We start from the raw sequence: 230,686 nt of genomic DNA, 5'->3' as shown, positions 1-230,686 counted from the left end.
AATCGAAGTGCTCGGTTGGTGACAGCCCGGCCGTTGCGGGGACCGCGAGCGCCTTGTCCAGTTCGACACTGGGCTGCCTCCTGGTCCGTAGATGGTCAATCGCGGTGTGACGGACGATTGCAGCCATCCAGGTCATGGCCGACGCCCGACCGGGATCGAACCGAGCCGCATTGCGCCAGATCTTCAGGAAACTTTCCTGCAGGATGTCGTCCGCATCGTGCGGCGCCGTCCCGACGGCCAGCGCAATCCTGCGCAGCCTGCCGCGGGTCATCGTATGAAGCTCTGCGAAGGCGCGTGTCTCGCCTGCTGAGACGCGTACCAGCAGTCCGGGCAACATCTCGCTTTGCGCCCGATTGGCCAGGCTCGAACAGGTCATGTCCTGTCTCTCCCTTGCGTTTCCTTACGAAACGCTCCGTGCGCGGGCCCGGATCACCTGACGGGAAAGGGAGCAGCAGTTCAGAGCCGCACGAAGGGCCCGATCAACCGGCCGAGGAAACCGTTCATGCGCAAGTCGCCGGTCATCGCAACCAGGCAGAGGCAAGGACCTTCGTCACCGACGATGGGACGGTGATCGACCTCGTCGTCGCCATAGTCGAAATCACCAGGACCGAAGCGTCCGCCCTCATGGCTGAAGCTGCCCTCGAGCACGAGCGTCAGCTCGGTGCCGGTGTGGGTATGCTCGAGCATCCGCGAGCCCGGCGCTGACCGAAGCAGGAAGGCGCGCGCCGTGCCCGAACCGGAGAGCTCGATTGGCCGCAGGCTGAGACCGGGCGCGACCCGCCGGCGCTTGCCGATGCGATATTTGCGCAAGGCCGGTGGAACATCGTCATCGGTGGCCGACGCCGGCGGAGGCGCGGCTATCTCCTTCGGAGCCTCGTGAATTCGTGACATCACGCGATCGAACGCATCCGGTGCGATCGGTGCTGGCTCGACCTCCTCGAGCGCCGCCCCCGCGAGCTGCTCGATGGCCTGCACGAACCGGGCGCACCGCGCGCAGCCGGCCACATGCACACCGACGACCAACTGATGGGCTTCTTCGAGCTTGCCGGCCGCGAAATCGGCCAGAAGATCTTCCGGCGGATGATGGCTGATCGTCATGCTTCTTCGTCCAAAATGTCTCGCAACCGGTTCATCGCCAGCCTGATCCGGGATTTGACCGTCCCAAGCGGAATCCCGAGCGCGCTCGCGATTTCGGGATGCGGCCTCTCCTCGATGAAGGACAGCCTCACCACCATGGATTGCTCCGCCGAGAGCTGCCGGATGGCCGACGCGATCCGCGCCGCATCCTGCCCGCGCGAAATCAGGATATCGGCCGGCTCGGCTTGATCCGGCTCGTCCGGCAGCTCGGAACCGGCTTGCAAACGGTCTATCCGCGCCCTGCGGCGGAACAAATCGATCCGTAGATTGCGCGCGATCGTGAAGATCCAGGCCGGCGCTCCCGCGGTCGCAGGATCGAACTGGTGCGCCTTCCGCCACACGGCGATCAGGGTGCTTTGAGCGATCTCTTCTGCCTCGTCGGAGCTGCAACCGGCTTTCAGCATCAGCCCCTTGATGCGGGGCGCGAAATGCTCGAACAGCCGCTTGAAAGCCTCCCGGTCGCCATCAGCGGCGACCCGTCCGATCAAATCAGCCCAATCCACCTTTGCCTTTGGCCCTTTGCTCGCACCAATCGACAGCCGCGCCGGCACCCTCCGGGGTAAACCGGCTTCAGCCCGGATCGGCACCTTCAAAGCCGGGATAGCAGCGATCATAACACCTCGACAAGCGACCTCTCGGACAAACAACGACCGCCGCCAGCCGCTGGATCACCCCGGGAGGCGCATTGTTGCGAGTTCCCCACGCCTGCCGGGCGTGGCGATCCGGCCTTGGCACCCCGCTTGCTCAGTCATGACCAAAGTCAGGCCTCGGCGGCGAGGCCCGTTTCAGGTTGAGGCAAGCGATGCAAGACATGTCCCGTTCTGGTACTGCCGGCGAGCTCCGGCTCGATGCGTTGATCGCCGATCTGTGGTGGCGCGTTCGGCTGTTGAACACCGACATTCTCGAGGAAGAAGCCAGAGCCGGGGTGTTCGACGTGCAGCAGCCGACCTATCCGCTGCTGGCCGCCAACCTCCGCGCGCGGCGCGACAATCTCGTCTCCACGATCGGTGTGCTCGAGCAGCGCGCGAAGTCGGTGTCCGAGGCGGCTTGACTGCTCGTCGCTGACGCGGCAGGTCGGTGATTCAAGGGGCTGCGCTCATCCGATCGGATGACGCCGCCGCCAGTGCATCGATCGTCCGCGCGTGAGGCGTGACACATAACTTCCTCGCGGGTCGATCTAGCTTTGCGTCAGGTGGTTCGCAGTGATCCACCAGGCAAAGGAAAAGACTCATGCGCAATTTCATCCTCGTGGCTTTCGCAGCGATCACCCTGGCGGGCGCGGTGACCCCCGCCAGCGCGCTCACCATCGTGCGCGATCATCGCGATCCGCCCGTCGTGCGCGACCATCGCAATCAGACCATCGTCCGCGATCACCGCAATTAGCCCGAGGTGCGCGACCATCGCCACTAAGCGTTCTGGCGGCGGAGTCGAATCGAACAGGTTCGACTCCGCGTCGGCCGGCGTGGCCGACACGCCTCTTCCCCGAAGACGTTACCGCGACCAGCAATGCACGATCTTTCCAGAAAGCCCGACAATCGCTCCGCGCGCAACGCCGGTGTCCATTCGCGATTGTGAGGCCTGAGCACGCGCCAGGTTCGCGCCGCCGTGCTATGGCTGCCTCTGCAATTTCCCGCGAGGCCGCCATGCTCCCCGTTCCCGCCGACATCTTCACCGAGCCCGAGGACGTCTCGCCCGACGGCCTTGCCAATCTCGGCCCGCTGCGCCGCCTCGCTGGCCGTTGGCAGGCGGACAAGGGCATCGACGTCAATCCGAAGGCGGAGGGACCCGAGCGGCGGACCTTCATCGAGCGCATTCGCATGGATCCGATCGATCCGCAGGCCAACGGCCCGCAGCTTCTCTACGGGCTGCGCTACCACATCCACATCAACACGCCCGAGGAAGACATCACCTTCCACGATCAGGTCGGCTACTGGCTCTGGGAGCCCGCGACCGGGCTCATCATGCAGACGCTGGCGATTCCGCGCGGGCAGGTGCTGCTGGCCTCAGGCAAGGCCGGCCCCGGCGACAAGACGATCTCGGTCACTGCCAAGCGCGGCGACACCGCCTACGGGATCTGCTCGACCGATTTCGTGGAGCAGGCATTTCGCACCGATTCCTACCGCTGCGACATCACTTTCAACGACGACGGCAGTTGGACCTATCTGATCCAGACCGAGTTGTTCGTGCGCGGCGCGCCGTTCAATCATCACGACACCAACACGCTGCAGCTGGTCGCGCCGCCAAAGCTCAATCCGCTCGCGGCGATTGCCAGGGATCGCGCGAGAGGCGATGAGAAGAGCGATGCGGCGGTGTGAAGCGCATTTCCGGAGAATTGCATGAAGCCCTACGTCATCTGCCTGATGCATTCCAGCCTCGACGGCCGCACGCATCCCAGCCGCTGGCGTCCGAAAGGGGCGGGCACCGACTGGTTCGAGAAGATCCATGAGGAGCTCGGCGGCGATGCCTGGGTGATCGGCCGCGTCACCGGATCGGAGTTCGCCAAGGGCCAGCCCTATCCCGCGACGAAGGAGAAGCTGCCGCGCGAAAACTGGCTCGCGCGGCGCGACTCGAAAACCTATGGAATCGTGCTCGATGCGCAGGGCAAGATCGGCTGGGGCCGCTCGGACATCGGCGGCGACCCCATCGTCGTGGTGCTGACCGAGAGCGTTCCGGATTCGCATCTCGCAGGGCTCCGCGGCGAGGGCGTCTCCTATGTCTTTGCCGGCAAGTCCGAGATCGACCTGGCGCTGGCGCTGGACATTCTCCACCGCGAGCTCGGCGTGAAGCGCCTCTTGGTGGAGGGCGGCGGCGTCGCCAATGGCGCATTCCTGCGGGCCGGCCTGATCGACGAGTTCAACCTGATCCTCAGTCCCGCGATCGATGGCGCCACGGGTGCGCCCTTCGTGTTCTCCTCGACGGAGGCGGACAGCGACAAGCGCGCGCCGATTGCGGCGATGACGCTGGAGAGCACGCGGGAGCTCGGCGGCGGTGTGCTGCTGCTGCGCTATCTGATCAAGAACGACCCGACAGCCGCGAGCCGGTAAAGCCGGTCATGTCCGAGACCTCACAGCATATCGTCATCGTCGGCGCCGGCGCGGCAGGACTGATGGCGGCGCGCGAGCTGGCGCGTGCCGGTCGGAAGGTGACGGTGCTGGAGGCGCGCGGGCGCTGCGGCGGCCGCATCCATCCGCTGCCGGCTGAGGAGTTCGGCTATCCCGCCGCGGGCGGCGCCGAATTCGTCCATGGCGAGGCGCCGGTCACGCGCGGATTGCTGCGCGAGGCCGGGCTGTCGCTTCAGGAGATCGAAGGCGAGCAGTGGAGCTTTGACGGAACGAGGCTCTCGCGCGAGGCGCGTGACGATCCGCACGAGGCGGAGCTTCAGGCCGCGCTGAGGGATTTGCAGGACGATCTCTCCGTCGCCGATTTCCTGCGCCGGCATTTTTCCGGGGATGAGTATGCGCCGATGCGCCATTCGATCGAGCGGATGGTCGAGGGCTATGACGCGGCCGACCCCGAGCGCGCCTCGACGCTGGCGCTGCGCGAGGAATGGATGGATGGCGGGCACGCGCCGCAGGCGCGCATCGATCGCGGCTATGGCACGCTGATCGACTTTCTCGCGGCGGACTGCCGCAGGCTTGGCGTCACAATCAATCTCGGCTGCGTGGTGACGGCGATCGAGGAGGAGCGCGGCGAAGTTACCGTTCGCTGCGCCGGCGGCGACCGACATGGCTGCGACAGCGTGATCCTCACCGTGCCGCTGCCTTTGCTGCGCGAGATGACGCTGCCGGCGAGCGCGCGTGCGAGGCTTGCCGCCATTGATGACATCGGCTTCGGCAACGTCATCAAGATCCTGCTGCGCTTCGCGCGGCCATGGTGGCGCGAGCGGCACCATGAGCTCGCAGGCATGACCTTCCTGCTGTCCGAACAGAAGATCCCGGTGTGGTGGACGCAATATCCGAGCCAGCAGGCCGTGCTCACCGGTTGGTTCGGCGGCCCGCGCACAAGGGAGCTGGACAGGCTCGATGCGCAGGAATTGATCGAAGCCGGGCTCGATTCACTCGCCGGCATCTTCAAGCTGCCGCGCGAGGATGTCGCAAGCGAGTTGGTGACCGCGGCGGCGACCAACTGGGCGCACGACCCCTTCGCCCGCGGCGCCTATTCCTGGGCGACACCGCGGACGCGCGAGGCGCAGGCGATTCTGGCGCGCGCCGATGGCCTGGTGTTGTTCTCCGGTGAAGCGCTCTATCGCGGCCGCGACATGGGCACGGTGGAAGCGGCGCTGGCGAGCGGGGCGGAGACGGCGGGGATGATCCTGCGGAAATGAAAAGAGGCCCGCACACTTGCGGGCCTCATGTCTCACCAGCGTCCGCCGCCGAAGCTGAACGTCACGCCCGGGCCGCCGCCACCGTAATATCCATACGGCCCGCCGCCGTAATAGCCGTGATGCCGCGGGTAGTAGCCGTAGCTGCGGTAGTGCGGACGGTAGTAGCCGTGATGGTGGTGATGACGGCGCCAATGATGGTGATGGCCGTGGTGCCGGTGCTGCGCGCTGATGTCGGTCGATTGGCCGCCCTGCGCGCTCTGCTTAGCGCTCGAACTGCCGGCCGCGTTCGCCGTCGATCCGCCGGCAAGCGCCGCAGCTCCGACCGCCATCGCGACGATGAGATATTTCATGTCATCACTCCAGTTGAATGTCGTGAGACAACAGATGGGCGTCGGCTGCGTTCCAGGACAGTGCGGGCGTCGAAACGACGCAGTGCGCGGTGCATGATTCGCGCTCTTGAACGCGCGTCGTAAGATTTATTGTCGCATTATCGCGTCGATCACATTGCTGCCATCACTTGGCCGCGAATGACCCGATCACGTCACGCGTTGTCACGATGCGGGCGAACTCGCCGTTGAGGTTCGACAGCGTCATCGCATGGATCTCCTCGGCTGCGTGCACGTCGCCGTCGGGCCCGATGCGGTCGAACGTCCATGTCGCATCGCGCACGAGGCGCGCGTCGAAGCCGAGATTGCCGGCCATCCGCGTCGTCGTCTCGACGCAATGATTGGTGGTCGCGCCGCAGATCACGAGCGTGCCGATGCCGGCCGCGCGCAGGCGCGTCTCCAGATCCGTGCCGATGAAGGCGCTGTTGACGCGCTTAACGATGACGGTCTCGCCGGGCTGCTCGCGCGCCTCGTCCTTGCCGGCATAGCCGGAGCTTTGAGGCAGGAACGACGAGTTCGGCTTGGTGCCTTCATGGCGGATATGAAAGATCGGCGCGCCGCGGGTTCTGAACGCCCGCAGCAGATCGGCGATCCGCGCCACCGCATCCGGATTGTTGCGCCGTTTCCCCGCGGCCTCCCATTCGTCGAACGCGCGCTGGACGTCGATGACGATGAGAGCGGGGAGGGCGTGGGGCATGATCGGATCTTTCGCGCGGGTCGTGGAAGCGAATATGCGAGGATGGGGACGGCGCGCAATGCCGATCTTCCCTCGTTTTGCGACGGGACACGAGAGCGGTCATGCCGGCTGGCGGATGCGCCTCACGGATGCGGATCAGGAAAGCCGTGGCGTTCGGAAAGTGCGGCGAGGATCGCATCCTTGTCGGCGATGAAGGCGCGGCCCTGATGGCTGCCGGTCTGGTGCGGCGATGTCGCGCCGTCGGCCAATACCAGCAGCGGCAGCGACTGGTTCTCCTCGCCAAGAAGCGCGATCACCGGCTGCCGCGGGCGCGGCCACGCGATGCGCTCGACCTCGAGCTCTGCGGCAAGCTGCGGAAACGAGGCCAGCACGCCCTCGATCAGCGCGCAATGCCAGCAGTAGAACAGTCGCCCCGGAAAGGCCGGATCCTCGAAACCGGGCCGCAGCAGAAACAGGCGGTCGCGCGTCATGGGTCGCTCCAAAGCATGGCCGCCTTGCTGAGGATCAAAGCGGCAAGGACTGGCCGGCCTAGGGTCGAGGCACCAAATGGTTGGGAATCGACGAGATGCGAGAGAACGCCATGCCGGGACAGGCGAGTCAACCAGACGGTCTTGCCGACATCAAGACGCTGCCGGAGCTCCTGCGCTGGCGAATCAAGGCGACGCCGGCGGCGGAGGCCTATCGCCATTTCGACGCCGGTGCCAAGCGCTGGGTCAGCCAGTCCTGGCGGGAGATCGATGCCGAATTCGAGCTGTGGCGGCGGGCGCTGGCCGCGGAGAATTTCGCGCCCGGCGAGCGCGTCGCGATCCTGATGCCGAACGGCATCGCGCATATCGCGATGGACCAGGCGGCGCTTTCGCGCGGCCTCGTCCCGGTGCCGATGCACGCCGTCGACAACCCCGACAGCGTCGCCTACGTCCTCGTCGATTCCGGTGCACTGCTCTTGTTCGTCGATACCCTGGAGCGCTGGCAGGCGATCGTGGCGACCGGCCAGCCGCTCGACCATCTCAAGCGCGTCGTCTGCGCGGATGCAAGCGGGCTCATCACGCCGAACGCGCGGATCATCGGGCTCGACCATTGGCTCGCGCAAGCCCCTGGGGCGAGCGCGCCGCTGCCCGATGTCGCGATCGAACCGCACGATCTCGCCGCCATCGTCTACACCTCGGGTACCACGGGGCGGCCCAAGGGCGTGATGCTGTCGCAAGGCAACGTCGTCGCCAATGTGAAGGCGATCGCGCGCCGCATCGAAGCCGAGCCGCACGACGTCTTCCTGTCCTTTCTGCCGCTCTCGCACACCTTCGAGCGCACCGGCGGCTATTACTACCCGATCGCGGCCGGCGCCTGCGTCGCCTATGCCCGCTCGGTGCCGCAACTGGCGGAGGATCTGAAGCATGTACGGCCGACGGTGCTGGTCTCGGTGCCCCGGATCTACGAGCGCATCTACGCGCAGATCATGCAGCATCGGGCATCCGCGGGCTGGATCGAGCGCGCGCTGCTCGATCTCACCGTCGCCGTCGGCGGGCGGCGCTTCGACGCGCGGCAGCAGCACGCCATGCCGTCGCTGCTGGACCGGCTGGCCTGGCCGCTGCTGAAGCGGCTCGTCGCCGACAAGGTGCTGGCGCAACTCGGCGGTCGCCTGCGCGTCGCGGTGTCCGGTGGCGCGCCGATCGCGGCGCCCGTCATTCGCCTGTTTCTCGCGCTCGGGCTCGACGTCCTCCAGGGCTACGGCATGACGGAGACCTCGCCGGTGGTCTCCGTGAATACCGTCGAGGATAACGATCCGCATTCGGTCGGCCATGTCCTCGACGGCGTCGAGGTCAGGCTCGGCGAGAACGACGAATTGCTGGTGCGCGGTCCGAGCGTCATGCTCGGCTACTGGCACAAGGACGAGGAGACGCGCCGCGTCAAGGACGCCGATGGCTGGCTGCATACCGGCGACCAGGCCCGCATCGAGAACGGGCGCATCACCATCACCGGTCGCATCAAGGACATCCTGGTCACCTCCACCGGCGAGAAGATCGCGCCGGTGGATCTGGAGACCGCGATCCTCGCCGATCCCTTGTTCGAGCAGGCGCTGGTGGTTGGCGAGCAGCGGCCGTTCCTCGCCGCGCTCGTGGTGCTGAATGCCAAGGCCTGGGTAGAGGAGAAGGAAAGGCTGGCGGCGCGCGGCCAGCAAGGCGGGGCGGCGGAACGGGCGGCGCTGCTGGCGCGGATCGCCGCGGCCGTGAAGGCCTATCCGTCCTACGCCACACCGCGCGCGGTGTGGTGGACGCTCGATCCGTGGACCATTGCGGCGGGCCTGCTGACGCCGACGCTGAAGAACAAGCGGCCCGCGCTCGAGCGCCGCTTCGCGGACGAGATCGAGCACATCTATGCGAAGAAGGCGAATGTTTCGGCTCTCCCCGCGAGCGCGCTCACGTCCTCTTGAACGTTGCTTCCGCCGCGCTTGATCCAGCGCAACTTCGGCCGCTGCCTCCGCATGCAATGTCGCCCACGACAAATTCGTATGGCAATCGAGGCAAGTCATGAAGGCGTATTTCATCGGCGGTGGCATTGGATCGCTCGCGGGCGCGGCGTTCCTGATCCGCGACGCGCAACAGGCGGGGCGAGACATCGTGATCTACGAGGCGCAGCCTCTGGTCGGCGGCAGTCTCGACGGCGCGCTGCTCGCGAACGGCGCCTATTCGCTGCGCGGCGGCCGCATGCTGACTACCGACCACTACGAATGCACCTGGGATCTGCTCTCCAGCATTCCCTCGCTCGAGCATCCCGGCCTCAGCGTGCGCGACGAGACCATCGCGTTCAACCTGGACAACCCCGCGCATTCGCAGGCGCGGCTGGTCGACCGCAACCGCTTCAAGGTCGATGTCTCGCATATGGGCTTCTCCGCGCGCGACAGGCTGGAGCTGCTGAGGCTGACTGAGGCCTCGGAGGAGACGCTCGGCGACAGCCGCATCACCGACTGGCTCTCGCCGAAGTTCTTCGAGTCCAATTTCTGGTACATGTGGCAGACCACCTTTGCCTTCCAGCCCTGGCACAGTGCGGTCGAGCTGAAGCGATACCTGCATCGCTTCATGAACGAGTTTCCGCGCATCGAGACGCTCGCCGGCGTCAAGCGCACCGTCTACAATCAGTATGATGCGATCGTGCGGCCGCTCGCCGACTGGCTGAAGCGCCAGGGCGTGCAATTCGTGCGCGGCACGCGCGTCACCGACATGGCGATCGAGAGCGAAGGCGGACGCTTGCGGGTGCGCCAGCTCGTGCTCGACCGCGACGGCCGCATCGCCAATGTCCGGCTCGAGGACGACGATCTCGTGTTCTTCCAGAACGGCTCGATGACGGACGCCTCGAGCCTGGGCTCGATGACCGAGCCGCCGTCGCGCCTGACCAAGAAGGAGAGCCAGGGCTGGGCGCTGTGGGAGACGATCGCGCAAGGCCGTCCCGAGTTCGGCAATCCCGCCGCCTTCAACTCGTCGATCCCCGAATCCTATTGGCTGTCCTTCACCGTCACCTGCCGCGATCCGCAGTTCTTCGACCGGATGGAGGCGTTCTCCGGCAACAGGGCCGGCACCGGCGGCCTCGTGACGTTCAAGGATTCCAACTGGCTGATGTCGGTCGTGCTGTATCACCAGCCGCATTTCGCAGGACAGCCGAAGAATGTGCAGGTGTTCTGGGGCTATGCGCTGCATCCCGACCGCGTCGGCAATTTCGTCGGCAAGCCGATGTCCGATTGCGGGGGCGCGGATATTTTGAAGGAGCTGTGCGGCCACTTGAACTTCGATGCGAGCGTGCTCGACGACGCGATCTGCGTTCCCTGCCGCATGCCCTATATCACCAGCATGTTCATGCCGCGTAACCTGACCGATCGGCCGCTGCCGGTGCCGAAGAATTCGGTCAACCTCGCTTTCGTCAGCCAGTTCGTCGAAATCCCCGACGACGTCGTGTTCACCGTCGAATATTCGGTGCGGGCAGCACAGATGGCGGTCTATCAGCTCATGAAGATCGACCGCCCGGTGCCGCCGGTGACGCGGCACGACAAGTCGCTCGCGGTGATCTTCGCGACGCTGGAAAAGGCGTTCGCGTGATGCCGGTTCGGCGGTGCTGGTGCCTGCGATCGCGGCTATGGCACCGCCAGCGGCAGGGCGACGTGAAAGACGGCGCCGCCTGAGGGCGCGTTCTCGGCCCAGATCCGCCCGCCATGCGCTTCGACGATGGTATGGGCGATCGACAGGCCGATGCCCATGCCTTGCGCCTTGGTCGTGAAGAACGGCTTGAATATCTCCGTCACCTTCTCTGCGAGGATTCCGTCACCGGCATCGGCGACGGAGACGAGGGCCAGATTGCCCTCGGCGAGACCGGTTCGGCCGACCACGCGGCGCCGCTTGTTCGGTAGATGGGCCACCGCATCGATGCCGTTCATGGCCAGATTCAGAATGGCCTGCTGGAGCTGAACCTTGTCGCCCTTGACGCGGATATCCGCGGGCGAGGGCTCCGTCACGAGCTCGACATCGTGCGTCAAGGCCTGCACGGAGAGGAAGCGAAACACCTCGCCGACCATCGCATTGAGGTCGAGCTCGTGCCGTACCGTCGGGTCTCGTTTCAGAAACGCACGCAGCCGGCTGATGATTTCGGCGGCCCGCTGATCGTCTCGGCGAATGTGGGCCAATATGTCCTCGATCTCGCCGAGGTCGGGAGCCGGATTCCGCAATATCTGCTGGGCCGACTCGGCATTGATCATGATGGCGGCGAGCGGCTGGTTCAGCTCGTGGGCGAGCGAGGCAGACATCTCGCCGACGGTGGCGCGGCGATTCAAGTGAGCGAGCTCCGACATGCGCTGCCGCGCTTCGACCTCGGCCACGAAGCGCAGGTGGCGCTCGCGCAGCAGAATCGCGATCATCATCGCCTGCAGCAGAACGATGCTCGCAACGATGGTGACGTGCCAGTGATACTGCCCCCAGAAGGTCGGTTCACGGAAACGTACCTCGCTGCCGGGGGGCAGATTGGCCTCGTTCACGTTCCAGCGCTTCAGCTGGCGCCAGTCGAAGATCGGTTTCACGTTGTCCCCGCCGAAGGGGACGATGTTCGACGGCGCTTCGCCGTCGAGTATCCGCATGGCGACTTCGCCGGCTTCCCGTCCGATGATCTCCGGCATCAGCAGGAAGCCGCCGACGCCCGATCGCCCGAGGAATGTGTCGGACGTGATGACGATCGGACGGTTCGCAGTCTCGGCGACAAGCGCGAGCGCCGACGCCGGGGAATAATAGGTGCCTTCGCCGTCGGAATACATCGCGGAGGTCAGGATCGCGGAACGGTCCGGCAGCGAAGCGACTTGCTTGCGGACGTCGCGCAGCACGGCATCGGAGAGATCCATGACTTCGAGGCCCGGCATCATGGCCGCGAAGTCCTGCTTCCAATGTCCATACACCAGCGGATTCTTCCAGGCATCGCCCACGAGGACGACACGGGTCAGGTCTGGGACGATGGCGCGCGCAGCATTCAGCAAATGTGCTGGCGTCACGCGGGCGAAGACGGCGGTGGTATCGGGCAGAAACAGCGCGCGCGTTTCGGGCAGATCAGGCACGAAGCCGTAGACGACTGGCGCGGCCGGCCAAATCTCTTGCTTGCGCTTTTGAAGGAATTTCGCCGATGTGACGCCAATGGAAACGATGACGTCGATCGGCCGCTGTGCATATTTGGTCCTGAGGTGGCCGACCACGCTCTCTTCATAGCCGGGTCCCGGGAAGCGGCTGAGATCGAGGCTCTCGCCGTAGATCACCGTGTCAGCCGTGCCGCTCTGCTTCGCGGCGGCGCGGATGCCGGCAAAGATCTCGGAATAAAACGGCGAGCGAAAATCGGCTTCTTCAAGAACCAGGATCGAACGCTGCCGCTTGCCCTCGGCCGCGATGCAGTCGCGCGACAGGCTTGCAAGCAGGCAGACGATCAGGATGCGCACCAGCCCGGTGATCATACGCGCGTTGCTGGACCGTCGGCCCGCCCCCACTGCGATCGCGTCTCCGCGATGAGAACGCTGGCGTGAGCATAACCGCCTCGCCTGGAGTTTCAACGGAGCGATGCGTGACGGTTGCGCTACCACGCAAGCCCAGACGAAGTGCCTCTACTTGAACGGATCTTGGATCGACGGCGAGGACTGCCGGATGCGGCGAACGCTCACCGGCGTACCGTCGGAGACGAACAGCAGTTCATATCGACGGCCTTCGTTGTCGGTCGCCGAGCAGGTGACATCGGTCACCTTCCTGGCGGCGAAATTGCCGGTCTGGCGGCAGAGGCCGGTGGAGGTCTGCTCGGCCGGCACCGGCAGGCCATCGACCTTGGGGCGGTCTTTGGAGTTCAGCAGCATGCGGTCGATCGGCAGCTCGTAGGAATTGTCGTCGGCGCGCTTGCCGTTCTCGCCGGAGAACGACACCACGTGGCTGTCGTCGGAGGGATCGTCGACTGCGACCGCGAAATTGACCCGGCCTTTGTCGCCATGGGCGTAGGCCACCGTCTTGCAGGCAAAGGCGCGGCCGGCGACCTTGAGCGTCTTGCAATGGCCCGTCATCAGCGCCAGGAGGTCGATGAGGGCATTCTGCTGCGCCGGCGGATTGTTGACTGGGATCGGTTCGGAAGTCTCGGCAAAACAAGGACTTGCCAAGGGCATGGTCAAGACCATGGCGATGGCGAAGAGGACCGGTCGGCGAAGGCGCATCGTCGGGCTCGTGTGCCGGAGGGCCGTGGCGGCGGAAAAGGTCCGCACCATAACGATCGAACCGCAAATTGGTTGCGATCCCGTTTGTTCTGCAAGACCGTTCTGGAATACCACCGCGCCACCCCGACGGCGATTCGCCGCAATCGCCCAACCGTCCCGGCCGGCACTTGCCGTCAGGCCGGTGTTTTTTTCGTGGCAGAGCTAGCCCATCGCCGCCTGCCAGCGTGCATCGCGAAGCGAGGGGCGGCGGTGCAGGCGGGCGTCCAGCACGGCGCGGGCGCGGGGCAGCTCGCCGCTGCGCATGAGCGCGACGATGTAGGTGTCCTCGACCAGCTCGCGCTGGGCGTGGCTGCCGCCGATCCGCACGACCTCCGTGAGGACTGGCGCGAGCGTTTGCACGCATGAGGCGTAGGCCTCATCGGCAAAGGCCGCCAGCGCGCGGAAGATCGCCGGCACCACGGGGCCGGCCGGCAACCTGCCCTCGGCGAGCCGCTGCTCGATCACCGCAAGACGTGCAGCGAGCGCCTCCTGATTCTGCGTCGCCGCCGCGAACAGCGCCATGTGGACGTCAGCGAAAGGCAGGCTCGACTTCGGAAACAGTTTTTGCGCAGTGGCGTCGGCCTCAGCCCAGAGCGCCTTTGGTACGGTGTGGCCGTAGGCCGACAGGCGCCACAGCAGCGAGGCGGCATCGGTGATGACGTTGAGCGGCGGCGCTTGCGTGGCTGTGGGCTGGAGCACGTCGGCATAGATCGCGAGCGCGCGGGCCGCATCGTCCTGCTCGAGCGCGCCGAGCGCCTGGTGCCAGCGAATGTGGCCGTGCAGGATTCCGGCGCGGTCGTAAGTCGGAATCCACTCGCCGACGAGGCGGTCGGCCGCGTCGATCGAGCCGTCCTCGAACATCGCATGCAGGACCGCATGCGCGGCATGGGCGTTCGTTCGACGCAGATTGAAGCCGCGCTCGGTCACGCTGCGGCCGCGCGCAACGTCGCCGTTCTCGGTCATCGCCCAGCCGGCCATGGTGAGAAACCACCAGTCCTCGCCGTAATGCTGCTTGACGCGCTCGCACAGCTCATGCCGCGCGCGATCGTGGTCCGCCATGCCGGAGAAGGCGAACAGGCCGAAGGCGCCGAGCGGCAGCGACAGCACCAGGGCATCGCGCGGCCAGCTCTCGACATGCTTCAGCGTCGCTGCGATCGCTTCCGGCAGCCGGCCCTCGATCGCCAGCCCCAGCGTCTCGACATGCGAGCGCTCGCGCTCCGTGCCGCGCCTGGCGGCCAGCTCGCGCGCGAGCGCCGCCTTCTGACGTGCGAGATCGCCCTGCTGATAGAAGGCGTGCACGCGGGCACGGGCGATATGGGGAAGCGCAAAATCCGGGTCGGCCGCAGTGGCGCGCTCCAAGGCCTCTGCCATGCCGGTCCAGCCCGCGAGCATGAGGTCCACGCCCTCGCGATAGGCAGAGGCAGCCGCATCGGATGCGGTGGAGAGCGGCAGGCCGTAGCGGTCTTCGTGGAGCATGATCCTCTCCGAAGTTCACGCCGTCCGCGCGCGGCGGCCTTCGATCGGGTAGGCGGGGTCGTTGTAGCCCGGGGTCGACGGATGGCCGGCAACGACGAGCCGGTCGATCAATGCTTCGTCATCGGCGGTGAAGCGATAGTCGAGCGCGCTGATGTAGCCGTCCCACTGCTCCTCGGTGCGCGGCCCCGCGACGATCGAGGAGACGAAGGCGGAGTTGAGCACCCAGGCGACCGCGAACTGGCCGGCTGTGATGCCGCGCCTCTCCGCGTAAGTCTTGATCTCTTGTGCGAGCTGAAGCGATTCCGGCCGCCATTCGGTCTGCATCATGCGGGTGTCGTTGCGTCCCGCGCGCGTCTCCTTGTCGGGGGCGGCGTCCGGCTTGTACTTGCCCGTGAGCACGCCGCGCGCCAGCGGGCTGTAGGGCACGATGCCGAGGCCGTAATAGGAGCAGGCCGGAAAATGCTCGACCTCGGGCATGCGGTTCATCGCGTTGTAATAGGGCTGGCTCACCGCGGGACGGTCGATGCCGAGCCGGTCGCAGATGTTGCAGATCTCTGCGACGCGCCAGGCGCGGTAGTTGGAGATGCCGAAATAGCGCACCTTGCCGGCGCGGATCAAATCGCCCATCGCGCGCACCGTCTCCTCCAGCGGCGTCGCATGGTCTTCCTTGTGCAAATAGTAGATGTCGATGTGGTCGGTGCCGAGCCGCGTCAAGCTTTCGTCGGCGGCCTGCAGCACCCAGCGCCGCGACAGGCCGACGCGGTTGGGATCGTCCCCCGTCCCGGTGTTCATGGGGTTGGCGAGCTTGGTCGCAAGCACCCAGGCGTGGCGGTTGCCTGCGATGGCGCGGCCGACGACCTCCTCGGATGCGCCCCTCGAATAGGCGTCTGCGGTGTCGATGAAGTTGATGCCGGCATCGCGAGCTTTCGCGATGATCCGCTTCGATGTGGCTTCATCGGTGGGCCCGCCGAACATCATGGAGCCCAGACAGATCGGCGACACTTTCAGGCCGGAGCGGCCGAGCTGACGGTATTGCATGGGCGATTTCCTCGATCGTTCGATTGAGGGCAGCATAGCCAGCTACGTCGGTCATTGCGAGCGCAGCGAAGCAATCCAGAGCTGCGTCCGCGGGGAGATTTCTGGATTGCTTCGCTGCGCTCGCAATTACGCGTATGCCGGTGCCCTGCAATCGGTGTCATCGCCCGCGAAGGCGGGCGATCCAGTATTCCAGAGGCGGCAGTGATCGAGCAGAGAGGCCGCGGCGTACTGGATTCCCCGCCTTCGCGGGGAATGACAGCGGTGGGTTTGGTGGCAACGGGGGCCGCTGACGCGCGCCTACCCCGGCCCCTTCAGGATCTTGAACACGCCGTTCGCCATCACGATGCAGCGGTCGTCGACCGTCACTTCCGTGCTCATGAAGATCAGGCTGCGGGTCGAGCGCACCACGCGGGGACGGGAAATGAGGATGTCGCCGATCTGGCCGGCTTCGACGAAATGGGTGTCGAGCTGCACCGTCGCCATGAACTCCTTGCCGGAGACGTAACGGGCGGTCATGCCGCAGGTGCGGTCGGCGAAGGTCATCATGACGCCGCCCTGGACCATGCCGCGGCGGTTGTGGTGCTTGTCTTCGGTGGCGAGCGCGAACTCGTAATGGCCGTCGACCTTGCGCTCCCACAGGGGACCGACCAGGTGCATGAAGCCGGTGGTCTCGAGGATGCTCCAGCCCTCTGATTTCAGCCTCGCGGCGGCCTTGTTCGTCATCTTCAGGTTCATCCCTGCAACGCTGTCTCTGCTCGTTTCATCAGATGCGGTCCTGGTGTAGTCAAGCTTCATGAGACCTTTCGGCGATGCCACCAGACGGAATATCGAAGCGGCCTGCGCGTCCTTCGCACGGCTGCCTGACGAGGCCGAGCCGTCGGCGCTGAAGCGCGCCGCGGTGGTGCTGGCGCTGACCGAATCCAGCGACGGTGACGACACCGCCTTCCTCCTCACCAGGCGCGCGTCGAGCTTGCGCTCCCATCGCGGGCAGTGGGCGCTGCCGGGCGGACGCTGCGATGCCGGCGAGACGCCGGTCGAGGCGGCGTTGCGCGAGCTGGATGAAGAGCTCGCGCTAAAACTTTCGGCCAACGCGGTGCTCGGCCTGCTCGACGATTATCCGACCCGCTCCGGCTATCTGATCACGCCGGTCGTGGTGTGGGCGGCGGGCCGTGCCGCGATCACGCCGAACCCGGACGAGGTCGCCTCCGTCCATCGCATCGCGCTCGACACGATCGAGCGCGATGACGCGTTCGATTTCACCGCGATCCCCGAAAGCACCCGCCGCGTGATCCGCTTCCATCACCAGATGAGCCTGATCCACGCGCCGACGGCGGCGCTGATCTACCAGTTCCGCGAGGTGCTGGCGGGGCGGCACACCCGCGTCACCGACCTGGAACAGCCGGTATTCGCCTGGAAGTGATGGTAAACGGCGCGTTAACGTGACGGTTACCGGATGCCTGCTAAGAGGGCGGCATGCATCGATCGATTCGAAACACATTGGCGCTGGTTCCACTCGCGCTTGTCCTGGTCACACCCATCGCACATGGCGGCGAGGTGGACGCGCTGCCGCCCGGCATCCGCGACGCCAACGCCCAGCTGCTGTCGCAGTTTTTCGCGCAAGGTGGCGCTTCGCCCGCCGTGCTCGAATATCGCCGCAAGCTCGCGGAGTACCAGGCGGCGCGCGCGGCGTTCGACGCCGAGGCCGGCGCCTATTGGAGCCAGATCTCCGAGAAGCGGAAGGGCCGCAACGCCAAGCGGCGCAGCGGGCAGCAGGTGACGCTCGACGATTACGTGCTGGAGCATCCGCCGCTCTATAACGGGCCGAAGAAGCCGGTGAATCCGGAGCCGGAGGAAACGCCGGACCGGCCGCCTCGCAAGCCGATCCCCGTCGTCGCCGATTTCCTGCGCGCGGCGCAGGAGCTCTACCAGTTCACGCCGCAGCGACCCACAAGCGAGGTCGAGTTCAAGCGCGCCTATGCGCGCTACGCGCTCGCCTCCGGGCTGACGCGCGAGCAGGCCGTGCGCGTTTATTCGTTCGAGACCGGCGGCACCGGCACTCACGACGTGCAGGCGGGAATCGAGCATGGCGGCAAGCGAGCGATCTCGACCGCGATGGGCTACAACCAGCTCCTGACCACCAACAGCGTCGAGCTGCTGGCCGAGCAGGGCCACGAGCTCATTCGTGCGCTCTCCGACAAGGTGGCACGGACATCAGGACCGGCGCGGCAGTCGCTCGAGCACAAGTTCGTCGTGCTGAAGAAGATGGTCACGCATGCCAAGGCGGTGCCCGACACCTGGTCGGAGCACGAGAAGATCGGCAACACCGCGCAGGGCTGGGCCATGCATGCGATGGTGCTCGACATCGATGTCGGGCCGATGCTGCAGACCCACAAGCTGCTGACCTCGGTGCTGTTCGCCCGCGCCAAGGGCTACACCCGTCCGCTCACCGCCGCCGAGCTCGAGATGATGAACCTCACCGGCGACGGCACCGGGCTCGACATGGTGACGATGCCGCAGGCGATGCGCGAGCAGGTGCCGACCTCGAACTTCTTCCAGCGCGGCGGCTACGAGCGCAACCCGGTCGCGATCCGCCACAACACGGTGGCGAAGCTGCTCGCGGTGACGGACGATCGGATGGATGCGAACAGCAGCAAGCCCGGCGCGAGGGAATTGGCGGCGGCATTTTAGCAACCCGCCGCCGTAGCGACCTGCCGCAGGGTTGGGCAAAGCGAAGCGTGCCCACGCACCTTCTGCGATGGAGAGAGATGGTGGGCACGGCGCAAGGGCGCCTTTGCCCACACTACGACAGCTTCGTTTGTGGCGAGAGCCGCAGCCCTTACTGATCCGGGCCGAACTTGAACTTGCCGTCGCCTTCCAGATACGGGCCGCTGCGCATGTAGAGCTGGCCGTTGTGACCGATGAAGAACAGCGTGCCCTTCGGCACTTTCTTGGCGCCCTTCAGCAGTTCGCCGGCATTGCTGGTGCCCATCTTGTAGGAAAAGGTCTTGCCCTCCTTGTCATAGGCGTAGCCGGTGTCGGGCTTGAGCTCCCACGGCGTTGCCGGGGCTTGCGCCAATGCGGGCGCTGAAAAGGCGCCGAGTGCGACTGCGATTGCAAATGGCTTGATTGAAAATGCCGTCATTCCCATCCTCCCACGGTCGGGACATCCGGGCTTGAACAAATCACGAACGGTATGTCCGGGTCAATTTGCGAAAGCGCCGCAGCACATCACGTCTTGCCCAGCAGTTTGTGATTTTCCCTTCGTCCCCTCGCGACTATGTTCCGCTTTCCGTCTAGAACGCAACTCGACAAAATTATTGGCAGGGATGATTCGGATGCGCCATGGGATTAAACTTTGCTGGGCTGCTGCATTGTCGTTGACGGCCCTGGTGCCGGCCGCCCGGGCCGATGACTACCAGCTCAGCCACAACCAGCGCATTTCGTGCAGCCGCGGCCTTGCCCCGGGCAAGCTGAACACGGCGACCTGCAAGTCCTACACCTATCTCTTCAATTCCAAGACCTCGGAATATTTCCGCTGCCAGGTTTCGCTGGCGCTGACCCGCGACAACAAGGAAGTCATCAACGTCCAGACCGACGGCGGCTGCACCAAGAAGCCGCGCATCTTCGAGACCGACGGCAAGTATGATTTCGACGCGACCGAGACCGAACCGCCGAACACCAACTCGTTCTTCGGTCCCGGCGGCTATTCGGTGTGGGCCGCCGACGTCGGCGCGCAGAAGATCCGCGGCTGCATCACCATCTCCTCCGGCCTCGGCTCCGACATCTCCAAGTGTCTGGACATGACGTTCCAGTGAGACCGGGATCGCGCGCCCGAATCTGACGCGTTCGGGCCGCGCAGCGGCCGCTGCGCCACGTCGCCGCACCCGCCGGGTTCCCGAAAAATCGAGCCGGATCGGCCATTTACCGCAGCCCAGCTTTATCTTTTGGATGGGTTGACCCGCTCGCGTCATCCGGCCAATTTCGCGGCCGGTTTGGGGAGAACAACAACCATGAAACGGACCATTTTCGGCGCGGCCGCGGCTCTTGCTCTGGCGGCGTCGGCACCTTGCGCGCAGGCGCAATCCTTCATCAACGTGCTGACCGGCGGCACCTCCGGTGTCTATTATCCGCTTGGGGTCGCGATCGGAAAAATCTACGGCGACAAGATCCCGAACGTGAAGACGCAGGTGCAGGCCACCAAGGCGTCGGTCGAGAATCTGATCCTGCTGCAGCAGGGCCGCGGCGAGCTGGCGTTCACGCTGGGCGATTCGCTGAAGGCGGCCTGGGACGGCGAGGAGGAAGCGGGCTTCAAGACCAAGCTCGACAAGCTTCGCACCATCGGCGCGATCTACCCGAACTACATCCAGATCGTCGCGACCACCGAGTCCGGCATCAAGACTCTGGCCGACCTCAAGGGCAAGAGCCTTTCTGTCGGCGCGCCGAAGTCCGGCACCGAGCTGAATTCGCGCGCCATCCTGTCCGCGGCCGGCATGAGCTACAAGGATCTCGGCAAGGTCGAGTATCTGCCGTTCGCCGAATCCGTCGACCTCATGAAGAACCGGCAGCTCAACGCGACGCTGCAATCGGCCGGCCTTGGCGTCGCCTCGCTGAAGGACCTGTCGACCTCGAGCCCGATCACGGTGGTGTCGGTGCCGAAGGAGACGGTCGACAAGATCGGCCCGCCCTTCGTCTCCGCGATCATTCCGGCCAACACCTATGCCGGCCAGGACAAGGACGTGCCGACGGCGGCCGTGATCAACTATCTCGTCACGAGCTCAGCCGTGTCGGACGACCTCGCCTATCAGATGACCAAGCTGGTCTACGAGTCGCTGCCGGAACTCGTGAATGCGCATGCCGCCGGCAAGGAGATCAAGCTCGAGACCGCCGCCAGCGGCAGCCCGGTTCCGCTGCATCCCGGCGCGATCCGCTATTACAAGGAAAAAGGGCTGATCAAGTAATCAGCCTCATCCGCCGACGTCATGCCCGGGGCAAAAGCGCGAAGCGCGTCTTCGCGCAGATGTCCCGGGCATCCACGTTCTTAGAGGCACCGTAAGCCGTGGATGGCCGGGACAAGCCCGGCCATGACGTATGCGGCAGCAGTGCCGGTGCTATTATCGCCCTCACGGGCTAAGGACGATTTAGATGCTGGAAAAGGCAGAGGCCACCCAGGCCCCCATCAAGGTCGAGTTCGACAATTTCGAGCACGGTTTCCCCGAAGGGTTCGGCCCGGGCTGGTGGGGCGCGCTCGCTTATTGGATCGGCATCGCCTTCGCCACCTTCCAGCTCTATGTCGCCGCCTTCAACTATCTGCCGAGCCAGGTGGTACGCGGCGTCCATGTCGGCTTCCTGGTTCTCCTCACTTTCGGCCTGATCGCCAATTTCACCGCGAAGAGCAATGCCGGCCGCGCGCTCGGCTGGGTGATCGGCGGCGCGGGCTTCCTCTGCGGGCTCTACCAGTGGATTTTCTACGCCGACCTGATCGCGCGCGACGGCGATCCGACCCGGCTCGATCTCGCGGTCGGCACGGTGCTGGCGGTTTTGATCTTCGAGGGCACGCGGCGCCTGATGGGCGCGGCGCTGCCACTGATGTGCGGCGCGTGCCTCGTCTACTGGTTCTTCGGCCAATATCTGCCGTCGCCGCTCAACCATCGCGGCTACGATTTCGACCAGGTCATCACGCATCTGTCGTTCGGTACCGAAGGCTTCTACGGCGTGCCGATCTACGTCTCGGCGACCTACATCTTCCTGTTCATCCTGTTCGGCTCGTTCCTGGAGCGCGCCGGCATGATCCAGCTCTTCACCGATGTTTCGCTCGGGCTGTTTGGCAGGACCCGCGGCGGCCCCGCCAAGGTCGCGGTGTTCGCTTCGGGCATGATGGGCACGATCTCGGGCTCCGGCGTCGCCAACGTCGTCACCGTCGGCCAGTTCACGATTCCCTTGATGATCAGGTTCGGCTATCGCCGCGCCTTTGCGGCGGGCGTCGAGGCGACCGCCTCGATGGGCGGGCAGATCATGCCGCCGGTGATGGGCGCGGTCGCCTTCATCATGGCCGAAACGCTCGGCGTGCAATATTCGGAGATCGTCAAGGCGGCGGCGATCCCCGCGATCCTCTATTTCGCCTCGGCCTTCTGGATGGTGCATCTGGAGGCCGGCAAGCACGGCCTCGTCGGCATGAAGCGCTCGGAGATCCCGAGCGCGTGGAAGGCGCTGGTGACGCGCTGGTATCTCGTGCTGCCGCTCGCCGCGCTGGTCTACATGCTGTTCGAGGGCTTCACGCCGCTTTATGCCGGCAGCATGGGCCTTGCGCTCACGGTGGCGCTGATCCTCGGCACCGCCATCACGACGGGCGCCTCCTCCAATGCGATCCGCATCATCTTCTGGGTCGGCCTTGCGCTCGTCGTCGCTGCGCTGTCGCGTGACGGTCTCAAGATCGTGCCGGTCGCGGGCGTCGTCGTCGGGTTGATCCTGATCGCCGCCTTCGTACGCGGCGGGTTCAAGGCGTTGCGCGAGTGCCGCGACGCGCTCGCTGAGAGTGCGAAATCCGCCATCACCGTCGGCATGGCCTGCGCCATCGTCGGCGTCATCATCGGCATGATGTCGCAGACCGGCGTCGGCACCATCTTCGGCGGCTGGGTGATCGGGCTCGGCGAGAAGAGCCTGTTCCTGGCGCTGATCATGACCATGCTGCTGTCGATCCTGCTCGGCACCGGCATTCCGACCATCCCGACCTACATCATCACCGCCGCGCTGGCCGCGCCCGCGCTCGCCAAGCTCGGCGTGCCCCTGATCGCGAGCCACATGTTCGCGTTCTATTACGGTATCATGGCCGACCTCTCGCCGCCGGTGGCGCTGGCCGCGCTCGCGGCGGCGCCGATCGCCAAGGAGAATCCGGACAAGATCGGCTGGGAGGCGATGCGCATCGCGCTCGCCGGCTACGTCATCCCCTTCATCTTCGTCTATTCGCCCGCCTTGATGCTGCAGGCCGGCGATCCCATGGCTGCCAAGCTCGGCTTCTACGGCGCGGTCGCGCTGGCGAGCCTTAAGGCCTTGGTGGCGATCGCCCTGTTCGGCATGGTCGCGATCGGCTTCTTGTTCACGCGGTTGACGCTGATCGAGCGCCTGGTCGGGCTTGGTGCTGCGTTCTGCCTGCTCGGCGAATTTGCGTTCAGCGACACCGCCGGATTCGTGCTCGCCGCGGCTCTCGTGCTGTGGCAATGGCGGCAGCGCCCGCAGGCGCCGGTCGAGGCGGTGTGAGCCTCTGCTTCGCCACGGCATTCGGGGTGAAGGCGCTGACGCTGTCCGCCTTCACGCTGGTCTGGACGCATTCGATCGCCAAGATCGACTGGCAGGAGGATTGGCGCGTCACGCCCGCCGGTCTCGAACTGGTGCAGGCCCGCGTCAAGGGCACCGGCCCCGGCATGGAGCCGCCGCCGGAGGCACGGTTGGTCGACGGCTGGTTTCAGTGGCAGCCGAAGCGGGCACCGATGCAAGAGGTGGTGCTCGGCAATTCCGGCGCGGCGGGCGAATGGCGGTTGTGCCATGACGGACCGTGCCGGACGTTGTCGGAGATTGTCGGACATCCCATTGGTGCTAACGTGACGACGATGAAGGTGTGCGACGATCCGTAGCCCGGATTACGCCTCGCTTCATCCGGGCTACAAGAACAACAAGGAGACACAAATGGATCGGCTCAAGGGCAAGGTTGCGATGGTGGTGGGGGCCGGCTCGATCGGGCCCGGCTGGGGCAATGGCAAGGCAACCGCGGTGACCTTTGCGCGCGAGGGCGCGCAGGTGTTTTGCGTCGACCGCAACGGCGCCGCTGCTGAGGAGACGGCGAAGATCATCACCGGCGAGGGCGGCAAGGCGACGGCCTTCACGGCCGATGTGTCGCGGGCGAGCGAGATCGAGGCGATGGTGGCGGCGTGCCTGAAGGCCTATGGCCGCATCGACGTGCTCGACAACAATGTCGGCATCGCTGAGATGGGCAGCGTGGTCGAGGTGACCGAGGAGAGCTGGGACCGCGTCTTCAGCGTCAACCTCAAGAGCGCCTATTTCGCCATGAAGCACGTCATTCCCGTCATGGTGAAGCAGGGCGGCGGCTCGATCATCAACATCTCCTCGATCGCCTCGATCCGCCACATGGGCATTTCCTACGTCACTTACGGCACCTCCAAGGCGGCGATGAACCAGATGACCCGCACCACGGCGATCGAGTTCGCGCGCCATCATGTGCGCGTCAACGCGATCCTGCCCGGCCTGATGAAGACGCCGATGGTCGAGCATTCGGCAGGCCTTGCCGCCAGCTACGCCAAGGGCGATGTCGAGGCGATGTGGCGCGCCCGCGATGCGCAAGTGCCGATGGGCCACATGGGCGATGCCTTCGACGTCGCCAACGCCGCGCTGTTCCTGGCGTCTGACGAGTCGAAATATGTGACCGGGATCGAGCTCGTGGTGGACGGCGGCATCACGTGCAAGGCGGGGGCGTAGGCGCCCACACTCTGCCGTCGTCCCGGCGGCTGCGCCGGTCCGGGACGACAGCGGTGATTACTGCGCCAGCGCCAGAATGCCGCCGGCAAACGAATGCCAGGCCGCGGTCTCGCTGATCGGCCAGTTCAGCACCTTCACCGCCAGTAGCGCGAGCGTGCCGTAGATGTAGACGGGATGCACGCGGCCTTCGGTGCGCCAGTCGCGCACCATCGCGACGACGAGCAACAGCGAGGCGACGACGGCCGGCGCGATCGTCACCGGCACCGGGGGCGGGCCGGGCGGTCCCGGAGGCGCCAGGAAGGTCAGGAACCAGCGCGCGATCGCGGCGTCGAGAATCGAGACCGCGGCCAGCAGCATCAGGCGCTTGTGAACCTCGGGCTTGCGCGTGTTCATGATCGCCAGCACGAACACCACCGCGAAGAATGCGATGCCGCTCATCGGCACGATCGAGAAGCCGATGCCCGCTTCGCGCTGCCCGAGCGCGGCGGAATGCTGCATCACGTGCACGGAGGCAAGGAAGCCGAAGATGGTCATCGCAGTCGCGAGCGAGACACCGGCAATGCCGAGCGAACGGTGATTGACCACGCGGCCGGAGGCCGCGAGCCAGGTCTGCAACACGAAATAAAGCGACCAGGTGAAGAACAAGAATCCGTGAAAATGAATCACCGGGCTTGCGGAGAGCGTCCGGTGGGCGAGCGGGACCCAATAGGTCGGCGCAAAACCGAGAAAGGCGGTGGCGGCGCAGGCCAGAGCCATGTGCAGATAAAAATATCGTGCAGGCGACGCATCTCGCGCGCGTACACGACGGTCGTCGGTCAGGGTCGTCATCAGGAGTGAGTCTGGGAAGGAGTGGTTTGGTTCAATGCCGGCTGTTCCCCCTCCACTGTCGCTACCTCATCCCCCCGCGCTCAATTCTGCGCGATCGAGCTCTTCTTCGATCCGGTGGAAGGCATCGTCGCCGATCACCTCGGTAGCGCGGAGGTCGACGATCGATTTGCGAGCGGCTTCGATGGCGCGGCGGCGCAGGGGATCGGCGGGCAGTTCGCCATTGGCGATGCCGCCCTTGGGATCGCTCTCGGCCTGCATCAGGACGGCGCGATATTCGAGGCGCAGGATCTCCGCCTCCTCGGACGGATCGCTCTCGATCGCATCGAGCGCTGCGCGATAAGCGACGGCGCGTGCGTGCGCGACCTCGGTGCCGACGGGATCGTCATCCCTGAGGCCGAACGCCAGGATCAGCGGCCGCAGCGTCAGGCCTTGGATCACCAGCGATCCCAGCACCACCGCAAAGGCGATGAAGACGATGAAGTCGCGCTGGGGAAAATTCTCCGGCAGCGCGAAGGCAGTGGCGAGCGTGACGAGGCCGCGCATGCCGCACCAGGAGATGATGAGGCCGCCCTTGGGCGAAGCGACGGCCCTGGGGTCCTTCGGATGATAGATCCCCTGTGCGACCAGCACGCGCAAGGTGGTGCGGTAGAACGTCACCCAGAGCAGCCGGACCAGCACCACGGTGAGCAGGATCCAGGCCGCAGCCACGCAATATTCCCAGCGCACGTCCGCATCCAGCCGTGTCCAGATCGGCCGCATCTGCATGCCGATCAGCATGAAGGCGAGCACGTTGAGCACGAACACCATGGTCTCCCAGACGGCGTAAGACGGCACCCGCAGCCGCGCCGGCATGCGCATCCCCGCCGAGCGCGCCATCGTCATGGCATAGACCACGATGGTGAGGATGCCGGAGAGGCCGAGATGCTCGGCGGCGATCCAGACCATGAAGGTGGTGGCGAACTGCACGATGATGGCGCTCGGCGCCTCCGTCACCCGCTCCAGGAACAGCGGAATGATGCGGCCTGCGAGCAGGCCGGCGACGACGCTGCCGACCAGGGCCAGCGCCATGGTCGGTGCAACCTGGCTCCACGTCAGATGCTCGGTGGCGACCGCCCCGACCGCAATGCGATAGATCAGCAGCGCACTGGCATCGTTGAGCAGGCTTTCGCCCTCCAGCACCTTCACCATGCGGTGGGGCAGCTTGACCTGGCTCAGGATCGCGACCGCGGCAGCCGCATCGGGTGGCGCCACGATCGCGCCGAGCGCAACCGCGGCGGCCCAGGGCATCTCGGGCATCAGCCGGTGCGCCACGACGGCGACGCCGGCCGTGGTCAGGCCGACCGCCGCGACGACCAGGGTCGAGACGGGAACCCAATTGTTGCGCAGATCGCGCAGCGAGGTGTCGAACGCGGCGTCGAGCAGGACCGGTGCGACAAAAAGGGCCAATGCCAGGTCGGGCTCCAGCGTCCAGGACGGGCTGGAGGGCACGAAGGCGATCAGCGCGCCGCCGATGGCGAGAAAGGTCGGGTAGGGGACCTTGATCCGCCGCGCCAGCGCCGATAAGGCAACGGCGCCGAGCAGCAGCACGATGATCCATTCGAATGTCGACACGATGATCCTCGAACTCGATGTGAGCGGTGCCACAAGCCAGCACCAATCGGGCCGTATGATGGATAGTACAGCCCCGAGGCAAGTCTTGATGGCAAGTCCAAAAAGGCAAGCCGTAAGGCAAGACCGAAAGCAAGACTTCTGACCGCCATGAGCATGCGTTTTCGAAAACTCATCCAATCGTCAGGTGCATTGTTGCTTTGCGCGCTCCCGCTCGCCGGCGCGAAGGCTGCGACCGGCGGCGAGCCGGCTGCGGTGATCCAGGTCGATGTCGCATCGTGCCTCGCGGCGACCGCGGCCGACGACATGGACAAGGCCGCCACGGCCTGTGCCGCCGTGATCGACAATGAGAAGACCGCGAAGGGGGATCTGATCAAGGCGTTGATCGCGCGCGGGGCGCTCCATGCGCGGCACGATCAGGTCGACCGCGCCATCGCCGACGACAGCCGCGCGCTCCAGCTCGACCCCACGCTTGCCGACATCTTCAATGCGCGCGGCGAGCTCTGGCTCAGGAAGGGCGACAAGCCCAAAGCGGTGCAGGATTTCGGCGCGGCCCTGAAGATCGATCCGAACCACGAGAAGGCCAAGGCCAACCACAAGGCGATGGCGCGCGAGATCGAGCGGATCGGCGCGCAGATGGCCGTCGCCGGCAAGCCCAGCTTCAATTGCGCACGAGCGCGTCGCGCGGCGGAAAGAGCGATCTGCGGCAATCGCGAGCTCGCCGATCTCGACCGCGAGATCTACGGATCGCATGTGCGTGCGATCCGGGAGGCGCCCAATCCGGCGGCGGCGAAGAAGCTCCAGCGTGAGCAGGACGCGTTCATCGCCCGCCGCAACGCGGCGTATGGCCGGCCGGGGTACGATCTGAAGAAGGCGATGCAGGAGCGGGTGCAAGAGATCAACGGGGTGGACGGATATTGAGCGTCGTCGCCTTGTGAGAGTTCGTCATGCCCGAATTGAACCCATCCCTTTCCCGCCGCGACAATGGTGAAAACCTGACGTCACGGAGTCCTCTGTCATGTGCGGCACGCATTTTTCCGCGCAAATCTCTTCGTTTACCAAGACATCGCTGTGCATCCTTCTCGCCGGCGCGGCCATGAGCCTTGCCCTTGCAAACCCAGCCTCCGCCGGCACCGATTGTGTGATGGGCAGCAAGGCCGCCCCGGCCGAGCTGATCCCGGCCTGCGCCGTCATCATCGACCAGGCGGCCAATCCCACGTCCGACCGTGCCGCGGCTTTGCTGGTTCGTGCCGATGCCCATGCCCGGACTTCGGGCGGCCTCACCCAGGCCTTGCGGGATATCGACCGCGCCATTGCGCTCGACGGCAAGAATGCAAAGGCATGGCGCCTGCGCGGCGACTTGCTGCGCGAGGCCGGCGGCGATCTCAATCGCGCCGCGGCCGATCTCAGCAGGGCGATCGAGCTCGATCCTTCGGATGCGGAGGCTTACGGGCTGCGCGGCGTCGTCTACACCAATCAGCGCCGGCTCGACCGCGCGCTCGCCGATTACGATCAGGCGATCAAGCTGAAGCCGGATGACGCGCAGGCCTGGTCCGACCGCGGCGCGACCTATTATCTCGGCGGCGACAACGACAAGGCGATCAGGAATTTCGACGAGGCCTTGCGGCTCGATCCCAACCGGGCCCGCACCTATTCAAACCGCGGCGCGGCCTGGAAGAAGCTCGGCCAGTTCGACAAGTCGGTTGCCGACAATAGCGAGGCGATCAGGCTCGATCCGAAGCAGCCGGAATATTACGACAATCGCGGCCTCGCCTATGCCGCGATGGGCGAGTACGACAAGGCCATCGCCGATTACGACCAGGCGATCCGGCGCGAGCAGCGCGCGAACTTCCTGACCAATCGAGGCGATTCCTACCAGTTCAAGGGTGAGCTCGGCGCTGCCTTGAGCGACTATGATGCCGCGCTCAAGCTCGATCCGAACTTTGCGAAGACCTACAACAACCGCGCCGTGCTCTACAAGAAGATGGGGGAGCGCGCGAAGGCCCTGGCCGATTACGAGGCGGCCCTGCGGCTCGATCCCGCCAACGACAATGCCGCGAGCGGTCGCCGCACCATGATCGCCGAGATCGCCAAATTCGGCACCGAACCGCCGCGGGCGCTGAATGCGGCGTCCGGTAACGGTCCGTCCTTCGCATGCGCGACCGCCAGGCGCGAGGTCGAGAAGGTGATCTGCGCCGATCCCGACCTCGGCGTGCTCGACCGCCAGATCGCCGAGACCTACGCGCGCCTGCTGAAGACGGCGAGCAAGCGCTCGGCGAACGACCTGCGCAAGACCCAGCGCGATTTCCTGACGACGCGCAACACGAGCTTCGGCCGCCCGGGCTATGACCTCAAGAAGGTCATGCAGGAACGCTTGCAGAAGCTGAATGCGATCGAGAGCTGAGCGGACCGAGGTCGCGCAGCTGGCTTGGTTACCTCTCCCGCTTGCGGGGGAGGTAGACGCGCTCGAAGAGCGCGGCGGGTGGGGGCTCTCTCCCCTTGGGGATTACCTGCTAGGGCCTCAAGCAATCCCGACGCGGAAGCATCCCCACCCCGGCCCTCCCCCGCAAGCGGGAGAGGGAGCGCACCGGCCAATGCCGCGCGAACTCTACCTTCAGAAGACCCATCCTTTTCAGCTTGAACCGCGGCCCGTTCCCGGGAAAATAGCCCTCAAACAAGGCCGGCGATTGATCCTGGTCATGGCGGCACGCCCGCCCTGCCACGAGGCTCAAAGCCAGCCGAATAAAGGGAACGGGAGCGCGGGAATGAACATCCAGGGCAAGAGTCTCTATCACGAGGTCCATGCGCGCTCGCTCGCCGACCCCGAAGGCTTCTGGGCTGAGGCGGCCAAGGAGATCGACTGGATCGAGCCGCCCAAGACGATTTTCGATCCCAGCCAAGGAACCTACGGCCGCTGGTTCACCGGCGGTGTCGTCAATACCTCCTACAACGCGCTCGACCGCCATGTCGAAGGCGGCCGCGCCGGCCAGGTCGCGCTGATCCATGATTCGCCGTTGACGGGCAGCGTCACCAAACTGACCTATGCCGAACTGCTGAACGAGGTGCAGGCGCTTGCCGCCATCATGCAGGATTTCGGCGTCGCCAAGGGCGATCGCGTCATCCTCTATATGCCGATGGTGCCGGAGGCCGTGGTCGCGATGCTCGCCTGCGCGCGGATCGGGGCGGTGCACTCCGTGGTGTTCGGCGGCTTTGCCGCGAAGGAGCTCGCCACCCGCATCGACGACGCGCAGCCGAAACTCATTCTGTCCGCAAGCTGCGGCATCGAGCCCGGCCGCATCGTGCAGTACAAGCCGCTGCTCGACGAGGCGATCAAGCTTGCCGGCAGCAAGCCGAAAGCCTGCATCGTGCTGCAGCGTCCGCAGCTCACCTGCGATCTGGCGCCGGGAAGGGACTATGATTGGGCGAGCCTGCGCCGCAAGGCGCTGAACGACGGCAAGAAGGCACCTTGCGTGCCTGTGGCCGCCACCGATCCGCTCTACATCCTCTACACCTCGGGCACCACGGGCATCCCCAAGGGCGTCGTGCGCGACAATGGCGGTCATCTCGTCGCGGTGAAATGGTCGATGTTCAACCTCTATGGCGTCAAGCCAGGCGAGGTGTGGTGGTGCGGCTCAGACATCGGCTGGGTGGTCGGCCACAGCTATATCGTCTATGGCCCGCTGCTGCATGGCGCGACCACGATCATGTACGAAGGCAAGCCGGTCGGCACGCCCGATGCCGGCGCATTCTGGCGCGTGATCTCCGAGCACAAGGCGGTCGCGTTCTTCACCGCGCCGACCGCGTTCCGCGCGATCCGGAAAGAGGACCCGGAAGGAAAATTCATCCGGCAATACGACCTCTCGAAGTTCCGCACGCTCTTCTTGGCCGGCGAGCGCGCCGATCCGCCGACAGTCGAATGGGCGGAGCAGCAGCTGAAGGTGCCGGTGATCGACCATTGGTGGCAGACCGAGACCGGCTGGTGCATCGCCGGCAACCCGGTCGGGCTCGGCATGCTGCCGGTGAAGCACGGCTCGCCGACGGTGCCGATGCCGGGCTACCAGGTCGACGTGGTCGACGAGGCGGCAAAGCCAGTGGGGCCCAACACCATGGGCTCGATCGTCATCAAGCTGCCGATGCCGCCGGGCTGCCTGCCGACGCTGTGGAATCAGGATGCGCGCTTCAAGGAAGCGTATTTGAGCGAATTCCCCGGCTATTACAAAACCTCGGATGCCGGCTACAAGGACGAGGACGGCTATGTCTTCGTCATGGGCCGCACCGACGACATCATCAACGTCGCCGGCCATCGGCTCTCCACCGGCGGCATGGAGGAGATTTTGGCCTCGCATCCCGACGTCGCCGAATGCGCCGTGCTCGGCGTCAAGGACGCGATCAAGGGCGAGGTGCCCTGCGGCTTCCTGGTGCTCAAGGCCGGCGTGAAGCGTGCTCCGGCCGAGATCGAGAAGGAGATCGTCGCGCTGGTGCGCGACAAGCTCGGCCCCGTCGCCGCCTTCAAGCTCGCGATCACCGTCGGCCGCCTGCCCAAGACGCGCTCCGGCAAGATTCTGCGCGGCACCATCAAGAAGATTGCCGACGGCGAATCCTGGACCATGCCGGCAACGATCGAGGATCCCAAGACGCTCGAGGAGATCGGGGACGCTCTGAAGGGGCGGGTGTGAGGTTTGCTCTGGCGGTCATGCTCGTGAGGTGCAACTTTGCTTCACCACCTTCCGCTGTCATCACCCGCGAAAGCGGGTGATCCAGTACTCCGCGGCAGCGGTGTGACCCAACGACCGGCGCGGCGTACTGGATTCCCCGCCTTCGCGGGGAATGACAGTGGGTTGGAACGGCGTCCGGGGACTTACAATCTCCGCATTCCGCGCTAAACAGGGGCCGCCAGCAAGGGACCTCGTATGCCACTCGCCGCCACGCCGCGCCTGCTTGCAGCCGTGCTGCTCGCCATCGCCCTCTCCGCCTGCTCCGCGCGTCACCAGAATGCCGTAGCGGTGGGCGGCGACGATGACGATGCGGTCTGCCAGGGCCGCGGTTACGCGCAGGGCTCGCCGGAATACGTGGCCTGCCGCAAGGACCGTGACGTCCAGCGCAACGCCGCCACCGCGCGCGCCGACCGCCGCCAGCGCGACCTCGGCGAATACATGCTGAATCATCCCGAACGGCCCTGACATGATGTGCGGCACTATCTTGCCGCGCAATGCATCCCGCCTTCGTGGCTTTCGTGACACATCTGCAACGCCATGGCCAAATCGTGGCGACCTTGGACTGAATTGATCAAGGTCAAATCCTTCAGCGGTCCCTTTCTGCTCTGACGCTCATGTCGCGCAACGACGCGCGAGAGAAGGCTGAAGGGGATTGAAATGCAGAGAACGACAAGAAACCTGGCGCGGCTTGCGACGGTTGGCGCGATGCTCGCGGGCACGCTTGCAACGGTGCAAGCTGCCGATTTGCCGGTTTACAAGAAGGCACCGCCGCCGGTGGAAGCCTTCAATCCGTGGATGGTGCGCCTGCGCGTGCTCGGCGTGTTGCCGGATGCCGGCGGCTCGACCGTCAATGTGGCAGGCGTGCCCTCGCTGTCCTCGCCGAACTCCGGCCTGTCGATCAGCGACCAGGTCGTTCCCGAGCTCGACATCAGCTATTTCTTCACCAAGAACATCGCGGCCGAGCTGATCCTCGGCGTGACGCGGCACTCGATCACCGGCACCGGCTCGCTCGCGAGCCTGCCGATCGGCAAGACCACGCTGCTGCCGCCGACGCTGACGCTGCAATATCACTTCGATCAGTTCGGCGCGTTCAAGCCGTATATCGGCGCCGGCGTGAACTACACCGTGTTCTTCAACAATTCCGCGGCCAATGCGCCGGCCGCGATCGCCGGTCCGCCCGCGATCGTCGCCACCACCACCAACCTGCATGTCAGCAACGCCTGGGGCGGCGCCGTGCAGTTCGGCTTCGACTACATGATCGACCGGCACTGGGGCCTCAACGTCGACGTCAAGAAGCTCTGGCTGCGCCCGGATTACAGCGCGACCGTCTCGGGCCTGCCGGTCACCGGCACCGCCCATATCGATCCGTGGCTGGTCGGCGCGGGCGTGACGTATAAGTTCTGAGGGCGTTGCCGATAAAAGGTATCCAGCGGCAACAAGTTCTGCTGTCGTCTTCGCGAGCGCGGGCAAAAACAAAAACGCGGCGGGTTTTCCCGCCGCGTTTGCATTCGATAATGAGTGTAAGAGAGAGGAATTACTCCTCCTCTTCTTCCTGCTTCTTGCCACCGAGCGTCTTCAGCTTGGCGAACACGGCATCGACGTTGAGGTCGTCGCTCGATCGCTCGGCGGGCTCGAACTCGTCCTTCTTCGTGGTCTCGGAGGCCGGCAGCAGCGTGGCGCCGCCATAGGCTGCGTCGATCGGCTTTTCCTTGGCTGCGCGCGCCACCTCGAAATCGAGCTCGATCTGCGAGCAGAGGCCGAGGGTGACGGGATCGATCGGGGTGAGCTGGGACGTGTTCCAGTGAGTGCGGTCGCGCACGCTGGCGATGGTGCTCTTGGTGGTGCCGACCAGGCGCATGATCTGGGCGTCCTTGAGCTCCGGATGGCTGCGCAGCAGCCAGAGGATGGCGCTCGGACGCTCGTGGCGGCGCGACACCGGGGTGTAGCGCGGGCCCTTGCGCTTGGGCTGCGGCGGCAGCACCACCTTGCTCTCCTGAAGGCGGAGCCGGTAATCCGGGTTCCTCTCGCCCTTCTCGATCTCCTCGCGGGTGAGCTGGCCGTTGGAGAGGGGATCCATGCCCTTGATGCCCTGGGCCGCATCGCCGTCGGCGATCGCGCGCACCTCGAGGGGATGCATCTTGGTGAAATCGGCGACCTGGTCGAAGGTCAGCGCGGTGTTGTCGAGCAGCCAGACGGCGGTCGCCTTGGGCATCAGAGGTGCGTTGCTCATGGCAAATCTCCTTTGTGCTTCGCCCACCCCTCTGGAGGCGAAACCGGTGGTCATCAGCGATGACAGGGAATTCGCGCTATATAAGCCCGGAGGGGGTAGCCACGCAATGGTTCTGCTATAGATAGTGCCTTGACAGCGCCCGAAAGGGGGCCCAATTCCCTTAGAACTCGCGGTATAGTTCAAGCCGACCGTTTTAAGCCCATTCCATCCATCGACCGCCCCTGCCGGAAGGCGAAACGGGTGATTCGGTCCCGAGATCGCTCAATGTCAGCCAAACCAGACCTCAAGATCGTGCTTTGTTCTCCCCGCGGCTTCTGTGCCGGGGTGGTCCGGGCGATCGACACCGTGGAACGGGCACTCGATAAATACGGCGCCCCCGTCTATGTTCGCCACGAGATTGTACACAACAAGTACGTCGTCGACGGGTTGAAGAAGAAGGGCGCCATCTTCGTCGAGGAGCTCGCCGAGATCCCGGAAAACACCACCGCGCCGGTGGTGTTTTCGGCCCATGGCGTGCCGAAATCGGTTCCGGCCGACGCGCAGTCCCGCAATCTGTTCTCGCTGGATGCGACTTGCCCGCTGGTGACCAAGGTCCATCGTGAGGCCGCGATCCATTTCAAGCGTGGCCGCGAGATCTTCCTGATCGGCCACTCCCATCACCCCGAGGTGGTGGGCACGCTCGGCCAGCTTCCGACCGGCGCCGTGACGCTGATCGAGACCGCCGAGGACGCCAAGACCATCGCCCCGAAGGACCCCAACAACCTCGCCTTCGTGACCCAGACCACGCTGTCGATCGACGACACCGCGGAGATCGTGGCGCTCTTGAAGGAGCGCTTCCCCAACATCAACGGGCCGCACAAGGAAGACATCTGCTACGCCACCACCAACCGCCAGCTCGCGGTGAAGAAGGTGGCGCCGGTGGTGGACGCCCTGATCGTGGTCGGTGCGCCGAACTCGTCGAACTCGCAGCGCCTGCGCGAGGTCGCCGAGCGCGAGGGCTGCCGGATCGCGGTGCTGGCGCAGCGCGCGGCTGACCTCGACTGGGAGCGGTTCAGCAACATCTCGAGCCTTGGCATCACGGCGGGCGCCTCCGCGCCGGAGGTGATCGTCGAAGAGATCATGGACGCCTTCGCCGAGCGCTACACGCTGCATGTGGAGACGGTCTCGGCCGCGGAAGAGAACGAGTTCTTCCCGCTGCCGCGTCAGGTGCGTCCCGAAGCTGCCGCCGAGTAGACCTTTATGGCGGTCTACACCGACGTCGCCGCCGACGAGCTTGCGGACTTCTTGAGGCAATATGATCTCGGCGAATTGCTCTCCTACAAGGGCATCGCCGAGGGCGTCGAGAACACCAACTTCCTGCTGCATACCAGTCAGGGGTCGTTCATCCTCACGCTCTACGAGAAGCGCGTTGCGAAGAACGACCTGCCGTTCTTCCTCGCGCTGATGACGCATCTGGCCGAGCACGGCGTCAACTGCCCGCTGCCGGTGAAGGGACGCGACGGCGAGGCGCTGCGCGAGCTGTCGGGGCGGCCTGCGGCGATCATCACCTTTCTCGAAGGCATGTGGCCGCGCAAGCCGAACGTGGCGCACTGCGCCGGCGTCGGCGCGGGGCTGGCGAAGATGCATCTCGCCGGCGCGAACTTTGCGGTTCGGCGCGCCAACGCGCTGTCGGTCTCGGGCTGGCGGCCGCTGTTCGACGCGGCCTCGCACCGGGCCGACGAGGTGCAGCCGGGCTTGCGCGCGTTCCTCGCGGCCGAGCTCGACCACCTCGAGAGCGGGGTCTGGCCGCAACATTTGCCGGAAGGGGTGATCCACGCCGACCTCTTCAACGACAACGTCTTCTTCCTCGGCGATCAGCTCTCCGGGATCATCGACTTCACCTTCGCCTGCAACGACATGCTGGCCTATGACGTCGCGATCTGCCTCAACGCGTGGTGCTTCGAGCCGGATCATTCCTTCAACGTCACCAAGGCGCGTGCCTTCCTCAACGCCTATGGCCGGGTGCGAAAGCTCTCGGAGGCGGAAGAGGCCGCGCTGCCGCTGCTGGCGCGCGGCGCTGCGATCCGCTTCCTGCTGACGCGCCTGGTGGATTGGCTCAACGTGCCGCCCGGTGCGCTGGTGAAGCCGAAGGACCCTCTCGAATATGTCCGCAAGCTGCGCTTCCACCAGAGCGTCACGAGCGTGCGCGACTATGGGCTGATGCCGTCGGGGCTGGTGGCGTGAGCGAGCGTCCCAATGTCACGATCTATACCGACGGCGCCTGCTCGGGAAATCCCGGGCCGGGCGGCTGGGGCGCGATCCTGAAGTTCGGCGACAAGGAAAAAGAGCTGAACGGCGGCGAGCGTCACACCACCAACAACCAGATGGAGCTGATGGCGGCGATCTCGGCGCTCGAAGCGCTGAAGAAACCGTGCATCGTCGATCTCTACACCGACAGCCAATATGTCCGGCAGGGCATCACCGGCTGGATCCACGGCTGGAAGCGCAACGGCTGGCGCACCGCCGACAAGAAGCCGGTGAAGAATGTCGAGCTATGGCAGCGCCTCGATGCCACGCTGAAGCAGCACGAGGTGCGCTGGCACTGGGTCAAGGGCCACGCCGGCCACCCCGAGAACGAGCGCGCCGATCAGCTCGCGCGCGATGGGATCGTGAAGGCGCGGCTGCAGCAGCGGGTCGCGGAGTAGGGGTGCGCGCCTCGATCTCAATTGTCATCGCCCGCGAAGGCGGGCGATCCAGTATTCCAGAGACGGTTGTGATCGATCCGAGAATTCTCGGCGTGCTGGATGCCCCGGTCGAGCCGGGGCATGACAGTGTCATTTGTGGCTAAGAGCGGTGCCGAAAGCTCAGAGCTGCCCGAGCAGCGTATCGCCGCCGGAGACCTCGACCTTGCCGGGCATCGCCTCGAGGTTCAGCTTCTTCACCACGCCGTCCTCCACCAGCATCGAATAGCGCTTGGAGCGGATGCCGAGGCCGTTGGCGGAGGCGTCGAGCTCCATGCCGATCGCCTTGGCGAACTCGGCATTGCCGTCGGCGAGGAAGATCGCCTCGTCCCGCTGGTCGGTGTCGCGCTTCCAGGCGTTCATGACGAAGGCGTCGTTGACGGAGACGATGGCGATGGTCTCGACGCCCTTGTCCTTCATGGCATAGGCGTTGAGGAAGATGCTCGGCAGATGCATCTTGTGGCAGGTGCCGGTGTAGGCGCCGGGCACCGCGAACAGCGCCACCTTCTTGCCCTTGAAGATATCGTCGGTGGTCTTCACCTGCGGGCCTTCCGCCGTCATCACGCGGAATTTCGCCTCGGGCAGCTTGTCGCCAATCTGGATCGCCATCGTCAGTCTCCCTGAAAATCGGTCCCGCTTTTTAGACCGTGCGGCGGGCCTGCACAATATTGCCGGCGGGGAAAGCGGCCGGGGCGGGGGGCCTTCACCGCGATGTCATCAGCCGGAAAAGCCGCCATTGTCGAGAAAGGCCTGCTCCTCCTCCGTGGTGTCGCGGCCGAGGAGGCGGTTGCGGTGGGGAAACCGGCCGAACCGCTGGATGATGTCGGCGTGCACCCGGGCGTATTTCAGGTTCTCGGCATGGTCAGCGCTGCTGGCGTTGCCGGCACTTTGAAACAGCGCGACGCAATGCAGCTGGTCGGGCAGGTGCTCCGAATGCATGAAGGGCAGATAGAGGAATTCGCGCAGGACCGGGTCGACCCTGGTATCGACACCGCGGTCGATGGCGCGGCGGGCGACGTCGCGCGCCAGCGCGTCGCTGGCAAAGGCTTGCGGCGTGCCGCGAAACATGTTGCGGGGAAACTGGTCGAGCACGATGACCAGCGCGAGCGCACCGTCGTCACTGTCTTCCCATGACGCCAGTTCGCCGGCGGCCGCTTGCTGCCACAGCGCAAGAAAGCGGTGCCGGACCTCGGCGTCGAAAGCCTCGTTGCGCTCGTACCAGCGCTCGCGGCCAGCCTCGCGCCAGAAGGCGAGAATGCCCGATGGCGCGATGTCACCGACGTCCGTCATCAGCGGTGCGGCTTATGCCGCCTCGGCCTTCTTCTCGTCGCGCAGCTGCCGGCGCAGGATCTTGCCGACATTGGTCTTGGGCAGGTCGTTGCGGAACTCGATGTGCTTGGGCACCTTGTAGCCGGTGAGCTGCTCGTGACAGAATTTGATCACGGCCTCGGCGGTGAGGTTTTGATCCTTCTTCACCACGAAAGCCTTCACCGCTTCGCCCGACTTGGAATCGGGGATGCCGATCACGGCGCATTCGAGCACGCCCGGATGGCTCGCGATCACTTCCTCGATCTCGTTCGGATAGACGTTGAAGCCCGAGACCAGGATCATGTCCTTCTTGCGGTCGACGATCTTGGTGTAGCCCTTCTCGTCCATCACGCCGATGTCGCCGGTGCGGAAAAATCCGTCCGCGGTCATCACCTTGGCGGTCTCCTCCGGCCTGTTCCAGTAGCCCGACATCACTTGCGGACCCTTGGCACAGATCTCGCCGGGCTGCCCGAGCGGCACCTCGTTGCCGTCGTCGTCGCGGATCGAGATGTAGGTCGACGGCACGGGGATGCCGATCGTCCCCGTAAACTCGGTCGCGGTCGCCGGATTGCAGGTCAGCGTCGGCGAGGTCTCCGACAGGCCATAGCCTTCGGCAATGAAGCAGCCGGTGATCGCCTTCCATTGATCGGCCACGGGACGCTGCACCGCCATGCCGCCGCCGTTGGAGATCTTCAGCTTGGAGAAGTCGAGCTTCTTGAAGTCGGGATGGTGCATCAAGCCGTTGTAGAGCGTGTTGACGGCCGGGAAGCTGTTGACCTGGTATTTCGCCAGCTCCTTGACGAAGCCCGCGATGTCGCGCGGGTTGGGGATCAGGAGATTGCAGCCGCCGGCGCGCACCGCGAGCAGGTAGCAGGCCGTCAGCGCGAAGATGTGATAGAGCGGCAGCGCGCAGACGATCATGAGCTGATCGACATGCGGCGGCGCGGCCATCGCCGGCTGCAGCCAGGCGTCGTTCTGCAGGACGTTTGCGACGATGTTGCGGTGGAGCAAAGTGGCGCCCTTGGAGACGCCGGTGGTGCCGCCGGTATATTGCAGGAAGGCGACGTCGCCGGGCGAGAGCTTCGGCTTGTTGAACGTCATGCCGCGTCCCGCGGACAGCGCGTCGTTGAAGGAGACCGAGCCCGGCAGCGACCATGCCGGTACCATCTTCTTGACGCGGCGGACGACGAGATTGACGATCACGCCCTTGAAGCCGAGCAGGTCGCCCATGCTGGCGACGATGACATGCTTCACCGCGGTCTTCGCGATCACCTGCTCGACGGTGTGGGCGAAGTTCTCCAGCACGATGATGGCTTCGGCGCCGGAATCCTTGAGCTGGTGCTCGAGCTCACGTGGCGTGTAGAGCGGATTGACGTTGACCACCGCGAAGCCGGCGCGCAGCACGGCCGCGGTCGCCACCGGATATTGCAGCACGTTCGGCATCATGATGGCGACGCGGGCGCCGCGCTGCAGCCCGCGGCCCTGCAAATAGGCAGCCAGCGCGACCGACATCTGGTCGAGGTCGCGGTAGCTGACCGACTTGTCCATGCAGATGAACGCCTTGCGGTCGGCGAACTTGGTGAAGCTCTCCTCCAACAGGTCGACCAGCGATGCGTACTGGGTCGGCTCGATATCGGCAGGCACGCCGGGCGGATATTGCTTGAGCCAGATGCGCTCCATGGAAAACTCCCCTCATTGACCTGAGCCCGTTGTGTCTCGGGCTTGCCTCATTGCCGCCAGTATCGAGCCTGCCGGAACGGGTGGCAAGCGGTCGACGCTTAGGGCAAAGGTTGGGGAGTGGCTACTGGAATCCGCGCGAAGTGCTGCCGCAGGTGCGAAGCCGGGCCGGATCGGCCGGCCCGCGCGGTTAACTGTTGTTGGCGGGCTTGGTCGCGGGCTTAGTCGCGGCCTTCGGCTTGGCCGGCTTCGGATCGCCGCCCGCTGCAGGCTTCTCGGCGGGTTTTGCCGCCGCGTCATGCTTGGCGGCCGCATGCTTGGGCGGTGCCGGCTTCGCTGCAGTCTTGGAGTCGCTCTTGGAGTCGCTCTTGCCGTTGTTCTTGGCTCCGGCCGGCTTGGCATCCGGCTTTACCGCTGCCGTCCTGGTGTTCGCGTCCTTGCCGCCGTCTTTCGGCTTGTCGGCCGCATCAGGCTTCTTGGCGACGCGCGACTTCTTGCCACGCGGCTTGGACGCGGCCTGCTGATCGGCATCGGCCGCGACTGCCGCGATCAGGGCGGTGCCGGTGCGGGTCGGGCCGGTATAGACCAGCACGGGCTCGGTCGCCGCCGGCGCCGAGGCCATCAGTTCGGAGGCTTTCATCAGGGGGGGCTGGAGACCGGCGGTGAAGAAGGTCACCTGGGCTTCGCCGCCGGTGGCCGAGGCCGATCCTGACGTGCCGCCATTGGCGGCGATCAGCGTATCGTCGTCGTCGCTGGCCGGCCGCTTGCGATGGCCGCCGCACATCTCGTCGCGCAGGTTCGGCGGCGAGGCGTCGACCGGCACGAGGTTGTCGACCGTGCCGAGCGAGGGGCGCAGCCAGGTGAGATTGTCCTGAGCGAAGCCGCGTTCCAGCAGCTGCGCCGCCTTCACCGCGCGCGCGGTGCCGGAATTGGCGCCCAGCACTACCGCGATCAGCCGGCGGCCGTTGCGCGTCGCCGAGGCCACGAGATTGTAGCCGGAGGCGCAGATGAAGCCGGTCTTGAAGCCGTCGGCGCCGGGATAGCGGCCGATCAGCTTGTTGAAATTACCGGTCACGCGCTTGCCGAAGCGGATCGCCGGGATGTGCACGAAATATTCGTACTCCGGCAGGTCGCGCAGGAACGAGCGCGCGAGGATGCCGAGGTCGCGCGCCGACGTGATCTGGCCATCGGCGGGCAGGCCGTTCGGATTGACGTAGCTGGTCTGCGTCATGCCGAGCTTCTTCGCGGTGTCGTTCATCATCGCGGAGAAGCCGTCGATCGAACCGCCGACGCCTTCGGCGAGCACCACGGCCATGTCGTTCGCCGACTTGACCATCATCATCTTCAGCGCGTTGTCGACGGTGAGCTGCGTTCCCGGACGGAACCCCATCTTCGAGGGCGATTGCGAGGCCGCCGTCGGAGATACCGTGAGCAGCGTGTCGAGCGTCAGTCTGCCGTCCTTGACCGCCTTCAGCGTCACATAGGCGGTCATGATCTTGGTGACGGAGGCCGGATACCAGGGAATGGTCGCGTTATCCGCCTGCAGCACCTTGCCGCTGTCGGCCTCGATCAGCAGCAGCGCTTCGGCGCTCGCAGCGCGCGGCGCAAGCAGCGCGGCACAGGCGAGGCTCGCAGCAAACAGGTTGAACAAGGATTTGCGAAGCAGCGGGCGTAGGGCGTGCACTATCCGATTCCGGTCCTTGGAGACCCGCTGTTCCAGGCGGCTCTCGTGATCTGATTGTCGGTTCTGAAATCCAGCGCCGCCGCTTGCGGCGCCGCAAACCTATACCGGCTGATGCGTCGAGAATAGGGGGCCGGGTGCGGTATTCCGCAATGAAATAGGCCGAATTTCGACGGTGCTGTCGGGACTTGCTACGGGGATTTGGCTGCCGTCGCGGCAGCCTCAGAGGCCGTCACGCTGGCCCGTGCGGTTTCATGGACCATGAACTGGGCCCTGGCGAGCTCGGCAAAATGGCCGCCTTTGGCCACGAGTTCATCGAAAGTTCCGCTTTCGATCACGCGGCCATTCTCGAACACCAGGATCCGGGTGGCGTTGCGGATGGTGGAGAGGCGATGGGCGATCACGAAGGTGGTGCGTCCCTTCATCACTTCGTCGAGAGCGGCATTCACCTTGGCCTCGGTGACGGCGTCGAGCGCGCTTGTCGCCTCGTCCAGGATCAGGATCGGCGGATCCTTCAGCAGCGCGCGGGCGATCGACAGGCGTTGCCGCTCGCCGCCGGACAGCATGCGGCCACGCTCGCCGGCATTGGTCTCGAAACCGCCGCTGCGCTCGATGAATTCGAGCGCCTGCGCGCGCTCGGCCGCCTTGCGCATCTCGGCCTCGGTCGCATCCGGCTTGCCGACGCGCAAATTCTCCGCGATCGAGCGGTTGAACAGCAGCGCTTCCTGGAACACGACGCCGATGTTCCGCCGCAGCGAGGTCAGCGTCACGCCGCGCACGTCCATGCCGTCGATCTTGATGAAGCCGGACTGCGGATCGAAGGCGCGATGCAGCAGGGCAATCGCGGTCGATTTGCCGGCGCCGGTCGGGCCGACCAGCGCGATGGTCTGGCCGGGCAGCGCGGTGAAGGTGAGATCCTCGATCGCCGGCCGCTTGCCGTCATAGGAGAAGGTGACGTCGTTGAACTCGACGAGGCCGGACAGCCTGCCGGCATCGATCGCGTCGTGACGATCGTGCACCGCGGGCACGGCGTCGAGCACATTGAAGAACTCGCGCAGGCGCGGCGCTTCCATGAACACGTTGTTGATGAAGCTCACGACCTGCTCCAGCTTCTGGATCAGGAGCGTGGCGAAGCTCACGAACATCACGATCTCGCCGACCGAGGTGAGGCCCTGGTCGTGCAGGGCGATGCCGAGCGTGAAGATCGCCAGCACCGTGATGGTGGTGGAGGCGCGCGTGATGACGGTGACGAGCGCCCACCACGACAGCACCGGCATCTGGGCTTCGAGCAATTGGTCGGCGACGGAGCGCAGCCCCTTCACCTCGGATTCGACGCGGACGAAGCTCTGTACCAGCGCGACGTTGCCGAGCGCATCCGAGGCGCGCGCGGAGAGCTCGCTGTAATGCTCCTCGACCTCCATCTGCATGCCGAAGGTCTTGCGCACCACGAAGGTGGTCAGGGCGGTGAAGACGATGCAGAGCACGAACAGCAGGATCGCGAGCCGCCAGTTCAGGTAGAGCGACAGCGGCAGCAGCACCACGACCGAAAGGATCGCGGCAAAGTGCTCGCGGAAGAAGCCGAGCCACAGTCGCCACAGGGCGTCGGTGCCGTTGAGCATCACTTTCATCAGACGGCCCGAATGGGTGCCGGAGTGGAAGGTCAGCGGCAGTTGCAGGATGTGCTCGAAATAGTCGGTCAGCACCGCCTGGCGCTGGCGATGCGAGAGCCGGTCGGCCTGCAGAGCCACGAGCGCACTGCACAGGATGGTGAAGAGCCCGAATGCGACCCAGGCGACCAGGAACGGCCAGGCCGAGTTCGAGCCGGCCACCGTCTTGCCGGAGAGCACGTCGACGATCCGGCCGAACAGCACGGGTTCGGCGAATTGCGAACCCGCCAGCAGAAGATTGGCGACCGCGAGCAGCCAGCCCAGCCGCGCCTCCCTGCCGAGCAGCTCGAGAACGCGGGTATAGAGACGGAGGATGGACATGCGGACGACAGACTCGAGCGGATGACGGAGCCCTTATTCTAAGCAGGGATCGCGCGCGAGATATAGCGAAAGCTGGCGGCTTTGCTCAATTGATCAACCGCCCCGCGACCGGCGGCAGGAATTGGGCGTCGAAGATGTCGGCTGCAGTTGGCCGCTTGCGGAATTTGAAGTCCTGCGCGATCTGGTCGATCGAGCGCTCCAGGCGCACTGGCTCGATACCGCCGAGACCGTTGCGCTTGACTTCGTCGGTCAGGATGTTGTCGGCGAGGACGGCGCGCAGGCGCTCCAGCTCCAGGGCGCGGTCGCCGTCGTCGATGCGGCTCGCGGCCTCGTCCGCCGCACGCGCCGGCTCCTTGACGGTCGCGGCGACGCCGGCGATCAAGGCGCGAATGAAGCCCTTCACGGCATCCGGCTTTGCTGCGGCGAAGGCGGCATTGACCACCACGGCGAAGCCATAGGCCTCGCAGCCATAATCGGCATAACGCAGCACGACGAGATCGGCTCCGGGCACGCCGCGATCGCGCAGGTTCACCGCCGACAGATAGCTGAAGCCCGCGACGGCATCGACCTGTCCCGCGGACAGGATCGGCTCGCGCACCGCCGCGCTGATCTTGTGGAATTTGACGCGCGATGACTTGATGCCGTTGTGCTGCGCCAGCGCCGGCCACAGCCGCATCGACAGATCGCCGTCGGCAACGCCGACGGTCTTGCCGTCGAGATCCGGTAACACATGGATGCCCCGGCTGCTGCGCGCCACGATCGCGTAGGGCGCGCGATTGAACAGCACGAACACCGCCTTGACCGGCGCGGCGTCCTCCTTGTCGCGATACCGGATCAGCTCGTTGATGTCGACGAGCGCAAGCTCGCTCTCGCCTTTGGCGACGCGCGCGAGCGCTTCCGGCGATCCGCTCGCGCTGCCAAAGGACACGTTGAGACGCTCGGCGCCGAACCTGCCGTCCTTCGCCGCAAGGAAGAACGGCGCCATGCTCGCGTCGAACGGACGGTCGAAGGTGAAGTGAATCGCAACGGACGACGGCGCAGGCGTCTCGGCCGCGCTGACACCGCGTGTGATCAGTGTCGCAAGCGAGATCGAGAGGGCCAGCAGGCAACGAAGCGCGATCGTCCGAAATTCCGACATCAGTTGCGCCGGCCCCGCATTGTTGTGGTTTCGTGACGCTTGCAGCGCCGGCCAGCGACACCGTGCGCGCGCCAACATGAACGGAGGATGAGCGGCGGTTGCGTCACGATTACGCAACCCCGTTCAGCTTGTGTTGGGGTTGGGGAACCCAACATGGAGGTGCGTGTTTGAAAGACATGAGCCTTGTCTGCAGGCACCATTCGAGGTCCCAAGGAGGGTCCAGGACATGTTTGATCGTTTTTCGAAGTTTACCGGCCGCAAGGCCGTTCTCGCCACTGCCGCGGTGCTGGCGCTGACCGCGGTCGCCCCGACTGCCTCCTACGCCGGCGGTCGCCACTGGCATGGCGGAGGCGGCGCGGCCTTTGCCGGCGCGGCCATCGCCGGCGCCATCGGCACCGGCCTTGCGATCGCCGCCACCCGCGACGCCTATGCTTACGACGCACCGGCCTATTATGGCGGCGGTCCGGTCTACTATGACGACGGCCCGGTCTACTACGGCGGCGATTCCTATATCGGCCCGCGCCCGTTCCATCGTTGCGGCGGTCCCTACCAGTCTGCGCAAGGCGGCCAGGGCAACCTCTCAACCTGCTACTAAGCGGGTTACCGAACTTGACCCGAACAGGCCGTCGCGCTTGCCGCGCCGGCCTGTTTTCTGCTTTTATGCCCGCGCGTTAACACGCTCGCCATTTGTTTAGAGTAGTTTTGAGTACCATGAGTGATTCGCTTGAGCGGCTATATCTGGCTGTGCTCGCGGCCAGGGATCTTGATCCGGCAACATCGCGTACGGCCCGGCTGTTTCAGCGCGGGCCCTCGAAGATGGCAAAGAAGCTTGCCGAAGAGGCCATCGAGGTCGTGATCGATGCGGTCAATGGCGACACCGACGCCGTGATCCGGGAAAGCGCCGACCTCCTGTACAATCTCACCGTGCTCTGGGCCTCGGCCGGCGTGCGCCCCGAGGACGTCTGGCGCGAGATGACGCGGCGGGAAGACATGCTCGGCATCGCCGAGAAGTTGCCGAAATCGTCGATGAAGCTGCCCAAGGTCGCCTCACCGCGCGTGGCTGCCAGGCGGCCAATTGTCGCGCTCGAGGGGCGCGCCGCGCGCAAGCGCCACTAAAGCGCGACAAAATCGTCACAAAACTCGCGATGGACAAATCCGCCCCATGGTGCTTCATCGCGGCGCCATGCTGAAACGTATCTACGACTGGTGCATCGACGCCGCCCATAAGCCCTACGCGCTCTGGATCATGGGCATTGTGTCCTTCGCCGAAAGCTCCTTTTTTCCGGTCCCCCCGGATGTGATGCTGATCCCGATGTCGCTGGCGCGCCCGCAGCGCGCATGGCTCTATGCGACCGTCTGCACCGCGACCTCGGTGCTTGGCGGCATCCTCGGCTACGCCATCGGCGCGCTGCTCTACGACTCGCTGGGTCATTGGCTGATCCAGCTCTACGGGCTCGGCGATCAGGTCGACGGCTTCCGTGCCAAATATGCCGAATGGGGCGCGCTGATCATCCTGCTCAAGGGGCTGACGCCGATCCCGTACAAGCTCGTCACCATCACGTCCGGCTTTGCCGGATACAACCTGCTTCTATTCGTCCTGTTCTCCGTCATTGCACGCGGCGGACGCTTCTTCATCGTCGCGATCCTGCTCAATCGCTATGGCGACTGGATACGCGTCAAGATCGAGAAGCATCTCGGTCTCGTGGTGGCGGTCGGCGCCGCGGCGTTGGTGCTCGGCTTCGTCATCGCCATCAAGCTGATCTAACGTCTTGGCGGCTTTGCCGCCGGGCCGGCTTCGGCTACGGTTGCCGGCATGATGGTTCGATCCGGCAATCCGGCTCTGCGGCTCGGGACGCTGATGTCAGCAGCGCTGCTGCTCCTGCTCGGTGCCGGCGGGACCGGATGGCCGCAATCGCTCGGCCTCCAGCAGCAGGGAACGCAGGCCGCGCCGCCACCGTCGACGCCCGCTCCACCGGCGCCGCCGGCCCGCGAGGAAAATCCCGGATTGATCAATGAAATGGGCAAGCTGTTCGACAAGCTGCCCTCGATCCTGCCGCCGATCAAAAGCCCCGGCGAAACCATGAACGACCTGTCACGGCTCACCAAGCCCTCGACCATGGTGTCAGGGCGCGTGGCCTGTCCGGCCTCGTCGAACGGCGCGCCCGACTGCAAGCAGGCCGCCGACCAGCTCTGCCAGAGCAAGGGCTACAAGGAAGGCAAGAGCCTGAATGCCGATTCCGCCGAGAAATGCTCGGCCAAGGTCCTGATCCCGGGTAGGCAACGCAAGCCGGACGACTGCCGCACCGATACTTTCGTGACCAGCGCGCTGTGCCAGAACTGAGGTGAAGGCCTCGCGCGCATGCAACAAGGAGCGCCTATGAGCCGTACGGAGCAGGACTTCCTCGGACAGCGTGAGATCGCCGACGACATCTATTACGGCGTCCAGACCATCCGGGGTAAGGAGAACTTCCACATCACCGGCATTCCGATGAACCAGGAGCCTTACTTCGTGAAGGCGCTCGGTTACGTCAAGAAGGCCGCCGCGATGGCCAATCGCGATCTCGGCGCGATCGATGCCAGGGTCGCTGACGCCATCATCCTCGGCTGCGACCGCGTCATCGCCGGCGACATGATGGACCAGTTCGTCACCGACTTCATCCAGGGCGGCGCCGGCACCTCCACCAACATGAACGCCAACGAGGTGATCGCGAACCTCGCGCTGGAATCGCTCGGTTTCGGCAAGGGCGACTATCAGCACGTCAGTCCCAACGATCACGTCAATTACGGCCAGTCCACCAACGACACCTATCCGACGGCCTTTCGTCTCGCGTTGGTCCTGCGGCTCGAGAGCTACATGACCGCGCTGCGCCAGCTCCAGGAAGCGTTCTTCGCCAAGGGGCGCGAGTTCGACCGCGTTCTGAAGATGGGCCGCACGCATCTGCAGGATGCCGTGCCGATGTCGCTCGGCGCGGAATTCCGGGGATGGGGCACCACGATCGGCGAGGAAGTCGACCGCATCTCGGAAGCACGTGCGCTGCTGCGCGAGATCAATCTCGGCGCCACCGCGATCGGCACCTCCGTGACCGCGGCAGTCGGCTATCCCAAGCTCGCGGTCCGGCATCTGAGCGCACTCACCGGCGTCGACTTCATCCTCGCAGGCGATCTCGTCGAGGCGACCTCGGACACCGGCGCCTATGTGCAGCTCTCGGGCGTCCTCAAGCGCACGGCGAGCAAGCTGACGAAGATCTGCAACGACATCCGCCTGCTCGCCTCCGGCCCGCGCGCCGGCTTCAACGAGATCAACCTGCCGCAGCTGCAGCCGGGATCTTCGATCATGCCCGGCAAGGTCAATCCTGTCATCCCCGAGGTCGTCAACCAGACCAGCTTCCTCGTCATCGGGCTCGACACCACGGTGACGCTCGCGGCCTCGGCGGGCCAGCTCCAGCTCAACGTGATGGAGCCGGTGATCTCGTTCGCGCTGTTCTTCTCGATCCGCACCATGGAGCGCGCCGTCAACAGCCTGCGCGAGAATTGCGTCGTCGGCATCACCGCCAACGCGGAGCACACCCGCAACATGGTGCTGAATTCGCTCGGCATCGTCACTGTGCTCAAGCCGCTGCTCGGCTACAAGCAATGCGCCGAGATCGCGCGTGAAGGCTACAAGAGCGGCAAGTCGCTGCACCAGATCGTGGTGACCGAGCGCAAGCTGCTGACGCAGGAGAAGTGGGACGAGATGTTCTCGTTCGAGCGGCTGATCAATCCGGATCTGATCGGGTAGGGGGGCGCTGCCATCCCGGGTTCGACGCTGACGCGTCTCCCCGGAATGACGAGGAGAGAATTCCGCACATTGGAATAGTGGCGCTGGTGTCGCCACGGCGCCAAAACGCAATACTTGACAGTGGAAAGATTGCCTTGTTGGTATGGCGCCCAACCTGCCATCGGCCGACCAACAGAGGATCGTTTCGCAATGTCCATGCCTGCCCTGTTCAAAGGGCGCCTGTCGATCCCCGTGATCGGCTCGCCGCTCTTCATCATCTCGGTGCCCGATCTCGTGATCGCGCAGTGCAAGGCGGGTGTGGTCGGCTCTTTCCCGTCGCTGAACGCGCGGCCGCCCGAGCTGCTCGACGAATGGCTGGCGCGGATCACCGAAGAACTCGCGGCCTATGACCGCGCCCATCCGGAACGGCCGTCGGCGCCGTTTGCCGTCAACCAGATCGTGCACAAGTCGAACAACCGGCTCGACCACGACATGCAGCTCTGTGCCAAGTACAAGGTGCCGATGATCATCTCCTCGCTCGGCGCCCGCGAGGAGCTGAACCAGGCCGTGCACGGCTGGGGCGGCATCGTCTTCCACGACGTGATCAACCAGAAATTCGCGCACAAGGCGATCGAGAAGGGCGCCGACGGTCTGATCCTGGTCGCAGCGGGCGCCGGCGGCCATGCCGGCACCATCTCGCCGCTGGCCTTCGTCGCCGAGACGCGCAAATGGTTCGACGGACCGATCGCGCTGTCCGGGGCGATCGGCAACGGCAAGGCGATCCGCGCGGCGCGCATCCTGGGGGCCGACTTCGCCTATATCGGCTCGGCCTTCATCGCGACCAAGGAAGCCAACGCGGTCGAGAAGTACAAGGAGATGATCGCGGGATCGACCGCCGACGACATCGTCTATTCCAACCTCTTCACCGGCGTGCACGGCAACTATCTGAAACCCTCGATTCTCGCTGCCGGCATGGATCCCGAGAATCTGCCGACCTCCGATCCCTCCAAGATGAATTTCGGCACCGACGCCTCCGGCGAGCGCGCCAAGCCGAAGGCGTGGAAGGAGATCTGGGGCTCGGGCCAGGGCATCGGCAGCGTCGACGGCATCGTGCCCGCCGCCGAACTGATCGCCCGTTTCAAGAAGGAGTACGACGAAGCGGTCGACCCGCCGCTGTAGAACACTGTCGTCCCGCCTCTCTCCACCGTCGTCCCGGGCAAGCGTCAGCGCAGACGCGGGACTGATAGCCACCACGAGGAGTTTGGCGAACACTCGGGGTTGCCAGTCTCGCGCGACAACTTCTCCCTGGGGTTATGGGTCCCTGCGTTCGCAGGGACGATACTTTTTTGCTAAGCTCCGACATTCAAAGCCAACAGAGATTGAGTGATGTCCGCCATCTACCGCGTCGACGGCAACAGCGTCGTCACCAGCCCGGATGCCGCCGGTCCCTGGGATCGGCGCATGCAGCACGGCTCGGCGCCGGCGTCGCTGGTGACGTGGGCCGCCGAGCGCATTCCGACGCCTGTTGCAATGGACATCGCGCGGGTCACCATCGACCTGATGCGTCCGGTGCCGGTGGCGCCGCTCACGATCGAGACCGAGGTCCTGCGCGAGGGCCGCAAGATCCAGCTCTGCAATATCAAGCTGCTGGCCGATGGCGTGCAGGTCGTCGGCGCGACCGTGCTCAAGATCAGGCGCCAGGCCTTGAGCCTGCCCGATGATGTCGAGGAGCTGCCGGTCACGCTGCCGTCGCCGGAGGACTCGCTGGCCGAGGATGGTCACGCCGCTACCAGCCCGTTCGTGCGTTCGGTCTCGATGCGTGCCGCGCGCGGCCGCTTCGGTCAGGCCGGTGCCGGCGCGATCTGGTTTCGCGTCGATAATCCGCTGATCGAGGGGGAGGCGATCTCGCAGGCCATGCGCGCCGTGGTCGCCGCTGATTTCTCCAACGGCACCGCCTCGACGCTCGACTTCCGCGCCTGGACCTACATCAATGCAGACCTCACCCTGAGCTTCGCGCGTCAGCCGGTCGGTGAGTGGATCCTGCTCGACGGCGAGTCCTGGATCGGGCCCGACGGCACAGGCCTCGCAATGTCGCGCCTCGCAGATCGCCAGGGCTATTTCGGCCGCGCGGTGCAGAGTCTCGTGATCGAGAAGCGGTGAGGACACGGATCGCGCGATTGAACGGGCAGGCTTCCGCCGCCGCGGAAGGGATGCGTGGTCGTGTTCGACCCGGGCATCCTGCCAGTTCATAGTCCGTAGAAGATCTTGATCTCCCACAGCACCACGATGATAGCCGTGATCAACGTGACCGCGGCGACTGCACTTTCCAGGGAAGCGACTCTCATGTCCCACTCCGCTTCCCAGCCCCATCAGCGGTCTAGGCGATTCCCGGATTCGCCGGCAATTGTCTGGGCGCCACGCGCGCGCACTCCGTTGCGCGTTGTGCTGTCCGGGCCACAACATCCCCGTAGAATTCCGGGGTGTTTTACCCCACCATCCGATCCCGGCCGCTCCAGAAGCCCGCGCGCAGCACTTTCTTGTCGACCTTGCCGACGCCGGTCATCGGCAATTGCTTGACGAACTGGATCTGCTTGGGCGCATGCGCCGAGCCTTTGCGGGTCTTGACCAAATTGATCAGCTCGTCCGGATCCGGCCTTGCGCCCTCGCGCGGCACGACAATGGCGGTGACGGCTTCGCCCCATTTCTCGTCGGGAATGCCGACGACCGCGACCATGGCGACATCGGCATGCTGCGACAGCACGTCCTCGACCTCGCGCGGGAAGATGTTGAAGCCGCCTGATACGATCATGTCCTTCTTGCGGTCGAGGATGAACATGTAGCCGCGCTCGTCCTTCCGCGCGATGTCGCCGGTGTGAACCCAGCCGTTCTTCAGCGTCTCGGCGGTGATGTCCGGCCGCTTCCAGTATTCCGCCATGACGTGCGGGGCCCGCACGCAAATCTCGCCGGCCTCGCCCGTCTTCACCTCCTCGTCGTTGTCGTCGAGGATCCTGACCTCGCAGGCTGCGATCGGGAAGCCGCAGGACAGGAACAGCTCCGGCGTCTTGGGATCGTGATCCGCCTTGCGCAGCACCGAGACCGGATAGCATTCGGTCTGGCCGTAGAGCTGCGAGAACACAGGGCCGATCCGCTCGATGCCTTCGATCAGCCGGCTCGGCGACATCGCCGACGCCCCGTAGAGCACCAGCTCGAGCGAGGAGAGATCGGTCCTGTCAAGCGCGGAATGGTCGAGCAGCACGTAGATCATGGTCGGCACGAACAGCGTGAAATTGATGCGCTCGCGCGCGATCGTCGTCAGCACCGCCTCGGGATCAAATCCCTTGAGCATGTGTACGGTGCCGCCGCGCATCAGGGTCGGCAGCACTTTCGTGCCGGCGACGTGACTGATCGGGGCGACCGTGAGGTAGCGCGCTGCGTCGGGGATTTCGAAATCGGCGAGGATCGCGGCGGCTGCTCCTGCATTCTCGCGGTGATAGCGCAGCGCGCCCTTGGATTTGCCGGTGGTGCCGCCGGTGTAGTTGAGCGTCGAGAGATCATCGAGGCTGGCGAGGTTTTGCGCGCTCGCATGTCCCGCGCTCTCGATGGCGGCCAGCAGATCGACACCGTAGCCGGCCGGCCCCATGGTGAAGACCGCCTTCAGCCGGCCCGCTCTCGCCGCAAGCTCGCCGCCGCGATCGCGGAAGGCAGCCGCATCGACCACCAGCATCTCGGCTTCGGAATCGTCGAGCTGGAGCAGCTGGTCCTCGAGCGATCCCAGCGGATGCAGCCAGGTGATGCAGAGCCGCGACAATTGTGCGGCGACGCCGGCGCACCAGGTGTCGGCACGGTTCGCGGTGAGGAAGGCGGCGCGCGCGCCCGGCTGCAAGCCGAGCCGCGTGAATACATTCTGGACGCGTCCGATCAGGTCGATGGTGCCTTGGTAACTCAGCGATCCGCCGGGCCAGGCGAAGGCAATGCGGCCGGGATAGCGCGACAGCGCCCGTAGCGTCTGCGCACAAGTCGGGGACGATGCATGGAGCGGATCGGACATATGTTTCCTCGTTGCTTTGTCACCGGCTTCTGACGTGCCAATGTTGCCGATGACGCTAGCACAGAGACTGCGGGAGGAAACGACAAAGCCCGCGCGAGGGGAGGCATGCGTGACATCCGATCGACTGCAACGCTTTCGCGATCGTCTCGCGCTGCCTTTGATCGCGGCGCCGATGTTCCTGGTGTCGGGCGTCGAGCTCATGGCCGCGGCCTGCCAGAGCGGGGTGATCGGCAGCTTCCCGACCGTGAATTGCCGCAGTCCGGACCAGCTCGATGAATGGCTCACCACGATCGAGACGCGTCTGCGCCGGCACGAAGACCAGACCGGCCGCAAGGCCGCGCCGCTCTGCCCGAACCTGATCGTGCATCGCTCCAATGCGCGGCTGGGGCAGGATCTCGCCGTGCTACTGCGGCACAGACCCGAGATCGTCATCACGTCGGTCGGCTCGCCCGCGCCCGTGGTGAAGCCGCTGCACGATGCGGGTGCGCTGGTGCTGGCGGACGTCGCTTCCATCCGCCACGCCGAACGCGCGGCCGAAGCAGGGGCCGACGGGCTGGTGCTGCTCACCGCGGGCGCGGGCGGGCAGACCGGCTGGCTCAACCCGTTCGCCTTCGTCCGCGCGGTGCGCGCGTTCTATGACGGCATCATCGTGCTCGCCGGCGGCATCAGCGACGGCCATGCGCTGCATGCGGCCGAAGTGCTCGGCTGCGATCTCGCTTATATGGGCACCAAGTTCATCGCGACGCGCGAGAGCATGGCGGACGACCGCCACAAGCGGATGCTGGTCGACAGCAGCGCCGACGACATCCTACTCACTACCGCATTCACGGGCCTGCAGACCAGCATGCTGCGGCCGTCGATCGTGGCCGCCGGGCTTGATCCTGACGACCTGCCGGCGCGCGGCGCGATCGACATTGCTGAGGATATCGACGTCGCCAAGCGCGAGAATCGTCCGAAACGCTGGCGGGACATCTGGAGCGGGGGACATTCCACCTCGGGTGTCACCGACGTGCTCGCTGTCGAGGATCTCGTTGCGCGGACCGTGATCGAATATCGCGAGGCGAGGACGCGTCCATCCCCGTAGAATTGCGGAGGGGCAGGGCCCGCCGGTCTCGATCACAGTTAATCGAGCGCTCGCTCGAAACGCCTCACTTAACGGCAGATTAACCAACGCCCGCCAAGAATCCCCTCACGGCCGCCAATCAGGACGAGAGGGACAGGCGATGGATTTCGATTATCTCAACAGCAAGACAGCCGCGACGCTGGACGAGATTCGCGTTCGCGTCGCTCATGCCCTGGCCCGCCACCCGCTGTGCCGCAACGTCCGCTTCGACATCGTCAGCGTCCCGCGCACCCGCCGGGGCGGCAACTGGACGGTGGCGCTGCAATCGGTCGAGCCGCGCGCGGTCTGGGAGGCCTCGGAGATCGTCGCCGACATCCAGGACGCCTATGACCTGTCGGCAGCAGCCTGATTTCCTTGGCTTTTTGCGCGGGATGTCGCTGCAAGCATGCTGATTGTCGCAACGAAGGCACACTCAAGCCATAATTCGTGCCCTTTTCCCGGGCATCGTTAACAAACTCGTGAAGCGTCCGTTCCCGGAGAGACGTTTGTCCAAAGCCATCACCATCGTTGTGCTGACCTGTTTCCTCGTCCTGGGCGCCGCCACCACCGCCATCCTTGGCCGCGACAGCGTACCCAGCGTCAGCGAAGACATGATCGCCCAGACGCCTCCGCCGAAGCCGCTCGCAACCAACCGCGCCGCCAAGGCCGACCGCCTGGTCCCGACCCTCGCCCTAGCTTCGGCGGCGATCGAGCCGGTGCAGGTTCCCGCCGACAGGCTTTCCCAGGCGCCCGTGCTGACCGAGCCACTGCGCCAGGCCTTTGCCGCTGCAACGCCTACCGACTTCCCAATGCCGAAGGCCGCGCCAAGCGTGTCCGAAGCGCCCGCCGCCGCGGAGGTTCCCGCCGTCGAAGTTCCGGCCAAGCCGAAGGTGGTGGCGAAGCCGCAGCCGCAGAAACATTACACCCTGCTGTCCGACGCACAGATTGCGGGCATCAGGGACCGCCTGAAACTGTCCTCGTCGCAGGAATATTACTGGCCCTCGGTTGAGAGCGCGCTGCGCAACGTCGTCCGGAAGATTTCGGCGAACAAGCTCTCCAATCCGAACGCGCCGCCCAGCGCGCAGATCGACCCGAATTGCGATGAGGTCCAGCAGTTGAAGTCGGCGGCCATGCCACTGCTATTCCAACTGCGTGACGATCAGAAAGAGGAAGTGCGCAAGCTCGCTCGCCTCATCGGGCTCGAGAAGGTCGCGCAGCAGATCTGACGCTCAAGTTCCTTCAGGAACTGCTTTCCCACCAGGAACATCCGGCAATCAACGCGCGTTGCTCGCCCCAAAGAGGGAGTGGATCAATGCGCGCCTCGACAGCCTATTTCGTCGGTGCCGGAACCATTGTCGCAGCCATCGCCATTGGTCTGGGCGGCGGCATCGTCGCCGGCAATATCATGAATCCGGTCACGTCCAAACACGGCCCGGACACCAGCAAGATGGCGCAACGCGCCGAATCCGCTGGCGCGCCGGCGGCGACCAACGCGCCGTCGGAACGCGTGAATTATCTCACCGGCTCGCAAGCCTTTGGCGGGATGATCGCCACACCGGCGCAGGCCGAAGCCAAACCTGAAGCGGCCAAGCCCGAAGTGGCCAAGCCTGACCCGCAGCCCACTCAAGCGAATGCCGAACCGCCGGCACCGCCGCCGCCGTCACAGGCGGCCGCGGTTGAGCCACCCAAGGAACAGTTCAAGGAACAGTCCAAACCGGCCCTCGCATCGTCACCAAAGGCCGCAAAACCGGGCGAGCAGCAAGCATCGGTCGATCCCGCCACTTCGCCTGACAATGCCTATGCCAAGGCGAAAGATTCCGACATGAAGCGCGCAGCGTCAGAGCGGCGCCGAATGGAGCGCCGCGATCGTTGGGCAGAGCGCCGCCATTATTACGAGGGCCGCGAGCAGCGCGGCGTGCGCGATCGCACCGATTGGGACGACGTCGCGCGCAACGTCCGCGAGGACTCGGATTCCCGCGATTACGCCGGCCGGCCGCGCGGTGGCTTCCCGCAGATCCGGCTGTTCGGCTCCGACGACGATTAGCGTTTAGCCGCGATCGCGGCTGCCAGCAAAGAAGGTGCGCTGTCGCGCCGCCGTCACGTCATTCCGGCGCGCCGCAACCCTTCCAAATAATGCGCACGATCCTCGTCTCGCAGCATCGGCAGCTCGCGTGTGATCCAGCCGAGCGAGATACCGGGCTGAGCGCGGCGCAGACCGTCCAGGGCGGTCGCCGCGAGCGCCGGATTTCCTGACATCCCGGCGGCAGCCGTCAGCACGCGGTGCGCGCCGACGAAATCGCCGCGTTGCCGCATCGACTCCCGCGCCATCTGCACGGCTCCCTCATAGTCGCGGCCGACGAACCGGGCATAGGCCGCAACCCCGCAATAGATCGCCGCGAGCGGGTCACGCGGGCTGAGCCGCAATGCGCGGCGCGCGGCGGCGTCGCCGTCCTGCCACCGGCCGGCGTAGCACAGCGTCACGCCATGGAAGGCGTGCGCCATTGCAAAATTCGGATTGAGCTGCAGCGCCAGCTCGAACTCGGCCAGCGCGTCGTCGAAGCGGCGGCGGAACAGATAGGTGTAGGCGAGCCCGTGGTGGGCGAAGGCGTCCTCGCGATCGGCTTCCACCGCCGCGAGCGCCGCGCGCTCGGCGATCGGCACTGTCGTCGCCATGTCGGCCCAGCCCATATGCGCACCGAAGATGTGGCTGGTCGCGAGCAGGCCCAGCGCCTTGCCATAGGCAGGATCGATCGCGACAGCCTGTTCCAGCAACCCCTGCGCGGCGGCGTTGTCCTCGCGCGTGATGCGCCAATGATGCGACAGCGCGCGCATCACGAGGTCCCAGGCGTCGAGGCTCCCCGGCGGCTTCTGCTGGGCGCGAAAATTTTCCGCGGCATAGAGCTGTGGCTCGATCGCGGCGACAATCGCCTCGGTGATCTCGTCCTGCACGGCGAAGATGTCGGCGAGCTCGCGATCGTAGCGCTCGGCCCAGAGATGGCTGCCGGTCGAGACATCGTTGAGCTGGGCCGAGATGCGCACCCGCTCGCCGCTCCGCCGCACACTACCTTCGACCACGTAGCGTACCCCGAGCTCGCGCGCGACCTCACGGATGTGCACGGCGCGGCCCTTGTAGACGAAGGAGGAATTGCGCGCGACGACGAAGAACCAGCGCAGCTTCGACAGCGCGGTGATAATGTCCTCGCTGATGCCGTCGGAGAAATAATCCTGCCCGTCCTCGCCGCTCATATTGGTGAAGGGCAGCACGGCGATCGCGGGTCGCTCGGGAAGCGCCAGCGCAGCCCGCGGCATAGAGGCGGCGCGGCCGTGTTCCGGCAGGATCGCGCCACCTTTGGCCTCGACATCGCCGACGAAGCGAAAACCCTTGCGGGCGATGGTGCGGATCAGGGTCTGGCTCGCGCCGCTGTCGCCGATCGCCTTGCGCGCGGCGTTGATCCGGCTGGTCAGAGTGGATTCGGAGACGCTGCGCCCGTGCCAGATCTTGTCGATCAGCTCGTTCTTGCTGACGACGCGGTCGCGGTTCTGCATGAGGTGGACGACGAGGTCGAAGACCTGCGGCTCCACGGCAATTGGAACCTGCTCGCGGCTCAGCTCGCGCAGGTCGGTGTCGAGGAGGTGGTCCCGGAACAGAAACTGCACGTCGAAAACTCAGGCTTCACAACGACATCGGGCAAGCAAACGACAAAAAGGAAATTTGGGTCGAAAATTGTGAGTCTGCCGAGAGGGGTGCCTGGTTCACCGCCATCGTGTGATGGCAGCCATGCCGTTGTCCGAGGGAATACAACCACTGCCAGGATGTTGCGTTGAGCAAATCACCAAAAAGATCATCTTCGCATATCCAACACCGTCATCCCGAGGTGCCTGAGCGCAGCGGAGGCCTCGAAGGATGCACGGCCCGGCTGCAGCGCGGCCGCTCATCCTTCGAGGCTCCTCGTGCGCTGCTTAGCATCGCTCGCCCGCGCCTCAGGATGACGGATTAACGGGAAGTGCCGTCATGATGTCGCCGTGCGGTCGATGCGATGAGCCGTGAATGTCCTTTCCTGAACCGCGCGGCCTGCATAAGCTATCGCCCATACAAAACACCAACCACGAAGAAACGCCCATGCCCGCCTTTAGCGCTTCCACCACTGTGCTCGATTCCATGCTGTTCCGCGATGCCTTCGGCACGCCGGAGATGCGCGAGGTGTTTTCCGACGTCGCGACGGTCGCCCGCTATGCGGAGGTCGAGGTGGCGTTGGCGAGGGCGGAAGGGAGATGCGGCGTCATTCCGCGAGACGCTGCCGAGCAGATCGCGGCGCGGACTGACGTCGCCGCGCTCGATTTCGATCTGCTCAGGCAGGAAACCGACATCGTCGGCTACCCCATCCTACCTTTGGTGCATCAGCTGGCGAAGCAGTGCGGGGAGGCCGGCCGCTACGTGCATTGGGGCGCGACCACGCAGGACATCATGGACACCGCCGTGGTGCTGCAGCTCCGCGCCGCGCTGGAGATCGTCGCGCGCGACATCGACGAGCTCCGCGGCATCCTGGCGAATCTCTCGAAACGCCATCGCGACACGCCGATGGCGGGCCGCACCCATCTCCAGCAGGCGCTGCCGGTGACCTTCGGCTACAAGACCGCGATCTGGCTCGCCATGTTCGATCGCCATGCCGAGCGGCTGGCGCAGCTGAAGCCGCGCGTGCTGGTCGGCCAGTTCGCCGGCGCGGCCGGTACTCTGGCCTCGCTCGGCGACAAGGGGTTCGATGTGCAGGAGGCACTCTGCGCCGAGCTGAAGCTCGGCGTTCCCGCCTCGACCTGGCACGTTGCGCGCGACGGATTTGCGGAAGCCGTGAATTTCCTGGCGCTCGTCACCGGCTCGCTCGGCAAGATCGCGCTAGACATCATGATCATGGCTTCGACCGAGTTCGCCGAGGTCTACGAGCCTTTCGTCAAGGGGCGCGGCGCCTCCTCGACCATGCCGCAGAAGCGCAATCCGATCTCGTCGGAACTGATGCTGGCGGCCTCCAAGGCGGTGCGCCAGCATGCCGGCCTGATGCTCGACGCCATGGTTCAGGATTTCGAGCGCGCCACGGGGCCCTGGCACGCCGAATGGATGGCGATCCCCGAAAGCTTCGTGCTGACCGCCGGCGCGCTGCATCAGGCGAAGTTCGCACTCGCCGGCCTGATCGTGGACGAGGCGAAGATGAACGACAATCTCGCGGTCAGCCGCGGCCTGATCGTGGCCGAAGCGGTCATGATGGGGCTCGCGCCGCAGCTCGGCCGGCAAGAGGCCCATGACGTGGTTTACGACGCCTGCCGTCAGGCCAACGACAAGGGAATGAGCCTCGCCGATGCGCTGTCGGCGGACTCGCGGATCGCGAGCCGCATCGATCGCGCCACAATCGAGGCACTCACCTCACCGAAAAATTACCTCGGGCTCGCGCCCGACATGGTTGACCGGGTGCTGAAATCGGCAACGCGTTGAAAACCAATATGCGTGAAACTGCGTATCTTCTCGGTGTCGCAAGGTGCTCGCGCACTTGCGCCTCGCGATGCTAGACTTAGATTAAACGAGAGACTTCGGCAGAGGGCCCCGCATGACCGACCACCGCAATTCCACCGCTTCCATTGATCCCGTGAAGCTCGACCGGCTGGCCGAGGTGGCGGTGAAAGTGGGCCTGGGCTTGCGGCCGGGACAGGATCTTCTTCTCACCGCGCCTGCGATCGCGCTGCCGCTGGTGAGGCGGATCGCCGTGCATGCCTACAAGGCCGGCGCCGGTATCGTGACGCCGATCCTGTCGGACGAGGAGATGACGCTGGCGCGCTACCGCCACGGCCACGACAACAGCTTCGATCGCGCCGCCGGGTGGCTCTACGAGGGCATGGCCAAGGCATTCGCTGACAACACCGCGCGGCTCGCCATCGTCGGCGACAATCCGATGCTGCTGTCGGGCGAAGATCCTTCCAAGGTGGCACGCGCCAGCAAGGCGAACTCGATGGCCTATCAGCCCGCGCTGGAGAAGATCGTCAATTTCGACACCAACTGGAACATCATCGCCTATCCGAGCCCGTCCTGGGCCAAGCAGGTCTTCCCCGATGATCCCGAGGACGTTGCCATCGGCAAGCTCGCGGATGCGATTTTCGCAGCAAGCCGCGTCGATCGCGAGGATGCGATGGGCAATTGGGCGAGCCACAATGCGGTGCTGCGCGAGCGGACCAACTGGCTCAACGGCCAGCGCTTTCGTGCCTTGCAATATTCGGGACCGGGCACCGACCTCACCATTGGCCTTGCCGACGGCCACGAATGGGAGGGCGGGGCCTCGCTCTCCAAGAACGGCATCAGCTGCAACGCCAACATCCCGACCGAAGAGGTCTTCACCACGCCGCATTGCCGTCGCGTCTATGGCCATGTCGTGAGCTCGAAGCCGTTGTCCTACCAGGGCACGCTGATCGACAACATCGCGGTGCGCTTCGAGGACGGCAAGATCGTGGACGCAAAGGCTTCGCGAGGCGCTGAGGTGCTGAACAAGGTGCTCGACACCGACGAAGGCGCCCGCCGCCTCGGCGAGGTGGCGCTGGTGCCGCATTCCTCGCCGATCTCGCAGAGCGGGCTGTTGTTCTACAACACGCTGTTCGACGAGAACGCGGCGTCTCACATCGCGCTCGGCCAGTGCTATTCGAAGTGCTTCGTCAACGGCGCGCAGCTCACCCCGCAGCAGATCGCGGCGCAAGGCGGCAACCAGAGCCTGATCCATATCGACTGGATGATCGGCTCGGCCGAGACCGATATCGACGGCATCTTGCCCGATGGCAGCAAGGTCCCGGTGTTCCGCAAGGGCGAGTGGGCGAAGTAGTAGCCAGTTCGATCCAATAGGTGGCCCGAGGCGTGGCCCACCTCTTCCGCAGGGAGAGGTGGACGTCTTCGCGACAGTCTCGCTACCTCTCACGCTGCCGCGTTGCGCAGCATTGGATTGTTGTCGATGCTGAAACGGTTGAACAATGTCGTGAACGGGCTGCCGTCGGTGGCCCGCACGATGGCGTCGGACGCAGCGATTGCCTCGTAGAGCGCGCCGACGGGATCGTTCGCCTCGCTGAGCTCGAGGCTCTTGCGGATCTCCGCGCGGGCCACGTTGATCTCGTCCTCGTCGTCGAGCGTCGCCTCAAGTGCCTCCGCCGCGCGCCGCATCTCCTGGAGGTCACCGCCGGCGGAAAATTTGAGGATGTCGAGCCAATAGGGGCGGGCGACGACGAGCTGGACGAATGCTTCGAAAGTGTCCGCGATAATTCCCGCGCGGCCCTCCGACGACACGTAGAGCACAGTCCGCGACGGCAGAAGCACGAGCGCGCCGCCGGAGCCGTCACTGCCGATCTGCCGGGGGGTGTCGATGCCGTCGATGGTGAACCAGGGCTCCTCGTCCGGCACGAAGGAAACGTCGAGGCTGGCGAGCCGGGCGACGACCGCGCGATTGGCTGTCACAACCTCGGGCGTGAGGGGCATCGGAATGGCTCCGTCTTGGTGCTTCCGCGCACTTTGTCGCACCCCAAAAGGGACCGGTTCATGTGCGCGAATTTGCAGGGAAATCGCGGCGTTAACCGCGTTGCGGCTGCAACTTCCGGCTGATTTTCGAGGCCTGCGTAAGAAAGAATTAAAAACCGATGACTAGCGTTCCAACTTCTTTCGAAACAATCCGGGCTGAGACCCGGCCATACTTACTATATCCCCTGGGGAAGAAGATGTCGCGCTCATTGATTGAAATCGGTAGTTGCAATGTCGACCTCGAGCTGCGGCCGATCGAGCCGTCCTGGATCATCGAGGGCAACCCGGTGTCGCGCTCGCACATCCTGTCCACCAGCGCCGACGGCACCGCCTCGACCATCATCTGGCACTGCACCGAAGGGCGCTTCAACTGGTACTACGATATTGATGAGACGATCATGATCATGGAAGGATCGATCGTGCTCGAAAGCGACGGCATGCCGCCGAAGCGCTACGGCCCCGGCGATGTCATCTTCTTCCGCGACGGCGCGCATGCCAAATGGCATGTCGAAGGCTACGTCAAGAAGATCGCCTTCTGCCGCAAGACCAATCCCGTGATGATCGGCTTCCTGATCCGGGTGGTGAACAAGCTCAAGAAGATCTTCACCGCCACCGGCGAGCGCCGCCCGGCCTCGCTGATGGGCGCAGGCTAGGGCTACCAGTCAGGTTTCAAGGACGCTTCCCAGCGGCCACGACGAAGAGGGGTCGGGACTAACATCCCGGCCCCTCTTCTCGTCATGACGGCAGCTCGAGCCGGTAGACTTCGGTTGCAGTCTGCGAGAACAGGGCCGTCTTCTCGTCCTCGCTCAGCGGTGCGGCGATACGCTTGAAAGCGTTGAAGATCACCTGGTAGCTGCACTGGCCCTTGTCCGGCGGGAAATTGCTCTCGAACATCGCGCGCTTGACGCCGAACGCCTCGATGCAGGTCTCGACATAGGGCCGCCAGGCCGCGGCGAGCTCTTCGGATGCCGGGGGCCTCTCGCGCAAATGGAAGTCGTAGCCGAGCAGGCACATTGCGAGCCCGCCGAGCTTGACCACCACGTTCTCGCATTTCGCGATCTCCCGGATCGACGCACGCCATTGCGCGAACACCTCCTCGCGCCGTCCCGCGAAGCGACCTGTCCCGGCCGGGCCGCCGCAATGGTCGAGCACGATCCTGGTGTCGGGGAAGGCCCGTGCCAGCGCGGTGAGCTCACCGATCTGCGGATGGAATAGCCAGGCGTCGAAGCTGAGGTTCAACGGCGCGAGGCAGGCAAAGCCTTTGCGAAAGGCCGGGTCCTGCAACAGCCCCTTCGGCCTGTTCGCATACATGCCGGCGACAACAGGATCTTCGTCCCAGGCCGAGGAATGCCGGATGCCGCGGAAGCGGCCGTTGCCGGCCGCGATCTCGGCCTCCAGCACCGGTTTTGCGGCGTCGCCGAGCAGCAGATTGGCGTGGCTGACGATGCCGGCGCAGATCGCGGCCTTGCCGTAAGCGCCGCTCGCGCTCATCGCCGCGATCCCGTTGGCGAACTCGACCTCGCCGACGGGCCGGAATGCCTCCGATCCGTGGGCGCGATACATCGAGCGGCAATCGACATAGACGGTCGCGATGATGTTGTGGCCGGAGGCGATGTCATCAGCCATCTCCTCGATGAGATAGCGGTGCCCGCGATTCCAGAGATGGTGATGGGGATCGACGATCGGCCGCGCGGGATCGATGATCTCCTCCCGATGCAGCGCAAGCCAGTCCTCGCGCGGCTCGACGAACAACCCGCTCGTGTTGGCGGGCAACTCGCTTGCAGCCATCGGCGTTCGCTCCCTCATGTTATTGTGCCGGGAGCCTATCATCTCGTCTCGCCACGCAGCAGCGCGCGCTGCGCAACCGCACCCGTCGCCGCGGGCAATGCGGCGCTGTCGTCAGCTCTTGCGCCGCTTGGCCCTCACGTCGACGACCAGTCGCCAATCGGCTGCATCGGCCGTTTTGACCTCGCCGAGCCAATGGAAAGCGTCCTTGGTCATCTCCGTAAAGCTCCAGCGCGTCAGTTCGCCGGCTTCGGTGGTGCCTTCCTGCACGATGTCCTGCCCGCGCGAACGGCCGATCTGCTGGCGGAAGACGCTGCGGCCGGGATCGAACCAGGAAATCCGCCACGCGTCGATGGTCGGATCGTAGACACGCAGCGTCGTGCCGTACCAATTGCCGGCGATCGGAAACGCTTGAGAGCCCGCGGGGCGGGGAATGATCCAGACGTCCTGGACGGCACGGCCCTCCAGCACCCAGCCGAAATGGATCTCGCCAGGCGCGGTATGCTTCGTGCCGTCGGATCCATGGGCCGTAATCTCGGCGTCCCAGTCGCCGACAAAGCGGCCGTAAAGCTGCAGCGCCGCCGTGTGCTCGGGATTCGGTCCGTCCGCGTGCAAGAGTTTGGCAAAGTCGGTCATGTCGATCTCCTGTTGAGAGGAAATCAGCACTTTCCGCCGGCGGCCGGCTTGGAGAAAATTGCGCCTCAGACCCCGTCGAGGATGATCACCGTCGGCTTCGAGGGCAACGCATCCCGCGACATCCGGAAGGACCGCCCGGAGCGGCGGTCGATCTCGAATTGCTGGCCGATCCGGCGCATGAAGTCGTCGAGCGGGGTGGCGAAGCGGTGCATCGGCAGCACCACCGAGGCGCGCAGCCGCCTGGTGATGTCGGAGATGCCGTCCAGCGACATGGTGTAGGTGCCGTCGATCGGCACCATCACGATATCGAGCCGTCCGATCTGGGCGAAATGGCTGTCGTCGAGCTTGTGATGGAGGTGGCCGAGATGGCCGATGCAGAGGCCGGCGACCTCGAAGATGAAGATCGAATTGCCGTCGCGGATCATGTCGGTGCCGGCATCGTCGCCGAAATAGCGGCGGATGTCGGTCGTGACGTTGCGGATGAAGGTGTCGCTGATACGCTCCGACACGATCGCCGGCTTGCCGTCCTCGCCCCAGCCATGCAGCACGTGAGGAATGCGCTTGTCGGGAAACAGCGAGTAGTGCGTGCTGTGGGCCCGGTTCATGGTCACGACGTCGGGCAGCCGTCCCACCTGATAGGCGCCGCTGTAATCGGTCGCGATGCGCAAGCCCCCGGGCGAGTCGATGAAATAGGTGGAGTGGCCGGCATAGGTGATCTCGACCTCGGCGGTGCCGGCGGCCTGCCGGAGCGCGACCGGTATGGCTCTGGGCGCGGCATTGGCCATCGCCAGGCATTCGCTGCGTTGTGGCTGCTGGGCGAGGGCAGGTGAGAGAACTGCGCCGAACAGCGCCAGAGCCGCCGAAACCAGTCGCCACATGAATTCCGTCCCCGATGACGCCTCGGGGAAAGTCTAGCGTGCAATGCTGCATGTAGCCAACTGCCAGCGATCAACAGCGCGTCAGTGTCGCACCTGTCGCTCCCGCCCTCTATTCGCGTCTTGGGCTGAACTTCCAGGTGACCGCGACGAGGCCGGCGGTGATCAGGCCGCTGATCAGGCCTGCCAGAGGCAAAGCGAGCAGCAGCGCTGCACTCGCGGCCCAACCAATCGAGGAGAAGGCTTCAGCAATGGTCGCGAGCCGCGACGAGGTCTGGCGGCGGCGGAATTGGCTGCGCCGGGCCTGCACCCGGAACCAGAGCTGGATCGCGGTCGCGGAGGCCGCGCTTGTGATGACCGCGCCGGCACTGATTGCGGCCTGGTAAGGCGAGGCGAAAGCGAGTGTGGCGATCAGCGGGCAGAAGATCACGGCGATCGCGATCAGCACCACCTCGATCTTGGCGCGGATGACGTTGGAGGGCGTCAAGGGCGCCGTCGCGACGAGGTCGGGGGCGTCCTCGCCCGAGATCGTCAGCCAGGCAAGTCCCCCGGCGAGCTGCCCGGCCGCCATCACGATGACGGGCGTGATCAGCGTGAGCGCCGCGGAGCTGTCGGCAAAATTGCGCCAGAGCAGCAGCGCCGGCGGCACCAGATAGAGCAATTGCATCAGGGTCTGTGAGATCAGCCAGGGATCGCGCCAGAGCAGCGCAAATTCCTTGCGCCGCAGCGCCTGTTGCCGCGAGCCGGCGCGGAACGGCCGTTCCTTGGCGCGCCGGCCGCCCGATGTGCCGTAGGCCGCGGCATCGATCGCCGTGTCGGCAAAGCGGTGAGAGAACATCGCCATGACGCTGCCGAGCAGCACCAAAGCGAGCGCCAGGAGCAGCAGCAACGCCTCGCTGTCGCCCATCACCGCCCGCGCCGGCCACCACCAGATGCTGTCGACGTCGGGGGCGTGAGCGGCCAGGCTACCGGAGGTCAGGATGGTGAAGCGCGACAGCGTGCCGTAGGACATGATCGCGGCGACCTGGAGCGCGATCACGAAGCCGGCGCCGATGATCGCGGCGAGGATCTGGGCGATCAGGCGCGTCCGCGCCGGGCCGATCAGGCGGAACAACAGGATGGTGACGGCGATGGCGATCGCCGCGGCCGACAGGCCCATCGCGACCACGACGCCGAATGAAGCGAGCCAGCGCGGCCCGCCGCCGATCACGAGCACGTCGATGAAGGGCGTCGAAAACAGCAGCGCCATCACCGTGACGGTCAGCGCGATCGCGGCGATGCGGACCGAGAACAGATTGGCAAGCGTTGCCGGCGAGGACATGATAAGGTCGAGATCGGCGCGGGCGTAGAACACCCGCGTCACCGATTCGATCGCCTGCGACAACATCAGGGTCCAGGCGAGGAAGATCGTCGCCGAGATCACGATCAGCGAGGATTTGTCGAGCGGCAGTTGCAGATCGGCGAAGCGGCCGATCACCGCCCAGGCCGGCAGGTGCAGCAGCGCGGCGAAGCAGACGAGGCCGATGACAGCGGCGCGCGTCCGCTTGCGCCGTCCGCCGGTCATCATGGCGAACCATTCGCGCCAGGCGAGCCGTAGCTCGTGGCGGGCAAACCAGGAGAGCGCGGTCGCCGAGCTCATGCGGCTTCCGGAAGCGTCACCAGCGCGATGAAGAGATCCTCCAGGCTGGTGTCGGCATCGCCGTTCTGCTGGCGCAGCTCGCTCAGCGTGCCCTCGGCGACGAGGCGGCCCGAGGCGATCACGCCGATGCGGTCGGCCATGCGCTCGGCCACTTCGAGAATATGCGTGGTCATGATGACGGTGCAGCCGGCGCGGACACGCTCGCTGAGCAGGCCCTTCACATGGCGGGCCGAGACGGCATCGAGCCCGGTCAGCGGCTCGTCGAGGATGATGAGGCGGGGGTCGTGCACCAGCGCGCCGGCCAGCGCCACCTTCTGGCGCATGCCCTTGGAAAAGCCCTCGCAGCGCTCGTGCCGGTGCGGCGCGAGGCCGAGCGAATCCAGCAGGTCCTGCGCGATCGGCTCGGAGACCGACGGCGCGATGCCCCAGAGGCCGGCGACGAATTCGAGGTATTCGAGCGGGGTCAGCTTGTCGTAGATCATCGGTTCGTCGGAGACCCACGCCATCACCTGCTTGGCGGCGACGGGGTCTTGGAGCCCATCAATGCCGAAGATCGAGACCGCGCCGGCATCGGGGCGCAGCAGGCCCGCCACCATGCGCAAAGTCGTGGTCTTGCCGGCGCCGTTGGGGCCGACCAGCGCATAGAATTCGCCGGCGTGGATGGTGAGATCGAGGCTATCGACCGCCAGACGGTCAAAACGCTTCGTTAACCCCTTAACCTCCAGCGCCGAGCTGTCCGGCTTCATGACGGCCACACCATACGGTTTTGCATCGCTTGGACCATGACCCGAAGATGTTTCGGCGCGGTGAATCGCGCTGCAGCAAATTCCGTCATCCGGATTGGACTAAAGGCAAGTCACCGTTTGTTGACAGCGCTGAGTGGTTCAGGCTGAATTGGTTCCGGACAAATGGCGCTAACGCGGCGAAACGACTGCGTAGCGACTGGACACAAGATACGGCAAGGCGGTCGGGAAGAACCGCCGGTTGTATCGGGAGGACGTGCGTCAATGCTGGATTTCGTTCAGCAGCTGGTCAGCGGTGTTGCGCTCGGCTGCGTCTACGGCCTGATCGCGCTCGGCTTCGTGCTCGTCTACAAGGCCACCGAGGTCGTCAATTTCGCCCAGGGCGACCTGATGATGCTCGGCGGCTTCTTCGCCTTCACCTTCATCGGCATGATGGGCCTGAACTACTGGATCGGCTTTGCCGGTGCGGTGGCCGCGATGGCGCTGTTCGGCATGCTGGCGGAGCGCGTGGTGGTGCGGCCGATCCTCGGCTATCCGCAATTCTCCATCATCATGGCGACCATCGGCCTCGGCTATTTCCTGCGCTCGATCGCCGGCATGATCTGGGGCACCGACGATCTGAAGATCGAGACGCCGTTCAGCCAAGGCGTGCTGCGGATCGGCTCGCTGGTGCTCGCCTACGACAAGCTGTCGGTGATCGCGGCGACGATGATCCTGTGCACGCTGCTCTGGCTGTTCTTCAACAAGACCACGCTCGGCACCGCGATGCGTGCCAGCTCCGAGAACATGCTCGCCGCCTATTACATGGGCATTCCGGTCAAGCGCGTCGTCTCGATCGTCTGGGCGATCAGCGCGGCGGTCGCGACCTGCGCCGGCGTGTTGCTGGCGCCGATCACCTTCATCCATTCCAATGTCGGCCTCGTGCTCGGCCTGAAGGCGTTTCCGGCCGCGGTGCTCGGTGGCTTCGGTTCGATTCCGGGTGCGGTGGTCGGTGGCGTCCTGATCGGCGTGATCGAGAGCATGGCCGGCTTCTACCTGCCCGAAGGCTGGAAGGACGTCGCGCCCTATCTCGTGTTGCTCGCGGTGCTGCTCTTGAAGCCCGAAGGCCTGTTCGGCCACCACGTCCGCAAGAAGGTCTGAACGCCATGCGCTTCCTGTTCAAGACCGACTATGAGGACGACATCAAGCTGTTCCCGCATTCGGGCTACTTCGTCTCCTACGGCATCCTGCTCGCCCTGCTGCTGATCGCACCCTATGTGCTCTCCAGCTATCTGATGAGCCAGCTCGTCTTCGTCTGCATCTATGCGACCGTCGGCGTGGCGCTCTTGATCCTCACCGGCTTCACCGGCCAGGCCTCGCTCGGCCACGCCGCGTTCCTCGCCATTGGCGCCTACACCGCCGCCTATTTGCAGAAATACAACGTGCCGTTCCCGGTCTACTTCCTCGCCGCCGGCGGCCTGACCGGCATCATCGGCGCGATGGTCGGCTTTCCCGCGCTGCGCCTCACCGGCATCTACCTTGTCATCGCCACCATCTCCTTCGCCCTGATCGTCGAGGAGATCCTGGCGCGCTGGGAAAGCGTCACCAACGGCAACGAGGGCATGCGGGTCAAGACGTTGTCGCTGCTCGGCGTCACGGTGCCGCGCGACAGCCCGGCCTTCTATTTCCTCTGCCTTGCCGTGCTGGTGCTGACCATCGTCGGCACGCTCAATCTGCTGCGCTCGCCGACGGGGCGCGCCTTCGTCGCGATCCGCGACAGCGAGACGGCGGCGCGCAGCATGGGCGTCAACGTCGCGCTCTATAAGGTGAAGTCCTTTGCGATCTCTGCGGCGATCACCGGCTTTGCCGGCGTGTTGTTCGCCCACAAGCTCTCCTTCATCTCGCCGGAGATGTTCACGCTGCAGCTCTCGATCGAGTTCATCATCGTGATCCTGATCGGCGGCACCTTCAGCCTGCACGGTGCGGTGCTGGGCGCGATCTTCATCGTGATGATCGATCCCTTCCTCACCTACCTCAAGGACGACATGCCCGGCATGATCTCCGGCATCGCGGCGACGCTTGGCGCCGGCCCGGCGATCGCGGGAAATATCAAGTCGAACGTCGCGGCCTTCGCCTCGCTCAACGGCCTGAAGGGCGCGATCTACGGCATCATCATCGTGCTGTTCGTGCTGTTCGAGCCGCTCGGCCTCTACGGCCGCTGGCTGAAGATCAAGCTCTTCTTCCAGCTGTTCCCGCTCTACAAGCGCGCCACCTTCAAGCGGCAGAAGATCTATGTGAAGTCGGAGCGGAACCGATGAGCTATTTCCGCGCCGAGAACCTGTCGCTGCATTTCGGGGGCCTCAAGGCCGTCGATGCGGTGTCCTTCGCGATCGAGAAGGGCGAGATCCTCTCGATCATCGGGCCCAACGGCGCCGGCAAGAGCTCGATCTTCAATTTGATCTCGCGGATCTACCGGCCGACCTCGGGCCGTATCTTCTTCGAGAACCAGGACATCACGGAGGAGCCGCCCTACGACATCGCCAAGCTCGGCATCGCCCGCACTTTCCAGAACATCGAGCTGTTCGAGAACGCGACCGTGCTCTCCAACCTCCTGGTCGGCCGCCACCGGCACTCGAGCACGCAGCTCTGGCAGGAGCTGCTGTTCCTGCCGAGCGTGCGGGCCAACGAGAAGCTGCACCGCCGCAGGGTCGAGCAGGTCATCGAATTCCTCGATCTCGAACCCTATCGCGACAAGCTGATCTCCGGCCTGCCCTATGGTGTCCGCAAGGTGATCGAGCTGGCCCGCGCGCTGTGCTCGGAGCCCAAGCTGATCCTGCTCGACGAGCCGTCATCCGGCCTCAATGTCGAGGAGACCGACGACATGTCGTTCTGGATCCGGGACATGAAGAGCGAGCTCGGCATCACCGTGCTGATGGTCGAGCACGACATGTCGCTGGTCAATCGGGTCTCCGACCGCGTCATCGCACTGAACTACGGCCGCGTGCTGGCGATGGGCTCGCCTGCCGAGGTTCAGCAGCACCCCGACGTCGTCGCCGCGTATCTTGGAGCCTGACCCATGGATGCCGCGGTGACACCCGATATCATCCTGAAGCTCTCCAACATCGAGAGCTATTACGGACCGATCATGGCGATCCGCGGCATCTCGCTGGAAGTGCCGCGCGGCCGCATCGTCACGCTGCTGGGGGCCAATGGCGCCGGCAAGACCACGGTCCTGAAGACCATCTCCGGCATCCTCGATCCGCAGAAGGGCTCGATCGAATTCCTGGGCAAGCCGATCCAGCGCATGGAGGCCGACCGGATCGTGCGGCTCGGCCTCAGCCATGTGCCGGAGGGGCGCGAGGTGTTCCCGTTCCTGTCCGTGCGCGAGAACCTGATGATGGGGGCCTATCCGCGCAAGGACCGCGACGGCGTCGCTGACGATCTCGAGCGCGTCTACGGCTATTTCCCGCGCCTGAAGGAGCGCATCAACCAGCCGGCCGGCCAGCTCTCGGGCGGCGAGCAGCAGATGCTCGCGATCGGACGCGCGCTGATGAACCGGCCGACGCTGCTGTTGCTCGACGAGCCCTCGCTCGGCCTGTCGCCGCTGCTGGTGAAGGAGATCTTCACCATCATCCGGCGCGTCAACGAGGAGCAGGGCATGTCGATCCTGCTGGTCGAGCAAAACGCCAAGGTGGCGCTGGAGACGGCGCATTACGGCTATGTGCTGGAGATCGGCCGCATCGTGATGAACGACAGCTGCGACCGCTTGATGCATTCCCAGGACATCCAGGAGTTCTACCTTGGCGCCAAGGAAGCGGGCGCCCGCGGCGAGCGGCGCTGGAAAAAGAAGAAGACGTGGCGGTGAGGACAAGCTGGCAGTAAGATGAGCTTGCCATCCGCGACATAGACCGCCGGCAAGGCAGGCAGCGGAGGCAGGCGACAGGGAGGAGAGGCGCATGGCCCGACCGGCGGTGCTGACGGTCGCTGATACGATCGCAAAGAGCTTTCTGCGCGCTGCGGAGGCGCGCGGCGATCGGCCGGCGATCCGCGAGAAGAAATTCGGGATCTGGCAGCCGACGAGCTGGCGCGAATGGCTGGAGATCTCCAAGGAGATCGCCTACGGGCTCAATGCGATCGGCTTCCTGCCCGGCGACGTCGCCTCCATCATCGCCAACGCCGTCCCGGAATGGGTCCATGCCGACATGGGCATCCTGTGCGCCGGCGGTGTCTCCTCGGGCATCTACCCGACCGACGCGTCGTCCCAGGTCGAATATCTCGTCAACGATTCCCGAACCAGGGTGATCTTCGCCGAGGACGAGGAGCAGCTCGACAAGATCCTCGCCTGCCGCGCCCGCTGTGCAAGCCTGCAGAAGATCATCGTGTTCGACATGGAGGGGCTCAGCGGCTTCTCCGACGACATGGTGATGTCGCTCGACGAGTTTCGCGCGCTCGGCCGCAATCACATGGTCGGGCGCGAGGCGCTGTGGCAGGAGATGATAGACAGCCGCAGCGCCGGCGATCTCGCCATCCTCGTTTATACGTCCGGCACGACCGGCCCGCCCAAAGGCGCGATGCACGCCAACCGCAGCGTCACGCACCAGATGCGGCATGCCAATGACTTCATCCCGGCGCGAGAGGACGACGACCGCCTGATCTTCCTGCCGCTCTGCCACGTCGCCGAACGCATCGGCGGCTACTACATCTCGGTCGCGCTCGGCTCGGTGATGAATTTCGCCGAGAGCCCGGAGACCGTGCCGGACAATTTGCGCGAGGTGCAGCCGACCGTCTTCCTGGCGGTGCCGCGCATCTGGGAGAAATTCTATTCCGCCGTCACCATCGCGCTGAAGGATGCGACGCCGCTCCAGCAATGGGTCTATCGCCGCGCCATCGGCATCGGCTACCGCATGGTCGACTACAGGCTCGAGGGCAAGGCGCCGCCGCTGTCGCTGCGGCTCGCAAGCCGCGTCGCCTACCGGGTCGCATTCCGCAACATCCGCCGCATGATCGGGCTCGATCGCTGCCGCGTCGCCTTCACCGGCGCGGCGCCGATCGCGCCGGAACTGATCCGCTGGTATCTCGCGCTCGGCATCGACATGCACGAGCTCTACGGCCAGACCGAGAATTGCGGCGTCGCCACCATGATGCCGGCGGAGCGGATCAAGCTCGGCTCGGTGGGTACCGCGGTGTCCTGGGGCGAGGTCGCGCTGTCGCCCGAAGGAGAGATCCTGATCAAGGGCGACTTCCTGTTCATGGGCTATCTCAACCAGCCGGAGAAGACGGCGGAGGCGATCGATCAGCGCGGCTGGCTGCACACCGGAGACGTCGGCACCATCGACAACGAGGGCTTCGTTCGGATCACCGACCGGATGAAGGACATCATCATCACCTCCGGCGGCAAGAACATCACGCCGTCCGAGATCGAGAACCAGCTCAAATTCTCGCCCTACATCTCGGATGCCGTCGTGATCGGTGACAAGCGGCCGTATTTGACCTGCCTCGTGATGATCGACCAGGAGAATGTCGAGAAGTTCGCCCAGGATCACGACATTCCCTTCACCAATTATGCGAGCCTGTGCCGGGCGACGGAGATTCAGGATCTGATCGGTCGCGAGATCGAGCAGGTCAACGGCAATTTCGCCCGCGTCGAGACCATCAAGAAGTTCTACCTGATCGAGCGCCAGCTCACGCCGGAGGACGAGGAGCTGACGCCGACCATGAAATTGAAGCGCGGCTTCGTGAACAAGCGCTACGCCGCCGAGATCGAAGCGATGTATCGCCAACGCGCGGTGGCGTGAGGCATGCGCATGCCCCGGAAGAGTGGAAACCGGTTTTCCGAGAAGGGGCATGCGCTGAAGAAAAGTCACGTCTGAGAAAGCGAAGGAGCGACGGCCCCCGCCCTCCGCGTAACACGGGCCTTTAGGAGAGGAGACGTCAATGTCGAAATCGTTCAGCGCGTTCGGCCTTGCTGTGAGTGCCGTGGTGCTCACCTGTCTGCCGGCCGCGGCGCAAACCAAGGTCACCAACGAGGGCATCTCGGCAAGCGAGATCGTCATCGGTACGCATCAGGATCTCTCGGGCCCGATCAAGGGCTGGGGCGTTCCGGTCTCCAACGGCATGAAGATGGCGACCGAGGAGATCAACGCGGCCGGCGGCGTCAACGGCCGCAAGATCCGCCTCGTCATCGAGGACAGCGGCTACGATCCGAAAAAGGCCGTGCTGGCGTCGCAAAAACTGATCGAGCGCGACAAGATCTTCGCGATGGTCGGGGCGATGGGATCGCCTACCGTGCTCGCCGCGCAGGACATCCTGCTCGACGCCGGCGTGCTTCAGCTCTTTCCGCTGACGGCCGCCGAGTTCACCTTCAAGTTCGATCCGGCCAAGCCGCAGGAGCGCCTCAAGTTCAACAATTTGCTGCCCTATGTCGAGAGCACGCGCGCGGCGCTGAAATACATGATGGAGTGGAAGAACTTCAAGAAGCCCTGCATCATGCACCAGGACGACGAGTACGGCAAAAACGTGCTCGACGGCTTCAACCAGCAGCTCACAGCCATGAAGGTGCAGCCGGCTTCGATCACCAGCTACAAGCGCGGCGCCTCCGACTTCAGCGCGCAGGTCGCCAAGATGAAGTCCGACGGCTGTGACCTCGTCGTGCTCGGCGCGGTGCTGCGTGAACCCATCGGCGCCATGACCGAGGCCAAGAAGCTCGGTTGGGACGTCACCTTCCTCGGCGCAACGCCGACCAACGTGATGGAAGTGCCGATGCTCGGCAAGGACGCCGTCGAAGGCCTCTACGCCGCGAGCGGCTTCGAGATCCCCTATGAGGACACCGCGAAAGGCAAGGTCAAGGACTGGCTCGTCAACTACAAGAAGATGTTCGGCACCGACGCCAACACGCAGGCGATCATCGGCTACAATGCGATGATGACCTTCGCCTTCTATGCGCAGAAGGCCGGCAAGGACCTCACGGGCCAGAAGATGCTTGATGCGCTCGAGTCGGGTGAAAAATTCCTCGACATCTTCAACTCGCCGCCGACCAAGTTCTCCAAGACCGACCACCTCGCGAACACCATCACCCAGGTGCAGCAGGTCAAGGGCGGCCGCTGGGTGCTGGTGAAGGACAATCTGATGTTCTGATGCTTCGCTTTCACCCTCCCCTGGTGGGGGAGGGGCGATCGCGCGTAGCGCGAGCGGGGTGGGGTGATCTCTCAGCACGGGCAGTGCCGCAAAGCCGAGAGTTCGTCACCCCACCCCGTCTCACATTTCGCTGCGCTCCATGCGAGCCGGCCCTTCCCCTCCAAGGGAGGGTAAGTGCTACGATCCCCCGCCGGCCGTCCCCGAATTCACCGGCGCCAGTTCGTCCTCGCGGCAGCGCCAGCCGTCGGCGGCTTTGACGAACGCAAACGTCCGCTGGATCCTGAGGCGGCGCGTCACGTTGAAGGCTTCCGCCCGAGCGTTCCTTGTTGGCGGCGCCTGGCTGCGGACGACCGGTCCTGGCGTCCCAGCAGGTGCCGGTGCAGGTGGTCGCGACCTTGCTACACACAGTGAAGGGCGCCAGCACCGCCATTTCGATCTCGCCCGTGACCTGCGCCTCCTGCTCGGTCACCTGGCTGTCGAGCGCGTAGACGCGGTTGATGCGCAGGAAGTTGCCGCACGAATTGGCCGCATGGATCCGTGCGGCGCAGAAGTCGACCGCGTCGGTGTCGGGGATGCGGGCCGCGACTTGGCGGCCGAACACCTTCTTGGGATCTCCCTTCGCGGCGCGCACTTCGTCGGTCTTGCGCTTCAAATGCTCCGCAACACAGTCCTCCGCGGATTCGAGCTCCTCGAGCGGCACGTTCTCCTTGCCGACCAAATTGCATTTGCGGTCGCGTTCGCGGGTCCACCTGCCGTATTCAGCGAAGGCAAAGCGCGCCGCGGTCGAATCCAGCTTGCTGATCAGTCCGAGCACGAGGCCATTGAGCTCTGCTTCGGCCAGGGTCAGCGACGGGTCCGCGCAGATCAGCGCGCCTGCTGCGGTGTTGGCCGCCAGGCAGTCGAAGTCGGGATCGCGCACGATCGCAGCGCGCTCCTCGGTCACCTTGAGCAGGCACGCCTTCACCCGGTCGAATTCGTCAGGGCGGACCGCGGTCTGCCCGACGATGCCGCAGCCGAGATTGCGCTGGCGGATCCAGATCGCATTCTCTTCGATCGCAGGCAGGCGATCGGGCAGGCGGGCGAGCCGCGCCTCGATCGCGGTGCTCAACGTCTCGGCGGCGGCCGCAAGCGCGGCGTCTCCGCAGAACAATTGATTGCCAGGGTCGCGGATCTGCGCGCAGTTGTTCTTGGCGAACAGCGGCAGCCTGTCGGCGATGGAACGGTCGGACTGCGCTGACGCGGATGAGGCGAGCGCCAGCAGCGCAATCACAGTCAGCACGATGAACCGCATTCCCTCGCCCCCGCATGGAAGCGCCATGCTAGCGTCTGGGATCGCGTGGTGGAATGGGGTTGTGTGGGGAGGTCTGGTCTACAAGAGGGTCAATTCGCGCCGGACGCCATCGAGAACCGCGCGGGGTCGTCGACATATTTCAGCACGGCCGACTGGTAGAGTGTGAACAGCGGTTGATAGCTACGCGCGGCGTCGTCCTCGACCATTGCCATGCGGCGGTTGTCGAGCATCAGCCAGCGGCCGTCGAGCTTTGCTGCGGCAACCGCATGCTCTTCACCGGCCCTGGCGTCGCGCACCACGACGATGCGGAGGTCTTCGGCGGCGATTCCTGCCAGCCGCAGCGCGGCCAGCTTGGCGATGGCGTAGTCTTCGCAATCGCCGGTGCCGCTGGCGAAGGTCGCAAGCGGTGAGCTCCAGACGTCGTCCATGCCGTCATTGGCGGCCCGGATGGCAAGGTTGATGGCACGGTTGGTCTCGCCGAGCCGCGCGCGGCCGTCGCGAGTACGGGCCTGGTCGACGATGGCGAGCAGCTTCAGGGCCGCGGGCGACGCGCAATTGTCGCGGTCGCCGTCGCACAGCGCAAGCTGCACCATGTCGTCGTCGAGCCTGTCTTTCAGCGCGAGCCATTTTTGCCGCAGGCTGCCGGACGAAATCGCGAAGGCGAATACGCCGAACGGCTCGGCGGATTTGCGCACGAGAAGGCCGGCTCCCGGCGACAGCAGCGAGCCGGCGCGAAGCTCGGCGGCCGATCCGAACAGGATCAATCCGCACAGGACAAGCATTGCGCGCCAGGCGCGCGAGCGAGCAGCGGTCTCCATCTGACATCCCCTTCCTGGCTTCGCCGGGTCCCCCTCGACCTCGACGCGCCGGGCTTTGTTGCTTTCGGGGAGATAGTGCGAGACGGGCCGTTTTGTTCTGCTTAATGCGCCCGGCAGGGGTTCCTAAAACCGGGAACAGGCTGAAACCGACCTGCCCAAATTGCGTAAAATTTTACGATTCCCGGGCTAGGAGGTGTTCTGCTGCCGCGAAATGGAGCCAATTGCAGGCACAAGTTGTGGGGGCGTCGAATCTGCGTCCTATGCCTAACAGTCCGCTATTTCACGGGGTCTGTTACTTAGGTCACAGATTTAGCTCTGTATTTACCGCAGGATGGGGCGGGACCCCGCCAACAAAAGATGACGCAAGTATCTGTGCCGTGACTATACGGCAGGCTGCCTTGGAAGACTGGAAATGCGAGCAAATAGGCCGAATTCGACTTCAGAATATTTGAAAGATTACTTCGGCTTCTCTATGGAGGCGCCGCTCCGCAGGGGCGCCTACGGCCAAGTGATGCGAAATCACACAAGCATTAGGTGGTATCGCTAAGGACTTGGTAATGCTATGCAAGCTTAGGCAGTCGATACTTACTTAAATTTTAACCCTTTTTACGGTGCCCGGTTGAATTACGCTGGCCAATTTGACGGCGCGATTTCCTTGGACGGCCAGGGTTCCCGCTCGCCCGTCATTGCCCCGACCAATGCCCATGTCGATTCCTTTACCGCGAAGGCGCACGGTCACGTGCCTGACGGCGCGTTCGTTGTTCCCGACCCCAACCTGATCTTCAACGGCGAGTTCAAGCGCGCAGGCCTCGATCTCGTCTTGTCCCACGAGGGGCATGAATTCGTCGTTCACGATTATTTCCGGGGTGACAAGCGCGCAGCGCTCGCCTCGCCCGATGGCGCCCACCTCACCGGCGACATCGTCAACGCGCTCACCGGCTATGTCCAGGTTGCGCAAGCCGCGCCCGGCGCTGCCGCGGCCCAGGTCATCGGCCACGTCACCAAGCTCTCCGGAAGCGCGACCGCGATCCGCAACGGCGTCTCGGTCATCCTGAACAACGGCGACAACGTCGAGAAGGGCGACGTGGTTTCGACCGGCGCCGATTCGACCCTCGGCATCACCTTCATCGACGGCACCGTGTTCGGCTTGTCTTCGAACGCGCGCATGGTGCTGAACGAGATGGTCTACGACCCCAACGGGTCGAGCAATTCCTCGCTGCTGAGCCTCGTCGCCGGCACCATCACCTTCGTCGCCGGCGAGACCGCCAAGCACGGCGACATGAAGATCGACACGCCGGTCGCCACCATGGGCATCCGCGGCACGGCGGTGCTGACACAGATCAACTTCGTCGTTCCGGCCGGCGGCGGCGATCCGCAGCCGCAGGCCAGCTTCCAGGTGCTGGTCGAGCCGAACGGCACGACGGGCTCCTACATCCTGTTCGACAAGATCACGCTGCTGCCGATCGCGACGGTCAACCAGGCCGGCCAGATGATCCAGATCAGCGGCGGCAACGTCTCGATCTCCAATGCGCTGATGTCGCCGGACGTTCAGAAGCTGATCACGGACGTGTTCACGCTGAAGTTCACCGACAACAACACCAACACCAAGCTGACCACGAACTTCACCGACACGCTCACGCCGATGAGCCTGGACGTGGTGTTCAAGTCGGCGTCCGGCCCCATCGTGACCGCGACCTTCGTCAATCTCAATACGCAGGGATCGGAAGGGCCGAGCACCTCCACGCCGCCCGCCTTGCGTATTCCCGGCCAACCCATTGCGCAGAGCTTCGACGCCAGCGGCAATTTGAAGACGGCGTTCTCGCTGACCGAGCGTGCTGACGCGACCGGCGACACCCATGCCGATACGATCTCCGGCCTGATCAGGTTCGTCGACCAAAACCTCGGCGACCGGCCGACGGTGAGCATCAGCCTCGCCGAAGCGCCGAACTATGCTTACAAGGACGCCGGACAGCACGTCGTCACCGGCTCGCTCACCGATCTCCAGAAGCAGGACATCGCAGCGACGCAGATCCAGATCAACGTCGTCCCCGGCGCCGGCAACGACAACAACGGCTCGGCGGTCTGGACTTACACGATCCCGGACAACGTCTTCGACTTCCTCGCCGCCGGCGAAACGCTGACGCTGACCTACATGGTCCGCGTCGATACCAATTTCTCGGTGAGCCCCGAGTCGAAGCTCATCCCGATCACCATCACGATCACGGGGACCAACGACAAGCCCACCGTCGCGACGTCGGGCGGAACCGTCATCGAGAAGATCGGCACCGGCAACGAGGCTCTCGACACCATCACGGGAACGGTCACCTTCACCGACGTCGATCTGACCGACCGGCCCATCGTGAGCGCGGCGCTCTCGTCCAGCCAGCCCTTCAAATATCTCGATGCGCAGGGCCACGATATCAGCGCGACGCTGACGCCGCAGCAACTCGCGGCGATCGCCGCCGTCGAGGTGCCGCTCACCGTGCTGCAGGGTGCGGGCAACGGCAACAACGGCTCGGCCATCTGGACCTACAGCGTTTCCGACCATCTCTTCGATTTCCTCGCCGAAGGCGAGACGCTGACCCTCAACTATGTGGTGCAGGTCGATGACGGACACGGCGGCGTCGTCAGCACGCCGATCATCGTGTCCATCAACGGTGCGGACGTCAATGTCGAGGGCACCAACGACGTGCCGACGATCGTCGAGGACGACACCAATCCGGCCGGCGCTGTGACCGAAGATACAGCGGCCACGCTCGCGGCGAACGGCACCATTGCCTTCAACGACCCCGATCTCACCGATACACACACTGCGAGCTACGTCCTGAAGTCGACGGTTTCGAGCGCGCACCTGCCCGGGTTCGGCGACGGCACGTCGCATATCGGCACGTTCGCGCTCAATCCGGTGGTCGAGAGTCCGGGCGTCAGCTCCCGTGGATCGGTGGGCTGGACCTTCACGCTCGACGACAACGATCCGGTGCTGCAGTCGCTGGCGGAAGGCCAGACCATCACGCAGGTCTACACCGTGACCGTCGACGACCATCACGGCGGGACGGTGACGCAGGACGTCACGGTGGTCATCACCGGCACCAACGACGCGCCGACCATCACGAGCGATGCAGACGCTGCGGCGGGGGCCGTGACCGAGGATGCGGCCACGCCGACGCTCTCGACCGGCGGCACGCTGGCGATCCAGGATCTCGACCTGATTGACACCCACATCGCGGAGGCGGTGTTCAAGTCGGCGACGTCGAACGCGCATCTGCCGGGCTTCGACGGCCATACGCCGCTCGGGACCTTCACGATCGACCCGTCGGTGACGGAATCCAACGGGGACACCGACAACGGCGCGACGCTGGGTTGGCATTTCGCGCTCAACGACAACGATCCGGTGCTGCAGTCGCTGGCCAAGGGCCAGACCATCACCCAGATCTACACCGTCACGTTCACCGACAATCACGGTGCGGAGGTCACGAAGGACGTCACGGTCACCATCACCGGCACCAACGACGCGCCGACGGTGACCAGCAGTGCCGCGGACGCCGCCGGAGAGGTGACCGAGGACGACACCAGTGTGACGCTGTCGATCGACGGCACTTTGGCGATCCAGGATCTCGACCTGATCGATGCGCATACGGCGCAGGCGATGTTCAAGTCGTCGACGTCGAGCGTGCATCTGCCGGGCTTTGACGACGATACGCCGCTCGGGACCTTCACGATCGATCCGTCAGTGCTCGAATCCATCATCGACACCGATAATGGTGCGACGCTCGGCTGGCACTTCAGCCTCGACAACAACGATGCGGTGCTGCAGTCGCTGGCGCAGGGCCAGACCATCACCCAGGTCTACACGGTCACCTTCACCGACGATCACGGCGCATACGTCTCGCAGGACGTGACCGTCACCATCAACGGCGCCAATGACGCGCCGACGATGACCAGCAGTGCCGCCGATGCCGCCGGAGCGGTGACCGAGGACGCCTGCGTGACGCTGTCGATCGACGGCACGCTGGCGATCCAGGACCTCGATCTGGTCGACACCCACACTGCGGAGACGGTGTTCAAATCGTCGACCTCGAGCGTGCATCTGCCGGGCTTCGACGACGACACGCCGCTCGGCACCTTCACGATCGATTCCGCAATCGCCGAGTTCAATGATGACACCGGCAACGGTGCGACGCTGGGCTGGCACTTCAGCCTCGACAATAACGATGCGGTGCTGCAGTCGCTGGCGCAGGGCCAGACCATCACCCAGGTCTACACCGTCACCTTCACCGACGATCACGGCGCGTATGTCTCGCAGGATGTGACCGTCACGATCAACGGCGCCAACGATGCGCCGACCATCACCAGCGATGCCGCCGCGGCGACGGGCGCGGTGACCGAGGATGACGACGCCTCGCTGACGGCCGGCGGCACGCTGGCGATCCAGGATGTCGACCTGATCGACACCCACACCGCGCAGGCGGTGTTCAAGTCGTCGTCGGTCAGCTCGGCCCTGCCGGGCTTCGAGGACGACAGCACGAATATCGGCACTTTCACGATCGACGCCGTGTCCGAATCCGGCAGCGATACCAGCAACGCTGCGACGCTCGGCTGGCACTTCACGTTGGACAACAGCGATCCCGTGCTGCAATCGCTGGCGGAAGGGCAGACCATCACTCAGGTCTACACCGTCACATTCGACGACCAGCATGGCGGCACGGTCAGCCAGGACGTCACCGTCACGATCACCGGCACCAACGATGCGCCGGCGGTCTCCTATGTCACGTCGGACTACATGAATTTCGACGGCCAGACCATCGCGGTGGGCGAGGTGCCGACGGTCGCTTCCGACGAGGTGACGCTGGACGGCTGGGTGAACTGGAACGGGGGCGCAGAGGCCGGTCATGGCCAGATCCTGTTCTACAACGGCAACACTTCGACGACGGGCTTCGGCCTGCTCGGTACGGTCAATGCCGATGGCACGATGGAGCTGCAGATCCTCGCAGGCGGCGTTCAGATCGCCGATACCGGCGTGGCGCTCGCGGCATCGCAATGGCACAACGTCGCGCTGACCCGCGACAACGGCGCCTTCTCGCTCTATCTCGACGGCAACCGCGAATATTCGCAGGCCTGGTCGATCAACCCCATCGACGGCAGTCCGTCGAATCCGTCGGCGTCCTACATGATGATCGGCGCCGCGAGCGAGCCGGGCGCGGCGGGCTTTGGCGCGGAAGGCTTCTTCGGCTCGATCGCCGATGTCAGCGTCTGGAACGCCGCGCTGACGCAGGCGCAGATCCAGTCGCTCGATTTCACGGCGCTCACCGGCAGCGAGACGAACCTCGCCGCGTATTACCAGCTCGGCGACGGTAGCGGGACCACGGCCGCCAATGCGGTCAATCCCGCCAAGAGCCTCGCCATTGAGGGCGATGCGGACTGGGCAAGCAGCACGTCAGGACCGGGCGGCGCCGTCGCCGATCTCGTGGAAACCAATGCCGGCCAGCTTGCGCACGGCGTGCTGGCGCTCTCCGACGTCGACGCGACCGATCATGTCACGGTGTCGGTCGGCGAGCTGCAGGTTGCTCTCGACGGCGCGCCGCAGTCCGGCAGCGTCGGCGGGCTGTCGCATGCGGACCTCCTGAACTATCTCAGCGTTCCGTCCGGCGATATCCTCGACGGCACGGCCACGCAGACGCAACTCACCTGGAATTTCGATTCGCAAGGCCATGCCTTCGACTTCCTCGCCGCCGGCCAGACGCTGTCGCTGCAATACACCATCGTTCCGGATGACGGGTACGGTGCGGGCACCAGCGCGATCGTCACCGTCAACATCGCCGGCAGCAACGATGCGCCGACGCTCGCCGATCTCCACATCGGTCCGCTCACGGACACGGCCGCTGCCGACACCTTCTCGGATCTGAACGGGACGCTGACGGGGAACGACGTCGATACCGGCGAGACGGCGACGCTGACCTATGCCGTCCTCAATGCGGATCATCACCCGGCAACGACGGCTGTCGGATTGTACGGCACGCTGACGATCAATCCCGACGGCTGCTACAGCTACGTTCCGAACGCCGCGGCGATCAATGCGCTGGCGGCAGGTTCCTACGCCGATACCTTTACGGTCCAGACCACGGATGTGCACGGCGCGACCGGCACGGCCACGCTCACGGTCGACGTGACGGGGGCGAACGATGCCAACGGTCCGGTCATCGATACCGCAAGCTTCCAGGTCGAGCACATCATCGAGAACGGCAACGACATCGTCAACGATCTCGTCGTCATCGACACAGATGCAGGCGCGGCGGCGGATACGTTCACCGTCACGCTGTCGACCGCACATCCGGACGTCAGCAGCGTCTATTTCGCTCCGATGACGGGTTCGCTCGAGCAGATCAACGCCGGCCTCGCGAGCGGCGGCACCGGCGTCGTCTACGATCCGACGGGCGCCAGCACCGATGACTACCCGCAGCCGCCCGAATTCGACCAGATCACGCTGACCGTCGCCGACTCGTCCGGCCACTCCGACACGGTCAATTTCATCTTTGTCGAGGGAGAGACCAGCCAGCAGATCGTTCTTTCGGGCGCCGACGGCAAGGACGTCATTTTCGCGACCGAGTCGAGCGACACGCTGATCGGTGGCGGCGGCAAGGACCAGTTCGTGTTCGCGCCGGCCGCATCGCAGGATGCCATCCAGCACACCGTGAACGATTTCGAGATTGGCCTCGACAAGATCGACCTGCGCCAGTTCAGCGGCATCAGCTCGATCGGCGATCTGTCACCGGCGTCGCAGGATGGCGGTACGCTCCTCACGCTGGACAATCACGAGACCATCCTGCTGAAGGGCGTGATCAGCGCGAACCTGCAGGCCAGCGACTTCATCTTCGGTCCTCATGTCACCTAGTGACGGCGGCCTTGCCACCTTGACCGCAGCAAAAAACCCTTAGTTCCTGGCGTTCGGGGAATAGCCAACCGCGCGCCGACGCTCCATGATCGGCGCGCACGGCATGGTGCAGGCCAGGAAGTCCGATTGGAATGAAACGTCTCAAGATCCTGCGGCGGTGGTTTGCGCGGAAGCTGGGCTTCGCGCGGCTGATGTGCCTTGCGCTGCTGGTCCTGTTCGCCGGCGCGCGCCTGTGGGATCCGCCGCCGATCCAGGAATTGCGGCTGCGCACCTTCGACATGTTCCAGCTGATCGACCCGCGCCACAAGGCGGCGCGTCCGGTCGTGATCGTCGACATCGACGACAAGAGCCTGGCCAAGCTCGGGCAGTGGCCGTGGCCGCGCACGCGGATCGCCGATCTGATCCAGAACCTCACCAATAGCGGCGCGGTGGCGATCGGCTTCGACGTGGTGTTCTCCGAACCCGACCGGCTCAACCCGGATCTGGTCGCAAACCAGATGCGCTATCTCGACGATGCCACCCGCGCCAAGCTGCGCGAGTTGCCGACCAACGACCAGATTCTCGCCGACGCCATCAAGCGCTCGCGCGTGGTGCTGGGCGAGACCGGGCTTCCGTCGGTCTTGTCGGAGCTGGACAAATCGCTGCCGTTTACCGGGGTGGCGACGGTCGGCGAGGAGGGGGCCGAACGCTTCCTGTTCGAATTTCCGGGCTTGCTGCGCAACGTGCCTGTCATCGAGAAGGTTGCAGCCGGCCGCGGCCTGTTTTCGATCAGGAAAGAGCGGGACGGGTTCATCCGCCGCGTGCCGATGATGATGCGCGCACAGGGCAACATCATGCCCTCGCTCAGCCTCGAGATCCTGCGCGTCGTCACGGGCACGCCGACGCTGCTGGTCCGGACCGACAAGACCGGTGTCAGGTCGATCCGCCTCAAGGGCGCCGAGATCCCCACCGACAAGAACGGCCAGTTCTGGGTGCACTACGCGCGTCGGGATCCCTCGATCTACGTCTCGGCGGCCGACGTGCTCGACAACAGCGAGCCGCCGGGCAGGTTTGCCGGCAAGCTGGTGCTGGTCGGGACCTCCGCCGCCGGGCTCAACGACATCAAGACCACACCGGTGTCAGCGACCATGCCGGGGGTCGAGATTCATGCCCAGGTGCTGGAGAGCGTGCTGAGCGGCGCGGTGATCTCGCAGCCGAATTACGCGCTCGGCGTCGAATTGCTCGCGGCGTTGATCATCGGCCTGCTGGTGATCATCTTCACGCCCAATCTCGGTCCCGTGCGCCTCGTGCTCGCGGGTGCGACCTTCGCCGCCATACTGGTCGGCGTGTCCTGGTTCTTCTACGCGCAGTACCGCTACCTCATCGATTTCACCTATCCCCTGCTCTCGACCACGGCGGTCTACCTGACGCTGATCTTCGCCAGCTTCGTCCGCGAGCAGCGCCAGCGCGTGCAGATCCGTGGGCAGTTCGCGCAATACATGTCGCCGGTCCTGGTCGAGCAGCTGGCGCAGTCGCCGGAAAAGCTGGTGCTCGGCGGCGAGGAGCGCGAGATGACGATCATGTTCTCCGACGTGCGCGGCTTCACCACGATCTCGGAGAGCTACAAGCACGACCCGCAAGGCCTGATTGCGCTGATGAACCGGTTCCTGACGCCGCTGACCGACGTCATCATCGAACGGAAGGGCTATATCGACAAATACATGGGCGACGCCATCATGGCGTTCTGGAACGCGCCGCTCGACGATGCCGAGCACGAGGTCAACGCCTGCGAGGCCGCGATCCAGATGCTGGAGAAGATCGACACGGTCAACAGGGAGCGCGAGGAGGAAGCCGCCGAAGGCGGCCGCGTCTACATCCCGCTCAATGTCGGCATCGGTCTCAACACCGGCATCGGCGTGGTCGGCAACATGGGCTCCGACCTGAAGAAGAACTATTCGGTGCTCGGCGACAGCGTGAACCTCGCCTCGCGGCTGGAAGGCCAGTCGAAGGAATACGGTTTTCCCATCATCGTCGGCTCCCGCACGGCGCTCGCCGCCAAGGATAGGTTCGCGATCCTCGAGCTCGACTTCATCATGGTCAAGGGCAAGACCGAGCCGGAGGTGATCTACGCCATCGCCGGACGCGAGGACGTGATGCATTCGGCCGCCTTCCAGCGCCTGCGCAACATCACCATCGAGATGCTCGGCTGCTATCGCGGCCGCGACTGGCAGGGCGCGCTCGATGCGATCGAGCGCGGCCGCCGAAGCGAGGACGCCGACACCCTGGAGAAGCTGTTCAGGCTCTACGAGGCTCGGATCGAGGATTTCCAACTCAACCCGCCGCCGGAGGGCTGGACCGGGGCGTACGCGCTGCTGACGAAGTAGTGTTTCGAGCGTGTAGCCAGCCCACTTGTGCGAAGCGCCGTGCCCACGATCTCACTCCGCAATGTTGAATTGGTGGGCATGCTTACGCTTTGCCCACCGTACGGCAGCGGTGATCGCGGCCTTCACTCCATCCCGATCGTGGTCAGATCCTGAAACCAGTGCTGGGCCTGCACGAATTGTTTCACTTTCGGCGATAGCGCGTGCGGGTTGGTGTCGTGGACGACCCAAACCAGTGCGGCATCGTCGACGATCAAAGCGTGCGCCTGCGCCAGCAGCTCGTCCTGTTTGGCGGCATTGAAGGTCTGCTTGGCCTCGTCGATCAGCGCGTCGACTTTCGGGTTCTTGTAGCCGCCCCAGTTGACGCCCACGGGGGCGATCTGGCCGGAATGGAAGAAGCGGACGATGGCGTAGAGCGGGTCCGAGGTGACATAGGCGATGTTGTTGGCGGTGATGCCGGCGTTGATCTCGTCGGCCGCGCCCTTGCGCCAATGCGTGTAGAGCGTCTCGAGCTCGACCACCTTGAAGTCGATGTCGATGCCGATCTCCTTGAAGCTCTGCTGCAGGAATTCGTTCATCGGCAGAGACAGCATCTGGCCGGTGCCGCCTTGCGCGATGATGAAGGTAGCCTTCAGCGGCTTCGCCTTGGAGTAGCCGGCTTCCTCGACGAGCTTTTTCGCGGCGGCGAGGTCGTATTTCAGCTCGAAGCTCGGCTTGCCGAACCACGGGCTGGACGGGTCGACCTGTCCTTTCGCCGGCTTCGCCAAGCCATTCATCAGCCCGACCACCGCATCGCGGTCGATCGCAAGGTTCAGCGCCTTGCGCAGGCGGATGTCGGTCCAGGGCGAGCCCGGCAGCACGGACAGGTGATAATTCCAGACATGCGGCGTGACGTTGTCGACGAGCTTCATGCCGGCGGCTTTGAGCTGCGGCACCGCGTCCGGTGCCGGCGTCTCGATCAGATCGACCTGGCCCGCGAGCAGCGCATTGGTGCGCGTCAGCGCTTCCGGCATCGGCACCAGCACGATCTTGTCGGCCTTGGGAATGCGCTTCTTATTCCAATAGTCAGGATTCTTGCTGAGCTCGGCGAGCTCGCGCGGTACGAGTTTTGTCAGCTTGAACGGCCCGGTGCCGGAGGGCTGGCTGGCGAACTTGTCCCAATCCTTGCCGAGCTTGTCGTACTGCGCGGGGCTCGACACCAGAAACCACAGCATCTGATAGGGGAAGAAAGAGTCGACCGTCTTGGTGGTGATCTCCACCGTGAAATCGTCGATCCTGGCGTAGCTGGCGACGGAGGGCAGGCGGGTCTTCACCTGCGCGCTCTGCCGCTTGTCGAATTGCGGCGCCTTGTCGTTGAGCACCTTGTCCAGGTTCCAGATCACCGCATCGGCATTGAACGCGCTGCCGTCGTGAAAGGTCACGCCCTTGCGCAGCGTGAAGCGCCACTTGGTCTTGTCCTCGTCATCCACCTTCCACTCGGTCGCAAGCCCCGGCACCAGCTTGCCGGGCCGGTCGGCGACGTCCATCTCCCAGGCGACCAGCGGATCGTAGATCGTGTAAGCCGTGAACTGATAGGCGCCGGCACCGCGATCGGGTTGACCCGTGGTCAGCGGAATGTCTGCCATCGAGATGCCGTAGCGCACCACGGTTTCGGCGCGCGTCGGGATTGCGGACGACGCCAGCGCAAGCACGGCGAGACAAATCGATAGACGGATACGCATGGCCTAGAGCTCCCAGGGGATTGCGGGAGCGGACCTGCAATCTTGATGCCAGAATAGGCAGCGCGGCGCGTACACCCGCCTCCGGCACACAAGGACTTGTCGTCGCAGGGCCAAATTGCAGAATAAGTTTCTCTCTGGCATAGCCATTGCATACGATTGCATCAAAAATAGTCATCGAAGCCGGAAAAGGATTGAGGCGATGCTTACGAAGAAGAACACACGCGCGGCATTGATCGCGGTGCTCGCTCTAACGACTGCGGCGGCCTTGCCGCGTGCGGTCAGCGCGGAGACCGTGCTGCGCATCGGCATGACTGCTGCCGATATTCCGCGCACGCTGGGCCAGCCTGATCAGGGTTTTGAAGGCAATCGCTTCACCGGCCTCACCATGTACGACGCGCTTACCGGTTGGGACCTGTCGTCTGCCGAAAAGGCGAGCGTGGTGATCCCCGGCCTTGCCACCGAGTGGAAGGTCGACGATGCCGACAAGACCAAGTGGATCTTCAAGCTGCGTCCCGGCGTGACCTTCCACGACGGCACGCCGTTCAACGCGGATGCAGTGGTGTGGAACGTCGAGAAGGTCTTGAAGCAGGATGCGCCGCAATTCGACGCCAGCCAGGTCGGCGTCACGGCCTCGCGCATGCCGACGCTGGCCTCGGCGAAGAAGATCGACGACATGACGGTCGAGCTCACCACCAAGGAGCCCGACAGCTTCCTGCCGATCAACCTCACCAATTTGTTCATGGCGAGCCCGGCGAAGTGGCAGCACTTCTACGACAAGGCGGAAGGCGCTGACGCCAAGGCGAAGTCGCAGGCGGCCTGGACCGCGTTTGCCAAGGACGCCGCCGGCACCGGCCCGTGGAAGATGGCGAGCTTCACGCCCCGCGAGCGGCTCGAGCTGGTGAAGAACGCGAGCTATTGGGACAAGGCACGCGTGCCCAAGGTCGACAAGATGGTGCTGCTGCCGATGCCGGAAGCCAACGCGCGCACCGCGGCGCTGCTTTCCGGGCAGGTCGATTGGGTCGAGGCGCCGGCCCCGGATGCGCTGCCCGAGCTCAAGCAGCGCGGCTTCAAGCTCTACGCCAATGAGCAGCCGCATGTCTGGCCCTGGCAATTCTCGCGCGTCGAGGGCTCGCCCTGGAACGACATCCGCGTGCGCAAGGCGGCGAATCTCTGCATCGATCGCGAAGGCCTCAAGGACGGCCTGCTTGCCGGACTGATGGTGCCCGCGACCGGCACCTTCGAGCCCGGTCATCCCTGGCGCGGCAAGCCGAGCTTCGAGATCAAATACGACAAGGCCGCCGCCCAGAAGCTGATGCAGGAAGCGGGCTTCGGCCCAAACAAGAAGCTGACGGTGAAGACGCAGACCTCGGCCTCCGGCTCCGGCCAGATGCAGCCGCTGGCGATGAACGAATATCTGCAGCAGGCGCTCGCCGAATGCTATTTCGACGTGAAGCTTGACGTCATCGAGTGGAACACGCTGTTCACCAACTGGCGCCGCGGCGCCAAGGATCCCAGCGCCAACGGCTCGAACGCCACCAACGTCACCTATGCCGCGATGGACCCGTTCTTCGCGCTGGTGCGCTTCCTGCAGTCGGGCATGGCGCCGCCGGTCTCGAACAATTGGGGCTTCATCAACAATCCCAAGTTCGATGAGCTGGTAAAGAAGGCGCGGCAGACCTTCGACCCCGCCGCGCGCGACGCCGCGCTCGCCGAGCTGCACGCGGCCTCCGTCGACGACGCCGCCTTCCTCTACGTCGCCCACGACGTCGGCCCGCGCGCGATGAGCCCGAAGGTCACAGGCGTCGTGCAGCCGAAGAGCTGGTTCATCGACTTCTCGCCGGTGTCGATCGCGCAGTAATCTAGCGGCTTGCGCGATGCACCCTCTGCCCTTGTGGGAGAGGGTGGCTTCGCAAAGCGAAGCCGGGTGAGGGGTCTCTCTCCGCTGGAGCAGACCCCTCGACCGTTGCAAGATCGTCCGCGGAGACAACCCCTCATCCGGCGCGCCAAGTGCGCGCCACCTTCTCCCACAAGGGGAGAAGGAAGAAAGAACCAAACGTGCTCGCCTATATCGCCAGACGCATCGTCTATGTTGTCCCGATCGTCATCAGCGTCGCGCTGGTGTGTTTCCTGTTCGTGCACATCACGCCGGGTGATCCGCTCGTTGCGGTGCTCCCCGCAGATGCCTCGCAGGAGCTCGCCGCGCAGCTGCGCACCGCCTATGGCTTCGATCGCCCGCTGCCGGTGCAGTTCGGGCTTTGGCTGCTCCGTGCCCTGCATGGCGATCTCGGTAATTCCATCGCTACCGGGCGCCCCGTTCTGGCCGAGGTCATGCGCGCGGTCGGCAACACCGTGACGCTCGCGATCGCGGCCGCCATCATCGGCTTCACGATGGGCATCCTGCTCGGCCTGATCGCCGGCTATTTCCGCGAGACTTGGATCGACAAGGTCGCGACCTCCTTCGCCATCGCCGGCGTGTCGGTGCCGCATTACTGGCTCGGCATGCTGCTCGTCATCATCTTCTCGGTGCAGCTCAACTGGCTCCCCGCGGTCGGCGCCGGGCCCAATGGCTCCAACTCCTGGGCGTGGGACTGGGCCCATCTGAAATATCTGGTGCTGCCGGCGATCACGACCTCGGTGATTCCCATGGGCATCGTCACCCGCACCGTGCGCGCACTCACCGGCGACATCCTCAGCCAGGATTTTGTCGAGGCCTTGCGCGCCAAGGGGCTGCACGAGCGCGGCGTGTTCCGCCACGTCATCAAGAACGCCGCGCCGACCGCGCTGGCGGTGATGGGGCTCCAGCTCGGCTACATGCTGGGCGGCTCCATCCTGATCGAGACGGTGTTCTCCTGGCCGGGCTCGGGCTTCCTGCTCAACTCCGCGATTTTCCAGCGCGATCTGCCGCTGCTCCAGGGCACGATCCTGATCCTCGCGCTGTTCTTCGTCTTCCTCAATCTCCTGGTCGACATCGCGCAAGCCGCGATCGACCCGCGTATCAAGCGGGGCTGAGATGAGCGAGCTTCCGCTAATCGCCACCACTGACGCCGCTCTGCAGGCCGCGCCTGCGACCAAGGCGCGGGGCTATTGGGCGACCGTCGGCCGCCGCATCGCCCGCGACAAGGTCAGCATGGCCTGCGCGCTGGTGCTGCTGCTGATCTTCCTCTCGGCGATCCTCGCGCCGTGGCTGGGCCTCGAGGACCCCTACAAGGGCTCGATGATCCGCCGCCTGCGCCACATCGGCACGCCGGGTTATCCGCTCGGCACCGACGAGCTCGGCCGCGACATGCTGGCGCGGCTGGTCTATGGCGGCCGGCTGTCGCTGGTGATCGGCATCCTGCCCGTGATCCTCGCTTTCGGCATCGGCACCTCGCTCGGCCTCGTCGCCGGTTATGTCGGCGGCAAGCTCAACACCGCGATCATGCGCACGATCGACGTGTTTTATGCGTTCCCCTCGGTGTTGCTGGCGATCGCGATCTCCGGCGCATTGGGCGCCGGCATCCTCAACTCCATCGTGTCGCTGACCGTGGTGTTCGTGCCGCAGATCACCCGCGTCGCCGAAAGCGTCACGACAGGCGTCCGCAACATGGATTTCGTCGAAGCCGCGCGCGCCTCGGGTGCCGGGCCCTTCACTATCATGCGCGTGCACATCCTCGGCAACGTACTGGGTTCGATCTTCGTCTACGCCACGAGCCTGATCTCGGTTTCGATGATCCTGGCGGCCGGTCTGTCCTTCCTCGGCCTCGGCACCAAGCCGCCGGAGCCGGAATGGGGCCTGATGCTGAACACCTTGCGCACCGCGATCTATGTCAATCCGTGGGTCGCGGCCTTGCCGGGCGCGATGATCTTCGCGGTGTCGATCTGCTTCAACCTGCTCTCGGACGGCCTGCGCAGCGCCATGGACATCAGGAACTAGCCATGAGCGAGAGCAACGCATCCGTCTCCATGCTCGAGCCGGTCGAAGACCGCGGCGGCGCCGCGCAGCCGCTGCTGCAGGTCAACGGACTGACCAAGCATTTTCCGGTGCGCGGCGGGCTGTTCGCCGCCAAACGCACCGTGCGCGCCGTCGATAATGTCTCCTTTGCCGTCGCCAAGGGCGAGACCGTCGGCATCGTCGGTGAATCCGGTTGCGGCAAGTCGACCACCGCGCGGCTTCTGATGCACCTGATGCCGCGCGATACCGGCGACATCATCTATGACGGCATGACCGTGGGTCAGTCGCTGAGCTTGCGCGAGCTGCGGCGCGGCATGCAGATGGTGTTCCAGGATTCCTACGCCTCGCTCAATCCGCGCCTCACAATCGAAGAATCCATCGCCTTCGGCCCAAAAGTCCACGGCATGGCCGACGGCGCGGCACGCACCCTCGCGCGCGAGCTGCTCGGTAAGGTGGGCTTACGCCCCGAAAACTTCGCCAATCGCTATCCGCATGAGATCTCCGGCGGCCAGCGCCAGCGCGTCAACATCGCGCGGGCGCTGGCGCTGTCGCCGCGATTGGTGATCCTGGATGAAGCCGTCTCCGCGCTCGACAAATCTGTCGAGGCACAGGTGCTCAATCTGCTCGCCGATCTCAAGCGCGAGTTCGGACTGACTTATCTCTTCATCAGCCATGACCTCAACGTCGTCCGATACATTAGCGACCGTGTGCTGGTGATGTATCTCGGCGAGGTTGTCGAGCTCGGGCCGGTCGATCAGGTCTGGGATAGCCCTGCGCATCCCTACACGCGCGCGCTGCTTGCTGCGATGCCGTCCTCCGACCCTGACAGGCGCACCGAGACGCCGCCGATCACGGGCGATCCGCCCAATCCGATCGATCCGCCCTCGGGTTGCCGCTTCCACACCCGTTGCCCGTTTGCGGAGCCGCTCTGCGCAAATGCGACACCAAAGCTCACCGCGCTCGATAGAATGGGCCACGAGGCCGCGTGCTACATGGCAATTCCGGGTTCAGGCCATAGCCGCGCGCCCAGGGAGACAACCGCATGACGAGACCGACACCGAAAGAGATCAGGCCGATGGCGCAGATCGCCGGCGTGCCCGTGGACGACGAGGTCGCAACCCGCATCTCCAACTCGATAGGGCCCGCCTTCGAAGGCTTTGCGGCCATCGCCGGCACGCTGCCGTTCGATCTCCAGCCCGCGCTCTATCCGATCGCGCAGACGCAAAAGGTGTCGAAATGAGCCTCGAGCCAGCCTTCATGACGCTCACCGAGGTCGCACGTGCGATCGCGATGAAGCAGGTCTCTTCGCATGAGGTGACGCGCGCACTGCTGCACCGCATCGGGCAGTGGCAGCCGCATCTCAATGCCTTCATGTCGATCGAGGCGGAGGCTGCGCTGAAGGCGGCCGAGGCCGCCGACGCCGAGCTTGCCAAGGGCAAGGTCCGCGGTCCCCTGCATGGCGTGCCGCTTGCGCACAAGGACATGTATTACGACGCGGGCCACGTCGCGACCTGCGGCTCGCTGATCCGCCGCGACTTCGTGCCGACCGTGACCTCCACCGCCTTGCAGCGGCTGAAGGACGCCGGCCAGATCCGCCTGGGCACGCTGCATCTCGCCGAATTCGCCTATGGCCCGACCGGTCACAACGCGCATTACGGTCCAGTGCGCAATCCCTGGAACGTCGCGCATATCACCGGTGGCTCGTCCTCGGGCTCCGGCTCGGCGGTCGCGGCGCGCCTGACCTATGCGGCGCTCGGCTCGGACACCGGCGGCTCGATCCGAATGCCCGCGCATTTCTGCGGCGTCACCGGCCTCAAGACCACGTGGAGCCGTGTCAGTCGCGCCGGTGCAATGCCGCTGTCGCAATCGCTCGACACGGTCGGCCCGCTGGCCCGCACCGCCGAGGATTGCGCGCTGTTGCTGGCGCTGATGGCCGGCGCTGACCCCGCCGATTCCACCTGCAGCCACGAGCCGCTGTCGGATTACGTCGCCGCCACCAAGGGCTCGTTGAAGGGCCTCAAGATCGGCGTGCCCGCCTCGTTCTATGTCGACGATCTCGACGCCGAGGTCGCGCGCGTGCTCGACGAGACCATCGCGGTGCTCAGGCGCGAGGGCGCCGACATCGTCAAGGTCGAGCTGCCCGATCAGCGGCAATTGTCCTCGGCGAGCCAGCTCGTGCTCGCCGCGGAAGCGGCCGCCTTCCACAAGCGCTGGATGATCGAGCGTCCGCAGGATTATGGCCCGCAGGTCCTGATGCGGCTGCAGAACGGCCTCGCCGTTCCCGCCATCACCTATCTCGAGGCGATGCGCTGGCGCGGTCCGGCCCTGGCTGCGCACCATGCCGCCACCGCGGGCGTCGATGCGGTGATCGCGCCTGCCTCGCCGGTACCGGCGCCCACGATCGAGGAGAGCGATGTCGGCGGCGGACCGAACGCGCCGGCGCTGTTGCAGCGGCTGACGCTGTTCACCCGCCCGGTGAACTTCCTCGGCCTGCCGTCGCTCACCGTGCCATCGGGCTTCACCCGAGGCGGTCTTCCGATCGGCATGCAGCTGATCGGCCGCTCGTTCGACGAAGCGACCCTGCTCACCATCGGCGCGGCCTTCCAGCGCGTCACCGACTATCACGATCGATTGCCGAAGCTGCCGTCATGACCAAGCTCGTCGAGATCTCAGGCCTCAACATTCGCTTCACCGGTGAGCGCACGGTCTATGCGGTGAACGATCTCAGCCTGTCGCTGGGGGATGGCGAGGTATTGGGACTGCTCGGCGAGTCCGGTTCGGGCAAGAGCGTGACCTTGCGCGCGCTGATGCGGCTGTTGCCGAAGAAACGCACGCAGATTTCGGGCAAGGTCAACGTGATGGGCCGCGACGTGCTCGCCATGAACGACGAGCAGCTGTCGTCGTTCCGCGGCCAGACCGTCTCGATGATCTTCCAGGAGCCCGCGCTCGCGCTCGATCCGGTCTACACGATCGGCGCGCAGATCGCCGAAAGCGTGGTGCGCCACGAGGGCAAAAGCTACGCCGAGGGCAGGGCACGCGCGCTGGAAATGCTCGAGGTCGTGCGCATTCCCTCGGCGAAGCGGCGGCTCGATGCCTATCCGCATGAAATGTCCGGCGGCATGCGCCAGCGCGCGATGATCGCACTGGCGCTGGCCTGCCGGCCAAAAATCCTGCTGGCGGACGAGCCGACCACGGCGCTCGATGCCACCGTGCAGATCCAGATCCTTCTGTTGCTGCGCGAATTGCAGCGCGAGTTCGGGATGTCCGTGATCTTCGTCACCCACGACATCGGCGTTGCCATCGAGATCTGCGACCGTGTCGCGGTGATGTATGCCGGCCAGATCGTGGAGCAGGGGACCCTTCGCGATATCGTCCGCACCCCGGTGCATCCCTATGCCAAGGGCCTGCTTGCCTCGACCGTTCACGGTGCGAAGCGGGGACAGCGCCTCGAAACCATCCCCGGCACGCCGCCCTCGCTGGCCGAGAAGCCGCACAACTGCTCCTTCGCCCCCCGCTGCAAGCTCGCCGAGCCGCGTTGCTTGGAGCGACTGCCTGCGAATGTCGAGGTCGGGCCGGGCCGGGCGGCGCGATGTGTGCTGGCGGAGCCCGTCACCGCGGTGTCATAGTTTCGGATGCGGTGAACCAAGTTCGCGGCAACGGGAGCCTCATCCTGCCATTCACACCCCATTCATCCCGGTTCCCGTTCCATGCCGGGCATTGAAGGAGAGGGATCTCAACGATGCACATTTCAAACGAAGGCCTGCTCGTCATCCTGTTCGTCGGCCTCGTCGCTGGCTGGCTTGCCGGCAAGATCGTGCGGGGCGCCGGGTTCGGCATTATCGGCGACATCGTGATCGGCATCTGCGGTGCGCTGGTGGCGAGCCTTCTGTTTCCGAAGCTCGGCATTCGTCTCGGCACGGGCCTAGTCTCCGAGATCGTCTACTCCGCCATCGGCGCGGTGATCCTGCTGCTCGTGGTGCGGCTGGTGCGGGGTGGCGGCCGGCTCTAGCAGCCGCCCGGTTCGACCGATCGGAACTTGCCGCCTCTCATTGCTGGGCAGAGGCGGCGGTCGCTGCACCAAAAAGCCGCAAAGACTGTGAAATACCGGACTTGCGTGATGGGCCATCAGGGGTAGATGTGGCCTCGGGGGTTCTGGATGAACTCGGCCCGCGTTGGACGCCGCGCCAACATGATGTTAATCCGGGGCGAGTAGCCTGAATTGCCCGTGAAATCAGGGGCTTTGCCCCCCAGCCGAAAGAGATCAGACTGATGGCAGCCGGTCCTGGCGTCCGCCGTTCAGAGCTCGGTGACGCCTTGCGCGCCTGTCGCACGGCGTTCATCGGCGTCGGCTTGATGAGCTGCATGATCAACCTGCTCTATCTGACCGGGTCGATCTTCATGCTGGAGGTTTACGACCGGGTGCTGCCGAGCCGCAGCATTCCCACCCTGGTCGGCCTCATCATCCTCGCCAGCTTCCTCTACATGGCGCAGGGCGTGCTCGACATGATCCGCAACCGGATCCTGGGGCGGATCGGCACCGCGCTGGATGAGGCGCTCAACAAGCGCGTGTTCGACACCGTCGTGCGCCTGCCGCTGCTGGTCGGCAGTCGCAACGAAGGCCTCCAGCCGCTGCGCGATCTCGACAATGTCCGCTCCTTCCTCGGCGGCATGGGCCCGAGCGCGTTCTTCGACCTGCCCTGGCTGCCGCTTTATCTCGCCATCTGCTTCGCCTTCCACGTCATGATCGGCGTCACCGCTCTGGTCGGCGCCATCATCCTGGTCGGCCTGACGCTGGTCACCGAGTTCATGTCCCGCCAGCCGGCGAAGGAGGCGATGGGCCTTGCCGCCCAGCGCAACGATCTCGCGCAGGCCAGCCGCCGCAACGCCGAAGTCATGGTGTCGATGGGCATGGCCGGCCGGATGAACGCGCGCTGGAGCGAGGCCAACGAAAAATATCTCGCGGGCAATCAGCGCGCCAGCGACGTTGCCGGCGGCCTCGGCGCGGTCGCGAAGGTGTTGCGCATGATGCTGCAATCGGCCGTGCTCGCGGTCGGTGCCTATCTCGTCATCCACCAGGAGGCGACGGCCGGCATCATCATCGCCGGCTCGATCCTCTCCGCCCGCGCGCTGGCGCCGGTCGATCTCGCCATCGCGCACTGGAAATCCTTCGTTGCGGCACGCCAGAGCTGGCACCGCCTCACGCGCCTCCTCGAGCAGATGCCGGCGCAGACGATGCCGACCCAGCTGCAGGCGCCCACCAGCCGGCTCTCGGTCGAAGGCGTCGCCATGGTGCCGCCCGGCGATCAGCGCCTCATCGTGCAGGACATCACCTTCGCGCTCACCGCCGGCAACGGCCTCGGCGTGATCGGCCCGAGCGGCTCCGGCAAGTCGTCGCTGATCCGCGCGCTGGTCGGGGTCTGGCAGCCGGTGCGCGGCAAGGTGCGGCTCGACGGCGCGGCGCTCGATCAATGGTCGTCCGACGCGCTCGGCCGCCACATCGGCTATCTGCCGCAGGACGTCGAATTGTTCGGCGGCACCATCGCCCAGAACATCAGCCGGTTCGATCCCGAGGCGACGTCCGACGGCATCATCGCGGCGGCGAAGGAAGCCGGCGTGCACGAGATGATCATCAAGATGCGCGAGGGCTACAACACGCAAGTCGGCGAGCAGGGCACCGCGCTCTCGGCGGGCCAGGCGCAGCGCGTGGCGCTGGCGCGCGCGCTCTACGGCAATCCCTTCCTGATCGTGCTCGACGAACCCAACTCCAACCTCGACACCGAAGGCGATGAGGCGCTGACCCGCGCCGTGCGCGCCGCGCGCGAGCGCGGCGCCATCGTCATCGTGGTGGCGCACCGCCCGATCGGCGTCGAGGCGGTCGACCAGGTCCTGGTGCTGCGCGACGGCCGCATGCAGGCGTTCGGCCCGAAGGATCAGGTGCTCGCCCAGGTGCTGCAGCCGCGCGTGACACCGCCGGCACCGATCAAGATCGTCAGCGAAGGCGGAGTGGCTAAACCATGAGCACGATGGCCATCGGCGGTCCGAAGCCCGCAGCGAGGAAGACCGTTCGGGACTCGATCAAGTTTCACCTCCTGCTCGGACTTGGCATCGTGCTGGTCCTGGTCGTCGGTCTCGGCGGCTGGGCGTCCACCGTGCTGATCTCGGGCGCGCTGATCGCGCCGGGGCAGATCGTGGTCGAATCCAACGTCAAGAAGGTGCAGCATCCGACCGGCGGCGTGGTCGGCGAGGTGCGCGCCCGCGACGGCGATCTGGTCAAGGCCGGTGACATCGTGGTGCGGCTCGACGACACCGTCACCAAGGCCAACCTTGCCATCGTCAGCAAGAATCTCGACGCTGCGCAGGCGCGCGCGGCGCGATTGCAGGCCGAGCAGCGCGGCGTCGACAGGATCGAATTTCCGCAAAGCCTGCTCGATCGCGCCAGCGATCCCGACGTCAAGCTGCTGCTCTCCGCCGAAACCAAGCTGTTCGACGTCCGCGTCAACGGCCGCGCCGGACAGAAGGCGCAGTTGCGCGAGCGCATCACGCAGCTCAACGAGGAGATCGCCGGTCTCAGCGCCCAGGAGAAGGCCAAGGACCAGGAGATCGCGCTGGTGCAGAACGAGCTCACCGGCGTGCGGGAGCTCTATGACAAGCGTCTGGTGCAGATCTCGCGCCTGACCCAGCTCGAGCGCGACTCGGCGCGCCTCAACGGCGAGCGCGCGCAGTACATCGCCTCGCGCGCGCAGGCCAAGGGCAAGATCACCGAGACCGAGCTGCAGATCATCCAGGTCGACAAGGACGTGGTGAGCGAGGTCTCGAAGGATCTGCGCGAGACCAACGACAAGATCGGCGAGCTGATCGAGCGCAAGGTCGCGGCTGAAGACCAGCTTCGCCGCATCGACATCCGCGCGCCGCAGGACGGCATGGTGCTGCAATCGAATGTGCACACGGTTGGCGGTGTCGTCACCGCCGGCGACGCGCTCATGCTGATCGTGCCGCAGGCGGACGATCTCCAGGTCGAGGCCAAGGTCAACCCGGTCGACATCGACAAGCTCCAGATCGGCCAGAAGACGCTGCTGCGCCTCTCCGCCTTCAACCAGCGCACGACGCCCGAGCTCAATGGCCTCGTCAGCCGCGTCTCGCCCGACGTCACCACCGACCAGCGCACCGGCCAGAGCTACTACACCATCCGCGTCACGATGCCGGCCGAAGAGATCGCCCGCCTCGGCGACGTCAAGATGATTCCCGGCATGCCCGTGGAAGCCTTCGTCCAGACCGGCGACCGCACCATGCTGTCCTATCTGATGAAGCCGCTGCATGACCAGCTGATGCGGGCGTTCAGGGAGAAGTGACGCGCGAAAGCGCGTCCTCTCGCAATGACGATTTGGCCGCCAGTTTGCTATACTGGCATTGCAAACAGAAACCCGGCCGGTCGAACCATGCAATCTCTCCCCGTTATCGCCACCGAATCCTTCTCCGACGCATCCCTTGCCGTCGCCCGCCTCGAGGAGATCTACGAGCGCAACACAAAGTTCCTGCGCGACCGGTTCGAGGCCTATGTCGGCGGCGAGGCGATCACGACGCGGGTGCGGGCCTATTATCCCTTCGTGCGCATCACCACCGCGACGCATGCGCGGCTGGATTCGCGTCTCGCCTACGGCTTCGTCGCCGGGCCCGGCGTGCATGAAACCAGCGTGACGCGGCCGGATCTGTTCCGCAGCTATCTCGTCGAGCAGATCGGACTCCTGATCCAGAATCACGGCGTGCCCGTCGAGATCGGTGAGTCCAACGAGCCGATCCCGATCCACTTCGCCTATCGCCGCGACATCAACATCGAGGCCGCCATCACCACCAGCGAGAACTCGCCCGTGACGCGATCGCTGCGCGATGCGTTCGACGTGCCTGATCTCTCGACCATGGACGATTCCATCGCCGACGGCACGTTCGAGCTCAAGCCCGGCGCGCCCGAGCCGCTGTCGCTGTTCCGCGCCGCCCGCGTCGATTACTCGCTGCGCCGGCTCTATCATTACACCGGCACCGATCCCGAATATTTCCAGAACTTCGTCATCTTCACCAACTACCAGTTCTATGTCGACGCCTTTGCGCAGGCCTGCCAGGAGCGGCTCCAGTCCGGTGAGGCCGGACTCGAATCCTTCGTCGCGCCAGGCAACATCATCATGCGCAATGGCGGCGCCATCAGCGGCACCGCGCCTATTCGCGCACCGCAAATGCCGGCCTTCCATCTGGTCGCGCCGCACTACCGCGGCATCACCCTGATCAACATCGGCACGGGCCCGTCCAACGCGCGCAACGTCACCGACCACGTCGCCGTGCTGCGCCCGCATGCCTGGTTGATGCTCGGCCATTGCGCGGGCCTGCGCAACACGCAGCGGCTCGGCGACTACGTGCTCGCGCACGGCTATGTGCGCGAGGATCACGTGCTCGACCGCGAGCTGCCGCTATGGGTGCCGATTCCGGCGCTGGCCGAGATGCAGGTCGCGCTCGAAGAGGCGGTCGAGGACGTCACCGGCCTCGAAGGTTTCGAGCTCAAGCGCCTGATGCGCACGGGGACGGTGGCGAGCGTCGACAATCGCAATTGGGAGATCTCGGGCCCTGAGGTGATTCGCCGCCTGTCGCAATCGCGCGCCGTTGCTCTCGACATGGAATCGGCCGCGATCGCCGCCAATGGCTACCGCTTCCGCGTGCCCTACGGCACGCTGCTCTGCGTCTCCGACAAGCCGCTGCACGGCGAGATCAAGCTCGCGGGCATGGCCAGCGAGTTTTACCGCCGCCGCGTCGGCCAGCATCTGGAGATCGGGCTGAAGGCGCTGGAGCGGCTCAAGCAGCAGGAATCGGAGCGGCTGCATTCGCGAAAGCTCCGCAGTTTCGCCGAAGTCGCGTTCCAGTAGGGCGAGATTGCTCTTTGCTGCTGACAATCGGAGCGATTTTCAGCATTGTCCGGCGGGGGTGCTCGACCGGGACGACTTGATGCCACTGACGCGCGACAAGATCATTGGCCATGACCTTGAACGGCTGGCCTTTCGCTTCACCATGCTGAACGACGGCGAGGCGGTGCAATGCCAGATCAGCGACGCGGCGATGGACGAGCTCGCGGGCATGCAGGGCACCGAAAGCAGCGCCCGCCAGGCGCAATTCCTGTCGCTGCGCGAGACCATCGAGCGGATCGCGTCGGATATCTATGACGAGGCGCCGCGAGTGCAGGGCTATGTGGTGCGGATCTTCATGCGGCATTTGGGGCGGTGACGTCGCCATACTCGCTGCTGTCATTCCGCGCGAAGGCGGGGAATCCCGCACCAGCGTCACTCCCCCAGCTTCCTCAACAACAACCTCAGCGCCGTCGCCGCAAACATTTGCATGTTGCCGAACCGGTCGTTGTTGCCCGTCTCCAGCGTCATCACCTCTGACGCAGGCCCCGCAACCGCCATGCAGCTATGGCCGGCTGCATCGCCATAGCGGTTGCCGGTGGGGCCGGCGGCGCCGGTCTCGGACAGGCCCCAATCGCTGCCAAAGCGCGTTCGCATCTGCCCGGCCAGCAGCTGCGCGTAGGGCTCGGATGAGGAGCGAAAGCCCCTCATTCCTTCGTCCGAAATATCCATCAGCACGCGCCGGGCATCGCGGGTGTAGACCACCGCGCCACCGAGGAAATAGGCGGACGCGCCGGGCACCGCGAGCAGGCTCGCCGCGATCAGGCCGCCGGTGGAGGATTCCGCCACCGCAATGGTCTGTTTGCGCGCGATCAGTTTGGCGGCAACCTGGTCCGCAATGCCGACGAGCTCTTTCATTCCCTGAACCTCCGATGTCTCCGCAACCGAGCTGCGCCTTCCTAGCATATGCCAGCAGCTCTGGCCGAGTTGCGGGCGACCGGCAGGCCTGCTTGAATGGCGGGGACAAAAAGACGTGCGAGGAAACGTGAGAAGGGAGACGTCATGGCGTCCCTGATCGCCGGCGGGGTGGATTGCGATGTGCATCCGGCCGTGCCGCATCTGACCAGCCTGCTGCCCTACCTGAACGATTATTGGCGCGATCAGGTGACGACGCGCGGCATGGTCGACCTCATCTCGCAATCCTACCCGGAGAGGTCGCCGATCACGGCGCGACCGGACTGGCGCCCCGAGAGCGGCAAGCCCGGCGAGAACCTGGAGGACATGCAGCGTCATGTGCTCGATCCGTTCCAGCTCAGCTATGCCATCTGCAATCCGCTTTACGGCGTGCAGATGGTGTTCTCCGAAGACATGCAGGCGGCCTTCTGCCGCGCGTTGAACGACTGGCTCGTGAAAGAGTGGCTCGATCGCGATCCGCGGCTGCGCGGCTCGATCGTGATTCCCACGCAAGGCGTCGAGAAGGCCGTGGCCGAGATCGAGCGCTGTGCGCAGGACAAGCGCTTCGTTCAAGTGCTGATGCTGGTCATGGGCGACACCCCGCTCGGCAAGCGCGCGCTGTGGCCGATCTACGAGGCCGCGGAACGGCTGGAACTGCCAATCGGCATCCACGCGGGTTCCGCCTATCACAATCCGCCGACCGCCGTGGGATGGGGTTCCTACCACATCGAGGACTATGTCGGTCAGGCCCAGGCGTTCCAGACCCAGCTCACCAGCCTGATCGTCGAAGGCGTGTTCACCAAATATCCGCGGCTGAAAATGGTGATGCTGGAGTCGGGTGTCTCCTGGATCTCGCCCTATCTCTGGCGCCTGCACAAATTCTGGCGCGGGGTGCGGATGGAAACGCCCTGGGTCGATCGTGCGCCGCTGGACATTGTGCGCAGCAACATCCGCTTCTCGTTACAGCCGTTTGATGCACCGCCGGACGAGGCGACATTAAATCGCCTGTTTGATCATATGCAGTCCGACGAATTGGTCTTATTCTCCACGGACTATCCGCACTGGCAATTCGATGGCCAGGACGCGCTGCCCGAAGGTCTGTCCCCCGATCTCGTGCGCAAGATCATGATCGACAATCCGCATGCAACCTATCCCCGCCTGAAATGAGCCGCTGCCAGAGGAGGCAAGGCGATGAATATTCAGTTCCGCGAGAACCAAGAAGCCGCTTCCCCACTGGCCGTCAAAACCGCGATCGCGGACTGCGACATCCATCCGGCTCGCGCCACCCGCACCGAACTCTATCCCTATCTCGCCAAACGCTGGCAGCATCATCTCGAAATCTACGGCGTCCATGCCTATCAGGGCATGATGGAAGGCCCGCCCTACCCGAAGGCCCAGCCCAACGCCTCGCGCCGCGATGCCTATCCGCCCGAGGGAGGGCCGCAGGGCTCCTCGCTGTCCTTCATGCAGAAGCAGCTGCTCGATCCCAACAACGTGCAACTGGGCGTGCTCAATCCGCTCAACACCGGGCAGGGCATCCGCAATCACGAGCTGTCGGCTGCGCTGTGCTCGGCGATCAACGACTGGCAGATCGACAAATGGACCAGCAAGGACAAGCGGCTGAAGGCGTCCATCGTCGTCGGCAATGAGGACGGCCTGTCGGCCGCCGCGGAGATCCGCGAGCGCGCCGGCGACAAGAACTTCGTACAGGTGCTGCTGCTCAGCCGCAATGTCGAGCCGCTCGGTCAGCGCCGCTATTGGCCGATCTATCAGGCTGCGGAAGAAGCGGGACTCCCTGTCGGCGTTCACGCCTTCGGCTTCGGCGGAAATCCGATCACGCCTTCGGGCTGGCCGTCCTATTACATCGAGGAGATGGTGGGTCACTCGCAGTGCCAGCAATCGGCGCTGGCGAGCCTCGTGCTGGAAGGCGTGTTCGAACGCTTCCCGAAACTGAAGATGGTGATGATCGAGGCCGGCTTCGGCTGGGCGCCGTCGCTGGCCTGGCGGCTCGACAAGGCCTGGCAGAGGCTCAGGAGCGAAGTCCCGCATGTCAAACGGCCGCCCTCGGAATATATCCGCGAGCAGGTGTGGTGGACCACGCAGCCGATGGAGGATCCTGAAAGGCGCGAGGATCTGTTCGACGTCATCAACTGGATCGGCTGGGACCGGCTGCTGTTCGCGACTGACTATCCGCATTGGGACTACGACGAGCCGTCGCGCGTTCTGCCGGCGGGCGTCAGCGAGGATAACCGGGCGGCATTCTATCTCGGCAATGCGCAGAAGCTGTATGGACTGGCTTGATGGCGCGTCATGTGATTGCCGCCGTGGATGAACTGCCACCGGGCACGCGAAAATTCCTCGAGATCGACGGACGGCCGATCGCGGTCTTCAACATCAAGGGCGAATATTTCGGCCTGATGAACCGCTGCCCGCATCAGGGCGCGGCGCTGTGCGAGGGCCCGTTGATTGGCCTTGCCCAGTCAAAGGAGCCCGGTGAGATCGAATACACCAAGCTCGGGGAGATCATCCGCTGCCCCTGGCACGGCTGGGAGTTCGACATCCGCACCGGCCAATCCTATTGCGACCCCCGCCGCTTCCGCGTGAAGGCCTATCCGGCCCATGTCGAGCCGGGCGCGAGCGTGGTGAAGGGCCCGTATGTCGCGGAGACGATCCCGGTACGGGTCGAGAGCGATTACGTGGTGGTGGAGCTGTAGGCGCTCGCCGTCATTCCGGGGCGATGCGAGGCGCCCCGGAACGACATCCAGCTAATGCCCCGCAACCGGCTCCGCCACCGCATCATAAGTCGGCACCGCCTTGCCGCCGCCACGATACACCGTCGACGCCGCGATGATGCCGAGCAGCGCGGCGAACATCAGCCAGAAGCCGGGCGAGGCCTTGTCGCCGGTGCGCTCGATCAGCCAAGTCGAGGCAAGCGGGGTGAAGGTACCGAACAAGGCGGCGGCGAGCGCGAAGGCGAGCGAGAAGCAGGTGGTGCGCACATGCGCCGGCACGATCTCGACCAGCGCCCCCAGCATGGTGCCGCTGTAGACGCCGAAATAGAACGAGAACATCATCTCGACCGCGAGCAGCTTGCCGAAGCTCGGCGCCGCCACCAGCCAGTGCAGCGCCGGATAGGCCGTCACCAGCGACAGGCTGGCGATCGCGATCAGCACCGGCTTGCGGCCGATGCGGTCGGAGAGCGCGCCGCCGACCGGATTCCAGAAGAAGTTGGTGACAGCGACGAGCAACGTGACCAGCAGCGCATCCTGCGTCGACAGCTTCAGCACGGTCTTGCCGAAGGTCGGCGTGTAGACGGTGACGAAGTAGAACGTCGTCGTGGTCAGGATCGCGATCATCATGCCAAGGACGACGATGCGCCAGTTGGCGAGCGCGGAGGCGAACACTTCGCTCGCCGTCGGGTGCTTCTTCATGGCGAGGAAGGCCGGTGTCTCCTCGAGCGTCCGCCGCAGGACGAAGATCAGGGGAATGATCAGGCAGCCAACGAAGAAGGGAATACGCCAGCCCCAGGCGGCGACGGTGTCGGCCGGCATCACCTCGGACAGGATGTAGCCGAGGATCGAGGCCACGAAGATCGCGACCTGCTGGCTCGACGATTGGAACGAGGTGTAGAAGCCGCGATTGCCGGGCGTTGCGATTTCGGCGAGATACACCGAGACGCCGCCCAGCTCGACACCGGCGGAGAAGCCCTGCAGCAGGCGGCCGATCAGCACGATGACCGGCGCCGCGATGCCGATGGTCGCATAGCTCGGGCAGAACGCGATCACCACGGTGCCGAAGGCCATGATGCCGAGCGTGACGATCAGGCCCTGGCGGCGGCCGATCCGGTCGATATAGGCCCCGAGCACGATCGCGCCGACGGGCCGCATCAAGGCGCCGAGCCAGAACACGCCGAACGTGTTGAGCAGGGACGCGGTCTCGTCGGAGGACGGGAAGAACGCCTTGCCGATGGCGGCGGCATAGAAGCCGAACAGGAAGAAGTCGAACTGCTCGAGGAAATTGCCTGATGTTGCGCGCAGGATCGCGCCGATGCGCGACTTGATCGCGGGCGGATTGGTCGAGGTGGCCGGTCCAGCCATGGCGTTGCTCCCCTGGGAAGGCGTGGCCGGACCGGGACGTCATCTCACGGTCAGGCGACAGACTGCGACAATCTGCCACGCCTCTTCCCGCGCGGGACGCGGCGAGTCAATCCCGTTTTGCGGAGGAAGCTGCTGATTTTTCAGGCCTTATTTTGCGTCGCAGCAATTAGCCATTGGCGGAACGCGGTCAGCTTCGGCGCCTCCCGGCGGCCTTCCGGTGCGACCAGGTAGAAGCCGGCATCGGTCGGCAGCGCGATCTTGAAGGGGACTACCAGCCGGCCCTTGGCAATGTCGTCCCGGACGTACGAGGTCCGTCCCATCGCTACGCCGATGCCGTCGATGGCGGCCTGGATGGTCATGAAGATCATGTCGAAGGTGATGCCGGGGTGCTTTGCGATGTCGGCCGGCAGGCCCGCTGCCGTCAGCCATAGCCGCCAGTCGTCGCTGTTGGCGTTCGAGGTGTGCAGCAGCGGATGGTCTCGCAGGTCTTCAGGACGGCGCAGCGGCTTGTCGCCGCGCAGCAGCGAAGGACTGCACACCGGAAACAACTCGTCCGCCATCAGCCAGTCGGCGCGCAGGCCCGGCCATTGGCCGCGGCCGTAGCGGATCGCCGCATCGACATTGTCGCGCTGGAAATCGACGAGACTGGTCGAAGTGGTGATGCGGACGTCGATGCCGGGATGCTGCTCCTGGAAATCCGTCAGCCGCGGCAGCAGCCATTTTGCCGCGAGCGAGGCCAGCGTCGACACCGTCAGCACCTTGTCGTCGTCCTTGCGCAAGAGGCGGTCGGTCGCAAGCCGGAGGTCGTTGAAGGCGGCGCGGACGCCCGGCAGATAGTCGCGCGCCTCCGGCGTCAGGGCCAGCGCGCGGTTCTGCCGGATGAACAGGCGGATGCCGAGCTCCTCCTCGAGCCTGCGGATCTGATGGCTGATCGCGGTTTGCGTCACGTTCAGCTCGGCGGCCGCCAGCGTGAAGCTGAGATGGCGCGCGGCGGCCTCGAACGCCCGCAAGCCGTTCAGGGACGGCAATCTGGCTGTCATTTGGCAGCAGGATACATGACGTTATTTCATGCGAAAGGGTACAAATTGTCGTTTGTCGCAGTGCGGTAGGAAGCAGATATTAGCGGTCAAGTTAGCTCTAGGAGCTCAAGATGTCTACTTTGACCCACACCTCGATGACAAATCATCATGCGCCAGGCCTGATCCAGCAGGTCAGCGAGACCCTCCATCTGTGGCACGAGCGCTATCGCAACAGGCGCGAGCTCACCCAATGGACCGCGCGTGATCTCCAGGACGTCGGACTGTCCTGGAGCGACATCGCCTATGAGGCCGACAAACCCTTCTGGCGGGCCTGATTGGCCGCTAGGCCGGCGCCGCCTGAGCACAGGGGCGCCGGCGGTCCCTCTTCTTTTTGGGCATGTCATGAGCACTCTCCGCCTGGAAGACCTGAAGCAATATTCGGACACGTTGCGCACCCGGCATGGCGAGGCGCTGAACGTTCGCTTCGCAGAGCCGCGCGACACCGACGAGCTGCAGCATTACTTCCGTTCGCTCTCGACCCGCTCCCGCTACAACCGTTTCTTTGGCGCCATCAGCGAATTGCCGGAAGGATTGCTGCGCGATTTCCTGGACATCGGTGAGCGCGATCGCTTCACTGTCGTCGCGACCCTGGTTGTCGACGGCTTCGAGACCATCGTCTCCGAAGCGCGCTACGCGCTGCACCCGGAAACCGCGACGCTCGAATTCGGCCTGTCGGTCGGCGACCGCTGGCAGGGCCGCGGCATCGCCACCGCGCTGATGAAGAATCTCGAATGCCGCGCGGCTGCGCTCGGTGCCGAGCACATGTTCGGAGAGACGCTGCGTTCCAACGAGACCATGGTCTCGCTCGCCCGCAAGTCCGGCTTCGCCTTCGTCAATCACCCCGATGACTGGAAGCTGGTGCGCTTCGACAAGGAGATCTCGGTCGCACCGAAGGACATTCCCTGTGCGAGCTGGCGCCTCGCCGCGCTTTCCCGTCAGGCCGAACGCCCCTCAGCCTCGGCCTGACACCACTGAGAGCCCGGCTCTGGTCAACAGAGCCGGGCTTTTTTTGTGGCTCCAACGCCTACTTCCCCGTGAACACCGCCTTGCGCTTCTCGATGAACGCCTGCACCGCCTCCTTGTGATCGGCGGTCGTGGTCAGGCGGACCAGCCGCTCGGCCTCGTGGTCGCGGGCGGTCTCGAAGTCGAACAGCACGGCCTCGTCGAGATTGTCCTTCATGTAGCGCAGCGCGAGGCGCGGGCCGTCGGCGAGCGACTTCGCCAATGCAAACGCCTCAGCCTGCAATTTGTCGTCGGGCACGATTCGGTTGACGAGGCCGATGGCCTCGGCGCGGGCGGCATCGACGCGGTCGCCGGTGAACATCAATTCGCGCGCCCGCGCGGTGCCGACGAGGCGCGTGAGCAGCCAGGCGATGCCGTAATCGCCGGAAAGCGCGATGCGGGCATAGCCGGTCGCAACGAAGGCGGATTGCGCGGCGATGCGGATGTCGCAGGCCATGGCGATGGCGAGCCCGGCGCCGACCGCGGGGCCGGGCAGGGCGGCGATGGTCGGCTTGCGCACCGACACCAGCGCGCCCGTGAGCAGCCGCTGCCGCTCCTGCAGATCGGCGATACGATCCTCCAGCGACATCTCCAGCTTCTTCGGGTCGCGATGCGCGCCCATGCCTTTGACGTTGCCGCCGGCGCAGAAGGCATCGCCTGCGCCGGTGAGCAGCAGCGCGCCGACACCAGGATTTTCGCCGCAGCTGCGGATCATCGTGCGCAGCGCCGGCGTCAGCGCATCCGACAGCGAGTTGCGCGCCTCCGGCCTGTTCAGCGTGATGATGGCGACGCGGTCACGGATGACGCAGAGGAGCTCATTGGTGCCGGTGTCGATGGTGGTTTCGGTGGTCATGTTGCCTCCCTGACTTCTGTAGGGTGGGCAAAGCGAAGCGTGCCCACGTCTTTTACGCAATTTCGAGGAGATCGTGGGCACGGCGCTTTGCGCCTTTGCCCACCCTACGGCAGCTCGCCCTTAAAACTTCTCCACCCAGGGGCGCAGCTCGAGCTCCCAGCTCCAGGCGCTGAGCGGCTGCTGCAAGACGCTCCAATAGCTCTGCGCGATCGCATCGGGATCGAGCATCGAATCCGGCTTGTCCGCGGCTTCCGTCCGCGCTGCGCTGCGGATGCCACCGTCGATCACGAAATGCGCGACGTGAATGCCTTGCGGCGACAGCTCGCGCGCCAGGCTCTGTGCCAACCCGCGCAGCGCGAACTTGCCCATCGCGAAGGAGGCCGACTGTGCATAGCCCTTGACGCTTGCCGAAGCGCCGGTGAACAGGATCGCGCCGTGCTTGTTCGGCAGCATGCGCTTGGCTGCCTGCTGCGCTACCAGGAAGCCGCCATAGGCACTGACCGCGATGGCATTGGCGACGTCGGCCGGGACAAGGTCGACGAACGGTCCGCGCGTGCGGCCGCTGGCATTGTAGACCACGAGGTCGGGCGTGCCGATCTCGCGCTCGACGAGGCCGAACAGTCGCTCGACCTCCTCCGGCTCCGCCGCGTTGCAGGCATAGGCTTTCGCGCCGGTCTCGCTACAGAGCGCACCAAGCTTCTCGATCTTTCGCGCAGCCAGCGCAACGCGAATATTCTGGGCGGCGAGCAGCCGCGCCAGCGACGCACTGAGGCCTTCGCCGGCGCCGACGATGAGGGCGATCTTGTATTTCGGATGTTCCATGGCGTGATCTCTTGAGACAGGGAGCCGTTGATCTATGCATGCCTACGCGAACAACCAGTCGGGGCGATGACAATTCCGCAGAGCGAGTTGCTCCACCGTTGCGATCATGCCTCTCTGACAATTTGCGGCTTTATCGCGCTCCGCGACTGGAGCATGATCGACATGATCTCAAGCGGCAAGCGCCAAATCAGCGCAAAATGTCCGCAAGGCGGAAACCAAGAGGGCGATCATGCACAAGCCGGCCACAGCACAGCTGAAAGACGTCGCGGCCGAGCCATCCGGCCTGCTGGCGCCCGATACCACAGGCATGAATTTCTACCGCGCCGATCCCGCGCTGACGGATCTGCTCCGCATTCATCTGCCGGATAATCTGTTTCGCCACATCGAGCCGCATCTCGATCGCCTTGGCGAGCTCGCCGGCGGCCATCTCGACGAATGCGCGCGACTCGCCGACCGGCACACGCCGATGCTGCATCAGCGCGACAAGTTCGGCCGCGACGTGCAGTCGATCGAATACCACCCGGCCTATCGCGAGCTGGAGAACGCCGCGTTCGGCGAGTTCGGCATCCATGCGCTTTCGATCCGCAAGGGCATCATGGGCTGGCCGGACAAATATCCCGTGGTCGCCAAGCACGCTTTCACCTTCCTGTTCAACCAGACCGAATTCGGCATGGGTTGCCCGATCAACGTCACCGATGGCTGCGCCAAGCTTTTGGCGAATTTCGGCAGCGAGCCGCTGAAGGCGAAATATCTCGATGGCCTGACCTCGACCGACATGAGCAAGCTGACGCAAGGCGGCCAGTTCATGACCGAGAAGGAGGGCGGCTCCGACGTCGGCACGCTGACCACCCGCGCGGTGCAGGAGGGCGATCATTGGCGGCTCTACGGCGAAAAATGGTTCTGCTCGAATGCCGACGCCAAGGTCGTGATGCTCTTGGCGCGTCCCGAAGGCGCCGGGCCCGGCACGCGCGGCGTCGGCCTGTTCCTGATGCCACGTTTCCTCGATGACGGCGCGCAGAACCACTACCGGATCGTGCGCCTCAAAGACAAGCTCGGCACACGTTCGATGGCCTCGGGCGAGATCAAGCTCGAAGGCGCGATCGCCTATGCGGTCGGCAAGCTCGACCGGGGCTTCGTGCAGATGGCCGAGATGGTGAACTCGTCGCGGCTCTCCAACGGCGTCAAATCCACCGCCTTGATGCGCCGGGCCTATCATGACGCCATGACGGTTGCGAAGAACCGCGTCGTGTTCGGCAGCCGCATCGTCGACCTGCCGCTCGGCCGTCGCCAGATGCTGAAGATCATGCTGCCGGTCGAGCAGGCGCTATCGATGAGCTTCCTCACCGCGGACGCGCTCGACCGCGCCGAGGCCGGCAGCCAGGACGCGGCGGCGCTGCTGCGCATCCTCACCCCGACGCTGAAATTCCGCGCCACCCGCGATGCGCGAAAGGTCTGCGGCGATGCGCTCGAGATGCGCGGCGGCATCGGCTATATCGAGGAATTCGCCACGCCCCGCCTGTTGCGCGATGCGCATCTCGGCTCGGTCTGGGAAGGCACCGGCAACATCGTCGCCATCGATGCACTCCGCCGCGCGGTCGGCCGCCATGGGGCCGAATCTGCACTCGCCGCCGATCTGAATGCCCGGCTCGACGACAGTGCGTCCGTGCCGCAGGCCTGGCGCGACACGTTGCGCGGTCTCGTCGACCGCGCCGTAGGTTTCGCGCGCGAGGTCGCGGCGAAATCCGAGAACGAGGCCGATGCGCGTCGCGCCACCAGCCTGCTCTATCATGTCGCGAGCGCGGTGGCGCTGGCCTGGGATGCGCACCGCATTCACGAGATGCGCGGCGACGCGCGCCGGCTGCTGCTGTCGCGGCTCGTCGTCGATCACAGGGTGTTGCCGAACGACCCGTTCCGGCTGACGGAAAATGCGGCCCAAGCCAGGATCGCGGAGCTACTGCTGGGCGATCGCAACGCCGGCATGAGCGAGGTTGGCGAACTGGTTCTGGCAGCGTAGGCTGCGCTCCACGCTCAAACCAAAAGAAGCGATAGGGAGTGCTCGATGAAGGCCGCCGTCCTCTATGAAGTCAACCAGCCGCTCGTCATCGAGGATGTCAGCCTGCCGAAGCCGGGCCCGCGCGAGGTCCTGATCCGCACGGCGGTCGCCGGCCTCTGCCATTCCGACCTCCACTTCATGGAAGGTCTTTATCCGCATCCGCTGCCAGCGGTGCTCGGCCACGAATCCGCTGGCATCGTCGAGCAGGTCGGCTCCGACGTCACCTACGTCAAGCCGGGCGACCACGTCGTCACCTGTCTGTCGGTATTCTGCGGCACCTGCGACAATTGCACCACCGGCCGCACCGTGCTCTGCACTGACACCACGGTGAAGATGCTGCCCGGCGCCTCCAACCGGATGCAATGGTCGAAGCCCGACAAGCTGCACCAGTTTCTGAACCTGTCGTCCTTCGCCGAGCAGATGCTGGTGCACGAGAACGCCATCGTCAAAATCCGGAAGGAAATGCCGCTCGATCTCGCCGCGCTGATTGGCTGCGGCGTCATCACCGGCTACGGCGCGGTGGTGAACACGGCGAAGGTGACCGCCGGCGAGACTGTCGCCGTGATCGGTTGCGGCGGCGTCGGCATGGCCGCCATCAACGGCGCGCAGATCGCCGGCGCCGGCCGCATCATCGCGATCGACACCAACCCGGCAAAGCTCCAGCTCGCGACCAAGCTGGGCGCCACCGACATCATCAACCCCGCCGATGGCGACGTCGTGAAGCAGGTGCGCGACCTCACCAATGGCGGCGTGCATCATTCCTTCGAGGTGCTCGGCCGCAAGGAGACCGCTGAGCAGGCGTTCGGCATGCTTGCCTCCGGCGGCACCGCCACCATCGTCGGCATGATCCCGTTCGGCCAGAAGATCGAGCTCCACGGCTTCGACTTCCTGCGCGAGCGCAGGATCCAGGGCTCGTCGATGGGCTCGAACCATTTTCGCGTCGACATGCCGCGCCTGGTGGATTTTTATCTGCGCGGCCGGCTGCACCTCGAGGACTGGATCTCGGCCAAGCTTAAGCTCAGCGAGATCAACGAGGGCTTTGCCAACATGAAGGCCGGCAAGACGCTGCGCAGCGTGATCGTGTTCGACAGCTAGGCCGGACCGTCGGCCGAGGCGGAGCGCGACTCCTTGAGGAGCAGCAGCGTCATGAGCGCGGCAAGCCCCGCAGCGACCATATAGACGGGGGATATGTTCAAGCCGGCACCTGTGAATAGCAGATAGGCGAACAATCCCGCCGTCGCCCCGATGAAGCCGAGCCAGGCCAGTCTTGGAAAACGAAATCCGCGTTCGCCGTTGCGGAGATCAAGCACGAGGTAGAACACCAGAAAGGTGTTGCAGAGCGCCGCCGGCAACAGGCCCATGACGATCCCGCTCTCGAACGCGAGATAGGACAGCACGCCGTCGACTTGGGCGATCACGGCGAACGGCACATAGCGCAGATTGAGGCAGGCCAGCGCGATGGACGCCAGCTCGAACCCGTAGAAGTAGCGCTCGTGCATCTTGGGAAGCAGGTACGGCATCAGAATGAGCGATACGCATGCGACGAGCAGAATGAATTCCGGCCCCGTCCGCTTGGACTGTGCGATGAAGATCGACAGGGCAAGCCCGCTCATCGCGGCGAGCACGAGGCCTGCGGCGACGCCGACCGCGTACGGCATTGCTCCAGCGAATACCCAGAGGTTCGCGGCATTCATGGTCAGGTGATGAAATGTGTTGGCCTGGCCGAGATAGATCCCGAGCACGGAGACCAGGGATCTGCCGGCGACGAGGACCGGAATGGCGAGGATCGCATAGACTCCCGGAATAGCCGCGAGCCACGCCAAGTGGAGCTTGCGGCGCAGAACCATGCCCAGCACGAACGGCCCCAGGAATACGGCCTGGGCTTTCACCGAGCAGCCGACTGCGAATGGCAGAACGCCATTTCGGTCCCGCATGAACATCGACACGGAGACCAGCGCGAAGAAGGTCCAGATCGAATCGGCCTGCGCCCACATCGCGCCGTTGAAGAGCACCGTCGGCGCAAGCCATACCGCGCAGAAGGCGAGAGACGCGCGTAAGGGCAGCTTTGTAAATCGCCAGACCATCTCGGCTACGACGACCGCGCAGCCGAGCTCGAATACCGCCGACATCGCCTTCACGAGCGAGAGCGGTTGGCCCAGCCAGTCGAACTTCGTGGCGATCAGCAGGAGGTAGCTGTAAAACGGCGTGTAGTTGGTGAAAGCCTCGGCGAGCCCGCCAACGCCGTGATCTCGCGCAAAGATATACCAGGTGATGTACTCAGCGGCGTCGGCGGTCGCGTGTTCCCGCGCGAGGTAGCGGAGCGCGATGCCTATCAGCGCGCACCCGACGGCTACGGCAATCGGAATGCGCCATCTCTCGGGCACGGTCTCGACCGGATTGACGCGAGGACAGGGCTGACCGACCGCGCCTATCTCGATTGTGTCCTTTGTCACGCAATCACTCGTGCTGGATTGGGCGGTGCCCTGAGCCGTAACCTGCAATTTCTAGGGGCGAACAATTGCCAGCCGCATAAATGTCGGATGTGCAGGTTTTACATTGCCCGGGAAAAGATTGTTTGGTTACCGATTGCTTTACGGCAGTCACCGGAATGACTGCAGCGAAGACCGAAGGGGCTTTACCGGCATGAAGGCCGGAGAGGCGCTTGCGTCGCGTGATCGTGTCCGACAGCTGGCACGGCTGATGCCGGCGCCGCCCGATCAGGCGCCTACGGCGGCATTCTGCTCGAGGACGCGGGATATCCGTACCGTTTCGCCCGAGACGGGCGCATTGCTCCGAAAATCAAGCTCGATGCGACGGGGCCGGATCGTGGGCCGAGCCGCGATGCGACTCCTTGAGGAGCCGCAGCGTCATGAGTGCGGCAAGCCCCGAGGCGAACACATAGGCAGGGGATACGTTCATTCCGGCACCCGCGAACAGCAAATAGGAGAACAGTCCCGCAGTCGACGCGATGAAGCCGAGCCAGGCCAGTCTCGGAAAGCGAGATCCCCGTTCGCCGTGACGGAGATCGAGCACGAGGTAGAACACGAGAACGGTGTTGCAGAGCGCCGCCGGCAGCAGACTCATGACGATCCCGCGGTCAAAAGCGAGATAGGACAACACGCCGTCGACCTGGGCAATGACTGCGAACGGCAGATAGCGCAGATTGATGCAGGCCAGACCGATGGACGCAAGCTCGAAGGCGTAGAAGTAGCGCTCGTGCATCTTCGGCAGAAGGTAGGGCATGAGCATGAGCGATACGCTTGCGACGAGCAGGATAAACTCCGGTCCCGTCCGCCTGGACTGCGCGATGAAGATCGAAAGGGCAAGCCCGCCTGCCGAAGCGAGAACGAGGCCGGCGGCAACTCCGATGGCGTAGGGCATGCCGGCAGCGAAGATCCAGATGTTCGCTGCGCTTATGAAGAGCCGGTGAAAGGTGTTGGCCTGGTCTATGTAAACGCCGAGCACCGAGACCAAGGATCTGCCCGCGACGATAACCGGAAAGGCGAGGACCACATAGACCCCGGGAATAGCGGCGAGCCATGCCAAGCGCATCCTGCGACGCAGAATCATGCCCAGTACGAAGGGGCCCAGGAAAGCGCCCTGGGCTTTCACCGAAAAGGCCACCGCGAACGGCAGAATGCCGTTTCGGTCCCGCATGAACAGCGTCACGGAAACCAACGTAAAGAAGGTCCAGATCGAATCAGCCTGTCCCCACATGGCGCCATTGAAGATCACCGTCGGTGCAAGCCAGACCGCGCAGAAGGCCAGGGACGCGCGCAATGGTAGTTTTGTCGCGCGCCAGACGATCTGTGCGACGACGATCGCGCAACCGAGCTCGAAGACTGCCGAGATCGTCTTCACCAGCGAAAGTGGCTGGCCGAGCCAATCAAAAGACGCCGCGATCAACAGGAGGTAGCTGTAAAACGGGGTGTAGTTGGTGAAAGGCTCGGCCAGCGCGCCAAGGCCGTGATCCCGGGCAAATGTGTACCACGGGATCAGGAACTGAAAGGCGTCGCTGTTGGCGTATCCCCGGAGAAGGTATCGGAGAGCAAGGCCTGCAAGCCCGCACACCAGCATGAGGGCGATTGCCAGCGGCTTCGTCCGCAACACCTCCTCGCGCTGGATGCTGCGCTCAAACTCGCCCGGCGTACCGGCCCGGATAGCGATGTTTGTTACGCCATCACTCTGTGCAGGATCTGTGAGTGACCATCGAGGACCACAGGTGGGGTCCGCGCAATCAGAAGGAGATGGATTTCGGTATTCGGAACGCGGTTGGTTCTTGCGGCCCTCTGGAACACAGAGGTCTTCAGAGCTTCGATCCATGGCAAAACAAGACGTTGGGGTGTCACATCTCGTCTACCTATACGCGCATTCATTGCGGGTTGTATAAATCTCGGTTGTGCAACCGACTGAAGGCTCGCGAAGGGATTATTTGGTTAGCAAATGTTTAGGGGGAACTCGCATTAGTCTCCGGCCGCTTTGCGGCGCGAGGCAAAGAGATCTCACCGAGACACGTGCGCCGACACCGCGAGCCATTTGCCGTTCTTCTTCGCCCAACAATCGGTGTATCTTCCCGTCGCCTGCTGACCGTCCGCCGTGGTGTATCTCGTTGCGGCGTGGATGATGGCGAAGTCGCCTATGATGCGGATGATGACGTCATGTGCGTGCAGATCGCGAATCGCGATCGGTCGCGCGGTCTGCTCCAGGAAGGCGGCGCGGTCGACCAGCGTCTTGTCGGGATTGGAGCAATAGAACTCCGGCGCCAGGATTTCGTCGAAGCGCTTGGCGTCGCAGTTCTGCACCGAGGCGACATAGTCGCGATTGAGGGCGCTGAGCTGTTCGAGGTCCTGGCTCATGGGTGTTCCTGCCTCGCTGTCATTCCCGGGGTGCGGAGCACGAACCCGGAATCTCGACATTATTTTGCTCCGTCATTGCGAGGAGCCCTTGCGACGAAGGAATCCAGGAATGTTTCCGCGGATGCAGTCTGGATTGCTGCGCTGCGCTTGCAATGATTCGTGGGACGAGCGCTAGTCGTTGAACAAAGGCGGCGGCACGAATCCGCCGAACTCGCGCTCGATCAACTCGGCCAGCTTGAGCGGCGTGCGGTCTTCGAGGAAGGGACCGATGATCTGCACGCCGACCGGCAGGCCGTCCTTCGACAGACCGAGCGGAACGGCCGTGGCCGGCAGTCCCGTCAGCGTGGCGATGCCGGGCCAGGCAAGCTGGTCCGGGTAGACATGATCCTTGCCGTCGATGTTGATCCGCCGCTTCTCCTGCTCCGGCGAATGATCATGCGGATAAGCGGGGGTCGGCATGATCGGGCAGATTACCGCATCGAATGTCCTGAACAATTGCCGCCATTGCGCGCGCAAGCCGGCGCGCGCGCCCTCGTCGAACACCCAGGCCTGATGAGTGCTGGTCATGCCGCGCAGCCGCTCGGCCGCAAGGCTCGTGTCCTCGGTTGAGAGCTGCGCCGCGCCGGCACGTGCGCCGGCGAGAATATCAGGCGGAAAGAACGCGCCCAGAAAGCTCATCAGCATGCGCATGTAGAGGCGCGAGGCCTCGCGGAAGTCTGGAAACAGCGGGCTTTCGCGAGCGACTTTCACGCCGGCGTTCGTCAACTGCCCGGCCAGCTTCTCGATCGCGCCGCGGATCTCGGCATTGGCCGGCAGCAACGGATGGCTGTCGATCACCAGCAGGCGGAAATCTTTCAGCCCGGCATGGCGCGCCTCTGGCAGCGCGAGCTTGTATCCGATACCGAGGTCCAGCGGATCGGGGCCGGCCATCACGTCCAGCAGCAGCGTCAGATCGGCTGCGCTCCGGGCCATCGGGCCGATCACCGCCATGTCGCGCTCCATCGGGATCGCCGGAAACGGCGGTGGCGTATGGCCGCGCGTCGGACAGAGATTGTAGGTCGGCTTGTGCGCATAGACGCCGCAATGGAACGCCGGCACGCGCAGCGAACCGCCGATGTCGGAGCCGAGCGAGAGCGGACCGTAGCCGGCCGCAAGTGCTGCCGACGACCCGCCCGATGAGCCGCCCGGCGTGCGGCCGAGATCGAAAGGATTGTTCGTCGTGCCGTAGATGTCGTTGTAGCTCTGCCAATCCCCCAACCCCACAGGAACGTTGGTCTTGCCGAGAATGACGCCGCCGGCGTTCTTCACCCGGCTGATCGAAAGTGCATCCTCCGCCGGCCTGAAATCCTTCTGCGGGGGCCAGCCCCAGGTCGTCGGCAGGCCTGCGACGTTGAACGACTCCTTCACCGTCACGGGCAGGCCGAGCAGCGGCTTGCGCTCGCCGCGGCCCAAGGCGGCATCCGCCTCGCGCGCGGCGCCGAGCGCGCGCTCGAAATCCCGCACGCAGATCGCGTTGACCTTGCCGTCGTGACGCTCGATGCGGTCGATCGCATCCCGCGTGAGCTCGCTCGCGGAGACCTTCTTCGCGTTCAATGCGGCCGACAGCTCGACCGCGCTCTTGAAACTCCAGTCCGATTTGGCCATGGCGCGTCTCCTGTTCTTATTGGCGGAGGATGATGCGCAGTTTGGCCGAATGCTGCAACGGTTGTTTGATCGCGATTGCCATGCCGGCTGCTGGCTATCGGGCAGATCCAACGACAGAGTTGGTGTGATCGCCCGCCTTCGCGGGCGATCACAGCGGAATGTGAGGCGGCCTACGCCGCTCCGATCAATATCCCCACCGCCAGCACGATGGCGCCGCCGAGCACGATCTGGAACACGGCCTGAAGGAACGGCGTGTCCATGTAGCGAGAGCGGATGAAGGCGATCGCCCACAATTCGAAGAACACCACGACGCAGGCGATCGCCGTTGCGATCCAGAATGCATTGGCCCAACTGTCGGGCACGAGATAGGGCGCGGTGTGGCCGAGGCCGCCGAGCGTCGTCATCGCACCGCAGGTGACGCCGCGCAGCCAGGGCGAGCCGCGCCCGGTCAGCGAGCCGTCGTCGGACAGCGCTTCCGCAAAGCCCATGCTGATGCCGGCGCCGATCGAGGCCGCAAGGCCGACCAGGAACGTCTGCCAGTTCTGATGGGTGGCGAAGGCGGCCGCAAACAGCGGTGCCAGTGTCGAGACCGAACCATCCATCAGGCCGGCGAGGCCCGGCTGCACATATTGCAGCACGAACATCCGTCGCCGTGTGCGATCCTCCTCGGCGCGCACGTCCGGTTTCAGGATCTCGTCGGTCAATCTGGCGGCGGTGTGCTCATGGCCCTTCTCCGCTTCGGCGAGGTCGCCCAGCAGCCGGCGCACGTTGACGTCCTCGGCCTGCTCGGCGGCCTTGGCATAGAAGCGCTCGGCCTCGAGCTCCATGGTCTCGACTTCCCGGCGGATGGTGTCGAGCGGCAGGTTCTTGGTCAGCCAGATCGGGCGGCGGCGCAGAAAGCCCTTGACGTCCTCGCGACGGATCGGCGGCAAATGCTGGCCGAAGCGCTGCTCGTACAATTCCAGCAGCATATGGCGATGGCCGCGTTCTTCCTCGGCCATTTGCTCGAACAGCTTGGCCGAGTCCGGATAGCGTTCCTTCAGATCCTCAGCGAAGGCCATGTAGATGCGGCTGTCTTCCTCCTCGGAAGAAATCGCGACCGCCAGCACCTCGCGTTCGGTCAGTTCGGCAAAAGTCTTCACGGCAGCCCTGTCGTACAGTTTAGAATTATTCTAAACTATATAGGCGGCCGTTGTTCCCGGGTCAAATCAAGCCGGATGGGCTTTGGCGAGAAACGCCAGCAGCAGCCGGCTAACCTCGGCCGATTGCTCCTGCTGCACCCAATGGCCCGCGCCGTCGACGAGATGGCAACTGAGCATCTCCGTGCAGCCGCGCCCCTGCATGGCCTCGAACACGCCGGGGCGCTGATACGTGCCCCAATCCTGCTGGCCCGAGACGAAGCAGGAGGGCACGTCGATGCTGCGACCGGAGAACAATTGCATCTCGCTGTTCAGCGTCCCCGACGTGCCGTAGCGATACCATTGCAAGCCGCCCTGGAATCCCGTGCGACCATATTCGGCGCTGTAAAAAGCGAGGTCGCTGTCGGGCAGCCATTGGTTGGCGGCGATCATGGCCGGCGAAGGCATCTCCTTCGCCACCGTCTCAGCCATGGTCTCGCCGGCGTCCATCACGTAATAGGTCGGCAGCTTCGCCAGCTCGTTCGCCGACCACGATGTCAGCGGATACGGCTTGTTGCCGGCCCAGTCGGCGCTCTTGTGATGATAATAGGCGCGCAGGAAATCATGCACGCCCTGCGGCGCGTGCTGCATGTCGGCGTTGGCCGCGCGTGTCGCGTAGTACCATTGATAATGCTTGCGCGGACGCGGCAGCGCGGCGAGTTCGCGATGCACGGGGTCTTCGATCGCAGGCTTGGCCGGTGCATCGACCGTATTGAAAGGCAGCGGCGGCGCTCCGCCGAACGGCGCGCTCATCAGCGTCACCGAGCGAAACACGTCGGGCCTGATCAGCGCGCACCAGGCAGCAACCGGACTGCCGAAATCATGCCCGACGACGTCGACCTGCCTGTAGCCGAATGCCGACACCAAAGCGAGCGCGTCGCGCACGAGGTTGAGGAGCGAGAACGGCGCGAGATCGCCGTCGTAGTCCGCGCTCCATCCTGTGGTGCGGCCATAGCCGCGCTGGTCTGGCGCGATGACGTGATAACCGGCTGCGGCCAGGGCCGGCATAACCTTGCGCCAGGAGAAGGCCAGCTCCGGAAAGCCGTGCAGCAAAAGGATACAGCGCCGCCCCTTGGTCTCGAAGCCGGCCTCCAGCACATGCATGCGCAGGCCGTTGATGCCATCGACATAACGCGAGCGGATGCCGGCGGGCAGGGGGATGTCGGGGAGTGCCGTCATAGGTTTCTCCACACGGGCATTATCGTAGGGTGGGTTAGCGTAGCGTAACCCACCTCTTCCGTTTCCGAGGAGGCAGAAGTGGTGGGTTACGCCTTCGGCTAACCCACCCTACTGCATCTTCGCTATACCGCCTCACACACGAACGCATTGCCCTTACGTCGGATCTTCCCGACCGACGGCGAGGGGAAATGCGCCGTGCAGCACAGCGTATCCGTGTCGCAATAGCGTTCCAGGAAACCGCGTCGCGTCTTCGCGGCAGCCGCGGGATCGACGTCGAACTTGATCGACAGCTCCGGATAGAGCGTCTGCAGCGGCGAGTGCATGAGGTCGCCGGAGAACACGGCGTCGTCCCGGCCGCGGCCCATGGTGATGGCGATATGGCCGGGCGTGTGGCCGGGTGTCGGCAGGATGCGGACGTGGTCGCCGATCTCATGATCGTTGCCGACGAGTTCGTGACGTTTCGCCTCGACCACCGGCAGCACGCTGTCGACGAAAGGGGGAATCTCCATCTTCGTGTTCTGCGCGGACCAATGATCGAATTCCTGCCGGGCAAAGACGTAGCGCGCCTTAGGGAAGGTCGGGACCCAGCGGCCGTTCTCGAGCCGCGTATTCCAGCCGACGTGATCGACATGCAGATGCGTGCACATCACGAAGTCGATGTCATCGACCGAGAAGCCGGCGGCACCCAGAGCACGCAAATACGTGTCGTCAGTCTTCATGTTCCATTTGGGGCGATTGGGCCGCGGCTTGTCGTTGCCGATGCAGCTGTCGACAAGAATGGTATGATGCGGCGTCTTCACCACGTAAGACTGGAAGCACAGCAGCAGCACGCCCTGTTCGTCCAGTGCCTTCGCCTCGCGCATCCACGTCCGGTTCTCGGCCAGCACGTCCGGCGTCAGTCCCGGCAGCATCTCCAGTGCCGGGACGAACGAGGTTTCCTGCTCGATGATGCGATGGATGGTGAGATCGCCGACCGAGAACTTCAGGCTCATGAGAACTCCAGCAATTATGCGGCCGGCGGCACCGAGATCTTCACGGAGGGCCGCTCCAGCATCTTCTGGTGGAAGGCATCGAGCTTCGGATAGGCCTTGCGCCAGCCGCAATCGGCGAAGCGGAAGTCGGCGTAGCCGAGCACGCAGACGAGGCCGATCTGCGAGATGTCGAACGGGCCGTTCAGCACCTCAGGCATGTTCTCGAAGCGCGCCATGCCGGTCCAGGCCCTGTTCCAATGGTCGTCCGACCAGGCCTGCCATTGCAGGCCCTGCGGCCGCACCATCTTCTCGTAGCGGCACAGCAGCATGGAATCGAGCATGCCGTTGATCAGGGAGTGATTGGTCTTGGCCTTCCAGCGTCGCGGGCCGTAGTCCGGGATCAGGCTGCCGCCGGCCATCTCGTTGAGATATTCGACGATCACGTAGGAATCCAAAATGACGTCGCCGTCATTGGTGATCAGCACCGGCAGCTTCTTCAGGGGCGTGATCTTCGAATAGTCCTCATTGGCCGTGCCCGGCGCGACGGCCGCCGGCGTGAATTCGATCTTGTCGATCAGCCCCAGCTCGATCGCCGCGATGCGCACCTTGCGGGCGAAGGGCGAGGCGGGGGAGAAGGAGAGTTTCATGATGGACCAATCCCTGCAATCGATCTTGTACGAACGGTGTCTCCTCCGTCATGGCCGGGCTCGACCCGGCCATCCACGCGTCGCCGCGTGGCAAGACTGTGAGACGTGGATGCCCGGGTCGAGCCCGGGCATGACGACGGAGCGTGTAGGCGCAGCTTACGCCGCCACGATCTCCTGCCTCTGCTCGCCGAGGCCCTCGATGCCGAGCGTGATGACGTCGCCGACATTGAGGAAGGTCGGCGGCTTCATGCCGAGACCGACGCCGGGCGGCGTGCCGGTGGTGATGACGTCGCCGGGCAGCAGCGTCATGAACTGCGAGACGTAGGAAATGCACTTGGCCATGGAGAAGATCATGGTCTTGGTCGAGCCAGTCTGGCGGCGCTGGCCATTGACGTCGAGCCACATCGACAGGTTCTGCACGTCCTTGATCTCGTCCTTGGTCGCGAGCCACGGTCCGAGCGGACCGAACGTGTCGTGCGACTTGCCCTTGGTCCACTGCCCCAGGCGCTCGATCTGGAATGCGCGCTCGGAGACGTCGTTGCAGACGCAGTAGCCGGCGACGTGGTTCAGCGCGTCGGCTTCCGAGACGTATTTCGCACGGGTGCCGATGATCGCGGCGATCTCGACTTCCCAGTCGAGCTTGGTCGAGCCGCGCGGCTTCTCGACAGCGTCGTTCGGGCCGGACAGCGAGGTGTTAGCCTTCATGAAGATGATCGGCTCGCTCGGGATGTCGGCGCCGGTCTCCTTGGCGTGGTCGGAATAGTTGAGGCCGATCGCGACGAATTTCGAGATGCCGGTGACGGGGGCGCCGAACCGCGGCTTGCCGGAAACGGCAGGCAGCGAGGCAGGATCGAGGCCTGCCAGCTTCTTCAGGCTCTCCGGCGAATAGGCCTCGCCCGTGAGGTCCTTCAGATGCGCCGACAGGTCGCGCAACTGGCCGGATTTGTCGATCAGGCCGGGCTTTTCCGCACCCTTCTCGCCGTAACGAACAAGCTTCATTCTCGTTTCTCCCTGGAGATTGGACCGATCGGTTAACAGCTTCATGGAACAGGGCGGCGGGAAATTCAACCGCCGAAAAGGGGGCGCATTGCAGCCCCCCAATTCGGTGGGCAACGGCGGTTTCGTGTCCCGGACGCGGCGCAGCGCAGCGGTGCGGCGCACAGCCGAGACCCAGAATGCCCCGAGCATGGCCCCGGCTTAGCAGCGCATCACTTCGCGCTGCGCAGCATCCGGGGCACGAGGCCTAATCCAGCGCCACGAACCTGAACGCGTCGCCGTCCCGCTTGATGTGCCCGGCCGAGAAATGCCCGCCGATCACCAGCGTCGGGGTGTCGGCAAAGCGGCCGAACAATTCGCGCCGCGTCTCGGCCGATTGCGCCTGGTCGGAATCCGCGGTCGAGGACCAGTCGAGATGTGCCATCTGGCAGGGGTGATGGGCGACGTCACCCGTGAGCAGGCCTTGCTCGCCGCCGGACTGGATGAGAATGCTCATATGACCGGGGCTGTGGCCCGGCGTCGGGATCATGCTGATCTCCTCGCAAAGCCGGTGGTCGCTCGGGATCAGATCGGCCCTGCCGGCAGCGACGATCGGCTGCACGGAATCCTCAAACACGGCCTGCTTGTCCGGTTCGGTGGAGTGGTCGTGCCAGTGCTCGTATTCGGTCTTGCCGAAGACGTAGCGCGCGTTCGCAAAGGTCGGCACCCATTTGCCGTCGACCAGCCTCGTATTCCAGCCGACATGATCGACATGAAGATGCGTGCACAGCACCGTGTCGATGCTGTCGGGTGCAAAGCCCGCGGCCATCATCGTCGCCAGGAACGGCGTGGTGCGGTTGTTCCAGGTCGGAACATTGCGGCCCTGCTTGTCGTTGCCGAGGCCGGTGTCGACCACGATGCGGCGCGAAGGCGTCTCCACCACCAGCGAATGGATCGACATTTTCAGCCGGCCCTCTTCGGTGGCGAAATGCGGGATCAGCCAAGGCAATTTCTGAATCTCTGCATGGCCCGCCAGTGGCAGGATGAAGCGGGTCGAGCCGACCGTCTCCAACTCCACCACTTTCGTGATTTTGACCCGACCGACCTTCCATTGCATCCGGCGTTTCCCATGTTCCTCGCGTTGGTGGCGAAACATGCGCCGTTTCCGCCATGATGCGCAATGGATCATCTGACGCGCTGCGGCGTTATCGCCGGAACCGGAGGAGGAGCCATGCCAGAGCTTGCGATTTCCGCTGATAAGGTCGCCTTCATCATCGAGAAGGCGCGCGAATTCGACGTCAAGGAGGGCGATTCCGATCCGGATTCCGGCTCGAACCCGAGCGATGACGATGCGCTCGATGTCCTCGAGGACGACGGCTCTGATCCTGTCGTCCAAGAACTCGGGAGCTTCATGATCGCCTTGAACGAAGACGAGCAGGTCGATCTCGTCGCGCTGACCTGGCTTGGTCGCGGCGACGGCACGATCGATGAATGGGGCGATTTGCGCGCACGCGCGGCGGAGGCGCGCACCGAGTATCGCAGCCCGCGCCGCGAAACCGTGCACTATCTGCTCGGCGAGCCCATGCTGGGCGATCTGCTCGCCGACGGGCTCGACGCATTCGGCATCGACTGGACCGACGAGCGCACGACGGCCGACTCGTCCGGGCCGAGTCAGCAGGACGAGGATGAGCCGACCAAACAGCGTTGAGGGGCACCCGACGCCCCCACATCGTCATGGCCGGGCTTGACCCGGCCATCCACGTCTTCCTACCCAGCGCAAAGAACGTGGATGCCCGGGACAAGCCCGGGCATGACGATCTTTCGTGGATCGCGCCGTTTCAGGCGCGACGCCTCACAGCGTCCCCGGGAACGCGCCGCCGTCCAGCAGGATGTTCTGCCCGGTGATGAAGCCGGCCTTGGCGCCGCACAGGAAGGCGCAGGCATAGCCGAACTCGTCGGGCTGGCCGAAGCGGCCGGCGGGGTTGAGCTTGGCGCGCTCGGCCAGGATCTGCTGCGGTGTGACGCCGCGCTTGTCGGCTTCGCCCTTCGCGGTACTGGTGAGGCGATCGGTCTCGAACGGGCCGGGCAACAGGCCATTGATGGTGACGTTGTTGATCACGGTCTTGCGCGACAGGCCGGCGATGAAGCCGGTGAGGCCGGCGCGCGCACCGTTGGAGAGGCCGAGGATGTCGATCGGCGCCTTCACCGCGGCCGAGGTGATGTTGACGATGCGGCCGAACTTGCGCCCCATCATGCCGTCCACGGTCGCCTTGATCAGCTCGATCGGGGTCAGCATGTTGGCGTCGATCGCCTTGATCCAGTCGTCGCGGGTCCAGTTGCGGAAATCGCCGGGCGGCGGGCCGCCGGCATTGTTGATCAGGATGTCGGGCTCCGGGCATGCCTTCAGCACGGCTTCGCGGCCCGCCGGCGTCGTGATGTCGCCGACGATCTCGGTGACCTTCACGTCAGGATAGGCTTTCCGGATCTCGTCCGCGGTCTTCTTCAAAGCTTCGGCGCCGCGCGCGGTCAGCGTGACGTCGACGCCGGCTTCCGCCAGCGAAATGGCGCAGGCGCGGCCGAGGCCCTTGCTGGATGCGCAGACGATGGCGCGGCGACCTTTGATCCCAAGATCCACTGTTTCACTCCCGTAAATGTCAGGCAGGTTTTGGATGGCGGCACTCTAGCCAATCGCCGCGCCGCTGATAAGGGACGGGCTCGCATCAAAATGCATGCACCGGGGGCCAGCGATGCAAATGCGTTCTAGATCCGCCGCTCCTGCTTGAGGCGGTCGATCGCGGAGGCCGCTTCCGGCGGCAGCGACTTGAAGCCCATCTGCCCCGCCATGGAGAACAGGGGCCGTAGATGCGAGCCGGCGAGAAACGGCGGCTGGCGATTGGCCGGCACGATCTGGTCGAAAACCAGCACCAGCGTGGTGGCGACGAGGCCGACCCTGATGGCGCCGAGCGCGGCGCCGCCAAGCCGGTCGCCGATGCCGGCCTCGCCGATGGTATCGTTCAGCGTGATGTGGCCGATATGCCCGAACAGCATGCCGACCACGACGAAGATGCCGAAGAACCAGATCCAGTTCTGCAGCAGCGGTGAATTCGGGTTGCCTGCAATCTGCGGCGCAATCAGCGGCATCAGCGCGACCGCAATCGGCGCGGCGAGGAGATAGGCGAGGATGGTCATGGCGCTGCGCAGCAGGCCGGTCCTGAAGCCGAAGCCGACCGCGATGGCGAGTGCGGCATAGACGGCGAGATCGAAACTGTTCATGAGCACAACCCTGCCTTGATGGAGCAAGTGAACGCAAGTCCGATCATTCCGGTTTCAGATCGATAAAATCGTCTGTATTGATGGCTCCAAAATTCGGGGCTACGCGCGGGATTCGTTCGAGGAAATCGTCATGTCAGGCCTATTCGACGTCAGTCAAGAAACCATCCTCGTCACTGGCGCGAGCCAGGGGCTCGGCCGGCAATTTGCCCGGGTGCTGGCGGCACATGGCGCGGCCGTGGTGCTCGCGGCGCGGCAGACGGACAAGCTGAAGAGCCTGGAAGAGGAAATCCGCGGCAAAGGCGGCCGCGCCGCGGCGGTCGCGCTCGACGTTACCGACACCGCCTCGATCGCGCCGGCCGTGGATGCCGCGGAAGCGGCGCTCGGTCCTGTCACGGTGCTGATCAACAATGCCGGCATCGCCATCGAGAAGCTCGCGACCGAGCAGACCGAGGCTGATTGGGACGCCGTGATCGGGGCCAATCTGAAGGGCGCTTATTTCCTGGCGACCGAAATCGCGCGGCGCATGATCGCGCGCAAGCAGCAAGGCAACATCGTCAACATCGCCTCGGTGCTCGGCACCGGCGTGTTGAAGGCGGTGTCGCCCTACGCGATCTCCAAGGCCGGAATCATCCAGGCGACGAAGGCGATGGCGCTGGAGCTCGCAGGCCAGAACATCCGCATTAACGCGCTCGCACCCGGCTATATCGACACCGAGATGAACCACGCCTTCTGGTCGACGCCGGCAGGCGAACGTCTCGCCAAGCGCATCCCCCAGCGCCGCGTCGGCGCCGAGTCCGACCTCGACGGCGCCATCCTGCTGCTGGCGTCACAGGCGTCGCGTTACATGACGGGGAGTGTGGTGACCGTGGACGGCGGGTTCTTGTTGAATTGATTTTCTCCCGTCTTCCGAACAGGCGATTTTCACTCCGCTGTCGTCCTGGACAAGCGCGCCTCAAGCGCGCGCAGATCCAAGACCCTTTGGCCACAGTGAGTAGTTTGGCGAGGACTTCGGAGTGAGCACCTCGCGCCGCAACTTCTCCCTGTGGTTATGGATCCCCGCGTTCGTGGGGACGACCGCGGTTGACGAGGTGGGAGCCTCGCACTTCACAAGGCGGCACCATCGCTCAACTCGCCCGCATCTCCCCCCGGATCATATCCGCCGCCTTCTCCCCGATCATGATGGTCGGCGCATTGGTGTTGCCGCCGATCAGCGTCGGCATGATCGAGGCGTCGACGATGCGCAATTGCTCGACGCCGTGCACCTTCAGCGCCGGATCGACCACCGCCATCGCGTCCGTCCCCATCCTGCAGGTGCCGACGGGGTGATAGACGGTGTCGACGCGCTCGCGCAGGATGGCGCGGATGTCATCGTCGGTCTTCACGCCGGACGTGAACATGTCCTTCTTCTGCAACGCGCGCAGCGCCGGCGTCTCCATCAGCCGCCGCGTGGTCTTGAAGCCTGCGACCATTGCCTCGAGATCCTCTGCCTCGCCGAGGAAATTCGGGTCGATCATGGGAGCCGCGAGCGGATCGGCGCTTTTCAGCCATACGCTGCCGCGGCTCTTGGGCCTGAGCAGGCAGACATGGCATGAGAAACCCGCCTCCTTGTGCTTCTTGCGGCCGTGGTCGTCCAGCATCGCGATGACGAAGTGCAACTGGATGTCGGGTACGTCGAGGTCAGGCCGGGTCTTCAGAAAGCCGCCGCACTCGGCAAAATTGGTGGTCATCAGGCCGCGCCGTTCGCGGCGGTATTGCTGGATGGCGCGAAGCAGGGACGGCAACCGGCCGAGCGAGGCGTGGACGAAGTGCGGATAGTCGGAGGCATAGACGAACACGAAATCCGGATGGTCCTGCAGATTGCGCCCGACGCCCGGCAGATGATGCACGACGCCAATGCCGTGCGTACGGAGCGCGTCGCCATCGCCGATACCCGAGAGCATCAGCAATTGCGGTGACTGGAAGGCGCCGGAGGCGAGGATCACCTCGCGGCGGGCGCGCAACTGCTTTGTCTGCTTGCCCTGCACATACTCGACGCCGACCGCGCGGCTGCCTTCGAACAGGATCTTCGTGGCGTGCGCGCCGGTCTCGACACGCAGATTCACGCGCTTGCCCATATGGGGATCGAGATAAGCGCGCGCCGCGCTCCAGCGTTCGCCATTGTGTTGCGTCGCCTGGTAGCTGCCGAGCCCTTCATGATCCTCGCCATTGAAGTCCTCGCGAATGCGAAACTGCGCCTCGCGCGCGGCCTGAAGGAACACGTCATGGATTGGATTGTCCGTGCGCAGCCGGTTGACATGCAGCGGGCCGCCCTTGCCGTGATATTCGCCGTCGAAATCGGCGTTGTTCTCCGAGCGCTTGAAATAGGGCAGCACGTCCGCATACGACCAGCCTTCATTGCCGAGCGAGGCCCAGTGGTCGTAGTCCCATTTGTGGCCGCGGATATAGACCATGGCGTTGATCGCCGAGGAGCCACCGAGGCCCTTGCCGCGCGGTTGATAGCCGATACGGCCGTTCAATCCCTTCTGCGGCACGGTATCGAAGGCCCAGTTGGCCGTCTTGTAGGGCAGGGCAAGCCCGAATGGCGTGGTGATCCGCCAGCTATCGTTGCGTCCGCCCGCATCGAGCAGCGCGACGGATGCCCCCGCATCCTCCGACAGCCGCCCCGCCACGGTTGAGCCGCCCGAGCCCGCGCCCACGACGACGAAATCGAATGTATCGGTCAATGTTGTTTCCCCCATTGTCGTCATTCCGGGGCGATGCGGAGCATCGAACCCGGAATCCATTTGGCCGCATTGTGATTGTCAGATGGATTCTCAGGTGCGCAATCGCGCACCATAGCTCGCCTCTTGGAGGCGCCCCGGAACGACACCATTTGCGTCGCCCCTACGACATGAACCGCATCAGCTTCTCCAGCCGCGCGATCTTGCCGCCATAGGGTGGATATAGGTCGGCGAGGCGGTTGAACTTGGAGCGATAGAACACCGGCTTCAGCTTGCTGAAGGTGCGGAAGCCCCACTCGCCGTGATACGCGCCGGTGCCGGATGCGCCGACGCCGCCCATCGGCTGGTTGATTTGCGTGAAGTGAAACAGGCAGTCGTTGATGGTGACGCCGCCGGAGACGGTGCGTGCCAGCACCTCGTCCCGCGCGGCACCGTCCTTGCCGAACCAGTACAGCGCGAGCGGCCGGTCGCGACGGTTGACGAAGGCGATCGCGTCGGCCGGATCGCGATAAGCCAAAACGGGGAGCACCGGGCCAAAAATCTCCTCCTGCATCGCCGCCATCGCTTCGCTTGCATTGACGATCAGCGTCGGCGGGAATTTGCGGTGTGCCTTCCAGTTCGGATCGTCGGCCTTTGCCGGCTGCAGGATCTTGGCACCGCGCTGCACGGCATCCGCGACCAGGCCTTCGAGCCGCGCATAATGCCGGTCCGAGATGATCGAGGTGTAGTCCTTGTTGGAGGGATCGGTGCCGAACATCCGCCGCATCTGCGCGCGCACCTTCTCGGCAAAAGCCTGCAAGGATGGCTCCGGCACCAGCACATAGTCCGGCGCGATGCACGTCTGCCCGGCATTGAGCAGCTTGCCGTAGGCGATGCGCTCGGCCGCTTCATCGAGGTCGGCCGAGGCGTCGATGATCGCGGGCGACTTGCCGCCGAGCTCGAGCGTAACAGGCGTCAGGTTGCGCCCCGCGGCCTCCGCGACCAGCCGCCCGACCCGGGTCGAGCCGGTGAACACGAGGTGATCGAACGGCAGGCGCGCAATGGCCTCCGCGATCCCGCCCTCGATGCCGGTGACGAGCAACTCGGTCGCATCGAACCTCGTGGCGATCGTCTCCTTCAGCAGGGCTGCGAAATGCGGCGTCAGCTCGCTCGGTTTGATGAGGACGCGGTTGCCGGCGGCAAGCGCGCCGATCGCGGGCGCGAGCGTGAGCTGCAGCGGATAATTCCACGGCGCGATGATGCCGACGACGCCGAGCGGCTGCGGCATCAGCCGGTTGCGGGCGGGGAGGAATTGCAGCGCGGTCGCGACCCGCTGCGGCGCCATCCAGCTCTTCAGGTGCTTTGTGGCATGCCGGATCTCGGAGTACAGCAGCATGGTCTCGGCGATGGTGGTCTCGACGGCCGAGCGGTGGCCGAAATCGGCCGAGATCGCCTGCCGGAACCGCTCCTCATTGTCGGCGACCAGGCTGCGCAGCCGCGCCAGCCGGTCGAGCCGCTCGGCAAGCCCGGATGTCGGCTCGTCCCGCGAGCGCGCGACCATGGCGTGGAAGGCCTCCTCCAGCGCTCCGGCCGGGGCGCTCGTCAGGGATTTGTCCACGGTGTTCCTCCCTCGAGGGCGCGTTCGGCCCTCATCTTGTTGCCGCAAGCTGGCTCTTTGTGGAACTTCTGGCAAGAGCGTGGGGAATACAGCGGAAATCGGTCGCTTGCCCTGTCATAAAGTCGAAAAAAACGTTCCCGCAGCCCTTTCCAAAGCCAGCCCGCCTTGATACATACGCCCCGCACCCGACGGGCTTTTGCCCCGGGGTTGCCTTCCGAGGAAGCCTTTGGGACGGACGAGACAAGCCACGCGAACAGCGCCGGCCTCAACCGATCGTCCCCAGGATTTAACCGAAGGCAAAGCAAGTGTTTAACGCGGGGTGGAGCAGCCCGGTAGCTCGTCAGGCTCATAACCTGAAGGTCATAGGTTCAAATCCTATCCCCGCAACCAAATTCGGAATGACCGGTTCCGATATGAAAATGGCCCGCTTGACGCGGGCCATTTTTGTTTGGGTCATACGCCGCAGCGCCGCACCCGATTTTGCACGGAGCATGAGAGGCCAGCGGTCCACCGGCGTCGATGCCGCGTTGGCGTGCGTCGTCCGAGCAGCATGGCATGAGCGAGGGAACGTAATATCGATCCTCGCGTCATCATTGTTGCCGGATTCGTCCGGCGTTCGCTTTCCGGCTGTCATCGTTCGGAAGGGCCGCTCCCATGAACTTCGAGAATTTCGAGGCCGCCGATGTGCAGGCGGAGGAAGCGCGGATTTTCATACGCCGGGCCGGCTCGGGTCCGGCGCTTCTCCTGCTGCACGGATTTCCCCAGACCCACCTGATGTGGCGCGGCGTTGCGCCGCTGCTCGCACGGGACTTCACCGTGGTCTGCGCCGATCTTCGCGGATATGGGCGCAGCACCTGTCCGCCCTCCAGTTCGGATCACGCGCCATATTCGAAACGTGCAATGGCCAAGGACATGGCGTCCGTCATGGCGAGGCTTGGCTTCGACCGCTTCTCGGTTGCGGGCCATGATCGCGGCGGCCGTGTTGCCTATCGGCTGGCGCTCGACCATGGCGAACGCGTCGAGCATCTCGCCGTCCTCGACGTCGTTCCGATCGCCGATGCCTGGGAGCGCGCCGACAAGAAGCTGGCGGTCGGCTATTGGCCCTGGTCATTGCTCGCGCAGCCTGAACCTCTTCCCGAGCGACTCCTGTCCGCAGCGCCCGATGCCGTCGTCGACAATGCGCTCCATGGCTGGGGATCGACGGCAGACAGTTTCAGCCCGGCCGTCCGCACAGCCTATGTCGAGGCGTTGCGCGATGAGGCGCATGTTCATGCGATCTGCGAGGAATATCGCGCGGCGGCGACCATCGATCACGAGCACGATCTGGCGGATCGCAATTCCGGCCGCCGCATCGATTGCCCCGTCCTGGTGCTCTGGAGCGGCCGCGGCCCGTTGAATTCCTGGTACGCGAGCGAGGGAGGTCCCTTAGGCGTGTGGCGGGCCTGGGCCGATGATTTGCAAGGCAAGCCGCTTGATGGAGGGCACTTCTTCCCCGAGGAGCTTCCGCAGCAGACCGCGAACGAATTGCACCGGTTTTTCGGCAGGCAATAGGCACCACACAACAAAAGCGCGGGCCGACAAAGCATCGGCCCGCGCCCATCAGAACGTGACGTCGCGAAGACGCAGCTTATGTCTCGGAGTGCTCCTGCCGCGCCTCTGCCGAGGTCTCCGCCTTCCCCGATTTGGTCGTGTAGGGGCAGACCATGGTGAGGTTGAGCAGCCCCAGGCCGAGGCCAAGCGTGCGACCGAGGATAATCTGACAGATGGCCGAATTGACGATCATCAGCGACGGCAATTTCATGTTGCCGGTGTCGCGCAGGATGCTCGCCAAGATGTTCACGAGCCAGATCAGCACCGCGCCGCCGAAATAGATATGGCTGTAAGCGATGGCCTGGGCCAGCACGTTGCCGCGACCGCCCAGCAATTCCAGCAGCCGCGGGCCTCCGGCCAGCTTGTCAAGCATGAAGACCAGGCCGAACAAGACGGCGATCAGAAGCGCGTGGGTGGCGAGGCTCTCGGCACGGTCGCGGTCACCCGCACCGAGCGCACGGGCGATCGCCGGTGACACTCCGCCGCCCATGGCCGCGTGGGACATGCTCATGGTCAGCATCACGCAGGGAAGCACCAGCGCCATTGCGGCCAGCGATTCAACCCCGAGCCGGCCGATATAGGAGGTTTCCGCGACCGCGACCAGCGTGCCGGGCCGTGAAGGCAACGGTGTTCGGCCAGGCCAGCGAGAGCAGGGTGGGCAGGATCGGTCCGTCGAGCAGCGTGTTCGCAGCTTGTCGCGCGGGCGGCGGCAACGGGCCTTTCCTTTCCTGGCTGACGAGCGTTCAATCCCTGTAGGGGCAGACCATCGTCAGATAGAGCAGCGTCGGCGCCTTGTCATCGCCGTTGGCATATTCCCATTTCAGCCGGATCTCGTGCCTGTTCGCGTAGGCGTCGCTGGCCGCATGGGTGATGATATTGGTCTTCATCGGGATCGGCGGCTCGGAATTGAAGCACTTCCGGACGCTGGCATCGAGCAGATCGCAGCGGGTTAGCGGAATGACGCCGGGCTCGTCGTTGGAAAGCGGCGTACTGTTCGGCTGGGTGCTGAGATCGACGCGAGCCCGGCCCTTCTCCTTGTGCCAATAGGCTGCGCTCCCGTCCGGCCATCTGTCGGCAGGCGTCAGGATCAGATGGTACTGGCCATACTCCACGGTCGGCAGATGAATGTCCGGCGACGCCTTCAGGACGTCCACGCTTCTCTGCATGTTTTCCAGGGGGAAATAATTGTCGTTCATCAAATCTTTGAATGACGCGCCGGTGTAAGTTCTCGAGCCCATCGCCTTTATCCCTCAATATTTCCTTGGCTTTGCCAAAATACATACAACTCCGGCGGCGCTGATCTATCTGGCCGACCGCGCCGTCGAAAATGTGCCCCATCTTTGCTGGGATGACCCACGCTACCACTCAGGACTGTGTTTCGTCCAGATTGCCAACTGCACCGTGCCCGCGGAAGGAGGAGCGAGTCCGATTGCTAAGCGGTTCTTGATAGGTATTGTTGTCGAAAGTTGCCGGTGGATTCTGGTCGACAGAAGGGCCGCGACCTTTGAGGCGCAGGAATGCATTGCTTCGCATGTCAGTCGGCGATTGATCCGGACGATAGCTGGTGCTCCAAGTGCGGAGCCGCAGTGCGTAAGCAGGCCGATCCGGATAGCGAACGTCGTTTTGTGACGATCCTGCGAGCCGATGTCGTCGACTCCACGGGTCTTGTTGCCGAATTAGAACCGGAGGCGGCCGTTTCGCGCCTTGAGCCGGCGCTGGCGGCAATGAGGGCCGCGGTACGTCAGTTTGGCGGTATTGTTAGCAAGGAGTTGGGGGACGGATTGGCGGCGGTCTTTGGCGCCCCGATCGCGGACGACAACCACGCACCCTTGGCCTGCCACGCGGCGATCGAGCTGGTCCGGCGTGTAGGCAGCCTTGGCGATCCCGGACTTCAAGTCCGGGTCGGCCTCCACTCGGGTCATGTGGTGGCCTACATGGTCTCCAGCGAGTTTTCCAAGGTCTACGAGATTGGTGGCGCAGCTCAGCATCTCGCCGCGCGGCTGGAGTCGGCGGCAGAGGCAAACCAGATCTATGTGTCCGAAGCCTGCCAAAAGCTAGCAGACGGGCACGTTCGCTTTGACTTTCTCGGCCGCAAGAGCTTGCGTGGCTTCAGCGAAGCTCTGCCTGTGTATCGCATTGTTGGAGCGAGCGATCTTTCGAGCTGGCGGGTGCGGCGTGCGCGCAGCATGTCCCGGTTTGTTGATCGCACAACTGAGCGGGCTCTGCTGTGGCGTGCCGCGGAAAGGGTTGCCGCTACCCGGCAGACTGTCCTGCTGATGGGTGATGCCGGCATCGGAAAATCGCGGCTTGCACACGAATTCGTGCAGGACCTTCGGACCAATGGCTGGTTGCTACTGGACGCCGAATGCAGCCCTAATCTTCAGGGGGCGCCGTTCAGTACGCTGAAACGCCTGGTGCTTTCTACCTTGGAGGCCGTCGCAAAAGACCCGGATCGCCTAGGAGATCCCCGAGCGGATTTGTCGACGGTTCATCGGCTTGCAATCGATGCGGTGTTGGACTTACCCATTTCCGATCCGCGTTGGAGCGAATTGGAGCCATACGCGCGCGGTCGTGCGATCTCCGAGGCAAGCTGCGCGATCGTGGAAAGCGTGGCGCGACGCAAGACTGCCGTTCTTCTCATCGAGGACCTGCACTGGGTCGATCGAGCCAGCGACAACGTTATTGCTGCCATTGCGTCGCTCCAGGCGCCCAATCTCTTCGTGTTTCTCACGAGTCGTGCGAACGGAATGCCGGAATGGATCGCGCGTTGTCGCTCTGAGGTGATCGCGATGCGCCCATTGGACGATGATTCGGGTTTGGCGATGCTGGCGGATATGCTTGGCACATCCGCGACAAACGCCGACTTGAAGAATCGGATCATTTCTCACACGGCCAATGTACCACTATTCCTCGAGGAGGTCTGCCGGGGCCTGAAAGATAACGGTACGCTGCGCGGCCAGTGGGGAGACCTGGCTCTCGTTCGTCCCATCGAAGAACTGGGTATCCCCGCGAGCATCCAAGGCGTGATTGCGGCGCGGCTGGATCGTGTGTCGAGACAGGAGCGCCTCGTCTTGCAGGTGGCCGCCGCGTTGGGGCCGCGGTCGAAAGAAGCGGTCGTACAGAAGGTTTCGGAGTTACCTGGAAATGCATTTGAGGATTGCCTCGCGGCGCTCGACCGCGCTGAGCTTCTCGTCCGGATCGATAGCGACCTCGAGTACTCGCTTGAGTTTCGGCATGAAATGGTTCGCCAAGTAACCTATGAATCGATGGTCGCAAAGGTGCGCGAGAGCGTCCATGCGCGCATTCTCGCTGCTTTCGAAAGCGACGAAACATTGAGAGATGATCCCGACGCACTCTGTTATCACTCGGTGCGTGCCAAAGACTGGCCGAAGGCGTTCAGCTACGGGAGAAGCGCCGCACAAAAGTGCCTCTTGCGCTCCGCATATGCCGATGCAGTCGATTATTTCCAGACGGCGATGAGTTCGCTGGACAAGACTCCGCTGACGCGTCCGCGAGAGACAAATGCCATCGATCTCCGCATGGAAGCGCGCATGGCGTTTATCTGGTCCGGTCGGATCGCTGAATGGGTCGATCTGGGAAAGGAAGCCGAGTGCAGGGCCAGCGACGTCGACGACGTTGGCAGGAAGGTTGCCGCCATGACCGTCATGGCCGGCGGGCAAAACTTCTACGGAACACCCACCGAAGCCGTTGCGCTCGGTGAGGAGGTTGTCGGTCTTGCCGAGGAGACAGCTAATCCGGGGTGGCGCAACCTTGCACTATACAATCTTGGCCAAGCGTATTTTCTCGCGGGGCGTTATCGCGAGGCGGAGCAGACATTCGCGCGGGCCCGTGTTCATCTCATGGGAATGGAAGAGGCTGCGCCTTTCGCCACGCCCCCGAAATACACACTCCTCCTCTGCTGCATGATGAAGAGCTTCACCCATACCGTCATGGGGCAGCTCGCCGCCGCCGAGCAGCTCCAGCAACAGGCGGCCGCGATCGCCGAGGAGACCGCGCGCCCGTATGACCGCGTCGCCGCCGCCTATAGCGGCGGCTGGCTCATGCTCGGCCGGGGCGACCCGGCGGCGGCTGCCGCCATTCTCGAAGACGGTTTCGTCCTGGCGCAGAAGCACGGCATCCGGCTGTTCGTGCCGGTGCTCGCCTGCCACCTCGGCATGGCCTATCTGGAGCAGGGGCTGTTCGACCGGGCGCGCAGCATGCTGACCGAGGCGCGCGAGGAGGCCAAGGCGGTCGGCTATACCTCGGCGGTGCTGCGCAGCTCGATCTATCTTGCGCTCGCGACCTGCCGCCTCGGCGACGTCCAGGCGGCGCAGAACATGCTGCGCGAGGCGCGCAACACCGCGCGCCAGCAGGGGTTTTCGGGCCTCGAGGCCGAGGCCCTGTTCGGCGAAGCCGTCGTGACGCCCGTGACCTCCGAGGACAACAGGACGGCCATCCTCGCGTCCTTGCGCGGGACGATCGCGATCGCGTCCGAAAGCGGCGCCCAGCCGCTGCAGCGCAAGGCCGAGGCGATGCTGAACGAGGTGCTGGCGCGCGGCGGCGAGTTGATCTGAAGCTGCTCCCGGCCAAGTCCGCACAGGGCCGCCCCGGATCGGCCTTTGGCTTAAAATGCCGGATAAATCTCGCAGGTGGTACAATGAGTTAGCTACTGTGCATGGGGTTGTTTTTCGACATTTTGATCAGGTGCCGTGTCGGCGGCTGCGCTGAGGGACGGCCCGCAGAGCCCTTGCACCAAGGCCAAGCTGGGCTACCGTCGGCCCCCGGTCGCAGGGCTAGGTGACTTTTGCGAGATTCTTTTTAGCATCCATTTTGCCGGCGCCGCGATGGCGCGACGCCCAGCGGGAGAGGCGGGGCCATGATCACTCGGGACCAGTCAGCTCTGTTGTCGCCGGTCGAGCGCGACCTGCGGCTCGATCTCTTCCGCGGCATCGGCCTGTGGATGATCTTCCTCGACCACATCCCGCAGGACGTCGTGGCCTGGCTGACACTGCGCAATTACGGCTTCAGCGACGCTGCCGAGTTCTTCGTGTTCATCTCGGGCTACCTGGTCGGCTGGATCTACGGGCCTGTCGTCGCGGGCGGCTGGTTTCTCGCGGCCCTCAAGCGGCTGTGGCGGCGCGCGCTCGAATTGTATGTCGCCCACATCATGCTGTTCCTGCTGTTCACGGCGCAGATCGCCCGAACCGTGCGCCGCTTCGACAATCCGATGTACGCGCACGAGTTCAACGTCTTCAATTTCCTGTCGCATCCGGACGAGCTGATCGGGCAGGCGATCCTGCTGAAATACAAGCCCGTCAATCTCGACGTGCTGCCGCTCTACATCGCGCTGGTGGTCGCCTCGCCTTTCGTCGTTTGGTGCCTGGTGCGCCGGCCCAACCTGACGCTTGCCGCGTCCGTGCTGCTCTACGTCCTGTCACGCTGGTTCAACTGGAACATCGCCTCCTACCCGCCCGGCACGACCTGGTACTTCAACCCGTTCTGCTGGCAGCTGATGTTCGTGTTCGCGGCCTGGTGCGGCATCGGACAGATCGACACGATCTCCAAATGGGTCTGGTCGAGGACGGCGATGGTGCTGGCGGCGGCCTGGCTCGTCTTCGCCTTCCTCATCGTGATGACCTGGCATCTCCATGCGCTCGAGGCCCTGATCCCGAAATGGATGATCAAGTCGATCTACCCGATCGACAAGACCGATCTCGACATGCTGCGCTTCACGCATTTTCTCGCATTGGCGATCTGGGTCACTTACCTCATCTCGCGCAAATGGCGCGCGCTGCATGGGGTCTGGCTGCGCCCGATCATCCTCTGCGGCCAGCACTCGCTGCCGATCTTCTGCCTCGGCGTCTTCCTGTCGTTCTCGGCGCATTGGATCCTGACGCAGTACAGCAGGGGCATCTGGGAGCAACTCGCCGTCTCCGCCCTCGGCATCGTCATCATGATCGGCGCGGCCTGGCTGCTCGACCGGGCCAAGCGCGTGCCGAACCTGTTCGTGAAGGTGACCGAGGTCGAAGAGGACGAGGCCGCCCTGGACAGCGCGCCGGCGACGACCACCGCCGCCGCGCCCGCGGCGCATTGAGCATCGCCAGCCCACGGAGATATCCATGTCTAGACGCGTGTTGACCATCGCCGGCGTCCTCCTGCTCCTGGTCTGCGGCGCCTCGGCGCAAGCACCCGCACCCGAGGCGATGAGCGCGGCGCGCAAGCTCGTCCTCACCTTGAGGATCGCGGACCAGTATCGCGCGCAATTACCGCAGCTCCTGCTCAGGCTCCGGCCGGTGGTCGCGCAGGATCGGCCGGAGATCGAGCGGGACTACGACGCGATGACGGCGCCCGGGTCCGAGGTCTACGCCCCGTTGCTGGCATCGATGATCGACCAGGTCGCGGCGCTCTACGCCCAGAGCTTCAGCGTGGACGAGTTGCGCCAGATCGAGGCGTTCTATGCCCAGCCGGCCGGAAAGAAGTTTTTGGAGAAGTCGGATGCGCTGGCGCAGGCGAGTGCGCAGATCGGCCAGGACGTCAGCCAGAAGGCCGCCGACGAATTGAAGCAGCGCCTGATCGAGGCGCTGCGCCAGAAAGGCCACAAGCTCTAAAGCCGCACCGCGCGTCTCACGCCAGAAATGCACGGAACCGGCGCAGCGCGATTACGAAGAAGACGCCGCCGATCACCGCGAGCGCGACGAGCTGCAGCCATACCGCCTCCAGGCCCGCGCCGCGGAACAGGATCGCCTGGGCGAGCATCACGAAATGCGTGTTGGGTGCCGCCAGCATGATGTCCTGGACGAATTGCGGCATGCTCTCCCGCGGCGTCATGCTGCCCGACAAGGTTTGCAGCGGCAGCAGGATCATGATCAGCAGCAGCCCGAATTGCGGCATCGAGCCGGCGACGGTGGCAAGGAAGATGCCCATGCTGGTGGTGGCAAACAGCTGCAGCGCGACGCCCACGAGGAACAGCGCCAGCGACCCGTCGATCGTGACTTGCAGCCATCCCTTGACCACCAAGGCGATCGACAGCGCGGAGGCGACCAGCACCACGGCGCCCATCGACCACACCTTGCTCACCATGATCTCCAGCGGCGTGACCGGCATCACCAGGAGGTGCTCGATCGTGCCGTGCTCGCGCTCGCGGATCAGCGCCGCGCCGGTCAGGATGATCGAGAGCATCGTAATCGAGGTGATCACGTGGTCGATGGCGCCGAACCAGGATTTCTTCAGCTCCGGATTGAAGCGCGCCCGCAGCGCGAGCTCGATCGGCACGGTCTGGGCATCGCGCGTGTGCGCCAGGAATTCGGCGATTTCCGCGCCGACGATCTGCTCGACATAGCCGCCGCCGTTGAACGCCTGCGAGATTCGCGTTGCATCCACGTTGAGCTGGATGGTGGGTGATTTGCGTGCCAGGAGGTCTCGCTGGAAGTGGGGCGGGATGTCCAGCGCGAAGGTGTCGAGGCCGGCGTCCATCCTCCGGTCCATCTCGTATTGCGAGATCAGGCGCGGCTTGGAGAAATAGGGCGGCGTGAACGCCATCTCGATGCGGGTCGAGACCGGCGAATGGTCCTCGTCGACGATCGCGATCGCGGCGCGGTTCAACGTTTCCGGCAGCGCCTTGGCGCCGGCATAAACCGCCAGCGTGAAGGAATAGACGATCAGCACGAGCAGCATGGGGTCGCGGACGAGGCCGCGCAGTTCCTTGGTGCCGAGCTGGAGCACGTTGTCGATGCGCATCATCAGCGGGCCTGTTTTTTCAGCAGCATCGCGCCGGCGATCATCAGGATGGGGACCATGATGGCGAGCATCAGGAGATCGTTGTGCAGGGTGTCGAACGCCAGCCCCTTTGAGAAGGTGCCGCGCGAGATCGTGACGAAATAGGTGGTGGGGTAGAGCCGCCCGATCAGCGCGCCTGCTCCCTGAAGGGATGAAACCGGATCGATCAGCCCGGAATATTGGATGGCGGGAATCAGCGTGATCAGCACCGTGCCGAACAAGGCCGCGATCTGGCTGTTCATGAAGGCCGAGATCACCAGCCCCATGCCGGTCGTTGCCGTGACGTAGAGCAGCGCGGCGAGCGCGTAGGTCGGAAAGCTGCCGGTGAAGGGAACACGGAAGACCGCGAGGGCAAAGCCGACCAGGAGCAGAAAATTGCCGAACGCCAGCACGACATAGGGCAGCTGCGTGCCGAGCAGAAATTCCAGCCGCGTCACCGGCGTCACGTAGAAATTGACGATCGAGCCGAGCTCCTTCTCGCGCACCACCGCGAGGGCGGCGAGCACCGCCGGAATCATGACCAGCAGCAGCGGGATGATGCCCGGCGCCATGGCGACAACGCTGATGACGTCAGGATTGTAGCGGTAGCGCAGCTGGAGCTGGTAGGCGCCGGCGATCGCCGCCTCGCCATAGAGCTCGCGGCCCTTCTGCGCGAGCCAGTTGGCGTGGATCGCCTGGACGTAGGAGCGCAGCGTTTCGGCCCGCGTCGGATTGGCACCGTCGACCCAGGCGCCGATCTCGACATGGCGGCCGCGGCTGACGTCGCGGCCGAAGCCCGGCGGTAGCTCGATGGCGAGGCCGATCTCGCCGGCGCGCATGCGGCGGTCGAGATCGGCATAGTCGACGATCGGGGATTTCTCGGTGAAGTAGCGCGAACCCGCGATCTGCAGGCTGTAGTCGCGGCTAATCGCGCTGTCGTCGCGGTCGAGCACGGCAAAGGTCAGGTTCTCGACATCCATGCTGATGCCGTAGCCGAGCACGAACAGCAGCAGCACGCTGCCGAGAATCGCGAGCGTGGCGCGGATCGGATCGCGCCGCAGCTCGAGCGCCTCGCGCCGGGAATAGGCGAGCATGCGGGTCGGGTTGAAAGTCATGCTGCGCTTGCGCGGCGCTGCCGTTGTCTCGGCCGCCACGACCGGCGCGACCGTCGGCTGGCTCGCCGGCGCCATGGTGTCCGCGATCGCCTCTTCCAGGCAGGCGATGAAGGCCTGCTCCAGCGTCGCGGTGCCGCGTGCGGCCACGATCGCGGCCGGCGTGTCCGATGCAAGCACCTTGCCGGCATGCATCAGCGAAACCCGGTCGCAGCGCTCGGCCTCGTTCATGAAATGGGTCGAGACGAAGATGGTGACGTTGTCCTTGCGGGAGAGCTCGGCAAGGATCTGCCAGAAGCCATCGCGGGCGACGGGATCGACGCCGGAGGTCGGCTCGTCGAGAATCAGGATGTCGGGCGCGTGGATCATGGCGACCGCCAGCGACAACCGCTGCCGCAGCCCAAGCGGCAGCGCATCGGGCAGGGAATCGGCGACGTCGGCGAGATCGAACCGAGCGATCATTTCGGCGATGCGCGGGGCGATGGTCTCCGCCGGCAGCTCGAACAGCCGCGCGTGCAGATCGAGATTTTGCGCGACAGTCAGCTCAGAATAGAGCGAGAAGCCCTGCGACATATAGCCGATGCGCCGCCGCACCGACATGTCGCCGGCATCGATGGTGTTGCCGAACAGCCGCGCGGTGCCTTCGCTCACAGGCAGGAGGCCGGTGAGCATCTTCATGGTCGTGGTCTTGCCGCAGCCGTTGGAGCCGAGGAAGCCGAAGATCTCGCCCTTCCGGATGCGGAAGCTGACGTCGTCGACGGCGACGAAGCCGTTGAACCGCCGGGTCAAATGATCGGCCTCGATCGCGATCTCGTCATGGTCCGCGCTCCGTGGCGGGATCACGACGTCGGTATGGTTGCCGCGATCGGCTTCCGGCAAGAGGCGGATGAAGGCCTCATCGAGCGTATCGGCGCCAGTCTGCTGCTTGAGCTCGGTGGGCGTTCCGGTCGCCAGCACGCGGCCGGCATTCATCGCGATCAGGACGTCGAACTGAGCAGCCTCTTCCATGTAGGCGGTCGAGACGATCACGCTCATGCCGGGCCGGCCGGCGCGGATCGAGGCGGTCAATTCCCAGAACTTGCGGCGCGACAGCGGATCGACGCCGGTGGTCGGCTCGTCCAGGATCAACAGCTCGGGATCGTGGATCAGCGCGCAGCACAGGCCGACCTTCTGCTTCATGCCGCCGGAGAGTTTTGCCGCCGGCCGGTCGGCGAAGGGCGTCAGCCCGGTGTCGCGCAGCAGGCCGGCGATCCGCCTGTTGCGTTCGGCCTTGTCGTGCCCGAACAGGCGGCCGAAGAAGTCGATGTTCTCGAACACCGACAGCGTCGGATACAGATTCTTGCCCAGACCCTGCGGCATGTAGGCGATGTCAGGGCACACGTTGCGGCGGTGGCACTCGCTCGCCATGTCGCCGCCGAGCACCTGGATGCGTCCCTGCTGGATCGCGCGGGCTCCGGCGATCAGCGAGAGCAGGCTGGATTTGCCGACGCCGTCGGGGCCGATCAATCCGACCATGCAGCCGGACGGCAGGTCGAGCGTGATGGCATCCAGCGCGCGCGTCTTGCCGTAGCTCAAGCCCACGTCATCGAGATGCACCACGCTGCCGCGCCCGGCAGGCAGCTCGGCTGCGGCCGTCGTGCTCATCTCGTCAGCTTGATGTTGAGATTGCCGGGCCATTGCGCGGCCGGATCGAGCTGCACATAGGCCATGCCGGGCAGGCCGGTCTTCACATGCTCGATGTGCTGGCGCAACAGCTCGGGCGCGATATGCGCCTTGATCCGGAACATCAGCTTCTGGCGTTCTTCCTCGGTCTCGACGGTCTTGGGCGTGAACTGTGCGACGTCGGCGACGAAGGTGGCCTTGGCGGGGATCACATATTGCGGAATGGCGTCGAGCACGAGCCGGACCTCGGCGCCGATTGCGACGCGGCCGGCGTCGGCCGTCGGCAGGAAGAACGTCATGTAGACGTCGCCGAGATCAACCATGTTGAGGACGCGGCCGCCGGCGGCGAGCACCTCGCCGGGCTGTGACACGCGATACTGCACCCGGCCGTCGCGCGGCGCCTTCAGCACGCTGTCGTCGAGGTCGGCGTTGATGCTCTCGATCGCGGCCTTCGCGGCGTCGACCGCGGCGCCGGCGTCGATCACCATGGCGCGGGCGGAGCTGATCGCGGCTTCCGATGCCGCGACCTGGGCGTGGGACGCGGCGAGCGCCGCCTTTGCGGTGGCGTTGGCGGAGCGGTCGTCGTCCAGGACCTGCTGCGACACCGCGCTCGTCTTGATCAATTGTTCGGAGCGATCGAGCTTGCGGCTCGTGCTGTCGAGCTGGGCGACGCGTTGGTCGACCACGGCCTCCGCGGCCTTGCGTTCGGCCTCGCGCTGGTTCACCAGGCTCTTTGCGGTCTCGACATTGATGGACGCGCGTTGCAACTGCGCCTCGGCCTGGCGGCGCTGCGCCTGCAACTGCTCGGTGTCCATGCGAGCCAGAACCTGGCCTGCGCGAACGAAGTCGCCCTCGCCGACCAGGATCTCGCGAATCCGTCCCGGCGTCTTGGTCGCGATGTCGATCTCGACCGCTTCGATGCGGCCGTTGCCGCGGGCAAAGCCCGCCGGCAGCGTGTTGGTATCGCGGTGCTGCCAATAGTAATAGCCGCCGCCGGCAACGAGGACGGCGATCGCGGCGATGACGCGACCCGAAGTGAAGTTCATTTGTTCAAAACGCCGTGAGGGCGGCGCCCACTGTTGAGACGTACGCCCGGCCGCTGATCGTGCGGCAGGGCGGCCTCAACATTGCAGCGATTTTTGCATCGCAACTTGATGCAGATCAGACGTCGGCGCGAAGCATCCTTGCCTCTATTTTGGGCTGCGCGTCGTCATGCCGCTCGCCCGCCACATTGGTCAAGCGGACGAGCCAGGCTTGCTGAACGGATTGCGATCGGCTCGGTGCCGACCGACTCACTTCACCAGCGGGCAGCCGCCATCTTTCAGCGGGCGGAACGCCTGGTCGGCAGGCACCTCGGCGAGCAGCTTGTAATAATCCCACGGTGCCTTCGATTCCTCCGGCTTCTTCACCTGGAACAGATACATGCTGTGCACCATGCGGCCGTCCTCGCGCAGCACGCCGTTGTCGGTGAAGGCGTCCTTCACAGGGAGCTCGCGCATCTTCGCCATCACCGTCTTGGTGTCCCTGGTGCCGGCGGCCTGCACGGCTTTCAGATAATGCAGCGTCGCGCTGTAGGTGGCGGCCTGGTTCATCGTCGGCATGCGCTTGACGCGCTCCATGAAGCGCTTGCCGAAGGCGCGGGTCTTGTCGTTGAGATCCCAGTAATACGCCTCGGTGATGATCAGCCCTTGCGCGAGCTTCAGCCCCAGACTGTGCACGTCGGAGATGAACATCACGATCGCGGCCAGGTTCTGGCCCCCGGCGACGATGCCGAACTCGCCGGCCTGCTTGATCGCGTTGATGGTGTCGCCGCCGCCATTGGCGAGCCCGATGATCTTGGCCTTGGAGGCCTGGGCCTGGAGCAGGAAGGAGGAGAAATCCGCCGTGTTGAGCGGATGCTTGACGCTGCCGAGCACCTTGCCGCCCGCGGCCTTCACGACATCGCCGGTGTCGCGCTCGACCGAATGGCCGAACACGTAGTCGGCGGTGAGGAAGAACCAGGTGTCGCCCCCGTTCTTGACGATGGCGCTGCCGACGGTGTGGGCGTTGGCGTAGGTGTCGTAGGTCCAGTGCGCGGTATAGGGCGAGCAGGATTTTCCCGTGATGTCGGAACTCGCCGCGTCCGTCACGATCATGATCTTCTCGTACTGCTTCGACAGCTCCATCACCGCGAGCGCGGTCGCCGAGGTCGGCAGGTCGATGATCATGTCGACGCCCTCGGTCTCCCACCATTTGCGGGCGATGGTGGAGGCGACGTCGGGCTTGTTGAGCACGTCGGCCGAGACCATGTCGATCGGCTTGCCGAACATCTGGCCGCCGAAATCCTCGATCGCCATTTTGGTCGCCTCGACATTCCCCATGCCGCCGATGTCGGAATAGACGGAGGAGAAGTCGGAGAGCACCCCAATCTTGAGCGGCGCCTGCTGGGCCGAGGCGGGAGCGATCAGGGCAGCCGACAGCAAGCCGGCTGCAGACACGAGGGCTGCGATAGGTCTCATGGGCACGTTTCCTCTTTGAGCGGGACTATTCTGTCCCTTTGTCCGACAAAGTTAGAGCCCGGTTCCAGAGGAGTCAATTTGTTGCGCGTGAGCCATATCTGGCGCAATTTGACGCGTCTCCGGGTCGACCATATAGTTTGTCCGACAATCGCCATTGGAGGCCGATTTGCCTGTCGCGCCGTTCTTCCGACCGATCGATGTCGCGCCGGCCTATCAGAAGGTCGCCGACGCCATCGAACGCGAGATCGTCAATGGCCGGATCAAGCCCGGCGATCCCATCGGCACCGAGCACGATCTGGTCCGCCAGTTCGGCGTCAACCGCTCGACCATTCGCGAGGGCATCCGTGTGCTGGAGGAGGGCGGGTTGATCCGGCGCGATTCCTCGCGCCGCCTGCAAGCCTGCCTGCCGCGCTACAGCAAGCTCGCAAGCCGTCTCAGCCGCGCGCTGGTGCTGCACGAGGTGACGTTCCGCGAACTCTACGAGGCCTCGATGACGCTGGAGGTCGCCAGCATCGAGGGCGCCGTGGAACGCGCGACCGACGCGAATCTCGCCGAGCTCGACGACAATCTCCTGCGCAGCGAAGCCGTGGTCGGCAATCCCGCGGCGCTTGCCGAATGCGACGCCGAATTCCACGTGCTAGTCGCAAAAGCCTCGCAGAACCGTGTGCTCCAGCTCGCGCGTGAGCCCGCGGCGCAATTGTTCTATCCGACCACCGAGATGATCGTGACAGGTGTCTCCGAAGGCGGCCCGCGCCTCGTTGCCGCGCATCGCCATCTGATTGATGCGATCCGTCGCCGCGACCGCGAGGCGGGCGTGCTGTGGACGCGCCGGCATCTGCAGGACTGGCGCCGCGGCTTCGAGAAGATCGCCTCGCTCGATCGCTCGGTCGAGCACATGTACATGGAGCACGCCCAGGCGGCCCGGCGCAGATAACGCAAGATTTCAAAGAAGAAATCCAACAAACAAAGACATCACAGGGAGGGACACATGACCGAGACCGCAGCCACCATCTCGAAAGCCCGCGAGCATTCCATCGGCGATCTCCTGCGCCGCTCCGCGGGGCGAGAGCCGAACAAGCTGGCGCTGAGCTGCGGCGAGGTGAGTTGGACCTTCGCCGAGATGGACGCGATCTGCAACCGGCTCGGCCGCGGCCTGCTCGGGCTAGGTGTGAAGAAGGGTGATCGCCTGGCGGTTCTCTCGCGCAATTCGCACGCTTTCGCCGCGCTGCGCTTTGCAGCGGCGCGGATCGGCGCGGTGCTGGTGCCGATCAACTTCATGCTCAATCCTGACGAGATCAATTTCATCCTGAAGAGCTCCGGGGCAAAGTTGCTCGCGACTGGTCCCGACTTCGTCGAGTCCGCGCGCGCAGCTAGCGCCAAGGATTGCGCGGTCGAGAAGATGATCTGGCTGCCGGGCGAGGATTCCGCGTCCGCGCCCGCGGGCCTCACCACCTTCGACGATCTTCTTCATGCCGACGCCTCGTTTCTCGCGGCGTCCGTCGACAGCCGTGATCTCGCCCAGATCGTCTACACGTCAGGCACGGAATCCCTGCCCAAGGGCGCGATGCTGACCCATGAAGCCGTGATGTGGCAGTATGTCAGCTGCATCATCGACGGTGGCATGAGCGCGGAGGACAAGTTCCTGCACGCGCTGCCGCTCTATCATTGCGCCCAGCTGGATGTGTTCCTCGGGCCGCAAGTCTATCTCGGCGCCTCCGGCGTGATCACGGGCAAGCCGACGGCCGACAACATCCTGGCGCTGATCCAGGCGCACAGGATCACGTCGTTCTTCGCGCCGCCGACGATCTGGATCGCGATGCTGCGCTCGCCCAACTTCGACAAGACCGATCTGTCGACCCTGCAGAAGGGCTATTACGGTGCCTCGATCATGCCGGTCGAGGTGCTGCTCGAGCTGCAGCGCCGCCTGCCCGCCGTCAAATTCTGGAATTTCTACGGCCAGACCGAGATCGCGCCGCTCGCGACCGTGCTGCGGCCTGAGGACCAGCTCCGCAAGGCCGGCTCGGCCGGCAAGCCCGTGCTCAACGTCGAGACGCGCGTGGTCAACACGGCGATGGAAGACGTCAGGGTGGGCGAGGTCGGCGAGATCGTGCACCGCTCGCCGCATCTGCTGTCCGGCTATTACAACGATCCCGTGAAGACCGCGGCCGCGTTCTCGGGCGGCTGGTTTCACTCCGGCGATCTCGCCACCGTGGACGAGGAGGGCCACATCACCGTGGTCGACCGCGTCAAGGACATGATCAAGACCGGCGGCGAGAATGTCGCGAGCCGCGAGGTCGAGGAGATGGTCTATCGCATCCCCGCAGTCTCCGAGGTCGCCGTCGTCGGCCTGCCGGATCCGCGCTGGATCGAAGCGGTCACCGCCATCGTCGTGGTCAAGAGCGGCGAAAAGCTGGACGAAGAAGCCGTCATCAAGCACTGCGCCGGTCAGATGGCGCATTTCAAGGTGCCGAAGCGCGTCATCTTCGTGGACGCCTTGCCGAAGAATCCGAGTGGCAAACTGCTCAAGCGCGAACTGCGCCAGCGTTTCGTCGGCGGCGAGACGCTGGACAAGGCGGTGCAGAAGAGCTTTGGCACCTGAGACGGAGCGTTTCCCATGAAAGCCTGGCAGGTCGCGCGCGACTGGTCGATCGAGGGAATGGAACTGGCCGATCTTCCGGAGCCGACCCCCGGACCCGGCCAGGTCGCGGTGCGGATCGAGGCGGCATCGCTCAATTATCGCGATCTGCTCACCGTGCAGGGCAAGGGCGGCGTCACCAGATTGCCGCTGATCCCGTTCTCGGATGGGGCAGGCGAGGTGATCGCCGCCGGTGAGGGCGTGACGCGCGTCGCGGTCGGTGATCGCGTCTGTCCAATGTTCTTCCAGTCCTGGATCGACGGGCAGGTCTCGATGGCCAGCCGCCGTTACGCGCTGGGCGGCACGCGGCCCGGTGTGCTGCAGGAGGTGATGGTGCTCGACGCCGAGGGCGTCAGCCGCCTGCCCTCGCATCTGTCATTCACTGAGGCCGCGACGCTGCCCTGCGCCGGGCTCACAGCCTGGCGCGCGCTGTTCGAAGAAGCACACGTGAAGCCCGGCGATACCGTGCTGGTGCAGGGCACCGGCGGCGTCTCGATCTTCGCGCTGCAATTCGCAAAGCTCGCCGGTGCAAGCGTGATCGTGACGTCGTCGAGCGACGACAAGCTCGAACGGGCCAGGGCGCTCGGCGCCGATCACACCATCAATTATCGTTCGATGCCGGACTGGGGCAAGGCCGCAGCGGAGTGGACCGGGGGAGGCGTCGACCACGTCGTCGAGGTCGGCGGCAAGGACACCTTTGCGCAATCGCTCGAGGCTGCGCGGGTCGGTGGCACCATCCTGGTGATCGGCGTGCTCACAGGCTTCTCGCAGCAGATCGCGATCCCGAGCCTGTTCGCCAAGAACCTGCACGTTATCGGCCTCTCCGTCGGCAGCCGCCGCATGTTCGAGGGCATGACGGCCGCGATCGAACGCAACGCCATGAGGCCGGTGATCGACCGGGTGTTCAGCTTCGATGCCGTGCCGGACGCGCTGCGCCTGATGCAGCAGGGCGGCCATTTCGGCAAGATCGTGGTCGAGTTCGCCTAGAGCGCTTTCGAGCGAAGCGGCTCCCGGTTCGCGTCAAGACAACGCGCCAAAAAAATCTAGCTGGTCTCGCCGGAAAGCTTCCTGACATCGTCGGGCGTCTGCCCAAAACGGCGGTGAAACGCGCGGTGGAAGTAGGAGACGTCGTGGAAACCCGCAAGATGCGCGATCTCGATGATCTTGCGGGTGCGCATGGCAGGATTTCGCAGCAGCGCCTTTCGCGGAAGCAGCGCGGTCTGGAAATTGCCGTGTCCCGTCTGGGTGATATGGGCGCCTTTGATCGAGGGGGCGCCGATGGTGATGTCACCGGCGGCGATCTCCAGCGGGCGCTTTCCCATGGCTCCGCTCAACGCCAAATTGGGCGAGGTGGTAATCACCAATTCGTCGTTCGTCCCCAATGACACGAACGACATCGGCGTGCCGAAGGAGGCCGAGAGCCTGATACGGGGAAGAATCGAAGGCACTATGGTCCGGTGGACCTGCCTGTCGCCGACCGGCACGAAATCGACCTTCGCCACCTCACGACAGAACTGCTCGCGCCAGCTTTGGTAGGCCGGACCATTCGGATCGCCATCGAATGAGAGCTGCGGCTGGGTCATCGATCGCTAGCAAGTTGCCGACGCATTGCGGTTCGCATTTTCGTCGGGGTCTCCGGCGGTGCCAACCAGAAAACGCTGGATTGCGCGAAAAGCCACTCGCAACTGCGCGCTGAGCCAGCGACCAGGTGCCGCAGCCTTGCTTGTTGGCGCGTATCGAAGATGGAGGCGCCGCGCCAAGCGTACGGCGCGCCAACTCAATACTTCTTCACCGTTGCCCCGAAGGCGAACCACAGTGCCATTGAGGCAAGGCCAAAGCCGCCGAGCAGCAGGAAGGTCGGCCCGTAGCCGATCCATTGCGCGATCCAGCCGCCGAGTGCGGGACTGAGGCTGGCGCCGACGCCTTGCACCGTGATCACGGCGCCCTGGCCGAGATTGATGCGGCCGGAGCCGTTGAGCGCGCGTGCGACCATGCCGGGCACCGCGACCGTCTGCAATCCGGTGCCGATGCCGTCGAGCACCTGCATCGGCACCACGCCCCACCATCCCGTGACGAAGAAGGCCAGCACGCCGCGGATGGGCAGGAACATGAAGGACACCAGGATGACCGGCCAGTAATTGCGCTTGCTCGCGGCCTTCATCGCGATCAGCGAGGTCACGACCATGACGCCTTGCGCGATCACCACGGTGGTGGCGACGAAGCTCGGGCCGTTGGCCTGCCCTTCGGCCACGGCCGCAAGCCCGTAGAGCGGCACGATGGCGGCATTGCCGAGATGGAAAAGGGCGAGCGCCAACGCCAGCACCAGCAGGGCCCGGTGCTTGAGCAGCATCGTGAACGCGTCCGGCGCGCTGTCGGGATCGTCCTCCTTGCAGCCGCGCGAGGCGCGATCGTCGATTGCCTTGGCCGGGATCATCATGACGCAGGCGATCGCGATGACGCCGAACACCGCTGCCAGGACGAAGACGGCAAAGTAGCCGTACTTGTAGCCGAGATAGCCCGACAGTGCGGCACCAACCATGTTGCCTGCGTGGTTGAATGCCTGGTTGCGTCCGTTGACCGCGTTGAAACCCTTCTGCTTGGCGATGCCGAGCGTGATGCCCGTCACCGCCGGCACGATGGCGGCGCTCGCCAGCGATTGCGCGACCTGGGAGAACGTCACCGCCCAGAAATTCTGCGAGATCAGGATGATCGCGGACGCAAGAACGACGCAGATGCCGGGAATGACGACCCAGAGCCGCTTGTTGCGGCTGGAATCGATGAAGCCACCGATCGGCGTCGTGATCAGCATGCCCGCGACATTGCCGATCGTCAGCGCGGTGCCGATCAGCCCGGTCGCCCAGCCGCGCTCCTGAAGGAAGACGCCGACGAACGGACCGATGCCCGACTGCATGTCGGCCATGAAGAAGTTGAGCGCGAACAGAGGCCAGAGGTGAGACCAGGAAGGAGGCCGCGATGTCATCGATACCCAAACATGTTCTTCGTGTGTCGTGAGCCTCGTGGCCAATCGTTCTGGTGTTGATCTGAACGTAACGGGTGCTTGCCGCGTTGGTTCCAGTCACTCCTCGAGGCCCAACGACCTTGCTGAAGGCTGGCTCGCAGTGTCATCCTGCGATCTTCCCACGGAGCTCGAACCATGCCTCTCTGGACCTGCGAAACCTGCGGCGCGCAATTCCCGAATGGCGGAAATCGCCCTGCCTCCTGCGTGATCTGCGAGGACGAGCGGCAGTTCGTGAACTGGAAAGGTCAGAGCTTTCTCACGCGCGAGGAGCTCGCGCGTGGGCACCGGCTGGTGGGACGGGACGATCTCGGCCTCACCGGCATCGGCCTGGAGCCGAGCTTCGCGATCGGGCAGCGCGCGCTGCTGGTGCCCCAGGGCGACGGCTGCGTGATGTGGGATTGCATTCCGCTCGCAGCCGATGAAGCCATCCCATTCGTCGCCGCACTCGGCGGACTGAAGGCGATCGCGATCTCGCATCCGCACTATTACGGCGCGGCCGCCGACTGGAGCGACACCTTTGGCGGCGTGCCGGTCTATTTGCATGCGGACGACCGCGCCTTCGTCACCCGGCCGCATTCTGCGATTGTGCACTGGAGCGGCGAAAGCCACCGCATCTCCGACGACTTGCTACTGTTGCGCACCGGTGGTCATTTCGCCGGCGCCACCGTGCTGCATCATGCGCGTGGTGCGGACGGCAGGGGCGCGTTGCTCACCGGCGACATCGCACAGGTGACGATGGACCGCCGCTTCGTCAGCTTCATGTACTCCTACCCCAACTACATGCCGCTCAACGCCGCCGCAGTGCGGCGGATCGCGGCTGCCGTCGAGCCGCTCGCCTTCGATCGCATCTATGGCGCGTGGTGGGGGCGCAACATCGCTGGCGGAGCCAAGGCCGCCTTCGCGGCGTCGGTTGCGCGCTATCTGGCGGCCATCGCCTGAGCCGGATTCATCTTGCCGGCCCCAAATAACTGTACTATAAGTACAGTTATTAGCTGCGATGACGCAGAGGCGGGCCCGGCATGATCGATGCATCATGGAAGCCGCGGCGCTCTGCGGCCGCGTTGGCGGGAGTTGGACGCATGGCGGGATTGTACGATTACGAGATTTTCGACGCCGGCGATGTCACGCTGCAATCGGGCGCCGTCTTCCCTTCGCTGACGCTCGCCTACAAGACCTATGGCACGCTGAGCCCGGCAAAAGACAACGTCATCCTCTATCCGACCTCGTTCAGCGCGCAGCACACCGACACCGAATGGCTGATCGGCCCCGGCGGCGTGCTCGATCCAACACGCTACTTCATCATCATCCCGAACCTCTTGGGCAACGGCCTGTCGTCCTCGCCGTCGAATACCGCGGCGCCATTCCCCGCGGTGACCTATCACGATGCGATCGCCGTCCAGCACCGGCTCCTCATCGAACGCTTCGGCATTTCGAAGCTTGCGCTCGTCTACGGCTGGTCGATGGGCGGCATGCAGGCCTACCACTGGGCCGCGCTGCATGCCGACATGGTCGAACGGGCCGCCGTGGTCTGCGGCGTCGCGCGCTGCGCGCCTTACAACTACGTCTTCCTGGAAAGCGTGAAGGCCGCGCTATCAGCTGATCCCGCTTTCCGCGACGGCCGCTTCGCCGAGAAGCCGGTCGCCGGCTATCGCGCCATGGGGCGCGTCTATGCCGGCTGGGCGATGTCGCACGGCTTCTATCGCGACGAGCTCTGGCGCGAGGCCGGCTTCACCTCGCTGGAGGATTATCTCGTCCGCACCTGGGACGCGACGTTCGCCCGGCGCGATGCCAATGATCTTCTGGCGCAGATCGGCATCTGGCAGAACGGCGACATCAGCCGCTGTGAAGCATTCGGTGGCGATCTCGATCGCGCGTTGGCGGCGATCAAGGCGCACATGCTGCTGATGCCGGGCGCGACCGATCGCTATTTCGACGTTCGCGACAACGAGGACGAACTCGGCCGGCTGGTGAACGCCAAATCCGCCGTGCTGCATCCGATCCCGTCGCTGCATGGCCATCGGGCCGGCAATCCGGTGGGCAATCCGCGCGATCAGGCCTTCATCAAGGCCGAAGTCGCATCACTCCTCGACAAATAGGGCAGCATCCGATCATGACCGACGCGACCGTTTCAGAGCCCGGCCACCGCCTGAAGCCGCTGACGCCCGCGATGCTGCGCCAACTGTCGGCCCGCTCCGATCTCAGGGGCGCCGTGCAGAGCCTCGGCCATTATGGCGCGATCGCGCTGCTGGTTGCGCTGATCTGGAAGGTTTCCTCGACATGGGGCGTGCTCTGGGCCCTGCCGTTGATGGCAGTGCAGGGCTATGTCGTCGCCTTCCTGTTCATGGCCGTGCACGAGACCGCGCACAAGACCGCGTTCAAAAGCCGCGGCCTCAATCTCGCCGTGGGCCATCTCTCGGCCTTCATCATCGGATTGCCTTACGAATATTACTGCCTGTTTCACTGGGACCATCACCGCTACACCCAGGATCCGGACAAGGATCCCGAGCTGATCGTCGGGGTGAAGCCGGCATCCGACACGCAGCTCGCGGTGGCCTATAGCGGCTTGCTCCAGGTCGCAGGCCGTCTCCGGCTGATGCTCGGCCATGCGATCACCGGCAACGTCACCGTGCCCTGGATTCCCGAGAGCAAGCGCGCCGTCATCGTGCGCGAGGCGCGTGCCTATGCCGCGCTCTACGTCCTGCTGCTCGCGCTGTCGCTGTGGTTCTCCTCAGCGCTGCTGCTTTGGGTCTGGATCGTCCCGCTCGTGATCGGGCAGTTCTTCCTGCGGCCCTATCTCTATGCCGAGCACACCGGCTGCGAGCGCACGCGCAGCGCTTTTGAGAACACGCGCACCACCTATACCGGCGCGGTCGTCAAATGGTTCGCGTGGAACATGCCCTACCATGTCGAGCACCACGCCTATCCGTCGATCCCGTTTCACGCACTGCCGAAGCTGAACGCAATCGTCGACGGCGAGATTGTCCATCGCGGCCACGGCTACATCAGGACGACGCGCGAGACCTGGGCTTGGTTTCGCCGGCAGCTGCGGGCAGCGCAAGCGAACGAGCGCCGATGAAGGCTCCGTAGCCCGTTGTGCATTTGCCGGCTTCCGACAGGGAGCTTTACGACGTGTTCATTGCACTTGCGCATGCCGTGGAAGATTCAGATACCGCTCGCACGTGCGGCGAATAATTCCGATGAAAATCAATGACTTGAATGCCCTGGGGAACGTGCCTAACGAATCCTTCCGGATCGGGAAAGTTTTAGCCGTCTTGTATTCATAACCAGGCGAGGCCGCTGCTCTAAGCATTGAAGTCATCAACGCCGCCGGTGTCTGGAGATTGGTGATGAGTGCGACGAGAGGCCGTCTTCTGGTGGTCGACGACGATTTGGTGCAGCGGGTTTTGATCGGCAAGATCGGGGCGAAGCTCGGCTACGAGACGGTCGTTGCGTCCTCCTACGAGGCCGCAACCGAGCTTCTGGCGCGCGAAGCTTTCGAGATCATGGCGCTAGACCTGTCGCTCGGCGGTCGTGACGGGGTGGAACTGCTGCGCTACGTCGCGGAAGCCGGCCTTCGCGCAATGTCGATCGTGATCATCAGCGGCTGCGATGATCGTGTCATGAAGGCCACGCGACGGGTCGCGAACGGATTGAAGCTGTCGGTCGGCGGATGCCGGACCAAGCCGCTCGATCTGAATCGTCTGCGCAGCGCCCTGGAATTGCCGCGGCGCGCGCCGCTGGCCGCGACATCCGCCGCGCCGCAGCTCCGGATCACGCCGGAGCGAATCATGCGGGGCCTTGCCGACCGCGAATTCTTCGTTGAGTTTCAGCCGAAGATCGCGCTCGAGAGCGGAAGGGTCGTCGGCGCCGAGGCACTCGCACGCTGGCGCACCGCCGAATTCGGCATGGTCTCGCCCATGATCTTCATTCCGATCGCCGAGGAAGCCGGCCTCATGCGCGAGGTGACCGATTGCATCCTGTCATCGGCGATGTCGCAGGGCCGCAAGCTGATCGAGCGCAATCCCGGTTTCACCATCGCCGTCAACATCTCGGGTTCGCTGATGTCGGATCTGGCCTTGCCAGACCGGATCGAGGAGATCCTGGGCCGCGAAAATATCTCTCCCTCCTCGCTGACGGTGGAGATCACCGAGACCTCGGCGATGGCCGACGTCGATCGTGCCAACGACATTCTGGTGCGGCTGCGGATCAAGAAGATCGGCACGGCGATCGACGATTTCGGCACCGGCTATTCGTCGCTTGCCGCCTTGGTGCGTCTTCCGTTCAGCGAGCTGAAGATCGACCAGTCCTTCATCAAGGGCTGCGAATCCGACGACGACATGATGAAGATCGTCGATGCCTCCGTGGCGCTTGCGAAGGCGTTCAACATGAAAGTGGTGGCCGAGGGCGTCGAAAACCCGGAGGTGCTCGAAATCATCCGCCGGATCGGTTGCGATGTCGCCCAGGGGTTCCTGTTTGCGCCCTCGCTGCGGCGTGCGCGCGCCGAACGATGGATCTCCGAGCACAACGCCCTGGCGGACGAGCGGGCCGCCTCTGCAATACCGACTGCGCTCGCAAGTTGAGACGGCGAGCCCCGGTCGCGGAACGACCGGGGCTGCGTCAACGATACAGGCGGGCTCAGTAGATCCCGTAGGCGCAGACATTCACGACGCGCACGCGCAGGCCATGGCGGGTCTGGACGACGCGCTCCTGGTAGCAGTTGCTGACGCCGGTGTTGACGTAGACGCCGCCAAAGCCAAAGCCCGGACCCCAGCCGTGATGCCAGTGCGGGTGGATGCCGTGGGCCGAGGCGGCGGTCGGCGCGAGAGCGGCAGCGCCGAGCGAACCGGCGGCGATCAGACCAAGAGCAAGCTTACGAAACATTTTCATTCTCCAGTATGGCGCGAAGGCCGTTGTTGTGTCCCTGCATCTCGGTCGGGCCGAGATGGGATTGCGTTCATGCGTGATGATGAGAATCGTGTTTCAGGATTGTTTCGTGGCCTGCGGCGGAATGTGCCGTCGTCATGTTTTCCGCGCCGTGCGATAGCGCGCGGCCATTGCCTGCGTCATCTCCACCATCTTGTCGCGGAGATCGGCGGGCTCCAGCACCTCGGCCTCGGGGCCGAGCCGTAACAATTCGGCTGCGGCGTGCCAGGATGTCTTGCCGACAGGCACGCGCGCGATGCGCCAGCCGTCGGCATCGATGGTCTCTTCGAGCTGCGTGCGTGCCTTGACGTAGGGCTGGCTCAGCGCGTCGAGCAGCTTGACGCCGAACGGCGACAGCCGCACCACCGCGACATTGGGATGCATCTCCGCCTCGAGGCGCAGCGTTGCGGCCTGCCAATAGGCGGCGAGATCGAAATTGTCAGGACGTTCGAAGCGATCGTCGAGAGGCGTGCAGTCGAGCACGCGCGCGACGCGATAGGTGCGCACGCTGGCATCGACCTGGCCTGCGAGGTACCAACTCCCGCCCTTCAGCACGAGGCCGAGCGGCGCGAGGCGGCGCCGCTTCTCGGACCGCCAGCTCTGGTAGCGGATCTTGATCAGTGTCCCCTGCAGCAGCGCGCCGGCAATCGTGCGCAGATGCTCCGGCTCTTCCGTCTCACCGAACCAGCCGGGCGCATCCAGATGAAACCGCTCCTGCATCCGGCTGGCATCCTGACGCAGGTGGACGGGCAGCGCCGCCATCAGCTTGTTCTGTGCGGCGATCATCGCGGCATCGAGCCCGAGCGCCGCGGCGGGGCCCGGGAGCCCTGCGAGGAACAGCGCGCCGGCCTCGCTCTGCGACAGGCCGTTCAGGCGCACGCGATAGCCGTCGAGCAGGCGATAGCCGCCCTCCGCGCCGCGGTCGGCATAGACAGGCACGCCGGATGCCGCCAGCGCGTCGATGTCGCGATAGATCGTGCGCACCGAGACCTCGCAGGCCTCCGCAAGCTCGGGCGCGGTGACTTGGCCCCTGGCCTGGAGGGTGGTGAGGATCGACAACATCCGGCTCGCGCGCATGATTTCCTTAAACCATACCTGACACAGGATGTCAGGTATGGTCGCGTAGAGCTAGGGCCTCGCCCGACGGCGCCCCAGGAGACTTGCCATGACCGATCCGAACCGCATCACCCTGTATTATTCACCGCAAAGCCGTGCCACCGGCACGCGGGTGCTGCTCGAGGAACTGGGCGCGCCCTACGACCTCCACGTCCTCAACATGAAGGCCGGCGAGCAGCGCCAGCCCGCCTATCTCGCCATCAATCCGCTCGGCAAGGTCCCGGCGATCCGCCACGGCGAGGCGCTCGTGACCGAGCAGGTCGCGATCACCATCTATCTCGCCGACCTCTTCCCGCAGGCCGGTCTGACGCCCGCGCTGAACGATCCCTTGCGCGGTCCTTACCTGCGCTGGATCGCCTATTACGGCTCATCCTTCGAGCCGGCGCTGATTGACAAGTTCATGCAGCGCGAGCCGGCGCCGATCACACAGTCGCCCTATGCGGATTACGACACCATGCTCGGTGCGCTCGAAGCGCAGCTGTCGAAGGGACCGTACCTGCTCGGCGAGCGCATGACGGCCGCCGACGTGTTGTGGGGCGTGGCGTTCAGCTGGACCATGATGTTCGGCATCGTGCCGAAGAAGGACGTCTTCGTCCGCTATGCCGAGCGCATGACCGCACGGTCCGCCTACCAGCGCATCAACGCGGCGGATGACGAGATGGCTGCGGAGCATGCCAAGGCGGTCGGAGGCTGAGGGCGCGCGCGCCTCACATTCAGTTTCGTCCCGGAAATGCGTAAGCGCAGACCCGGGACTCATAACCACAGGGTGGTGTTTTGCGAAGACTCGGAGCTAAAACTTCGGCGCTCTCTTCTCCGCAAACGCCTTGATGCCTTCCTTGATCTCGTCGCCGCGCATGCTGTCGCGGTGGCGCTGGTCGGCGGCGCGATCATCGAGCTCGCCGCGGGCGAATTCGTTGATTGCGCGCTTCATGCCGCGCATGGCCTGCGGCGCGTTGCCGGCGAGGATGCCGGCGAGTCTGTCGACCTCCTCGTCGAGCGTCTCTTCTGGCACCATGGCGGTCAGGTAGCCGATGCGCAGCATCTCCGGCGCGCTGATCTTTTGCGCGGTCAGGAACAGCCTTTTCGCATTGTCGAGGCCGAGCCGTGTGACGTAGCGTTTGATGCCGCTCGGGTAATAATGCAGCCCGAGTCGCGCCGCCGGCATGAACATCTCGGCGGTGTCGACGCCGATCCGGAAATCGCAGGCGAGTGCGAGATCGGTCGAGCCGCCATAGACGCCGCCGTTGAGCCGGCAGATCGTCGGCACGCCGAGATCCTCCAACCGGTTGACGACGACCTCGAAGGCGGAGCCCGCGCTCTGCTGCTCGTTTGCGCTGACGGCGCGCTCGGCGACCGAGTTGAGGTCATACCCCGCGGAGAAGGCGCGCCCGGTGCCGGTCAACACCAGCACGCGGATGGCCGGATCAGCCTCGACCAGGTCGAACAGCCTGACGAGCTCGCCGAGGTCTTCCGCCTGGAGCCGGTTGAGATGCTTGGGACGGTTGAGGCGGATGGTGGCGCGCGCGCCGTCGCGTTCGAGCAGGGGGCCGGTCGCCGCGTCGGTGGTATCCGACATTCTTGTCTCCATTCTACTTGTTTTCGAGCGCGCGGCGTTTCGCCTCGGCATCGATGGTCTCGGCGAGATCCGGGTGCCGTGCCATCAGCACGCGGAAGTCGACGAGGTCGAGTACCAGAAGCCGCGACACTTTCGTGGTCGAAACATTGGCGCCGCGCTTGTTGTTGCCGAGCAACGCCATCTCGCCGAAGAAGGCGCCTTCGCCGAGCTGAACCTTCTTGCCGGGAAGGTCGACCTCGACCTCGCCCGCGGCAATGAAATACATGCAATCGCCCTGCGCCCCCTTGCGGATGATCATGGTGCGCGCCGGCAGCTCCATGGTCCGCAGCATGTGGGTGACGTCGGCAATCGCGGCGGGGCCGAGCGCCGCGAAGAAGGGCACCTTGCTGACGGCCTCCCAGGTCTTGAGGAAATTGTCGCGCCGCGTCTCGGCGGCAAATCCGGTCGCCAGGATACCGGTCCAGAGGCCGAACACACCGAGGCCCGAGATCATCACCGCGGCCGCCACCAGCCGCCCCAGCGGGGTGACCGGCACGGCATCGCCATAGCCGGTGGTCGTGAGTGTGACGACGGCCCACCACAGCGCCGCAGGGACGCTGCCGAAGGTCTGCGGCTGCACGTCCCGCTCCAGGAAATATTCGGCGACGGAGGCGAGGAAGACCACCATCAGGAAGATCACGAGCACGCTGAGCAGGGGCCCGGATTCCAGCACCAGCACGCGGCGAAGCTGCCGCAGGCCCGGAATGCCCGGCACCACCTTGAGCACCCAGAGCACGCTGAGCAGCCAGGCCGTCCTGGGCTCGACGCCGAGAACCAGCGCAACCGGCACCGCCAGGGCCCCGATCGCGTCGACCAGCCCGGCAGAAGAGGACATGTACAGCGAAAGCCGCCCTTGCTGCGTCATATGACGCAGCCGCACCAGCCATTCGAATACGAAATAGGCGAGGCAGGTCCAGAGCAGAGCGCTGATCCATTCGTGGGCCTCATGGGCCCGCTTGTCCGACAGCAGCACCATGCTGAGCACGCCGATGCTCACCGCGACATAGGCCGCCTTGGTCATGTTGCGGCCGGCCGTGGCGGCCGCAAACTGGGCCAGAGAGGAAATCAACGGCTTGAACATGCGGGAAGGCGGCTCGGTCTTTGGGACAGGTCTTCGGGGTCCCGGCTGGGACGTCGGCGCCAAAGTGCCCGCCTGGGCGGGGGCCGTCAACGACGGGGCAGGCCGTGCGATCGGCGCGGCGGCGACGGGGTCCGCTGTGCCGCCGTTGCCGGCGGGGCGTCTACCTGAAATGCGGCGGCTCGTCGTAACCGCGGCGGCTGCTGAAGAACAGCAGCACCATCAGCCCGATGCCGACGACGATGGAAAACCCCGCGCCCAGCGCCAGCGCCACGTAGCCTTCCGTCGGGATCGGGTCACCTTCAACCATCATTGCGGAATAGGCGAAATAGCCGGCCGCCGCCAGCATTCCCAGCAGGAGGATGATGAGGAGTGCACGCATGCTGCGGTCTCCGGTTGCAATCGCGAACCAACGGTTGCAGATCGCAGCAGTTCCAGACGGCCGATATCGCTGGGCTGGCGGCCCAACCCCAGTCTGATGCCCCGGACGCAGCGCAGCACGCAGTGTTGCGCTGCAGAGCCGGGGCCCAGCGGCACATACTGCGGCTCCCGGGTCCCGGTTCAGCGCTGCAACGTCTTGGGCGGCGCAACCTGTTCGAGACAAGAGAGTTGTGGGCGGCCCGACCGCGCTTCTCAGGCGCTCTGGGCGGTCTTCACCACCACGACATTGCTGTCGTCATGCTGGGCAGGGCCCGCGCCCTGCGGCGGCTTCTCGGTCTCGTTGGCATGACGCTTCAGATAGTCGCGGCGCATGCCGATCTCGTCGCGGACGAACTCGTAGCCGAGCTTGAAAGTGTCGAGCCCGTCGGTGCTGATCGTGCCGTCTCGTAGGCCGATGACGGCGCCGCGCAAAATGCCTTCGAGCTCGTCCTGAAGACATTCGAGCTGATCCAGAGAGTGGGCGTGCTCGATCCGCTCGCCGATGTCGAGGATGGCGGTGGAGAGCTCGCTGGCCTTCTCCGGCGCGATGCGCGTGATCTTGGCGTAGATCGCGGCGAAGATCGAACCGATGACGCTGAGCGCGGCGGCGCCCAGATACATCAGGTCGCTGTACTTATCCATGAACGACTTGGTGTCGTCGTTGATGTAGTCGGCCGCCCCCTGGTGCGCCATCACGAAGGCGTCCTTCTCGGTCGAGGCCGGCTCAATTCTGGTGGCAAAGCTGTTGTCGAGCCCGAGTGCGGATTTGTTCTCGTAAACGGTGCGTGCGAGTTCGCCCGCCGTGGTGGGGGACATCCTGGATTGCGCGACCAGCAGCCATTCCAGGCCGATCGTGTCGAGGTCGTCGTCGGGAATTTGCGGCGAGGTCGACAGCGTGCCTGCCGTCAGCGTCTCGCTGGAAATGCCGGGAAGCCTGCGCGCCAGCGCCTTGGCCTCGTCGATCGCGTTCAGCGTGAAGCCGCCGCGCTTGGCGAGTTGCTCATAGGCCTTGTCGCGCACCGCCCGGGAGGCATGGACGATGGCGATGACCGCGCCGAAGCCGTTTGACGGTGCGAACAGCTTGTCGAGCGTTGCGCCCTGCGGCGCCATCTGGATCTTCGCGGCATCAGGACCGTCGGGGATGTCGAGGATGCTGCGGACGAAGGCGAGGGAGGATTCGCTCTCGGCGAGAACGGCGACCTTCTTCTTCTTCAGTTCGGCGATCGATTTGATCTTCTTGTTGCCGGGGCCCAGCAGCAGCACGAGATCGTGCTCGAGGATCGCGAGCGTGCGTGCCCGCAGCGGGACCTTGGCGTCGGTGCGCAGGACCGCGAGGTCGGCCTGCTTGCGGTCGAACTGTGCGAGCGCCTTGGAGTTATCGGCGTTGTTGACGATCTTGATCCGGAAGCGCGAGGCGTTGGACTTCAGCACGGCGGCGAGCTTGGCGGCGAACAGCGCCTCGTCGCTGTTGGGAGCGCCGACGGCAAAGGTCAGCGTTTCCGAATTGTGCAGCATGGCGCGGCCGCCCCAGACGGTGGCGAGCGACAACAGCAGGGTCAGCACGACGTAGAGGAAGACCTGCTGCTGATTGGTCTTGATCACCTTGGAGCGCCGGGGCGGCGGCTCGATGAGTGACGAATCCGGGCCTTCAGTACTCATGGCAGCACTCTGGCCTTATTCTCGGGTGGCGGGCGGCTTGCGGATGCGATCGCGCGGAGCGCCCTGAAATTCGTAAAGGTCTGAAAAAAGAACGATATTCTCTATCCGGAATGATAGCGCGAAGGTCACGGAATGCAAATTCCGAGCCGATGGTAACCTTACGCGACACATCCGCGGCGATTGGTCATCCTATCACCAGTTAGCCACACTTGGCGATTTTCCGGTTCCCCCCGGCTGCATTCCGCCGCGGGAGATGTCATAAATCGCGCGTCCCGGCGATTTGACCGGTCCAGAACTGGTCCAAGAAGAAGTTGCGCTGAACGCTCCAATTTTTCTTGTCACGTCAATGAGGGCGTCAGCCTTGTCGTTTCCACCCATGTCATCGGCGATTCCGGTCGAAGCGCTCATTGGCTGGATGTTGCTGCTCACCTTCAAGCACATCATCGCCGATTTCGTCCTCCAGACCGCCTGGATGGCGCACGGCAAGGACCAGAAGCACGGCTGGGCCCTGCCGCTTCTGGTGCACTGCCTGATTCACCTTGCGGTTGCACTGCCGCTGATCCTGATCGTGGCGCCGAAATTCTGGTTCGTGGCCCTCATCGACTTCGTGATCCACATCACGATCGACCGTGCCAAGGGGTTTGTCTCGGCGAATTTCGGGGTCGATCTTGCGCATCCCTGGTTCTGGACACTGATCGGCGTCGACCAGGCGCTGCACCATCTCACCGGTTTTGGCCTCTCCATCTTCATGGCGGCGAACTGACTGCTTGAGCGGGCCAAATCTTCATCGGCACCAAAGGTCGTCATGCCCGGGCTTGGCACCACGTTCTTTCGTGCGTCTCGGCTGTTCGTGGATAACCGGGGCAAGCCCGGCCATGACGCCGCGGAGGCCCTGGTGCCCTACTCTTCAGCCGGAGCGGTAGTCCTCGGATCCCGCACCGGGGCCCCTCCGATTCGCGGCGGACGCGCAAGGACCCCGGGTGACTACCGGGCAGCGTGGTTAACCTTTCATTAGAGAATTGCGCTGCATCTTCCTCACACGAGGGAGAACTGCAATGTTTTCAAGCCGCGACGCCTTTGAAAGCGATTTCTGCCCGGTTCGCGACGAACTCCTTGGCGAGATGTATCGCGCCAGCGAGAGCGGCCTGCCGAGGTTGGTTGAGAGTGTTTCCCCTGACGCACGCGCCAGGCTGGCGCTGTTCTGCTATCGCCGCAACCATCTGCACTCGCTGGCGGTCGTGATCGCAGCGAGCTGCACCGAGCGCGACCTGATCGAGAACGGCGGCCGCGTCGGCTCGACGCTCTACGCGCTGTCGCGGGAAGGCGCGGCGAAATCCTCGCCATCGCTGTCGGGCGGCCGCAAGCCGATCACGCTGTCGACCAAGCCGCTCTCGGTGCTCGCGCCGCTCGAGGACGAGTTCGACGACGAGATCAGCGAAGCAGTCCCCGCCTAAGCGCTCGCGATCACAGGCAGCCCGAACTTCCGCCGCGCCATTGCGCATTCGGCATCGCCCGGCATGCAGGTGCGGCACACCTCCGGCCGTATCGCATAGATGCCGCACGCGGTTGCTTTCCCGATGTCGCCCTGCAGGGCCGAGCAACGATCGCCCTCGCACCGCATGCCGGATTGGCGTTCGTTGATCAGGGCTTGCGGGATCGCAGCAAGCTCCTCGTCGCTCTCGATCGAGAAGCGCGGCCAGTTGGCCGAATAGCCGCAGCATGCGCCGCAACTCTGGCAGCAGCTCGACGGATCGATGGGGGAGCTCTCTTGCATCCTCGTCACGTGTCCTTCAGGTATCCTTGGGCGGGCCCCAGACCAAGCTCTGCCGCCATCTTGCGCGCAGCACGTCGCGTCGTTCCGGATATTTCTCCTCGAGATAATTCGCCTCCACCACGCGGTCGGTGCGGAAGCTGCGGAAGTCGCCGCGCAGCTCGCACCAGGCGGCGAGCAGGCGCACAGCCTCGAGATAGCCGACCGAGATCGGCCAGATCATGCGCTCGCTGGCGCGGCCCTGCTCGTCGCGATAGCGCAGCATGATCTTCTTGCCTTCGTGGATCTGGGTGCGGGTGCGCACCATGTCCAGGCGGTCCGGCTCCCGGTTCCAGCTTGGGCGTGCGCGGCTCGCCGGCTCCAGCACGAAGGGACGCAGGCGCTCGGGGACGGTGTCGGCGATCTTCGCCATCAGATCTTCGGCCGCGCGCGCCAGTGCCGAATCGGCATGGCCGGCGACCCATTGTGCGCCCAGCACGGCCGCCTCGATCTCGTCGGGCGTCAGCATCAAGGGCGGCAGGTCGAAACCCTTTTCAAGGATGTAGCCCATGCCGGCTTCCCCGCGGATCGGCACGCGCTGGCCGATCAGCGTTGCGATGTCGCGATAAATCGTGCGCTTCGAGGTCTCGAGCTCGGCCGCGATGGCGTCCGCCGTCAGCGGCTTACGCGTGCGCCTCAGCACCTGGATGATCTGAAACAGCCGGTCGGCGCGTCTCATGACAATTCTCTCATCGGTGGTTTTTTCAGAAAGCGGCGCGCGGCTGCTGACAGGATGTTGGCAGCAGGGGGGTTCTATACCGGGACAACACAGCGACTGAAGAGGATTTGTCCATGATCATTCCGACCCATTTCGGCCCGGCCGTTCCGATGCTGCGGGCCCAGGCGTGGTCCGTGTCGGCGCTCGCCCGCCTCGTTTCGCTCGATCTCATGGCCGTCGATCTCCGGTTTGCCCTTGCAAGCGTCGTGGCACGCTCGCTGACCCAGGCCGCGGACGCGCTGGTCCGCCATGTGATGGGCCGCGCCTGGCAGGGGGCCCGCTTCGCAGAAGATATCACGGCTGCTGCCACCATGGTGGCAGCAGCCGGTCGCTAGGTTCCGCCAACTTTCGAGAGGTTCAGGAGAGCTCGCATGATCACGCTTTACGGCTTTGGCACCGGCTTCGGCCTGCCGGAAATCAGCCCCTTCGTCACCAAGACGGAGGTGCAGCTCAAGATGGCGGGACTGCCCTACCGGAAGGAGCGGGCGATGCCGCCGGCCTCTCCCAAGGGGCAATTGCCGTTCATCGACGACGGCGGCGAGGCGGTGGCTGATTCCACCTTCATTCGCGCCCATATCGAGCGCCGCTACGGCTTCGATTTCGACGCCGGCCTGTCGCTGGCCGAGCGGGCGCAGGCCTGGGCGTTCGAACGCATGATCGAGCACCATGTCTATTGGGGGCTGGTCGGGGCCCGCTGGGTCGATCCGGTGAATTTCGCCAAAGGACCTGCGCATTTCTTCGACGGCGCGCCGGAGCACAACCGCGAGAAGCTACGCGAGGACGCGCAGTTCCGCGTCGCCGAGAACTATCTGCTCTCGGGCCTCGGCCGCCACGCGCCCGATGACGACGTCGACCTCGCCGTGCGCTCGCTCTTTGCGCTCTCGGTACAGCTCGGCGACAAGGCGTACCTGATGGGCAACAAGCCCTGCGGCGTCGACGCCACCGCCTTCGGCATGCTCGCCGGCATCCTTACGCCGTTCTTCGAATCGGTCTTGCGCGAGCGCGCGGAAGGGTTTCCGAACCTCATCGCCTTCGTCGACCGCATGATGGGCAACTACTATCCCGAGTTCGCCTGGATCCCGCTGCGGCAGGCGGCTTAGCCTCCAGCGTGTCTGCGAGCTCGGTGTAACCTCTCCCGCTCGCGGGGGAGGTCGGCGCGAAGCGCCGGGTGGGGGCTCTCTCCGCTGGGAGACTTCGCCCGTAGACCTCAGACAATCCCATTGCGGAGGCACCCTCTCCCCAACCCTCTCCCGCAAGCGGGAGAGGGAGCGCAGCAACGCCGCGGCGGCAGTCGCGATCAATTGCCAAAACAAAGAGCCGGCCTATCGGGCCGGCTCTCGTCGTCTCAATCCTGCCGCTGCGTCTACTTCACCAGCGAGTACTTGCCGTCCTTCACCGTGAGCAGGATGCGTGAGCGCTCGTCGAGGCCGTAGCGGTCCTTTTCAGTGAAGTTGTAGACGCCCTGGCTCGCCGCCAGCTCCTTCTCCGACAGCAGCGCCTTGCGGATCGCTTCGCGGAATTCGGGCGTGCCCGGCTTGGCGGTCTTCAGCGCGGTCGGGATGATGCGCTTGAGAATCTCGAAGGCATCGTAGGAATGACCGGCGAACTGGCTGCGGCTGTTCGGACCGTACTTGGCCTCATAGGCCGAGTTCAGCGCGAGGCCCGGCTTCTTGGTGGCGGCTTCGTCCGGCTGATCTTCCGGGTCCATCACCGGGCCCGAAGCCATCAGCACACCTTCCGCCGCTTTGCCGGCGATGCGGATGAAGTCCATGCTGGCGGCACCGTGGGTCTGGTAGATCAGGCCCTTGTAGCCGCGTTCACGCAGCTCGGATTGCGGCAGCGCGGCCGCGGTGCCGGACGCGCCGACCAGGATCGCGTCGGGATTGGCGGCGACGAGCTTGAGCACCTGACCGGTCACTGAGGTGTCGGGACGGGCGAAACGCTCCTCGTCGACGATGGTCATGCCCATCGGCACGGCCTGGGCCTTCAAATCGTTGAACCAGAGATCGCCATAGGAATCGGAGTAGCCGATATAGCCGAGCGTCTTCACGCCCTTGGCTTTCATGTGGTCGTACAGCACCTTGCCGACGATCGGAATCGGCTGCGGCATCGCCACCGACCACTTCATGCGCTCCGGCGTGATCGGGAACGGTGCGAGGCCGAAATGCGGAATGCCGGCTTCGTTGGCGACGTTGGAGACCGCGATCGTCGGCGGCGTCAGCGCCGAGCCCATGATGATGTCGGCCTTGGATTCGGTCACGAAGCGGCGCGCGTTGGTGGTTGCCGTGGTGGGATCGCCGCCGTCGTCGAGCACGATCACCTTCAGCGGCACGCCGCCGATTTCCTTCGGCACGAACTCCAGCGCGTTACGCTCGGGGATGCCGAGTGCTGCGCCGGGACCGGTCGTGGTGGTGGTGATGCCGATGGTAATGTCGCTGGTCTGGGCCAGTGCGGGCAGCGCCGGCAGGGCCAGCGTCGCCGCGGCGATCGCGGCAGTCAGGTAAAAGCGTTTCATTTATTCCTCCCTTTACGTGTTTCTTTGAAAGCAGAAATCGGGGGGTAATTCAGCCCCCTCTTTTGGTGATGCGGCGATTTAGCTTCCCGTGAATTTGGCTACCATTTCCGCCGGGAATGGTGCCGATTTCAGCTTGTCGGGGTTAACGGGATCGCGGCCGACCAGCACGCGGGTCTCGAACCCCTCGATCGCCAGCGACTCGCCCTTGTAGACATTGTGCTTCACCTCGAAGCTCGAGCGCTTGATGCTTTCGATCTTCGTTTCAATGGTGATCCAGTCGCCATAGGTCGAGGGGATGTAGAACTTGGCCCGCGTGTCGACCATGGGGATGCCCACCAGGCCGTATTTGCGGACCAGGTCCTGCTTGGAGAACCCGGCGACCTCGAACAGGGTCGAGGTCGAATCGTCGAACATCGCGAAATAGCGCGGGTAATAGACGATGTTGGCGGGGTCGCCATCGCCCCACTGGATCTGGACCTCGCGCCGGTTCACGAACATGGGCTGGCCTTACTTCGGCGCCATGCGCAGCGAGCCGTCGAGGCGCACCACTTCGCCGTTCAGGTACGCATTCTCGACCATGTGCAGCGCGAGCGCGGCGAATTCGTCGGCCTGGCCGAGCCGGCGCGGGAAGGGGATGGCGGCGGCGAGCGAGTCCTGGGCTTCCTGCGGCAGGTTCGCCAGCAGCGGCGTCAGGAACAGGCCGGGTGCGATGGTCAGCACGCGGACGCCGAACTGCGCGAGCTCGCGCGCGATCGGCAGCGTCATGCCGACGATGCCGCCCTTGGAGGCCGAATAGGCGGACTGGCCGATCTGGCCGTCATAGGCGGCGACGGACGCCGTGTTGATGATGACGCCGCGCTCGCCGGTCGCCTGCGGCTCGAGCTTGGACATCTCGGTGGCGGCAAGGCGCAGCATGTTGAAGGTGCCGATCAGATTGACCTTGATCACCTTGTCGAAATCGGCGAGCGCCATCGGACCGTCGCGGCCGACCACACGCTTGGCAACACCGATGCCGGCGCAATTGACCAGCACCCGCGCCGGGCCGTGAGCTTTCGCGGCCTGCGCGACCGCAGCTTCAGCGGAGGCGGCATCGGAGACGTCGCAGGTCACGGCCACGCCCTTGATCTCGGCGGCAACTGTCTCGGCAAGCTTGGTATTGAGGTCGCAGACCGCGACTTTGGCGCCCTGCGCCGCCAGCTTTCGCGCGGTGGCAGCGCCCAGTCCCGATGCGCCGCCGGTGACGATGGCTGCCTGATCCTTCAACAACATGGCGTTCTCCTAATGCGATGATTTCTTATCCGACCGATATCACACGGCCCGACGGATTGGCAGCGTAGAGCTCCTCGATCAATTCGGCGCGGTGCTCGAGCACGGCGCGCTGGTTGATCGAGCCCTTGTCGGTGACCTCGCCCTTGTCGATCGAGAGCGGTGCGTCCATCAGGATCGCGCGCGTGATCCGGGTCGAGGATCCCGTGGCCTGGCTGAGGAAGCGCGTCAGGCGCTCGCGGAAGGCTTCGCGCACCAGGCGGTCGCGCGTCGCGACGACGAGATCGTCGGTCGGCAGCGTCGGGTTGATCAGCCGGCAACCGTCGAGGTCGAGCACGACCAGCGCGGAGACCTCGTCGCGGTTGATGCCGGCGATGACGACGTCGCGCACCAGCGGCGCGCAGGCCGCCGTGAGGCGTGCACGCAGGGGACCGACGCTGACCCAGGTGCCGCTGGCGAGCTTGAAATCTTCACCGACGCGGCCGTCGAAATCGAAGCCGGCGTTGAGATCGTCGGGGTCTGCGGGCTTGAGCGCATCGCCCATCTTGTAAAATCCCTCCTCGTCGAAGGATTTCGCGCTGATGTCGGGTTGGCGCCAATAGCCGGGCATGACGTTCGGCCCCTTGGCGCGCACCTCCAGCTTGCCGTTGTTCGGCACCAGCTTGGCGTCGTTGCCCGACACCGGCAGGCCGACATGGCCGGAGCGGCTGGTGCGAGGGTTGACCGACATGAAGAACGGCGCGGTCTCGGTCGCCCCGAGTCCGGTCAGCATCGGCACGCGATAACCTTTTTCCTTCACCGCGAGTTCGTCGAGACTGTCCCAGATGAAGGGCGAGAGCGCGGCGCCCGAGAAGAACATCGCGTGCAGCCGGTCGAAAAACTTTGCGCGCAGGCCCTGGTCGTCGCGCAGATAGGGCAGCAGCGATTCATAGCCCTTGGGCACGTTGAAATAGACCGTCGGCGAGATCTCCTGGAGATTGCGCACGGTCTCCTCGATGCCGCCGGGCATCGGCTTGCCGGCGTCCAGATACATCGAGCCGCCATTGTAGAGCGTCAGCCCGATATTGTGGTTGCCGCCAAAGGTGTGATTCCAGGGCAGCCAATCGATAATGACGGGCGGCTCGTCCTTCAGGAAGGCGAGCGTCTCGCGCAGCATCACCTGGTTGGCGCAGATCATGCGCTGGGTGTTGATGACGGCCTTCGGGTTGCCGGTCGAGCCCGAGGTCAGCAGGAACTTTGCGATCGTGTCGGGGCCGATCCTGCCATGGACCTCGTCGAGATCGCCGCGGATCGGCGCCGCCATGAGGTCGGCGAGCAGGGTGACGTCGCGCCCGGGCACATGGCCGTAGGACGCTGCGATCTCGGTGCCGAGCGAGACATTGGCGGCGAGCGCATCGGCAAACTTGTCGGCATCCTCGGCGAAGACGAGGCCAGGCGTCAGCAGCTTCATCAGATAGGACAGCTTGCCGTAATCCTTCGACACCAGCGAATAGGCCGGCGACACCGGGCAGAACGGAATGCCGGCATAGAACGCGCCGAACGCGAGCAAGGCGTGGTCGATCGAATTGCCGGAGAGGATGACGACCGGCCGCTCCGCCGACAGGCCGCGCGCAATCAGGCTGGACGCGATGTGCCGGCTCGCGGTGAGCAGCTCGGCGTAAGTTATCTTGCGCCAGCCGCGGCCGCCTTCGCGCTCCGCCATGAAGACGCGATCCGGCGTGGTCGCCGCCCAATGATGCAGGCGGTCGGTGATGCGGACGGGATAGTCGCCGAGCGGCTGCTTCGGCCGCAGGTAAATCGTGCCGTCGTCGCGACGTTCGATGTCGACGACGGGATCGCCGAACGAGATGGGCCGCAGCGGGAAAGTGCTCGCGCCGCGCTCCATGCTGGAAGAGGACGGCTGCGCGCTCATGACTTGGGCTTCACCTTTGCGGTCTTGTGCTCGAGGAATTCGCGGATCCGCCGCTTGGCTTCCTTGTCGCTCTGCGCGACGGTCGCCATCAGCGATTCCATGAGGAGGCCGGTCTGCGGATTGGCCTCCGCGATCATCGGCAGCGCCTGGAGCACGGCGAAATTCGTCAGCGGCGCGTTGGAGGCAACCTTGGTCGCGAGCTCCATCGCCTTGCCGAGCGCGTTGCCGCTTTCCGTCACATATTGCGCGAAACCGTAGGAGGCGCCTTCGGTCGCGCTGTAGACGCGGCCCGTCAGCATCATGTCCATCATCCGGGCGACGCCGATCAGCCGGGGCAGCCGCACCGAGCCGCCGCCGCCGACGAAGATGCCGCGTTGTCCCTCGGGCAGCGCGAAATAGGTCGAGGGTTCGGCGACGCGGATATGCGCCGAGCAGGCCAGCTCCAGCCCGCCGCCGATCACGGCGCCCTTCAGCGCCGCGATCACGGGAACGCGGCTGTACTGGATGCGGTCGAACACCCGGTGCCACATCTGGGAATGCAGCAGGCCGCCGGTCGCGTCATGCTCGGTCAGTTCGGAGAGGTCGAGGCCCGAGGAGAAATGATCGCCGATGCCGTGGATGACGACCGCGCCGATGTCCTCGGGCAGGTTGGCGAAACACGCGCCGATTTCCAGGATGATGCCGTCGTTCAGCGCATTGCGCTTGGCCGGCCGGTTCAGACCCACGGTCAGAACCCGGTCCGCCCTCTCGATCCGGAGCAGCCCGGAGGCACCCGCATCAGCGGTCTCGGCGTTTCCCTGTGTCATTTGCGTCCTTGTCAGAATAGTTATGTTGTATAACGAATTTTGGGGGAGTCAAGGTCACGGACCGCAGAATGCTGCTCTGCACACTATGTCGTCCCTGCGCACGCACGCAGGGACTCATAACCCCAGGGAGGAGTTTGGCGAAGGCTCGTCCTTCGGTACGCCGACCGCCCGCACTCGATAAATCACGCGGTATGGCTTCCTGCGCCCCGTGCGCAATTGCGCATCAGGCAGGGACGACGATGGATGATGTTGTTACACCACCTGATGCACGTCGATCACCACGCGATCCGCATGGCGCGCGGCCGAGCCGACAAAAATGTGCTCCATCAGCCAGCGATATTTCTCGTGCCCGGTCTCGAACTTCGGCACGGTGCGGAAATAGATCAGCTTGGGATCGACCGGCTCGCCGCGTTTGAGCTTCTGCAGCAGTTCGACCGGGCCAAAACGCATGCCCTTGTTCTCGACATAGACCACGGCACCGTCGTCGGTCTCGAAGGCATATTTCGCCTCGAGATCGATCAGCTCGTTGGGGCGGATGGTCTGGAAGTCGGCGCCGAAGGGGAGCACCTTGCCTGATATCGCGCCCGTCACTTCGCCGCCGATGATCGGAATGATACGGCGAACGCCGATCCCGGTCTCGCCGGCTGTCACGACGTCGCCGATGCGCGCGGTGATGGTGAAGACGTATTTGGTCTCGAGGATGGGGATCATCGGTCGCCTCCAATGTATCGCAGTGCGCCACTGCCCTAACTTCTCCCCTTGTGAGAGAAGGTGGCGCGAAGCGCCGGATGAGGGGTTGCTTCCGCAAACGCAGGTGCATGCGGAGAGAGACCCCTCACCCGTCTCGCCGCTATCGCGGCGAGCCACCCTCTCCCACAGGGGGAGAGGGGAAGATAACTCGCCGCTCTATCACGTCTCCTAATTCGCCATCATCCGTGTCGGCAGCCAGGTCGCCAGCAGCGGGAAGGCGATCAGGATCACGAGGCGGATCAGATCGGTGACCACGAACGGGATCACGCCCTTGAAGATCGTGGAGAAGGAGACGTCCTTCACCACGCTCTTGATGACAAAGACGTTCATGCCGACCGGCGGGTGGATCAGGCCGAGCTCCACGGTCATCACGATGATGACGCCGAACCAGATCGGGTCGAAGCCGAGATGGGTGATGACGGGGAAGATGATGGGCACGGTGAGGATGATCATCGCCATGGCGTCCATCAGGCAGCCGAGCACGAGATACATCACCATGATCAGCGCCAGCACGCCGTAGCTGCCCAGGCCAAGGCCGGTGAGGAACTCGGTCACTTTCTGCGGCGTCTGCGTCACCGTGAGGAAATAGCCGAAGATCAGCGCGCCGATCAGCACGGTGAAGACGGCGGCTGCGGTGCGTGTCGCCTGCAGCAGCGAGGCCAGGATCTTCTCGCGGTCGAGCCGCCCGGTGACCACGCCGATGATGAAGGCGCCCGCGGCACCGACGCCGCCGGCTTCCGTCGGCGTGAAGCGCGGCAGGAAGGGCAGGCCATAGAGGCCGCCGATCACGAACACGAACAGCAGCACCGGCGCCCAGATCTCCTTCAGGCCGGCAAAGCGCTCACGCCATGGCGTCACCTTGCCCTTGGGCAGGAAGTCGGGCCGGAAATAGCCGATCAGGAAGATCGTGATCATGTACATCGACATCGCCAGCAGGCCCGGAATGATGCCGGCGATGAACAGCTTGCCGATGTCCTGCTCGGTGATGATGCCGTAGACGGCGAGCACGGTGGAGGGCGGCAGCATCGCGCCGAGCGTGCCGCCCGCGGCGATCACGCCGGTCGCAAACGACTGCGGATAGCCGAAGCGGCGCATCTCGGGGTAAGCGACGGCGGAGAAGGTCGCGGCGGTCGCGACCGATGAGCCGCAGATCGCGGCAAAGCCGCCGCAGGCGCCGACGGTGGCGATTCCGAGCCCGCCGCGCAAGTGTCCGACGAAACCGTTGGCGGCGCGGAACAGCTCGCGGCTCATGCCGGAATTGGACACGAACGAGCCCATCAGCAGGAACATCGGGATGACGCCGAACGTGTAGTCGGTGACCGTGCGCATCGAGGTCTGGCCGACCAGCTTCAGCGCAGCATTGCCGTTGACCAGATAGGCGAAGCCGGAGACGCCGACGAGGCCCATGGCCATGCCGACCGGCACGCGCAGCAGCATCAGGGCGAACAGGGAAACGAAGCCGATTAAGGCGACGGCATCGGTGCTCATGATTACTCCGTCGCCTTCAATTTGGGATCGTGCATGTCTTCAGGATGGAAGATCAATCGGTAGGTGCGGATCGCGATCAGCAGCACGGCGGAAACGTCGCCGATCCAGGCGATCGCGAAGAACGGCCAGGTCGGCATGTGCATGTCGAAGGTCTGGACGTTGTCGTTGTAGGTGCCGCGCACCTTGTCGAACAGCGTCCAGGTCTGCACGGTGACGACGAACAGCAGAACCAAGGTTGCGAACACGTCGATCCAGCGCTGATAGCGCGGCCCGACATTGCCCCAGACGAGGTCGACCGTGATGTGGGTGCCGCGATAGGAGGTCGCCGCGATGCCCCAGAAAATGAGGATGCCGAGCAGCATGCGGCCGATGTCGAAGCTGTCGGGGATCGAATAGTTCAGCGTGTTGCGCAGCAGCACCGACAGGAAGATGTCGAGCGCGACAATGCCGACGAAGCCGGCCGCGATCCATTCGATCGTGTCGATGATGCGGTCCATCCAGGAGCGCTTCATGGGCGATGAGTCCTATCTAGAATTAGCGAAGCTGGGTTCAGCTGTTGCCGCGAAGAAGGTGCGCTCCGTCCCCCGCTTGCGGGGGAGGGTTGGGGAGAGGGTGCTTCCACAATCGAGAACCCCCAAGAGGAGAAAGCCCTCACCCGCGCCTTCGGCGCGAACCTCTCCCGCAAGCGGGAGAGGTGCAGCGAGCGCGCGGCCGCAGCCCGGCCTCACTCCGCCAGCGCGTTGTACTTCTTCAGCGAGGCCTTGAGCTCCGCCAGCGCGGCATCGGGATCGGCGCCGCCCTTCTTGGCGCCCTCGCTCCAAGTCTTCACCAGCGGCTCGGCGGCCTTCTTCCAGGCGGCGGTCTGCTCGGGTGTCAGCTTGTAGACCTCGTGGCCGGATTCGGCCTTCACCTTGTCGATGCCGGCATCCTCGAACTTGCCCCAGTGCTCGCCGACCACGCCGGCCATCTCGACGGAGCAGTTCTTGTCGATCGCGGCCTTCTGCTTGTCGGACATCGCATTGTACTTGTCCTTGTTGATCACGAACACGAAGGTCGTGGTGTAGAGCGGCGCCTCCATGTCGTATTTGGTCACCTTGTCGATGCCGAACAGCACCAGGGAGCCCCAGGGGAAGGTGACGCCGTCGGCCACACCGCGCTCGATGATGTCGCGAACTTCCGGTGCCGAGGACTGCACGTTGGTGCCGCCGAGCGAGGTGACGAAGTTCGCCATGGTGGCGTGCGCCGGGCGGATCTTCATGCCCTTTACGTCTTCGGGCATGACGATCTTCTTGGTCTTGGAATGGAAGGAGGAGGGCGAGTGGACGAAGGCGAGGCAGTATTTGACGTCCTTCATCTCCTTCTCGGCGTATTTGCGATACCAGGCGTCCAGCCCCATCGAGCCGCCCTTGGCGTCCGAGATCAGGAACGGCAGTTCGCCGGCGCCGATGATCGGGAAGCGGCCGGGCTGGTAGCCGGGATTGACGTAGGTGACGTCGGCAATGCCGTCCCGCGCCATGTCGTAATGGTCGAACGCCTTGCCGAGCTGCTGGGCGGGAAACACCTTGCCCTTGATGGTGCCGCCGGAATCCTTCTCGACCGCCGCGGCCCAGTCCTCCAGCGACTTCTGCAGCGGATGCGAGGCGGGCACCCAGTGCGAGATCTTCAAATCGAAGGTCTTGTCCTGCGCCAAGGCAGGCGTCACGCTCGCGGCCAGCAGCAATGCCAGACAGGCTTTTCTCATCACGCATCTCTCCCTGTTTCGACGGCGGGCTTCGATGGCCCGGTCTCGTTAATTAACATGTTATCTAATTGGCCGGCGCGTTCAAGCCGGAATTGGCACACGCCTCGGCGCGCCATCTACGTCAGCCATGTTGCATGGATTTGTCGCTGCCCGGGCGACCATCGCTCCCCTTTTGCCCAAACGTTATATGATATAATTATCGTCCGCGGGCCGGCGCGACAAGCGGCCCGGCCAAAGCCTACAGGATCGAAAGGAGCAAGTATTGCGGACAAAGGTCGCAATCATCGGGGCCGGGCCGGCCGGATTGTTGCTTGGGCAACTGCTGCATGCCTACGGCATCGATAACGTCATCCTGGAGCGGCAGAGCCCGGACTATGTGCTCGGCCGCATCCGGGCCGGCCTGCTGGAGGAGGGAACCGTCGCGCTGCTCGACCAGGTCGGCGCCGGAACCCGGGCGCATGCCGAAGGTCTGGTGCACGAGGGCATCGAGCTCGCCTTTTCCGGCCGCCGTCATCGCATCGACATGAAGGCCGCGACCGGCAAGACGGTCATGATCTACGGCCAGACCGAGGTCACGCTCGACCTGATGAATGCGCGCAAGGCCGCTGGTCTCATCTCGGTCTACGAGGCCAGGGACGTGCAGCCGCATGATTTCGACGGCAGTCACCCGCGCGTAACCTGGGTGAAGGACGGCGTCACTCACACGCTGGATTGCGACTTCATCGCCGGCTGTGATGGTTTCCACGGCGTCAGCCGCGCCAGCGTTCCGGCCTCGGCGATCGAGGAGTTCGAGCGGGTCTATCCGTTCGGCTGGCTCGGCATTTTGTCGGAGACGCCGCCGGTCAGCCACGAGCTGATCTACTCCAACCACGCCCGCGGCTTTGCGCTCTGCACCATGCGCTCGACCAGACGCAGCCGCTACTATGTGCAGTGTTCGCTGGACGACCATGTCGATCAATGGCCGGACGATCGCTTCTGGGACGAGTTGAAGCGCCGGCTCGATCAGGAGGCCGCCGACAGCCTCGTCACGGGCCCCTCGATCGAAAAGAGCATCGCGCCCTTGCGCAGCTTCGTTGCCGAGCCGATGCGTTTCGGCAAATTGTTCCTGTGCGGCGATGCCGCCCACATCGTGCCGCCGACCGGCGCCAAGGGTCTCAACCTCGCCGCCAGCGATGCGCATTATCTGTCGAGCGCGCTACGCGAGTTCTACGACGAGAAATCGAGCGCCGGCATCGACGCCTATTCCGCCACGGCGCTGGCGCGGGTATGGAAGGCCGTCCGCTTCTCCTGGTGGATGACCTCGATGCTGCACAAATTCCCCGACACCGGCACCATCGGCGCGCGCATCCAGCTCGCCGAGCTCGACTACGTCACGCAGTCGCAGGCGGCCATGACGTCGCTGTCGGAGAACTACGTGGGGCTGCCGTTTTAGGCACGTCGTTACCGGATCCTCCGTCATTGCGAGCGGAGCGAAGCAATCCAGAAATCTCTCCGCGGAGACAGTCTGGACTGCTTCGTCGCAAGAGCTCCTCGCAATGACGGCCGAGCCGGTTTCAAACATCTGCGCAAATCCCGTTTAAAACTTTGTAATTGATGCGTTCGTTACGGCTGTCGCGTTCAATGCTTCCGACCTCAGCAACGCGAGACAGCCATGACCTCTTCCGACATCCCCGCCGGCTTCGAGCCGCATTTCCGCAAGGCGCCGCTTACCGATCCCTGGGAGCCGCTCTATTCGAAGAAGACCGACAAGGGCGTCACCGTGGGATTGCGGCTGGCGACGCCGCACACCAACGCGCGCGGATTGATCCACGGCGGGTTGATCGCGGCGCTGGCCGATGCCGCCATGGGCTACAGTTGCGCGCAGGCGACGGGATGGACCACGTCGTTCGTGACGATCTCGCTGTCGGTCGACTATGCCGGCGCCGCCGAGATCGGCCAATGGCTCGCGCTCGAGGGCGAGGCGATCAAGACCGGCAACACGATCTGCTTCGCGCAATGCCTCGCAAAGGCCGACGACGCCGTGATCGCCCGGGCGAGCGGCACGTTCCGCGTGGTGCCGAAGAAGGGGTGATGCTCTCCCGTGCCCCGGACGCGGTGCGGCGCGAATTGCCGCTCCGCAGAGCCGGGGCCCATCCATCGACATGCTACAGTACCGCGGTCTGGGTGCCGGCTCTGCGCAGCAACGCTACGCATTGCAGCGCGTCCGGGACACGAGACCTACCCGAACCGCCACTCCGCCCTTTCCACCACGAGATCGATGAACGCGCGCACCTTGGCCGAGAGCAGGCGCGAGGTCGGATAGACGATGTGGATCGGCAGCGTCGGCTGCTCGTATGCTGCGAGCACGATTCTGAGCCGCCCACGCTTCAGCCCCTCGGCGGCCTGATAGGCCAGCACGCGCGTCACGCCGCCGCCGGCTTCGGCATATTGCAGGGCCGCGTCGGCGCTGTTGCTGGCGAAGCGCGGGTTCGGCGCCACCTCGATCTCGCGGCCGTCCTGCACGAAGCGCCAGGTCGTGGATGGGCCGAATGCGATGGTCTGATGCGCGAGCAATTCCTGTGGGGTCTTCGGCTCGCCATGCCGTTTCAGATAGCCCGGCGCCGCCACCACGATCCGCCGCATCTCGCCGACCTGGCGCGCCACCAGCGAGGAATCGGCGAGGTGGCCGATCCGCACTGCGGCGTCGACGGCGTCCTCGACGAGATTGACGAGGTTATCCGACAGCCTGAGCTCGGCGGTGACCTCGGGATAGCGCTTGAGATAATCGGTCATGACCGGCCCGACATGCAGCCGGCCGAAGCCGACGGGGGCCGAGACCACCAGCCGCCCGCTCGGCCGGTTGCGCTCCTCGCGCGCGGAGCCGTCGGCCTCCTCGACATCGGCGAGGATGCGCCGCGCGCGTTCGAGATAGCGCGCGCCGACGTCGGTCAACGTTACCTGCCGCGTGGTCCGCTGCAGCAGCCGGGCGCCGAGATGCTCCTCCAGCGCCGCGATCATCCGCGTCACCGCCGAGGGCGATAGCCGCAGCTTGCGCGCCGCCGGCGCAAAACCGCTGAGATCGGCGACGGTGACGAAGACGTGCATTGCTTCGAGGCGGTCCATGGCATTATTGCATATACTGCAACGATGAAGTGTCAAGCCGCTCGATTGTTTTAACGCCGGAAAGGTCCAGATTATGCGGTGAAAGACGCAGCAATGCGGCGGAATTTCAGGAGCTATTCCGATGACGGCAACTCACACCTACGCCAGCGACGTCGCCTTCTCGCCGGCGGTGAAAGCGATCCAGACCCGAAAGGGATCGCGCGAAGGCTACGCCCACGCCGAGCAGCGAGGATGGCGCACCGAGGTCGATGAGAACCTCGCGGCGTTCCTCGCCGACGCCAACAGCTTCTACTTTGCCACCGCTTCGGCCGACGGCCAGCCTTACATCCAGCACCGCGGCGGGCCCAAGGGCTTCCTGAAGGTGCTGGACAAGCAGACCCTGGCCTTCACCGACTACGCCGGCAACCGGCAATACATCACGCAAGGCAACCTGTCGGAGAATCCCAAGGCCTACATTTTCGTGATGGATTATGCCCACCGCCGCCGCGTGAAGATCTGGGGCGAGGCGCGAATCGTCGAGGACGACGTAGCGCTGACAACGTCGCTGATGCCGAAGGGATACCGCGCCCGCCCAGAACAGGTGATCCTGTTCAAGATTACGGCGTGGGACACCAACTGCCCGCAGCACATTCCGCAGAAGTTCGATGCGGGCGATGTTGCGGCCGCGCTGGCGGCGAGGGATGCCAGGATCGCGGAGCTCGAGGCGGAGGTCGCGGCGTTGAAGGGGGAGAAGACAGCCGGTTGATCTTCAAGTAGAAGAGACGACACGCTCCGCCACCTTCTTCCACAAGGGAAGAAAGGGGGAGTTCGCCAGCGCTAAACCGCGCTTTCACCTTCATGCTGGAAGCCGAGATAGCTCGCCGCGACCCGCTCGTTCGCGGCGATGTCGCTGGCCTTGCCGCTGAGCACGAACTCGCCGAGCTCCATCACGTAAGCCTGGTCCGCGATCTTCAGTGCGGCCTGCGCGTTCTGCTCGACAAGCAGCACGGAGACGCCGCTGCTGCGCAGCTCCGTGACGATGCGGAAGATGTCGGCGACGATGATCGGGGCGAGGCCGAGGCTCGGCTCGTCCAGCATCAGCAGTTTCGGCGCGCCCATCAGCGCGCGGCCCATTGCGAGCATCTGCTGCTCGCCGCCCGACAGCGTGCCGGCGAGCTGCTTGCGCCGCTCCTTCAGCCGCGGAAACAGCGTGTAAACGCGCTCCATCGAGGCCTTCGCCTTGGACCTCTCGATGCGGAAGGCGCCAAGCTCGAGATTGTCCTCGACATTCATGGTCACGAACAATTCGCGGTGCTCGGGGACGAGGCCGAGGCCCATCGCGACGCGGTCCTCGATGTCGAGCCGCGCCAGGTCCTGCCCCGCAAAGGCGACGCGGCCTTTCAGCGGCAGGATGCCCATGATGGCCGAGAGCAGCGTGGTCTTGCCGGCGCCGTTGGCGCCGACGATGGTGACGATCTGGTTGGCGCCGACCTCGAGCGAGACCGAGCGAACCGCTTCGACCTTGCCATAGGCGACGTGGGCGTCGGCGACGGACAACAGCGCGCTCATGCCGCCACTCCGAGATAGGCCTTGATCACTTCGGGATTGGTCTTGATCGTGGCGGGGGTGCCTTCCGCGATCTTGGTGCCGAAATCGAGCACCACGATGCGGTCGGCGAGGTTCATGACGAAGCCCATGTCGTGCTCGACCAAGAGCACGCTCATGCCGCCGTCGCGCAGCTCGCGAAGCAGCGCAGCTAGCCGCTGCTTCTCCATGTGGCGCAGGCCCGCGGCGGGCTCGTCGAGCAGCAGCAGCATCGGATCGACGCAGAGCGCGCGGGCGATCTCGACGATGCGTTGTTGTCCCAGCGAGAGCGAGCCCGCGAGCTGGTGCATCTGCTCGGTGAGGCCGACGCGCTCGATCTGACGGGCGGCCTCCGCAAGCAGCTTTGCCTCGTCGGCGCGATCGAGCCGCAGCATCGAGGAGATCGGCCCGGAATGGCCGCGCAGATGCGCGCCGATCGCGACGTTCTCCAATACGGTCATGTCGGGAACCAGCTTCACATGCTGGAAGGTCCTGGAGATGCCGAGCTTGACGATCTCCTGCGGCGGCGCCTTGTCGACCTTCTTGCCGAGCACCGAGACCGAGCCTGACGTCGCCGACAGCACGCCGGTGATCAGGTTGAAGGTGGTGCTCTTGCCGGCGCCGTTCGGGCCGATCAGCGCGACGATCTCGCGGGCCTGGACGTCGAAGGAGACGTTGTTGACCGCGACCACGCCGCCGAACTGTTTTCGCGCCTTGTCGACCTGGAGCAGGATGCTGCTCTCGCCGGGTGCGCGGGTGCGCTGCTCGAGCTTCAGGGAGGTGTCGGGCTTCTTGCCGCTCGTCCGCTCCGGCAGGAAGGACATCAGCCAGGGCCAGAGGCCGCCGGGTGCAAGCTGCAGCAGCGCGACCAGCATGATGCCGAACACGATGGTCTCGACCTGGCCGGAGCCGGGCAGGATCAGCGGCAGATAGCTCTGCAGCACTTCTTTCAAGACCACGACGATGGCCGCGCCCAGCACGCCGCCCCAGACATAGCCGGCGCCGCCGACCACCGCGATGAAGAGATATTCGATGCCCGCCTGCGCACCGAACGGCGTCGGGTTCACCGCGCGCTGGAGATGCGCGTAGAGCCACCCCGAGAGGCCGGCGAGCACGGCGGCATGGATGAACACCAGCAGCTTGGCACGCGGCGTGTGCACGCCGAATGCCTCGGCCGCGACATGGCCGCGGCGCAGCGCGCGGATGGCGCGGCCGGTGCGGGAGTCCAGCAGGTTCATCGTCAGCAGGGCCGAGAGGATCACGGCGACCCAGATCGCGTAATAGATCGAGCCGGGCGACAGCATCTTGAACGTGCCGATCGACAGCGGCGGGATCGCCGAGATGCCGTCGTTGCGGCCGAGAAACTCCAGCTTGCTGAACAGGTAGAACAGGCCGAGCCCCCAGGCGAGCGTGCCGAGCGGCAGATAATGGCCGGAGAGGCGGACGGTGATCAGGCCGAGCAGCACCGCCAATGATCCGCTGACTGCCAGCGACAGCGGCAGCGTCAGCCAGGGCGACAGGCCATAGGCCGTCGACAGCACCGCGGTGGTGTAGGCGCCGAAGCCGACGAAGGCGGCTTGGCCGAACGAGGTCAGGCCGCCGACGCCGGTCAGCAGCACGAGGCCCATCGCGACCAGCGCCGCAAGGCCGATATTGTCGAGCAGCACGATCCAGAACGGAGGCATGCCCGGGACGAACGGGATCGCCGCCATGACAGCTGCGAAGAGGATGATGGGAAGCCGGCTCTGCATCTTGGCCTCAGTCCTTCTCTTCTTCGACGGCGGGCGCGGCGAGCGATCGCAGCAGCAGCACGGGGATCAAGAGCATGAAAACGATCACCTCCTTGTAGTTGGAGGCATAGAAGGACGAGAACGCCTCTACGATGCCGACCACCAGCGCCGCGACGGCGGTGAGGGGGTAGCTGACGAGGCCTCCGATGATCGCGGCGACGAAGCCTTTCAGGCCGATCAGGAAGCCGGAGTCGTAATAGAGCGTCGTGATCGGCACGATCATGATGCCCGACAGCGCGCCGATCACGGAGGCCAGCAGGAAGGCGATCTGCCCCGACAACGTGGTGCGGATGCCCGCGAGCCGCGCCCCGAGCCGGTTCACGGCGGTCGCGCGCAGCGCCTTGCCGTAGAGCGTCAGGCCGAAGAACAGCCAGAGGCCGACGATGAAGGCGATGGTGATGCCGTAGACGGTGAGGCTCTGGCCGGTGAAGCGCATCGCGCCGGCGGTGAAGGCGCCGGACAGCACGGCCGGTCCGCGCTGGCCTTCGGCGCCAAAGAACAGCAGGCCGAGGCCCTGCAGCGCGAGGTGGACGCCGACGGAGGCGATCAGCAGCACCAGCACCGAGGTGTGCGCCAGCGGCTGAAACGCGATGCGATAGAGATAGAGGCCGATCATCGCCACGATCACAAGCGACAGCGCGATGCAGATGGCGACCGGCGGCTTCTGCGCGGCGAAGTACACGGTGAGCGCCAGCACGATGGCAGGCAGCACGACGTTGGTGATCAGGCTGCGCCCGACCAGTCGTCCGTGCAGCGCCTTGCGGCCTTCGAACAGGTCGAAGGCGAAGGCGCCGACGCCGAGCGCCAGCGCGAGCTTGGCCGTCCCCGGCATCTGGCCCGCGGCCAGCGAGGCATAGGTCAGCGCGCCATAGGTGACGAATTCGCCCTGGGGAATGAGGATGACGCGGGTGACGGCGAACACCAGCACCAGCGCCAGGCCGAGCAGCGCATAGATCGCGCCATTGGTAATGCCGTCCTGCACCAGGAACAGCATGATGGTGGTATTCAAGACCGGACGCTCCCCCTAAAGATTCGGACCGGTCCCCCCGATTGTGGTGGACGGTCCGCTCACAGCCATTGAAAAACGCATGCGATATTTGATATGGTCCATAACAATTATCAAATATAACTTCAAGGGTGAGGGGCGACCCGCCCCAAATTTAGCGGGAATACGAGCACGAGGCGATGACCGTTTCCAAAACCGCTGAAAAGTCCTCCGAAAAGCCCGGCGAGGCGGCCAAGGGCCGCAAGGACGCGAGCGAGCCGCAGGCGGAAGCCCTCCAGCTCGGCGAGCTCTCCGAACAGCTCGGCTATGTCCTGAAGCGGGCGCAGCTCAAGGTGTTCGAGAACTTCTTGCGCTGCATGGCCTCGCTCCAGCTCACGCCGGCGCAGTTCTCGGTGCTGCTGCTGGTCGAGAAGAATCCCGGCCGTAACCAGACCGAGATCGCCTCTACCCTCGGCATCCTCAGGCCGAACTTCGTGGCGATGCTCGACAACCTCGAGAGCCGCGACCTTTGCGCGCGGATCCGCTCCACCAACGACCGCCGTTCGCACATCCTGGTTTTGACCGACAAGGGCAAGGCCGTGCTGGCCCGCGCCAAGAAGCTCGTCGCCACCAAGCACGAGGCGCGGCTGAACGATCTGCTCGGGCAGAGCAACCGCGAAGCCCTGATCGCGATGCTCTCGAAGATCGCGAGCGAGTTTTAAGCGGTTTCGTCATTCCGGGGCGATGCCAAGCATCGAACCCGAAATCTCGAGATTTTGGGTTCACGCTTGCGCGTGCCCCGGAATGACGAGAGACGCTCTCAATCCACCAGAATCACCCGGATATCATTGACGTTGGTCAGCGTCGGGCCCGGTTGCAGCAGATCGCCGGTCGCCTCGAAGAAGGCGGTGGCGTCGTTGTTGTCCAGATAGGCCTGTGGTTGCAGCGCTAGCGCCTTCATCTTCGCGAAGGTCGCGGCATCGATCAGCGCCCCCGCGGGGTCGGTTGGGTGGCCGGCACCGCCGTCGGCGCCGTCGGTGTCGCCGGCCAGCGCCGCAATATTAGGCGTGTCCTTGAGCAGGCTGGCGAGCGCCAGCGCGTACTCCTGGTTCGGGCCGCCGCGCCCGTTGCCGCGCACGGTGACCGTGAGCTCGCCGCCGGACAGGATCGCAAGGCGCTTGCCTTGCGCGCGTGCGTCCAGCGCCATCCTGGCGTGAGCGGCGGCGACCTCGCGCGCCTCGCCTTCGAGGTCGGCGCCGAGGTCGATGGTCTCGTAGCCGGATTGCCGCGCGAGCTTCACCGCGGCGTCGAGCGACTGCTTGGGCCGCGCAATGAGCTCGAAATGCGCGCGCGCGAAGGCCGCATCATCGGGCTTGCAGCTTTCGTTGGCGGGATCGTCGAGCGCACGGCGGACGGCATCGTCGATGTCGAGCTTGTATTTCGCGACGATGGCGCGTGCATCGGCCAGCGTGGTCGGATCGGGCACGGTCGGGCCGGAGGCGATGGCGGACGGATCGTCATGCGGCACATCCGAGATCGCGAGCGTCACGATCTCGGCGGCATTCTTGCCGGCGCGAGCGAGCCGGCCGCCCTTGATCCGCGACAGGTGTTTTCTCACCGTATTCATCTCGCCGATCGGCGCACCCGAGCGCAGCAGCGCCTTGTTGACCGCCTGCTTCTGCGCGAAGCTGATGCCCTCGCTCGGTGCGATCCAGTTCGCCGAGCCGCCGCCTGTGAGCAGCACCAGCAAGAGATCGTCCGGCCCGGCTTCGCCAGCGAGCGCGAGCGTGTCGGCGGCACCCTTGAGGCCGGCCTCATCGGGCACGGGATGACCGGCTTCGACCACGCGGATGCGGCGCGTCGGCACGCCGTAGCCGTGACGCGTGGTGGCGATGCCGACGAGGCGTTCCGGTGCGAGCTGCAGCGTGTCGAGATAATGGCGCTCCGCGGCCGCGGCCATCGCTGCCGCACCCTTGCCGGCGGCGAGACAGATCACGCGTCCCCTCGGCGCGGGCCGCAGGTGCGGCGCCAGAATTGTGCTCGGATGGGCGGCGGCAACGGCAGCGTCGTAGAGTGCGCGAAGCAGAGGACGTCGGTCGGTCATGACGGAAAGCCTTGGGCGGACAGCGAGACTGGCGGCGAGCGCGCCGGTCACATGCCTACCGCATTGGCCGCCAAAGCGTAAGCGGGCTTTACCGTCATTCGATTGTGCAATCGCGTGATCATAATCGGAACGCAAGCAAGAACCCCCTGTGCGATGAGCCCAGGGGGTTCTTTCGTCGTCGTGTATTTCAGCCGTTTAGCCGCCGACGTCGGCGCTGATCACGTCGCCGAACAGCTCCCACTTCTCGCCCTTGAACCTCTCGAGCCGGAGCTGGCTGATGGGTGCAAAGTCGGTCGGCGAGGTGTTGATCTGGACGCCCGGCAGCAGCACCTCGGTGCGGTAGTTCTTCAGGCTGGCGGCCTGCTTCATGATGTTCGCGCGGGTGAGATCGTCGCCGCACTGCTTCAGCACCTGGACGAGGGTCTGCGCCACGCCGTAGCCGACGATGGTGCCATGGTCGAGCTTGTCGCCTTCGGGGAAGTACTTGGTCATGAAGGCCAGGAAATCCTTCATGCCGGGGTCGTTGTTCCACTCGGGATCGGAAACGTCCTTGAGATAGTCGGCGGAAATGATGTCCTGGGCATTCTCGAAGCCGGCGGGCTTCAGCACGCTGCCGACGGAAGCCGAGACGTTGTTGAGGAAGTGCAGCGGCTTCCAGCCGATCTCGGCGTTCTTCTTGATCGCCTGCGCTGCGAATTTCGGCGTCGTGATGTTCATGAAGACGTCGGCGCCGGTCGACTTCAGCTTGACGATGTGATTGTCGACGGTCGGCTCGGAGGTCTCATAGCTTTCTTCCATGACGATCATCGAAGCGGCCTTCGCCCCGAGGCCGTCCTTCAGCCCCGTCAGGTAATCCTTGCCGTAATCGTCGTTCTGAAACAGCACGGCGATCTTGGCATCCGGCTTGTTCTTCAAGAGCCACTTCGCATAGATCTGCGTTTCGCTCTGGTAGTTGGGTTGCCAGCCCATGGTCCACGGGAAGTCCTTCGGATCGTTCCACTTGGTGGCGCCGGTGGCGACGAACAGCTGCGGCACCTTCTTGGAATTCATGTATTTGTGAATCGCCGAGTTCGGCGGCGTGCCGAGCGAGTTAAAGATGAACAGCACCTCGTCGCTCTCGACCAGCTTGCGCGCCTGCTCCACCGTCTTCGGCGGCGAATAGCCGTCGTCGTAGGAGATGAAGTTGATCTTGCGGCCGTTGATGCCGCCCTCGTCGTTGATCTTCTTGAAATAGGCGGCCTCGGTCCGCCCGATGATGCCATAGGCGGAGGCCGGTCCGCTGTAGGGCATGATGTTGCCGATCTTGATCTCGGTATCGGTCGCGCCGGTATCGTATTTCTTCTGGGCCGACGCAGTGGAGGTCGTGGCCGAAATGAGCGCGAGCGCCAGTGACGCGGCCGCAAACTTGCCGATGACAGCGGGCATTCCTATCTCCCTATTTTCTTGGTGTGTGTGCGTCCCTTTTCTTGACTTGATCTTTTTTGGCGGCGCGGCCGCAATTGAATACGATTTGGCTGATGGCTTCAACAGAAAGCCCCCGCGCGGGTGTCGCAGGGGCTGCGTCTTTAGTAGTCAGGGGCCGCCGGCTCTCGTGTGCGACTGCGAGAAGGTCCGGCTGTCTTGAGTTGTTTAACCAATCCGGGAGCGATTTTGAGTTGCGGGGCTTCAGTGGCCCATCTCGCTGGAGATGATGTCGCCGAACAGCTCCCATTTCCGGCCCTTGAAGCGCATCATCTGCAGCTGCTCGATCGGGGCGAAATTGTCCGGGGCGGTGTTGATCTTGATGCCGGGCAGCAGCGTGTCGGGTGCGAAATCCTTCAAGGAAGCGGCCTGCTTCATGACGTTCTCGCGGGTGAGATCGTCGCCGCACATCTGCAGCACCTTCACCATCGTCTGCGCGGCGGCATAACCGAACACGACGCCGGCATCGAGCTTGTTGGCCTTGGGATCGTACTGCGCGAGGAAGTTATAGAATTTCTTCATGCCGTCGTCGGCATTCCACTGCGGATCGGTGCCGTCCTTGAGGTAGCTCGCCGACAGGAGGCCCTGGGAGATCTCGAGGCCGGCCGGCTCGATCACGCCGCCGACGGAGGCCGAGACGTTGGAGACGATGTGGACGGGATGCCAGTTGATCTCCGCCGCCTTCTTGATCGCCTGCGCGGCGAATTTCGGGGTGGTGATGCTGATCAAGACGTCGGCGCCCGAAGCCTTCAGCTTCACGATGTGCTCGTCGATCGCCGGCTCGGAGGTGTCGTAGGCCTCCTGCAGCACGATCATCGAGGCCTTGGCGCCGAAGCCCTCCTTCAACCCCTTCAGATAGTCCTTGCCGAAATCGTCGTTCTGGTAGAGCACGCCGATCTTTCCGTCCGGCTTCTCCTTCATGATGTACTTGGCATAGATGCGCGCCTCGCTCGCGTAGCTCGGCTGCCAGCCCATGGTCCAGGGATATTGCTTGGGATCGTTCCACTTGGTGGCGCCGCTCGCGACGAACAATTGCGGCACCTTCTTCTCGTTCAGGTATTTGCGGATGGCGCCGTTGGTGGAGGTGCCGAGCGAGCCGAAGATCAGGAGCACCCCGTCGCTCTCGACCAGCTTGCGCGCCTGCTCCACGGTCTTCGGCGGCGAATAGCCGTCGTCATAGGAGATGAACTTGATCTTGCGGCCGTTGACGCCGCCCTCGGCATTGACCTTGTTGAAATAGGCTTCCTCGGCCTTGCCGATCGCGGCATAGGCTGAGGCCGGGCCGCTATAGGGCATGATGTTGCCTATTCTGATCTCGGTATCGGAAGCGCCGCTGTCGTAGTTCTTCTGCGCCAGTGCCGGGCTGCCCATTGCAGTGCACAAAGCGAAGACGGTCCAGAGGGCCGCAACCTGAAAACGAACGGCGGTCATTGTTCTCCTGCCCCGAGTTGCGTCGGCGCTGCATTGAACAAGATTGACGCCGGCCGTCAACAAAAAGCCCCCGCGATCGCTCGCGGGGGCTTCTCGAAGGTCGGACTATCGCGTCAGCGTGTCACTCGGAGGCGACGTCGCCGCTGATGATCTCGCCGAACAGTTCCCACTTCTCACCCTTGAAACGCTGCATCTGGAGCTGGGCGATCGGAGCGAAGTCGGTGGCGCTGGTGTTGATCTTGACGCCGGGCAGCAGGGTGTCCGGGGCAAAGTCCTTCAGGCTCGCCGCCTGCCTCATGATGTTGGCGCGGGTGAGGTCGTCACCGCACATCTCCAGCGTCTTGGCGAGGGTCGACGCCGCGCCGTAGCCGTAAACCATGCTGGTGTCGGACTTGTCGGCACCGGGCATATACTTGTCGACGAACTCGTTCCACTTCTTCATGCCGGGATCGTTGGCCCACTGCGGATCGGTGGAGTCCTTGGCATAGGCCGCCGACAGCACGCCCTGCGCGTTTTCGAAGCCGGCCGGCTTCATCACGCTGCCGACCGAGATCGACACGTTGGTGAGGATCTGCAGCGGCTTCCAGCTGAGCTCGGCCGTCTTCTTGATGGTCTGGGCCGCGAACTTCGGCGTCGCATAGATCAGGAGCACGTCGGGATTGGCCGCCTTGATCTTGACGATGTGGCCGTCGATCGAGGGCTCGGACACTTCATAGCTCTCTTCCATGATGATCATGGACGAGGCCTTGGCGCCGAGGCCGTCCTTGGTGCCCTTGAGGTAGTCTTTGCCGAAATCGTCGTTCTGGTAGAGGATCGCGACCTTGGCGTCCGGCTTCTCCTTCATCAGCCATTTCGCGTAGATATGCGCTTCGCTCTGGTAGGAGGGCTGCCAGCCGATGGTCCAGGGGAAGTTCTTCGGGTCGTTCCACTTGGTGGCGCCGGTGGCGACGAACAGCTGGGGGATCTTCTTGGCGTTGAGGTACTTCTGGATCGCGCTGTTCGAGGGCGTGCCGAGCGGATTGAAGACGACCAGAACCTCGTCGCTCTCGACCAGCTTGCGGACCTGCTCGACAGCCTTGGGCGGCGAATATCCGTCATCATAGGTGACGAAGTTGATCTTGCGGCCGTTGATGCCGCCCTTGTCGTTGATCATCTTGAAATAGGCTTCTTCGGTCTTGCCGATGACGCCATAGGCCGACGCCGGACCGCTGTACGGCATGATGTTGCCGATCTTGATCTCGGTATCACTTGCGCCGGTGTCGTATTTCTTCTGGGCGAGTGCAGCGCCGGAGGTGAGGGCAATGGCCGCCGTTGCCGTGACCAGCGCGGCGGCTCGCAGTGTTCTTCCAAAATGCAATTCGGTCTCCTTGGTTTAAACAACAGTCTTTGAGGGTTTCAGTTTCTTCTGAGCTTGCCGGCGAATTGCTGGCCCATGATCGCAATCTGCCTTGCGCCGTGCGGCACGAGGTAGATGACCAGGAACAGCAGCACGCCGAACACTGCGCCGGAGAGGCCCTTGGAGATGCTCTCCGCCATGTTCGGCACGAAGATGATGAAGGCCGCGCCGACGAACGAGCCGGGCAGCCAGCCGACGCCGCCGACGACCATGCCGAGGAACAGCGAGATCGCGAGCGTGATGGTGTAGCTGTCCGGCGCGACGAACTGAACCGCGATGGCGCCCAGCGAGCCGGCAACGCCGGTGATGCCGGCGGACACCCCGAAGGCCAGCGTCTTGTACAGTGCGACGTTGACGCCCATCGAGGAGGCCGCGATCTCGTTGTCGCGGATCGCCATGAAGGCGCGGCCCGAGCGGGAGCGCAGCAGGTTGACCGAGAAGATGTAGATCGCGAGCGTCACCGCGAGGGTGAAGTAGTACAACCACATGTCCTGCGACATCGGCAAGCCGAACGGCGCGTCCGGCTTGGTGACGACGAGGCCTTGCACGCCGCCGGTCCAGTGTTCCAGGAAGTTCAGCTTCAGGAGCTGCGGCATAGCGGTGGCGAGCGCGAAGGTCGCGAGCGCGAGGTAGACGCCAGACAGCCTCAGCGCCGGCTTGCCGAACAGGTAACCGAATCCGAAGCAGACCGTGGCGGAGATCGGAATCGTCAGCGCGTAATTGACGTTGAAATACTCCATCAGCACCGCCGACGTGTAGGCGCCGACTGCGTAGAACGCGCTCTGGCCGAGCGAGAACTGGCCGCTTCCGCCCGTCAGGATGTTTAGCGCCAGCACGGCAAGGCCGTAGATCAGGAGCATCGTCATCTGGAAGATGATGAAGTTCTTGACGAACACCGGCACGAGCAACAGCACCGCCAGCACCAGCAGCGAGGTACCCGTGCCGAGCGTCATGGCTCGCTTCGGAACCGCCTCGACCGCCTGGTGGCCTTCTGCAACGACTTCTTCTGCAGCGCTCATGATCAAACTCGCTTGACGATTTGCCGGCCGAACAGGCCAGCGGGTTTGACGACCAGGACGGAGATGATCAGCGCAAGCGCGATCGGGAGTTTCAGCTCGTTGCCGACGCCGGGGATGTAGGTGCCGGCGAGGTTCTCGAAGACGCCGACCAGGAAGCCGCCGACCACGGCGCCGAACGGGCTCGACAATCCGCCGAGCACCGCGGCGGCAAAGCCGTAGATCAGCACGCCGCCCATCATGTTGGGCTCGAGGAACACCACCGGTGCGATCAGCATGCCGGCGATCGATCCGATGGCGGTCGCCATGCCCCAGCCGAGCGCGATCATCCAGCTCGTGTTGATGCCGACGAGGCGGGCCGATTCAGGCACCGAGGCGGCCGCGCGCATCGCAAGACCGATCCGCGTGTACTGGAAGAAGAAGTAGAGGCCGAGCAGCAGCAGCACGGTGACGCCGATCATGCCGGCCTGGTGGGTCGAGATCAGCTGGCTGCCCAGGAACGGCGAGGAGCCGAACGGGGTCGGATACTGCTTGATGGTGAAGTCCCAGATCAGGCCGGCCGAGGAGTTGATGATCGCGAACAACGCGATGAAGCCGGCGACGTTGGTCAGCACCGGCGCTTTCGCAAGCGGCTTGAACAGGATGCGCTCGATCGCGATGCCGGCGACGAAGGAGAATGCCAGCGTGATCACGAAGGCGGCCCAGTAAGACACGCCCCATTGCATCAGCTGCCAGGATATGAAGGTCGAGAACATCGCCATCTCGCCTTGGGCGAAGTTGAGATGGTCGATGGCCTGGTAGATCATGACGACGGCGAGCGCCATGCAGGCATAGATCGCGCCCGTGGCAATGCCGGCCAGGACCTGGTTGGTGAACAGCTCCATTGTCCCAGCTCCCTCAGTAACCCAGATAGGATTTGCGGATTTCTTCGTTGTTCGCGATGTCCTTGGCGTTGCCAGACATCACGATGCGGCCGGTCTCGATCACATAGGCCTGGTCGGCGAGCTCGAGCGCGAGCTGGGCGTTCTGCTCGACCACCAGGATCGACACCTTGTCCTCGCGGTTGATCTTGCCGAGGATGCCGAACAGGTCGCGCACGACCAGCGGCGCGAGTCCGAAGGACGGCTCGTCCAGCAGCATCAGCCGCGGCCGCAGCATCAGGGCGCGCGCGACCGCGAGCATCTGCTGCTCGCCGCCGGAGAGCGTGCCGGCCTGCTGGGTGTGGCGCTGCTTCAGCACGGGGAAGTGTGCATACATGCGCTCGATGTCGGAGACGATGCCAGCGCTGTCCTTGCGGGTGATGGCCCCGAGCTGGAGGTTCTCCTCCACCGTCATGGTGGTGAAGGTGCCGCGGCCCTGCGGCACATGGGCAATACCGAACCGCACGATGCTCTCGGTGGAGCGGTTGTTCAGCGGCTTGCCGTCGAACTCGATCCCGCCCGTCGAGCGCACCATGTTGCAGATCGCGCGCAGCGTGGTGGTCTTGCCGGCGCCATTGGCGCCCAGCAGCGTCGTCAGCGATCCCTCGTTCAGCGAGAAGGACAGGCCGTGGAGCGCCTGGACCTGGCCGTAATAGGCGCGCAGGTCCTTGACGTTGAGCAGTGTCGTCATTGGTCCTTGCTCCCGAGATAGGCCTTGATGACGTCGGGGTCCGCCTGCACCTGGGCGGGCGTGCCTTCCGCGAGCTTCTTGCCGAAGTTCAGCGCGACGACGTGATCGGCGATCGACATCACGAGGCCCATGTGGTGCTCGACCAGCAGCACCGTCATATGGCGCTCGTCGCGAATGCGGCGGATGAGGTCGCCAAGCACGTAGACTTCCTCGTGATTGAGGCCGCCGGCGGGCTCGTCGAGCAGCAGGATCTTCGGGTCGGCCGCGAGCGCGCGGGCCAGCTCGACGCGCTTCTGCGTGCCGAAGGGTAGCCCGGACACGACGGTGTGGGCGACGTCCTCGAGGTTGAGGTAGGCGAGGATCTCGTGCACCTTCTTGTTGACGTCGGTCTCGCTGCGGCGGATCCAGGCCAGGCGCAGTGAGTCGCTGATGATGTCGCTGGAGGTCCGGGCGTGCGTTCCGACGCGGACATTGTCCATCACCGAGAGGTTCGGAAACAGCGCCACGTTCTGGAATGTGCGGCCAATGCCGATCTCGGCGATGCGGTGCGGCGGCCGCGTCAGGATGCTTGCGCCTTCCATCAGGATGTCGCCGGACGAGGGCTGATAGAGCCGGGACAGACAGTTGAACAGCGTGGTCTTGCCGGCGCCGTTGGGCCCGATCAAGCCGAGGATCTGGCCCTTGTGCATGTCAAAGGACACACCGTTGAGCGCGACAATGCCGCCGAACACGACGCTGACGTCGCGAACCGCGAGCAGGGGCGATGTCCCCTGCGCGAGCTGTGCCTGCGTCATCTCGTCTCGCTCACGTCGTTCAGTGAGCGAAGGGGCGATGCGAACCGCTCCCGACGATGACAAAGACTATCTGATCCCCTCGGCCAAACGCGCAACTTTCCCTCCTGATTTCAGCTTTTTGCTGACGTCTTTTTTGGAATGCGGCATCAGACCCCCGAGCGCCGCTTCGATGTTCCTTACCATCGCTAGGAGACGCGGTCCAATGTCGTTGATCAAACGCTCTTCCGTGAAGCGGAATGCGGGCGCGCCGCAATTGAACGCGTAAGGTCCGGTTCCGTCGTTGAGCTTGAGCGCGACGCCGGCGGCGCCGATGTCGTCGTGCCAGTCACCGACCGAAATCGCAAAGCCGTATTTCGCGACGGTTTCGCCGGAACGCTCCAGCCCGTCGCGCATCTTGGGCCAGCGGCTGCCGTAATGCTCGCGCAACAGACGCGACAACTCCGCGCGGTCGTCGTCGTCGAGCGCCCAGAAATAGGCGCGGCCCATCGCACTGGTTGCAATCGGCACGCGGGAGCCGACGTCAAGTTGAACGCCGACCGTCTCGCTGCCGCGGCTTTGCCCGAAATAGATCATGCTGTGACGGTCGCGCCCGCCGACGGCGACGGCGCCGCCGGTCGCGCGCATCACATCCTCGCGGAACGGCTCGGACAAATGCCGAACGCCGAGATTGGCGAGCGCGGCATAGCCGAGCGACATCGCGGCGGGCGTGAGCTGGTACTTCTCGAAGCGGGGAACCGGCGCAAGATAACCCAGCTTGGTCAGCGTGTAGGTCAGCCGCGACACCGTTGGCTTCGGCAGATTGGTGCGCGCCGCAATCTCCTGATTGCCGAGAAGGCCGTCATTGGGGTGGAATGCTCGCAATACGTCCAGTCCGCGGGAAAGCGCGACGACGAAATTCCGATCGGTCGCAGTCTTCTTTCCTGTACGCTTCATCCCTGATCTGCTTCTTGCGCGGAGTCGTTGACAAGCCACGTGCTTCAAAATAACCCTGCCGTCAAGATGCGGAATTAAATTCCGCACCGCGAAATCGAACAAAAGTTAATCCCCACCAAGGAGGGAACACCGTGAGCGAAGTGGTCAAGCTTGAGCGTCATGACGAGGTCGGGATCGTCACGGTCAACAGCCCTCCGGTCAACGCGCTGAGTGCCGCAGTCCGCGGTGGCATACTGGAGTGCGTCAAGGCCGCAATCGCCGATCCCGCCATCAAGGGCATCGTGCTGACCTGCGCCGGCCGCACCTTCATTGCAGGTGCCGACATCACCGAATTCGGCAAGCCGCCGAAGCCGCCCGCCCTCAACGACGTGCTCTCCGAGATCGAGAACTCGCCGAAGCCGGTGGTTGCCGCGATCCACGGCACCGCGCTCGGCGGCGGCCTCGAGGTCGCGCTCGCCTGTCATTTCCGCGTCGCCGTCAAGGAAGCCAAGCTCGGCCTGCCCGAGGTGAAGCTCGGTCTGCTGCCGGGCGCCGGCGGCACCCAGCGCCTGCCGCGCGCGGTTGGTCCCGAGCTCGCCGTCAAGATGATCGTCGGCGGCGATCCCATCGGTGCTGCGGAAGCGCTGAAGAACGGCCTGATCGAGGAGATCGTCGAGGGACCGGCATCGGGCGGCGAAGCTTTCGTGCGCAAGCTGCTGGCCGAGAAGCGTCCGCTGCGGCGGCTGCGCGACGACGATTCCAAGATTGCGGCCGCCAAGGCCGACCGCTCGATCTTCACCAATGCGGTCGCCGCCATGACCAAGAAGTCGCGCGGCCTGGAGGCGCCGTTCGCCGCCGCCGACGCCGTGGGCTACGCCATTGACCTACCTTTCGACGAAGGTTTGAAGAAGGAACGCGAGGGCTTCCTGAAGCTCGTCGCCAGCGATCAGTCCAAGGCGCAGCGCTATGCCTTCTTCGCTGAGCGCGAAGCCGCCAAGATCGCCGGCGTTCCTGAAGGCACCAAGTCGCGCCCCGTGAACCGCGTCGCCATCCTCGGCGCCGGCACCATGGGCGGCGGCATCGCGATGTCCTTTGCCAATGCCGGCATCCCCGTCACGCTGATCGAGACCGGTGAGGAGCAGCTCAAGCGCGGCATGGGCATCATGCAGAAGAACTGGGAAGCGACCGCGGCGCGCGGCGGCATCCCGGCTGACGCGCCCGCCAAGCGGATGGCGCTGATCAACGGCGTCGTCGGCATCGAGAATGTCGGCGATGCCGACCTCGTCATCGAAGCCGTGTTCGAGACCATGGCGGTGAAGAAGGAAGTGTTCGGCAAGCTCGACCAATACGTCAAGCCCGGCGCCGTGCTCGCCTCCAACACCTCCTACCTCAACATCGACGAGATCGCGAAGTCGACCAAGCGTCCGCAGGACGTGCTCGGCATGCACTTCTTCTCGCCGGCCAACGTCATGAAGCTGTGCGAGATCGTGCGCGCCGACAAGACCGCGCCGGACGCCCTTGTCACGGCCGTCTCGATCGCGCGCAAGATCGCGAAGGTGCCGGCCGTGGTCGGCGTCTGCGACGGTTTTGTCGGCAACCGCATGCTCGCCCAGCGCGGTAAGCAGTCGGAGAAGCTGTTGTTCGAGGGCGCCTTGCCGCAGCAGGTCGATGCCGTCGTGACAAAATTCGGCATGCCGATGGGGCCGTTCGCGATGGGCGATCTCGCCGGCCTCGACATCGGCTGGCGCTCGCGGAAAGATCGCGGCATCAAGTCGGAGATCGCGGACGCGCTGTGCGAAGCCGGCCGTTTCGGCCAGAAGACCGGCAAGGGCTATTACAAGTACGAAGCCGGCTCCCGCGCGCCGATGCCGGATCCGGAGGTCGAGAAGCTGATCGACGAGACGCTGCTGCGTCTTGGCCGCAAGAAGCGAATCGTCAGCGACGAGGAGATCCTCGAGCGCATGATGTATCCGATGATCAACGAGGGCGCGAAGATCCTCGAGGAGGGCATCGCGGCGCGACCCTCCGACATCGACGTGGTCTGGCTCTACGGCTATGGCTGGCCGATCTACCGCGGCGGCCCGATGTTCTGGGCCGACAGCGTCGGCCTCAAGCACATCGCCGATCGCCTGGCCTTCTATGCCAAGGAGACCAACGATCCGAGCCTCGAGCCCGCCCCGCTGCTGAAGAAGCTCGCGGCCGAAGGCAAGACCTTCGCCTCGCTGGCGGCGGCATCGAAGGCGGCTTGATGGCCGTAGTCTATCCGCATGTCATTCCGGGATGGCCCGAAGGGCCAGGCCCGGAATCCATCTCTCCTCAGGGCGTGCGGCCCGATGGATTCCGGGTTCGATGCTTCGCATCGCTCCGGAATGACGACCGAGTGTGATGCAAACAATGACCCATCCCGGCGAACAGTTTTATCCTGAGGGCGTGCGTTGGGACGATACCATCGTCCAGGGCACGCTGCCCGACCTGTTGTCGAAGGCAGCTGCCGACTACGGCCCGCGCACCGCGCTGGAATTTCGAGACCGTCCGATCACCTATACCGAGCTCGCCGCCATGACCGAGCGCGCCGCCGCGGCATTCCTGCGCGCCGGCTGCGGCAAGGCTACGTCGATCGCGCTGTTCCTCGGCAATTCGCCTGACCATCCCGTCAATTTTTTCGGCGCGCTGAAGGCGGGCGCCCGTGTTGCGCATCTGTCGCCGCTCGACGGCGAGATCGCGCTGACTCACAAGGTCTCGGATTCCGGCTCGCGCCTGCTCGTCACCTCGAACCTCCAGGCGCTGCTGCCGACCGCGCTGAAATTCCTGGACAAGGGACTGATCGACCGCCTCGTCGTCTGCGAGGACGATGATTGGGGCAAGGTCGGCACGCCGCAGGCGGCGATCCCCGATGATCCCCGCATCGTCACCTTCAAGGCCTTCGTCGAGGGGGCGGCTGCGCCTGCGCAATGGCCGTCCGTGACGGCCGACGACGTCGCGCTGCTGCAATATACCGGCGGCACCACCGGCCTGCCCAAGGGCGCCATGCTAACCCACGGCAATCTCACCTCGGCCGTGTCGATCTACGATGTCTGGGGCAAGCCGAACCGCGCCGCGCGCGGCGAGGTGATCGAGCGCGTGATCTGCGTGCTGCCGCTGTTTCATATCTATGCGCTCACCGTCGTGCTGTTGTCCTCGCTCAGCCGCGGCAATCTGATCTCGCTGCATCAGCGCTTCGACGTCGAAGCCGTGATGCGCGACATCGAGGTCAAGCGCGCGACTTACTTCCCGGGCGTGCCGACGATGTGGATCGCGATCGCCGCGCTCCCCGATCTCGACAGGCGCGACTTCTCCTCGCTCGCCACCATCGGCTCCGGCGGCGCGCCGCTGCCGGTGGAGATCGCGAGCTTCTTCGAGCGCAAGGTCGGCAAGAAGCTGAAGAGCGGCTGGGGCATGACCGAGACCTGCTCGCCCGGCACCGGTCATCCGCCCACGGGCCCGGAGAAGCCCGGCTCGATCGGCCTGATGCTGCCCGGCATCGAGCTCGACGTGGTCGCCCTGGACGATCCCAGGCGCGTGCTGCCGCCGGGCGAGGTCGGCGAGATCCGCATCAAGGGCCCGAACGTCACCAAGGGTTATTGGAATAAGCCGGAGGGATCCACGGATGCCTTCGTCGACGGCCGCTTCCTCACCGGCGACATCGGCTATGTCGATGCGGACGGCTATTTCTTCCTGGTCGATCGCAAGAAGGACATGATCATCTCCGGCGGCTTCAACGTCTATCCGCAGATGATCGAGCAGGCGATCTACACCATCCCGGGCGTGCACGAAGTGATCGTGCTCGGCATTCCCGACCAATATCGGGGCGAAGCCGCCAAAGCCTTCATCAAGCTGAAGCCGGACGCAAAGCCGTTCTCGCTCGACGAGCTGCGCACCCAGCTCGCCGGCAAGCTCGGCAAGCATGAATTGCCGGCCGCCGTCGAATTCGTCGACGATTTGCCGCGCACGCCGGTCGGAAAATTGTCGCGCCACGAATTGCGCCAGCAGCAGAAACCGTCACAATCCGTTCAACACGCATCAGGAGGTCGTTCTTGACCGACGCCGTCATCGTTTCCACCGCCCGCACCCCGATCGGCAAGGCCTATCGCGGCGCGCTCAACGCCACAGAGGGCGCCACGCTGCTCGGCCACGCCATCGGCGAAGCCGTCGCGCGCGCGAAAGTCGATCCGAAGGAGATCGAAGACGTCGTGATGGGCGCCGCGCTGCAGCAGGGCGCGACCGGCGGCAACATTGCGCGCAAGGCGCTGCTCCGCGCCGGCCTTCCCGTTACCGTCGCCGGAACCACGATCGACCGCCAATGCGCCTCGGGCCTGCAGGCGATCGCGTTGGCCGCGCGCTCGGTGATCTTCGACGGCGTCGAGATCGCGGTCGGCGGCGGCGGCGAGTCGATCTCGCTCGTGCAGAACGACAAGATGAACGGCTTCCACGCCCAGGATCCGGCGCTGCTCAAGATCAAGGGCGAGGTCTACATGCCCATGATCGACACGGCGGAAGTCGTCGCCAAGCGCTACGGCATCTCGCGCGAGAAGCAGGACGAATATTCGCTGGAGAGCCAGCGCCGAACCGCCGCGGCTCAGCAGGGCGGCAAGTTCAAGGACGAGATCGCGCCGATCACGACGCAGATGGCGGTCACCGACAAGGCGACCGGCACTGTCTCGATGAAGGACGTCACGCTGTCGCAGGACGAGGGTCCGCGTCCCGAGACCACGATCGAGGGCCTCGCCGGCCTCAAGCCGGTGCGCGGCGAAGGCTTTTCGATCACGGCCGGCAATGCCAGCCAGCTCTCGGACGGTGCCAGCGCCAGTGTGATCATGAGCGACAAGGAAGCGTCCAAGCGTGGTCTTGCGCCGCTCGGCATCTTCCGCGGCTTCGTCTCGGCCGGCTGCGAGCCGGACGAGATGGGCATCGGCCCGGTCTTCGCCGTGCCGCGCCTGCTCAAGCGCCACGGCCTCACCGTCGACGATATCGGCCTCTGGGAGCTGAACGAAGCGTTCGCGGTGCAGGTGCTGTATTGCCGTGACAAGCTCGGCATCGACCCCGAGAAGATCAACGTCGACGGCGGCGCGATCGCGGTCGGCCATCCCTACGGCATGTCGGGCGCCCGTCTCACCGGCCATGCCCTGATCGAAGGCCGCCGCCGCAAGGCGAAATACGCGGTCGTCACCATGTGCGTCGGCGGCGGCATGGGCGCGGCCGGGCTGTTCGAGATTTTGCAGTAAGTCACAGGAGGATCCGATGGATCTCGCATTCACGAAAGAAGAGCAGGCGTTTCGCGAGGAAGTGCGGCAGTTCTTCCGCGACAACGTGCCGCCGGATACGCGGCGCAAGATGGTCGAGGGCCGCCACCTCTCGAAGGACGAGATGGTGACTTGGTGGCGCATCCTCAACAAGAAGGGCTGGGGCGTCAGCCACTGGCCCAAGCAATATGGCGGCACGGGCTGGACCAGCGTGCAGCACTACATCTTCAACGAGGAGCTGCAGTCCTATCCGGCGCCGCAGCCGCTCGCCTTCGGCGTCAGCATGGTCGGTCCGGTCATCTACACCTTCGGCAATGAGGAGCAGAAGAAGAAGTACCTGCCGCGCATCGCCAATGTCGACGATTGGTGGTGCCAGGGCTTCTCCGAGCCGGGCTCGGGCTCCGACCTCGCCTCGCTCAAGACCAAGGCCGAGCGCCGTGGCGACAAGTGGATCATCAACGGCCAGAAGACCTGGACCACCTTGGCGCAGCACGCCGACATGATCTTCTGCCTCTGCCGCACCGACAACAACGCCAAGAAGCAGATGGGTATCTCCTTCATCGTGTTCTCGATGAAGTCGAAGGGCGTCACCGTACGCCCGATCCAGACCATCGACGGCGGCCATGAGGTCAACGAAGTCTTCTTCGACGACGTCGAAGTCCCGATCGAGAATTTGATCGGCGAGGAGAACAAGGGCTGGGACTACGCCAAATTCCTGCTCGGCAACGAGCGCACCGGCATCGCCCGCGTCGGCGTCTCCAAGGAGCGGCTGCGCCGCATCAGGGATCTCGCCGGCAAGGTCGAATCCGCAGGCAAGCCGATCATCCAGGACGCCGCCTTCCGCGAGAAGCTGGCGGCCTGCGAGATCGAGCTGAAGGCGCTCGAGCTGACCCAGTTGCGCGTCGTCGCCGACGAGGGCAAGCACGGCAAGGGCAAACCCAATCCGGCATCCTCCGTGCTGAAGATCAAGGGCTCCGAGATCCAGCAGACCACCACCGAGCTGCTCATGGAAGTGATCGGCCCGTTCGCCGCGCCCTACGACGTGCACGGCGACGACGGCTCGAACGAAGCCATGGACTGGACCGCCCAGATCGCGCCGAGCTACTTCAACAACCGCAAGGTCTCGATCTACGGCGGCTCCAACGAGATCCAGCGCAACATCATCGCCAAGGCGGTGCTGGGGCTGTGATCCGTTTCCTCTCCGCGAAGGCGGAGAGGGCAATAGTCCACCGTCATTCCGGGGCGCGACGAAGTCGCGAACCCGGAATCCATCGGGCCGCATACGCTGAGGTGAGATGGATTCCGGGTCCGGCCCTTCGGGCCATCCCGGAATGACGAAGCCAAATAAGTCCGGGTACGAGGAAAGAGAAATGGATTTTGATCTGAACGAGGAGCAGCGGCTTCTCAAGGAAAGCATCGACGGCCTGCTGACCGACTCCTACGATTTCGAGAGCCGCAAGAAATACATGGCGGAGAAGGGCGGCTGGAGCAAGACGGTCTGGCTCAAGCTCGCCGAGCAGGGCCTGCTCGGCCTGCCGTTCAGCGAGGCCGATGGCGGCTTCGGCGGCGGCGGCGTCGAGACCATGATCGTGATGGAAGCGCTCGGCAAGGCGCTGGTGCTCGAGCCGTATCTGGCAACGGTCGTGATCGGCGGCGGCTTCCTGCGCCATGCCGGCTCCGATGCGCAGAAGGCCGCGCATGTGCCGGGGATCATCGACGGCAGCAGGACGCTGGCGTTCGCCCAGCTCGAGAAGAACTCGCGCTACGATCTGTTCGACGTCACCACCACGGCGAAGAAGAAGGGCGACGGCTGGATCATCGATGGCGAGAAGTTCGTCGTGCTGAACGGCGAGAACGCCGACACGCTCGTCGTCACCGCGCGCACCAAGGGTGAGCGCCGCGACAAGACCGGAATCGGCGTGTTCCTGGTGCCGGCGAATGCCAAGGGCGTGACGAAGAAGTCCTACCCGACGCAGGACGGCCTGCACGCCGCCGACATCACCTTCACCGGTGTCGAGGTCGGCGCTGATGCCGTGCTCGGCAATCCCGACGACAGCCTCGCGTTGATCGAGCGGGTGGTCGACGAAGCCCGCGTCGCGCTCTGCGCCGAGGCGGTCGGCTTGATGGACGAGTCGCTCAAGACCACCGTCGAGTACATCAAGACCCGAAAGCAGTTCGGCGTCGCGATCGGCTCGTTCCAGTCGCTGCAGCACCGCGCCTCCGACATGTTCGTCGCGGCCGAGCAGGCCCGCTCGATGTCGATGTTCGCGACCATGGCCAACGATTTCGACAACGCCAAGGAGCGCAGCAACGCGATCGCCGCGGCCAAGGTGCAGATCGGCAAGTCGCTGAAATTCGTGGGACAGCAGGCGATCCAGCTCCACGGCGGCATCGGCATGACCATGGAGGCGAAGATCGGCCACTACTTCAAGCGCCTCACCATGATCGAGAACTCGTTCGGCGACACCGACTACCACCAGCGCCGCGTCGCCGACGCCGGCGGGTTGATCTAGCCACGCTGTCATCCCGGGGCGCGCGTAGCGCGAACCCGGGATCCATCGGGCGGCAGTACGCGTGGTGAAATGGATTCTCAGGTGCGCACTTGCGCACTATAGCTCGCGAGTTCGCCGCGCCCCGGAATGACCAGGAAGAAGGCGAACAAATGAAAAACACCCCGTTCGATCTCACCGGCAAGGTCGCCGTGGTCACCGGCTCCAGCCGCGGCATCGGCCGCTCCTCCGCCGAACTCCTTGCCAGGCTCGGCGCCAAGGTGGTCGTCTCCTCGCGCAAGGCCGACGCCTGCCAGGAAGTCGCCGACGGCATCATCGCGTCCGGCGGCGATGCCACAGTCATCCCCTGCAACATCGCCCGCAAGGCCGAGGTCGAGGCACTGATCGCGGGCGCCACCAAGCATTACGGCAAGATCGACATCCTCGTCTGCAACGCCGCCGTCAATCCCTATTACGGCCCGCTGCTCGACATCACGGACGAGGCCTTCGACAAGATCATGGGCTCGAACGTCAAGAGCAACATCTGGCTCTCCGCGCTCGCCATCCCGCAGATGGCGGAGCGTGGGAACGGCTCCGTGGTCATCATCTCCTCGATCGGCGGCCTGCGCGGCTCCACCGTGATCGGTGCCTACGGCATCTCCAAGGCGGCCGACTTCGCGCTGTGCCGCTCGCTCGCCGGCGAGTGGGGCCCGAAAGGCGTCCGCGTCAACTGCATCGCGCCCGGCCTCGTCAAGACCGATTTCGCACGCGCATTGTGGGAAGACGAAGCCATGCTGAAGCGCCGCACCGCGACCACACCGCTGCGCCGCATCGGCGAACCCGACGAAATCGCCGGCGCCGTAGCCTACCTCGCCTCGGACGCATCGAGCTTCATGACCGGACAGACCATCGTCATCGACGGCGGCGTGACCACGGCGGCGGTGTAGGCCTGCTTTCCCTCTCCCCTTGTGGGAGAGGGTGGATCGCCGCGCAGCGGCGAGACGGGTGAGGGGTCTCTCTCCGCGTGTGGCCCCCTCTCGCATTATTCTTCGCCGATAGAACCCCTCATCCGGCGCTTCGCGCCACCTTCTCCCACAAGGGGAGAAGGGAAGTAGCCGCTCGCCTGCATCCAACCTTGACCTTGCCGCCCTAATCCGCTCCCTTTGGCGCGACTTGATGACCCCTCCAGGGGAACGCTGAGCTCAACGCCAAGGTAAGCCGCCATGTCTTTCGTCCTTGCCATCGACCAGGGCACCACCTCCTCGCGCGCGATCGTGTTCCGCGGCGATATCTCGATTGCTGCCAAAGCGCAGCAGGAGTTTCCGCAGCATTTTCCGGCTTCGGGCTGGGTGGAGCACGAGCCGGAGGACATCTGGACCTCGACGGTGATGGTCTGCCGCGAGGCGATCGAGCAGGCCGGCATCAGCGCAAAGGACATCGCCGCGATCGGCATCACCAACCAGCGCGAGACCACCGTGGTGTGGGACCGCGCCACGGGCCAAGCCGTGCACCGCGCCATTGTCTGGCAGGACCGCCGCACAGCCGACATCTGTGCGAAACTCAAGGCGGAAGGCCGCGAGCCCGTGATCTCGCAGAAGACCGGCCTGATCATCGATCCCTATTTCTCCGGCACCAAGGTCGCCTGGATCCTCGACCACGTTCCCGGCGCCCGCGCGCGCGCCGCCCGCGGCGAGCTGATGTTCGGTACCGTCGATTGCTACCTGCTCTGGCGCCTCACCGGCGGCAAGGTGCACGCCACCGACGCCACCAACGCCTCGCGCACGCTGCTGTTCAACATCCACACCGGCCAGTGGGACGACGAACTCCTGGAGATCATCGGCGTGCCGCGCTCGATGCTGCCCGAGGTGAAGGATTCCTCCGCGCGCTTCGGCGAGAGCACGCCCGATCTGTTCGGCGGCGCCATCGCCATCTCCGGCATCGCCGGCGACCAGCAGGCCGCGACCATCGGCCAGGCCTGCTTCCGCCCGGGCATGATGAAATCCACCTACGGCACCGGCTGTTTTGCCCTGCTCAACACCGGCACCACGCCGGTTGTCTCCAAGAACAAGCTGCTCACCACGGTTGCCTATCAGCTCGACGGCAAACGCACCTACGCGCTGGAAGGCTCGATCTTCGTGGCGGGCTCAGCGGTGCAATGGTTGCGCGACGGCCTCGGCATCATCAAGCACGCCGCCGAGACCGGACCGCTTGCCGACCAGTCCGACTCCATGCAGAGCGTCTATCTCGTTCCGGCCTTCGTCGGCATGGGCGCGCCCTACTGGAATCCGCGCGTGCGCGGCGCGCTGTTCGGCCTCACCCGCAACACCGGCCCCGCCGAGCTCGCCCACGCCGCGCTGGAAAGCGTCTGCTACCAGACCTTCGACCTCTGGGCTGCGATGCGCGCGGACTGGCCGAGCTCGGAAACCGCCAGCGTCGTGCTTCGTGTCGACGGCGGCATGACCGCGTCGGACTGGACCATGCAGCGCCTGGCGGATCTGCTCGATGCTCCCGTCGACCGCCCCGTGATCCAGGAGACCACGGCGCTCGGCGCCGCCTATCTCGCCGGCCTCAACGCCGGCGTCTATCCCGAGCCGACGAAGTTCGCCGACAATTGGCGATTGGAGCACCGCTTCAAGCCGAACATGAGCCAGGCGACGCGCGAGCGGAAGCTCGCGGGCTGGGCGAGGGCGGTGAAGGGCGTGCTGGCGAGCGATGAGGGGGAGGCCTGACACGCCTCTGTCCACATCGTCGTCCCTGCGAACGCAGGGACCCATACCGCGTGATTTATCGAGTTGTGTACGATAGCGGTAACGAGCGATGAGTCTTCGCAAAACTGCGCCCTGTGGTTATCGCGACGAGCGCAAACGCTCGCGTGGAGGTCCCGGATCTGCGCGCGCTTGTCCGGGACGACATAGGAGTGCGCGCCGGCTTTCGAGCCTCCCTTGATGAAGCAGGGCGACCAACCATGATCCTCCCCGACGGCTACTCCGATATCCTCGCAGGCAAGATCGCCGCTGTCGTCACCCATCTGGAGATGACGGTGCCTCCCGCGCGCCGCGACGATCCGCCCGGCGCGTGGTCGCTGCGCAAGGTCGATACCCCTGCACTTGATTGGTACCGCGATCTCTTCCGCCGCGTCGGCGAGGACTGGCTGTGGTTCTCGCGCGCCCGTATGACCGACACGGACCTCGCCGCGATCATCCACGCGCCTGATGTCGAGATCTACGCTCTGACCGCAGACGGCAGCGACGAAGGCCTGCTCGAGCTGGACTTCCGCGAGCCCGGCCAGTGCGAGCTGGCCTATTTCGGCGTCACCTCTGGCCTGATCGGCACCGGCGCCGCCCGCTTCCTGATGAACCGCGCGCTGGAGCGCGCCTGGTCGCGCGACGTCCGCCGCGTCTGGGTCCACACCTGCACGCTCGATCATCCCTCCGCCGTTGCCTTCTACCAGCGCTCCGGGTTCCGCCCCTTCCGCCGCCAGATAGAAATCGCCGACGATCCGCGCCTCGACGGGACGGCACGGCGCGATGCGGCGAGGCATGTGCCGATCATTGAGTAGTGCGGCTGCGTCCCGACTGTCATTGCGAGGAGCGCTTGCGACGAAGCAATCCAGAATCCCTTCGCGGAGGTAGTCTGGATGCTCTGCTATGCTTGCAATGACGCAGTGAGGCGTCGCGGTCGCGTTTCCAATTGTCGGAGCAATTCGCGATAGCGTCGTATGCCGAATGGAGCGGTTATCAGGATCAATGGGCGCCACCCCCGATCCTGCCACCCTTGGCTAGCTATCGAAATTTACCGCCGTTGTATTGGCGCCGCAGACCAGAACCGCAACCCGCTCGGTGGGCGAGGGACGATAGCGGCCGGAGAGCACCGCCGCAAAGGCGGCTGCGCCGCCGGGCTCGGCGACGAGGCGCAGGTGCGACCATAGCGCGGCCTGGGCCTGCCGGATCGCATCGTCGCTGACCAGGACGACGCGCTCCACATGGGCCCGCGCGATCGGAAACATCAGTTCGCCGACGCGCCGCGGCGCCAGGCTGTCGGCGGCAAGACCGCCGGCCGGCGCATCGACCGGGGCGCCCGCTTCGAAGGCCGTATGCAGGGTTGGCGATTGCTCCGGCTCGACCGCGACGATGCGCGTCCTGCCGGCGTACCACGCCGCAATGCCCCCGATCAGTCCGCCGCCACCGACCGCCACCAGCAGCGTGTCGATGCCGGGCGCATCCTGCTCCAATTCCAATCCGACGCTGCCCTGGCCGAGCAGGGTTTCGGCCTGGTCATAGGCATGGACGGCCAGCGCGCCGGTCTGCGCGACATGGGCTTCACTCGCGGCGAGCGCATCGGCGTAGCGGTTGCCCGCGATCACGAGCTTGGCGCCATAATTTCGAATGCGCTCGGCCTTGGCCGGCGAGGTGATGTCAGGCACGAAGATCGTGGCAGGAAGGCCGAGCCGCTGCGCCGCATAGGCCACGGCCGCGCCGTGATTGCCGCCGGACGCGGCGACGACACCGGCCCGCGGCACCGGCCGCAGCAACAGATTGGCGAAGGCGCCGCGCGCCTTGAACGATCCGGAATGCTGCAGCATCTCGAGCTTGAGCGTGAGAGGCGCCCCGGGCAGGCCGAAATCGGCGAGATCGGCCTGAACGAGCGGCGTACGCCTGATATGCGGACGGATGACGGCCTCGGTCGCCGCAATCCGCTCCCGCGTGATGTCGAGGTCCATCGTCACTGCCATGATGCCTCCAGACTAGCGCAAGGCAGAGTTGACATCAATTAGGTAATTAGCAAAATAACTAAATGAGATTTACCGTCGCCTTGCGCGCGCTCGCCAACGAACGCCGCCTGCAGATCCTGGAATGGCTGCGGGATCCCCGGAAGCATTTTCGCGAGCAGGCCGATGGCGACCTGGTCGAGGACGGCGTCTGCGGATTGCTGATCGCCGAAAAGCTTGGCGTCAGCGCGCCGACAGTGAGCGAGCACATGCGGGTGCTGACATCGGCCAAGCTGGTGCGCGCCAAGCGGATCAAGCAGTGGACGATGTACAAGCGCAACGAGACGGCCATCGCCGCGATCAAGCGATCGATTCAGGACGGGCTTTGACCGGCGTGGTGCGTGACGCCGTCGCCGGCGTCGTTGCAGCCGGCGCAATGCACCATTTCCAAGATATTTGTTGCGCCGCACCGCGCTGGTCGTGGAGACTGATCGGCCCTGCCTCGTCCAACCGGGAAGAGCGAGAACCATGTTCCTGATCGGCCAATATGATTCCCCCTTCGTCCGCCGGGTCGCGATTGCGCTGCGGCTCTACGGCCTCGCCTTCGAGCACAAGCCGTGGTCGACCTTCGGCGACGCCGACAAGATCGCGCCATACAATCCGCTGCGCCGGGTGCCGACCCTGGTGCTCGACGATGGCGAGGCGCTGATCGAAAGCACGATCATCCTGGATTATCTCGACGACCTCGTCGGCGCCGAGAAGGCGATGCTGCCGCGTGGCGGCACCGAGCGGCGCAAGCATTTGCGCATCTGCGCGCTCGCCTCCGGCCTCGGCGACAAGGCGGTGAGCCTGCTTTATGAACGCGTGCTGCGGAAGGAACAGCTCACGCTATGGGTCGAGCGCTGCCAGGCGCAGATCGGCGACGTCCTCAAGGTGCTCGAGGCCGAGCGCGCCAAGGTGACGACGCCATACTGGCTGGGTGAGCGCATTGGCCACGCCGACGTCGCGGTGGCCTGCGTCGTCCGCTTCACCCGCGAGGCGCATCCGCAGCTGTTCGATGCCTCGCGTTATCCAGCCGTGAGCGCGCATGCCGCGCGCTGCGAGGCCTTGCCGCCCTTCAAGGAGATCGTGCAGCCGCTGGCCCCGCCGAAGGGGTGAGGCACTCTCGTGTCCCGGGCGCGGCGCAGCCTAGGCGATGCGTAGCATCGTCCGGTAACGCTGCGCCGCAGAGCCGGGACCAAGGGGACTCGGATTGCTTGGAGATGCGGGCCCCGGCTCTGCAGCGCACCGCTTTGCGTTGCGCTGCGTCCGGGGCACGAAACCGAGCGCAAGGTGAAGGGCGCGCCTATCCGCCGGAGTGCGAAGATCACCACAGCAGCCGATGATGCAATCCTACCCCTGTTTTGCCCGACGCCGCAAACGCGGCTCCGACGCGCCCGAAATCACTCAACCTTTTCAACCCCATTCTACTGTGCATGGGGTTGTTTTCGCATTTTCTGTTTGGCAGGCGGGCCTATCCCGCCCCTGCGCGCTTCTTCTGCCAGACCAGGTGCACCGCGCAGGTGCAGCCCGGCGGGTGAGAGGCAAGGTCCTTTGACGTCTCGTCGTTCGCCGCCGTTGCCGCAAAGGTGTTGTCGGTCTGTTGCGACGGGATGTAGTTCAACACCGGCGCGAGCCAGCGCTCGGTCTCCGCGACGCTCATGCCCTTGCGCGCGGCATAGTCCTCGACCTGGTCGCGCTCGATCTTGCCGACGCCGAAATAATAGCTCGCAGGGTTTGCGAAATAGAGCCCGGACACGCTGGAGCCCGGCCACATCGCAAAGCTCTCGGTCAGCTTCACGCCGCAGGTCGCTTCCGCGTCGAGCAGTTCGAACAGCGTCGCCTTCTCGGTGTGATCGGGCTGCGCGGGATAGCCCGGCGCCGGGCGGATGCCCTGATACTTCTCCAGGATCAGGTCTTCGGTAGACAGCGCCTCGTCCGGCGCATAGGCCCAGAACTCGCGGCGCACGCGGGCATGCATGCGCTCGGCAAAGGCTTCGGCGAGCCGGTCGGCCAACGCCTTGCACAGGATCGAGGAGTAATCGTCGTTGGCCATCTTGAAGCGATCGGCCACCGCATCCTCGCCGATGCCGGCGGTGACGACGAAGCCGCCGACATAGTCGGGCACGCCCGCGGGCGCGACGAAGTCGGCGAGCGCGGCGTTGAAGCGGCCCTCGCGCTTCTCGAGTTGCTGGCGCAGCGTGTGCAGCGTCGCGATCTTCTTCGTGCGGCTCTCGTCGGCATAGAGCGCGATGTCGTCGCCTTCGGCGTTCGCCGGCCAGAAGCCGATCGTGGCACGCGCCCGGAACCACTTTTCCCTCACGATGGTGTCGAGCATCTTGCGTGCGTCGTCATAGAGCGAGCGCGCGACCTCGCCGACCTTGGCATCGTCGAGAATCGCGGGGAAGCGGCCGGCGAGCTCCCAGGTCTGGAAGAACGGCGTCCAGTCGATGCAGTCGACGAGCTCGGCGAGATCGTAATCGTCAAAACTCCTGATGCCAAGGAAGGTCGGCTTGACCGGCTTGTTCGCGGTGAAATCGACCGGCACGCGGTTGGCGCGGGCGGCGCCCAGCTTCAGCCGCTTCTTGTCGGCCTGCGCGCGCAGATGCGCGTCCGAGATTTTTGCGTATTCGGCGCGCACCTCGGCGGCATAGGCCTCGCGCTTCTCCGGCGACAGCAGCGAGGAGGCGACGCCGACGGCGCGGCTGGCGTCGTTGACGTGGACGACGGGACCGGCGCGATAGCTCGGGTCGATCTTGACCGCCGTATGCACGCGGCTCGTGGTGGCGCCGCCGATCAGCAGCGGCAGCTTGAGGCCCTCGCGCTGCAATTCACCGGCGAAGAACGCCATCTCGTCGAGCGAGGGTGTGATCAGGCCGGAGAGCCCGACGATGTCGGCCTTCTCCGCCTTCACGGTCTCGACGATCTTGGCGGCGGGCACCATCACGCCGAGGTCGATGACCTCGAAATTGTTGCACTGGAGCACGATGCCGACGATGTTCTTGCCGATGTCGTGGACGTCGCCCTTGACGGTCGCGAGCACGATCTTGCCGGCGGAGGAGGAGCCTTCCGTGCCGATGCCGTTCGCAAGGTTGCGCGCCTTCTCCTCTTCCATGAACGGCATCAGCCAGGCCACCGCCTGCTTCATCACGCGGGCGGATTTCACCACCTGCGGCAGGAACATCTTGCCGTCGCCGAAGAGATCGCCGACCACGTTCATGCCGGCCATCAGCGGACCCTCGATGACGTCGAGCGGGCGTGACGAATTCTTGCGGGCTTCCTCGGTGTCCTGCTCGATGAATTCGGTGATGCCGTGGACCAGGGAATGCGACAGTCGCTTCTCCACCGGCCATTCGCGCCAGGCCAGATCGGCTTCCTTGGTCTGGGTCTTGTTGCCGCGGAATTTCTCCGCCAGCGCCAGCAGACGCTCGGACGCGCCCGGATCGCGATTGAGGACGACGTCCTCGCACACCTGACGCAGCTCGGCATCGATGTCGTCATAGACGATCATCTGGCCGGCATTGACGATGCCCATGTCCATGCCGGCCTTGATGGCGTGATACAGGAACACCGAGTGCATGGCCTCGCGCACCGGCTCGTTGCCGCGGAACGAGAACGAGAGGTTGGAGACGCCGCCCGAGATGTGCGCGCCCGGCAGGTTCTGCCGGATCCAGCGCGTCGCCTCGATGAAGTCGACGCCGTAATTATTGTGCTCCTCGATGCCGGTCGCGATCGCGAAGATGTTGGGATCGAAGATGATGTCCTCGGGCGGGAAGCCGACCTTGTTCACCAGGATGTCGTAGGCGCGCTTGCAAATCTCGGTCTTGCGCGCAAACGTATCGGCCTGGCCGACCTCGTCGAACGCCATCACCACCACGGCCGCACCATGGCGGCGGGCGATCTTGGCCTCAAAGATGAACTTCTCCTCGCCCTCCTTCATCGAGATCGAATTGACGACCGGCTTGCCCTGTACGCATTTCAGGCCGGCTTCGATCACCGAAAATTTCGAGGAATCGACCATCACGGGGACGCGGGCGATGTCGGGCTCGGCGGCGACGAGGTTGAGGAAGGTCACCATCGCGGCTTCCGAATCCAGAAGCCCCTCGTCCATGTTGACGTCGATGATCTGCGCACCGTTCTCGACCTGGTCGCGTGCGACCTGGAGCGCTGCGGTGTAGTCGCCGGCGGTGATCAGCTTGCGGAAGCGGGCGGAGCCGGTGACGTTGGTGCGCTCGCCGACGTTCACGAACGGGATCGCATCAGTCAGGATGAACGGCTCGAGGCCGGACAGCCGCAAGCGCGGTTCGATCTCCGGCACGATGCGCGGCTTGTGCGGGGCAACGGCGGCGGCAATCGCTGCGATGTGCTCCGGCGTGGTGCCGCAGCAGCCGCCGACGATGTTGACGAGGCCGTCGCGGGCGAATTCGCCGACGAGGCGCGCCATGTATTCCGGCGTCTCGTCATACTGGCCGAACTCGTTGGGCAGGCCGGCGTTCGGATAGGCGCAGACGAGCGTATCGGCGACGCGGCCGATATCCGCGATATGCGCGCGCAGATCTTCGGCGCCGAGCGCGCAGTTGAAGCCGATGGTGACGGGTTTTGCGTGCCGCACCGAATTCCAGAACGCCTCCGGCATCTGGCCCGAGAGCAGGCGACCGGACTTGTCGGTGATGGTGCCCGACACCATCACGGGCATGTCGATGCCGCGCGCTTCGGTGATCTCGGCGATCGCGTACAGCGCCGCCTTGGCGTTCAGCGTGTCGAAAATGGTCTCGACCAGCAGCAGATCGACGCCGCCGTCGAGCATGCCGTTGATCTGCTCGCCATAGGATTTGCGCAGATCGTCGAAGGTGACGGCGCGATAGCCGGGATTGGACACATCAGGCGAGATCGACGCGGTGCGGTTAGTCGGGCCGATGGCGCCCGCGACGAAGCGCGGCTTGCCGTCCTCGGCCTCGACGCGGCGAGCAGCATTGCCGGCGAGGCGGGCGCCTTCGCGCGCCATTTCATAAACAATGTCGGTGAGGTCGTAATCGGCCTGCGCGATCGAGGTGGTCGAGAAGGTGTTGGTCGCGACGATGTCGGCGCCGGCGCGCAAATAGGCCGCGTGGATGTCCTCGATCGCCTGCGGCTGGGTCAGGATCAACAGGTCATTGTTGCCGCGCAAATCGCGATGGAAATTCTTGAAGCGCTCGCCGCGGAAGGCGGCTTCGTCGAACTGCAGGTTCTGAATCATCGTGCCCATGGCACCGTCGAGCACGAGAATACGCTCGCGCGCGGCATTCAGGAGGGCAGTTCGTTTGGCGGAAACGGGTACGGTCATTGTCTGTCACGCAGCCTTCTGGGCGCTCTTGGCGCGAATGCCGAGCAAATGGCTGATCGCGAACACGAGATCGGCACGGTTCATGGTGTAGAAATGGAAGGTGTCGACGCCGTGTTTTGCCAATTTCTGCACCTGGCCGGCTGCGACGGTCGCGGCCACCAGTTTCCGCGTCTCGGCATCCTCGTCGAGGCCTTCGAATTTCGCGGCGAACCAGTCCGGCACGGTGGTGCCGGCGCGGGTGACGAAATTGCGCGCCTGCTTGAAATTGTGCATGGGCATGATGCCCGGCACGATCGGGATGTTGATGCCGCGGGCGCGGACGCGATCGAGATAGCGGAAGTAGAGGTCGTTATCGAAGAACACCTGGGTGATCGCGCGCGTCGCGCCCGCATCCACCTTGGCCTTGAGCGTGTCGATATCATCATCGAAGTCGCGCGCTTCGGGGTGCTTCTCGGGATAGGCCGAGACCGACACCTCGATGTCGGCATGCCGCTTCTTGATCCCCGCGACGAGTTCGGCCGAGCTCTGATAGCCGTCGGGATGGCTCGCATAGGGCGTGCCGATGCCGCCGGCGGGGTCGCCGCGCAGGCCCACGATGTGCCGGACGCCGACCTCGTGATAGCGGTCGACGATCTCGTCGATCTCGCCGCGCGAGGCGCCGACGCAGGTCAGATGCGCCGCCGGCAGCAGTGCGGTCTCCTTCAGGATGCGGGCGATGGTCGAATGGGTCCGCTCACGGGTCGAACCGCCGGCGCCGTAGGTCACCGAGACGAATTTCGGGTCGAGCGGGGCGAGCCGGTTGATGGTCTCCCAGAGATTGCGCTCCATCTCCTCCGTCTTGGGCGGAAAGAACTCGAAGGAGATCGCAGGCCGCTTCAGGTGCCCGTCTTGCCCGTCGGCCCGGGCAGATGTCGTCAGATCGGTCATGGCACCACTCACTCCAGATTTTAGCGGCCGGCGGTCAGGTCTCGCTTGTGCACAAGATAGGCTAAAGGCGGGTTGACCGACAGCCCATCCAAGATGGGAAATGGCCCACTTACGCCAGAAGTACTGGAATTATTGGTCATATTTGGATCTGGGTGGGATGTTGCCGTTTCCAGTAAAATGCAATAATATCAATATATTATTTTGGAGGTGGTGCGGGATTTGGGAGGTTTGAGCAGTGGGCAGAATAGTATGAGTGTTATATAGACGTTAATTGGCCCATCTGGCCGCTTCGGCCGGCCCCTCCGGTTCGCGGGCCGGCACACGTCAGACCTGCGCAGCCGACCCATTGTCGCCGCGCGGCCCTCCGTTACCTTATGCCGCCATGATCCCGCTCTCCGTCCTCGACCTCTCCGTCGTCACCACAGGCACCAAGCCGGCCGCGGCGCTGCGCAACAGCATCGACCTGGCGCGCCATGTCGACGGCCTCGGCTACGTCCGTTACTGGCTCGCCGAGCACCACAACCTCGCCTCGGTCGCGAGCCCGGCCCCCGACGTCATGATCGGCCAGATCGCGGCGGTGACGACGCATATCCGCGTCGGCTCCGGCGGGGTGATGCTGCCCAATCACGCGCCGCTTGTGGTGGCCGAGCGCTTCAAGATGTTGGAAGCGCTGTTTCCGGGCCGCATCGACCTCGGGCTCGGCCGCGCGCCCGGCACCGACGGTGCCACGGCCTATGCGCTGCGCAGCCGGCTCGACCGCCGCGAGGGCGACGATTTCCTGGAGCGGCTGCACGAACTGATCCTGTGGCAGACGCGCGAATTCCCCTCAGGTCATCCCTACAACAACGTCGTGGCGATGCCCGACGATACGCCGTTGCCGCCGATCTGGCTGCTCGGCTCCAGCGACTATTCGTCGGAATTGGCGGCGCAGGTCGGCATGGGCTTCGCCTTCGCCCATCATTTCGCGTCCCACGATGCGATCGACGCGATGGTGCATTACCGCAACCGTTTTCAGCCCTCGGCCTGGAGCGCGAGCCCGCACGCGATCCTCGCCGTCGCAATCATCACGGCGGACACGGATGAGGAGGCCGAAAAGCTCGCCATTTCGTTCGATCTCAACCGTCTGCGCCGTGACCGCGGCCAGTATCTTCCGCTGCCGAGCGTCGAGGAGGCGCTGGCCTATCCCTATACCGACTCCGAGCGCACCTCGATTCTGCGCAACCGTTCCCGCCTGTTCGTCGGCAGCCCCGCCACGGTGCAGAGGAGGCTGCAGCCGCTGATCGACGCGAGCAAGCCGGACGAATTGATGGTGATCACCGCCGTGTACGATCACGAGGCGCGGAAGAAATCGTATTCGCTGCTGGCGGAGGCGTTCGGGCTCAAAGCAGCCACTTAGAAATTCTCGTGCCCCGGACGCAGCGCAACACGCAGTGATGCGCCGCTGAGCCGGGGCCTCTCGTACCTATGAGTGTTGCCGCTCCTGGGTCCCTGTGTATCGAAATCCTGTCATGGTGGAGTGGGCGGGAAGCCGTTGGGTCCTTGGCGCTTGACGCCGTGAGCCGGCTCGGTCTCCCGCCCGTTCCATCTATCAACCTGAACAGTTGCACGAGGCTGCGCCAACAGACCTCGCATCACAGGGACAGGCACCATGATCATACGCCCTCGTTACGTCGGAATCGACGTCTCCAAACGATATCTTGATATCTTCGATGAGAGCCTGGGCGTGCCGGAGCGCATCGCCAACGCGCCGCAGGCCATCACACAGATCGCGGCGCGTTGGCGATGCGATGTGCTGGTCGTCTTTGAAGCCACGGGCGTCTATGACCTTGAGCTTCGTGAGGCGCTCAGCCAGGCCGGCATCCGCTTTGCCCGGATCAACCCGGCCCGGGCCCGGGACTTTGCGCGCGCCAGCGGCCAGCTCGCCAAGACCGACCCGATCGATGCCCGGATGCTGGCGAGCTTTGCCCGGGCCATGCAGCCTGCCGCTGAGCAGGCTGCCAATCCTGCCCGCAATGCCCTGGCGGGGCTTGCAAAACGGCGGGATCAACTGGTTCTCATGCGTGCCCAGGAGAAGAACAGGCGCAGCGAGGCCGAGGACCGCGCCATGGCCGATCGCATCGGTCGGCTCATTGAAGTCCTCGACAATGAGATCGCCGCAATCGAGGCCGATATTAGCGCACTGATCAAGACTGAGCCGGAGGTCTCCGATGATGCGCAGTTGATGCGGTCACTTCCCGGCGTGGGCCCCGTAACCTGCATGCAGCTGATCGCGCAGATGCCGGAACTCGGAAAAGTGGGACCGAAGCAGGTGGCCGCGCTCGCCGGCCTGGCTCCCTTCAACGTCGACAGCGGCGCTTACCGCGGCAAGCGGAAGATCGTCGGGGGCCGAAAGCGCGTCCGCGATGCCCTCTACATGGCCGCTCTCAATGCGGTCCGCCGGGCCGATCCATTCAAGGCCTTCTACGCTCGACTGCGACAGGCCGGTAAACCTGCCAAGCTCGCTCTCATTGCCGTTGCCAGGAAGCTGTTGACGGTCCTCAACGCCATCATCCGCGATCGAAAGCCGTACCTGTACACTAGGCCAACATAACAGTTGCCGGCTCGCGCTTCGCGCGTCCGGGACGCGCGACTAATCCTGCTGCGCTTCGCTGAACGTCGCGCGGAACGGGTGCCCCGGATACACGCCGACGATGCGGAATTCGCGCGAGAAGAACTTCAGCTCCTCGATGGCGAACGCCAGGCCCTTGTCCTCGGGGTGTCCGTCGACGTCGGCATAGAATTGCGTGGCGAAGAAATTGCCGTCGACCATGTAGCTTTCGAGCTTGGTCATGTTGACGCCGTTGGTGGCAAAGCCGCCGAGCGCCTTGTAGAGCGCGGCCGGCAAATTGCGCACCCGGAAGACGAACGTCGTGACCAGCGGGCCGGAGCCCTGCGCCGCCCATTTCGGCTCGCGTGCCAGCACCACGAAGCGCGTGGTGTTGTGCGCCTCGTCCTCGATGTCCTCGGCGAGGATGTCGAGGCCGTAGATCTTCGCGGCGAGGCGCGAGGCGATCGCGGCGACTGTCTTGTCCTTGCGCTCGGAGATGTCGCGGGCGCTGCCGGCGGTGTCGGCGTGCACGATCGGCTTGATGCCGAGCTTGCGGATGATGCGGCGGCACTGGCCGAGCGCATGGACATGGCTCTCGACGCTCTTGATATCTTCGATTTTGGTCCCCTTCACCGCCATCAATTGATGCCGAACGGGGAGAAACCATTCGCCGATGATGAAGAGGCCGGAGGCCGGCAAGAGATGATGGATGTCGGCGACGCGGCCGGCGACCGAGTTCTCGATCGGGATCATGCCAAGATCGGCCTCGCCCGACGAGATCGCCGACAGCGCGTCCTCGAAGGTGGCGCAGGGCATCGGCTCGGCGTCGGGATAGGCCTCGACGATGGCAATGTGGGAATTGGCCCCGGGCTCGCCCTGGAACGCGATTTTCAGCTTGCTCATGTCTCAAAAGTGCTCCTGCGGCGCCTTGTAGCAGCCGCTCAGGATTTGGAAAGGATGCTGCGCGCGGTTTCGAGATCGGGCGGCGTGTCGACGCCGCGGGGCACGCTGTCGACGATCATGATGTCGATGCGCATGCCGGCTTCAACCGCGCGGAGCTGCTCCAGGCTTTCCTGGCGCTCGAGCGGCGAAGGCGGCAGCGCCACGAACCGCTCCAGTGCCGCACGGCGGTAAGCATAGAGGCCTATATGGTGGTAACGCGGTCCGTTGCCGTAAGGCGCGGTGGCGCGCGTGAAATAAAGTGCCCGCAACCGCCGCGGCCCGATCGGCGAGCCGATGGCTTTCACGACGCTCGGGGCGAGGTCCTCCTCCTCGGTGTGGATCTGCGAGGCCAGCGTCACGATGTCGACCGCGGGTTCGGAAAAGGGCGGCAGCACCTCGCGGATGGTCTGCGGCGTGATGGTCGGGAAATCGCCCTGCAGGTTGATCACGATCTCGGCCTTGCCCTCGGGGTCGAGCTTCTGCATGGCCTCGTGGATGCGGTCCGAACCGGAGGGGTGGTCGGCGCGCGTCATCACGGCCTCGCCGCCATGAGCGGTGACGACGGAGGCGATCTCCGGCGTGTCGGTTGCGACGGCGACCCGGCCGATGGCAGCGGCCTCGGCGCGGCGCAGCACGTGCACGATCATCGGCAGGCCCGCGATATCGGCGAGCGGCTTGCCGGGCAGGCGGGTGGCGGCCATGCGGGCCGGGATCAGCACCAGAATGCGAGGATCGATCATCGGGACAAGAGCCTGGAAACAGGGCGTTTTCCGCGCCGGGAAATGGAGTGGGGATGGGTTGCCAGCCGGGTCGCTTATACGGGTTGCCAGACCCCGGGCAAACCGATATCTCAATGGCAAAACTCGGGGAAACGATAGGGAACGATTGATTCTCCCGAGGCTCGTCCTGGCGGCCGCCCGGCCGCCCGATTCTTCTTGCGGTGTGGGGCCTGGCCGGAAATGGACTCTTTCGAACTCAATAAGATTCTTGGTGCCGTGCTCGGCACCTGTCTCCTTCTGCTGGTGACGAGCTTCACCGCGAATGCGCTGTTCTCGCCCAAGATGCCGGAAAAGCCGGGCTTTGAAATCGCCGTGAAGGAAGATGCCGGCCATGGCAAGGAAGGCGGCGCCGCCGCTGCCGCCTCCGAGCCGATCGAAAAGCTGCTCCAGACCGCCTCGGTCGAAAAGGGTGCCGCCGCTGCCAAGAAGTGCGGCGCCTGCCACACCTTCGAGAAGGGCGGGCCGAATCGCGTCGGTCCGAACCTCTATGGCGTGGTCGGCGAGGCCAGGGGCGAGGGCCGCAACGGCTTCAACTTCTCGGCTGCAATGAAGGCCAAGGGCGGCACCTGGACCTTCGACGACCTCAACAAGTTCATCGCAAATCCGAAGGGCTTCATCCCGGGCACCGCGATGGGCTTCGCCGGTATTCAGAAGGATTCCGAGCGCGCCGACGTCATTGCCTATCTGAATTCGCTGTCGGAGCATCCTCAGCCGCTGCCGACCGCGTCGAAGTAAGGCCTCAAGAACCTGTCTTGGAAGAAGCGGCCAGGCTGAAAAGCCTGGCCGTTTCCGTATCGGGGCCTCCCGGTGAATTTATCGGGGCGTTTGGTCGCATCTAGCGGGCGACCGGCCTTCCAAGATGAGGAAAAAGCAACATGTTCGGTCGAAACCTCGCCTATATTGGGAACTTAAAGGAGTAGCCTCCTTCAAGACAGGGATGTTGATTTGGCCATTACCCGACGCGATCTCCTGCTCACCGGCACTGCGGCCGCAGCGCTTCCCGTCCTCGGTTCCGTGGCGGGCGTTCCCGTCGGCTCGGCGCATGCGCAATCATCCGAGCTGCCCTGGCGCCACGCGCTGTCCCTGTTCGGGAAGGTCAAGTACCCCGCAGATTTCAAGCGCTTCGACTACGTCAATCCGGAAGCGCCCAAGGGCGGAATCGCCCGCCAGATCGCCGTCGGCACCTTCGACAATTTCAACATCGTCGTGTCGGGTGTGAAGGGGCAGATCGCCGGTGCCGTCGCATTCATCTACGAATCCCTCACGACGGCCTCGCTCGACGAGGTCTCGACCGAATACGGCGCGCTGGCCGAGGCCGTCAGCCATCCCGATGATTTCTCCTTCGTCACCTACCGCTTGCGGCCGCAAGCCAAGTGGCACGACGGCAAGCCGGTCACCCCGGATGACGTGATCTTCTCGCTCGATTCCTTCAAGAAGCACCACCCGATGTACTCGGCCTATTACAGCCATGTAGTCCGGGCCGAGAAGATCGGCGAGCGCGAGGTGAAGTTCGTGTTCGACGCGCCGGGCAACCGCGAACTGCCGCAGATCGTGGGCCAGCTCACGGTCCTGCCGAAGCATTGGTGGGAGGGGACCGACGCCCAGGGCCGCAAGCGCGATGTGTCCGCCACCACGCTCGAAGTGCCGCTCGGCTCCGGCCCCTACAAGATCAAGGACTTCGTTGCGGGACGCTCGATCGCGCTGGAGCGGGTCAAGGATTATTGGGGCCGCGATTTGCCTGCCAATGTCGGCCGCAACAATTTCGACGAGCTGCGCTACGAATATTTCCGCGACGCCACCGTGGCGATCGAGGCTTTCAAGGCCGACCAGGTCGACTGGCGCACCGAGAACAGCGCGAAGAACTGGGCGACCGCCTACGACTTCCCGGCCGTCAGCGAAAAGCGCGTGATCCTCGAGGAATTTGCCAATCGCAGCTCGGGCGTGATGCAGGCCTTCGTGCCGAATCTGCGCCGCGGCAAGTTCAGCGACCCGCGCGTGCGTCGCGCGCTCAACTACGCGTTCGACTTCGAGGAGATGAACAAGCAGATCTTCTTCGGCCAGTACAAGCGCATCAGCAGCTATTTCGACGGCATCGACGAGCTCATGGCAACCGGCCTGCCGCAGGGCAAGGAGCTCGAGATACTCGAAACCGTCCGCGCCCAGGTCCCGCCTGAAGTCTTCACCACCGCCTATACCAATCCGGTCGGCGGCAGTCCGGAAGCCGTGCGCGACAATCTGCGCGAGGCGCTGCGCCTGTTCAAGGAGGCCGGCTACGAGGTGCGCGACCGCAAGCTGGTCGACGTCAAGACCGGCGCCCAGTTCACCCTCGAATTGCTGAATTCGGATCCGAGCTTCGAGCGGATCACGCTGTTCTACAAGCCGTCCCTGGAGCGGCTCGGAATTGCCGTCAGCGTGCGGACGGTTGACCCGACCCAGTACGAGAACCGGACGCGCGAGTGGGATTTCGACATCGTCACCAATTCGTGGGGCGAGTCGCAGTCGCCGGGCAACGAGCAGCGCGAGTTCTGGTCGTCCAAGACGGCCGACATCGCCGGCTCCCGCAACATTGCCGGCATCAAGAATCCCGCGATCGACAAGCTGATCGAGCGGGTCATCTATGCCAGTGATCGCGACGATCTCGTCGCGGCAACCAAGGCGCTGGACCGCGTGCTGCTGTGGAATCACTACGTCGTGCCGCAGTGGAATTATCCGAAGGTGCGCACCGCGCGCTGGGACCGCTTCGGCCGGCCGGCGGAATTGCCCAAATATGGTCAGTCCGGCTTCCCGTTCATCTGGTGGTACGACGCAGACAAGGCGGCGCGGATCGCAAAGAAGTCGTGAAGGATATTTCCCGCATGACGCAGATGTCACGCCGCCATGTGCTGACCATTGGTGTCGGCGGCGCCCTCGGGGTGTCGCTGGGGGCGCGGTCGATCCGTGGCGCGCATGCATCGGAAGCCGGGATTGAGGCGCACGGCCTCTCGGCCTTCGGCGATCTCAAATACCCCGCCGACTTCCACCATTTCGACTACGTCAATTTGAATGCGCCAAAGGGCGGCACGTTCTCGCTGATCCCGTCGGTGCGCGCCTATAACCAGTCCTACCAGACCTTCAATTCGCTCAACGCCTTCATCCTCAAGGGCGACGGCGCGCAAGGCATGGACATGACCTTCGCGCCCCTGATGGTGCGCGCGAATGACGAGCCCGACGCGATGTACGGGCTTGCCGCCAAATCCGTGCAGATCTCGCCGGACAGGCTGGTCTACCGCTTCACGATGCAGCCAGAGGCGAAATTCCATGACGGCACGAAGCTCACCGCGCATGATGCGGCGTTTTCGCTGACGGCGCTGAAGACCAAGGGACATCCCCTGATCCTCGTGCAGCTGCGCGATATGGTCAGCGCGGAAGCGGTCGACGACGCGACGCTGGTCGTCACCTTTGCCAAGGGGCGGGCGCGCGACGTGCCGCTCTATGCCGCGAGCCTGCCGATCTTCTCGAAGGCGTACTACGCCTCTCGCCCGTTCGACGAATCGTCGCTCGAGATCCCGCTCGGTTCGGGTCCGTACAAAGTCGGCAGGTTCGAGGTCAATCGCTACATCGAGTATGAGCGGGTGAAGGATTGGTGGGCTGCCGATCTGCCGCCCTGCCGCGGCACCTATAATTTCGACGTCGTGCGCTATGAATTCTATCGCGATCGCGACGTCGCCTTCGAAGGCTTCACCGGCAAGAACTATCTCTACCGCGAGGAGTTCACGTCACGCATCTGGGCGACGCGCTATGATTTCGCCGCCGTCAAGGAGGGGCGCGTCAAGATGGAAGTCGTGCCCGACGAGACGCCGTCGGGCGCGCAGGGCTGGTTCATCAACACGCGACGTGAAAAATTCAGGGACCCGCGCGTGCGCGAGGCCCTGATCGATGGTTTCGACTTCGAATGGACCAACAAGACCATCATGTACGGCGCTTATGCCCGTACGGTGTCGCCGTTCCAGAACTCCGATCTCATGGCGAGCAGCGGGCCTCCGTCCCCGGAAGAGCTGAAGCTGCTGGAGCCATTCCGCGGCCAGGTTCCGGACGAGGTGTTCGCCGCGCCCTTCGCGCCGCCGGTTTCCGACGGCTCGGGACAGGATCGCGCTCTCCTGCGCAAGTCGCAGCAGCTGCTCAACGAAGCCGGCTATCCGATCAAGGATGGCAAGCGCATGCTGCCGAGCGGGGAGGTGTTCAAGATTGAATTCCTGGCAGAGGAGCCTTCGCTGCAGCCGCATCACGCGCCCTATATCAAGAATTTGGCGACGCTCGGCATCGAAGCGAGCCTCCGTCTCGTCGATGCCGTGCAATATCGCGCACGCGTGGAAGATTTCGACTTCGACATGACGATCCAGCGCTTCAGCATGTCGGCGACCCCTGGCGATGCCATGCGCGCGTTCTTCTCCTCGCAGGTCGCGAACACCAAGGGCTCTTACAATCTCGCTGGAGTCGCTAGCCCGGCGATCGATGCCATGATCGAGAAGATCATGGCGGCCGATAGCCGCGAGGACTTGACCGTGGCCTGCCGCGCCTTCGATCGCTTGTTCCGCGCCGGCCGCTATTGGGTGCCGCAATGGTACAACAAGACGCACCGGCTGGCTTATTGGGACCAATTCGGCCATCCGCCAAAGCTGCCGCGTTACGCCAATGGCGTGGGCGCGCCCGACATCTGGTGGCATGAACCCGCCAAGGCCGCCAAGCTCGAGCAGGCGAAATAATCATGAGCGCCTATATCGCCCGCCGCATCCTCCTGATGATCCCGACGCTGCTCGGAATCCTCTTCGTGTCCTTTATCGTCGTGCAGTTCGCGCCGGGCGGCCCGGTCGAGCGCGTGATCGCGCAACTCTCCGGCGCCGACACCGGCGGCACTTCGCGCATTTCGGGCGGCAGCGATTTTGCGCAGCGTGCGCCGGGGCAGGTCGGTGCCGGCGGCGATGCCATCAACTCGAAGTACCGCGGCGCGCAGGGTCTCGACCCTGATTTCATCAAGAAGCTCGAGGCACAGTTCGGCTTCGACAAGCCCGCGCCGGAACGTTTCGCGCTGATGGTGTGGAATTTCGCGCGCTTCGATTTCGGCAAGAGCTATTTCCGCGACGTCAGCGTGCTCCAGCTCATCAAGGAGAAGCTGCCGGTCTCGATCTCGCTCGGCATCTGGCTGACGCTGATCACCTATCTGATCTCGATCCCGCTCGGCATCCGCAAGGCGGTGAAAGACGGCACGCGCTTCGACACCTGGACGTCGACCATTCTCGTGCTGGGCTATGCCATTCCCGGCTTTCTGTTCGCGATCCTCCTGATCATCCTGTTTGCCGGCGGCTCTTTCTTCAACTGGTTTCCGCTGCGCGGACTGACCTCGGACGGCTGGTCGCAGTTTCCCTGGTACTGGAAGATCATCGACTATTTCTGGCATCTGACGCTGCCGCTGATCGCCATGGGGCTTGGTGCGTTCACCACCATGACGTTCCTGACCAAGAACTCGTTCCTGGACGAGATTCGCAAGCAATACGTCATGACCGCGCGCGCCAAGGGCTGTAGCGAGGGCCGGGTGCTTTACGGCCATGTCTTCCGCAACGCCATGCTGATCGTGATCGCGGGCTTCCCCGGCACCTTCATCCACGCCTTCTTCTCGGGATCGCTTCTGATCGAGACCATCTTCTCGCTGGACGGGCTGGGGCTGCTCAGCTTCGAGAGCGTGCTCAACCGCGACTATCCCGTGGTGTTCGGCACGCTCTACATCTTTTCGCTGGTCGGCCTCGTGATCAATCTGGTCTCCGACCTGACCTATATGTGGATCGACCCCCGGATCGATTTCGAGGCGCGGGAGGTCTGATGACGATCACTGCGCCGACGCCGATTGAAACAACAGCGAAGTCGCCCCTCGGCGATGCCGTTCCCATTACGCGCAAGCCCTTCGCGCCTTCGCCGCTCAACCGGCGGCGCTGGCAGAACTTCAAGGCCAATCGCCGTGGTTACTGGTCGTTCTGGATCTTCATCACCCTGTTCGTGGTCTCGCTGTTCGCCGAGTTGATCGCCAACGATCGACCGTTCCTGATCAAGTTCGACGGTCATCTCTATTGGCCCGCTTTCGTGACCTATTCGGAAACGACCTTCGGCGGTGATTTCGAGACGGCGGCCGACTATCGCGACCCCTACTTGCAGAAGCTGATCAAGGACAAGAACGGCAGCATCGTCTGGCCGCTGATCCGCTATTCCTACGACACCCACAATCTCGACCTGCCGACGCCGGCGCCGTCGCCGCCGACCTGGATGCTGACCGAAAAGCAGTGCCAGCCGGTCGTGGAAAAGAAGGGCCTGAAGAGCTGCCGCGACCTCGAATATAACTGGCTGGGCACCGACGATCAGGGCCGCGACGTCGTCGCGCGGCTGATCTATGGCTTCCGCATCTCGGTGCTGTTCGGCCTTTGCCTCACCATCGTCTCGTCCGTCATCGGCATCGCAGCAGGCGCGGTGCAGGGCTATTTCGGCGGTCGGGTCGATCTGATCTTCCAGCGTTTCATCGAGATCTGGACGGCGATCCCTTCGCTCTATCTGCTGCTGATCCTGTCCTCGGTGCTGGTGCCCGGCTTCTTCGTGCTGCTCGGTATCCTCCTCTTGTTCTCCTGGGTCTCGCTGGTCGGTCTCGTGCGGGCCGAATTCCTGCGCGGACGCAATTTCGAATACATCCAGGCGGCGCGGGCGCTCGGCGTCTCCAACCCGGTCATCATGTTCCGCCACCTGCTGCCGAACGCGATGGTGGCGACCATGACGTTCCTGCCTTTCATCGTGTCGAGTTCGGTGATGACACTGACGGCGCTGGATTTCCTGGGCTTCGGCCTGCCGCCGGGCTCACCCTCGCTCGGCGAATTGCTGTCGCAGGCCAAGTCCAATGTGCAGGCCCCCTGGCTCGGCTTCTCCGGCTTCTTCTCGGTCGCGATCATGCTGTCGCTCCTGATCTTCATCGGCGAAGCCGTGCGCGACGCTTTCGATCCGCGCAAGACGTTCAGGTAAGGTCATGGACGCGATCAACCAGCCCCTGCTTGCCGTTCACGACCTCTCGGTGGCTTTCCACCAGGGCGGCGCCACCACGCTCGCGGTCGACAAGGTCTCGTTTCAGATCAAGCGCGGCGAGTGCCTGGCGCTGGTCGGCGAGTCCGGCTCCGGCAAGTCGGTCAGCGCACTCTCGATCCTCAAGCTGCTGCCCTATCCGAGCGCCTCGCATCCCTCGGGCAGCATCCGCTTCAAGGGGCAGGAGCTGATCGACCGCTCCGAGCCAGAGATGCGGGAGATCAGAGGCAGCGACATCTCCATCATCTTCCAGGAGCCGATGACCTCGCTCAATCCGCTGCACACGATCGAGGCGCAGATCGGCGAGATCATTCAGCTGCACAATCCGACCAGCAATGCGCAGGCGCGAAAGCGGACGCTGGAGCTGTTGACGCAAGTCGGCATCCCCGAGCCCGAGACGCGGCTGAACAGCTATCCGCACCAGCTGTCCGGCGGTCAGCGCCAGCGCGTGATGATCGCGATGGCGCTAGCCAACGAGCCGGATCTCTTGATCGCGGACGAGCCGACCACCGCGCTCGACGTCACCGTGCAGGCGCAGATCCTGGCGCTGCTCGCCGAGATCCGCTCGCGGCTCGGCATGAGCCTGCTCTTCATTACCCACGATCTCGGCATCGTGCGCCGCATCGCCGACACCGTCTGTGTCATGAAGAACGGCGAGATCGTCGAGCAGGGGCCGGTCGAGCAGGTCTTCAAGGCACCGAAGCATCCCTATACGCGCGATTTGCTCGCGGCGGAGCCGAAGCCGGATCCGGCGCCGCCGCAGCCGGATGCGCCGGTGGTGATGTCGGCCGATGATTTGAAGGTCTGGTTTCCGATCAAGCGCGGCCTGATGCGCAAGACGGTCGGCCACATCAAGGCGGTCGACGGCGTCAGCATCGCGGTGCGCAAGGGCGAGACGCTCGGCGTCGTCGGTGAATCCGGCTCGGGCAAGACTACGCTGGGACTGGCGCTGTTGCGCTTGATCTCCTCGAACGGGCGCATCGTGTTCCTGGGAAATGACATCCAGGGCCTGCGCTTCAAGGAGATGCGCCCCTTCCGGCGCGACATGCAGATCGTGTTCCAGGATCCATTCGGCTCACTCTCGCCGCGCATGTCGGTCGCCGACATCATCGCCGAAGGTCTCACCGTTCATCAGCCAAATCTGTCGCGCGAGGAGCGCGAGGTGCGTGTCGTCAAGGCGCTGGAAGACGTCGGGCTGAAGCCCGACACCCGCTACCGCTATCCCCACGAATTCTCCGGCGGTCAGCGCCAGCGCATCTCGATCGCACGCGCGGTGGTGCTGGAGCCGGATTTCGTCGTGCTGGACGAGCCGACCAGCGCGCTCGACATGCTGTTCCAGGCGCAGATGGTCGATCTGCTGCGCGAGCTGCAGCGCAAGCGCGAACTCACCTACATGTTCATCTCGCACGATTTGCGCGTCGTCGCCTCGCTGGCGAGCCATTTGATCGTGATGCGCGGCGGCAAGGTCGTGGAGGAGGGGCAGGCCGCCGAGCTGTTCAAGAATCCGAAGACGGACTACACGCGTGCGTTGTTCGCGGCGGCGTTCCGGCTGGAGACTGCCGGGAACGGGTCGGTGGCGACGTAAGCCCCCGTCAGAGCCGCTTGATCGCGACGACCTCGCTGCCGGCCTGCCTGATCCGCGCAATGGCCGGCTCGATCGGCTCGATCATTGTCGCCATGTGATGCGCGTTGGCATGAACCATCGTGCTGCCGTCGCGGACGATCGCGACGTGGCCCTTCCAGAAGATCAGATCGCCGCGCTGCAAGCGGCTTCGCTCATACGGCTCCAGTGCGCGGCCGAGACCGGCCAGTTGCATGTCGCTGTCGCGCGGGCAGCCGATCCCCGCTGCTGTCAACGAGACCTGGACGAGGCCGGAGCAATCGATGCCAAGACTGCTCTTGCCGCCCCAGAGATAGGGCGTGCCGACGAAGCGATCGGCGACCGCGACGAAGTCCGGTTCGCGATGATCGAGCGGAGCAATATGCGTCTTCGGCAGATATTTGCCGTCGCACGTCACGGCGAAGCTGCCATCCTCGCGCGCCACGGCGAGCCTGGATCCCATGACCAGCGTGTCGGCCGGCGGCAGCTTGATCGAGGGGCCGGGGAAGGCAAACGTCCTGAGGGCGCTGACCTTGTGGGTCGGGCCCGCCGTGGGCTTCGCGAGCGCCGCGTCGGGCAGCCAGCCGACATAGCCGTCGCCATTGAGCTGGCCCCAGGTCCAGCCCTCGCCGTTGCGGTCGTAGATGGTGACGCGTTCGCCGCGCAGGGCCTCCGTCATCAGCATCGCGTTCGACGACGGCTGCTCGCGCACCGGCGCGACGGGCTCGATCACCTCGCATTCCTCGCCGGTGACGAAGCGATCCGCCGCCACCTTGCCTTCGAGATATTTCGCGGCGAGGTCGCCCCGGGCCGGCGTCAGCCGCGGATCGTATTGTGGATCATGCATAGCGCTCGCTCAGCAAGGTGTAGATGGCGCGTGCGGCCTGGCACTCGCCGCCTTCGGGACGCGCGGGCTTCGCCGACGGTGTCCAGCCATAGATGTCGACATGCAGCCAGCTGTCGGCATGCTCGACGAAGCGCTGCAAGAACAGTGCGCAGGTGATCGAGCCGGCAAAGCCGCCCGATGGCGCGTTCGTGATGGTGGCCGTCTTGGAGTCCAGCCATTTATCGTAAGGCGCCCACAGCGGCATGCGCCACAACGGATCGTTCTCCTTCACCGCGCAGCGCGAAAGGTCGGCGGCAAGGGTCTCGTCATTGGTGTAAAAGGGCGGCAGATCCGGTCCCAGCGCGACACGCGCCGCGCCGGTCAGCGTGCCCAAATCGATCAGCAGGTCGGGCTTCTCCTCGTCGGCCAGCGCCAGCGCGTCGGCGAGCACCAGGCGGCCTTCCGCGTCGGTGTTGCCGATCTCGACGGTGATGCCCTTGCGCGAGGTGAAGATATCAAGCGGACGGAAGGCATTGCCGGCGACCGCGTTCTCGACCGCCGGAATCAGCACGCGCAGCCGCACCTTCAGCTTCGCATCCATCACCATGCGCGCCAGCGCCAGCACGTTGGCGGCGCCGCCCATGTCCTTCTTCATGATCAGCATGCCGCTCGACGGCTTCAGATCGAGCCCGCCGGTGTCGAAGCAGACGCCCTTGCCGACCAGCGTGACCTTGGGATGAGCAGGATCGCCCCAGCCGATGTCGATCAGCCGCGGCGCGCGGCTCGATGCCATGCCGACGGCGTGGATCAGGGGGAAGTGCTTCTCCAACTCGTCGTCGATGGTGCAGCCGAAGCTCGCGCCGAATTCCGCGGCGAGGTCCTGCGCGGCGGCGGCCAGTTCCTCGGGCCCCATGTCGTTGGACGGCGTGTTGATGAGGTCGCGCGCCAGCATTGCCGCGTCCGCCATCCGGTCGATTTCAGTCGCGTCGACACCTTCGGGCGGCACCAGCCGGACGTCGGGCCTGTCAGCCTTGCGGTAGCGCGCGAAGCGGTAGCACCCCAGCGCAAAAGCGAGCGCGGCCAGCCGCGTATCGTGTGCTGCATTGGCGAAGCGATAAATGCCCGGCGGCAGCAGGCCGGGCAGGGCGCCGGGCCGGAACAGGTCACGCGATCTTGTCGAATCGTCCTCGAGGCCGAACAGCACTTGCGCGATCGTGCCGTCGGGCGCGGGCAGCGCGAGATAGCCGCCCGGCTTGGCGGTAAAGGCGCTCGCGGTGGCGAACTGGCGCTGCGCCGGCGGCAACGTCTCGGCGACCTGATCCCAGCTCGATTTCGTGACGAAAATGATCGGGATGGCGGTGGGCGACGTCTCGAAGACAGAAGGCATTGGCGGGTCCGGATCGTCGGATCAAACGGGTCGTGCGAACGGACGAGACTTCGCAGAGTTTCGCCGTGGCTGCAATCGGCTTTGCAGTCAGCGTCTGGCGAGCCGCTACTCGCGGCAAGGGGGCCATGCTAGGTTCCGGCAATGGCCGCCAGGAATGGAGATCCGGCGACCGACGACAAGCGCGCCGGGAGGAAATGCAATGGAATTTGTGTGGAGCGTGGTCACATTTGTCGGCCATGCCATCGAGGCGATTTTTGGCTATGTCGAGCACCACCACTGGGTCTTCGCGCTCCTTGCCGGCGGCTACGTCTTCTATCTTCACGACCGCTCCGTCCACGCGCGGTTCGATGCGCTCGACAAGCGCATCGACGAAATCCGCAAGCGCCTTGCCATCGAATATTGAGACGGCAACTGCTGCGGGATCTGAACGGCAGGCGAGGTCGCTCGGCCTCGGCAGTGAAGCCCGGCCGTAAACGCCGCCGCGAGAGCGGGGGCCGGAAGGGGCGTTAACCGGCCGTTAGGGTTAACAGCCTATTGCTGGCGCGTTCGGCTCGATCAATCGGCTCGAGAGTCAAGGCGTCATGCGTCAACGGTTCAGTCTTGCCCGGCTTCTTGCGTCCACTTCGCTGGTCGCGGCGGTGGCCATGGGCCTCGGCGGCTGCACGGGCATGTCGAAACTCTCTGATGTGACGGGCTCGATCGGCGGACCACGGGCAGAGGCGGCTCCGACCGATCCCGCGCGCGCCGTCGAGGTCTATGGCGAGCGCTACCGCGCCAATCCCAAGGACTCCGAAGCGGCGCTGGCCTATGGCCAGGCCTTGCGTGCCAACGGTCAACGCGCCCAGGCCGCCGCCGTGCTCGAGCAGGCGACCATCGCCAATCCCGGCAACAAGGCGCTGCTCGCGCTATACGGCCGCGCGCTCGCCGACAACGGCAATTTCCAGCAGGCCTACGACGTGCTGTCGAAAGCGCATGCGCCCGACAATCCGGACTGGCGCCTGCTCTCGGTGCAGGGCACCGTGCTGGACCAGATGGGCCGTCACGATGAGGCGCGCTCCTATTATGCAAGCGCGCTCAAGATCGCGCCGGGTGATCCGGGCGTGCTTTCCAATCTCGGCCTGTCCTACATGCTGTCGAAGGATCTGCCCAAGGCCGAAGAGGTGCTGCGGCAGGCCTACGCCTCGCCGCGCGCCAGCAGCCGCGTGCGCCAGAATCTCGGCCTCGTCGTCGGTCTCCAGGGTCGCTTCGCCGAGGCCGAAACCATCGTGAAGGCGGATCTGCCGCCGGATCAGGCCGCGGCCAACGTCACCTATCTCAAGGAAATGCTGAGCCGCAGCGACGGCCATCGCGGCGCGCCGAAGCGGACCCCGGTCGCCTCGCTCAGGCAGCCCGACTGATCTGATCCGATCTTCAACTGCCGAGATCGTCTCGCGGACCGCCTGCGGTCAGTGGCGCGTCTCACTGCATCTCGGTGATCTTGATGCCGGTCGGTCCGAGAATGACCACGAACAGCACTGGCAGGAAGAACAGGATCATCGGCACCGTCAGCTTCGGCGGTAGCGCGGCGGCCTTCTTCTCGGCCTCGTTCATGCGCATGTCGCGGTTTTCCTGTGCCATGACACGCAAGGATTGACCCAGGGGTGTGCCGTAGCGTTCCGCTTGCTGAAGCGCGAGACAGACCGACTTGACGCCCTCGAGCCCGGTGCGCCGCGCCAAATTCTCATAGGCGACCTTGCGATCCTGCAGGTAGGACAGCTCGGCCGTGGTCAGCGTGAACTCTTCCGACAGCGCGATCGACTGTCCCACGATTTCGACGGCGACCCTACGGAACGCCATTTCGACCGACATGCCGGATTCGATACAGATCAGCAGCAGGTCGAGTGCATCGGGAAAGGCGCGCTTGATCGAGAGCTGGCGCTTGGAGATGGCATTCCTGAGGAACAGCATCGGCGCCTGGAGGCCGAGATAGGCCGCGCCGACGCAGATGCCGATCTTGATCGGCATCGGCTTATCCATGTGCGCGACCACGAAGACGTAGATGACCGAGCCGACGAAGAGCACGATCGGGGCGACCATGCGGGCAAACAGGAAGGTGATGTAGGGCGCCTGGCCGCGGTAGCCGGCCATGATGAGCTTGTCCCGCGCCGCCTCTTGCGCGAGCCATTTGGTGAGGTTGAAGTCTTCCACGACCTTGGAGACGAGCTGCTTCGGCGTCTGGCGCAGCGAGACCTTTTCGTTCTTGTGAAGGCGCTCACGCTCGCGCTGCCGGATGCGCTCACGCTCACTCGCGACCGCCTTCATGCGCTTGGAGAGTCCCTCGCCGGCGAACAGCGGCATCACCAGCGTATAGACGGTGGCGCTGGCGGCAATGGCCGCCAGCAACATGGTCATGAAGCGGACGTCATGAAGCTTCGAAACGAGGAACTCGACCATACGGCACCGTCAAAAGTCGAAATTGATCATCTTTTTCATCACCATGATGCCGATCGACATCCAGACGACGCAGCCAACCAGCATCAGCTGGCCGGTGGGATGAGTCCAAAGCAGCGAGATGTAGTGCGGCGTCGTGAGGTAGACGAGGAACATCACGATCGGCGGCAACGAACCGATAATGCCGGCCGAGGCCTTGGCTTCCATCGACATTGCCTGGATCTTCTCTTTCATCTTCTTGCGGTCGCGCAGCACCTTGGAGAGGTTGCCCAGCGCCTCCGAGAGGTTGCCGCCTGATTTCTGCTGGATCGAGATGACGATGCCGAAGAAGTTGGCTTCGGGCAGCGGCATGCGCTCATAGAGCCGAGAGCATGCCTCGCCCAAGGGCATACCGATCGCCTGCGTTTCGATGATGGCGAGGAACTCGCTGCGCAGCGGCTCTGGTGCATCCGCAGCGACGACCTTGATCGATTCGAACAGCGGCAGGCCTGCCTTGATGCCGCGGACGATGACGTCGACCGCGTCGGGGAGTGCCTTCAGGAATTGGTTTTCCCGGCGCTTCTTCAGGAAGCCGAGGGCCCAGCGCGGCAGGCCCAAACCTCCGGCAAAGGCCAGGCCGGCGGCGCCGAGCAGGCCACCGCCGACGAACAGGGCTCCCGCGAACAGCACGCCCGCCAACACGGCGGACACAATCCAGAATTTCTGCGGCGTCCAATCCAGGCCGGCCTGGGACAAGCGGATATTGAGCGGAACACTCTTTTCCTGCTGACGCCGTGCCTCGAGATCCTTCAGAGACGTCTCGACTTGCTCGCGGCGCGATCGCTGGCTCTTTTCGCTCTGCTTGGCCGCGGGCGCATCTGCGCGCGCGATCGAGGCGCGCCGGCCTTCCGCCTTCCGTTCCCCGGAGAGCAGCGGATAGAGGAAGACCCAGGCGATGCCGCCGACCGCTGCGGTGGCAAGAAATGCGAGGGCGAGGACCTGTATGTTCATGGCGCTGACCTGCTCACGTCGTCGGCGCCACTTCCGCGGCGTCGAGCGCGGCGGCAAGGCGCTTCTCCTCGCCGTAATAGCGGGCGCGTTCCCAGAACCTCGGGCGGCCGATACCGGTCGAGCGGTGGCGGCCGATGATCTTGCCGTTGGCGTCCTCACCGATCATGTCGTAGAGGAAGATGTCCTGGGTGATGATGGTGTCGCCTTCCATGCCCATCACCTCGGTGATGTGGGTGATGCGGCGCGAGCCGTCGCGCAGGCGCGCGGCCTGGACGATGACGTCGATCGAGGCGCAGATCATCTCGCGAATGGTCCGCGAGGGAAGCGAGAAGCCTCCCATCGTGATCATGGATTCGCAGCGCGACAGGGCTTCGCGCGGGTTGTTGGCGTGCAGCGTGCCCATCGAGCCGTCATGACCGGTGTTCATGGCCTGCAGCAGGTCGAACGCCTCGGGTCCGCGGACTTCGCCGACGATGATGCGTTCGGGCCGCATACGCAGGCAGTTGCGTACCAGCTCGCGCATGGTGACCTGACCCTCGCCCTCGATATTGGGCGGGCGGGTTTCCAGCCGCACCACATGGGGCTGCTGGAGCTGGAGCTCGGCGGCGTCCTCGCAGGTGATGACGCGCTCGTCGTGCTCGATGTAATTGGTCAGACAGTTCAGCAGCGTGGTCTTTCCGGAGCCGGTGCCGCCGGAGATCAGCACGTTGCAGCGGACGCGGCCGATGATCTGGAGGATCTCGGCGCCTTCCGGCGAGATCGCGCCGAACTTGACGAGCTGATCGAGCGTCAGCTTGTCCTTCTTGAACTTGCGGATGGTGAGTGTCGGGCCGTCGATCGACAGCGGCGGCACGATGGCGTTGACGCGCGAGCCGTCGGCGAGGCGCGCGTCGCAGATCGGCGAGGATTCGTCGACGCGCCGGCCGACCTGGCTGACGATGCGTTGACAGATGTTGAGGAGCTGCTGGTTGTCGCGGAAGCGAATGCCGGTGCGCTGGATCTTGCCGGCGACCTCGATGTAGACGGTGTTGGCGCCATTGACCATGATGTCGGCGATATCGTCGCGCGACAGCAGCGGCTCCAGCGGACCGTAACCCAGGACGTCGTTGCAGATGTCGTCGAGCAGCTCTTCCTGCTCGGCGATCGACATCACGATGTTCTTGATCGCGATGATCTCGTTGACGATGTCGCGGATTTCCTCGCGCGCGGATTCCGAGTCCAGCTTGGCGAGCTGGGCGAGGTCGATCGCCTCGATCAGCGCGCCGAAGATGGTCGCCTTGACCTCGTAGTAATTGTCCGAACGCCGGCTCTCCATGGGGGGAGGCGGCGGAGCCTTGACCGGGGCAAGCGGCGGCGAGGCGACGGCCGGCGGAGGCGGGGCGCGCGACACCGTCGGCGCCGGAGCCTGGGCAGGCTCGAGCGACACGGCGCCGGGCTTGGGCGCCCGAAGGTCGGTGTCTGTTCCGCTACGCTTACCGAACACTTAACAACTCCACGCGGGGGTCTATTTTCCCCGCAACTTGTCAATCAGGGGTGAAAGCAGGGAAGACTTTTGCTTCTTGGTCTCGCTGCGGCCGGTCAGGCGCTGGGCGATCTGAAGGAACATCTCGATCGACTTGTGGTTGGCGGAGATCTCCGCGATCATCTGGCCGTTGTTGGCCGCCGAGCCGAAGATCTGCGGCTCGAACGGGATCGAGACGATCGGCTGGCTCTCGATCGCCTTGGCGAACTCCGCGGCGGCGATTTCGGGCCTTTTCGGCACGCCGACCTGGTTCAGGCAGTAGAGCGGCGGCCGGTCGTTGGGGCGCGCCGCCTTCAGCAGATCGAACAG

Annotated in this window: 204 protein-coding genes, 1 tRNA gene and 2 pseudogenes (2 of these 207 only partly in view); 107 read left to right on the top strand and 100 right to left on the bottom strand. The window is 64.7% G+C overall.

Annotated elements, in window-relative coordinates; all coding sequences use genetic code 11:
- The 3 genes from XH83_RS32515 to XH83_RS32505 form a co-directional block, all read right to left on the bottom strand.
- Positions 1-376, bottom strand: the 5' portion of a protein-coding gene (locus XH83_RS32515) for an RNA polymerase sigma factor (protein ID WP_194404660.1). It extends 209 nt beyond the left edge of the window; the window shows 376 of its 585 coding nt (coding positions 1-376); the start codon lies at positions 374-376; the stop codon falls past the left edge of the window.
- A gap of 80 nt (positions 377-456) precedes the next feature.
- On the bottom strand, positions 457-1,098 hold the full coding sequence (locus XH83_RS32510; protein WP_194404659.1) for a ChrR family anti-sigma-E factor: 642 nt from the start codon (positions 1,096-1,098) through the stop codon (positions 457-459).
- On the bottom strand, positions 1,095-1,640 hold the full coding sequence (locus XH83_RS32505) for a sigma-70 family RNA polymerase sigma factor (RefSeq protein ID WP_194408467.1): 546 nt from the start codon (positions 1,638-1,640) through the stop codon (positions 1,095-1,097). Before XH83_RS32505 ends, XH83_RS32510 begins: the two co-directional genes overlap by 4 nt.
- Before the next feature lie 299 nt (positions 1,641-1,939).
- Between XH83_RS32505 and XH83_RS32500 the strand changes: the two genes are divergently transcribed.
- From XH83_RS32500 to XH83_RS32480, 5 genes are all read left to right on the top strand, one after another.
- Positions 1,940-2,188, top strand: a complete 249-nt coding sequence (locus XH83_RS32500) for a hypothetical protein (protein ID WP_194404658.1) — start codon at positions 1,940-1,942, stop codon at positions 2,186-2,188.
- 179 nt (positions 2,189-2,367) lie between these two features.
- Entirely contained in the window at positions 2,368-2,520 is a 153-nt protein-coding gene (locus XH83_RS32495; RefSeq protein ID WP_194404657.1) for a hypothetical protein, read from the top strand.
- A 260-nt stretch (positions 2,521-2,780) separates the two neighbouring features.
- Positions 2,781-3,452 (top strand): FABP family protein, encoded by a 672-nt coding sequence (locus XH83_RS32490; protein ID WP_194404656.1) that lies wholly within the window; start codon positions 2,781-2,783, stop codon positions 3,450-3,452.
- Positions 3,453-3,473: 21 nt separating this feature from the next.
- Positions 3,474-4,181, top strand: a complete 708-nt coding sequence (locus tag XH83_RS32485; RefSeq protein ID WP_194404655.1) for a dihydrofolate reductase family protein — start codon at positions 3,474-3,476, stop codon at positions 4,179-4,181.
- A gap of 8 nt (positions 4,182-4,189) precedes the next feature.
- A complete protein-coding gene (locus XH83_RS32480; RefSeq protein ID WP_194404654.1) occupies positions 4,190-5,461 on the top strand; it encodes an NAD(P)/FAD-dependent oxidoreductase in 1,272 nt (423 codons plus the stop codon).
- Between the two features lie 32 nt (positions 5,462-5,493).
- Here the strand turns inward: XH83_RS32480 and XH83_RS32475 are convergent, their stop codons facing one another.
- The 3 genes from XH83_RS32475 to XH83_RS32465 all read right to left on the bottom strand — a co-directional run bounded on the left by XH83_RS32475 (position 5,494) and on the right by XH83_RS32465 (position 7,014).
- Positions 5,494-5,811 carry a hypothetical protein gene (locus XH83_RS32475; RefSeq protein ID WP_194404653.1) on the bottom strand — a complete coding sequence of 106 codons (318 nt, stop codon included), beginning with the start codon at positions 5,809-5,811 and terminating at the stop codon, positions 5,494-5,496.
- 163 nt (positions 5,812-5,974) lie between these two features.
- Positions 5,975-6,544, bottom strand: coding sequence for a cysteine hydrolase family protein (locus tag XH83_RS32470; protein WP_194404652.1), 570 nt, complete (start codon positions 6,542-6,544; stop codon positions 5,975-5,977).
- A gap of 122 nt (positions 6,545-6,666) precedes the next feature.
- A complete protein-coding gene (locus XH83_RS32465; protein ID WP_194404651.1) occupies positions 6,667-7,014 on the bottom strand; it encodes a DUF3088 domain-containing protein in 348 nt (115 codons plus the stop codon).
- A 95-nt stretch (positions 7,015-7,109) separates the two neighbouring features.
- On the opposite strand from XH83_RS32465, the gene XH83_RS32460 reads away from it, so the two are divergent.
- Together XH83_RS32460 and XH83_RS32455 are read left to right on the top strand one after the other, a co-directional pair.
- Positions 7,110-8,972, top strand: coding sequence for a long-chain fatty acid--CoA ligase (locus tag XH83_RS32460; RefSeq protein ID WP_246776365.1), 1,863 nt, complete (start codon positions 7,110-7,112; stop codon positions 8,970-8,972).
- Between the two features lie 97 nt (positions 8,973-9,069).
- Positions 9,070-10,629 (top strand): oleate hydratase, encoded by a 1,560-nt coding sequence (locus XH83_RS32455; RefSeq protein WP_194404649.1) that lies wholly within the window; start codon positions 9,070-9,072, stop codon positions 10,627-10,629.
- A 35-nt stretch (positions 10,630-10,664) separates the two neighbouring features.
- Here XH83_RS32455 and XH83_RS32450 read toward each other — a convergent pair whose 3' ends face one another.
- From XH83_RS32450 to XH83_RS32430, 5 genes are all read right to left on the bottom strand, one after another.
- Positions 10,665-12,512: an ATP-binding protein gene (locus XH83_RS32450; protein ID WP_194404648.1), complete on the bottom strand. Its 1,848-nt coding sequence runs from the start codon at positions 12,510-12,512 to the stop codon at positions 10,665-10,667.
- A gap of 147 nt (positions 12,513-12,659) precedes the next feature.
- Positions 12,660-13,250, bottom strand: a complete 591-nt coding sequence (locus tag XH83_RS32445) for a hypothetical protein (RefSeq protein ID WP_194404647.1) — start codon at positions 13,248-13,250, stop codon at positions 12,660-12,662.
- A 201-nt stretch (positions 13,251-13,451) separates the two neighbouring features.
- Positions 13,452-14,765, bottom strand: coding sequence for a tetratricopeptide repeat protein (locus XH83_RS32440; protein WP_194404646.1), 1,314 nt, complete (start codon positions 14,763-14,765; stop codon positions 13,452-13,454).
- Between the two features lie 15 nt (positions 14,766-14,780).
- Positions 14,781-15,803 (bottom strand): aldo/keto reductase, encoded by a 1,023-nt coding sequence (locus XH83_RS32435; protein WP_194404645.1) that lies wholly within the window; start codon positions 15,801-15,803, stop codon positions 14,781-14,783.
- Between the two features lie 297 nt (positions 15,804-16,100).
- Positions 16,101-16,526 (bottom strand): PaaI family thioesterase, encoded by a 426-nt coding sequence (locus XH83_RS32430; RefSeq protein WP_194404644.1) that lies wholly within the window; start codon positions 16,524-16,526, stop codon positions 16,101-16,103.
- A gap of 70 nt (positions 16,527-16,596) precedes the next feature.
- Here XH83_RS32430 and XH83_RS32425 point away from each other — a divergent pair, with 70 nt between their 5' ends.
- Together XH83_RS32425 and XH83_RS32420 are read left to right on the top strand one after the other, a co-directional pair.
- The gene (locus XH83_RS32425; RefSeq protein WP_194404643.1) at positions 16,597-17,223 is read left to right on the top strand and encodes a CoA pyrophosphatase; all 627 of its coding nucleotides are present in this window, start codon (positions 16,597-16,599) and stop codon (positions 17,221-17,223) included.
- 53 nt (positions 17,224-17,276) lie between these two features.
- On the top strand, positions 17,277-18,491 hold the full coding sequence (locus tag XH83_RS32420) for a hypothetical protein (RefSeq protein ID WP_194404642.1): 1,215 nt from the start codon (positions 17,277-17,279) through the stop codon (positions 18,489-18,491).
- A 148-nt stretch (positions 18,492-18,639) separates the two neighbouring features.
- Here the strand turns inward: XH83_RS32420 and XH83_RS32415 are convergent, their stop codons facing one another.
- Complete coding sequence (locus XH83_RS32415; protein ID WP_063203784.1) at positions 18,640-18,945, bottom strand: hypothetical protein; 306 nt, start codon at positions 18,943-18,945, stop codon at positions 18,640-18,642.
- A 193-nt stretch (positions 18,946-19,138) separates the two neighbouring features.
- Here XH83_RS32415 and XH83_RS32410 point away from each other — a divergent pair, with 193 nt between their 5' ends.
- From XH83_RS32410 to XH83_RS32390, 5 genes are all read left to right on the top strand, one after another.
- Entirely contained in the window at positions 19,139-19,618 is a 480-nt protein-coding gene (locus XH83_RS32410; RefSeq protein ID WP_194404641.1) for a hypothetical protein, read from the top strand.
- 195 nt (positions 19,619-19,813) lie between these two features.
- The gene (locus tag XH83_RS32405; RefSeq protein WP_194404640.1) at positions 19,814-20,761 is read left to right on the top strand and encodes a TAXI family TRAP transporter solute-binding subunit; all 948 of its coding nucleotides are present in this window, start codon (positions 19,814-19,816) and stop codon (positions 20,759-20,761) included.
- Between the two features lie 184 nt (positions 20,762-20,945).
- Positions 20,946-23,057, top strand: coding sequence for a TRAP transporter permease (locus XH83_RS32400; RefSeq protein ID WP_194404639.1), 2,112 nt, complete (start codon positions 20,946-20,948; stop codon positions 23,055-23,057).
- Positions 23,018-23,431 carry a DUF1850 domain-containing protein gene (locus tag XH83_RS32395; RefSeq protein ID WP_194404638.1) on the top strand — a complete coding sequence of 138 codons (414 nt, stop codon included), beginning with the start codon at positions 23,018-23,020 and terminating at the stop codon, positions 23,429-23,431. The genes XH83_RS32400 and XH83_RS32395 overlap by 40 nt, the downstream gene beginning before the upstream one ends.
- A 52-nt stretch (positions 23,432-23,483) precedes the next feature.
- On the top strand, positions 23,484-24,290 hold the full coding sequence (locus tag XH83_RS32390; RefSeq protein WP_091955767.1) for an SDR family NAD(P)-dependent oxidoreductase: 807 nt from the start codon (positions 23,484-23,486) through the stop codon (positions 24,288-24,290).
- 57 nt (positions 24,291-24,347) lie between these two features.
- Here the strand turns inward: XH83_RS32390 and XH83_RS32385 are convergent, their stop codons facing one another.
- Both XH83_RS32385 and XH83_RS32380 read right to left on the bottom strand, forming a co-directional pair.
- Entirely contained in the window at positions 24,348-25,118 is a 771-nt protein-coding gene (locus tag XH83_RS32385) for a hypothetical protein (protein ID WP_194404637.1), read from the bottom strand.
- A 66-nt stretch (positions 25,119-25,184) separates the two neighbouring features.
- Complete coding sequence (locus tag XH83_RS32380) at positions 25,185-26,762, bottom strand: sodium:proton antiporter (protein WP_194404636.1); 1,578 nt, start codon at positions 26,760-26,762, stop codon at positions 25,185-25,187.
- Positions 26,763-26,882: 120 nt separating this feature from the next.
- On the opposite strand from XH83_RS32380, the gene XH83_RS32375 reads away from it, so the two are divergent.
- The 5 genes from XH83_RS32375 (at position 26,883) to XH83_RS32355 (ending at position 32,845) form a co-directional block, all read left to right on the top strand.
- Positions 26,883-27,647, top strand: coding sequence for a tetratricopeptide repeat protein (locus XH83_RS32375; protein ID WP_194408466.1), 765 nt, complete (start codon positions 26,883-26,885; stop codon positions 27,645-27,647).
- A gap of 97 nt (positions 27,648-27,744) precedes the next feature.
- Positions 27,745-29,130 (top strand): tetratricopeptide repeat protein, encoded by a 1,386-nt coding sequence (locus tag XH83_RS32370; protein ID WP_194404635.1) that lies wholly within the window; start codon positions 27,745-27,747, stop codon positions 29,128-29,130.
- A gap of 361 nt (positions 29,131-29,491) precedes the next feature.
- Positions 29,492-31,402 carry a propionyl-CoA synthetase gene (locus tag XH83_RS32365; RefSeq protein ID WP_194404634.1) on the top strand — a complete coding sequence of 637 codons (1,911 nt, stop codon included), beginning with the start codon at positions 29,492-29,494 and terminating at the stop codon, positions 31,400-31,402.
- Positions 31,403-31,636: 234 nt separating this feature from the next.
- Positions 31,637-31,906 (top strand): hypothetical protein, encoded by a 270-nt coding sequence (locus tag XH83_RS32360; protein ID WP_194404633.1) that lies wholly within the window; start codon positions 31,637-31,639, stop codon positions 31,904-31,906.
- Between the two features lie 192 nt (positions 31,907-32,098).
- Positions 32,099-32,845 (top strand): OmpW family protein, encoded by a 747-nt coding sequence (locus XH83_RS32355; protein WP_194404632.1) that lies wholly within the window; start codon positions 32,099-32,101, stop codon positions 32,843-32,845.
- 130 nt (positions 32,846-32,975) lie between these two features.
- Here XH83_RS32355 and XH83_RS32350 read toward each other — a convergent pair whose 3' ends face one another.
- The gene (locus XH83_RS32350; protein WP_194404631.1) at positions 32,976-33,671 is read right to left on the bottom strand and encodes a DUF1013 domain-containing protein; all 696 of its coding nucleotides are present in this window, start codon (positions 33,669-33,671) and stop codon (positions 32,976-32,978) included.
- Between the two features lie 264 nt (positions 33,672-33,935).
- Here XH83_RS32350 and ispH point away from each other — a divergent pair, with 264 nt between their 5' ends.
- The 4 genes from ispH to XH83_RS32330 are packed head-to-tail and all read left to right on the top strand — an operon-like array spanning position 33,936 to position 36,498.
- The gene (ispH, locus tag XH83_RS32345; protein WP_194404630.1) at positions 33,936-34,904 is read left to right on the top strand and encodes a 4-hydroxy-3-methylbut-2-enyl diphosphate reductase; all 969 of its coding nucleotides are present in this window, start codon (positions 33,936-33,938) and stop codon (positions 34,902-34,904) included.
- Positions 34,905-34,910: 6 nt separating this feature from the next.
- Positions 34,911-35,894: a homoserine kinase gene (locus tag XH83_RS32340; RefSeq protein WP_194404629.1), complete on the top strand. Its 984-nt coding sequence runs from the start codon at positions 34,911-34,913 to the stop codon at positions 35,892-35,894.
- Positions 35,891-36,355 carry a ribonuclease HI gene (gene rnhA / locus XH83_RS32335; protein WP_194404628.1) on the top strand — a complete coding sequence of 155 codons (465 nt, stop codon included), beginning with the start codon at positions 35,891-35,893 and terminating at the stop codon, positions 36,353-36,355. Before XH83_RS32340 ends, rnhA begins: the two co-directional genes overlap by 4 nt.
- A 2-nt stretch (positions 36,356-36,357) precedes the next feature.
- On the top strand, positions 36,358-36,498 hold the full coding sequence (locus tag XH83_RS32330) for a hypothetical protein (RefSeq protein ID WP_194404627.1): 141 nt from the start codon (positions 36,358-36,360) through the stop codon (positions 36,496-36,498).
- 16 nt (positions 36,499-36,514) lie between these two features.
- On the opposite strand, the gene XH83_RS32325 is transcribed toward XH83_RS32330, so the two are convergent.
- The 6 genes from XH83_RS32325 to XH83_RS32300 all read right to left on the bottom strand — a co-directional run bounded on the left by XH83_RS32325 (position 36,515) and on the right by XH83_RS32300 (position 44,183).
- Positions 36,515-37,000: a peroxiredoxin gene (locus XH83_RS32325; protein WP_194404626.1), complete on the bottom strand. Its 486-nt coding sequence runs from the start codon at positions 36,998-37,000 to the stop codon at positions 36,515-36,517.
- 108 nt (positions 37,001-37,108) lie between these two features.
- Complete coding sequence (locus XH83_RS32320) at positions 37,109-37,681, bottom strand: DUF924 family protein (RefSeq protein ID WP_194404625.1); 573 nt, start codon at positions 37,679-37,681, stop codon at positions 37,109-37,111.
- 12 nt (positions 37,682-37,693) lie between these two features.
- Positions 37,694-39,379, bottom strand: a complete 1,686-nt coding sequence (locus tag XH83_RS32315) for a long-chain fatty acid--CoA ligase (RefSeq protein ID WP_194404624.1) — start codon at positions 39,377-39,379, stop codon at positions 37,694-37,696.
- Between the two features lie 187 nt (positions 39,380-39,566).
- A complete protein-coding gene (locus tag XH83_RS32310) occupies positions 39,567-41,060 on the bottom strand; it encodes a serine hydrolase (protein WP_194404623.1) in 1,494 nt (497 codons plus the stop codon).
- Positions 41,061-41,248: 188 nt separating this feature from the next.
- On the bottom strand, positions 41,249-43,045 hold the full coding sequence (locus XH83_RS32305) for a glucan ABC transporter ATP-binding protein/ permease (protein WP_194404622.1): 1,797 nt from the start codon (positions 43,043-43,045) through the stop codon (positions 41,249-41,251).
- Positions 43,046-43,130: 85 nt separating this feature from the next.
- Entirely contained in the window at positions 43,131-44,183 is a 1,053-nt protein-coding gene (locus XH83_RS32300) for an ABC transporter substrate-binding protein (protein WP_194404621.1), read from the bottom strand.
- 226 nt (positions 44,184-44,409) lie between these two features.
- Between XH83_RS32300 and XH83_RS32295 the strand changes: the two genes are divergently transcribed.
- The 7 genes from XH83_RS32295 (at position 44,410) to XH83_RS32265 (ending at position 50,100) form a co-directional block, all read left to right on the top strand.
- Positions 44,410-44,778, top strand: a complete 369-nt coding sequence (locus XH83_RS32295; protein WP_194404620.1) for a hypothetical protein — start codon at positions 44,410-44,412, stop codon at positions 44,776-44,778.
- A 116-nt stretch (positions 44,779-44,894) separates the two neighbouring features.
- Positions 44,895-45,299 (top strand): phosphoribosyl-ATP diphosphatase, encoded by a 405-nt coding sequence (gene hisE / locus XH83_RS32290; RefSeq protein ID WP_028140691.1) that lies wholly within the window; start codon positions 44,895-44,897, stop codon positions 45,297-45,299.
- 46 nt (positions 45,300-45,345) lie between these two features.
- Positions 45,346-45,948, top strand: a complete 603-nt coding sequence (locus XH83_RS32285; protein ID WP_194404619.1) for a YqaA family protein — start codon at positions 45,346-45,348, stop codon at positions 45,946-45,948.
- A gap of 48 nt (positions 45,949-45,996) precedes the next feature.
- Positions 45,997-46,524, top strand: coding sequence for a hypothetical protein (locus tag XH83_RS32280; RefSeq protein WP_194404618.1), 528 nt, complete (start codon positions 45,997-45,999; stop codon positions 46,522-46,524).
- Positions 46,525-46,560: 36 nt separating this feature from the next.
- Entirely contained in the window at positions 46,561-47,961 is a 1,401-nt protein-coding gene (locus XH83_RS32275; protein ID WP_194404617.1) for an aspartate ammonia-lyase, read from the top strand.
- A gap of 189 nt (positions 47,962-48,150) precedes the next feature.
- Positions 48,151-49,119 carry a nitronate monooxygenase family protein gene (locus tag XH83_RS32270; RefSeq protein ID WP_194404616.1) on the top strand — a complete coding sequence of 323 codons (969 nt, stop codon included), beginning with the start codon at positions 48,151-48,153 and terminating at the stop codon, positions 49,117-49,119.
- A 207-nt stretch (positions 49,120-49,326) separates the two neighbouring features.
- Positions 49,327-50,100, top strand: coding sequence for a thioesterase family protein (locus tag XH83_RS32265; protein WP_194404615.1), 774 nt, complete (start codon positions 49,327-49,329; stop codon positions 50,098-50,100).
- 325 nt (positions 50,101-50,425) lie between these two features.
- Here the strand turns inward: XH83_RS32265 and XH83_RS32260 are convergent, their stop codons facing one another.
- Positions 50,426-51,988 (bottom strand): AMP-binding protein, encoded by a 1,563-nt coding sequence (locus XH83_RS32260; protein ID WP_194404614.1) that lies wholly within the window; start codon positions 51,986-51,988, stop codon positions 50,426-50,428.
- 109 nt (positions 51,989-52,097) lie between these two features.
- Between XH83_RS32260 and XH83_RS32255 the strand changes: the two genes are divergently transcribed.
- The 4 genes from XH83_RS32255 (at position 52,098) to XH83_RS32240 (ending at position 55,134) form a co-directional block, all read left to right on the top strand.
- Positions 52,098-53,072 carry a nitronate monooxygenase family protein gene (locus XH83_RS32255; protein WP_194404613.1) on the top strand — a complete coding sequence of 325 codons (975 nt, stop codon included), beginning with the start codon at positions 52,098-52,100 and terminating at the stop codon, positions 53,070-53,072.
- A gap of 139 nt (positions 53,073-53,211) precedes the next feature.
- Positions 53,212-53,460 (top strand): hypothetical protein, encoded by a 249-nt coding sequence (locus XH83_RS32250; RefSeq protein WP_194404612.1) that lies wholly within the window; start codon positions 53,212-53,214, stop codon positions 53,458-53,460.
- 136 nt (positions 53,461-53,596) lie between these two features.
- Positions 53,597-54,316, top strand: a complete 720-nt coding sequence (locus XH83_RS32245) for a hypothetical protein (protein ID WP_194408465.1) — start codon at positions 53,597-53,599, stop codon at positions 54,314-54,316.
- A gap of 86 nt (positions 54,317-54,402) precedes the next feature.
- On the top strand, positions 54,403-55,134 hold the full coding sequence (locus XH83_RS32240) for a hypothetical protein (RefSeq protein ID WP_194404611.1): 732 nt from the start codon (positions 54,403-54,405) through the stop codon (positions 55,132-55,134).
- Between the two features lie 53 nt (positions 55,135-55,187).
- Here XH83_RS32240 and XH83_RS32235 read toward each other — a convergent pair whose 3' ends face one another.
- Positions 55,188-56,747 (bottom strand): winged helix-turn-helix domain-containing protein, encoded by a 1,560-nt coding sequence (locus tag XH83_RS32235; protein WP_194404610.1) that lies wholly within the window; start codon positions 56,745-56,747, stop codon positions 55,188-55,190.
- 463 nt (positions 56,748-57,210) lie between these two features.
- Between XH83_RS32235 and pcaB the strand changes: the two genes are divergently transcribed.
- Entirely contained in the window at positions 57,211-58,572 is a 1,362-nt protein-coding gene (gene pcaB / locus XH83_RS32230) for a 3-carboxy-cis,cis-muconate cycloisomerase (protein ID WP_194404609.1), read from the top strand.
- 112 nt (positions 58,573-58,684) lie between these two features.
- Positions 58,685-59,941, top strand: a complete 1,257-nt coding sequence (locus XH83_RS32225) for an aminopeptidase (RefSeq protein WP_194404608.1) — start codon at positions 58,685-58,687, stop codon at positions 59,939-59,941.
- Between the two features lie 89 nt (positions 59,942-60,030).
- Here the strand turns inward: XH83_RS32225 and XH83_RS32220 are convergent, their stop codons facing one another.
- Positions 60,031-60,585, bottom strand: coding sequence for a hypothetical protein (locus tag XH83_RS32220; protein WP_194404607.1), 555 nt, complete (start codon positions 60,583-60,585; stop codon positions 60,031-60,033).
- Positions 60,586-60,821: 236 nt separating this feature from the next.
- Between XH83_RS32220 and XH83_RS32215 the strand changes: the two genes are divergently transcribed.
- The gene (locus XH83_RS32215) at positions 60,822-61,277 is read left to right on the top strand and encodes a cupin domain-containing protein (protein ID WP_194404606.1); all 456 of its coding nucleotides are present in this window, start codon (positions 60,822-60,824) and stop codon (positions 61,275-61,277) included.
- 82 nt (positions 61,278-61,359) lie between these two features.
- Here XH83_RS32215 and XH83_RS32210 read toward each other — a convergent pair whose 3' ends face one another.
- The 5 genes from XH83_RS32210 to XH83_RS32190 form a co-directional block, all read right to left on the bottom strand.
- Complete coding sequence (locus XH83_RS32210) at positions 61,360-62,412, bottom strand: amidohydrolase (protein ID WP_194404605.1); 1,053 nt, start codon at positions 62,410-62,412, stop codon at positions 61,360-61,362.
- Positions 62,413-62,523: 111 nt separating this feature from the next.
- Positions 62,524-63,045, bottom strand: coding sequence for a hypothetical protein (locus tag XH83_RS32205; protein ID WP_194404604.1), 522 nt, complete (start codon positions 63,043-63,045; stop codon positions 62,524-62,526).
- 65 nt (positions 63,046-63,110) lie between these two features.
- Positions 63,111-63,923: an MBL fold metallo-hydrolase gene (locus XH83_RS32200; RefSeq protein ID WP_194404603.1), complete on the bottom strand. Its 813-nt coding sequence runs from the start codon at positions 63,921-63,923 to the stop codon at positions 63,111-63,113.
- Positions 63,924-64,032: 109 nt separating this feature from the next.
- Positions 64,033-65,559, bottom strand: a complete 1,527-nt coding sequence (locus XH83_RS32195) for a permease (RefSeq protein WP_194404602.1) — start codon at positions 65,557-65,559, stop codon at positions 64,033-64,035.
- Positions 65,556-66,305: an ABC transporter ATP-binding protein gene (locus XH83_RS32190; protein ID WP_194404601.1), complete on the bottom strand. Its 750-nt coding sequence runs from the start codon at positions 66,303-66,305 to the stop codon at positions 65,556-65,558. The genes XH83_RS32195 and XH83_RS32190 overlap by 4 nt, the downstream gene beginning before the upstream one ends.
- A gap of 261 nt (positions 66,306-66,566) precedes the next feature.
- On the opposite strand from XH83_RS32190, the gene XH83_RS32185 reads away from it, so the two are divergent.
- From XH83_RS32185 to XH83_RS32160, 6 genes are all read left to right on the top strand, one after another.
- The gene (locus XH83_RS32185) at positions 66,567-67,442 is read left to right on the top strand and encodes a branched-chain amino acid ABC transporter permease (RefSeq protein WP_194404600.1); all 876 of its coding nucleotides are present in this window, start codon (positions 66,567-66,569) and stop codon (positions 67,440-67,442) included.
- 5 nt (positions 67,443-67,447) lie between these two features.
- Positions 67,448-68,599 (top strand): branched-chain amino acid ABC transporter permease, encoded by a 1,152-nt coding sequence (locus XH83_RS32180; protein ID WP_194404599.1) that lies wholly within the window; start codon positions 67,448-67,450, stop codon positions 68,597-68,599.
- The gene (locus XH83_RS32175) at positions 68,596-69,354 is read left to right on the top strand and encodes an ABC transporter ATP-binding protein (protein WP_194404598.1); all 759 of its coding nucleotides are present in this window, start codon (positions 68,596-68,598) and stop codon (positions 69,352-69,354) included. Before XH83_RS32180 ends, XH83_RS32175 begins: the two co-directional genes overlap by 4 nt.
- Before the next feature lie 3 nt (positions 69,355-69,357).
- A complete protein-coding gene (locus XH83_RS32170) occupies positions 69,358-70,146 on the top strand; it encodes an ABC transporter ATP-binding protein (RefSeq protein ID WP_194404597.1) in 789 nt (262 codons plus the stop codon).
- Between the two features lie 91 nt (positions 70,147-70,237).
- Positions 70,238-72,076, top strand: coding sequence for a long-chain fatty acid--CoA ligase (locus XH83_RS32165; protein ID WP_194404596.1), 1,839 nt, complete (start codon positions 70,238-70,240; stop codon positions 72,074-72,076).
- 139 nt (positions 72,077-72,215) lie between these two features.
- Positions 72,216-73,415, top strand: coding sequence for an ABC transporter substrate-binding protein (locus XH83_RS32160; protein WP_194404595.1), 1,200 nt, complete (start codon positions 72,216-72,218; stop codon positions 73,413-73,415).
- 177 nt (positions 73,416-73,592) lie between these two features.
- Here XH83_RS32160 and XH83_RS32155 read toward each other — a convergent pair.
- Together XH83_RS32155 and XH83_RS32150 are read right to left on the bottom strand one after the other, a co-directional pair.
- A pseudogene (locus XH83_RS32155) lies at positions 73,593-74,706 on the bottom strand (lysozyme inhibitor LprI family protein).
- A gap of 89 nt (positions 74,707-74,795) precedes the next feature.
- Positions 74,796-75,524 (bottom strand): transglutaminase-like cysteine peptidase, encoded by a 729-nt coding sequence (locus XH83_RS32150; RefSeq protein ID WP_194404594.1) that lies wholly within the window; start codon positions 75,522-75,524, stop codon positions 74,796-74,798.
- Between the two features lie 655 nt (positions 75,525-76,179).
- Here XH83_RS32150 and XH83_RS32145 point away from each other — a divergent pair.
- Together XH83_RS32145 and XH83_RS32140 are read left to right on the top strand one after the other, a co-directional pair.
- Positions 76,180-82,413: a VCBS domain-containing protein gene (locus XH83_RS32145; protein WP_246776363.1), complete on the top strand. Its 6,234-nt coding sequence runs from the start codon at positions 76,180-76,182 to the stop codon at positions 82,411-82,413.
- Positions 82,414-82,544: 131 nt separating this feature from the next.
- Positions 82,545-84,776, top strand: a complete 2,232-nt coding sequence (locus XH83_RS32140; protein ID WP_194404593.1) for a CHASE2 domain-containing protein — start codon at positions 82,545-82,547, stop codon at positions 84,774-84,776.
- A gap of 122 nt (positions 84,777-84,898) precedes the next feature.
- On the opposite strand, the gene XH83_RS32135 is transcribed toward XH83_RS32140, so the two are convergent.
- Complete coding sequence (locus tag XH83_RS32135; RefSeq protein ID WP_194404592.1) at positions 84,899-86,494, bottom strand: ABC transporter substrate-binding protein; 1,596 nt, start codon at positions 86,492-86,494, stop codon at positions 84,899-84,901.
- 199 nt (positions 86,495-86,693) lie between these two features.
- Here XH83_RS32135 and XH83_RS32130 point away from each other — a divergent pair, with 199 nt between their 5' ends.
- The 12 genes from XH83_RS32130 (at position 86,694) to XH83_RS32075 (ending at position 99,686) form a co-directional block, all read left to right on the top strand.
- Positions 86,694-88,352, top strand: a complete 1,659-nt coding sequence (locus tag XH83_RS32130) for an ABC transporter substrate-binding protein (protein WP_194404591.1) — start codon at positions 86,694-86,696, stop codon at positions 88,350-88,352.
- Positions 88,353-88,549: 197 nt separating this feature from the next.
- On the top strand, positions 88,550-89,503 hold the full coding sequence (locus tag XH83_RS32125) for an ABC transporter permease (RefSeq protein WP_194404590.1): 954 nt from the start codon (positions 88,550-88,552) through the stop codon (positions 89,501-89,503).
- Between the two features lies 1 nt (position 89,504).
- The gene (locus tag XH83_RS32120; RefSeq protein ID WP_194404589.1) at positions 89,505-90,407 is read left to right on the top strand and encodes an ABC transporter permease; all 903 of its coding nucleotides are present in this window, start codon (positions 89,505-89,507) and stop codon (positions 90,405-90,407) included.
- A 2-nt stretch (positions 90,408-90,409) separates the two neighbouring features.
- Entirely contained in the window at positions 90,410-91,471 is a 1,062-nt protein-coding gene (locus tag XH83_RS32115) for an ABC transporter ATP-binding protein (RefSeq protein WP_194404588.1), read from the top strand.
- Positions 91,468-91,665, top strand: coding sequence for a hypothetical protein (locus XH83_RS32110; RefSeq protein WP_194404587.1), 198 nt, complete (start codon positions 91,468-91,470; stop codon positions 91,663-91,665). The genes XH83_RS32115 and XH83_RS32110 overlap by 4 nt, the downstream gene beginning before the upstream one ends.
- The gene (locus XH83_RS32105) at positions 91,662-93,077 is read left to right on the top strand and encodes an amidase (protein WP_194404586.1); all 1,416 of its coding nucleotides are present in this window, start codon (positions 91,662-91,664) and stop codon (positions 93,075-93,077) included. Before XH83_RS32110 ends, XH83_RS32105 begins: the two co-directional genes overlap by 4 nt.
- On the top strand, positions 93,074-94,051 hold the full coding sequence (locus tag XH83_RS32100) for an ABC transporter ATP-binding protein (RefSeq protein WP_194404585.1): 978 nt from the start codon (positions 93,074-93,076) through the stop codon (positions 94,049-94,051). Before XH83_RS32105 ends, XH83_RS32100 begins: the two co-directional genes overlap by 4 nt.
- Before the next feature lie 113 nt (positions 94,052-94,164).
- The gene (locus XH83_RS32095) at positions 94,165-94,434 is read left to right on the top strand and encodes a GlsB/YeaQ/YmgE family stress response membrane protein (protein WP_194404584.1); all 270 of its coding nucleotides are present in this window, start codon (positions 94,165-94,167) and stop codon (positions 94,432-94,434) included.
- A gap of 260 nt (positions 94,435-94,694) precedes the next feature.
- On the top strand, positions 94,695-96,443 hold the full coding sequence (locus XH83_RS32090) for a type I secretion system permease/ATPase (RefSeq protein ID WP_194404583.1): 1,749 nt from the start codon (positions 94,695-94,697) through the stop codon (positions 96,441-96,443).
- The gene (locus tag XH83_RS32085; protein ID WP_194404582.1) at positions 96,440-97,774 is read left to right on the top strand and encodes an HlyD family type I secretion periplasmic adaptor subunit; all 1,335 of its coding nucleotides are present in this window, start codon (positions 96,440-96,442) and stop codon (positions 97,772-97,774) included. Before XH83_RS32090 ends, XH83_RS32085 begins: the two co-directional genes overlap by 4 nt.
- Positions 97,775-97,861: 87 nt before the next feature.
- Complete coding sequence (locus XH83_RS32080) at positions 97,862-99,331, top strand: AMP nucleosidase (RefSeq protein WP_194404581.1); 1,470 nt, start codon at positions 97,862-97,864, stop codon at positions 99,329-99,331.
- 58 nt (positions 99,332-99,389) lie between these two features.
- On the top strand, positions 99,390-99,686 hold the full coding sequence (locus XH83_RS32075; protein ID WP_246776362.1) for a DUF1488 family protein: 297 nt from the start codon (positions 99,390-99,392) through the stop codon (positions 99,684-99,686).
- Between the two features lie 56 nt (positions 99,687-99,742).
- Here XH83_RS32075 and XH83_RS32070 read toward each other — a convergent pair whose 3' ends face one another.
- Positions 99,743-100,225 carry a CinA family protein gene (locus tag XH83_RS32070; RefSeq protein WP_194404580.1) on the bottom strand — a complete coding sequence of 161 codons (483 nt, stop codon included), beginning with the start codon at positions 100,223-100,225 and terminating at the stop codon, positions 99,743-99,745.
- 144 nt (positions 100,226-100,369) lie between these two features.
- On the opposite strand from XH83_RS32070, the gene XH83_RS32065 reads away from it, so the two are divergent.
- The 3 genes from XH83_RS32065 to XH83_RS32055 are packed head-to-tail and all read left to right on the top strand — an operon-like array spanning position 100,370 to position 102,975.
- The gene (locus tag XH83_RS32065; protein WP_194404579.1) at positions 100,370-101,428 is read left to right on the top strand and encodes an amidohydrolase family protein; all 1,059 of its coding nucleotides are present in this window, start codon (positions 100,370-100,372) and stop codon (positions 101,426-101,428) included.
- A 24-nt stretch (positions 101,429-101,452) separates the two neighbouring features.
- A complete protein-coding gene (locus XH83_RS32060; protein WP_194404578.1) occupies positions 101,453-102,562 on the top strand; it encodes an amidohydrolase family protein in 1,110 nt (369 codons plus the stop codon).
- The gene (locus XH83_RS32055) at positions 102,562-102,975 is read left to right on the top strand and encodes a Rieske (2Fe-2S) protein (RefSeq protein WP_194404577.1); all 414 of its coding nucleotides are present in this window, start codon (positions 102,562-102,564) and stop codon (positions 102,973-102,975) included. The genes XH83_RS32060 and XH83_RS32055 overlap by 1 nt, the downstream gene beginning before the upstream one ends.
- A gap of 51 nt (positions 102,976-103,026) precedes the next feature.
- Here the strand turns inward: XH83_RS32055 and XH83_RS32050 are convergent, their stop codons facing one another.
- Both XH83_RS32050 and XH83_RS32045 read right to left on the bottom strand, forming a co-directional pair.
- Positions 103,027-104,358 carry an MFS transporter gene (locus tag XH83_RS32050; RefSeq protein WP_194404576.1) on the bottom strand — a complete coding sequence of 444 codons (1,332 nt, stop codon included), beginning with the start codon at positions 104,356-104,358 and terminating at the stop codon, positions 103,027-103,029.
- A gap of 140 nt (positions 104,359-104,498) precedes the next feature.
- The gene (locus XH83_RS32045) at positions 104,499-105,398 is read right to left on the bottom strand and encodes a transcriptional regulator GcvA (protein WP_194404575.1); all 900 of its coding nucleotides are present in this window, start codon (positions 105,396-105,398) and stop codon (positions 104,499-104,501) included.
- Positions 105,399-105,508: 110 nt separating this feature from the next.
- Between XH83_RS32045 and XH83_RS32040 the strand changes: the two genes are divergently transcribed.
- Together XH83_RS32040 and XH83_RS32035 are read left to right on the top strand one after the other, a co-directional pair.
- Positions 105,509-105,712 carry a DUF1127 domain-containing protein gene (locus XH83_RS32040; RefSeq protein ID WP_194404574.1) on the top strand — a complete coding sequence of 68 codons (204 nt, stop codon included), beginning with the start codon at positions 105,509-105,511 and terminating at the stop codon, positions 105,710-105,712.
- A 67-nt stretch (positions 105,713-105,779) separates the two neighbouring features.
- On the top strand, positions 105,780-106,403 hold the full coding sequence (locus tag XH83_RS32035) for a GNAT family N-acetyltransferase (protein WP_194404573.1): 624 nt from the start codon (positions 105,780-105,782) through the stop codon (positions 106,401-106,403).
- 58 nt (positions 106,404-106,461) lie between these two features.
- Here the strand turns inward: XH83_RS32035 and XH83_RS32030 are convergent, their stop codons facing one another.
- Complete coding sequence (locus tag XH83_RS32030; protein ID WP_194404572.1) at positions 106,462-107,292, bottom strand: enoyl-CoA hydratase; 831 nt, start codon at positions 107,290-107,292, stop codon at positions 106,462-106,464.
- Positions 107,293-107,412: 120 nt separating this feature from the next.
- Complete coding sequence (locus XH83_RS32025) at positions 107,413-108,114, bottom strand: SDR family NAD(P)-dependent oxidoreductase (protein ID WP_194404571.1); 702 nt, start codon at positions 108,112-108,114, stop codon at positions 107,413-107,415.
- Positions 108,115-108,343: 229 nt separating this feature from the next.
- On the opposite strand from XH83_RS32025, the gene XH83_RS32020 reads away from it, so the two are divergent.
- Positions 108,344-110,128, top strand: a complete 1,785-nt coding sequence (locus XH83_RS32020) for an acyl-CoA dehydrogenase family protein (protein WP_194404570.1) — start codon at positions 108,344-108,346, stop codon at positions 110,126-110,128.
- A 45-nt stretch (positions 110,129-110,173) separates the two neighbouring features.
- Positions 110,174-111,262, top strand: coding sequence for a Zn-dependent alcohol dehydrogenase (locus tag XH83_RS32015; protein ID WP_194404569.1), 1,089 nt, complete (start codon positions 110,174-110,176; stop codon positions 111,260-111,262).
- Here XH83_RS32015 and XH83_RS32010 read toward each other — a convergent pair.
- The 10 genes from XH83_RS32010 to XH83_RS31965 form a co-directional block, all read right to left on the bottom strand.
- Positions 111,259-112,620: a hypothetical protein gene (locus XH83_RS32010; protein ID WP_194404568.1), complete on the bottom strand. Its 1,362-nt coding sequence runs from the start codon at positions 112,618-112,620 to the stop codon at positions 111,259-111,261. The two genes, XH83_RS32015 and XH83_RS32010, sit on opposite strands and share 4 nt — an antisense overlap.
- Before the next feature lie 346 nt (positions 112,621-112,966).
- The gene (locus XH83_RS32005; protein ID WP_371746198.1) at positions 112,967-114,277 is read right to left on the bottom strand and encodes a hypothetical protein; all 1,311 of its coding nucleotides are present in this window, start codon (positions 114,275-114,277) and stop codon (positions 112,967-112,969) included.
- Between the two features lie 392 nt (positions 114,278-114,669).
- On the bottom strand, positions 114,670-115,023 hold the full coding sequence (locus XH83_RS32000) for a nuclear transport factor 2 family protein (protein ID WP_194404567.1): 354 nt from the start codon (positions 115,021-115,023) through the stop codon (positions 114,670-114,672).
- A 171-nt stretch (positions 115,024-115,194) separates the two neighbouring features.
- Positions 115,195-116,667: an amidase gene (locus XH83_RS31995; protein WP_194404566.1), complete on the bottom strand. Its 1,473-nt coding sequence runs from the start codon at positions 116,665-116,667 to the stop codon at positions 115,195-115,197.
- 170 nt (positions 116,668-116,837) lie between these two features.
- Positions 116,838-117,809 carry an iron exporter MbfA gene (gene mbfA / locus XH83_RS31990; protein WP_194404565.1) on the bottom strand — a complete coding sequence of 324 codons (972 nt, stop codon included), beginning with the start codon at positions 117,807-117,809 and terminating at the stop codon, positions 116,838-116,840.
- A gap of 66 nt (positions 117,810-117,875) precedes the next feature.
- Entirely contained in the window at positions 117,876-119,024 is a 1,149-nt protein-coding gene (locus XH83_RS31985) for an alpha/beta fold hydrolase (protein WP_194404564.1), read from the bottom strand.
- Positions 119,025-119,146: 122 nt separating this feature from the next.
- Complete coding sequence (locus XH83_RS31980; protein WP_194404563.1) at positions 119,147-120,016, bottom strand: MBL fold metallo-hydrolase; 870 nt, start codon at positions 120,014-120,016, stop codon at positions 119,147-119,149.
- Positions 120,017-120,030: 14 nt separating this feature from the next.
- Positions 120,031-120,642 carry a glutathione S-transferase family protein gene (locus tag XH83_RS31975; protein ID WP_194404562.1) on the bottom strand — a complete coding sequence of 204 codons (612 nt, stop codon included), beginning with the start codon at positions 120,640-120,642 and terminating at the stop codon, positions 120,031-120,033.
- A 156-nt stretch (positions 120,643-120,798) separates the two neighbouring features.
- Entirely contained in the window at positions 120,799-121,641 is an 843-nt protein-coding gene (locus tag XH83_RS31970; protein ID WP_194404561.1) for a fumarylacetoacetate hydrolase family protein, read from the bottom strand.
- Between the two features lie 244 nt (positions 121,642-121,885).
- Entirely contained in the window at positions 121,886-122,734 is an 849-nt protein-coding gene (locus XH83_RS31965) for an MBL fold metallo-hydrolase (protein ID WP_194404560.1), read from the bottom strand.
- A 114-nt stretch (positions 122,735-122,848) separates the two neighbouring features.
- On the opposite strand from XH83_RS31965, the gene XH83_RS31960 reads away from it, so the two are divergent.
- The gene (locus XH83_RS31960) at positions 122,849-123,325 is read left to right on the top strand and encodes a DUF3775 domain-containing protein (protein WP_194404559.1); all 477 of its coding nucleotides are present in this window, start codon (positions 122,849-122,851) and stop codon (positions 123,323-123,325) included.
- A gap of 144 nt (positions 123,326-123,469) precedes the next feature.
- Here the strand turns inward: XH83_RS31960 and XH83_RS31955 are convergent, their stop codons facing one another.
- Entirely contained in the window at positions 123,470-124,252 is a 783-nt protein-coding gene (locus XH83_RS31955; protein WP_194404558.1) for an SDR family oxidoreductase, read from the bottom strand.
- 125 nt (positions 124,253-124,377) lie between these two features.
- Positions 124,378-124,890 carry a CvpA family protein gene (locus tag XH83_RS31950; RefSeq protein WP_194404557.1) on the bottom strand — a complete coding sequence of 171 codons (513 nt, stop codon included), beginning with the start codon at positions 124,888-124,890 and terminating at the stop codon, positions 124,378-124,380.
- 130 nt (positions 124,891-125,020) lie between these two features.
- Here XH83_RS31950 and XH83_RS31945 point away from each other — a divergent pair, with 130 nt between their 5' ends.
- The gene (locus tag XH83_RS31945; RefSeq protein WP_194404556.1) at positions 125,021-125,782 is read left to right on the top strand and encodes an SDR family oxidoreductase; all 762 of its coding nucleotides are present in this window, start codon (positions 125,021-125,023) and stop codon (positions 125,780-125,782) included.
- A 232-nt stretch (positions 125,783-126,014) separates the two neighbouring features.
- Here the strand turns inward: XH83_RS31945 and XH83_RS31940 are convergent, their stop codons facing one another.
- Positions 126,015-127,613 carry a GMC family oxidoreductase gene (locus tag XH83_RS31940; protein ID WP_194404555.1) on the bottom strand — a complete coding sequence of 533 codons (1,599 nt, stop codon included), beginning with the start codon at positions 127,611-127,613 and terminating at the stop codon, positions 126,015-126,017.
- Between the two features lie 160 nt (positions 127,614-127,773).
- Positions 127,774-129,207 carry a coniferyl aldehyde dehydrogenase gene (locus tag XH83_RS31935; RefSeq protein ID WP_194404554.1) on the bottom strand — a complete coding sequence of 478 codons (1,434 nt, stop codon included), beginning with the start codon at positions 129,205-129,207 and terminating at the stop codon, positions 127,774-127,776.
- Positions 129,208-129,520: 313 nt separating this feature from the next.
- On the opposite strand from XH83_RS31935, the gene XH83_RS31930 reads away from it, so the two are divergent.
- Together XH83_RS31930 and XH83_RS31925 are read left to right on the top strand one after the other, a co-directional pair.
- Positions 129,521-129,597 (top strand) — tRNA-Met (locus XH83_RS31930).
- Between the two features lie 264 nt (positions 129,598-129,861).
- Positions 129,862-130,758 (top strand): alpha/beta fold hydrolase, encoded by an 897-nt coding sequence (locus XH83_RS31925; protein ID WP_194404553.1) that lies wholly within the window; start codon positions 129,862-129,864, stop codon positions 130,756-130,758.
- Between the two features lie 169 nt (positions 130,759-130,927).
- Here the strand turns inward: XH83_RS31925 and XH83_RS31920 are convergent.
- Positions 130,928-131,510 (bottom strand): annotated as a pseudogene (locus XH83_RS31920) (MATE family efflux transporter); the annotation flags it as partial.
- 30 nt (positions 131,511-131,540) lie between these two features.
- Positions 131,541-132,035: a hypothetical protein gene (locus tag XH83_RS31915; RefSeq protein WP_194404552.1), complete on the bottom strand. Its 495-nt coding sequence runs from the start codon at positions 132,033-132,035 to the stop codon at positions 131,541-131,543.
- A gap of 279 nt (positions 132,036-132,314) precedes the next feature.
- On the opposite strand from XH83_RS31915, the gene XH83_RS31910 reads away from it, so the two are divergent.
- From XH83_RS31910 to XH83_RS31900, 3 genes are all read left to right on the top strand, one after another.
- Positions 132,315-135,371, top strand: coding sequence for an AAA family ATPase (locus XH83_RS31910; RefSeq protein WP_194404551.1), 3,057 nt, complete (start codon positions 132,315-132,317; stop codon positions 135,369-135,371).
- A 302-nt stretch (positions 135,372-135,673) separates the two neighbouring features.
- Positions 135,674-136,891: an OpgC domain-containing protein gene (locus XH83_RS31905; RefSeq protein ID WP_194404550.1), complete on the top strand. Its 1,218-nt coding sequence runs from the start codon at positions 135,674-135,676 to the stop codon at positions 136,889-136,891.
- Between the two features lie 25 nt (positions 136,892-136,916).
- Positions 136,917-137,405, top strand: coding sequence for a DUF2059 domain-containing protein (locus XH83_RS31900; protein WP_194404549.1), 489 nt, complete (start codon positions 136,917-136,919; stop codon positions 137,403-137,405).
- A 16-nt stretch (positions 137,406-137,421) separates the two neighbouring features.
- On the opposite strand, the gene XH83_RS31895 is transcribed toward XH83_RS31900, so the two are convergent.
- From XH83_RS31895 to XH83_RS31880, 4 genes are all read right to left on the bottom strand, one after another.
- Entirely contained in the window at positions 137,422-138,534 is a 1,113-nt protein-coding gene (locus tag XH83_RS31895) for an ABC transporter permease (protein WP_194408462.1), read from the bottom strand.
- Between the two features lie 2 nt (positions 138,535-138,536).
- The gene (rbbA, locus tag XH83_RS31890) at positions 138,537-141,308 is read right to left on the bottom strand and encodes a ribosome-associated ATPase/putative transporter RbbA (RefSeq protein ID WP_194404548.1); all 2,772 of its coding nucleotides are present in this window, start codon (positions 141,306-141,308) and stop codon (positions 138,537-138,539) included.
- Entirely contained in the window at positions 141,305-142,372 is a 1,068-nt protein-coding gene (locus XH83_RS31885) for an HlyD family secretion protein (protein ID WP_194404547.1), read from the bottom strand. The genes rbbA and XH83_RS31885 overlap by 4 nt, the downstream gene beginning before the upstream one ends.
- Before the next feature lie 246 nt (positions 142,373-142,618).
- A complete protein-coding gene (locus tag XH83_RS31880) occupies positions 142,619-143,824 on the bottom strand; it encodes an ABC transporter substrate-binding protein (RefSeq protein WP_194404546.1) in 1,206 nt (401 codons plus the stop codon).
- A gap of 166 nt (positions 143,825-143,990) precedes the next feature.
- On the opposite strand from XH83_RS31880, the gene XH83_RS31875 reads away from it, so the two are divergent.
- Genes XH83_RS31875 through XH83_RS31865 form a run of 3 tightly spaced genes read left to right on the top strand, consistent with a single transcriptional unit; the run spans position 143,991 to position 147,446 of the window.
- The gene (locus tag XH83_RS31875; RefSeq protein WP_194404545.1) at positions 143,991-144,758 is read left to right on the top strand and encodes a FadR/GntR family transcriptional regulator; all 768 of its coding nucleotides are present in this window, start codon (positions 143,991-143,993) and stop codon (positions 144,756-144,758) included.
- Positions 144,759-144,812: 54 nt separating this feature from the next.
- Positions 144,813-146,423, top strand: coding sequence for an acyl-CoA synthetase (locus XH83_RS31870; RefSeq protein ID WP_194404544.1), 1,611 nt, complete (start codon positions 144,813-144,815; stop codon positions 146,421-146,423).
- 15 nt (positions 146,424-146,438) lie between these two features.
- On the top strand, positions 146,439-147,446 hold the full coding sequence (locus XH83_RS31865; protein WP_194404543.1) for an NAD(P)-dependent alcohol dehydrogenase: 1,008 nt from the start codon (positions 146,439-146,441) through the stop codon (positions 147,444-147,446).
- Between the two features lie 56 nt (positions 147,447-147,502).
- Here the strand turns inward: XH83_RS31865 and XH83_RS31860 are convergent, their stop codons facing one another.
- Together XH83_RS31860 and XH83_RS31855 are read right to left on the bottom strand one after the other, a co-directional pair.
- A complete protein-coding gene (locus XH83_RS31860; RefSeq protein WP_194404542.1) occupies positions 147,503-148,042 on the bottom strand; it encodes a helix-turn-helix domain-containing protein in 540 nt (179 codons plus the stop codon).
- Positions 148,043-148,236: 194 nt separating this feature from the next.
- Positions 148,237-149,439, bottom strand: coding sequence for an MFS transporter (locus XH83_RS31855; protein WP_194404541.1), 1,203 nt, complete (start codon positions 149,437-149,439; stop codon positions 148,237-148,239).
- Positions 149,440-149,613: 174 nt separating this feature from the next.
- Here XH83_RS31855 and XH83_RS31850 point away from each other — a divergent pair, with 174 nt between their 5' ends.
- The 4 genes from XH83_RS31850 to XH83_RS31835 all read left to right on the top strand — a co-directional run bounded on the left by XH83_RS31850 (position 149,614) and on the right by XH83_RS31835 (position 154,058).
- Positions 149,614-150,417 (top strand): MBL fold metallo-hydrolase, encoded by an 804-nt coding sequence (locus tag XH83_RS31850; protein ID WP_194404540.1) that lies wholly within the window; start codon positions 149,614-149,616, stop codon positions 150,415-150,417.
- A 140-nt stretch (positions 150,418-150,557) separates the two neighbouring features.
- Positions 150,558-151,574 carry an alpha/beta fold hydrolase gene (locus tag XH83_RS31845; protein ID WP_194404539.1) on the top strand — a complete coding sequence of 339 codons (1,017 nt, stop codon included), beginning with the start codon at positions 150,558-150,560 and terminating at the stop codon, positions 151,572-151,574.
- A gap of 14 nt (positions 151,575-151,588) precedes the next feature.
- Complete coding sequence (locus XH83_RS31840; protein ID WP_194404538.1) at positions 151,589-152,554, top strand: fatty acid desaturase; 966 nt, start codon at positions 151,589-151,591, stop codon at positions 152,552-152,554.
- A 271-nt stretch (positions 152,555-152,825) separates the two neighbouring features.
- Positions 152,826-154,058, top strand: coding sequence for an EAL domain-containing protein (locus tag XH83_RS31835; protein WP_194404537.1), 1,233 nt, complete (start codon positions 152,826-152,828; stop codon positions 154,056-154,058).
- A 55-nt stretch (positions 154,059-154,113) separates the two neighbouring features.
- Here the strand turns inward: XH83_RS31835 and XH83_RS31830 are convergent, their stop codons facing one another.
- Together XH83_RS31830 and XH83_RS31825 are read right to left on the bottom strand one after the other, a co-directional pair.
- Positions 154,114-154,359, bottom strand: coding sequence for a hypothetical protein (locus XH83_RS31830; RefSeq protein ID WP_194404536.1), 246 nt, complete (start codon positions 154,357-154,359; stop codon positions 154,114-154,116).
- Positions 154,360-154,497: 138 nt separating this feature from the next.
- A complete protein-coding gene (locus XH83_RS31825) occupies positions 154,498-155,478 on the bottom strand; it encodes a YafY family protein (RefSeq protein WP_194404535.1) in 981 nt (326 codons plus the stop codon).
- 88 nt (positions 155,479-155,566) lie between these two features.
- Here XH83_RS31825 and XH83_RS31820 point away from each other — a divergent pair, with 88 nt between their 5' ends.
- Positions 155,567-156,211, top strand: coding sequence for a glutathione S-transferase family protein (locus XH83_RS31820; RefSeq protein WP_194404534.1), 645 nt, complete (start codon positions 155,567-155,569; stop codon positions 156,209-156,211).
- Positions 156,212-156,307: 96 nt separating this feature from the next.
- Here XH83_RS31820 and XH83_RS31815 read toward each other — a convergent pair whose 3' ends face one another.
- The 4 genes from XH83_RS31815 to XH83_RS31800 all read right to left on the bottom strand — a co-directional run bounded on the left by XH83_RS31815 (position 156,308) and on the right by XH83_RS31800 (position 160,289).
- Positions 156,308-157,093 (bottom strand): enoyl-CoA hydratase/isomerase family protein, encoded by a 786-nt coding sequence (locus XH83_RS31815; protein ID WP_194404533.1) that lies wholly within the window; start codon positions 157,091-157,093, stop codon positions 156,308-156,310.
- A 13-nt stretch (positions 157,094-157,106) separates the two neighbouring features.
- Positions 157,107-158,213 carry a cyclic nucleotide-gated ion channel gene (locus XH83_RS31810; protein WP_194404532.1) on the bottom strand — a complete coding sequence of 369 codons (1,107 nt, stop codon included), beginning with the start codon at positions 158,211-158,213 and terminating at the stop codon, positions 157,107-157,109.
- Positions 158,214-158,373: 160 nt separating this feature from the next.
- Positions 158,374-158,592: a hypothetical protein gene (locus XH83_RS31805; RefSeq protein ID WP_194404531.1), complete on the bottom strand. Its 219-nt coding sequence runs from the start codon at positions 158,590-158,592 to the stop codon at positions 158,374-158,376.
- Positions 158,593-158,843: 251 nt separating this feature from the next.
- Positions 158,844-160,289, bottom strand: a complete 1,446-nt coding sequence (locus XH83_RS31800) for a TAXI family TRAP transporter solute-binding subunit (protein ID WP_194404530.1) — start codon at positions 160,287-160,289, stop codon at positions 158,844-158,846.
- A gap of 415 nt (positions 160,290-160,704) precedes the next feature.
- Between XH83_RS31800 and XH83_RS31795 the strand changes: the two genes are divergently transcribed.
- On the top strand, positions 160,705-161,052 hold the full coding sequence (locus XH83_RS31795; RefSeq protein WP_194408461.1) for a DUF3307 domain-containing protein: 348 nt from the start codon (positions 160,705-160,707) through the stop codon (positions 161,050-161,052).
- 292 nt (positions 161,053-161,344) lie between these two features.
- Entirely contained in the window at positions 161,345-161,743 is a 399-nt protein-coding gene (locus XH83_RS31790) for a hypothetical protein (protein ID WP_194404529.1), read from the top strand.
- Here the strand turns inward: XH83_RS31790 and XH83_RS31785 are convergent.
- On the bottom strand, positions 161,740-162,063 hold the full coding sequence (locus tag XH83_RS31785) for a YkgJ family cysteine cluster protein (protein WP_194404528.1): 324 nt from the start codon (positions 162,061-162,063) through the stop codon (positions 161,740-161,742). The two genes, XH83_RS31790 and XH83_RS31785, sit on opposite strands and share 4 nt — an antisense overlap.
- A 16-nt stretch (positions 162,064-162,079) precedes the next feature.
- Positions 162,080-162,778 carry a YafY family protein gene (locus XH83_RS31780; protein ID WP_194404527.1) on the bottom strand — a complete coding sequence of 233 codons (699 nt, stop codon included), beginning with the start codon at positions 162,776-162,778 and terminating at the stop codon, positions 162,080-162,082.
- Positions 162,779-162,891: 113 nt separating this feature from the next.
- Here XH83_RS31780 and XH83_RS31775 point away from each other — a divergent pair, with 113 nt between their 5' ends.
- Positions 162,892-163,152, top strand: a complete 261-nt coding sequence (locus XH83_RS31775; RefSeq protein ID WP_194404526.1) for a hypothetical protein — start codon at positions 162,892-162,894, stop codon at positions 163,150-163,152.
- A 36-nt stretch (positions 163,153-163,188) separates the two neighbouring features.
- The gene (locus tag XH83_RS31770) at positions 163,189-163,917 is read left to right on the top strand and encodes a glutathione S-transferase family protein (RefSeq protein ID WP_194404525.1); all 729 of its coding nucleotides are present in this window, start codon (positions 163,189-163,191) and stop codon (positions 163,915-163,917) included.
- A 263-nt stretch (positions 163,918-164,180) separates the two neighbouring features.
- Here XH83_RS31770 and XH83_RS31765 read toward each other — a convergent pair whose 3' ends face one another.
- From XH83_RS31765 to XH83_RS31725, 9 genes are all read right to left on the bottom strand, one after another.
- The gene (locus tag XH83_RS31765) at positions 164,181-165,332 is read right to left on the bottom strand and encodes an ABC transporter substrate-binding protein (protein ID WP_194404524.1); all 1,152 of its coding nucleotides are present in this window, start codon (positions 165,330-165,332) and stop codon (positions 164,181-164,183) included.
- 78 nt (positions 165,333-165,410) lie between these two features.
- Entirely contained in the window at positions 165,411-165,830 is a 420-nt protein-coding gene (locus XH83_RS31760) for a thioesterase family protein (protein ID WP_194404523.1), read from the bottom strand.
- 9 nt (positions 165,831-165,839) lie between these two features.
- A complete protein-coding gene (locus XH83_RS31755; RefSeq protein WP_063200588.1) occupies positions 165,840-166,601 on the bottom strand; it encodes an SDR family NAD(P)-dependent oxidoreductase in 762 nt (253 codons plus the stop codon).
- 25 nt (positions 166,602-166,626) lie between these two features.
- On the bottom strand, positions 166,627-168,510 hold the full coding sequence (locus tag XH83_RS31750) for a feruloyl-CoA synthase (RefSeq protein WP_194404522.1): 1,884 nt from the start codon (positions 168,508-168,510) through the stop codon (positions 166,627-166,629).
- Complete coding sequence (locus tag XH83_RS31745) at positions 168,507-169,316, bottom strand: crotonase/enoyl-CoA hydratase family protein (protein WP_194404521.1); 810 nt, start codon at positions 169,314-169,316, stop codon at positions 168,507-168,509. Before XH83_RS31745 ends, XH83_RS31750 begins: the two co-directional genes overlap by 4 nt.
- 252 nt (positions 169,317-169,568) lie before the next feature.
- On the bottom strand, positions 169,569-170,027 hold the full coding sequence (locus tag XH83_RS31740; RefSeq protein WP_194404520.1) for a DUF3237 domain-containing protein: 459 nt from the start codon (positions 170,025-170,027) through the stop codon (positions 169,569-169,571).
- Positions 170,028-170,234: 207 nt separating this feature from the next.
- Positions 170,235-171,554, bottom strand: a complete 1,320-nt coding sequence (locus XH83_RS31735; RefSeq protein ID WP_194404519.1) for a TRAP transporter large permease — start codon at positions 171,552-171,554, stop codon at positions 170,235-170,237.
- Positions 171,555-171,556: 2 nt separating this feature from the next.
- Positions 171,557-172,066 carry a TRAP transporter small permease gene (locus tag XH83_RS31730; protein ID WP_194404518.1) on the bottom strand — a complete coding sequence of 170 codons (510 nt, stop codon included), beginning with the start codon at positions 172,064-172,066 and terminating at the stop codon, positions 171,557-171,559.
- A gap of 212 nt (positions 172,067-172,278) precedes the next feature.
- The gene (locus XH83_RS31725; protein WP_194404517.1) at positions 172,279-173,295 is read right to left on the bottom strand and encodes a TRAP transporter substrate-binding protein; all 1,017 of its coding nucleotides are present in this window, start codon (positions 173,293-173,295) and stop codon (positions 172,279-172,281) included.
- Between the two features lie 262 nt (positions 173,296-173,557).
- On the opposite strand from XH83_RS31725, the gene pobA reads away from it, so the two are divergent.
- On the top strand, positions 173,558-174,727 hold the full coding sequence (gene pobA, locus XH83_RS31720) for a 4-hydroxybenzoate 3-monooxygenase (protein ID WP_194404516.1): 1,170 nt from the start codon (positions 173,558-173,560) through the stop codon (positions 174,725-174,727).
- Between the two features lie 219 nt (positions 174,728-174,946).
- Positions 174,947-175,366: a PaaI family thioesterase gene (locus XH83_RS31715; RefSeq protein ID WP_194404515.1), complete on the top strand. Its 420-nt coding sequence runs from the start codon at positions 174,947-174,949 to the stop codon at positions 175,364-175,366.
- Between the two features lie 146 nt (positions 175,367-175,512).
- On the opposite strand, the gene XH83_RS31710 is transcribed toward XH83_RS31715, so the two are convergent.
- The gene (locus tag XH83_RS31710; RefSeq protein WP_194404514.1) at positions 175,513-176,397 is read right to left on the bottom strand and encodes a LysR family transcriptional regulator; all 885 of its coding nucleotides are present in this window, start codon (positions 176,395-176,397) and stop codon (positions 175,513-175,515) included.
- Between the two features lie 121 nt (positions 176,398-176,518).
- Between XH83_RS31710 and XH83_RS31705 the strand changes: the two genes are divergently transcribed.
- Positions 176,519-177,142: a pyridoxamine 5'-phosphate oxidase family protein gene (locus tag XH83_RS31705; protein WP_194404513.1), complete on the top strand. Its 624-nt coding sequence runs from the start codon at positions 176,519-176,521 to the stop codon at positions 177,140-177,142.
- Positions 177,143-177,213: 71 nt separating this feature from the next.
- Here the strand turns inward: XH83_RS31705 and XH83_RS31700 are convergent, their stop codons facing one another.
- The 3 genes from XH83_RS31700 to XH83_RS31690 are packed head-to-tail and all read right to left on the bottom strand — an operon-like array spanning position 177,214 to position 180,759.
- Positions 177,214-177,945 carry an ABC transporter ATP-binding protein gene (locus XH83_RS31700; RefSeq protein WP_194404512.1) on the bottom strand — a complete coding sequence of 244 codons (732 nt, stop codon included), beginning with the start codon at positions 177,943-177,945 and terminating at the stop codon, positions 177,214-177,216.
- Positions 177,942-179,711 carry an ATP-binding cassette domain-containing protein gene (locus XH83_RS31695; protein WP_194404511.1) on the bottom strand — a complete coding sequence of 590 codons (1,770 nt, stop codon included), beginning with the start codon at positions 179,709-179,711 and terminating at the stop codon, positions 177,942-177,944. Before XH83_RS31695 ends, XH83_RS31700 begins: the two co-directional genes overlap by 4 nt.
- Positions 179,712-179,718: 7 nt before the next feature.
- A complete protein-coding gene (locus XH83_RS31690; RefSeq protein ID WP_194404510.1) occupies positions 179,719-180,759 on the bottom strand; it encodes a branched-chain amino acid ABC transporter permease in 1,041 nt (346 codons plus the stop codon).
- 176 nt (positions 180,760-180,935) lie between these two features.
- On the opposite strand from XH83_RS31690, the gene XH83_RS31685 reads away from it, so the two are divergent.
- Positions 180,936-181,457: a MarR family winged helix-turn-helix transcriptional regulator gene (locus XH83_RS31685; protein WP_194404509.1), complete on the top strand. Its 522-nt coding sequence runs from the start codon at positions 180,936-180,938 to the stop codon at positions 181,455-181,457.
- 98 nt (positions 181,458-181,555) lie between these two features.
- Here the strand turns inward: XH83_RS31685 and XH83_RS31680 are convergent, their stop codons facing one another.
- From XH83_RS31680 to XH83_RS31640, 9 genes are all read right to left on the bottom strand, one after another.
- Positions 181,556-182,839: a glycerate kinase gene (locus XH83_RS31680; protein WP_194404508.1), complete on the bottom strand. Its 1,284-nt coding sequence runs from the start codon at positions 182,837-182,839 to the stop codon at positions 181,556-181,558.
- A 195-nt stretch (positions 182,840-183,034) separates the two neighbouring features.
- The gene (locus XH83_RS31675) at positions 183,035-184,264 is read right to left on the bottom strand and encodes an ABC transporter substrate-binding protein (protein ID WP_194404507.1); all 1,230 of its coding nucleotides are present in this window, start codon (positions 184,262-184,264) and stop codon (positions 183,035-183,037) included.
- Between the two features lie 240 nt (positions 184,265-184,504).
- Positions 184,505-185,731 carry an ABC transporter substrate-binding protein gene (locus XH83_RS31670; RefSeq protein WP_194404506.1) on the bottom strand — a complete coding sequence of 409 codons (1,227 nt, stop codon included), beginning with the start codon at positions 185,729-185,731 and terminating at the stop codon, positions 184,505-184,507.
- Positions 185,732-185,852: 121 nt separating this feature from the next.
- The gene (locus tag XH83_RS31665; RefSeq protein ID WP_194404505.1) at positions 185,853-187,088 is read right to left on the bottom strand and encodes an ABC transporter substrate-binding protein; all 1,236 of its coding nucleotides are present in this window, start codon (positions 187,086-187,088) and stop codon (positions 185,853-185,855) included.
- 38 nt (positions 187,089-187,126) lie between these two features.
- On the bottom strand, positions 187,127-188,146 hold the full coding sequence (locus tag XH83_RS31660) for a branched-chain amino acid ABC transporter permease (protein ID WP_194404504.1): 1,020 nt from the start codon (positions 188,144-188,146) through the stop codon (positions 187,127-187,129).
- A 2-nt stretch (positions 188,147-188,148) separates the two neighbouring features.
- Complete coding sequence (locus XH83_RS31655) at positions 188,149-189,027, bottom strand: branched-chain amino acid ABC transporter permease (protein ID WP_194404503.1); 879 nt, start codon at positions 189,025-189,027, stop codon at positions 188,149-188,151.
- A 13-nt stretch (positions 189,028-189,040) separates the two neighbouring features.
- Positions 189,041-189,754, bottom strand: coding sequence for an ABC transporter ATP-binding protein (locus tag XH83_RS31650; protein WP_008135694.1), 714 nt, complete (start codon positions 189,752-189,754; stop codon positions 189,041-189,043).
- Positions 189,751-190,548, bottom strand: a complete 798-nt coding sequence (locus tag XH83_RS31645) for an ABC transporter ATP-binding protein (RefSeq protein WP_194404502.1) — start codon at positions 190,546-190,548, stop codon at positions 189,751-189,753. The genes XH83_RS31650 and XH83_RS31645 overlap by 4 nt, the downstream gene beginning before the upstream one ends.
- Positions 190,549-190,614: 66 nt before the next feature.
- Positions 190,615-191,481: an IclR family transcriptional regulator gene (locus XH83_RS31640; protein WP_194408460.1), complete on the bottom strand. Its 867-nt coding sequence runs from the start codon at positions 191,479-191,481 to the stop codon at positions 190,615-190,617.
- Positions 191,482-191,612: 131 nt separating this feature from the next.
- On the opposite strand from XH83_RS31640, the gene XH83_RS31635 reads away from it, so the two are divergent.
- The 8 genes from XH83_RS31635 to XH83_RS31600 all read left to right on the top strand — a co-directional run bounded on the left by XH83_RS31635 (position 191,613) and on the right by XH83_RS31600 (position 202,787).
- On the top strand, positions 191,613-193,709 hold the full coding sequence (locus XH83_RS31635) for a 3-hydroxyacyl-CoA dehydrogenase NAD-binding domain-containing protein (protein WP_194404501.1): 2,097 nt from the start codon (positions 191,613-191,615) through the stop codon (positions 193,707-193,709).
- Positions 193,710-193,854: 145 nt separating this feature from the next.
- Positions 193,855-195,537, top strand: coding sequence for a dicarboxylate--CoA ligase PimA (pimA, locus tag XH83_RS31630; protein WP_194404500.1), 1,683 nt, complete (start codon positions 193,855-193,857; stop codon positions 195,535-195,537).
- Positions 195,534-196,721, top strand: coding sequence for an acetyl-CoA C-acyltransferase (locus XH83_RS31625; protein WP_194404499.1), 1,188 nt, complete (start codon positions 195,534-195,536; stop codon positions 196,719-196,721). Before pimA ends, XH83_RS31625 begins: the two co-directional genes overlap by 4 nt.
- Positions 196,722-196,737: 16 nt before the next feature.
- Positions 196,738-197,928: a pimeloyl-CoA dehydrogenase large subunit gene (gene pimC / locus XH83_RS31620; RefSeq protein WP_194404498.1), complete on the top strand. Its 1,191-nt coding sequence runs from the start codon at positions 196,738-196,740 to the stop codon at positions 197,926-197,928.
- 181 nt (positions 197,929-198,109) lie between these two features.
- On the top strand, positions 198,110-199,252 hold the full coding sequence (gene pimD / locus XH83_RS31615; protein ID WP_194404497.1) for a pimeloyl-CoA dehydrogenase small subunit: 1,143 nt from the start codon (positions 198,110-198,112) through the stop codon (positions 199,250-199,252).
- A gap of 149 nt (positions 199,253-199,401) precedes the next feature.
- The gene (locus XH83_RS31610; protein WP_194404496.1) at positions 199,402-200,175 is read left to right on the top strand and encodes an SDR family NAD(P)-dependent oxidoreductase; all 774 of its coding nucleotides are present in this window, start codon (positions 199,402-199,404) and stop codon (positions 200,173-200,175) included.
- Between the two features lie 276 nt (positions 200,176-200,451).
- The gene (glpK, locus tag XH83_RS31605) at positions 200,452-201,957 is read left to right on the top strand and encodes a glycerol kinase GlpK (protein WP_194404495.1); all 1,506 of its coding nucleotides are present in this window, start codon (positions 200,452-200,454) and stop codon (positions 201,955-201,957) included.
- A 236-nt stretch (positions 201,958-202,193) separates the two neighbouring features.
- Positions 202,194-202,787, top strand: coding sequence for an N-acetyltransferase (locus tag XH83_RS31600; RefSeq protein WP_194404494.1), 594 nt, complete (start codon positions 202,194-202,196; stop codon positions 202,785-202,787).
- Between the two features lie 219 nt (positions 202,788-203,006).
- On the opposite strand, the gene XH83_RS31595 is transcribed toward XH83_RS31600, so the two are convergent.
- The gene (locus XH83_RS31595; RefSeq protein ID WP_246776360.1) at positions 203,007-203,960 is read right to left on the bottom strand and encodes a threonine/serine dehydratase; all 954 of its coding nucleotides are present in this window, start codon (positions 203,958-203,960) and stop codon (positions 203,007-203,009) included.
- Between the two features lie 62 nt (positions 203,961-204,022).
- Between XH83_RS31595 and XH83_RS31590 the strand changes: the two genes are divergently transcribed.
- Together XH83_RS31590 and XH83_RS31585 are read left to right on the top strand one after the other, a co-directional pair.
- Positions 204,023-204,325, top strand: a complete 303-nt coding sequence (locus tag XH83_RS31590) for a helix-turn-helix transcriptional regulator (protein ID WP_194404493.1) — start codon at positions 204,023-204,025, stop codon at positions 204,323-204,325.
- Between the two features lie 139 nt (positions 204,326-204,464).
- Positions 204,465-205,094: a glutathione S-transferase family protein gene (locus tag XH83_RS31585; RefSeq protein WP_194404492.1), complete on the top strand. Its 630-nt coding sequence runs from the start codon at positions 204,465-204,467 to the stop codon at positions 205,092-205,094.
- Positions 205,095-205,449: 355 nt separating this feature from the next.
- Here the strand turns inward: XH83_RS31585 and metH are convergent, their stop codons facing one another.
- Complete coding sequence (gene metH, locus XH83_RS31580; protein ID WP_194404491.1) at positions 205,450-209,298, bottom strand: methionine synthase; 3,849 nt, start codon at positions 209,296-209,298, stop codon at positions 205,450-205,452.
- A gap of 6 nt (positions 209,299-209,304) precedes the next feature.
- Entirely contained in the window at positions 209,305-210,225 is a 921-nt protein-coding gene (gene metF / locus XH83_RS31575) for a methylenetetrahydrofolate reductase [NAD(P)H] (protein WP_194404490.1), read from the bottom strand.
- A gap of 382 nt (positions 210,226-210,607) precedes the next feature.
- Here metF and XH83_RS31570 point away from each other — a divergent pair, with 382 nt between their 5' ends.
- Entirely contained in the window at positions 210,608-211,621 is a 1,014-nt protein-coding gene (locus XH83_RS31570) for an LLM class flavin-dependent oxidoreductase (protein WP_194404489.1), read from the top strand.
- 252 nt (positions 211,622-211,873) lie between these two features.
- On the top strand, positions 211,874-212,815 hold the full coding sequence (locus tag XH83_RS31565) for an IS110 family transposase (protein WP_194404488.1): 942 nt from the start codon (positions 211,874-211,876) through the stop codon (positions 212,813-212,815).
- Positions 212,816-212,854: 39 nt separating this feature from the next.
- Here the strand turns inward: XH83_RS31565 and XH83_RS31560 are convergent, their stop codons facing one another.
- The gene (locus XH83_RS31560; protein ID WP_194404487.1) at positions 212,855-213,715 is read right to left on the bottom strand and encodes a prephenate dehydratase; all 861 of its coding nucleotides are present in this window, start codon (positions 213,713-213,715) and stop codon (positions 212,855-212,857) included.
- 38 nt (positions 213,716-213,753) lie between these two features.
- Positions 213,754-214,494: a 3-deoxy-manno-octulosonate cytidylyltransferase gene (locus XH83_RS31555; protein ID WP_194404486.1), complete on the bottom strand. Its 741-nt coding sequence runs from the start codon at positions 214,492-214,494 to the stop codon at positions 213,754-213,756.
- 219 nt (positions 214,495-214,713) lie between these two features.
- Between XH83_RS31555 and XH83_RS31550 the strand changes: the two genes are divergently transcribed.
- The 6 genes from XH83_RS31550 (at position 214,714) to XH83_RS31525 (ending at position 223,207) form a co-directional block, all read left to right on the top strand.
- Positions 214,714-215,268 carry a cytochrome c family protein gene (locus XH83_RS31550; RefSeq protein WP_194404485.1) on the top strand — a complete coding sequence of 185 codons (555 nt, stop codon included), beginning with the start codon at positions 214,714-214,716 and terminating at the stop codon, positions 215,266-215,268.
- Between the two features lie 210 nt (positions 215,269-215,478).
- Positions 215,479-217,374, top strand: coding sequence for an extracellular solute-binding protein (locus tag XH83_RS31545; RefSeq protein ID WP_194404484.1), 1,896 nt, complete (start codon positions 215,479-215,481; stop codon positions 217,372-217,374).
- A gap of 14 nt (positions 217,375-217,388) precedes the next feature.
- A complete protein-coding gene (locus XH83_RS31540) occupies positions 217,389-219,275 on the top strand; it encodes an extracellular solute-binding protein (protein WP_194404483.1) in 1,887 nt (628 codons plus the stop codon).
- 2 nt (positions 219,276-219,277) lie between these two features.
- A complete protein-coding gene (locus tag XH83_RS31535) occupies positions 219,278-220,387 on the top strand; it encodes a microcin C ABC transporter permease YejB (RefSeq protein WP_194404482.1) in 1,110 nt (369 codons plus the stop codon).
- The gene (locus XH83_RS31530; RefSeq protein WP_194404481.1) at positions 220,387-221,565 is read left to right on the top strand and encodes an ABC transporter permease; all 1,179 of its coding nucleotides are present in this window, start codon (positions 220,387-220,389) and stop codon (positions 221,563-221,565) included. The genes XH83_RS31535 and XH83_RS31530 overlap by 1 nt, the downstream gene beginning before the upstream one ends.
- 4 nt (positions 221,566-221,569) lie before the next feature.
- On the top strand, positions 221,570-223,207 hold the full coding sequence (locus XH83_RS31525) for an ABC transporter ATP-binding protein (RefSeq protein ID WP_194404480.1): 1,638 nt from the start codon (positions 221,570-221,572) through the stop codon (positions 223,205-223,207).
- A 7-nt stretch (positions 223,208-223,214) separates the two neighbouring features.
- On the opposite strand, the gene XH83_RS31520 is transcribed toward XH83_RS31525, so the two are convergent.
- On the bottom strand, positions 223,215-224,069 hold the full coding sequence (locus tag XH83_RS31520; protein ID WP_194404479.1) for a C40 family peptidase: 855 nt from the start codon (positions 224,067-224,069) through the stop codon (positions 223,215-223,217).
- The gene (locus tag XH83_RS31515; RefSeq protein ID WP_194404478.1) at positions 224,062-225,435 is read right to left on the bottom strand and encodes a M17 family metallopeptidase; all 1,374 of its coding nucleotides are present in this window, start codon (positions 225,433-225,435) and stop codon (positions 224,062-224,064) included. Before XH83_RS31515 ends, XH83_RS31520 begins: the two co-directional genes overlap by 8 nt.
- A 199-nt stretch (positions 225,436-225,634) precedes the next feature.
- Here XH83_RS31515 and XH83_RS31510 point away from each other — a divergent pair, with 199 nt between their 5' ends.
- Positions 225,635-225,838 carry a hypothetical protein gene (locus XH83_RS31510; protein WP_194404477.1) on the top strand — a complete coding sequence of 68 codons (204 nt, stop codon included), beginning with the start codon at positions 225,635-225,637 and terminating at the stop codon, positions 225,836-225,838.
- Between the two features lie 178 nt (positions 225,839-226,016).
- Positions 226,017-226,832, top strand: coding sequence for a tetratricopeptide repeat protein (locus XH83_RS31505; protein WP_194404476.1), 816 nt, complete (start codon positions 226,017-226,019; stop codon positions 226,830-226,832).
- 61 nt (positions 226,833-226,893) lie between these two features.
- Here the strand turns inward: XH83_RS31505 and XH83_RS31500 are convergent, their stop codons facing one another.
- The 4 genes in view from XH83_RS31500 to XH83_RS31485 are tightly spaced (at most 21 nt apart) and all read right to left on the bottom strand, a layout consistent with a single transcriptional unit that may run on beyond the window.
- Entirely contained in the window at positions 226,894-227,868 is a 975-nt protein-coding gene (locus XH83_RS31500; protein WP_194404475.1) for a type II secretion system F family protein, read from the bottom strand.
- A 9-nt stretch (positions 227,869-227,877) separates the two neighbouring features.
- Positions 227,878-228,855 carry a type II secretion system F family protein gene (locus XH83_RS31495; protein WP_194404474.1) on the bottom strand — a complete coding sequence of 326 codons (978 nt, stop codon included), beginning with the start codon at positions 228,853-228,855 and terminating at the stop codon, positions 227,878-227,880.
- A 13-nt stretch (positions 228,856-228,868) separates the two neighbouring features.
- Complete coding sequence (locus XH83_RS31490) at positions 228,869-230,338, bottom strand: CpaF family protein (protein ID WP_194404473.1); 1,470 nt, start codon at positions 230,336-230,338, stop codon at positions 228,869-228,871.
- Between the two features lie 21 nt (positions 230,339-230,359).
- Positions 230,360-230,686 carry the end of an AAA family ATPase gene (locus XH83_RS31485; RefSeq protein ID WP_194404472.1) on the bottom strand. Its footprint extends 942 nt past the window's final position, so only the last 327 of its 1,269 coding nucleotides appear in the window; the start codon falls outside the window, past its right edge; the stop codon is at positions 230,360-230,362.

Origin of the sequence: Bradyrhizobium sp. CCBAU 53351 (assembly GCF_015291745.1) — a bacterium.
In the GTDB taxonomy this organism is placed as follows: Bacteria; Pseudomonadota; Alphaproteobacteria; order Rhizobiales; family Xanthobacteraceae; genus Bradyrhizobium.
The sequence above is the reverse complement of the archived record's forward strand: the minus strand, read 5'-3'. Positions and strand labels throughout refer to the sequence as shown.

Bases quoted from the DNA above. Each gene is read 5' to 3' on its own strand.
- XH83_RS32050 (WP_194404576.1), bottom strand. From the start codon at position 104,358: ATGGCTGGACCGGCCACCTCGACCAATCCGCCCGCGATCAAGTCGCGC.
- XH83_RS31770 (WP_194404525.1), top strand. From the start codon at position 163,189: ATGATCACGCTTTACGGCTTTGGCACCGGCTTCGGCCTGCCGGAAATC.
- XH83_RS32285 (WP_194404619.1), top strand. From the start codon at position 45,346: ATGGTGCTTCATCGCGGCGCCATGCTGAAACGTATCTACGACTGGTGC.
- XH83_RS32185 (WP_194404600.1), top strand. From the start codon at position 66,567: ATGCTGGATTTCGTTCAGCAGCTGGTCAGCGGTGTTGCGCTCGGCTGC.
- XH83_RS31960 (WP_194404559.1), top strand. From the start codon at position 122,849: ATGCCAGAGCTTGCGATTTCCGCTGATAAGGTCGCCTTCATCATCGAG.
- XH83_RS32485 (WP_194404655.1), top strand. From the start codon at position 3,474: ATGAAGCCCTACGTCATCTGCCTGATGCATTCCAGCCTCGACGGCCGC.
- XH83_RS32415 (WP_063203784.1), bottom strand. From the start codon at position 18,945: ATGACGGCATTTTCAATCAAGCCATTTGCAATCGCAGTCGCACTCGGC.
- XH83_RS31805 (WP_194404531.1), bottom strand. From the start codon at position 158,592: ATGCGTGCACTCCTCATCATCCTCCTGCTGGGAATGCTGGCGGCGGCC.
- XH83_RS31775 (WP_194404526.1), top strand. From the start codon at position 162,892: ATGATCATTCCGACCCATTTCGGCCCGGCCGTTCCGATGCTGCGGGCC.
- XH83_RS32355 (WP_194404632.1), top strand. From the start codon at position 32,099: ATGCAGAGAACGACAAGAAACCTGGCGCGGCTTGCGACGGTTGGCGCG.
- XH83_RS32110 (WP_194404587.1), top strand. From the start codon at position 91,468: ATGACGAGACCGACACCGAAAGAGATCAGGCCGATGGCGCAGATCGCC.
- XH83_RS32200 (WP_194404603.1), bottom strand. From the start codon at position 63,923: ATGTGGCGACTGGTTTCGGCGGCTCTGGCGCTGTTCGGCGCAGTTCTC.
- XH83_RS31860 (WP_194404542.1), bottom strand. From the start codon at position 148,042: ATGACCCAGCCGCAGCTCTCATTCGATGGCGATCCGAATGGTCCGGCC.
- XH83_RS32000 (WP_194404567.1), bottom strand. From the start codon at position 115,023: ATGAGCCAGGACCTCGAACAGCTCAGCGCCCTCAATCGCGACTATGTC.
- XH83_RS32460 (WP_246776365.1), top strand. From the start codon at position 7,110: ATGCGAGAGAACGCCATGCCGGGACAGGCGAGTCAACCAGACGGTCTT.
- XH83_RS32060 (WP_194404578.1), top strand. From the start codon at position 101,453: ATGAATATTCAGTTCCGCGAGAACCAAGAAGCCGCTTCCCCACTGGCC.
- XH83_RS31715 (WP_194404515.1), top strand. From the start codon at position 174,947: ATGACCTCTTCCGACATCCCCGCCGGCTTCGAGCCGCATTTCCGCAAG.
- XH83_RS31745 (WP_194404521.1), bottom strand. From the start codon at position 169,316: ATGACACAGGGAAACGCCGAGACCGCTGATGCGGGTGCCTCCGGGCTG.
- ispH (WP_194404630.1), top strand. From the start codon at position 33,936: ATGTCAGCCAAACCAGACCTCAAGATCGTGCTTTGTTCTCCCCGCGGC.
- XH83_RS32365 (WP_194404634.1), top strand. From the start codon at position 29,492: ATGAACATCCAGGGCAAGAGTCTCTATCACGAGGTCCATGCGCGCTCG.
- XH83_RS31680 (WP_194404508.1), bottom strand. From the start codon at position 182,839: ATGACCGACCGACGTCCTCTGCTTCGCGCACTCTACGACGCTGCCGTT.
- XH83_RS31535 (WP_194404482.1), top strand. From the start codon at position 219,278: ATGAGCGCCTATATCGCCCGCCGCATCCTCCTGATGATCCCGACGCTG.
- XH83_RS32495 (WP_194404657.1), top strand. From the start codon at position 2,368: ATGCGCAATTTCATCCTCGTGGCTTTCGCAGCGATCACCCTGGCGGGC.
- XH83_RS31650 (WP_008135694.1), bottom strand. From the start codon at position 189,754: ATGACGACACTGCTCAACGTCAAGGACCTGCGCGCCTATTACGGCCAG.
- XH83_RS32140 (WP_194404593.1), top strand. From the start codon at position 82,545: ATGAAACGTCTCAAGATCCTGCGGCGGTGGTTTGCGCGGAAGCTGGGC.
- XH83_RS32240 (WP_194404611.1), top strand. From the start codon at position 54,403: ATGCGCGCCTCGACAGCCTATTTCGTCGGTGCCGGAACCATTGTCGCA.
- XH83_RS32470 (WP_194404652.1), bottom strand. From the start codon at position 6,544: ATGCCCCACGCCCTCCCCGCTCTCATCGTCATCGACGTCCAGCGCGCG.
- XH83_RS31835 (WP_194404537.1), top strand. From the start codon at position 152,826: ATGAGTGCGACGAGAGGCCGTCTTCTGGTGGTCGACGACGATTTGGTG.
- XH83_RS32320 (WP_194404625.1), bottom strand. From the start codon at position 37,681: ATGACGGACGTCGGTGACATCGCGCCATCGGGCATTCTCGCCTTCTGG.
- XH83_RS32130 (WP_194404591.1), top strand. From the start codon at position 86,694: ATGCTTACGAAGAAGAACACACGCGCGGCATTGATCGCGGTGCTCGCT.
- XH83_RS31795 (WP_194408461.1), top strand. From the start codon at position 160,705: ATGTTGCTGCTCACCTTCAAGCACATCATCGCCGATTTCGTCCTCCAG.
- XH83_RS32095 (WP_194404584.1), top strand. From the start codon at position 94,165: ATGCACATTTCAAACGAAGGCCTGCTCGTCATCCTGTTCGTCGGCCTC.
- XH83_RS32085 (WP_194404582.1), top strand. From the start codon at position 96,440: ATGAGCACGATGGCCATCGGCGGTCCGAAGCCCGCAGCGAGGAAGACC.
- XH83_RS31525 (WP_194404480.1), top strand. From the start codon at position 221,570: ATGGACGCGATCAACCAGCCCCTGCTTGCCGTTCACGACCTCTCGGTG.
- XH83_RS31660 (WP_194404504.1), bottom strand. From the start codon at position 188,146: ATGAGCGCTGCAGAAGAAGTCGTTGCAGAAGGCCACCAGGCGGTCGAG.
- XH83_RS31640 (WP_194408460.1), bottom strand. From the start codon at position 191,481: ATGAAGCGTACAGGAAAGAAGACTGCGACCGATCGGAATTTCGTCGTC.
- XH83_RS32400 (WP_194404639.1), top strand. From the start codon at position 20,946: ATGCTGGAAAAGGCAGAGGCCACCCAGGCCCCCATCAAGGTCGAGTTC.
- XH83_RS32210 (WP_194404605.1), bottom strand. From the start codon at position 62,412: ATGGCTGCAAGCGAGTTGCCCGCCAACACGAGCGGGTTGTTCGTCGAG.
- XH83_RS31675 (WP_194404507.1), bottom strand. From the start codon at position 184,264: ATGCCCGCTGTCATCGGCAAGTTTGCGGCCGCGTCACTGGCGCTCGCG.
- XH83_RS32170 (WP_194404597.1), top strand. From the start codon at position 69,358: ATGGATGCCGCGGTGACACCCGATATCATCCTGAAGCTCTCCAACATC.
- XH83_RS32270 (WP_194404616.1), top strand. From the start codon at position 48,151: ATGTCCATGCCTGCCCTGTTCAAAGGGCGCCTGTCGATCCCCGTGATC.
- XH83_RS32435 (WP_194404645.1), bottom strand. From the start codon at position 15,803: ATGCAATACCGTCAGCTCGGCCGCTCCGGCCTGAAAGTGTCGCCGATC.
- XH83_RS31910 (WP_194404551.1), top strand. From the start codon at position 132,315: ATGCATTGCTTCGCATGTCAGTCGGCGATTGATCCGGACGATAGCTGG.
- XH83_RS32440 (WP_194404646.1), bottom strand. From the start codon at position 14,765: ATGCTCCACGAAGACCGCTACGGCCTGCCGCTCTCCACCGCATCCGAT.
- XH83_RS32425 (WP_194404643.1), top strand. From the start codon at position 16,597: ATGAGACCTTTCGGCGATGCCACCAGACGGAATATCGAAGCGGCCTGC.
- XH83_RS31500 (WP_194404475.1), bottom strand. From the start codon at position 227,868: ATGGTCGAGTTCCTCGTTTCGAAGCTTCATGACGTCCGCTTCATGACC.
- XH83_RS31510 (WP_194404477.1), top strand. From the start codon at position 225,635: ATGGAATTTGTGTGGAGCGTGGTCACATTTGTCGGCCATGCCATCGAG.
- XH83_RS32165 (WP_194404596.1), top strand. From the start codon at position 70,238: ATGGCCCGACCGGCGGTGCTGACGGTCGCTGATACGATCGCAAAGAGC.
- XH83_RS31950 (WP_194404557.1), bottom strand. From the start codon at position 124,890: ATGAACAGTTTCGATCTCGCCGTCTATGCCGCACTCGCCATCGCGGTC.
- XH83_RS32080 (WP_194404581.1), top strand. From the start codon at position 97,862: ATGCAATCTCTCCCCGTTATCGCCACCGAATCCTTCTCCGACGCATCC.
- XH83_RS32295 (WP_194404620.1), top strand. From the start codon at position 44,410: ATGTTTGATCGTTTTTCGAAGTTTACCGGCCGCAAGGCCGTTCTCGCC.
- XH83_RS32265 (WP_194404615.1), top strand. From the start codon at position 49,327: ATGTCCGCCATCTACCGCGTCGACGGCAACAGCGTCGTCACCAGCCCG.
- XH83_RS31505 (WP_194404476.1), top strand. From the start codon at position 226,017: ATGCGTCAACGGTTCAGTCTTGCCCGGCTTCTTGCGTCCACTTCGCTG.
- XH83_RS32055 (WP_194404577.1), top strand. From the start codon at position 102,562: ATGGCGCGTCATGTGATTGCCGCCGTGGATGAACTGCCACCGGGCACG.
- XH83_RS32450 (WP_194404648.1), bottom strand. From the start codon at position 12,512: ATGATCACCGGGCTGGTGCGCATCCTGATCGTCTGCCTGCTTGCAAGC.
- XH83_RS31560 (WP_194404487.1), bottom strand. From the start codon at position 213,715: ATGAGCAAGCTGAAAATCGCGTTCCAGGGCGAGCCCGGGGCCAATTCC.
- XH83_RS32360 (WP_194404633.1), top strand. From the start codon at position 31,637: ATGCCACTCGCCGCCACGCCGCGCCTGCTTGCAGCCGTGCTGCTCGCC.
- XH83_RS32100 (WP_194404585.1), top strand. From the start codon at position 93,074: ATGACCAAGCTCGTCGAGATCTCAGGCCTCAACATTCGCTTCACCGGT.
- hisE (WP_028140691.1), top strand. From the start codon at position 44,895: ATGAGTGATTCGCTTGAGCGGCTATATCTGGCTGTGCTCGCGGCCAGG.
- XH83_RS31915 (WP_194404552.1), bottom strand. From the start codon at position 132,035: ATGGGCTCGAGAACTTACACCGGCGCGTCATTCAAAGATTTGATGAAC.
- XH83_RS32115 (WP_194404588.1), top strand. From the start codon at position 90,410: ATGAGCGAGAGCAACGCATCCGTCTCCATGCTCGAGCCGGTCGAAGAC.
- XH83_RS31900 (WP_194404549.1), top strand. From the start codon at position 136,917: ATGTCTAGACGCGTGTTGACCATCGCCGGCGTCCTCCTGCTCCTGGTC.
- XH83_RS31730 (WP_194404518.1), bottom strand. From the start codon at position 172,066: ATGAAGCGCTCCTGGATGGACCGCATCATCGACACGATCGAATGGATC.
- XH83_RS31595 (WP_246776360.1), bottom strand. From the start codon at position 203,960: ATGGCAGTGACGATGGACCTCGACATCACGCGGGAGCGGATTGCGGCG.
- XH83_RS32350 (WP_194404631.1), bottom strand. From the start codon at position 33,671: ATGAGCAACGCACCTCTGATGCCCAAGGCGACCGCCGTCTGGCTGCTC.
- XH83_RS31750 (WP_194404522.1), bottom strand. From the start codon at position 168,510: ATGAGCGCGCAGCCGTCCTCTTCCAGCATGGAGCGCGGCGCGAGCACT.
- XH83_RS32375 (WP_194408466.1), top strand. From the start codon at position 26,883: ATGCGTTTTCGAAAACTCATCCAATCGTCAGGTGCATTGTTGCTTTGC.
- XH83_RS32020 (WP_194404570.1), top strand. From the start codon at position 108,344: ATGCACAAGCCGGCCACAGCACAGCTGAAAGACGTCGCGGCCGAGCCA.
- XH83_RS31820 (WP_194404534.1), top strand. From the start codon at position 155,567: ATGACCGATCCGAACCGCATCACCCTGTATTATTCACCGCAAAGCCGT.
- XH83_RS32065 (WP_194404579.1), top strand. From the start codon at position 100,370: ATGGCGTCCCTGATCGCCGGCGGGGTGGATTGCGATGTGCATCCGGCC.
- XH83_RS32510 (WP_194404659.1), bottom strand. From the start codon at position 1,098: ATGACGATCAGCCATCATCCGCCGGAAGATCTTCTGGCCGATTTCGCG.
- XH83_RS32455 (WP_194404649.1), top strand. From the start codon at position 9,070: ATGAAGGCGTATTTCATCGGCGGTGGCATTGGATCGCTCGCGGGCGCG.
- XH83_RS32390 (WP_091955767.1), top strand. From the start codon at position 23,484: ATGGATCGGCTCAAGGGCAAGGTTGCGATGGTGGTGGGGGCCGGCTCG.
- XH83_RS31905 (WP_194404550.1), top strand. From the start codon at position 135,674: ATGATCACTCGGGACCAGTCAGCTCTGTTGTCGCCGGTCGAGCGCGAC.
- metF (WP_194404490.1), bottom strand. From the start codon at position 210,225: ATGACCGATCTGACGACATCTGCCCGGGCCGACGGGCAAGACGGGCAC.
- XH83_RS31550 (WP_194404485.1), top strand. From the start codon at position 214,714: ATGGACTCTTTCGAACTCAATAAGATTCTTGGTGCCGTGCTCGGCACC.
- XH83_RS31705 (WP_194404513.1), top strand. From the start codon at position 176,519: ATGACGGCAACTCACACCTACGCCAGCGACGTCGCCTTCTCGCCGGCG.
- XH83_RS31850 (WP_194404540.1), top strand. From the start codon at position 149,614: ATGCCTCTCTGGACCTGCGAAACCTGCGGCGCGCAATTCCCGAATGGC.
- XH83_RS32045 (WP_194404575.1), bottom strand. From the start codon at position 105,398: ATGACAGCCAGATTGCCGTCCCTGAACGGCTTGCGGGCGTTCGAGGCC.
- XH83_RS31785 (WP_194404528.1), bottom strand. From the start codon at position 162,063: ATGCAAGAGAGCTCCCCCATCGATCCGTCGAGCTGCTGCCAGAGTTGC.
- XH83_RS31925 (WP_194404553.1), top strand. From the start codon at position 129,862: ATGAACTTCGAGAATTTCGAGGCCGCCGATGTGCAGGCGGAGGAAGCG.
- pimC (WP_194404498.1), top strand. From the start codon at position 196,738: ATGGATCTCGCATTCACGAAAGAAGAGCAGGCGTTTCGCGAGGAAGTG.
- XH83_RS32325 (WP_194404626.1), bottom strand. From the start codon at position 37,000: ATGGCGATCCAGATTGGCGACAAGCTGCCCGAGGCGAAATTCCGCGTG.
- XH83_RS32405 (WP_194404640.1), top strand. From the start codon at position 19,814: ATGAAACGGACCATTTTCGGCGCGGCCGCGGCTCTTGCTCTGGCGGCG.
- XH83_RS32275 (WP_194404617.1), top strand. From the start codon at position 46,561: ATGAGCCGTACGGAGCAGGACTTCCTCGGACAGCGTGAGATCGCCGAC.
- XH83_RS31765 (WP_194404524.1), bottom strand. From the start codon at position 165,332: ATGAAACGCTTTTACCTGACTGCCGCGATCGCCGCGGCGACGCTGGCC.
- XH83_RS31825 (WP_194404535.1), bottom strand. From the start codon at position 155,478: ATGCGCGCGAGCCGGATGTTGTCGATCCTCACCACCCTCCAGGCCAGG.
- XH83_RS32035 (WP_194404573.1), top strand. From the start codon at position 105,780: ATGAGCACTCTCCGCCTGGAAGACCTGAAGCAATATTCGGACACGTTG.
- XH83_RS31790 (WP_194404529.1), top strand. From the start codon at position 161,345: ATGTTTTCAAGCCGCGACGCCTTTGAAAGCGATTTCTGCCCGGTTCGC.
- glpK (WP_194404495.1), top strand. From the start codon at position 200,452: ATGTCTTTCGTCCTTGCCATCGACCAGGGCACCACCTCCTCGCGCGCG.
- XH83_RS31985 (WP_194404564.1), bottom strand. From the start codon at position 119,024: ATGACGGCACTCCCCGACATCCCCCTGCCCGCCGGCATCCGCTCGCGT.
- XH83_RS32370 (WP_194404635.1), top strand. From the start codon at position 27,745: ATGTGCGGCACGCATTTTTCCGCGCAAATCTCTTCGTTTACCAAGACA.
- XH83_RS32305 (WP_194404622.1), bottom strand. From the start codon at position 43,045: ATGTCCATCCTCCGTCTCTATACCCGCGTTCTCGAGCTGCTCGGCAGG.
- XH83_RS32180 (WP_194404599.1), top strand. From the start codon at position 67,448: ATGCGCTTCCTGTTCAAGACCGACTATGAGGACGACATCAAGCTGTTC.
- XH83_RS31685 (WP_194404509.1), top strand. From the start codon at position 180,936: ATGACCGTTTCCAAAACCGCTGAAAAGTCCTCCGAAAAGCCCGGCGAG.
- XH83_RS32250 (WP_194404612.1), top strand. From the start codon at position 53,212: ATGGATTTCGATTATCTCAACAGCAAGACAGCCGCGACGCTGGACGAG.
- XH83_RS31885 (WP_194404547.1), bottom strand. From the start codon at position 142,372: ATGAACTTCACTTCGGGTCGCGTCATCGCCGCGATCGCCGTCCTCGTT.
- XH83_RS31995 (WP_194404566.1), bottom strand. From the start codon at position 116,667: ATGGCCAAATCGGACTGGAGTTTCAAGAGCGCGGTCGAGCTGTCGGCC.
- XH83_RS32300 (WP_194404621.1), bottom strand. From the start codon at position 44,183: ATGTCGGAATTTCGGACGATCGCGCTTCGTTGCCTGCTGGCCCTCTCG.
- XH83_RS32040 (WP_194404574.1), top strand. From the start codon at position 105,509: ATGTCTACTTTGACCCACACCTCGATGACAAATCATCATGCGCCAGGC.
- XH83_RS31780 (WP_194404527.1), bottom strand. From the start codon at position 162,778: ATGAGACGCGCCGACCGGCTGTTTCAGATCATCCAGGTGCTGAGGCGC.
- rbbA (WP_194404548.1), bottom strand. From the start codon at position 141,308: ATGAGCACGACGGCCGCAGCCGAGCTGCCTGCCGGGCGCGGCAGCGTG.
- XH83_RS32260 (WP_194404614.1), bottom strand. From the start codon at position 51,988: ATGTCCGATCCGCTCCATGCATCGTCCCCGACTTGTGCGCAGACGCTA.
- XH83_RS31585 (WP_194404492.1), top strand. From the start codon at position 204,465: ATGTTCCTGATCGGCCAATATGATTCCCCCTTCGTCCGCCGGGTCGCG.
- XH83_RS32025 (WP_194404571.1), bottom strand. From the start codon at position 108,114: ATGGAACATCCGAAATACAAGATCGCCCTCATCGTCGGCGCCGGCGAA.
- XH83_RS32070 (WP_194404580.1), bottom strand. From the start codon at position 100,225: ATGAAAGAGCTCGTCGGCATTGCGGACCAGGTTGCCGCCAAACTGATC.
- XH83_RS32340 (WP_194404629.1), top strand. From the start codon at position 34,911: ATGGCGGTCTACACCGACGTCGCCGCCGACGAGCTTGCGGACTTCTTG.
- XH83_RS32225 (WP_194404608.1), top strand. From the start codon at position 58,685: ATGACCGACCACCGCAATTCCACCGCTTCCATTGATCCCGTGAAGCTC.
- XH83_RS32420 (WP_194404642.1), top strand. From the start codon at position 17,277: ATGCATCGATCGATTCGAAACACATTGGCGCTGGTTCCACTCGCGCTT.
- XH83_RS31800 (WP_194404530.1), bottom strand. From the start codon at position 160,289: ATGAGTACTGAAGGCCCGGATTCGTCACTCATCGAGCCGCCGCCCCGG.
- XH83_RS31855 (WP_194404541.1), bottom strand. From the start codon at position 149,439: ATGACATCGCGGCCTCCTTCCTGGTCTCACCTCTGGCCTCTGTTCGCG.
- XH83_RS32410 (WP_194404641.1), top strand. From the start codon at position 19,139: ATGCGCCATGGGATTAAACTTTGCTGGGCTGCTGCATTGTCGTTGACG.
- XH83_RS32120 (WP_194404589.1), top strand. From the start codon at position 89,505: ATGAGCGAGCTTCCGCTAATCGCCACCACTGACGCCGCTCTGCAGGCC.
- XH83_RS31570 (WP_194404489.1), top strand. From the start codon at position 210,608: ATGATCCCGCTCTCCGTCCTCGACCTCTCCGTCGTCACCACAGGCACC.
- XH83_RS32385 (WP_194404637.1), bottom strand. From the start codon at position 25,118: ATGACGACCCTGACCGACGACCGTCGTGTACGCGCGCGAGATGCGTCG.
- XH83_RS31895 (WP_194408462.1), bottom strand. From the start codon at position 138,534: ATGCGCATCGACAACGTGCTCCAGCTCGGCACCAAGGAACTGCGCGGC.
- XH83_RS32315 (WP_194404624.1), bottom strand. From the start codon at position 39,379: ATGGAGCGCATCTGGCTCAAGCAATATCCGCCCGGCGTGCCTGCCGAT.
- XH83_RS31520 (WP_194404479.1), bottom strand. From the start codon at position 224,069: ATGCATGATCCACAATACGATCCGCGGCTGACGCCGGCCCGGGGCGAC.
- XH83_RS32160 (WP_194404595.1), top strand. From the start codon at position 72,216: ATGTCGAAATCGTTCAGCGCGTTCGGCCTTGCTGTGAGTGCCGTGGTG.
- XH83_RS31755 (WP_063200588.1), bottom strand. From the start codon at position 166,601: ATGTTGTTGAAGGATCAGGCAGCCATCGTCACCGGCGGCGCATCGGGA.
- XH83_RS31710 (WP_194404514.1), bottom strand. From the start codon at position 176,397: ATGGACCGCCTCGAAGCAATGCACGTCTTCGTCACCGTCGCCGATCTC.
- XH83_RS32500 (WP_194404658.1), top strand. From the start codon at position 1,940: ATGCAAGACATGTCCCGTTCTGGTACTGCCGGCGAGCTCCGGCTCGAT.
- XH83_RS32220 (WP_194404607.1), bottom strand. From the start codon at position 60,585: ATGCCCCTCACGCCCGAGGTTGTGACAGCCAATCGCGCGGTCGTCGCC.
- XH83_RS31495 (WP_194404474.1), bottom strand. From the start codon at position 228,855: ATGAACATACAGGTCCTCGCCCTCGCATTTCTTGCCACCGCAGCGGTC.
- XH83_RS32445 (WP_194404647.1), bottom strand. From the start codon at position 13,250: ATGCGCCTTCGCCGACCGGTCCTCTTCGCCATCGCCATGGTCTTGACC.
- XH83_RS31845 (WP_194404539.1), top strand. From the start codon at position 150,558: ATGGCGGGATTGTACGATTACGAGATTTTCGACGCCGGCGATGTCACG.
- XH83_RS31530 (WP_194404481.1), top strand. From the start codon at position 220,387: ATGACGATCACTGCGCCGACGCCGATTGAAACAACAGCGAAGTCGCCC.
- XH83_RS32430 (WP_194404644.1), bottom strand. From the start codon at position 16,526: ATGACGAACAAGGCCGCCGCGAGGCTGAAATCAGAGGGCTGGAGCATC.
- metH (WP_194404491.1), bottom strand. From the start codon at position 209,298: ATGACCGTACCCGTTTCCGCCAAACGAACTGCCCTCCTGAATGCCGCG.
- XH83_RS31760 (WP_194404523.1), bottom strand. From the start codon at position 165,830: ATGTTCGTGAACCGGCGCGAGGTCCAGATCCAGTGGGGCGATGGCGAC.
- XH83_RS31945 (WP_194404556.1), top strand. From the start codon at position 125,021: ATGTCAGGCCTATTCGACGTCAGTCAAGAAACCATCCTCGTCACTGGC.
- XH83_RS31565 (WP_194404488.1), top strand. From the start codon at position 211,874: ATGATCATACGCCCTCGTTACGTCGGAATCGACGTCTCCAAACGATAT.
- XH83_RS31590 (WP_194404493.1), top strand. From the start codon at position 204,023: ATGAGATTTACCGTCGCCTTGCGCGCGCTCGCCAACGAACGCCGCCTG.
- XH83_RS32190 (WP_194404601.1), bottom strand. From the start codon at position 66,305: ATGAAGCCGGACAGCTCGGCGCTGGAGGTTAAGGGGTTAACGAAGCGT.
- XH83_RS31695 (WP_194404511.1), bottom strand. From the start codon at position 179,711: ATGCAGAGCCGGCTTCCCATCATCCTCTTCGCAGCTGTCATGGCGGCG.
- XH83_RS32215 (WP_194404606.1), top strand. From the start codon at position 60,822: ATGTCGCGCTCATTGATTGAAATCGGTAGTTGCAATGTCGACCTCGAG.
- XH83_RS32395 (WP_194404638.1), top strand. From the start codon at position 23,018: ATGGCGGCAGCGCCCGCAGGCGCCGGTCGAGGCGGTGTGAGCCTCTGC.
- XH83_RS31555 (WP_194404486.1), bottom strand. From the start codon at position 214,494: ATGATCGATCCTCGCATTCTGGTGCTGATCCCGGCCCGCATGGCCGCC.
- pcaB (WP_194404609.1), top strand. From the start codon at position 57,211: ATGCCCGCCTTTAGCGCTTCCACCACTGTGCTCGATTCCATGCTGTTC.
- XH83_RS31810 (WP_194404532.1), bottom strand. From the start codon at position 158,213: ATGTTCAAGCCGTTGATTTCCTCTCTGGCCCAGTTTGCGGCCGCCACG.
- XH83_RS31515 (WP_194404478.1), bottom strand. From the start codon at position 225,435: ATGCCTTCTGTCTTCGAGACGTCGCCCACCGCCATCCCGATCATTTTC.
- XH83_RS31815 (WP_194404533.1), bottom strand. From the start codon at position 157,093: ATGTCGGATACCACCGACGCGGCGACCGGCCCCCTGCTCGAACGCGAC.
- XH83_RS32150 (WP_194404594.1), bottom strand. From the start codon at position 75,524: ATGGAGACCGCTGCTCGCTCGCGCGCCTGGCGCGCAATGCTTGTCCTG.
- XH83_RS31735 (WP_194404519.1), bottom strand. From the start codon at position 171,554: ATGAGCACCGATGCCGTCGCCTTAATCGGCTTCGTTTCCCTGTTCGCC.
- XH83_RS32175 (WP_194404598.1), top strand. From the start codon at position 68,596: ATGAGCTATTTCCGCGCCGAGAACCTGTCGCTGCATTTCGGGGGCCTC.
- XH83_RS32205 (WP_194404604.1), bottom strand. From the start codon at position 63,045: ATGACCGACTTTGCCAAACTCTTGCACGCGGACGGACCGAATCCCGAG.
- pimD (WP_194404497.1), top strand. From the start codon at position 198,110: ATGGATTTTGATCTGAACGAGGAGCAGCGGCTTCTCAAGGAAAGCATC.
- XH83_RS32135 (WP_194404592.1), bottom strand. From the start codon at position 86,494: ATGCGTATCCGTCTATCGATTTGTCTCGCCGTGCTTGCGCTGGCGTCG.
- XH83_RS32490 (WP_194404656.1), top strand. From the start codon at position 2,781: ATGCTCCCCGTTCCCGCCGACATCTTCACCGAGCCCGAGGACGTCTCG.
- XH83_RS31645 (WP_194404502.1), bottom strand. From the start codon at position 190,548: ATGACGCAGGCACAGCTCGCGCAGGGGACATCGCCCCTGCTCGCGGTT.
- XH83_RS32475 (WP_194404653.1), bottom strand. From the start codon at position 5,811: ATGAAATATCTCATCGTCGCGATGGCGGTCGGAGCTGCGGCGCTTGCC.
- XH83_RS31600 (WP_194404494.1), top strand. From the start codon at position 202,194: ATGATCCTCCCCGACGGCTACTCCGATATCCTCGCAGGCAAGATCGCC.
- XH83_RS32465 (WP_194404651.1), bottom strand. From the start codon at position 7,014: ATGACGCGCGACCGCCTGTTTCTGCTGCGGCCCGGTTTCGAGGATCCG.
- XH83_RS31865 (WP_194404543.1), top strand. From the start codon at position 146,439: ATGAAAGCCTGGCAGGTCGCGCGCGACTGGTCGATCGAGGGAATGGAA.
- pimA (WP_194404500.1), top strand. From the start codon at position 193,855: ATGACCCATCCCGGCGAACAGTTTTATCCTGAGGGCGTGCGTTGGGAC.
- XH83_RS31840 (WP_194404538.1), top strand. From the start codon at position 151,589: ATGACCGACGCGACCGTTTCAGAGCCCGGCCACCGCCTGAAGCCGCTG.
- XH83_RS32090 (WP_194404583.1), top strand. From the start codon at position 94,695: ATGGCAGCCGGTCCTGGCGTCCGCCGTTCAGAGCTCGGTGACGCCTTG.
- XH83_RS32280 (WP_194404618.1), top strand. From the start codon at position 45,997: ATGATGGTTCGATCCGGCAATCCGGCTCTGCGGCTCGGGACGCTGATG.
- XH83_RS31740 (WP_194404520.1), bottom strand. From the start codon at position 170,027: ATGATCCCCATCCTCGAGACCAAATACGTCTTCACCATCACCGCGCGC.
- XH83_RS31980 (WP_194404563.1), bottom strand. From the start codon at position 120,016: ATGAGCCTGAAGTTCTCGGTCGGCGATCTCACCATCCATCGCATCATC.
- XH83_RS31830 (WP_194404536.1), bottom strand. From the start codon at position 154,359: ATGTTTCGTAAGCTTGCTCTTGGTCTGATCGCCGCCGGTTCGCTCGGC.
- XH83_RS32480 (WP_194404654.1), top strand. From the start codon at position 4,190: ATGTCCGAGACCTCACAGCATATCGTCATCGTCGGCGCCGGCGCGGCA.
- XH83_RS31870 (WP_194404544.1), top strand. From the start codon at position 144,813: ATGACCGAGACCGCAGCCACCATCTCGAAAGCCCGCGAGCATTCCATC.
- XH83_RS32105 (WP_194404586.1), top strand. From the start codon at position 91,662: ATGAGCCTCGAGCCAGCCTTCATGACGCTCACCGAGGTCGCACGTGCG.
- XH83_RS31975 (WP_194404562.1), bottom strand. From the start codon at position 120,642: ATGAAACTCTCCTTCTCCCCCGCCTCGCCCTTCGCCCGCAAGGTGCGC.
- XH83_RS31965 (WP_194404560.1), bottom strand. From the start codon at position 122,734: ATGCAATGGAAGGTCGGTCGGGTCAAAATCACGAAAGTGGTGGAGTTG.
- XH83_RS31880 (WP_194404546.1), bottom strand. From the start codon at position 143,824: ATGAGACCTATCGCAGCCCTCGTGTCTGCAGCCGGCTTGCTGTCGGCT.
- XH83_RS31610 (WP_194404496.1), top strand. From the start codon at position 199,402: ATGAAAAACACCCCGTTCGATCTCACCGGCAAGGTCGCCGTGGTCACC.
- XH83_RS31670 (WP_194404506.1), bottom strand. From the start codon at position 185,731: ATGACCGCCGTTCGTTTTCAGGTTGCGGCCCTCTGGACCGTCTTCGCT.
- XH83_RS32195 (WP_194404602.1), bottom strand. From the start codon at position 65,559: ATGAGCTCGGCGACCGCGCTCTCCTGGTTTGCCCGCCACGAGCTACGG.
- XH83_RS31700 (WP_194404512.1), bottom strand. From the start codon at position 177,945: ATGAGCGCGCTGTTGTCCGTCGCCGACGCCCACGTCGCCTATGGCAAG.
- XH83_RS31725 (WP_194404517.1), bottom strand. From the start codon at position 173,295: ATGAGAAAAGCCTGTCTGGCATTGCTGCTGGCCGCGAGCGTGACGCCT.
- XH83_RS32030 (WP_194404572.1), bottom strand. From the start codon at position 107,292: ATGACCACCGAAACCACCATCGACACCGGCACCAATGAGCTCCTCTGC.
- XH83_RS31540 (WP_194404483.1), top strand. From the start codon at position 217,389: ATGACGCAGATGTCACGCCGCCATGTGCTGACCATTGGTGTCGGCGGC.
- XH83_RS31970 (WP_194404561.1), bottom strand. From the start codon at position 121,641: ATGAAGCTTGTTCGTTACGGCGAGAAGGGTGCGGAAAAGCCCGGCCTG.
- XH83_RS31655 (WP_194404503.1), bottom strand. From the start codon at position 189,027: ATGGAGCTGTTCACCAACCAGGTCCTGGCCGGCATTGCCACGGGCGCG.
- XH83_RS32015 (WP_194404569.1), top strand. From the start codon at position 110,174: ATGAAGGCCGCCGTCCTCTATGAAGTCAACCAGCCGCTCGTCATCGAG.